General features: G+C 42.9%; 217 protein-coding genes, 7 tRNA genes, 2 pseudogenes and 2 riboswitches (1 of these 228 running past the window's edge). Of the genes and pseudogenes, 60 read left to right on the forward strand and 166 right to left on the reverse strand.

The window, feature by feature from the left end; translation table 11 throughout:
- The 4 genes from EJP82_RS01150 to EJP82_RS01165 form a co-directional block, all read right to left on the reverse strand.
- Positions 1-1,076 carry the 5' portion of an FtsK/SpoIIIE domain-containing protein gene (locus EJP82_RS01150; RefSeq protein WP_127190172.1) on the reverse strand. It extends 163 nt beyond the left edge of the window, so only the first 1,076 of its 1,239 coding nucleotides appear in the window; it begins with the start codon at positions 1,074-1,076; its stop codon lies off the left edge, out of view.
- A gap of 104 nt (positions 1,077-1,180) precedes the next feature.
- The gene (locus EJP82_RS01155) at positions 1,181-1,402 is read right to left on the reverse strand and encodes a hypothetical protein (protein ID WP_127190173.1); all 222 of its coding nucleotides are present in this window, start codon (positions 1,400-1,402) and stop codon (positions 1,181-1,183) included.
- On the reverse strand, positions 1,399-1,611 hold the full coding sequence (locus EJP82_RS01160; protein WP_127190174.1) for a hypothetical protein: 213 nt from the start codon (positions 1,609-1,611) through the stop codon (positions 1,399-1,401). Before EJP82_RS01160 ends, EJP82_RS01155 begins: the two co-directional genes overlap by 4 nt.
- Positions 1,604-2,407, reverse strand: a complete 804-nt coding sequence (locus EJP82_RS01165; RefSeq protein WP_127190175.1) for a ParM/StbA family protein — start codon at positions 2,405-2,407, stop codon at positions 1,604-1,606. The genes EJP82_RS01160 and EJP82_RS01165 overlap by 8 nt, the downstream gene beginning before the upstream one ends.
- A gap of 171 nt (positions 2,408-2,578) precedes the next feature.
- On the opposite strand from EJP82_RS01165, the gene EJP82_RS01170 reads away from it, so the two are divergent.
- Together EJP82_RS01170 and EJP82_RS01175 are read left to right on the forward strand one after the other, a co-directional pair.
- Positions 2,579-2,803 carry a transcriptional regulator gene (locus tag EJP82_RS01170; RefSeq protein WP_127190176.1) on the forward strand — a complete coding sequence of 75 codons (225 nt, stop codon included), beginning with the start codon at positions 2,579-2,581 and terminating at the stop codon, positions 2,801-2,803.
- Between the two features lie 72 nt (positions 2,804-2,875).
- Positions 2,876-3,493 carry a hypothetical protein gene (locus EJP82_RS01175; protein WP_127190177.1) on the forward strand — a complete coding sequence of 206 codons (618 nt, stop codon included), beginning with the start codon at positions 2,876-2,878 and terminating at the stop codon, positions 3,491-3,493.
- Between the two features lie 48 nt (positions 3,494-3,541).
- On the opposite strand, the gene EJP82_RS01180 is transcribed toward EJP82_RS01175, so the two are convergent.
- Positions 3,542-3,874, reverse strand: coding sequence for a YolD-like family protein (locus EJP82_RS01180; protein WP_127190178.1), 333 nt, complete (start codon positions 3,872-3,874; stop codon positions 3,542-3,544).
- Positions 3,871-5,109, reverse strand: a complete 1,239-nt coding sequence (locus tag EJP82_RS01185) for a DNA polymerase IV (protein ID WP_127190179.1) — start codon at positions 5,107-5,109, stop codon at positions 3,871-3,873. The genes EJP82_RS01180 and EJP82_RS01185 overlap by 4 nt, the downstream gene beginning before the upstream one ends.
- Positions 5,110-5,278: 169 nt before the next feature.
- Between EJP82_RS01185 and EJP82_RS01190 the strand changes: the two genes are divergently transcribed.
- Together EJP82_RS01190 and EJP82_RS01195 are read left to right on the forward strand one after the other, a co-directional pair.
- On the forward strand, positions 5,279-6,142 hold the full coding sequence (locus EJP82_RS01190; protein ID WP_127190180.1) for an ATP-dependent DNA ligase: 864 nt from the start codon (positions 5,279-5,281) through the stop codon (positions 6,140-6,142).
- A 79-nt stretch (positions 6,143-6,221) separates the two neighbouring features.
- Positions 6,222-6,437 (forward strand): hypothetical protein, encoded by a 216-nt coding sequence (locus tag EJP82_RS01195; RefSeq protein ID WP_127190181.1) that lies wholly within the window; start codon positions 6,222-6,224, stop codon positions 6,435-6,437.
- A 20-nt stretch (positions 6,438-6,457) separates the two neighbouring features.
- Here EJP82_RS01195 and EJP82_RS01200 read toward each other — a convergent pair whose 3' ends face one another.
- From EJP82_RS01200 to glpK, 38 genes and pseudogenes are all read right to left on the reverse strand, one after another.
- Positions 6,458-6,679, reverse strand: coding sequence for a phage holin (locus tag EJP82_RS01200; protein ID WP_170220100.1), 222 nt, complete (start codon positions 6,677-6,679; stop codon positions 6,458-6,460).
- A 15-nt stretch (positions 6,680-6,694) separates the two neighbouring features.
- A complete protein-coding gene (locus EJP82_RS01205) occupies positions 6,695-7,366 on the reverse strand; it encodes a M15 family metallopeptidase (protein ID WP_127190183.1) in 672 nt (223 codons plus the stop codon).
- Position 7,367: 1 nt separating this feature from the next.
- On the reverse strand, positions 7,368-7,646 hold the full coding sequence (locus tag EJP82_RS01210) for a hemolysin XhlA family protein (RefSeq protein WP_127190184.1): 279 nt from the start codon (positions 7,644-7,646) through the stop codon (positions 7,368-7,370).
- Between the two features lie 77 nt (positions 7,647-7,723).
- The gene (locus EJP82_RS01215) at positions 7,724-7,918 is read right to left on the reverse strand and encodes a hypothetical protein (RefSeq protein WP_127190185.1); all 195 of its coding nucleotides are present in this window, start codon (positions 7,916-7,918) and stop codon (positions 7,724-7,726) included.
- 65 nt (positions 7,919-7,983) lie between these two features.
- Positions 7,984-8,571, reverse strand: a complete 588-nt coding sequence (locus EJP82_RS01220; protein ID WP_127190186.1) for a stalk domain-containing protein — start codon at positions 8,569-8,571, stop codon at positions 7,984-7,986.
- A 68-nt stretch (positions 8,572-8,639) separates the two neighbouring features.
- Positions 8,640-10,199 carry a phage tail protein gene (locus EJP82_RS01225; protein ID WP_127190187.1) on the reverse strand — a complete coding sequence of 520 codons (1,560 nt, stop codon included), beginning with the start codon at positions 10,197-10,199 and terminating at the stop codon, positions 8,640-8,642.
- 98 nt (positions 10,200-10,297) lie between these two features.
- The gene (locus tag EJP82_RS01230; protein WP_127190188.1) at positions 10,298-12,292 is read right to left on the reverse strand and encodes a right-handed parallel beta-helix repeat-containing protein; all 1,995 of its coding nucleotides are present in this window, start codon (positions 12,290-12,292) and stop codon (positions 10,298-10,300) included.
- Between the two features lie 3 nt (positions 12,293-12,295).
- Positions 12,296-13,105 carry a distal tail protein Dit gene (locus EJP82_RS01235; RefSeq protein WP_127190189.1) on the reverse strand — a complete coding sequence of 270 codons (810 nt, stop codon included), beginning with the start codon at positions 13,103-13,105 and terminating at the stop codon, positions 12,296-12,298.
- The gene (locus EJP82_RS01240) at positions 13,102-18,105 is read right to left on the reverse strand and encodes a phage tail tape measure protein (protein ID WP_127190190.1); all 5,004 of its coding nucleotides are present in this window, start codon (positions 18,103-18,105) and stop codon (positions 13,102-13,104) included. The genes EJP82_RS01235 and EJP82_RS01240 overlap by 4 nt, the downstream gene beginning before the upstream one ends.
- 202 nt (positions 18,106-18,307) lie before the next feature.
- Positions 18,308-18,610, reverse strand: coding sequence for a phage tail assembly chaperone G (gene gpG / locus EJP82_RS01245; RefSeq protein WP_127190191.1), 303 nt, complete (start codon positions 18,608-18,610; stop codon positions 18,308-18,310).
- A 49-nt stretch (positions 18,611-18,659) separates the two neighbouring features.
- Positions 18,660-18,896 (reverse strand): hypothetical protein, encoded by a 237-nt coding sequence (locus EJP82_RS01250; RefSeq protein ID WP_127190192.1) that lies wholly within the window; start codon positions 18,894-18,896, stop codon positions 18,660-18,662.
- Positions 18,897-18,940: 44 nt separating this feature from the next.
- Complete coding sequence (locus EJP82_RS01255) at positions 18,941-19,507, reverse strand: major tail protein (RefSeq protein ID WP_170220101.1); 567 nt, start codon at positions 19,505-19,507, stop codon at positions 18,941-18,943.
- A 60-nt stretch (positions 19,508-19,567) separates the two neighbouring features.
- Positions 19,568-19,936 (reverse strand): tail completion protein gp17, encoded by a 369-nt coding sequence (gp17, locus tag EJP82_RS01260; RefSeq protein WP_127190194.1) that lies wholly within the window; start codon positions 19,934-19,936, stop codon positions 19,568-19,570.
- A complete protein-coding gene (locus tag EJP82_RS01265) occupies positions 19,933-20,313 on the reverse strand; it encodes an HK97-gp10 family putative phage morphogenesis protein (RefSeq protein ID WP_246053936.1) in 381 nt (126 codons plus the stop codon). The genes gp17 and EJP82_RS01265 overlap by 4 nt, the downstream gene beginning before the upstream one ends.
- A 5-nt stretch (positions 20,314-20,318) precedes the next feature.
- Complete coding sequence (locus tag EJP82_RS01270) at positions 20,319-20,690, reverse strand: phage head closure protein (protein ID WP_170220102.1); 372 nt, start codon at positions 20,688-20,690, stop codon at positions 20,319-20,321.
- Positions 20,635-20,874, reverse strand: coding sequence for a hypothetical protein (locus EJP82_RS01275; RefSeq protein WP_127190197.1), 240 nt, complete (start codon positions 20,872-20,874; stop codon positions 20,635-20,637). The genes EJP82_RS01270 and EJP82_RS01275 overlap by 56 nt, the downstream gene beginning before the upstream one ends.
- A 5-nt stretch (positions 20,875-20,879) precedes the next feature.
- Complete coding sequence (locus tag EJP82_RS27870) at positions 20,880-21,143, reverse strand: head-tail connector protein (RefSeq protein ID WP_246053937.1); 264 nt, start codon at positions 21,141-21,143, stop codon at positions 20,880-20,882.
- Between the two features lie 12 nt (positions 21,144-21,155).
- Entirely contained in the window at positions 21,156-21,491 is a 336-nt protein-coding gene (locus EJP82_RS27875) for a hypothetical protein (RefSeq protein WP_170220103.1), read from the reverse strand.
- Positions 21,434-22,573, reverse strand: coding sequence for a phage major capsid protein (locus tag EJP82_RS01285; RefSeq protein ID WP_127190198.1), 1,140 nt, complete (start codon positions 22,571-22,573; stop codon positions 21,434-21,436). The genes EJP82_RS27875 and EJP82_RS01285 overlap by 58 nt, the downstream gene beginning before the upstream one ends.
- Positions 22,566-23,333 carry a head maturation protease, ClpP-related gene (locus tag EJP82_RS01290; RefSeq protein ID WP_127190199.1) on the reverse strand — a complete coding sequence of 256 codons (768 nt, stop codon included), beginning with the start codon at positions 23,331-23,333 and terminating at the stop codon, positions 22,566-22,568. Before EJP82_RS01290 ends, EJP82_RS01285 begins: the two co-directional genes overlap by 8 nt.
- The gene (locus EJP82_RS01295) at positions 23,330-24,541 is read right to left on the reverse strand and encodes a phage portal protein (RefSeq protein WP_127190200.1); all 1,212 of its coding nucleotides are present in this window, start codon (positions 24,539-24,541) and stop codon (positions 23,330-23,332) included. The genes EJP82_RS01290 and EJP82_RS01295 overlap by 4 nt, the downstream gene beginning before the upstream one ends.
- A 20-nt stretch (positions 24,542-24,561) precedes the next feature.
- Positions 24,562-26,253: a terminase large subunit gene (locus EJP82_RS01300; RefSeq protein WP_127190201.1), complete on the reverse strand. Its 1,692-nt coding sequence runs from the start codon at positions 26,251-26,253 to the stop codon at positions 24,562-24,564.
- Complete coding sequence (locus tag EJP82_RS01305; RefSeq protein ID WP_127190202.1) at positions 26,234-26,608, reverse strand: P27 family phage terminase small subunit; 375 nt, start codon at positions 26,606-26,608, stop codon at positions 26,234-26,236. Before EJP82_RS01305 ends, EJP82_RS01300 begins: the two co-directional genes overlap by 20 nt.
- 214 nt (positions 26,609-26,822) lie before the next feature.
- Positions 26,823-27,134 (reverse strand): HNH endonuclease signature motif containing protein, encoded by a 312-nt coding sequence (locus tag EJP82_RS01310; RefSeq protein WP_246053938.1) that lies wholly within the window; start codon positions 27,132-27,134, stop codon positions 26,823-26,825.
- The gene (locus EJP82_RS01315) at positions 27,131-27,520 is read right to left on the reverse strand and encodes a hypothetical protein (RefSeq protein WP_127190203.1); all 390 of its coding nucleotides are present in this window, start codon (positions 27,518-27,520) and stop codon (positions 27,131-27,133) included. Before EJP82_RS01315 ends, EJP82_RS01310 begins: the two co-directional genes overlap by 4 nt.
- A gap of 91 nt (positions 27,521-27,611) precedes the next feature.
- Positions 27,612-27,917: a hypothetical protein gene (locus EJP82_RS01320; RefSeq protein WP_127190204.1), complete on the reverse strand. Its 306-nt coding sequence runs from the start codon at positions 27,915-27,917 to the stop codon at positions 27,612-27,614.
- 11 nt (positions 27,918-27,928) lie between these two features.
- Complete coding sequence (locus tag EJP82_RS01325) at positions 27,929-28,606, reverse strand: helix-turn-helix domain-containing protein (protein WP_127190205.1); 678 nt, start codon at positions 28,604-28,606, stop codon at positions 27,929-27,931.
- A gap of 19 nt (positions 28,607-28,625) precedes the next feature.
- Positions 28,626-29,000, reverse strand: coding sequence for a hypothetical protein (locus EJP82_RS01330; protein WP_127190206.1), 375 nt, complete (start codon positions 28,998-29,000; stop codon positions 28,626-28,628).
- 15 nt (positions 29,001-29,015) lie between these two features.
- On the reverse strand, positions 29,016-29,522 hold the full coding sequence (locus EJP82_RS01335) for a hypothetical protein (protein ID WP_127190207.1): 507 nt from the start codon (positions 29,520-29,522) through the stop codon (positions 29,016-29,018).
- Between the two features lie 103 nt (positions 29,523-29,625).
- Entirely contained in the window at positions 29,626-29,979 is a 354-nt protein-coding gene (locus EJP82_RS01340) for a hypothetical protein (protein WP_127190208.1), read from the reverse strand.
- A 209-nt stretch (positions 29,980-30,188) separates the two neighbouring features.
- Positions 30,189-30,515 carry a hypothetical protein gene (locus tag EJP82_RS01345; protein WP_127190209.1) on the reverse strand — a complete coding sequence of 109 codons (327 nt, stop codon included), beginning with the start codon at positions 30,513-30,515 and terminating at the stop codon, positions 30,189-30,191.
- Positions 30,499-30,753: a hypothetical protein gene (locus EJP82_RS01350; protein ID WP_127190210.1), complete on the reverse strand. Its 255-nt coding sequence runs from the start codon at positions 30,751-30,753 to the stop codon at positions 30,499-30,501. Before EJP82_RS01350 ends, EJP82_RS01345 begins: the two co-directional genes overlap by 17 nt.
- 195 nt (positions 30,754-30,948) lie before the next feature.
- Positions 30,949-31,575, reverse strand: coding sequence for a hypothetical protein (locus EJP82_RS01355; RefSeq protein WP_127190211.1), 627 nt, complete (start codon positions 31,573-31,575; stop codon positions 30,949-30,951).
- 80 nt (positions 31,576-31,655) lie between these two features.
- Positions 31,656-32,135 carry a hypothetical protein gene (locus tag EJP82_RS01360; protein ID WP_127190212.1) on the reverse strand — a complete coding sequence of 160 codons (480 nt, stop codon included), beginning with the start codon at positions 32,133-32,135 and terminating at the stop codon, positions 31,656-31,658.
- Positions 32,136-32,183: 48 nt separating this feature from the next.
- Complete coding sequence (locus EJP82_RS01365; protein ID WP_127190213.1) at positions 32,184-32,363, reverse strand: hypothetical protein; 180 nt, start codon at positions 32,361-32,363, stop codon at positions 32,184-32,186.
- Positions 32,364-33,046: 683 nt separating this feature from the next.
- Positions 33,047-33,307: a hypothetical protein gene (locus tag EJP82_RS01370; RefSeq protein ID WP_127190214.1), complete on the reverse strand. Its 261-nt coding sequence runs from the start codon at positions 33,305-33,307 to the stop codon at positions 33,047-33,049.
- 71 nt (positions 33,308-33,378) lie between these two features.
- A pseudogene (locus EJP82_RS01375) lies at positions 33,379-33,531 on the reverse strand (LuxR C-terminal-related transcriptional regulator); the annotation flags it as partial.
- 127 nt (positions 33,532-33,658) lie between these two features.
- Positions 33,659-35,149, reverse strand: a complete 1,491-nt coding sequence (gene glpK / locus EJP82_RS01380; RefSeq protein ID WP_127190215.1) for a glycerol kinase GlpK — start codon at positions 35,147-35,149, stop codon at positions 33,659-33,661.
- A 198-nt stretch (positions 35,150-35,347) separates the two neighbouring features.
- Between glpK and efeO the strand changes: the two genes are divergently transcribed.
- From efeO to EJP82_RS01395, 3 genes are read left to right on the forward strand one after another with little or no spacing between them, the layout of a single operon-like run.
- Positions 35,348-36,250 carry an iron uptake system protein EfeO gene (efeO, locus tag EJP82_RS01385; RefSeq protein ID WP_127190216.1) on the forward strand — a complete coding sequence of 301 codons (903 nt, stop codon included), beginning with the start codon at positions 35,348-35,350 and terminating at the stop codon, positions 36,248-36,250.
- Position 36,251: 1 nt separating this feature from the next.
- The gene (gene efeB, locus EJP82_RS01390; protein ID WP_127190217.1) at positions 36,252-37,589 is read left to right on the forward strand and encodes an iron uptake transporter deferrochelatase/peroxidase subunit; all 1,338 of its coding nucleotides are present in this window, start codon (positions 36,252-36,254) and stop codon (positions 37,587-37,589) included.
- An 18-nt stretch (positions 37,590-37,607) separates the two neighbouring features.
- Positions 37,608-39,422 (forward strand): FTR1 family protein, encoded by a 1,815-nt coding sequence (locus tag EJP82_RS01395; RefSeq protein WP_246053939.1) that lies wholly within the window; start codon positions 37,608-37,610, stop codon positions 39,420-39,422.
- A 133-nt stretch (positions 39,423-39,555) separates the two neighbouring features.
- Here EJP82_RS01395 and EJP82_RS01400 read toward each other — a convergent pair whose 3' ends face one another.
- The gene (locus EJP82_RS01400; protein WP_127190218.1) at positions 39,556-40,002 is read right to left on the reverse strand and encodes a MarR family winged helix-turn-helix transcriptional regulator; all 447 of its coding nucleotides are present in this window, start codon (positions 40,000-40,002) and stop codon (positions 39,556-39,558) included.
- 192 nt (positions 40,003-40,194) lie between these two features.
- Between EJP82_RS01400 and EJP82_RS01405 the strand changes: the two genes are divergently transcribed.
- Genes EJP82_RS01405 through nagA form a run of 3 tightly spaced genes read left to right on the forward strand, consistent with a single transcriptional unit; the run spans position 40,195 to position 42,971 of the window.
- The gene (locus EJP82_RS01405; RefSeq protein WP_127190219.1) at positions 40,195-41,058 is read left to right on the forward strand and encodes a MurR/RpiR family transcriptional regulator; all 864 of its coding nucleotides are present in this window, start codon (positions 40,195-40,197) and stop codon (positions 41,056-41,058) included.
- A 1-nt stretch (position 41,059) separates the two neighbouring features.
- Positions 41,060-41,788 (forward strand): glucosamine-6-phosphate deaminase, encoded by a 729-nt coding sequence (nagB, locus tag EJP82_RS01410; RefSeq protein WP_127190220.1) that lies wholly within the window; start codon positions 41,060-41,062, stop codon positions 41,786-41,788.
- A gap of 1 nt (position 41,789) precedes the next feature.
- Entirely contained in the window at positions 41,790-42,971 is a 1,182-nt protein-coding gene (nagA, locus tag EJP82_RS01415; RefSeq protein WP_127190221.1) for an N-acetylglucosamine-6-phosphate deacetylase, read from the forward strand.
- A 70-nt stretch (positions 42,972-43,041) separates the two neighbouring features.
- Here the strand turns inward: nagA and EJP82_RS27880 are convergent, their stop codons facing one another.
- The 15 genes from EJP82_RS27880 to EJP82_RS01490 form a co-directional block, all read right to left on the reverse strand.
- The gene (locus EJP82_RS27880; RefSeq protein ID WP_170220104.1) at positions 43,042-44,103 is read right to left on the reverse strand and encodes a YhcN/YlaJ family sporulation lipoprotein; all 1,062 of its coding nucleotides are present in this window, start codon (positions 44,101-44,103) and stop codon (positions 43,042-43,044) included.
- 226 nt (positions 44,104-44,329) lie between these two features.
- The gene (locus EJP82_RS01425; RefSeq protein WP_127190222.1) at positions 44,330-45,466 is read right to left on the reverse strand and encodes a CgeB family protein; all 1,137 of its coding nucleotides are present in this window, start codon (positions 45,464-45,466) and stop codon (positions 44,330-44,332) included.
- 50 nt (positions 45,467-45,516) lie between these two features.
- Positions 45,517-46,608 carry a CgeB family protein gene (locus EJP82_RS01430; RefSeq protein ID WP_127190223.1) on the reverse strand — a complete coding sequence of 364 codons (1,092 nt, stop codon included), beginning with the start codon at positions 46,606-46,608 and terminating at the stop codon, positions 45,517-45,519.
- Positions 46,609-46,806: 198 nt separating this feature from the next.
- Positions 46,807-47,169 (reverse strand): hypothetical protein, encoded by a 363-nt coding sequence (locus tag EJP82_RS01435; protein ID WP_127190224.1) that lies wholly within the window; start codon positions 47,167-47,169, stop codon positions 46,807-46,809.
- Complete coding sequence (locus tag EJP82_RS01440) at positions 47,166-47,477, reverse strand: hypothetical protein (protein WP_127190225.1); 312 nt, start codon at positions 47,475-47,477, stop codon at positions 47,166-47,168. Before EJP82_RS01440 ends, EJP82_RS01435 begins: the two co-directional genes overlap by 4 nt.
- A complete protein-coding gene (locus EJP82_RS01445) occupies positions 47,474-47,812 on the reverse strand; it encodes an alpha-helical endospore appendage domain-containing protein (protein WP_127190226.1) in 339 nt (112 codons plus the stop codon). The genes EJP82_RS01440 and EJP82_RS01445 overlap by 4 nt, the downstream gene beginning before the upstream one ends.
- A 24-nt stretch (positions 47,813-47,836) precedes the next feature.
- Positions 47,837-48,124 (reverse strand): nucleoside-diphosphate sugar epimerase, encoded by a 288-nt coding sequence (locus EJP82_RS01450; protein ID WP_127190227.1) that lies wholly within the window; start codon positions 48,122-48,124, stop codon positions 47,837-47,839.
- A gap of 176 nt (positions 48,125-48,300) precedes the next feature.
- Complete coding sequence (locus EJP82_RS01455) at positions 48,301-49,647, reverse strand: glycosyltransferase family 2 protein (protein WP_246053940.1); 1,347 nt, start codon at positions 49,645-49,647, stop codon at positions 48,301-48,303.
- 9 nt (positions 49,648-49,656) lie between these two features.
- Complete coding sequence (locus EJP82_RS01460; protein WP_246053941.1) at positions 49,657-50,754, reverse strand: GT-D fold domain-containing protein; 1,098 nt, start codon at positions 50,752-50,754, stop codon at positions 49,657-49,659.
- A gap of 61 nt (positions 50,755-50,815) precedes the next feature.
- Entirely contained in the window at positions 50,816-51,547 is a 732-nt protein-coding gene (locus EJP82_RS01465) for a sugar phosphate nucleotidyltransferase (RefSeq protein WP_127190228.1), read from the reverse strand.
- A gap of 27 nt (positions 51,548-51,574) precedes the next feature.
- Positions 51,575-52,321 carry a glycosyltransferase family 2 protein gene (locus EJP82_RS01470; RefSeq protein WP_127190229.1) on the reverse strand — a complete coding sequence of 249 codons (747 nt, stop codon included), beginning with the start codon at positions 52,319-52,321 and terminating at the stop codon, positions 51,575-51,577.
- Positions 52,318-53,436, reverse strand: a complete 1,119-nt coding sequence (locus EJP82_RS01475; RefSeq protein WP_246053942.1) for a glycosyltransferase family 2 protein — start codon at positions 53,434-53,436, stop codon at positions 52,318-52,320. Before EJP82_RS01475 ends, EJP82_RS01470 begins: the two co-directional genes overlap by 4 nt.
- Positions 53,433-54,257: a glycosyltransferase family 2 protein gene (locus EJP82_RS01480; RefSeq protein ID WP_127190230.1), complete on the reverse strand. Its 825-nt coding sequence runs from the start codon at positions 54,255-54,257 to the stop codon at positions 53,433-53,435. Before EJP82_RS01480 ends, EJP82_RS01475 begins: the two co-directional genes overlap by 4 nt.
- A gap of 217 nt (positions 54,258-54,474) precedes the next feature.
- Positions 54,475-55,887, reverse strand: coding sequence for a deoxyguanosinetriphosphate triphosphohydrolase family protein (locus EJP82_RS01485; RefSeq protein ID WP_127190231.1), 1,413 nt, complete (start codon positions 55,885-55,887; stop codon positions 54,475-54,477).
- A 100-nt stretch (positions 55,888-55,987) separates the two neighbouring features.
- Positions 55,988-57,145, reverse strand: a complete 1,158-nt coding sequence (locus EJP82_RS01490; RefSeq protein ID WP_127190232.1) for a glycosyltransferase family 4 protein — start codon at positions 57,143-57,145, stop codon at positions 55,988-55,990.
- Between the two features lie 260 nt (positions 57,146-57,405).
- Here EJP82_RS01490 and EJP82_RS01495 point away from each other — a divergent pair, with 260 nt between their 5' ends.
- Positions 57,406-58,530: a YheC/YheD family endospore coat-associated protein gene (locus tag EJP82_RS01495; RefSeq protein WP_127190233.1), complete on the forward strand. Its 1,125-nt coding sequence runs from the start codon at positions 57,406-57,408 to the stop codon at positions 58,528-58,530.
- A gap of 122 nt (positions 58,531-58,652) precedes the next feature.
- On the opposite strand, the gene EJP82_RS01500 is transcribed toward EJP82_RS01495, so the two are convergent.
- From EJP82_RS01500 to EJP82_RS28765, 4 genes are read right to left on the reverse strand one after another with little or no spacing between them, the layout of a single operon-like run.
- Positions 58,653-59,456, reverse strand: a complete 804-nt coding sequence (locus EJP82_RS01500; protein WP_127190234.1) for an energy-coupling factor transporter transmembrane component T family protein — start codon at positions 59,454-59,456, stop codon at positions 58,653-58,655.
- Complete coding sequence (locus tag EJP82_RS01505; protein WP_341190545.1) at positions 59,453-61,039, reverse strand: ABC transporter ATP-binding protein; 1,587 nt, start codon at positions 61,037-61,039, stop codon at positions 59,453-59,455. Before EJP82_RS01505 ends, EJP82_RS01500 begins: the two co-directional genes overlap by 4 nt.
- Before the next feature lie 3 nt (positions 61,040-61,042).
- Entirely contained in the window at positions 61,043-61,648 is a 606-nt protein-coding gene (locus EJP82_RS01510) for an ECF transporter S component (protein WP_127190235.1), read from the reverse strand.
- 31 nt (positions 61,649-61,679) lie between these two features.
- Positions 61,680-61,835 (reverse strand): hypothetical protein, encoded by a 156-nt coding sequence (locus EJP82_RS28765; protein WP_425464312.1) that lies wholly within the window; start codon positions 61,833-61,835, stop codon positions 61,680-61,682.
- 179 nt (positions 61,836-62,014) lie between these two features.
- Here EJP82_RS28765 and asd point away from each other — a divergent pair, with 179 nt between their 5' ends.
- Positions 62,015-62,830, forward strand: coding sequence for an archaetidylserine decarboxylase (gene asd / locus EJP82_RS01515; RefSeq protein WP_127190236.1), 816 nt, complete (start codon positions 62,015-62,017; stop codon positions 62,828-62,830).
- A gap of 76 nt (positions 62,831-62,906) precedes the next feature.
- On the opposite strand, the gene EJP82_RS01520 is transcribed toward asd, so the two are convergent.
- A complete protein-coding gene (locus tag EJP82_RS01520) occupies positions 62,907-63,875 on the reverse strand; it encodes a hypothetical protein (protein ID WP_127190237.1) in 969 nt (322 codons plus the stop codon).
- A 174-nt stretch (positions 63,876-64,049) separates the two neighbouring features.
- Positions 64,050-64,835 (reverse strand): helix-turn-helix domain-containing protein, encoded by a 786-nt coding sequence (locus tag EJP82_RS01525; protein ID WP_127190238.1) that lies wholly within the window; start codon positions 64,833-64,835, stop codon positions 64,050-64,052.
- 224 nt (positions 64,836-65,059) lie between these two features.
- Here EJP82_RS01525 and EJP82_RS01530 point away from each other — a divergent pair, with 224 nt between their 5' ends.
- Complete coding sequence (locus EJP82_RS01530; protein WP_127190239.1) at positions 65,060-66,358, forward strand: aminotransferase class I/II-fold pyridoxal phosphate-dependent enzyme; 1,299 nt, start codon at positions 65,060-65,062, stop codon at positions 66,356-66,358.
- A 103-nt stretch (positions 66,359-66,461) separates the two neighbouring features.
- Positions 66,462-66,578: a YjcZ family sporulation protein gene (locus EJP82_RS28130; protein WP_211350022.1), complete on the forward strand. Its 117-nt coding sequence runs from the start codon at positions 66,462-66,464 to the stop codon at positions 66,576-66,578.
- A gap of 73 nt (positions 66,579-66,651) precedes the next feature.
- Here the strand turns inward: EJP82_RS28130 and EJP82_RS01535 are convergent, their stop codons facing one another.
- The 4 genes from EJP82_RS01535 to EJP82_RS01550 all read right to left on the reverse strand — a co-directional run bounded on the left by EJP82_RS01535 (position 66,652) and on the right by EJP82_RS01550 (position 72,231).
- The gene (locus EJP82_RS01535) at positions 66,652-67,866 is read right to left on the reverse strand and encodes an ABC transporter permease (protein ID WP_127190240.1); all 1,215 of its coding nucleotides are present in this window, start codon (positions 67,864-67,866) and stop codon (positions 66,652-66,654) included.
- Positions 67,867-67,869: 3 nt separating this feature from the next.
- Positions 67,870-68,616, reverse strand: coding sequence for an ABC transporter ATP-binding protein (locus EJP82_RS01540; RefSeq protein ID WP_127190241.1), 747 nt, complete (start codon positions 68,614-68,616; stop codon positions 67,870-67,872).
- A 25-nt stretch (positions 68,617-68,641) separates the two neighbouring features.
- The gene (locus tag EJP82_RS01545; RefSeq protein WP_127190242.1) at positions 68,642-70,048 is read right to left on the reverse strand and encodes a DEAD/DEAH box helicase; all 1,407 of its coding nucleotides are present in this window, start codon (positions 70,046-70,048) and stop codon (positions 68,642-68,644) included.
- Positions 70,049-70,449: 401 nt separating this feature from the next.
- Positions 70,450-72,231, reverse strand: a complete 1,782-nt coding sequence (locus EJP82_RS01550) for a flavocytochrome c (protein WP_127190243.1) — start codon at positions 72,229-72,231, stop codon at positions 70,450-70,452.
- A gap of 172 nt (positions 72,232-72,403) precedes the next feature.
- Between EJP82_RS01550 and EJP82_RS01555 the strand changes: the two genes are divergently transcribed.
- Positions 72,404-74,008 carry a sensor histidine kinase gene (locus EJP82_RS01555; RefSeq protein WP_127190244.1) on the forward strand — a complete coding sequence of 535 codons (1,605 nt, stop codon included), beginning with the start codon at positions 72,404-72,406 and terminating at the stop codon, positions 74,006-74,008.
- Entirely contained in the window at positions 73,993-74,769 is a 777-nt protein-coding gene (locus tag EJP82_RS01560; protein WP_127190245.1) for a response regulator transcription factor, read from the forward strand. The genes EJP82_RS01555 and EJP82_RS01560 overlap by 16 nt, the downstream gene beginning before the upstream one ends.
- A 68-nt stretch (positions 74,770-74,837) precedes the next feature.
- Here EJP82_RS01560 and EJP82_RS01565 read toward each other — a convergent pair whose 3' ends face one another.
- Together EJP82_RS01565 and EJP82_RS01570 are read right to left on the reverse strand one after the other, a co-directional pair.
- Positions 74,838-75,614: an SDR family NAD(P)-dependent oxidoreductase gene (locus tag EJP82_RS01565; RefSeq protein WP_127190246.1), complete on the reverse strand. Its 777-nt coding sequence runs from the start codon at positions 75,612-75,614 to the stop codon at positions 74,838-74,840.
- A gap of 28 nt (positions 75,615-75,642) precedes the next feature.
- Positions 75,643-76,104 (reverse strand): chemotaxis protein CheX, encoded by a 462-nt coding sequence (locus tag EJP82_RS01570; RefSeq protein WP_127190247.1) that lies wholly within the window; start codon positions 76,102-76,104, stop codon positions 75,643-75,645.
- Positions 76,105-76,367: 263 nt separating this feature from the next.
- Here EJP82_RS01570 and EJP82_RS01575 point away from each other — a divergent pair, with 263 nt between their 5' ends.
- A complete protein-coding gene (locus EJP82_RS01575) occupies positions 76,368-77,270 on the forward strand; it encodes a LysR family transcriptional regulator (protein WP_127190248.1) in 903 nt (300 codons plus the stop codon).
- Between the two features lie 23 nt (positions 77,271-77,293).
- Positions 77,294-78,103 (forward strand): histidinol-phosphatase, encoded by an 810-nt coding sequence (locus EJP82_RS01580; RefSeq protein ID WP_127190249.1) that lies wholly within the window; start codon positions 77,294-77,296, stop codon positions 78,101-78,103.
- A gap of 186 nt (positions 78,104-78,289) precedes the next feature.
- Here the strand turns inward: EJP82_RS01580 and EJP82_RS01585 are convergent, their stop codons facing one another.
- Together EJP82_RS01585 and EJP82_RS01590 are read right to left on the reverse strand one after the other, a co-directional pair.
- The gene (locus EJP82_RS01585; protein WP_127190250.1) at positions 78,290-78,844 is read right to left on the reverse strand and encodes a GNAT family N-acetyltransferase; all 555 of its coding nucleotides are present in this window, start codon (positions 78,842-78,844) and stop codon (positions 78,290-78,292) included.
- Positions 78,841-79,575 (reverse strand): DUF1361 domain-containing protein, encoded by a 735-nt coding sequence (locus tag EJP82_RS01590; RefSeq protein WP_127190251.1) that lies wholly within the window; start codon positions 79,573-79,575, stop codon positions 78,841-78,843. Before EJP82_RS01590 ends, EJP82_RS01585 begins: the two co-directional genes overlap by 4 nt.
- Positions 79,576-79,789: 214 nt before the next feature.
- On the opposite strand from EJP82_RS01590, the gene EJP82_RS01595 reads away from it, so the two are divergent.
- Positions 79,790-80,116, forward strand: a complete 327-nt coding sequence (locus EJP82_RS01595) for an MGMT family protein (RefSeq protein WP_127190252.1) — start codon at positions 79,790-79,792, stop codon at positions 80,114-80,116.
- 10 nt (positions 80,117-80,126) lie between these two features.
- Here EJP82_RS01595 and nagZ read toward each other — a convergent pair whose 3' ends face one another.
- The 3 genes from nagZ to EJP82_RS01610 form a co-directional block, all read right to left on the reverse strand.
- Positions 80,127-81,398, reverse strand: a complete 1,272-nt coding sequence (gene nagZ, locus EJP82_RS01600; protein WP_127190253.1) for a beta-N-acetylhexosaminidase — start codon at positions 81,396-81,398, stop codon at positions 80,127-80,129.
- 103 nt (positions 81,399-81,501) lie between these two features.
- Positions 81,502-81,705 (reverse strand): hypothetical protein, encoded by a 204-nt coding sequence (locus tag EJP82_RS01605; RefSeq protein WP_127190254.1) that lies wholly within the window; start codon positions 81,703-81,705, stop codon positions 81,502-81,504.
- A 21-nt stretch (positions 81,706-81,726) separates the two neighbouring features.
- Entirely contained in the window at positions 81,727-82,353 is a 627-nt protein-coding gene (locus EJP82_RS01610; protein ID WP_127190255.1) for a class I SAM-dependent methyltransferase, read from the reverse strand.
- 209 nt (positions 82,354-82,562) lie between these two features.
- Here EJP82_RS01610 and EJP82_RS01615 point away from each other — a divergent pair, with 209 nt between their 5' ends.
- Positions 82,563-83,843, forward strand: coding sequence for an MFS transporter (locus EJP82_RS01615; RefSeq protein WP_127190256.1), 1,281 nt, complete (start codon positions 82,563-82,565; stop codon positions 83,841-83,843).
- A gap of 411 nt (positions 83,844-84,254) precedes the next feature.
- Here the strand turns inward: EJP82_RS01615 and EJP82_RS01620 are convergent, their stop codons facing one another.
- The 6 genes from EJP82_RS01620 to EJP82_RS01645 all read right to left on the reverse strand — a co-directional run bounded on the left by EJP82_RS01620 (position 84,255) and on the right by EJP82_RS01645 (position 89,700).
- Complete coding sequence (locus EJP82_RS01620) at positions 84,255-84,962, reverse strand: ABC transporter permease (protein WP_127190257.1); 708 nt, start codon at positions 84,960-84,962, stop codon at positions 84,255-84,257.
- On the reverse strand, positions 84,955-85,878 hold the full coding sequence (locus tag EJP82_RS01625; protein WP_127190258.1) for an ABC transporter ATP-binding protein: 924 nt from the start codon (positions 85,876-85,878) through the stop codon (positions 84,955-84,957). Before EJP82_RS01625 ends, EJP82_RS01620 begins: the two co-directional genes overlap by 8 nt.
- Before the next feature lie 108 nt (positions 85,879-85,986).
- Complete coding sequence (locus EJP82_RS01630) at positions 85,987-86,922, reverse strand: sensor histidine kinase (RefSeq protein ID WP_127190259.1); 936 nt, start codon at positions 86,920-86,922, stop codon at positions 85,987-85,989.
- Between the two features lies 1 nt (position 86,923).
- On the reverse strand, positions 86,924-87,616 hold the full coding sequence (locus EJP82_RS01635; RefSeq protein WP_127190260.1) for a response regulator transcription factor: 693 nt from the start codon (positions 87,614-87,616) through the stop codon (positions 86,924-86,926).
- A 190-nt stretch (positions 87,617-87,806) separates the two neighbouring features.
- A complete protein-coding gene (locus EJP82_RS01640) occupies positions 87,807-88,760 on the reverse strand; it encodes a DUF5050 domain-containing protein (protein WP_127190261.1) in 954 nt (317 codons plus the stop codon).
- A 148-nt stretch (positions 88,761-88,908) separates the two neighbouring features.
- A complete protein-coding gene (locus EJP82_RS01645; protein WP_127190262.1) occupies positions 88,909-89,700 on the reverse strand; it encodes a CPBP family intramembrane glutamic endopeptidase in 792 nt (263 codons plus the stop codon).
- A gap of 260 nt (positions 89,701-89,960) precedes the next feature.
- Between EJP82_RS01645 and EJP82_RS01650 the strand changes: the two genes are divergently transcribed.
- Together EJP82_RS01650 and EJP82_RS01655 are read left to right on the forward strand one after the other, a co-directional pair.
- On the forward strand, positions 89,961-90,542 hold the full coding sequence (locus EJP82_RS01650) for an RNA polymerase sigma factor (RefSeq protein ID WP_170220105.1): 582 nt from the start codon (positions 89,961-89,963) through the stop codon (positions 90,540-90,542).
- The gene (locus tag EJP82_RS01655; protein ID WP_127190264.1) at positions 90,539-91,369 is read left to right on the forward strand and encodes a DUF4367 domain-containing protein; all 831 of its coding nucleotides are present in this window, start codon (positions 90,539-90,541) and stop codon (positions 91,367-91,369) included. Before EJP82_RS01650 ends, EJP82_RS01655 begins: the two co-directional genes overlap by 4 nt.
- A gap of 29 nt (positions 91,370-91,398) precedes the next feature.
- On the opposite strand, the gene EJP82_RS01660 is transcribed toward EJP82_RS01655, so the two are convergent.
- The gene (locus EJP82_RS01660; protein ID WP_127190265.1) at positions 91,399-91,890 is read right to left on the reverse strand and encodes a DUF6147 family protein; all 492 of its coding nucleotides are present in this window, start codon (positions 91,888-91,890) and stop codon (positions 91,399-91,401) included.
- 360 nt (positions 91,891-92,250) lie between these two features.
- Here EJP82_RS01660 and EJP82_RS01665 point away from each other — a divergent pair, with 360 nt between their 5' ends.
- Complete coding sequence (locus tag EJP82_RS01665; protein WP_127190266.1) at positions 92,251-96,375, forward strand: S8 family serine peptidase; 4,125 nt, start codon at positions 92,251-92,253, stop codon at positions 96,373-96,375.
- Positions 96,376-96,523: 148 nt separating this feature from the next.
- Here EJP82_RS01665 and sdhB read toward each other — a convergent pair whose 3' ends face one another.
- The 3 genes from sdhB to EJP82_RS01680 form a co-directional block, all read right to left on the reverse strand.
- Positions 96,524-97,288, reverse strand: coding sequence for a succinate dehydrogenase iron-sulfur subunit (sdhB, locus tag EJP82_RS01670; RefSeq protein WP_127190395.1), 765 nt, complete (start codon positions 97,286-97,288; stop codon positions 96,524-96,526).
- A 21-nt stretch (positions 97,289-97,309) separates the two neighbouring features.
- Complete coding sequence (sdhA, locus tag EJP82_RS01675; RefSeq protein WP_127190267.1) at positions 97,310-99,052, reverse strand: succinate dehydrogenase flavoprotein subunit; 1,743 nt, start codon at positions 99,050-99,052, stop codon at positions 97,310-97,312.
- 179 nt (positions 99,053-99,231) lie between these two features.
- Entirely contained in the window at positions 99,232-99,903 is a 672-nt protein-coding gene (locus EJP82_RS01680; RefSeq protein WP_127190268.1) for a succinate dehydrogenase cytochrome b558 subunit, read from the reverse strand.
- Positions 99,904-100,176: 273 nt separating this feature from the next.
- Here EJP82_RS01680 and EJP82_RS01685 point away from each other — a divergent pair, with 273 nt between their 5' ends.
- The 5 genes from EJP82_RS01685 to EJP82_RS01705 all read left to right on the forward strand — a co-directional run bounded on the left by EJP82_RS01685 (position 100,177) and on the right by EJP82_RS01705 (position 104,257).
- Entirely contained in the window at positions 100,177-101,073 is an 897-nt protein-coding gene (locus EJP82_RS01685) for a LysR family transcriptional regulator (protein WP_127190269.1), read from the forward strand.
- 176 nt (positions 101,074-101,249) lie between these two features.
- Positions 101,250-101,624, forward strand: coding sequence for a GntR family transcriptional regulator (locus EJP82_RS01690; RefSeq protein WP_127190270.1), 375 nt, complete (start codon positions 101,250-101,252; stop codon positions 101,622-101,624).
- Entirely contained in the window at positions 101,621-102,532 is a 912-nt protein-coding gene (locus EJP82_RS01695) for an ATP-binding cassette domain-containing protein (protein WP_127190271.1), read from the forward strand. The genes EJP82_RS01690 and EJP82_RS01695 overlap by 4 nt, the downstream gene beginning before the upstream one ends.
- Positions 102,529-103,212: a DUF4052 family protein gene (locus EJP82_RS01700; RefSeq protein ID WP_127190272.1), complete on the forward strand. Its 684-nt coding sequence runs from the start codon at positions 102,529-102,531 to the stop codon at positions 103,210-103,212. The genes EJP82_RS01695 and EJP82_RS01700 overlap by 4 nt, the downstream gene beginning before the upstream one ends.
- Before the next feature lie 82 nt (positions 103,213-103,294).
- On the forward strand, positions 103,295-104,257 hold the full coding sequence (locus tag EJP82_RS01705; protein WP_127190273.1) for an alpha/beta hydrolase: 963 nt from the start codon (positions 103,295-103,297) through the stop codon (positions 104,255-104,257).
- Between the two features lie 41 nt (positions 104,258-104,298).
- On the opposite strand, the gene EJP82_RS01710 is transcribed toward EJP82_RS01705, so the two are convergent.
- Genes EJP82_RS01710 through EJP82_RS01720 form a run of 3 tightly spaced genes read right to left on the reverse strand, consistent with a single transcriptional unit; the run spans position 104,299 to position 107,585 of the window.
- Positions 104,299-105,537: a cation:proton antiporter gene (locus tag EJP82_RS01710; protein ID WP_127190274.1), complete on the reverse strand. Its 1,239-nt coding sequence runs from the start codon at positions 105,535-105,537 to the stop codon at positions 104,299-104,301.
- A 30-nt stretch (positions 105,538-105,567) separates the two neighbouring features.
- Positions 105,568-106,233, reverse strand: coding sequence for a potassium channel family protein (locus tag EJP82_RS01715; protein WP_127190396.1), 666 nt, complete (start codon positions 106,231-106,233; stop codon positions 105,568-105,570).
- Positions 106,234-106,250: 17 nt separating this feature from the next.
- On the reverse strand, positions 106,251-107,585 hold the full coding sequence (locus tag EJP82_RS01720) for a TrkH family potassium uptake protein (protein ID WP_246053943.1): 1,335 nt from the start codon (positions 107,583-107,585) through the stop codon (positions 106,251-106,253).
- 74 nt (positions 107,586-107,659) lie between these two features.
- A riboswitch (cyclic di-AMP (ydaO/yuaA leader) is annotated at positions 107,660-107,823 on the reverse strand.
- Positions 107,824-108,111: 288 nt separating this feature from the next.
- Here EJP82_RS01720 and EJP82_RS01725 point away from each other — a divergent pair.
- Positions 108,112-109,845 (forward strand): CPBP family intramembrane glutamic endopeptidase, encoded by a 1,734-nt coding sequence (locus EJP82_RS01725; protein WP_127190275.1) that lies wholly within the window; start codon positions 108,112-108,114, stop codon positions 109,843-109,845.
- Here the strand turns inward: EJP82_RS01725 and uvrC are convergent.
- Positions 109,817-111,772 carry an excinuclease ABC subunit UvrC gene (gene uvrC, locus EJP82_RS01730; protein ID WP_127190276.1) on the reverse strand — a complete coding sequence of 652 codons (1,956 nt, stop codon included), beginning with the start codon at positions 111,770-111,772 and terminating at the stop codon, positions 109,817-109,819. The two genes, EJP82_RS01725 and uvrC, sit on opposite strands and share 29 nt — an antisense overlap.
- A gap of 121 nt (positions 111,773-111,893) precedes the next feature.
- Positions 111,894-112,241, reverse strand: coding sequence for a thioredoxin (gene trxA / locus EJP82_RS01735; protein WP_341190573.1), 348 nt, complete (start codon positions 112,239-112,241; stop codon positions 111,894-111,896).
- Between the two features lie 247 nt (positions 112,242-112,488).
- Here trxA and EJP82_RS01740 point away from each other — a divergent pair, with 247 nt between their 5' ends.
- Complete coding sequence (locus EJP82_RS01740) at positions 112,489-112,644, forward strand: YqzM family protein (RefSeq protein WP_127190278.1); 156 nt, start codon at positions 112,489-112,491, stop codon at positions 112,642-112,644.
- A gap of 72 nt (positions 112,645-112,716) precedes the next feature.
- On the opposite strand, the gene dnaI is transcribed toward EJP82_RS01740, so the two are convergent.
- The 3 genes from dnaI to EJP82_RS01755 form a co-directional block, all read right to left on the reverse strand.
- Complete coding sequence (gene dnaI / locus EJP82_RS01745; protein WP_127190279.1) at positions 112,717-113,673, reverse strand: primosomal protein DnaI; 957 nt, start codon at positions 113,671-113,673, stop codon at positions 112,717-112,719.
- Positions 113,674-113,724: 51 nt separating this feature from the next.
- A complete protein-coding gene (locus EJP82_RS01750; protein ID WP_127190280.1) occupies positions 113,725-115,257 on the reverse strand; it encodes a replication initiation and membrane attachment family protein in 1,533 nt (510 codons plus the stop codon).
- 92 nt (positions 115,258-115,349) lie between these two features.
- Entirely contained in the window at positions 115,350-116,555 is a 1,206-nt protein-coding gene (locus tag EJP82_RS01755; protein WP_127190281.1) for a helix-turn-helix domain-containing protein, read from the reverse strand.
- 171 nt (positions 116,556-116,726) lie between these two features.
- Between EJP82_RS01755 and EJP82_RS01760 the strand changes: the two genes are divergently transcribed.
- Positions 116,727-118,043, forward strand: coding sequence for an MFS transporter (locus EJP82_RS01760; protein WP_127190282.1), 1,317 nt, complete (start codon positions 116,727-116,729; stop codon positions 118,041-118,043).
- Positions 118,044-118,371: 328 nt separating this feature from the next.
- On the opposite strand, the gene EJP82_RS01765 is transcribed toward EJP82_RS01760, so the two are convergent.
- Entirely contained in the window at positions 118,372-118,665 is a 294-nt protein-coding gene (locus EJP82_RS01765) for a YuiB family protein (protein ID WP_127190398.1), read from the reverse strand.
- A 203-nt stretch (positions 118,666-118,868) separates the two neighbouring features.
- On the opposite strand from EJP82_RS01765, the gene hemQ reads away from it, so the two are divergent.
- Positions 118,869-119,615 carry a hydrogen peroxide-dependent heme synthase gene (hemQ, locus tag EJP82_RS01770; protein WP_127190283.1) on the forward strand — a complete coding sequence of 249 codons (747 nt, stop codon included), beginning with the start codon at positions 118,869-118,871 and terminating at the stop codon, positions 119,613-119,615.
- Positions 119,616-119,682: 67 nt separating this feature from the next.
- On the opposite strand, the gene EJP82_RS01775 is transcribed toward hemQ, so the two are convergent.
- Both EJP82_RS01775 and EJP82_RS01780 read right to left on the reverse strand, forming a co-directional pair.
- Entirely contained in the window at positions 119,683-119,931 is a 249-nt protein-coding gene (locus EJP82_RS01775; RefSeq protein ID WP_127190284.1) for a hypothetical protein, read from the reverse strand.
- 1 nt (position 119,932) lies between these two features.
- Complete coding sequence (locus tag EJP82_RS01780; RefSeq protein WP_127190285.1) at positions 119,933-121,126, reverse strand: NAD(P)/FAD-dependent oxidoreductase; 1,194 nt, start codon at positions 121,124-121,126, stop codon at positions 119,933-119,935.
- Between the two features lie 406 nt (positions 121,127-121,532).
- On the opposite strand from EJP82_RS01780, the gene EJP82_RS01785 reads away from it, so the two are divergent.
- Both EJP82_RS01785 and EJP82_RS01790 read left to right on the forward strand, forming a co-directional pair.
- Positions 121,533-122,534 carry an NAD(P)/FAD-dependent oxidoreductase gene (locus EJP82_RS01785; RefSeq protein WP_127190286.1) on the forward strand — a complete coding sequence of 334 codons (1,002 nt, stop codon included), beginning with the start codon at positions 121,533-121,535 and terminating at the stop codon, positions 122,532-122,534.
- 71 nt (positions 122,535-122,605) lie between these two features.
- Positions 122,606-122,854 (forward strand): hypothetical protein, encoded by a 249-nt coding sequence (locus EJP82_RS01790; protein WP_127190287.1) that lies wholly within the window; start codon positions 122,606-122,608, stop codon positions 122,852-122,854.
- Positions 122,855-122,906: 52 nt separating this feature from the next.
- Here EJP82_RS01790 and sda read toward each other — a convergent pair whose 3' ends face one another.
- Both sda and EJP82_RS01800 read right to left on the reverse strand, forming a co-directional pair.
- A complete protein-coding gene (sda, locus tag EJP82_RS01795; protein WP_127190288.1) occupies positions 122,907-123,050 on the reverse strand; it encodes a sporulation histidine kinase inhibitor Sda in 144 nt (47 codons plus the stop codon).
- 226 nt (positions 123,051-123,276) lie between these two features.
- Positions 123,277-123,942, reverse strand: coding sequence for a YheC/YheD family protein (locus EJP82_RS01800; protein ID WP_127190289.1), 666 nt, complete (start codon positions 123,940-123,942; stop codon positions 123,277-123,279).
- 178 nt (positions 123,943-124,120) lie between these two features.
- Between EJP82_RS01800 and EJP82_RS01805 the strand changes: the two genes are divergently transcribed.
- Both EJP82_RS01805 and EJP82_RS01810 read left to right on the forward strand, forming a co-directional pair.
- Complete coding sequence (locus EJP82_RS01805; RefSeq protein WP_307399990.1) at positions 124,121-124,342, forward strand: hypothetical protein; 222 nt, start codon at positions 124,121-124,123, stop codon at positions 124,340-124,342.
- Positions 124,343-124,418: 76 nt separating this feature from the next.
- Entirely contained in the window at positions 124,419-125,624 is a 1,206-nt protein-coding gene (locus EJP82_RS01810) for an AI-2E family transporter (protein ID WP_127190290.1), read from the forward strand.
- Positions 125,625-125,690: 66 nt separating this feature from the next.
- On the opposite strand, the gene EJP82_RS01815 is transcribed toward EJP82_RS01810, so the two are convergent.
- Positions 125,691-126,047: a HesB/IscA family protein gene (locus EJP82_RS01815; protein ID WP_127190291.1), complete on the reverse strand. Its 357-nt coding sequence runs from the start codon at positions 126,045-126,047 to the stop codon at positions 125,691-125,693.
- Positions 126,048-126,287: 240 nt separating this feature from the next.
- Between EJP82_RS01815 and mqnE the strand changes: the two genes are divergently transcribed.
- Both mqnE and EJP82_RS01825 read left to right on the forward strand, forming a co-directional pair.
- Positions 126,288-127,394, forward strand: a complete 1,107-nt coding sequence (gene mqnE / locus EJP82_RS01820; protein WP_127190292.1) for an aminofutalosine synthase MqnE — start codon at positions 126,288-126,290, stop codon at positions 127,392-127,394.
- Positions 127,395-127,443: 49 nt separating this feature from the next.
- Positions 127,444-128,505, forward strand: a complete 1,062-nt coding sequence (locus EJP82_RS01825; protein ID WP_127190400.1) for an NAD(P)/FAD-dependent oxidoreductase — start codon at positions 127,444-127,446, stop codon at positions 128,503-128,505.
- On the opposite strand, the gene EJP82_RS01830 is transcribed toward EJP82_RS01825, so the two are convergent.
- Positions 128,502-128,732, reverse strand: a complete 231-nt coding sequence (locus tag EJP82_RS01830; RefSeq protein WP_127190293.1) for a YuzB family protein — start codon at positions 128,730-128,732, stop codon at positions 128,502-128,504. The genes EJP82_RS01825 and EJP82_RS01830 overlap by 4 nt on opposite strands.
- Positions 128,733-128,820: 88 nt before the next feature.
- Here EJP82_RS01830 and EJP82_RS01835 point away from each other — a divergent pair, with 88 nt between their 5' ends.
- Positions 128,821-129,066 (forward strand): NifU family protein, encoded by a 246-nt coding sequence (locus EJP82_RS01835; RefSeq protein WP_091228009.1) that lies wholly within the window; start codon positions 128,821-128,823, stop codon positions 129,064-129,066.
- A gap of 141 nt (positions 129,067-129,207) precedes the next feature.
- On the opposite strand, the gene EJP82_RS01840 is transcribed toward EJP82_RS01835, so the two are convergent.
- The 8 genes from EJP82_RS01840 to EJP82_RS01875 all read right to left on the reverse strand — a co-directional run bounded on the left by EJP82_RS01840 (position 129,208) and on the right by EJP82_RS01875 (position 137,480).
- On the reverse strand, positions 129,208-129,981 hold the full coding sequence (locus tag EJP82_RS01840; RefSeq protein ID WP_127190294.1) for an SDR family oxidoreductase: 774 nt from the start codon (positions 129,979-129,981) through the stop codon (positions 129,208-129,210).
- 329 nt (positions 129,982-130,310) lie between these two features.
- On the reverse strand, positions 130,311-131,177 hold the full coding sequence (locus EJP82_RS01845) for a MetQ/NlpA family ABC transporter substrate-binding protein (protein ID WP_127190295.1): 867 nt from the start codon (positions 131,175-131,177) through the stop codon (positions 130,311-130,313).
- A 61-nt stretch (positions 131,178-131,238) separates the two neighbouring features.
- Positions 131,239-131,907 carry a methionine ABC transporter permease gene (locus EJP82_RS01850; protein WP_127190296.1) on the reverse strand — a complete coding sequence of 223 codons (669 nt, stop codon included), beginning with the start codon at positions 131,905-131,907 and terminating at the stop codon, positions 131,239-131,241.
- On the reverse strand, positions 131,907-132,923 hold the full coding sequence (locus EJP82_RS01855) for a methionine ABC transporter ATP-binding protein (protein ID WP_127190297.1): 1,017 nt from the start codon (positions 132,921-132,923) through the stop codon (positions 131,907-131,909). The genes EJP82_RS01850 and EJP82_RS01855 overlap by 1 nt, the downstream gene beginning before the upstream one ends.
- Positions 132,924-133,018: 95 nt before the next feature.
- Positions 133,019-133,175: riboswitch (SAM riboswitch) on the reverse strand.
- Positions 133,176-133,279: 104 nt separating this feature from the next.
- A complete protein-coding gene (locus EJP82_RS01860) occupies positions 133,280-133,996 on the reverse strand; it encodes a Cthe_2314 family HEPN domain-containing protein (protein WP_127190298.1) in 717 nt (238 codons plus the stop codon).
- A gap of 20 nt (positions 133,997-134,016) precedes the next feature.
- Entirely contained in the window at positions 134,017-135,783 is a 1,767-nt protein-coding gene (locus EJP82_RS01865; RefSeq protein ID WP_127190299.1) for a UbiD family decarboxylase, read from the reverse strand.
- Positions 135,784-135,985: 202 nt separating this feature from the next.
- Entirely contained in the window at positions 135,986-136,939 is a 954-nt protein-coding gene (locus EJP82_RS01870; RefSeq protein WP_127190300.1) for a COX15/CtaA family protein, read from the reverse strand.
- A gap of 175 nt (positions 136,940-137,114) precedes the next feature.
- Positions 137,115-137,480, reverse strand: a complete 366-nt coding sequence (locus tag EJP82_RS01875) for a thioredoxin family protein (RefSeq protein WP_127190301.1) — start codon at positions 137,478-137,480, stop codon at positions 137,115-137,117.
- Positions 137,481-137,677: 197 nt separating this feature from the next.
- Between EJP82_RS01875 and EJP82_RS01880 the strand changes: the two genes are divergently transcribed.
- The gene (locus tag EJP82_RS01880) at positions 137,678-139,018 is read left to right on the forward strand and encodes a DUF2515 family protein (RefSeq protein WP_127190302.1); all 1,341 of its coding nucleotides are present in this window, start codon (positions 137,678-137,680) and stop codon (positions 139,016-139,018) included.
- Between the two features lie 42 nt (positions 139,019-139,060).
- Here the strand turns inward: EJP82_RS01880 and EJP82_RS01885 are convergent, their stop codons facing one another.
- The 11 genes from EJP82_RS01885 to EJP82_RS01935 all read right to left on the reverse strand — a co-directional run bounded on the left by EJP82_RS01885 (position 139,061) and on the right by EJP82_RS01935 (position 152,114).
- Entirely contained in the window at positions 139,061-140,698 is a 1,638-nt protein-coding gene (locus EJP82_RS01885) for a putative polysaccharide biosynthesis protein (protein WP_127190303.1), read from the reverse strand.
- A 78-nt stretch (positions 140,699-140,776) separates the two neighbouring features.
- On the reverse strand, positions 140,777-141,262 hold the full coding sequence (locus tag EJP82_RS01890) for a DUF456 domain-containing protein (RefSeq protein ID WP_127190304.1): 486 nt from the start codon (positions 141,260-141,262) through the stop codon (positions 140,777-140,779).
- A 7-nt stretch (positions 141,263-141,269) separates the two neighbouring features.
- Positions 141,270-142,016: a Cof-type HAD-IIB family hydrolase gene (locus EJP82_RS01895; RefSeq protein ID WP_170220106.1), complete on the reverse strand. Its 747-nt coding sequence runs from the start codon at positions 142,014-142,016 to the stop codon at positions 141,270-141,272.
- Positions 142,017-142,242: 226 nt separating this feature from the next.
- On the reverse strand, positions 142,243-143,133 hold the full coding sequence (locus tag EJP82_RS01900; RefSeq protein ID WP_127190305.1) for a metal ABC transporter permease: 891 nt from the start codon (positions 143,131-143,133) through the stop codon (positions 142,243-142,245).
- Positions 143,133-144,095 carry a metal ABC transporter permease gene (locus tag EJP82_RS01905; protein WP_127190306.1) on the reverse strand — a complete coding sequence of 321 codons (963 nt, stop codon included), beginning with the start codon at positions 144,093-144,095 and terminating at the stop codon, positions 143,133-143,135. Before EJP82_RS01905 ends, EJP82_RS01900 begins: the two co-directional genes overlap by 1 nt.
- A 1-nt stretch (position 144,096) precedes the next feature.
- The gene (locus EJP82_RS01910; RefSeq protein WP_127190307.1) at positions 144,097-144,861 is read right to left on the reverse strand and encodes a metal ABC transporter ATP-binding protein; all 765 of its coding nucleotides are present in this window, start codon (positions 144,859-144,861) and stop codon (positions 144,097-144,099) included.
- Between the two features lie 38 nt (positions 144,862-144,899).
- Positions 144,900-145,877 (reverse strand): metal ABC transporter solute-binding protein, Zn/Mn family, encoded by a 978-nt coding sequence (locus tag EJP82_RS01915; protein ID WP_148125747.1) that lies wholly within the window; start codon positions 145,875-145,877, stop codon positions 144,900-144,902.
- Positions 145,878-146,065: 188 nt separating this feature from the next.
- Entirely contained in the window at positions 146,066-148,126 is a 2,061-nt protein-coding gene (locus EJP82_RS01920) for a peptidoglycan D,D-transpeptidase FtsI family protein (RefSeq protein WP_127190308.1), read from the reverse strand.
- Positions 148,127-148,342: 216 nt separating this feature from the next.
- Positions 148,343-150,370 carry a peptidoglycan D,D-transpeptidase FtsI family protein gene (locus tag EJP82_RS01925; RefSeq protein WP_127190309.1) on the reverse strand — a complete coding sequence of 676 codons (2,028 nt, stop codon included), beginning with the start codon at positions 150,368-150,370 and terminating at the stop codon, positions 148,343-148,345.
- A 92-nt stretch (positions 150,371-150,462) separates the two neighbouring features.
- On the reverse strand, positions 150,463-151,617 hold the full coding sequence (locus EJP82_RS01930; RefSeq protein WP_127190310.1) for a transglutaminase domain-containing protein: 1,155 nt from the start codon (positions 151,615-151,617) through the stop codon (positions 150,463-150,465).
- 47 nt (positions 151,618-151,664) lie between these two features.
- Positions 151,665-152,114, reverse strand: a complete 450-nt coding sequence (locus EJP82_RS01935) for a hypothetical protein (RefSeq protein ID WP_246053944.1) — start codon at positions 152,112-152,114, stop codon at positions 151,665-151,667.
- Positions 152,115-152,349: 235 nt separating this feature from the next.
- Here EJP82_RS01935 and EJP82_RS01940 point away from each other — a divergent pair, with 235 nt between their 5' ends.
- The 3 genes from EJP82_RS01940 (at position 152,350) to EJP82_RS01950 (ending at position 154,299) form a co-directional block, all read left to right on the forward strand.
- On the forward strand, positions 152,350-153,519 hold the full coding sequence (locus EJP82_RS01940) for an MFS transporter (RefSeq protein WP_127190311.1): 1,170 nt from the start codon (positions 152,350-152,352) through the stop codon (positions 153,517-153,519).
- A gap of 142 nt (positions 153,520-153,661) precedes the next feature.
- Positions 153,662-153,799 (forward strand): sporulation protein YjcZ, encoded by a 138-nt coding sequence (locus tag EJP82_RS01945; protein WP_127190312.1) that lies wholly within the window; start codon positions 153,662-153,664, stop codon positions 153,797-153,799.
- A 149-nt stretch (positions 153,800-153,948) separates the two neighbouring features.
- On the forward strand, positions 153,949-154,299 hold the full coding sequence (locus EJP82_RS01950; protein WP_127190313.1) for a toprim domain-containing protein: 351 nt from the start codon (positions 153,949-153,951) through the stop codon (positions 154,297-154,299).
- 19 nt (positions 154,300-154,318) lie between these two features.
- Here the strand turns inward: EJP82_RS01950 and EJP82_RS01955 are convergent, their stop codons facing one another.
- From EJP82_RS01955 to trpS, 3 genes are all read right to left on the reverse strand, one after another.
- Positions 154,319-154,918: an SCO family protein gene (locus EJP82_RS01955; protein ID WP_127190314.1), complete on the reverse strand. Its 600-nt coding sequence runs from the start codon at positions 154,916-154,918 to the stop codon at positions 154,319-154,321.
- Positions 154,919-155,071: 153 nt separating this feature from the next.
- The gene (gene cyoE / locus EJP82_RS01960) at positions 155,072-156,010 is read right to left on the reverse strand and encodes a heme o synthase (protein WP_127190315.1); all 939 of its coding nucleotides are present in this window, start codon (positions 156,008-156,010) and stop codon (positions 155,072-155,074) included.
- Between the two features lie 219 nt (positions 156,011-156,229).
- Positions 156,230-157,213: a tryptophan--tRNA ligase gene (trpS, locus tag EJP82_RS01965; protein WP_127190316.1), complete on the reverse strand. Its 984-nt coding sequence runs from the start codon at positions 157,211-157,213 to the stop codon at positions 156,230-156,232.
- Positions 157,214-157,670: 457 nt separating this feature from the next.
- Between trpS and EJP82_RS01970 the strand changes: the two genes are divergently transcribed.
- Positions 157,671-158,645: an aldose 1-epimerase gene (locus EJP82_RS01970; protein ID WP_127190317.1), complete on the forward strand. Its 975-nt coding sequence runs from the start codon at positions 157,671-157,673 to the stop codon at positions 158,643-158,645.
- 172 nt (positions 158,646-158,817) lie between these two features.
- The gene (locus tag EJP82_RS01975) at positions 158,818-159,033 is read left to right on the forward strand and encodes an alpha/beta-type small acid-soluble spore protein (protein WP_127190318.1); all 216 of its coding nucleotides are present in this window, start codon (positions 158,818-158,820) and stop codon (positions 159,031-159,033) included.
- A 95-nt stretch (positions 159,034-159,128) separates the two neighbouring features.
- Here EJP82_RS01975 and EJP82_RS01980 read toward each other — a convergent pair whose 3' ends face one another.
- Both EJP82_RS01980 and EJP82_RS01985 read right to left on the reverse strand, forming a co-directional pair.
- Positions 159,129-159,554, reverse strand: a complete 426-nt coding sequence (locus tag EJP82_RS01980) for an O-methyltransferase (RefSeq protein WP_127190404.1) — start codon at positions 159,552-159,554, stop codon at positions 159,129-159,131.
- Between the two features lie 254 nt (positions 159,555-159,808).
- Positions 159,809-161,611 (reverse strand): M3 family oligoendopeptidase, encoded by a 1,803-nt coding sequence (locus tag EJP82_RS01985; RefSeq protein WP_127190319.1) that lies wholly within the window; start codon positions 161,609-161,611, stop codon positions 159,809-159,811.
- A gap of 106 nt (positions 161,612-161,717) precedes the next feature.
- Here EJP82_RS01985 and EJP82_RS01990 point away from each other — a divergent pair, with 106 nt between their 5' ends.
- Together EJP82_RS01990 and EJP82_RS28270 are read left to right on the forward strand one after the other, a co-directional pair.
- Positions 161,718-161,891, forward strand: coding sequence for a YycC family protein (locus EJP82_RS01990; RefSeq protein ID WP_127190320.1), 174 nt, complete (start codon positions 161,718-161,720; stop codon positions 161,889-161,891).
- Positions 161,888-162,121 (forward strand): hypothetical protein, encoded by a 234-nt coding sequence (locus EJP82_RS28270; RefSeq protein ID WP_127190321.1) that lies wholly within the window; start codon positions 161,888-161,890, stop codon positions 162,119-162,121. Before EJP82_RS01990 ends, EJP82_RS28270 begins: the two co-directional genes overlap by 4 nt.
- Positions 162,122-162,206: 85 nt before the next feature.
- On the opposite strand, the gene EJP82_RS02000 is transcribed toward EJP82_RS28270, so the two are convergent.
- Complete coding sequence (locus tag EJP82_RS02000; protein WP_127190322.1) at positions 162,207-162,935, reverse strand: DUF2225 domain-containing protein; 729 nt, start codon at positions 162,933-162,935, stop codon at positions 162,207-162,209.
- A gap of 435 nt (positions 162,936-163,370) precedes the next feature.
- Here EJP82_RS02000 and ylbJ point away from each other — a divergent pair, with 435 nt between their 5' ends.
- The 3 genes from ylbJ to EJP82_RS02015 all read left to right on the forward strand — a co-directional run bounded on the left by ylbJ (position 163,371) and on the right by EJP82_RS02015 (position 167,104).
- Complete coding sequence (ylbJ, locus tag EJP82_RS02005) at positions 163,371-164,624, forward strand: sporulation integral membrane protein YlbJ (protein ID WP_127190323.1); 1,254 nt, start codon at positions 163,371-163,373, stop codon at positions 164,622-164,624.
- Between the two features lie 67 nt (positions 164,625-164,691).
- A complete protein-coding gene (locus EJP82_RS02010) occupies positions 164,692-165,495 on the forward strand; it encodes an NAD kinase (RefSeq protein ID WP_127190324.1) in 804 nt (267 codons plus the stop codon).
- Between the two features lie 127 nt (positions 165,496-165,622).
- Entirely contained in the window at positions 165,623-167,104 is a 1,482-nt protein-coding gene (locus EJP82_RS02015; protein WP_246053945.1) for a S41 family peptidase, read from the forward strand.
- A 140-nt stretch (positions 167,105-167,244) separates the two neighbouring features.
- Here the strand turns inward: EJP82_RS02015 and EJP82_RS02020 are convergent, their stop codons facing one another.
- The 5 genes from EJP82_RS02020 to EJP82_RS02040 are packed head-to-tail and all read right to left on the reverse strand — an operon-like array spanning position 167,245 to position 172,182.
- Positions 167,245-168,420 (reverse strand): ATP-grasp domain-containing protein, encoded by a 1,176-nt coding sequence (locus EJP82_RS02020; RefSeq protein WP_127190326.1) that lies wholly within the window; start codon positions 168,418-168,420, stop codon positions 167,245-167,247.
- Positions 168,417-169,550 carry a DegT/DnrJ/EryC1/StrS family aminotransferase gene (locus EJP82_RS02025; RefSeq protein WP_246053946.1) on the reverse strand — a complete coding sequence of 378 codons (1,134 nt, stop codon included), beginning with the start codon at positions 169,548-169,550 and terminating at the stop codon, positions 168,417-168,419. Before EJP82_RS02025 ends, EJP82_RS02020 begins: the two co-directional genes overlap by 4 nt.
- 30 nt (positions 169,551-169,580) lie before the next feature.
- A complete protein-coding gene (locus tag EJP82_RS02030; RefSeq protein WP_127190328.1) occupies positions 169,581-170,606 on the reverse strand; it encodes a glycosyltransferase family protein in 1,026 nt (341 codons plus the stop codon).
- Between the two features lie 20 nt (positions 170,607-170,626).
- Complete coding sequence (locus tag EJP82_RS02035; RefSeq protein ID WP_246053947.1) at positions 170,627-171,901, reverse strand: glycosyltransferase family protein; 1,275 nt, start codon at positions 171,899-171,901, stop codon at positions 170,627-170,629.
- Between the two features lie 14 nt (positions 171,902-171,915).
- Entirely contained in the window at positions 171,916-172,182 is a 267-nt protein-coding gene (locus EJP82_RS02040; RefSeq protein ID WP_127190329.1) for a hypothetical protein, read from the reverse strand.
- A 186-nt stretch (positions 172,183-172,368) separates the two neighbouring features.
- Here EJP82_RS02040 and EJP82_RS02045 point away from each other — a divergent pair, with 186 nt between their 5' ends.
- Positions 172,369-172,893: a hypothetical protein gene (locus tag EJP82_RS02045; RefSeq protein ID WP_127190330.1), complete on the forward strand. Its 525-nt coding sequence runs from the start codon at positions 172,369-172,371 to the stop codon at positions 172,891-172,893.
- A gap of 65 nt (positions 172,894-172,958) precedes the next feature.
- On the opposite strand, the gene EJP82_RS02050 is transcribed toward EJP82_RS02045, so the two are convergent.
- Both EJP82_RS02050 and EJP82_RS02055 read right to left on the reverse strand, forming a co-directional pair.
- Entirely contained in the window at positions 172,959-173,990 is a 1,032-nt protein-coding gene (locus EJP82_RS02050) for a glucose-1-phosphate thymidylyltransferase (protein ID WP_127190331.1), read from the reverse strand.
- Between the two features lie 26 nt (positions 173,991-174,016).
- Entirely contained in the window at positions 174,017-174,787 is a 771-nt protein-coding gene (locus tag EJP82_RS02055) for a hypothetical protein (RefSeq protein ID WP_127190332.1), read from the reverse strand.
- A 290-nt stretch (positions 174,788-175,077) separates the two neighbouring features.
- On the opposite strand from EJP82_RS02055, the gene EJP82_RS02060 reads away from it, so the two are divergent.
- The 3 genes from EJP82_RS02060 to EJP82_RS02070 are packed head-to-tail and all read left to right on the forward strand — an operon-like array spanning position 175,078 to position 178,050.
- Positions 175,078-175,995, forward strand: coding sequence for an NAD-dependent epimerase/dehydratase family protein (locus tag EJP82_RS02060; RefSeq protein WP_127190333.1), 918 nt, complete (start codon positions 175,078-175,080; stop codon positions 175,993-175,995).
- Position 175,996: 1 nt separating this feature from the next.
- A complete protein-coding gene (locus EJP82_RS02065; RefSeq protein WP_127190334.1) occupies positions 175,997-176,800 on the forward strand; it encodes a glycosyltransferase family 2 protein in 804 nt (267 codons plus the stop codon).
- On the forward strand, positions 176,800-178,050 hold the full coding sequence (locus tag EJP82_RS02070) for a glycosyltransferase family 2 protein (protein WP_127190335.1): 1,251 nt from the start codon (positions 176,800-176,802) through the stop codon (positions 178,048-178,050). The genes EJP82_RS02065 and EJP82_RS02070 overlap by 1 nt, the downstream gene beginning before the upstream one ends.
- A gap of 182 nt (positions 178,051-178,232) precedes the next feature.
- Here EJP82_RS02070 and EJP82_RS02075 read toward each other — a convergent pair whose 3' ends face one another.
- From EJP82_RS02075 to lipA, 9 genes are all read right to left on the reverse strand, one after another.
- Positions 178,233-179,549, reverse strand: coding sequence for a UDP-glucose dehydrogenase family protein (locus tag EJP82_RS02075; RefSeq protein ID WP_127190336.1), 1,317 nt, complete (start codon positions 179,547-179,549; stop codon positions 178,233-178,235).
- Between the two features lie 15 nt (positions 179,550-179,564).
- Complete coding sequence (locus EJP82_RS02080) at positions 179,565-180,254, reverse strand: glycosyltransferase family 2 protein (RefSeq protein ID WP_127190337.1); 690 nt, start codon at positions 180,252-180,254, stop codon at positions 179,565-179,567.
- 152 nt (positions 180,255-180,406) lie between these two features.
- On the reverse strand, positions 180,407-180,988 hold the full coding sequence (locus EJP82_RS02085) for a GNAT family N-acetyltransferase (RefSeq protein WP_127190338.1): 582 nt from the start codon (positions 180,986-180,988) through the stop codon (positions 180,407-180,409).
- Positions 180,985-181,218 (reverse strand): phosphopantetheine-binding protein, encoded by a 234-nt coding sequence (locus tag EJP82_RS02090; protein WP_127190339.1) that lies wholly within the window; start codon positions 181,216-181,218, stop codon positions 180,985-180,987. Before EJP82_RS02090 ends, EJP82_RS02085 begins: the two co-directional genes overlap by 4 nt.
- Positions 181,215-182,933 (reverse strand): HAD-IIIC family phosphatase, encoded by a 1,719-nt coding sequence (locus EJP82_RS02095; protein ID WP_127190340.1) that lies wholly within the window; start codon positions 182,931-182,933, stop codon positions 181,215-181,217. The genes EJP82_RS02090 and EJP82_RS02095 overlap by 4 nt, the downstream gene beginning before the upstream one ends.
- 23 nt (positions 182,934-182,956) lie before the next feature.
- Positions 182,957-184,237, reverse strand: coding sequence for an aminoglycoside phosphotransferase family protein (locus tag EJP82_RS02100; RefSeq protein WP_127190341.1), 1,281 nt, complete (start codon positions 184,235-184,237; stop codon positions 182,957-182,959).
- Positions 184,238-184,340: 103 nt separating this feature from the next.
- The gene (locus tag EJP82_RS02105) at positions 184,341-185,435 is read right to left on the reverse strand and encodes an aminoglycoside phosphotransferase family protein (protein ID WP_127190342.1); all 1,095 of its coding nucleotides are present in this window, start codon (positions 185,433-185,435) and stop codon (positions 184,341-184,343) included.
- Between the two features lie 879 nt (positions 185,436-186,314).
- Entirely contained in the window at positions 186,315-186,647 is a 333-nt protein-coding gene (locus EJP82_RS02110; protein ID WP_127190343.1) for a YutD family protein, read from the reverse strand.
- Positions 186,648-186,668: 21 nt separating this feature from the next.
- A complete protein-coding gene (gene lipA, locus EJP82_RS02115) occupies positions 186,669-187,568 on the reverse strand; it encodes a lipoyl synthase (RefSeq protein WP_127190406.1) in 900 nt (299 codons plus the stop codon).
- Between the two features lie 174 nt (positions 187,569-187,742).
- Between lipA and EJP82_RS02120 the strand changes: the two genes are divergently transcribed.
- Positions 187,743-188,801, forward strand: a complete 1,059-nt coding sequence (locus tag EJP82_RS02120) for a M23 family metallopeptidase (protein ID WP_127190344.1) — start codon at positions 187,743-187,745, stop codon at positions 188,799-188,801.
- A 98-nt stretch (positions 188,802-188,899) separates the two neighbouring features.
- On the opposite strand, the gene yunB is transcribed toward EJP82_RS02120, so the two are convergent.
- From yunB to EJP82_RS02150, 6 genes are all read right to left on the reverse strand, one after another.
- Complete coding sequence (gene yunB / locus EJP82_RS02125) at positions 188,900-189,631, reverse strand: sporulation protein YunB (protein WP_127190345.1); 732 nt, start codon at positions 189,629-189,631, stop codon at positions 188,900-188,902.
- Positions 189,632-189,758: 127 nt separating this feature from the next.
- On the reverse strand, positions 189,759-192,008 hold the full coding sequence (locus tag EJP82_RS02130) for an ATP-dependent helicase (RefSeq protein WP_127190346.1): 2,250 nt from the start codon (positions 192,006-192,008) through the stop codon (positions 189,759-189,761).
- 239 nt (positions 192,009-192,247) lie between these two features.
- The gene (locus tag EJP82_RS02135) at positions 192,248-194,059 is read right to left on the reverse strand and encodes an FAD-dependent oxidoreductase (protein WP_127190347.1); all 1,812 of its coding nucleotides are present in this window, start codon (positions 194,057-194,059) and stop codon (positions 192,248-192,250) included.
- Between the two features lie 220 nt (positions 194,060-194,279).
- Positions 194,280-195,551, reverse strand: coding sequence for a MerR family transcriptional regulator (locus EJP82_RS02140; protein WP_127190348.1), 1,272 nt, complete (start codon positions 195,549-195,551; stop codon positions 194,280-194,282).
- 242 nt (positions 195,552-195,793) lie between these two features.
- A complete protein-coding gene (locus tag EJP82_RS02145) occupies positions 195,794-196,585 on the reverse strand; it encodes a TrmH family RNA methyltransferase (protein WP_127190349.1) in 792 nt (263 codons plus the stop codon).
- Between the two features lie 20 nt (positions 196,586-196,605).
- Positions 196,606-197,277 (reverse strand): potassium channel family protein, encoded by a 672-nt coding sequence (locus EJP82_RS02150; RefSeq protein WP_127190350.1) that lies wholly within the window; start codon positions 197,275-197,277, stop codon positions 196,606-196,608.
- 127 nt (positions 197,278-197,404) lie between these two features.
- On the opposite strand from EJP82_RS02150, the gene sspI reads away from it, so the two are divergent.
- Positions 197,405-197,638 (forward strand): small acid-soluble spore protein SspI, encoded by a 234-nt coding sequence (gene sspI / locus EJP82_RS02155; RefSeq protein WP_211350024.1) that lies wholly within the window; start codon positions 197,405-197,407, stop codon positions 197,636-197,638.
- A 107-nt stretch (positions 197,639-197,745) separates the two neighbouring features.
- Here the strand turns inward: sspI and EJP82_RS02160 are convergent, their stop codons facing one another.
- From EJP82_RS02160 to EJP82_RS02205, 10 genes are all read right to left on the reverse strand, one after another.
- Positions 197,746-199,329, reverse strand: a complete 1,584-nt coding sequence (locus EJP82_RS02160) for a peptide chain release factor 3 (protein ID WP_127190352.1) — start codon at positions 199,327-199,329, stop codon at positions 197,746-197,748.
- 142 nt (positions 199,330-199,471) lie between these two features.
- A complete protein-coding gene (gene zwf, locus EJP82_RS02165; RefSeq protein ID WP_127190353.1) occupies positions 199,472-201,019 on the reverse strand; it encodes a glucose-6-phosphate dehydrogenase in 1,548 nt (515 codons plus the stop codon).
- 186 nt (positions 201,020-201,205) lie between these two features.
- The gene (locus EJP82_RS02170; RefSeq protein ID WP_127190354.1) at positions 201,206-201,991 is read right to left on the reverse strand and encodes a YwmB family TATA-box binding protein; all 786 of its coding nucleotides are present in this window, start codon (positions 201,989-201,991) and stop codon (positions 201,206-201,208) included.
- Between the two features lie 159 nt (positions 201,992-202,150).
- Positions 202,151-202,795 carry a response regulator gene (locus EJP82_RS02175; RefSeq protein WP_127190407.1) on the reverse strand — a complete coding sequence of 215 codons (645 nt, stop codon included), beginning with the start codon at positions 202,793-202,795 and terminating at the stop codon, positions 202,151-202,153.
- The gene (locus EJP82_RS02180; RefSeq protein WP_127190355.1) at positions 202,779-203,858 is read right to left on the reverse strand and encodes a sensor histidine kinase; all 1,080 of its coding nucleotides are present in this window, start codon (positions 203,856-203,858) and stop codon (positions 202,779-202,781) included. Before EJP82_RS02180 ends, EJP82_RS02175 begins: the two co-directional genes overlap by 17 nt.
- A gap of 19 nt (positions 203,859-203,877) precedes the next feature.
- Complete coding sequence (liaF, locus tag EJP82_RS02185) at positions 203,878-204,528, reverse strand: cell wall-active antibiotics response protein LiaF (RefSeq protein ID WP_127190356.1); 651 nt, start codon at positions 204,526-204,528, stop codon at positions 203,878-203,880.
- A 110-nt stretch (positions 204,529-204,638) separates the two neighbouring features.
- Entirely contained in the window at positions 204,639-205,340 is a 702-nt protein-coding gene (locus EJP82_RS02190) for a PspA/IM30 family protein (protein WP_127190357.1), read from the reverse strand.
- Between the two features lie 3 nt (positions 205,341-205,343).
- Positions 205,344-205,823, reverse strand: coding sequence for a PspC domain-containing protein (locus EJP82_RS02195; RefSeq protein ID WP_127190358.1), 480 nt, complete (start codon positions 205,821-205,823; stop codon positions 205,344-205,346).
- Positions 205,820-206,503 carry a PspA/IM30 family protein gene (locus tag EJP82_RS02200; protein ID WP_127190359.1) on the reverse strand — a complete coding sequence of 228 codons (684 nt, stop codon included), beginning with the start codon at positions 206,501-206,503 and terminating at the stop codon, positions 205,820-205,822. The genes EJP82_RS02195 and EJP82_RS02200 overlap by 4 nt, the downstream gene beginning before the upstream one ends.
- 63 nt (positions 206,504-206,566) lie before the next feature.
- Positions 206,567-206,863, reverse strand: coding sequence for a hypothetical protein (locus EJP82_RS02205; protein WP_127190360.1), 297 nt, complete (start codon positions 206,861-206,863; stop codon positions 206,567-206,569).
- Between the two features lie 363 nt (positions 206,864-207,226).
- On the opposite strand from EJP82_RS02205, the gene EJP82_RS02210 reads away from it, so the two are divergent.
- From EJP82_RS02210 to EJP82_RS02225, 4 genes and pseudogenes are all read left to right on the forward strand, one after another.
- The gene (locus EJP82_RS02210) at positions 207,227-208,504 is read left to right on the forward strand and encodes an ArsB/NhaD family transporter (RefSeq protein WP_127190361.1); all 1,278 of its coding nucleotides are present in this window, start codon (positions 207,227-207,229) and stop codon (positions 208,502-208,504) included.
- Positions 208,505-209,058: 554 nt separating this feature from the next.
- Positions 209,059-209,553, forward strand: coding sequence for a cation:proton antiporter regulatory subunit (locus EJP82_RS02215; protein WP_127190362.1), 495 nt, complete (start codon positions 209,059-209,061; stop codon positions 209,551-209,553).
- Between the two features lie 66 nt (positions 209,554-209,619).
- A pseudogene (locus tag EJP82_RS28275) lies at positions 209,620-209,825 on the forward strand (cation/H(+) antiporter); the annotation flags it as partial.
- Positions 209,826-209,892: 67 nt separating this feature from the next.
- Complete coding sequence (locus EJP82_RS02225) at positions 209,893-210,735, forward strand: YitT family protein (RefSeq protein WP_127190363.1); 843 nt, start codon at positions 209,893-209,895, stop codon at positions 210,733-210,735.
- Positions 210,736-210,927: 192 nt separating this feature from the next.
- Here EJP82_RS02225 and EJP82_RS02230 read toward each other — a convergent pair.
- The 7 genes from EJP82_RS02230 to EJP82_RS02260 all read right to left on the reverse strand — a co-directional run bounded on the left by EJP82_RS02230 (position 210,928) and on the right by EJP82_RS02260 (position 211,656).
- A tRNA-Leu gene (locus tag EJP82_RS02230) sits at positions 210,928-211,009 on the reverse strand.
- A 63-nt stretch (positions 211,010-211,072) separates the two neighbouring features.
- Positions 211,073-211,161: transfer RNA gene (locus EJP82_RS02235), tRNA-Leu, on the reverse strand.
- Between the two features lie 10 nt (positions 211,162-211,171).
- Positions 211,172-211,245 (reverse strand) — tRNA-Cys (locus tag EJP82_RS02240).
- Positions 211,246-211,260: 15 nt separating this feature from the next.
- Positions 211,261-211,335: transfer RNA gene (locus EJP82_RS02245), tRNA-Gly, on the reverse strand.
- Between the two features lie 6 nt (positions 211,336-211,341).
- A tRNA-Gln gene (locus EJP82_RS02250) sits at positions 211,342-211,416 on the reverse strand.
- Positions 211,417-211,439: 23 nt separating this feature from the next.
- Positions 211,440-211,512, reverse strand: a tRNA-His gene (locus tag EJP82_RS02255).
- A 68-nt stretch (positions 211,513-211,580) separates the two neighbouring features.
- Positions 211,581-211,656, reverse strand: a tRNA-His gene (locus tag EJP82_RS02260).
- Positions 211,657-211,658 lie beyond the last annotated feature (2 nt).

Consider the following 211,658-nt stretch of genomic DNA (forward strand, 5'->3'; position numbering starts at 1 on the left):
AGCTTCAGGACCATTCGCCCTTTCTCACTTTGTTTTATCGCGGCTGCCTCTCCACTGCCAATAGTGATTCTGCTATTGATCTCGTCGGCGTGCCTAAAAGCCATTCTGACCGTTAGGTTGTTCTTGAGCTTGCCGTCAAGTATATCCGCATCTGGACGCTGCATGGACAAGATCAAGAAGACACCCAGGGCACGACCTATCGTGCTGATTTCTTCGATCCCGTCCATGATGTCTTTTTCTTTCTTGAGCAAAGCCACCTCATCCACAGCTAAGACAATGTAAGCTGGTTTATCCCATTTAGGTAGATCATCAACGTGTGCGACTTCGTGGTGGTCAAGAAGATCCCCGCGCTTCTTCATTTCACGGCGTAGTTTCAAGACGATCTTATGAAGCCCAGCAGCATCCATGACAACATCTTGAGCAACGTCCCGAAAAATGTGGAATTCAGACCGCTTCATGTCGGCGCAATACAGTTCTAAGCTATCTCCGCAACTCCGGATCAGTGTGGTTAAGATGGATCTTAGAGCCACTGATTTCCCGCTTCCAGTCTCCCCGGCTAGAAGTAGATGTGGATGTTCCACCATGTCATATAACACATCGCCTGAACGTGTACGACCTACGTAGACGGGTAGACCGATTCCTTTGACGCATTCCCCTATCCTTTCGGCGTCGTACTCATACGACTCCATAGACGTCCTGTAGATGCACATCACAAATGTCGCTGCATCCTCGCCCTGCTCCAGTTCTGCAGTTGCTCCAAACACTTGCCGAAATAGCCAGGCTTTTTTCATGACCTCTTGTGGATCCAAACCGGTTGGAAGTCTAAACGCCGCCTCTGTCCGATTGATGTACACAGTCACTCTTCGTATAAGAGGGTAGTTTCGCAGCTCCCGCCCTTTATACCCCTGAAACCGATAATACATGCCGCCAATTCGAAACAGGTCCATGAGCTTCCTGCGTACCACCTGATCAGGCAGCCCCCGCCAAACACCCCATGCAGCCAGACTACAACCTCCCGCACCAGCTAACTTCAAAAGCTGAGCGGCTCCCGCCATCGTCACTCCGCTCATTATCATTCGCTGCGCTCCTAACGATTTTCAGTTTCTTCGTCATATCTGTTGTCCTCGCTTGTATTACATATGCAGCACTACATATGCACTTAATCATGTAATTACATATGTCAAAAGTAGACGTGGACGCCCATCAAATGGCCCAGCAGCTTCATTGCATCCCAGAAGTGATACAAACCGATAGAGATATAAACGATCGTACTTGCGATCCGTACATAGATCACTCTTCCGCCGTGTCCTGTGCGTTCGATATTACGCTCGATTACGTGGGACACTGCTCCAGCAGCTAAAAACTGTATAATTGGTACTGTACTAACACCGAGCAACATCATATAAACCCCTCCGCTGAAAAGTCATTATTGTCACTCGCATCGATCGCCTTAGTCATGACGACTGAGCTCACACCATCCATTTCACGTTGTACCAATCGCTTTAAGTATCCTGATTTGTTCGGACGATTCCGGACATAATCATATTGCTGGAGCTGATCAGGATCCATTACATTAAATGCAACCTGGACGATCTTTATTTTCTTAGCCATAAAGCTTCCTCGCAATCAGGAAGAATGCTCTGACGTTTGCCGTGACCGGATCCCCGATTATTGGTTTAGAATTGGGAAAGTAAGCACGGATAGTCTCTTGTAATGCCTCGGTACCGCCTCCACACAGATAGACCGTGTCATGCTTACCCCAACCTGACGCAAGCGCTCTGATGGCGATCTGACGACCAAACGCAACCGGATCCGCAAAGCGTAATGTCTCCATTCCCGTTGTGAGTGTGAAACTACCTTTGTCGTTAAACTTACGATCAAGAAGGGTTCCGAAATTAACCGTTCCACTGCCAATATCTATGATTCGGATAGTGTTTGAACTGGGCATCAACAAGCCGGCTGTAACTCCTTCAGCAGCGACTTCACATCTGGTTATAAGCAAGCTCCTTCTCTTGCCGTTAATCACAAGTTCATGACGACCAATAACCATTTCTTTGATGAGCTGCTTTTCCTCTGGAGTGTGGGTTTTGATCGGTTGGCCGACAACGATTTTTTGTTCGATTCCATCGGTGTATTGGTGCAAGGCAATAAGGATCCGAAGCAGTGCGTCCGGATGTGCCTTGCTATCGCCTTTCCTACTCTCTGCACACTCACTCTCGGAGAGCGCCAACGTTCCAGCAAAGCCCTTTTGCCCTCTATACTCCCATTCAAAATCATGTTCACCTTGTTGCTGCTTTAAGTTGCGCTCTCTCCAGTCGTAGCCTATAGCTGAAGGGAAACAATTAACCTTCTGTCCGTCATAAATCTTTGTTGAATCCCCGCCTGCATCAATCGCCACTATCGCCATCTGCATCACTCCTGTTGTTGAACTGGTTACAGAACCAGCCTAGCGCCGAGACTCGATGTTCTGTATCTAGTTCTATATCTATTCCTCACGGCTTGGTTAAAATTCGGAGTTTGGTGTATAAAATTTTCATAGATTGTCCACCCTTCTAATAGAGAGGGTGGTGAATATACTATGCTAGGACTAGGAAAAAGACGGACGAAACTAGGGAAGTATTTAGATAGGCAAGGAATTAGCCAGGAATGGATTATAAAAAATACAGGGATTAGCAGGGATGGAATATCAGACTTGTGCGATGAAGAAAAGGGAGTTAAGCCGAGGGTTGGAACGAAACAAAAGATTATATCTTCGCTTCGAAAGCATGGGTACGACGTTCGGGCTGGTGACTTCTGGACCTGACCCTTTTCATGGAAACATCTTCCTAGTTTTGGTAGACTATTATAAAAATTACTTTAGGGGGAAAGTGTCCGAATGAAGAGGATGGTTGTTTTGCTTTTGGTGTTGGTTACCTCAATATCGATCACCGCATGCATTAAAGGGAGTCAAAAAATAGAAAAGCTTAATAACCATATTCCAATCACTAAAAGTGAAGTGGTGAATGGTAATGAAGTAGATCCCGAAAGTAGTTCAGGTGAAAATGATAAAGGTAATCCCGCTGACATTTGGACTTATTACAATGACGCGACATGGTCAGATGAATTCAAGGGGTTAAAGTCAGAAATAATAAAAGTTGTTGTAAGCGACCGCGCACCTCGCTTAGATGATGAGTCGATATTTGATGCATCTGTAGTAGGTGTGAAATTTAAACTTGAGAACACAACCGAAGGAATTTTTAATACATATCCTGATCAAGCGGTATTAGTGACTTCTACTGGTGAACAGATCGACATGCCAGAAATGTTGGTAAGCGATCATATAGGTGGGGAGATCGAGAAAGGTGTCATGAAAGAAGGAAGTGTGATCTGGTATTTAAACCGTGGACACGCTGAAGATATTACTTGGATTAAATTAAAATGGAATACAATTCAAGGCGATCTAATGGGTGATGGAGAACACACAAAGCATAGCGTAGAGTTGCAATTAAAGTAGTGTATAAAGCAAGACCACCGAGGCACTACGCCTTAGTGGTCTTTTTAATTATTCTGCCGATAAGATATCCCCTATCCGTATCCACTGCCATTCATCTACTCCAGTAGCCAATTTAATCTCTCGTCTGTATGTTTGTACCACTGTTACAATCCCACTCAATTCAACATCACGGTACTCGTCAAAGAGGTGTAATGTGACAGTCTGATGTTCTCTGAAGGAAGCAGCAAGCACTTGCTCTATCCGATGTATCTCTTGTTCATCGAGTTCGGGCTTCTTACGTTTTTTGGGTTCATTTGCACTCTCTTGTATAACCTCCTTATGCTGCGGCAACATCATACGGCTGGATTCCCATAGACCGTTACCTTGAAGTTTTTTGCTCATTTGTAATGTCCTCCAATCTTCCCTGCTCTATCAATCGCCTGACCCGCTGCAGTAAGTGATGCAGCCCTTAAAATTGCTGTATCTCCAAAACGATCTTTGATACTGTCCATGACTTTATCGATCGCACGCAGGTGATTTTTATCGTCAAATAATGTGATCTGGTAAGTATCCGCATCTGTCAGCCCAGACAGCGAAATCCCAACCCTTCTGACCGGTTGACGATCCCAATTAATATAGAAAAGGCGTTTTGCTGCTTCGTATACTTCTTTTGTTAAGTTTGTGGGATCTTCTAGTTTCATCTGCCGATGGAATCCAGTTGGATGATCAAAATCGGCTCCTGAAATGCTTAGTGACACAACACTACCCATGAGTCCCTTCCTCCTAGCTCTCCTACATACTTCTGTGGAGATGTCCTGAATCACAATCTCAATATCACGCGCCTCACTATAGTCTCTCGGAAGGGTCATACCGTTACCAATATCCTTTTGCATGTGGTGCGTACTGACACTTACAGGAGAATCGTCCATCCCATTAGCCACTCGCCAGATGACTTCCCCATTCACCCCCCATTTGTTTCTAAGTTTAAAAAGAGGCGTATGCGCCAGGTCACCAATCGTGTGTATTCCCATTTTGTATAGATGTGTTTCCATGCGAGATCCAATGCCCCACATATCTCTAGTTGGCTTATGCCAGATGTGTTGGTCAAGTTCATCTTTTTTCAAAAAAAATATCCCTTCAGAATTCTTTTTTGCGATCATGTCGCAACATAGTTTTGCTATGACTTTATTTTCTCCAATACCAGCCCGAGCAAAGACACCTGTCTCAACTGAGATTCTATTTTGAATATGTCTCGCCAATTCAAAGGGATCATTGTTGTAAAAGTGCAAACTCCCTGTCACGTCTGCAAACAGTTCATCAATGCTATATGGCTCCACAAGGTCCGTAAATGATTCAATGATCCTTTTAATCTGCATGGAAACCTGAATGTATTTTCTCATGTGAGGTCGTACAATAACTAGGTCAGGGCATTTTTTCAGGGACTGCCATAACGCTTCTGCTGTCGTAACACCATAAGCCTTAGCCAAAGGGCAGGCAGCCAGAATGATACCAGATCGACGAGCCGGGTCTCCTGCGACTACAAGCGGCCTATCTTTATACTCTGGATGACCCGCCTTTTCTACACTTGCATAAAAGCTTTGCATGTCGATCAACATTATTGTTCGTTGCTTCTTCATTAAAATTTCGCCTCCGAATAATACGAACATCTGTTTGTATTATATGCGAACAATCGTTCCCTATGCAATGGTAAAATAAGATACAATGGTTTCGAGTAACCAACTATCCCAACACTTACCGCCTCTATTCCAACAGGCCGCGCGCTATAATCGATTTAGAGGTGTTTTTATGTTTATTGATCCTATGTTACTCGCAACAGCAGCGGCTCCGTTTAGTGACCCGCGATTCATCTATGAACCTAAGATCGACGGTCATCGCTTGATCTTTTCGCAAGAGTCTGGCGTTGTCCGTTTATTTACCCGTAACAATAATGACTGTACACGACAATACCCAGAGATCGCTAGCGCATTATTTCCCCACGATATTGTCCTGGACGGCGAGATCGCATGTGTCGACCCAACGACCGGAGTCTCCGATTTCGAGGCGACTATGTCACGGTTCCAAGCTAAGCGTGCGGACAAGATATTGCGACTCTCCGCTACGCTACCGGTCTACTTCGCAGTGTTCGATATTCTGTGGTACAAGGGAGAAGACTTGCGGAAATTGCCTCTTCTGCAGCGTAAAGAAATATTAGCGGGCTTGACATTACCCCGCGCAAATATCGGTGTGATTCCATATGTTGAAGGAGCAGGAGAAGACCTTTTCAAACAGATCAAGACCCGCGGCATGGAGGGCGTCGTCGGCAAGCGGGCGGATAGTGTTTATGAGACTGGCCGCCGATCAGAGAACTGGCGCAAGGTTATTAATTGGTCGCATGCGGACGTTTATATAACGGGATATAAAAAGGCGGAGTTCGGCTGGCTTGCGGGCGTGGCCGATGAGAACGGAAGAGTGCGACCTGCTGGCGTGATTGAGTTAGGCGTGGGGCCGACGGAAAAGAAGGCATTTTATGGCGTGAGTAAGGCGCTGATAACCGGAGAGGACCACAACTTCGTATACCTGGAACCAAGGATTAGGGCTAGAGTAAAAATGCGGAACTGGACTAAATCGGGGTTGTTACGCAGTCCTATATTCGTTGAGTTTATAATTTAAACCTTCATAAAGGAAATTCGGAAGAGTAAGTCGAATCAGATTCTTAAGAATTCGAAAGAATTGAGAAGGAAGGTTCATCGTGTACACATATATAGCCAAGGCTATCCAAGCTGAACAAGAAATCATCATTTCCTTAGTTGACGGTTCAAAAATATCCGGGATGCCAAGCTGGGGAGAAGATCGGACCAGGGTAAAGGTTGCCTCTTCCGATAAAGCCGTTTGGGTACCGCTGGACGAAATCGAACATGTAACGACTTTGTTTAGCATGAACGTAAATAAGCCCACCGACCAATAGGCCAGTGGGCTTTCACATATCTACAGATTATATCCTCCACTGTTCGGTTTCGTTGGATTTGACACGATCCCCAGCGTAGCAAGCAGTCCAAGGGCTACGTCTACGATAGTGATTACTTCTTGTCTCATAACATCAGTCAGATCAAAAGATCCTGTTAAGTGACCGACAAGCTGGATCAGCAATAATGCCTGAGACACAACGCTGATCCATAAAGCGTAGTTACGCCATCTTTGTTTATTCATTTTTGCCATTCCCCTCTATGAGTTTTGTTTTGGCTGACCTGAAGCTACTCTGAGCTCGTCCGCTAATCTCCCGACTTCCTTGCGCTGAGTAGTTGTCTCTGCTACTGCATACGCTGGTTTAAGAAATTTATTTATGATTGCATTTGCATCATCTTTCTTCAAAGTAAGAGCCACCTTTCTAGCGTTAATTTTATTTTGAACCGCTGCTAGTACACCTGAGGTTGGTCTTTGTCCTGCCCGATACTGTGCAGTAGTCAACCCGAACAACATCTCCAGATGTGGCAGATCTTTAAATGACTTCCAGTCTCCGCCCCAAGTAAAACCGATTTGCTTGGCTTCGTCCACCACTTGCGACCAGTCAGGTAAATAATCTAAGTTACCATCTTTAAGCGTGTCCCATGTAACGTCTTTTCCGTTTGGCAGGAATAACGCGAAGTCTATTGCAACACCGAAGTTATGATTCGACTCTCCACCTTTTGCATTAGTTACAATTATCCCCGGCTTCGTCCGTCCCTGGGCGTATAATGCATTCTGTTCGGCGTAAGTCCGTAATCCTTGCGTTATCAGCACGTAGATTCCAATTGAGTAACAACGATCAATTAGAACCTCAGCCGCTTCAGCTACGAGCGGATGTAGATTTTTTAATCTAGCTGCTGACTTGCCTTTAACGTAGTCTAGTGTTAGCATGCTAACCCCTCCCTTCCGTTACTAGTTTTATAATCGCAAGTATCACAGCTCCAATGACAGTCGTAACAAGCCAAAAGATAATTTTGTCGATTTTATTCAGGCGGTGATGTGCAGACTTTGCGGACTGATCGGCATCACGCGCTAACTCCTTTGTGGCTTCCAATGTAGCGGAAAGCGCTGGTACTGCTTCCAATGTCTTCTCTATTCTTCCTAGTTGCACCTGGATATCCACCAACACCTTTGGATATTCATCCACGCCTCTCCCTCCTCTGCCTTCCATGCCCATTCCCCCTCAACTCAAATAACCCCCGATATGCGGAGGTTGGATTTCTCGCTATTTAGTTAAATCCCACAGCATCACCCTTCTTTAGGTCTTTGCTTCTTACGTTCAGCCTCTAACTCGCTGAGTCTTTTATCTATTGCAGATTGGACACCTAACAAAAACTTGTCTTCTTCATGGGGATAAAAAGCTGCTGCAGCTGAGATGACGGTACATACTTCGAGTACAGTTGGTTCTATTTCAATAGCCAATATATTTTTGATAATTGCCACGTGGATCATCCTTTCAAGCATAATAAAAAGCCCCACCGATTGGTGAGACCTAATGTGATATTTGGTTATTCAAATGTTTTGAGTGCTTCGTTTACTTTCTCGAGTTCAGTAGTTTTTCTGTTAATCCCCTCTTCGTTGCTTTTTAACCTTGCTTCCCATACTTGAGGACCCTCTAACTTCCCGTCCGCTTTTAAACTTTCATATTCTTTAATTAATTCATCACTTTCCTTCTTTGCGACCTCCAACCCGGATTCCAACGTGGTCTTTTTATTAAGTAATTCATACTTTGTATAGTATTTGCCATCGATCAACGCCACTTTATCAGTTCCAGACGTTACGGTGGGTGTTGTGGTATTCGTTGTTTCAGATGGTGAGCCTATATCATTTACTACATCCGAAGAAATTTCAATTGTTTTTCCTGTCACTTGAATATCAACTCCTAACGCTTCGGTTAAGGAACGTAATGGAACATTAGTTTTTCCAGAAATAACAGCGCCTTTATCTTGTAGCTCTTTACCATTAACAATAACGGTATATTCACCAGTAACCTTTTGTCCTATCAAACTTTTGACTTGTGCTGATACCGTCCCAGCAGAAGAAGCAACTATTACTCCTAATAGAAAAGCGCCTACGATATATGCCCATTTCTTCATCCTTTAACCCTCCGTTGGTAGATTTTAGTATTAGTATATCCTACGGATGAGTGGGGGTAAATGTTTCGTCATAAACCTATTACAGTAGCATTAGTAAAATCAATTACTCTGTTGCGAAAACTAACATTACCTCCAAATTCAATTTCTCCATAAAGGGCATTAAAAAACAATCCATTTACCCCGATTAGATGAAGTTGATTCGATGTTCCGTATATAAGACCTTGTGAAGAGCCGCTAGCGTTGTAGTAGGTATGTCCCGATATACCAGCGTCATAGTTTGTACCTAGGGTAACTCTCCGTCTATTACCGCTATCGTAAAATACAAAACCGTCTGGATCTAACTCTATCCTATCACCTGACGTAGCCGTTCTAAATCTACCGCCCAGTATATCAGCACCAATAATGTTAGTACCTTCGATACGACCTCCTGTTATATTAGATGCGGTGATATCCCCGCTAAACTCCCCACCCACTGACTTCATATGACCAGACATATTTACCGACCATGGCGCACTAGCGAATACCGCATTACCCAGCCATATCCCTTGTGGACCTGCCTTAAATATCTGGTTTCCACTACCGATCTCTATGGTCCCGCCTTTAAAAGCAGATGCTTCGACTATCCCGGTAAACCTTGCATCACCGTTTGCATCCATATAGATGGCGTTTGTCCAACTCCCGTTACCGTCACCCTTCTGAATCTTTATCTCATCGGCATTCATGACGCTTCTTGCCTTCTTGTCCCAGCGAATGGATTCAAACCCGATATCAGGACCTATTCGAGTACCATAGTAATACTTGTCCTTGCTAACAGTCGTCTGCTCGATCCGATAAATGGTGTCTTGGATACCACTAACTGAGTTTGCTATGACCATACCGCTGTTAATGCGGACCCTAGGAGAAAAGGAATACTGGATTATGCGTTGTTTCTCGTGTATGCCCAATTCCTCGTCGATGATGTCTACCGTGTCACCTAACTCAAAATATTCAAGCCCTTCAAACTCAGGCAGTGAATTAAGTTCCAGCACATCTACTTCATACGCTGTTATAACTTCACCGCTTTGAGAGTTAACATCTTTCACAATGCCCTTTAAGTTCTTACCTAGTCGAAACTGTACGCTATGCTCTTGTCCTCTACGGCGTAGTAAGGATACCTGGTACTTGTCGAATTTCAGTTCAGCCTCAGCCACTCTAGCAAGCTCCATCAACACACCACGCGCATTTACAACCTCTTTAAAATCAACACTCACGATGTTTGTTACTTCCACCGTTCCGATTGTAAATCCTGTGCCATCCAGAGCCATCGACATTAGGTTAAATGGTGTGTTGGCGTGCATAAACCCGCCCTCAAAAACAGTAAAGAGCAGATCATAGGAGACCTGCTCACATTCTACTGATATTTCTACCTCGCCTGTTTCGGCTCGAGTCCTGCGGGCGTGGATGATATTGAAGTATTGCCCTTCGAACTCTGCGATGTTGCCAATGGTAACATAAGGGCTTTTGTCGTCATCGAGGTAAACGGAAAAACTCAAGGTGTAGGATCCGTTAATCTGCTCGCTGATATCATCGTTAAAATAGTCATCTAAAACGGCTTGTGGTTTGAACGATTTGTTTAAGATTGTTATCACAAATTACTCACCTCCTAATGTTCATTGATCGAATCAGATGGCAAAATAAAAACGCCTATGATGGCGTTAAAGGTGTTGCGTAGTATCGTCATAAAACGTTATCTACCCGCACTGGCAGAGAGTTGGAGCCAAAGCGGGAATTGTCCACCAAGACAAACATAATCAACAATTTTCAGGTTACCTGTTATGTTTGTATTGCCGTTATTTAATATATTCCCGTTAGTACCGTTCCCAGCAAAGATGGTAATGTTTGCATTCATCATTACTAAAGTTATTTTTCGCCCCTTCGGTAATAGGTTTTCAGCGGTTGTTATATTATTAATTGTTCCAGATCCTTCTACGAAAAATATAATCCCATCAGGTGGGATTATTAGTGTATTAGCGGCGTTCAAGGTGTTCCCGTTAAACCCATTGCCTCGTGAAATGTTGTTATCCATAATACATTTAACAGTTTCTATCTTGAAGTCTCCTGCGCTGCCTGAATCGTAGATATCACATCCAGTAATGAGTACATTTTCAGCCGTCGCTCCTACCCGAATCCCGAATGCTTGAAAACTTCCCGGCTTATTGCGAATGATGCAATTTTTAATCTGTACATTTTTTGATGGTCCCACAAAAGGTTCACCTTGTCCGCTTGTGCCCTGGTAAACATAAATTCCATTGTTTGAGCCGAATGCAACACCATAATCAAACAAGTTGTTGCCTTTAATTATGCAAGAATCAATTATTGCCTCCTCGCAGGAGTTAACTTCGATACCCATTACTCCATTGTCTCGTATTAACACACCTTGCACCATGACATCTGAGCAGTCGCCTAAATCTATACCTGACCCCCTGTTACCCGTGATGGAACCGCCGCGAATAGTTACGTTTGATGTATTAGCAGTAATACCAGCACCTATCAGCGTTTCCGTTCCATTGTCATGCACATTATTATTATCTAGGATGGTTTCGTTTAGCTGTGTTATAACACCGTTAAATCCATTGTTACTTACTTCGTTTTCTGCAATGTAAATTCTGCCTACCGGTAGATGGCGATCAGAAGAATCAGAAAAACACCATATTCCCATCTGGCCGTTATCGTTCACTTTGTTTCTGGTAATGGTCATAACGTTTGACGGGTACATTGTAGCAGTCATGTACTCAACCACTAGACCGCTATCAGAGTTCATTTTAATTAAGTTGTTATCTATAATCATGTCCGAACAGTTCCTGAGCAGTACAGCTGCGGAATTACTGCCTGTTATTAAGCAATTTTTAATTTGAGATTGATACACCGTTCCTTGATCTGAGTTTTTTTCAACAAACAAACCACGGTTAATACTGTTTCTGATCTCTAAACCGTCCAGAATAAAGTTTCCGCAGTTAAGTACATTAACACCATCGGTATATGGGAAACTGTGTGCCGAATCTTTGTCTACATCGACAACGAGATTCACAATTCCGAAATTTTGAATACTGCCTCCAATGACAAAATGCGTCTGATCTGGCGCATCAATCCGCTTAATGACTGATAATTTACCTTGTCCAATCAATAAGACGTTAGATTTAGCAATAACCTTGCTGGATAAGTAAGTGCCTTTCGGAAAATATACTACACCACCACCCGCATCCGATACTACAGATATTGTGTCGTTAATGATTTGAGTGTCGTTGGTTACATCATCACCTTTAGCACCTTTTGATTTTATATTTATCGAAATACCCGCCAACTGTTCATCGAAGTTATCTAATCTACCACCCAGTACAGGAAACAGCCCTCTAGCGTCTGTGACCTCCGGGCTACTGTCCCCATCATTAAGGATGAGATTGTCAACTCGATCATTAGTATCGCCAATAAGTCCAACTGTATTGTCTATGGCTTGTTTCACGTTACTGCCCGAAACTTTTCCGCTGTACGTTATGTTCTGCGCTGGATGGGCTGCAGCCGATTCCTTATGACCAGTAATTAAACTTAATAGAGATGCTAATGCATTTTTAACCTTTTCAAAGTTCCTGTTTACCTTCGGGTACGCTTGCCATAGTTCGTCTGGGTTATTGGCATGTCCATTATCCTCACCTTTAATTATTTCAAGATCCTCCAATCGGTCCACCTCCTACACATACTTTTGATGGAATTTAATCACCATCGAAAAATTCATTCCTGATCCCGCTATTTGAATAGGTGATGCTCCAATAGGTAAAATTCCGAATCGAGCATTCGTATTATGGAGGACGTTTTGACCTCCAATTTTTGCGGTCTTACGCTTGAAATCCAGCGTTAATGTTCCGGACATTGGAACTGTATATATGAATTGAACGCCACCAACCGTGAGAGACAAAGAAGAAAACGCCCCTGTGATTTCAATGATCGGCTGGACGTTCTGGGTTCCGTAGTTGTTCACTATTAAGTTTCTTGCGGTTGTGATTGAGTATCGATATCTAGTATCCACGCTGATCCTACTATCAACTGAAATACGGCTATCAACATTTATTTCATCCGATCGATAGATGCTATAAGCAAATGGATCAAAGGCGATGAACGGTAATGTGAATGTCCCAAGACCCACAGATCTACCAATCTGCAAGTCACCTGAGTACCGCACGAAATACTGTCTGTCAGGCTGACTTCGGAATATCAGTGGTAACGTCTTAGGTCTACCGTCTGAACCGATTAAATGAACCGCTAGAGCAGTTACAAGCCTCTGCAACTCAATAGAGTTTCTTGCGACCAGTGCGCACTCTAGTGGCATTTCTCGCGGTCCTAAATAAGCCCCGAAATCATATGCTCCATGCATATGTGGCACTGTAACGATATTATCCACCGTAGAAGGAGCAATAGGGCGCTGTGACTCTCGCAACACCCTCATGCCCAGCTCCCGCGGAGTCTTGCCACCTAGTGATAAAACTACATCAGCACTACTCATACAGGAGCACCTCCCAATCCTCTTGCATTGCCTGTCACCACTCTGGCAAATCTTTGTCCCAACTTGTTGATATCGTCATCTGTACGAACAACAAAATTAGCCCCGCGGAACATATCCGCGAAGTTGTTGTGTACGACATCTCCGGCCATACTAGGCGTGGACGAAGCTCTGTTGCCTGATTGACTACCAGTTGTGCTGATAGACATGTCCATTGCTTCCATCCCTGGTATAGCTGCACTAGCCATTGCGCGGGCTTGCTTCTCGATGTCAGATATCTTGTTGTCTAATCCCAACACCAAGCCTTCGCCAGTGTCTTCACCGATACGCCTGGTAACCTTAGATGGAGAGTTTATTTGAAGCTCTTTTTTCAATCCGCCCTTAACGGATCTTCCCATTTCGGAGGACAGATCAACTATTTTATCCTTTGAGCTTTCCATACCACCAAACAGACCATCCATGATGTTTTTCCCGATATCACTTAGATCGATCCCTTTGAAAAAACCAATAATTTCATCCCAAATCTTCATAACATCGGTTTTGATTTTGCCTGTGGTCTGAGTTATCGAAGTCCACATGTCATTGATCTTCTTCGTCGAGTCGTTATAGACACCAGTCCAAACTTCCGCAACCCCATTTTTAAAATATTCCCACTTAGACAGTATCTCTCCCGTTTCCCAATTGACCTGTTTAGCATGCTCTCCCGCTTGCTTCTTAGCTTCGTCGACGACACTTGTATGCATCCCTTCTGCATGTGAGACCGTCTCGTCACGTTGACGTTTGGCTTCTGCGATGAGTTTTTCGGCCTGTTCTGAGGATATCGTGCCCATCTCGTCACGTTGCTTTATGATCTGAGCGACAACGTTCTGATACTGTTCTTCAGCCTGTTTTATAGTGGTGTCGCGCTGAGAGACGCTGTTTTTAACAACCTCGGCTGCTTGTTGAGCGGATAACTCAGACGCTTCAACTTTCAATCTCTCATATAGCGCCGTTTGTTCATCAACGCTATTAGTCAGTACCTCTGCTCCCGTTTTCGTGAAGCTTTCTTGAATCTTTATGATCTCGTCATATTCTTGTTGAGTAATGCCTCGCTTTTCCTCCATAGCAGCAAGCATTATTTCAGCAACACGGTTCTGGCCAGACAATACTTCTTCCGCTTGTGCTGCATGAGTACCCTTTAGGCGTTGTAAGGCACCGTTCTTTTCCTGCTCGGTTAGCTCCTTAGAGTTAGTCAAAAAAGATTCCATCTGGACTAACTGTTCTGCGTGATCTTTGCTCATGTCTTCTGTAATTTGATTTCCCATCGCAAAGAATGTATCTGCTATTTCTGATGCTGTTTCTTCGGTCACTTGAGATGCCGACCATTTCAAGCCGTTCAGTTCAGTAGTAGCTTTAGTCCGTAGTCCCAAGAACGCCTCCACAGTCTCGTTAACGCCTTTACGTAGTTCTGCGCCCCTCTTACCAACGGCTAATGCGCCGCGCGCTGTGGATTCTTCTACAACTCCTTCAGAGACATCGCCCATATCTTCCAATGCGGGCACAACACCGTTTTCAATGGAGCTCACAAGGTCATCAGCAGACAATGACGCTGCATCAAATCCAGATGTTAGATCGCCGATACCACCGCCAGCCCCCCCACTACTAGACCCAGCGGATTGGGCTTCGAGATCTTTTAATTTTGCTTCCATCGCTTCTAATGATTTGACCTGATCATCGATGATCGGCGCGATATTAATAGCTTCTTTGACGGCATCTCCAACGGAGATCATATCGGAGTTAAGTCCGTTTTTAAAGCTATCAGCAAAACTTTGCCCGGCATCTTGCCACTTAGGGTTATAGGTGTTCAGGAGTTTGATGATCTCATCATTATGCTTGCCTATAATCAATTTACGAGCTTCAGCCTGTAGACTCTCTTGCTCGGTGAGTTGGTTGAAATGCTCTTTGAGAGCGTCCTTCTGTCCTCCGAGCTCGTCCTGAACTACCTTAGTGCGATCCTTCTCTTTCTCTTTGAGATCATCATAATGTTCTTTAAGAGATGTCTTCTGCTCAGTAAGACCCGCCTGTACAGCCGAAGTTCTTTCTTTTTCTTGCTCCTTGATCGCTTCGATTTCCTCTTTAACTTGTTCTTTGCGCAGACTAGCAGCTTCCTTTGCTGCATCGATCTGAGCTTTAAGCCCTTCCTTCTGCGACTTCCGTTGTTCTAGGAGTTGGGCTCTGTCATAATCTGCCAGTGTCTTGCTTAGATCGGCTTGTATCTTTGCTCGCTCTTCAGCTGTTTCAGCAGCAAGTAATTGCTTATTAAACTCTGCGACCTTCGTCTGATGTTCCTGCTCTTTAGCTGCCTTATCCTCTGCCTCAGTCTGACCGTCTATGCCATCTATTTGATCTTGGAGAGTCTTAACCTGTTTATATAACTCTTCATCAATCAGTTTCAGTTTCTCAGTCTGCTCCTGATCGTAAATCTTCAATCGGGCCTCAGATGCCTTTTTCTCTGCCTCAGTTTGTTTATCAAGCGACTTGGTCCGATCGTCGGCTTCTTTCTCCAAGTTCTTAATAACTAACTCAGACGCCTTCTTCTCGGATTCTACCTTTAAATCTATCGCAGCAGTTTGTGACTTCTCCTGCTCTGAATATTGCTTTTTAAGAGCTGTTACTATGGAATCACCAAGTTTGTTTACAGTGTCGGTGCTTTTCGCTAGCTGTTCCTTGGCAGAGTCAACTTGCTCTTTCAATGTATCGGTAATAGCCTTCAGATTGTCTTTAGCTGCTTTAGCTGCCTGTTTAGTTCCATCACCAACACCAGATGCGATCTTATCCCCGATTTCCTTGGCGTGTGTACCAGAAGCCTTAGAGGTGTCACTTAGAGATTTAGTAGCACTATTTTTAAAGTTCTCGAAGCTACCAGAAGCCTTATTGAATGCTTTTTCAGAGGCTTCTCCGTACTTCTGGACGCTTGGAATCGATTGTTGGCTCATATTCCTGTTAACAATAACGAATGCACCCGCTAATGCTGCAAGCGCTGCTACAGCAATGCCGATAGGCCCGAGCATAGTCGTTACCGCGACTCTTAACACCCCTGCAGCTTTTGACGCTACCGTCATACCTGTTGCAGATGCTCCGGTTGCAGTACCTAGTGTTCCAGCAGCTACAGCGGCGGTCTTTTGAGCAACAGAAGCGGCACCTAATGATGCTGATAGCTTGCTAAATATGCCGATCGTGCTACTAACTGCTGTGGTCAACTTACCCATTACAATCAATGTAGGACCAAGTGCGGCAGAAACGGCGGCTATGGAGATGACGGTATTTCTAGTAGATGCATCCAGATTTTCAAACCATATTGCTCCAGCTGCAAGCTTATCGATTAGCGGTTGGAGGCTGTCCAATAACTTGAGTAATGCTGGTATAAGAGCGTCGCCTAACGTTATACCAATATCAGTCAACCTATTCTTAAAGATTTTTAATTGCGATTCTGAGGTCGCATATCTCTGAGTTGCTTCATTCGTAAGAGCGATATTCTCATCCCATGCTTGATTACCAAGCGCCAATGATTCACGCATTACATCCCCAGCGCCAGCGGACCGAAGCAAAGCATCCCGCAAACGCACCTCGGAAAGTCCCAGAGCATCTATAACGCCGAAGGTGTTGCCACCAGCTTCATTGATTGCTCCCAATCCCTCAATAAAGGAAACAATTGCCGTAGCAGCATCCTCTTTAAAGGCTTGTGCGAATTGAGTAGAACTCATGCCGGCTACCGCAGCAAAGTTTTCTAGCTCTTTGCCTCCGCTGTTAACCGCTGATGCTAGGTTAATCATGAGCTTAGAAATTGCGGTACCACCAGCTTCAGCTTCAATGCCGACACTGGATAGAGACCCAGCGAATGACATGATTTGTGCCTCAGACATTCCGACTATGTTACCAGCACCAGCTATCCGTAGGCCCATCTCCACGATTTCAGACTCTGTTGCAGCTAAGTTATTACCTAGAGCTACGATTGTAGCCCCAAGCCTGTCAAACTGGTTCTGCGGCATCTGAGTAATGTTTGCGAGTCTAGCCAATGCCGTTGCTGCTTGATCACTGCTTAGGTTTGTTGCGACACCTAAGTCAACCATGGTGCGGCTAAAGCTTAGGATGGCATCTGTCTTTATGCCTAACTGCCCAGCAGCTTCACCTACACGAGCAATCTCTGTTGCAGCAACCGGTATATCTTTTGCCATGTCTCGGATGCCTGTACTTAGGGTTTTAAATTGTGCTTCCGTCGCGTCTACCGTTTTTCTAACCCCAGCAAACGCACTCTCGAAGTCAATCGCTGCCTTAGCGGATAATCCTCCTACTGCAGCTAATGGGGCGGTGACGGTCATGGTGAGATTTTGCCCAGCGCTGGACATGGAGTCGCCAGCTGATTTCATTTTTTTACTAACGCCGTCCAAAGTAGTGGAGAGCTTGATCCATCCCGACTCCTGCTTTGCAATCTCTACACTGGTCTTGTTTAACTCCGTGGATAACTTGTTGTAATCAGACTCGGCCTTGTTAACTTTAATCGTGTTGGCATCAACTGATTTGGCATTACTATCCACAGCCCGAGTTGTTTTCTGATACTCCTGATTAAGCCCGTCCAACTCCGCTTTAAGCTTCTGAGTCTCTTCAGACTCTCTACCAGTTGCAGCGGCGCTTGCCTCAAATGCAGCTTTGGTATCCGCAATTTTCTGTTTCAGAGTCTCGGCAGCTTGACCGTTCTTATCCATGATGTCTTTGGACTTTTGTAAAGCTTCCTGATAGGCTACGACCTTCGCCTTCTGGATCTCCATTTGCTTAGAGAGAGCGTCAGATTTAAGCTTTAGCCCTTCAGTATCGTTGCCATATGACTTTAGGATACTGGAACCTTTATCAAACTCGGACTTGACCAGTTTCATCTGTCTGTCTAGTCCCGCTAGTGTCTTTTCCAGTCCCGTATCATCTATAGCTATCCTCGTGACAAGACCAGCGACTTCAATATTTTCAGACATTACTAATTCTCACCCCCTGTCCGTCACAGTCCCATTGCGTCTAATTCACTGTGCTGTTCTTGTCTCGCTGCATCGCCCGCATGTTTTAACAAGCGGAAATAAAAAAAGATGTCCATCTCGTCGATCTGACCGAGTGACCATCCTTGTCGCATCAAATTTAGATATAAGTCGTTGATAAAGCTCAGAGGATCGTAATCCTCGTTTATGCGTTTGGGTCCGCATCTTCCGTTCCGATAGAGTCAGAACCACCATGGATGATTACATTGCAAAGATTTATAACTTCATCCAATATTTTTCTTGCATCAATACCGTCATAGCACTGGTCAAACGTAAACTGTCCGCCAAACGCAATGACAATATATTCGATCATTTCATCAACAACATCTTCAGTGATGTCGGTTCTAATTTGCTTCTGTAACTCAAGTGTCTTTCTAAATAAACGACCTGGCACAAATGATTGAACGAATTCCTTTTTTTCTCCATCGATAACTAGTGATATTTTCATGTATAGACCTCCCATTCAAATTTAAAAGAGGGGTTTCCCCCTCCGAGCATTAAGGTGTTGGTACCCAATCCAGCGTAGCTTTGTATTTCAGCTTGGCTTTTGTGCGAATGACAAACTCATAACTCCCTGCTGGATTGTTGTCACTAAACCAGAGCGTTTCTTGATCATCTAGAACCAGTGGATTGCCATTCTTGGTGATGTAAATGAGATTGCTAACTGCGAGGGATATTCTCGCTCCGCCTGAACCCTTCAGTTCATACTCAACGTGATTTACTCCGTTGTGCATTCCCTCTTGACCTGTAGGACTCCAAGTTGCAACAAGCGGAGTTGTTAATTTGGGATGTATACCGTGTCGAAGAATGTATCCAAAAACTCAGGAGTAACACCTGTGTCTCCATCAGTGACAGAGTACTGCCAACGCTCGTCTGTTTGACGCGAAATGAATGTAGCATTCAAAGTCGGCGTTTGGTACGTAGGAGTATCAGTCTTGGTGTTTGCTTCTTCAGCTCCAAGCGTAAAGCGGCCTTTGTACAACCACACATAGCGGAATTTCTTATTCGCCATACGCCGACGATATCCAATAGCCACATACGGACCGATATCAGTTGATTTTTTATCTAGCCCGCCATTATCATCGATCGCATGGCCTAACAATTTAGCTTGATCTTCTGTCGGAACTTCTGCCGTGTTTAACGCAACTGCAATATCTCCCATGGCGCTTGTAGTGTCATAAGCAATGTCATCTGCGTACAGAGTGGCACTGTTAACGGTTGGTGTAATGGTTGCTTGGATCGCTCCTGGCAACCTTTTAACCACACCGTATGTTTCCAATTCCTCATCTGTCATAACTGCATAAACAAGATGATCCAAACCGACTGGGATATTACCTTTAGCCATCTTTTCACTCTCCATATTCAAAATAAAAAGCGCCCTGCAAAGGCGCTTAATTTGTTGCTGTTATTCGGTTTCGAGCATCTTCGTTCGGTACCTGAGCACTTTATGATGGACCTGCACACCATCCTCATACTGATCAGCAGCAAGTGAACGCGACCATCCCTCTGCCTTCATTGTTTTAGCGACTTCACCTGTTATGGTAGAGGTGCTGCTCTTAGACCAAATATCGATTTGAACGACTATTGATGATGCATAAGCCTCATCATCTGCAAAGTCTGAATCTCGGTTATCGACTTCAAAGAAGGTGATCCGTGGGTACTCGTCCGCTTTCGGAGCTGCTGACTGGTATATGCGCTGACCGCCCAGCAAAGTGACTAAGGAGGCATTGTCCAACAAAGCAGCGCGAACAATTGTTTTAACATCCGTCCTCATCCTCTCAGCCCCTCTCTAAATGTTTCAACCATGATATTGAGAGCGGCACCCTTACGAGCATGAAAAGCGGGTTCTTTATACGGCTGCGCACTCATTTTTGATGTGCCGAACTCCAGAAGGTGCGTTCTCCAACTTGTCTTTTTGGTTTGCCTAACCAGTACATACTTCACACCTTCTTTCCTCATGACCCGAGTAACGTATATATCATCTTGTATGTGAGTTCCACTGGGTTTGTCAGATACAGCGACTATCGAGCGCTCCTCTTCAGCGATCAATTCGCCTGCGGATGTCAATGCAACTCTCTCAACCTTTGCTGAAGCATTTCCTAGCCTGCGTCGAACATCGGCAAGCATCGCATCAATTCCAGTCATCTCCATACCACTCATCCGTTGTCACGCTCTAGCGCCATGATCCAAGTCTCGACTCCGTCACCCTTAACATCATCTAACACGGATTTAATGTCATAAATACGATCTGTTTCAACACCGTCAACGACCTTTTTACCGTGGACAATGCGCATATCAGGTGTAATACCTGTCCGGTACCGTATTTCAAGTTGGATCATCTTATCGACGTTAAGGCCAGCAGCTTGATACGTTTCACGCCATCTGGTAGTCAGTGGTTTACGGCAGGCCCATAAGGGCATCCAATCAACCCAGCCGGCAGTGGAGATGCCTTCATCATCCGCCACAAAACCCTTACTTTGCAGCAGTATCCTCTTGTTGTACTTCTTTGGATTTGTCTTCTTCTCCACCAAATAGATCACCTACCTCAGGCTTAGGTTTCGTGGATGTTGGTTTATCCTCTTTGCCAATCCAACCACCTGCCTGCAGTTTCTTAACTCTTTCCTTATCAGACGTGGTGTAATGGTCACCAATTTCGTTAATTCCACCAGTTGCACGATCCCTAAACTTCTTCAATACCGGATATTTCGCCATGCTCATCACCCCGTTTTCAAATGCAAGATGATCGATTGAAGGGAAAAACTAACCTTATCGATCTCGATACCAGGATTGCGATTCTCGTAATTCAACGCTACGAGAAGCATGACCGCCAGTTGGTACTTGGCGGTCTCCTTCTTCTCACTAGGCACTCCAGCTTCAAGCAAATACTCCTCGGCTGAAGACACCAAAAAAGCGAGGTACTCATCGTCCTCACTCCCATCAATTCTTAAATGCGATTTTAATAACTTCATGTCCACAGACATCAGCACCACCCCCTATGGAGTCGGTATCCAGTCCAGTGCAGCCGTATAAAACTTACCGCCTACTGTTAGGACCTCAAAGATATACTCTCCAGCAAGGTTGTCGTCACTAAACCATATGGTTTCTTGATCGTCTGGCGTCAGATTAACACCATCTTTCTTGATGTAAGTCACTGCGCCAGCAGCGAGGGAAATTCTCGCTCCTGCACCATCCAACAGCTCGAATTCAGTGTGATTCACACCTTCATGCTCGCCCTCACGGCCTGTTGGATTTAATGTAGCCGGCGAAGGAGTTAGGACTTTTTTGCGATACGGAAAGCTGATTTCAATTTGATTTGGTGATCGATCCATGCAGTCAGAACGAAATCCCAAATGCCTGTGCGCACGTTCTTATCACGATCATAGATGATTTCAGGATCGTAGTTGAAGTGCGAGTAACGGAAGTCTCCGATCACCGGATCGACTGCTAGGTCGCAGAATTCAACAGGCTTGCCCAAGACTTGCTCCGGTTGTGCTTGATATAACGTCGCATTACCGTTTGCCAAGTCTTCAATGATATCCATATAATCTGCATAACGCATGGTGATTGTGGCGGTTTCACGGAAATCTTCTGGAAGATCAGCGATAGCTGCTTTAATTGCCTTGAACAGCGTGGCACCCGGCACTTCTTTAATGACGGAGACAGCACCGTTTTTCTGATAAAAACTCATGTGTTCTTCGCCTGTCTTCGGAGTCTTAGTAAACGCCACCTTCTTTTCTTTCGCAGCCAAACCTGAGCGCAGAGCCCCTTCAACTGTTTGTACTAAATTTGTGTCAGTGGCCGCAAGGATCGTTTCGGATACAGGGGCGAACACCTTGAATTTATGACGGCCGAAGTTTACAACATCACCACTGACTTCAAGTTCTTTCGCAGTTTCTGTGTCGGCAATGAAATCGTCGTCGTCAAGTTGGAACTCCACTTTAGGGATTTCAAGGTTTGTTACGCTTGTAAATGTGGAGATATCACGCAATGGGTTCTTCACAAATGGCTCGTGCAGAAGTTCAGTTGTCATAGTTGATGGAAGGATCTTCTCTCCACCAGTGCTATTACCATCGCCCAGAGCAGCCCGTACTTCAACAGGCACTTCATGACCTTTAACAGTAGCTCGCATCAATGAAGCTTTAGCCGATAGAGTCTGATTTTTAGGATCTGCATTAAACGTAGGTTCCTTCTTTTGCAAAGACGCTTTTTGCTCTGCTTCCATCAGGTCGTGTTCCTTCTGCAAGATGTCGAACCTAGCTTGCAATCCTGCTTCCTTAGTTGCCAGTGCAGTGATATCTTCCGTCTTCGATTCTGGTTCAGATGCCTTTACCAACTTATCTTGTTTAACTGCTGCCAGAGCCTGTCCAATCGTAACCAAGTCGTTCTTTACATCAAAAAGTGTTTTAGCCATTCAAAATACCTCCCAGGTATGAATTCAAATTTTGTAATTCTGTTTTTGCTGTTGCTGCAATATTTTGCAGGTACTCCCTTTCCTTCGTCCCCACCGATGCATTAGGCTCGTCAGGTTGAATTGTAGTAAGCCCCTTCGGCACATTGCGGTACTTGGCAAAGAGTTCATCGCTCACACATGCAGCAGCTTGATTCGCGTCTCCGACAACATCGCACAAGCCATAGTCAAGGCATTCTTGAGCAGATAGCCACGTTTCGGCGTCAAGCAACTCAGTCAGCTTGGTTTCGTCCAGCTTGTCACCAGAACGATCCAGATAGGTTTGCTTCATACTGCCACCGATACGATCAAGATCTTCCGCAGATTTCCGATGATCATCTGCATTCCCCGCCGTAACTCTCCATGGATTGTGGATCATCATCATTGCATTGCGTGGCATATGGATCTCATCACCAGCCATAGCAATCACTGATGCGACAGAAGCGGCCAACGCATCTACATGTACGATCACTCGGGCTTTATGACGTTTAAGCATGTTGCCGATAGTTACTCCCTCGGTTACAATTCCGCCCGGTGAATTGATGTATAAATGCAATGTTGAGATGTCTCCTAATGCATCTAGCTCCCTTTTGAAACTGTTGGCGCTGGTGTCTGAATCGTCCCACTGCCATGACGTGATCTCGCCATAGATGTAAAGCTCGCCATCACCTTCTTTGGCAGCTGCTTTGAAACTCCAGTACTGCTTTTTCTCTCCCTTTTTCATTCTTCACTCACCCCCTTTCCCGGTTTTCTTCTTTGTTCAATAGGTGTGTCGATTGTGTACAGATCGCCACTGATCCAAAGCTTGTCAGCCATACCACCCTCTGGAGGTAAATCCTCAAGCCTACGCACTTCGTCAGGTTTCATCCCTGCACTCCTCAACATAGTTTGATAAAAGGCAGTCCGTGCTGCTGTATCGCCTCGTAGCAAACCACCCATATTAAACTTGAAGTACAGTCCCTTTCTCCGATCCGCTTCGTTCAATAACTTCCTGTTAAACTCATGCTCGTATTGCCGCACATCCGGAGTAAGTTTCATCTGAACGAACTGCATCATGGTCTGCTCGTTTGATGCGTAACTCTGCCCCTCGCTATCATTCAGGAAGCTTCCCGGGACATTAAAAACGTTAGCGACCCTTGAGCGAGTTATCCGCTCGGATGCTAACGTGTCTGATGCAAAGTATTTCTTATCAATCTCTTTCAAGTTGACGCCCGGTTCCTTGAACAATATCCCGCCATTTTCACTGTAGAATCGCTTGAAGTCATCGACTATCTTCTGTCTCTTATCTGCGTCCACATTAGCCCCGTATTCAAGAATGAAGCTGTCTTTCTTCTTCATCTCGGACAAGCTAAACTCTTGGACGGCTTTGTCATACTCCAAGGTGTTTCTAAGGACGGCAAGCGGGCTAATCCCCTTCCACCTAGACGATCCGGTTATGTGCTTGACGTGGATCATGTCCATGTTGTGGAAGTAGTACGTACCGCCGACACCACGCACTTCATACCAGAGTACCCCATCATCGGTGTTGATGATTGGAGTTACAACCGTTGGATCAATAGGTGTTATCGAACTGGGCTGGGCCCGTATATCACGACCAATGACGGCGTACCCGTTACCAGTCTCATTTCGGGACACTTCCAACTTGTTGATCAACTCAAACCCACCCATATTGGGATTTGGATTGTTAATGAGCAAGTCCGAAGCTTCATGATCCGTAATAATCTCATAGTTACGGTACAGCTTCAGTGGCAGCGCCGACATTGTATTTGCCAGTCGAGTAATAATTGCAAAGATTGTCTCATTCGTCGCCAGCTTACTATTATCGATTCCCCAGAATGTGCGACCAGCCCATGAAGAGAAATCAAACCCAGCGCCCTTCCACCCTGCTACCGCTGCTTTTGCAGCACCTGTAATTCGTTGATACCATTTCAAAACCTCACCCCCTTTCCCGGTCAAAGATCATTGACGGAAATGAACTGTATGTCTCCGCCGCCTGTAGGGACGGCCATCATCTTAACAACTTCCGTATGGGCATTCAAAAAGGCCGCAAAACCGTCAATCTTACGGTAGCGACCTTGTTTTGTTGGCATCCAGTTCTTTTTCGAATCCTCAACTAGCTTTACGTTGTTGAGGTACCAACGGAATAGAGGATTGTTGTTATAGACCACCTTGCCATCGATCAACATCTCTTTGGCATCTTTCAGTGCTGGACTGAGCGTCATTGGACCCTGACGAACATCCAGTGTTTCAAATCCATACGCTTTTAAATCCTCGACTAAGCGGTAAGCGTTGGCCGGGTCATACCCAATTCGCTCAATGTGGAAGCGCTTGGCCTGATTTACGAACCAGTCATAGATCATCTCGTACTTTACATATCTACCAGGACAAATAGAGAGAAGCCCCTCTTTTTTCCATTCATGAAATGGTAGCCCTTCGTTATCCAGGTCAACCTTGCGCTGCGGCACCCATGAGTGAGATATAACAGCTACTCTACCGTCATCCAATGGGAACTCCATACAGGCTGAGGTGAAGTCCTCTGATTGTGACAAATCGAAGCTACCGATACAGACTTTACCTTCAAGCTCCTTCTCATCGATACATCCGTTGTTTTTCTGAATGATCTCAAAGTCCACGAAAGACTGCTCGTCTGACTGTACGAATCGATTGAGTCTCTTAGTAATGAAGTCGTTCCGCTCAGCAGGAATATGTTTGCGATCTTCCCACTCCTTGAGCATATCCTCCATCTTGATCGTGACACCCAAGTTCGGGTTCGCCTTTATCCAATTGGCTGGGTTTTCTACGTCATCCTCAGGGTCGATCTCGGCCATAAAATAGAAGCTTTGTTCGGCTTGTATGACCCCATCAAGCACATCAGCCGCCTTACCGTAATAATCCATGAGAGGACCATCTAATTGATATCCCGCTGTCGTGATGTACAAGATCATCGGCTGAGTGCGAGCACCAGTCGAGTTCTTGATGACATTGATTAACTTGTACTTCGTGTACTCATGAATTTCATCAAAGGCGCCCATACTGCAATTCTTACCGTCTAGCTTTTTGCTATCAGTAGCAAGAGGTAGTATCTTGGACATTGTTCGTCTGAAACGTATCTCATGCAAAGTCTCATCAAAATGCTTCCGTAACAACGGGGAAGCCTTAATCATGGCCTTACATTCGTCAAACATGTCTCTCGCTTGCTCTTTTGAGTTAGCAAGCTGATAAACCCGGGCGCCCTTCTCCCCGTCCTTAGAAGCGGCATAAAGTGATAGTCCTGATACCATGGACGTTTTACCATTTTTACGCCCCATAAAAATAAGCCCCTCGCGGAAGCGACGGAGCCCAGTATCTTTATGCACCCAACCATAGAGTGACCCGATTATGAAGTGTTGCCACGACTGTAACTCTAGTCGATCGAAGTCACCCATCGAAGGTTTACAAAAGTTTTCGATGAATTCTATCGGTCTGTAGCCCATTTCTTCGTTAAAAACATACGGAAAGGAGGCTGTTCCTTGCTTTTTTAGGTCACTAAAATGACGCTGACAAGCCTGTTTTACCTTTTTAGAGGTTACGATCTTTCCGTTTATTACATCGAGAGCATATTGATTTGTTTGTAATTTAGGCGGCTCAGAAAGTGGTAAAAGCATCGGATGATTCGCCACCTTCCGGACTGACAACACCGGACACCTTTCTATCCGAAGCAGGGGTAAGTTTTAACTCAGCCTGCAGCTTCCGTTGATGCTCAATTATTTTGATAACCGCATCAACGGACTTGTTCTGTCGGTATATTTCCTGCGTTCCGTTCCTAAACAGCTCAACAACTCCGCGATCTTTAATATCTTCGATGTGTTGCTGTTTCAGCTGCTCTAACAAGGCCATATTATCCGTAATCATGATCGTCCGATCAGATAGATTGTCGTCGATTTCCAATTCACTGATAATGATTTCAAATAACTTTTTAGCGGATCGATGTCTAATCTCTTTTTTTGGTTTGTGCTCCATGACACCCCCCCCTCGTATAGAAAAATGTCTCCACGCCGAAAACGATTGGGCTCTCCGGTCCCCTGCGCCTCTGTCGCCCAAAATCGAGGGCAGGGGGGCATCTGTTCGCGTTTTTCGGGTAAAATCCCCGCAATCGACGCAGAATGCCGCAAATCGCCCTTCAAATGCGTCTCATGACGTGCCTTTTTCGGCGAATCCCATGTACATCGCACAATCACCACCTCTCAAGGTTAGCCTCAGCCTTCACTATGACCGCTCTACGCTTCTTCTCAGGCTCTTTCTTCTTTCCGCCACCCTTCTCCGGGTGTTCCTTGTTGTGACATGTAGGGCAGATGCTCTCAAGGTTGTCCTCATCAAGAGCAAGCTCTGGATAGTCCTCTAATGACTTGATGTGATGGACCGTGTTGGCCGTTGTGATGATCCCTTTCTTTAGACATGGCTGACAAAGGTAATGATCTCTTTCTAAAATGACAATCCTGCATTTCTTCCATGCCGTTGTCTTGTAGAAAGGATTGACCTTCTTCATTTGAACACGATAGTGAGTATCCATGTGTAGGTCATGATCGCTAACCATATCCACGGATCGGTTAAGCACCTGCCTATGAAACTACGCTTGAACTTGGAGTAAACTCTCCCTAGTTCGGTATGCCACTTAATATTGCGGTAGTGCCTAAACTTTAGTTCCTCCAATGGTCGTTGATTCAAATACCTGATGCTGTACGGCATGATCATCTTTCCGTATCTGCGATAGAACTGAAAGGTTTGTTTTAACCTATCGAAGTCCATATACCAAGGCTTTGCTTCATCTCTCAACAGTTCCTGTATTACATCATCTGTTAGTGGCTTATACCCATGACGCTTCAACCATCTACGCTTACGCTCATCTGTAATTAGTTCATACATCGTCTTCATTCTCCCTCCTATTTCCAGACAACAAAAAAAGCCCAGCACTCAGCAGCCGTTTGATTGGCATACTGAACACTGGGCCTCTAGGGTCTCTGGTTCATCGAATACTATTTTCACAATGCTTCTCATTCGTGTTAGTAATAATGGCATTATCGTACATCATGCACCGATGAGTTGAGCCATCGGCATATAGTTGAAGACACTCAGAACAAGCTACTACAACAGGCGCATGTTCTCGGAATACCTTCCATTGATCGCCGTACCATTTTGTTTCCATCTGATCGGCCAGTTGTTCTGGTACATTGAACTCGTTAAACACCTTGCACCTGGTACATATAATCTCTGCTTTGCCTTCTATCTTAGCAAGAAGCTTATTGCACTTTCTACACCTACATTCTTGCATATAGTTCCTCCTCAGAACTGATCGTATAGCCCTATCTCAAAGCGTCTGTGTGACGCATGTAAGAACGCTATGATATTCCCGTTGTTGCTCTTGGGTAGATGATCAAAGTGATCTCTTACCTGCTCTTCCCATTGCTCTATCGTGATGTCATATGAGATCAGATGATCTATCTGTTTTCTAATAGATGTGTATTGCTCTTCTGTAACTCTCATATGCTTCTTATGTTTATTATCAAAGAAGTATCTCAGATAGGTTTTTATATATGGATGATCTTCATTTCCTAAAGCGATGTATATGTTTAAATCTTTTTCATTCGTTATTATAAGATCATTAGTTATTAGCGTTGGATTTTCCACAACTGGAAAACCCAATTGTGGACGTAACGACGGGCTTTCGTAAATATCAAGTTCCCACGACATGATCTTTCCTCGGTCATTCTTGACTGGATATCTGTGTACATAACCCAGTTGCTCCAGCTCTTTCATACCTGTTCGGATACTGTCCTTTTTCTCTGTTGTGTGTTTAACTAGTTCATCCAGATAAAAGTGGAAACTATCTGGTTTGGACAACATGTATGATAACAATCCACGAGCCTTGAATGAGAGGCGTTTGTCATGAAGCGAATCGTTTAGGATTCGGGTGAACGGTGGCGCATGTTTACCTGACTTATTAACTCTATGTGTTGCCACCTCGCTCCCCTCCGGTTAATTAAACTTCCGCCATCACTCTGACCATGATCTCATTTGCTCGCTTGTGAATAGCGCTAAAGGCATCAGACCACGTACGGTCATGTCCAGCATCTTTGCCAACGACCACATGCGCGAATTCATGTGCAAGCACCTCCGCGGCTGCAGTAACCTTGATATGCGGAGAAATGCCCACTATAGGTATAGGCTCCATATCGTCGTTTGGAAAGAAAGTATACCCGTAGTACGGCTTCTGGAATGTCAATGCCCTGCCAACCTTCTCTTTGAACCCGTCTCCTGATAACGTGGGGTCCCAGTGTATTAGAGCATCAATCTCGGGATACAACTCTTTAGCTGCCACGATAACAGCGGAAAAAATATCATTGTCGATATACATTTAGATTAAACCTCCTCATGCACGAATCTCGCTTTCTTCACTCGATACAACGCCACGAAGATTCCCTTCTTCGGTTGCTACAAATAAAGTTATGTTGTTCATTGCTTCAGATAGAATCTTGCCGCCATCAGCCATTGCCGCTTTGATCCTCTCTAATGCCTCGTCGAACTCTTTAGTTGTTCTGGCTGTGATATTAACCGTCAAGTTCCCAACATTCAATGGCTTCGGTTCACTCAACCCAAGATCATCTTCAATGCTATCTAACACCTTCTCGATACGATCCTCGAAAGACTTTCGTCCGCTTTGGATTGAGGATTCTCTTCTCAACACTTCGAGACGTTCCAAGTATTTCATCTTTAATTCAACATCCTTGCTGATAGGAAGATACTCCGACAACGAACACATATACCTGTCGCCATCCTCTATAGGATCAAGTCCCAACTCATCTTTAATCTGATTAATCGTAGATGCTCCCGAGCTCAACTCTCTTTGCGCTTCTTTAATTCTGTCTGGTGCTATCATTCAAATCATCCTTTCGTCCTCTGTTGTTCCTACCAACACAAATAAGACAGCAAGAGCAGCTGCCGTGATTAACACTTTTCTTTTCAATTCATTCACCGTCTCTTTACTCGATAATAACTCGGGCACCGAGCTTTTCAAACCACTGAACATGACTGCATGTCGCCACGGGATTAAGCTGCCATTGACCTATGAGAACTATAAGCATCGCTTCATGATTTAGTCCATCCAAGAAGGTGGGATTCCTGCCTACAAACTTTACTCTCGCATCCTTTGGATGTTTGTCCCGGACAAGTCTCCATAAGAATTTAGCCTGTTCCACATTCTTTCCAATCACGAGTATAAGTTCTGTACGCCTTGGTTCCGATTCACTCATCAAGTACCCTTTCTTCACGTTCCAGTCAATCATGTTTTGTCGTGAGTCGTCTTGTATGTTGTGCGCGTTATCCATTTGGTTCACCCTTTCGTTATCTCCCGAACTCTAACAACGCAGGCCCAATGTAGGTCGTTTTCCCGGTGTCCATGTCCACGAATTGCGCGTTAGCTGCTTCTATATACTTTCTTGACATTATCTTATTAACTTCATGCATAGCGCTATCGCCGTTTGTGTATCCGCCTATCCAGGAATTTGAAACACTCTGTATATCTTTAAGTCTGCATTGATCGGCCTTACCCATTCAGTCCACCTTCCCCCTCAACCTCTAGCCTCAACGCATCCATCTTCTCTTTAATCAGCGCCTGAATCTCTGCTTCTTTTCTCGCAGCATCCTCGTGATTGTCATTAGGATCCGCGAACCTCTTCTGCACACGTCTGATTCGTGCCTGAAGCTTTCGGATCTCAATGTCAGTGTAATGCACTAAATATTCATGATCACAATGCGGACAATTGAAGTATGTCTTCTCAACCTTATCTGGCAGCTTCGCGGTCTTAAATGACTTAACCTCGAACTCCTTCTGACAACCGGCATTGCAATAAATTTTAAGGTTGCTCATCATTCACTAGTCCCTTCAAGAGTTCGTAGAGCGCTACTCTAACAGATGCTTCGTAGTCAGGAACCAGTCTGTTCGTTGTGTTATGTTTTATAATCTGAGCATCGTCCAAAGCCATGTCGATTTTAGCTTTTAAATCCCCTTCGTTAATAACAAGAGTGAATTTTGTTCGTACTACGACTGAACCATAGTGACATGAATCTACATACAAAGTGGCTACTTCCGGTGTGATATTAACAATCATGATTTCCAAATTAATCACCCTTTCTTTATAAAATGAGCTCCCCAATAAAATAGGAGAGCGATAAGTATAATTATTAAATATAACCACCAATAGTTGATTAACTTTTCACCTTCGGTCATGTGGATCATGTCATGTATGAACTGTTTCATTAGATGCTCCTTTCGGACTAAAGAAAAAGCCGCTCATTTGAGCGACTTAATTTTTTCGTTTTTTGAAGATTAAACTTTTATGAATAATCACAAATGGGTGCTTAATATTTAGCCAAGCTCTATGTATCTTGAATTTTTTAATTTCGAACGGCGTCATCTTTACAAATCTATCGTCTGTTTTTGAGCGATCGGCATTAAATTTCCAATATCGCTTAATAACAGTCCCGCTTGCCAGTTCATACGTTAGTATCAATGAAGTTTTAGCGTCAAATGAAAAATAAGAGTCTTGTGTTATTGAATAAACACATGTGTCACCAGATTTCATTTCTGTGCGTCCAATCAGATCAAGTTTTATAGTGTCATAGTATTTATATGACTTCTCCATAACATTTACCCGTTGTACATTTTTGATAAAATAACCTTGCACTTTAATTTCAAATGCATCACTGTGCCCTGAATTAGCAACCATAACAACAAATTCCGGTCCTGAGGATGTTTCTAAATTGAATGTAACTCTTGTAACACGAAGCTGCGTTATGACCCCAGTATCTATAGCTCGTTTAGAAACGACTAAAGACACATAAGCAATAAAAATAGCAGCAATTGAACCCAGAGCCTGAATCCAGTCAGTAACACTTGATTTTTTTACTAAGTCTAGCAATACATCTACCAAATATCTCCCCCCTCGAGATCGTGATTCGACTTTTGAAAGGAATACCCTCTTGATTCAAAAGTACAGCACCCGTTAGTGTGTTATAGCCTATTTATATATTCCATAATCTCACTACCCAACCTAAATGATTCTTGTCTAACATTTGATTGGTACTTATCATACATTTCAGTGCTAAATTCCCCATCTTTGAACCAGTACTTACTGTAGTAATCATTATATAGTTCAAATATTTTTGTAATATGATCTTTTTTGTCTGGTAGATATTTCGCCATTTCACTTGGAGATGGCAGTGCGATTAACTTCGCATATTTTAAAGTTGTAACGTCAAGACTTGAATACTGACCCACTACTGCATCATGTAAATATTTAACGTCTTTTTTTACGCGTTCAAGATATATCGCAGAAATATATTCCTGTTCTTCTTCCTGCTTTTTGATTTGTTCCTTATTGAATAATAAGCTTTCCCTAGCTGCATTTGCACTCTTTATAGCTGCAAAGGCACTTGTAATTGCAGTAGCAACTAAAAGAACATTTGATAGTGTCGTCCATTGAATAACCATATTCACCCCTCCATGCCTCACATTTCGACACAAGGAGTCAATTACCTGCTATTCCCAAACAATCCGTTCTCCCAACGCATCTTCATCGCCAGTCTTCATGATCTCCCAGCACGTTTCACAAAATGAAGCGCCTAGCGTTGTATGCTGTTGTGGATCTGGATCGTTACAAATCGTACATTTATCTGTTGTAGGCCGCTTTGATTTACCTGTTTCTTGATCGACAAACATTTGCATACCTCCAGACATAATAAAGAGCGGTAATTTATCGCGCCTACCGCCAATGCGCCTGTCCATTCTCTTAATCTTGAGTAGTGAATGGATAAACCTTGCTCAAGATATCGGTTCAGGCTTTTTGAAGAGGGAAAACAGCACCGACAAACGCGAAACCCTCATAGTATTAAGATGTGGACAAGGATTTGCACCTTGCATGTCCCGAATCGAAGCGGATGCTACATGCCAGATGGCAAGCTAAGCATAGGAACTTACAGCTCCTTTAAGCGTCTACCTATTCCGCCACCACATCATTTACCGACTAACTAAAACCAACGACCGGGATTGAACCAGCAGCTTGCAGTTGGCGACCGCACATGTTACCCATTACACCACGTTAGTATGTTGGAGCGCGGTATGTGCCCCGTGCAAGGCCATCCTCCTACATAAAGTTTGCACACAATATATAGTGAGGTAATTTAGGAGAGTGACGAGAACATTAAACCCGCTTGTTCTACCTTTGCGGTTCCTTGTAGGAATCTTTACGCTCAATGCAACCTACCACCGTCAAACAGGCATATGATTGTGTCGGGTGTTGCTCTCTTCTTTATTCTCCATGTTATAAGAATAACCTATAAACGAGTGTGCAACTCATAGGTATTTCTTATTTTTCTCTTATTATTTTCTTTATGATTAAAAGATTAATTGTGTGCCATTAGTGATTCACGTCGTTCGAATGACTGGAGAGCATCTTCATCAGTAAACCCCGCGAGGTTACAACAGTAGATATGCTGGCCATCTTCAAGCCTTTCCTCTGTAATATCTGCCTCGAATTTATCCCGATCAGTCCAAATTTCATGATGCCAGGTTTTATACACATTAGCGCCAAGCTCTACTTGCCCGTCTACGCGGACCAAAAGACCGCTACCGTCCTCAGCCAACACCTTCTTTATTTCGTTCATCGAAATCCCTCCATATTAGAATGTATATGCAATAAAAAAAAGAAGCATCACTTGATGTGTGCTTCAAATTATATTACATTGGAGATGTGGTTGCGTACGGTCTTTTCGCTAATAAACAACTGGCCCGCAATATCCCGTGTCGTTTTATCCTGCACGAGTAGTTCGAAAACTTCTCGTTCACGATGAGTTAACAGAAATTTGCTGTTACGATCGCTGCTTTTCAAAATGCGTCACCCCTCCTTGATCGGGTTTTATGGTTTAACAAGGGTGGGATACAGTCAACACATATTATGAAAAACACTTAGCAATGGTGCGCTACATAAACAAAATGGGCTTGGGGTTTTTCTTATTTTATTTAAAAGCCATAGCCGCTTGAATCGCCTTAGTCCATCCGTTATACAGCTCATCCCTTACTTCTACTGTCATCTTAGGCTCGAAACGTTGATCTAGACTCCATGACTGGCAGATTTCATCACGATCATTCCAGTAACCGACGGCAAGACCCGCCAAATAGGCTGCTCCAAGGGATGTTGTCTCCCTAATAACTGGTCGCTCAACCGGTATGCCAAGGATATCGCTCTGGAATTTCATCAAAAATGCATTAGATACTGCGCCTCCATCCACACGCATGGTCCCTACCTTAATTCCTGAATCCTTCTCCATTGCAACCAGAATATCTTTGGTCTGATAAGCCAGTGATTCTAAGGTAGCACGAATGAAATGCTCCTTGGTCGTTCCCCGTGTCAGCCCAAAAACAGCGCCCCTGACATCACTGTCCCAATATGGACTACCTAGACCAACAAAAGCAGGAACCACATAAACCCCGTCTGTGGAATTGACCCGTAAAGCGTAGGTTTCACTATCCTTCGCATCACGGAACATCCGCAGACCATCCCGTAGCCATTGAATAGCAGAACCCGACACAAAAATACTGCCTTCTAGTACATATTCCACACCGCCGTTTAACCCCCAAGCGATAGAAGTGATTAGTCCATGCTGCGAGGAAACGGGCTTATCTCCCGTATTCATTAACATAAAGCAGCCGGTGCCATATGTTGTCTTGATCATGCCTTTTTCAAAGCAAGTTTGGCCAAACAATGCCGCCTGTTGATCTCCTGCAGCCCCAGCGATTGGCACTTCCTCACCGAAGAAATGATGTGGATCCGTTTGCCCGTATACTTCAGAAGAGGGGCGAACTTCTGGCAGCATCACTTTGGGGATATTTAGCAGTTCTAGCAAATCATCGTCCCAACGTAGTTCATGAATGTTATACATAAGAGTTCGAGATGCATTAGAATAATCACTTACGTGGAGAACCCCTCCCGATAGTTTCCAGATCAACCATGTATCAATCGTACCAAAGAGTAGTTCTCCCTTCACTGCACGATCTCTAGCTCCTTCCACATGATCCAATATCCATTTCACTTTCGTTCCTGAGAAATAAGGATCTATTAATAGCCCCGTCTTTTCACGGAACACTTCATTTAAGCCTGCGGATCTAAGCTCTTCACAAATCTCCGCCGTCTGGCGAGACTGCCAAACTATCGCATTATAGATGGGGTACCCTGTTTCTTTATCCCAAACGACGGCAGTTTCCCGTTGATTCGTTATGCCGATACCAGCGATCTGTTTCGGCTTTACTCCCGACTCCGACAAACAGGAGGCAATAACCGCTAGAATAGAACCCCATATTTCATTCGGGTTCTGCTCTACCCAACCAGGTTTGGGGAAATACTGTGGAAATTCGCGCTGCGCAGCATGAACAATATCTCCCTGTTTATTAAATAAAATAGCACGTGAACTCGTCGTTCCTTGATCCAGTGCAAGTATGTATTTCTCCATTATAGCCCTCCGTTCTTAATCATTTTATTTCTTATATTAACCTAAAAAGCAGTGACTTTTATCATAATTTATATTGACGCTTATTCAGCTTACGATTATGATTGAAAACGAAAGTGATAATCATTATCATTCCCAGGAAATAGAACTATACATAAGATTCAGACCATACCATTAAAACCATTAAAAGGGGTGTATTCAATGAAATATCGTTACGCTGTACCAGCTGCTATTCTTACAACGGCTCTATTACTGTCTGCCTGCAATTCTGAAAACAAGACTGCAAACAATAACACAAACAACACATCTATTGAAGTTAAAGATGATACTACTGAGGCAGCCCAAACCGCTGAAGCAGCCAATTCCAGTGTTCAACAAAGTGATTTCCAAGCGGCTATCGACCAATATCGTAGCTACGTGATTCAAGAATGCGATGCTTTCGTTACGCAAACGGGAAAATTCGTCGATGCTGTAAATAGTGGAGATATCGATACTGCCAAAGCATTATATGCCCCTGCTCGCATGCACTATGAACGGATTGAACCGATCGCCGAGGCTCTTGGTGATCTTGATCCCAACATTGATGCTCGGGATGGAGATGTAGAAGCGGCTGAATGGCGCGGATTTCACCGCATCGAAAAAGCACTCTGGGAAGATAAAACAACCGAAGGTCAGAAAGAATATGCCGATCGCTTACTAAGCGATGCTAAGCTGCTACGGGCCAAGGTTGAAACGGTAGAGATTGATGCTTCCTTATTGGTGACAGGAGCCGTTGAGTTGCTAAACGAAGTGTCCACTTCAAAAGTTACTGGTGAAGAAGAACGGTACTCTCATACTGATCTGTACGATTTCGCTGCCAATGTAGAAGGCGCAGCCAAAATATATGAACTACTTAAACCCCAACTAGCGGCTAATGACGCAGAACTTGATAAACAAATTGGAGAGCGCTTTGCTGCTCTTGAGAAAGAACTGGCTCCCTTTAGAGAAGGAGAAGGTTATGTTACATATGACAAACTTACAGAAGAAGACGTTCGAACGCTAAGTCAGAATTTAGATGCTTTAGCCGAACCCCTGTCCAACATGGGCAAGCTTCTAGGAGTATAACATGAGTGATTTAGGATCGATTGATGGAAACACTGAGCGTAATGATGCGAAGGCAACTTCCCCGCGAGACTCCTTGCTGGATAAAACAATTAGTCGCAGGGATATCTTAAAGCTAGCCGGGGCTGGTAGCCTCGGCTTACTACTTGGAGCCGGCGGTGTTGGTGGCATTCTTGCCGCAACAGATACACTCTCCAAGAGTACGAACAAAAGCAAAACGAATAACTTCTCAGCTAGCGACAGCGTGTCATTCTATGGTCAACATCAGGCTGGGATTATCACACCCGCCCAGAACTTCCTTTGCTTCGCTTCATTTGATCTAAAGACGACCTCCCTTGCTGAAGTAAGGAAATTATTCCAAGCATGGACCGAAGCTGCAGCTGTCATGATCACTGGTGACCTTATCGGCAATAGTAACAGTAGTCTTAACCTGCCCCCCTCCGATACCGGAGAGGCGGCAGGTCTTTCTCCTTCTAAGATGACCATTACATTTGGAGTTAGTCCTTCCTTCTTCGATGAACGTTTTGGACTGGCGAGTAAACGACCGGCCTCTTTCAAAGATCTCCCTCTATTTCGTGGAGATGCGTTGCAACCAAAGTGGTGCGGTGGGGATATTGGTATTCAAGTTTGTGCTGACGATTTACAAGTTGCCTTCCATGCGATTCGCAATCTAGCCCGAATCGCTCGCGGGACAGCCGTGCTTAGGTGGACTCAAGAAGGATTCCAGCGAAGTGGTACAGCAGATCCGTCTGGCGGAACGCCCCGCAATCTAATGGGATTTAAAGATGGAACTGGTAATCCGGATACACAAGATCCAAAAGCGATGGATGAAATCGTCTGGGTTCAGTCTGGAGATGCGCAGGATTGGATGAAAGGGGGCAGTTATATGGCCGCTCGACGTATCCGCATGCGCGTGGAAATATGGGATCGCTCGTCGCTGAGTGATCAAGAAATAACCTTTGGTCGCCATCGTGATTCTGGCGCTCCGCTAGGTTCCAAAGATGAATTCGCCCCGCTTGATTTAGAGGCAAAACATCCTTCCGGTCAACCGATTCTTCCGATGAATTCTCATTCACGTTTAGCCAATATGAGTGGGGACACCAAAATACTACGAAGAGCCTATTCTTACAGTAGCGGAATTGATACCAAAACAGGACAACTAGACGCTGGGCTGTTCTTCATCAGTTACCAAAGAGATCTTCAGAAACAGTTTGTTGCGATGCAGCAAATTTTAGCGGCTAGTGACAAACTTAATGAATATATCGTTCATGTCGGAAGCGCCGTATTTGCCTGTTTCCCTGGCACACGCCAAGGGGGGTATATCGGGGAGACACTTTTCTAAGGAAGGAAGTGCTGTATCTTGTCACGCCCCATATTTAAATTAGCTACCTGTTTACTGGCCCTTTTATTAATAGTAATGATGTTTCCAGCGCCTAAACTCTCGGCTGAAGAAAGTGATGGCTCCTTAACCAACCTCCTCCCCCTTGTAGGAGGAGCACTTGTCGAAGCAGGAGCGAAGAACTGGGAAGAGGCATCCACAGAACTACTTCAATTCGAGACCTTATGGAATGGTGTCCAAACACCCATAACTGTGGATACGGCTGAAGAAATCAAAGGACATCTAGACAAAGCTAAAGAGGCTATCGGGCTTCAGAACCAGGAGGAAGCGAATTCCTCACTATCTGCCTTGGCTAAAACGGTAAATACATATGTCGAGGCCAATACAGAAAAGGCCGAAACTCCATCAGGAAAGGATGCTGCTCAGCTATTGCAGGGCATGGCGGAGAATACACTAAGTCCTTTGGAGCAGGAGCAGATCGACGCCTCAACAGCACAGTCCCGTTACAAGGAAATTCTGAATAAGTGGCATAAAATAGAAGGACCGATCCGCAGTGGTCATTTCGGTGTTTATAGCGACGTAGAACGGCATATGAGTCTAATTCGTATCTCGCTTCAGGCTGAGCCTCCCAAAACAGATCAAGCTATTAGTGAACTGAAATCTATGCTGAGCCTACTTCAAAATTATATAGACGGTAAGCTTGATGATTCAGCTGCTTCGTCCTCACTAGAGGCGGGAGGGACGTCACTGGCCGACGCATTAATTTTATTACGCGATGCCAATCAAGCTATCCAGTTGCAGGATGTAGCCGGTGCTAGTAGCCAAATGAGTGAATTTATTACACTCTGGCCATCCGTTGAGGGCGAGGTGTCCATATCCTCTGCTACCATTTATACAGATACTGAGAATAAAATGACTGAAGCACAAAGCTACCTCGTATCCACTCCACCGGATTTGACTAAGGCACAAGAATTGATCAGTAAAATACTGAACAATTTAGAGCCTCTGGCAGAGCGTACTGCCTATTCGGCTTGGGATGCAGCCCTCATACTACTTCGTGAGGGACTAGAGGCCATCCTAGTACTGGCAGCTTTACTCGCCTTTGTAAAGCGAGCAAACAACAGAACCGCCCGTAGCTATGTTTGGGCAGGAGCGGGCACAGGGTTACTACTAAGTGGTGTACTGGCCGCCGTACTTACCTATGTGTTCTCACAATCAACCTCAGGCAGCACACGTGAACTTATTGAAGGGTTTGTCGGACTACTAGCTGTCCTAATGATGTTGACTGTAGGGCATTGGCTTCATAGCAAATCCAGTACACAGGCATGGAATAACTACCTTTCGAAACATGTCGGTGGCGCATTACAACGTGGTAGTCTTTGGTCCCTATTTGCTTTGTCTGGTCTTGCTATTATACGAGAAGGTGCAGAGACAGCCGTGTTCTACATTGGTATGGCACCATCTATTGAACCGATGCAATTCATAATTGGGATCACTGGAGCTTTATTAGCGCTCATTATCCTTGGCTTCTGCATCATCCGGTTTAGCGTCAAGCTACCGATTCGCCCATTCATGCTGACCGCAACTCTGCTTATCTACTACTTAGTTATTCGCTTCACGGGAGAAAGTATTCATTCACTACAGATATCAGGAATACTTCCTGCTCATAGCAAGTCCTGGCTTCCATCGGTAAGCTGGTTAGGTGCGTTCCCAACGTGGGAGACCACTGCTGCGCAACTAGCCCTACTGCTATTCGTTCTTGTCCGACTTTATGTCGGAAGGGAGAAAAGTAAACCTAACACCTCATCCAGTAATGCCATCCGCGGGCGCAGTTAATTTCAATTTATAATTTATAGCTGGCCTTCCGAAGGTAAAAAAATAAGGAGCTATCCCAAAAAGTAGAATTATCTACTAAAGGGATAGCTCCTTATTAAATTGCTTCAATCGATTATTCTCTCAGTATCAAAAATCATGTGATGTCACGCGACCTATCCACCTGAGCAAATTTCTCTATAGTAGAGATTAACACATCTAGTTCATTCTGCTCTACGAGAGATAAATAAGACTTTAAAACTGTTCTGGATCTGATCTTCGCCTTCTCTAATATCTTCTCACCGTCTTCTGTAGCAGACAGAATCACTGCACGCCGATCCTGTTCATCATGACGGCGATCAACATATCCACTTTGAACAAGCCGGTCGATCATCACAGTAATTGCACTCGGTTTGACTTCGAGCATCTCCGATAAATATGTAACATTACATGACTTCTCTTTGGAAATTATGGAGAGCATATGGTACTGAGGCCCCGTTAAACCAAGTTCACGATGATGCATAATCTCGGCATGCATTTTCTTGAAAGTTTTAGACCAAGCTGACATTAAGCGGTCTACATATTGATCGAGATTCGGATCCATGCTATTCCTCCTCTACGTTAGTAAGCTTAATACCAGTTTAGTATGCCTCCATCGAAAAAACAAGAAACATGTCACTTGATTTCGTATGTGGAATAAATTATTATGATGGTATCGAAATTATTTTCATAAATATTTATTTTATATTAGAAATTATTTTCTTGGGAAAATCTCATGAAAGCGGGTGAATCGTTTATGCTTACCCCTATACTTCACGCGATCTTCAGTTCTCTTGACACCTTACCACCACAGGAACGTAGGCTTGGTGAGCATATTTTAAAATCTCCATCTTCCGTTATTCATACTGGTATTACAGAATTGGCAAGCACTTGCCAAATCAGCCCCTCTACCGTTACGCGCTTCTGCAAAAGTTTTCATTTCAAAGGATTCCCGGATTTCAAAATGAAGTTAGCCAGTGAGATTGCCAATAAACCGTTAGACAACCAGTATCAGGATATTATCGCTGGCAATGATCTTCATAAGATCGTTCAAGCCATGGAGGCGAACCATCTGGCGTCAATAACGGATACCACCCGTCTTTTGGATATGAATCAACTCCAGTTAGCCGTAGAGAAACTCTGTCATGCCAAACGTATCGATTTGTATGGTGTAGCTACCTCATCCGTAATCGCTCAGGATTTCTATCAAAAGCTTATCCGTATTGGCAAGAACTGTACTGCCTTTGCTGATTCGCATATGCAGATTACCTCAGCCTCGGGGCTTGGTAATAACGATGTCGCGCTAGCCATCTCATATTCGGGAGAGACACCGGAGACAATCGATGCCCTAAAGTGTGCCAAAGACAGCGGGGCCATTACGATTTCACTAACAAAGTACGGGAATAGCACACTTGCTTCGCTAGCCGATATATCGTTATTCTCATCTTCTTTGGAAGAAGGAATGCGCAGAGGGGATATGACTTCCCGAATTGCCCAACTTCATGTCATCGATATTTTATTTACAGGAATGGTTAGTATGAATTTTAAAGATTTCATCCCCAAACTTGAAGCGTCCTATCAGAATGTTCAAACATATCGTAAAACTACTGGAGGGTCATAATATGTTAAATATTATTAAAGTAAACAATGAACAACAATTTAATGAAACCGGAGCAAGCCTCATCGCTAGCTTGTTACAGATTAACCCACGTGCAAATCTTGGTCTAGCGACGGGTAGTACACCCGTTGGAGTTTACAAAAGATTGATCGAGCTTTATAACGAAGGTCTGGTTAGCTTCAAAGACGCACAAAGCTATAACTTAGATGAGTATATCGGTCTACCTGACAACCATCCGGAGAGTTACAGACGCTTCATGAATGAGAAACTGTTCGATCACATTGATATTCAAAAGCAGAACACTCATGTCCCATCTGGTAATGCTGAGAATCTTGAACAGGCTGCTGACGACTATAACCGTCTACTGGAGGACGCGGGTCTTATCGATCTTCAGTTACTTGGCCTTGGACATAATGGACATATCGGATTTAATGAGCCTGCTGAAGAATTACAAGGACCAACACATATCGTAACCCTCGACGAGGTAACGCGTAATGCCAACGCTCGTTTCTTCAACTCCATTGATGAAGTTCCGACCCATGCTATTACGATGGGGATTGGTTCCATTCTCAAAGCAAAACAAATTTTACTGATGGCTAAAGGTGCTGACAAAGCTGAAATACTTGCTACAGCGCTTAAAGGTCCTCTGACTACTAAATGTCCGGCTTCATTCCTCCAAACTCATGCCAATGTCGTAGTACTAGTTGATCAAGCCGCTGGGAGGCTCTTATAACATGAACTCAGATCGAAATTTCACTATTGTTCACGCCGAGGTCGTTACACCAAGAGGAATTATTCATGATGGTGCGGTACAAGTAGAGAAAGGCATCATCACTTATGTTGGATCAGCGGCAGGAGCTCCATCTGACTCCGCTAATTCTTCCAAAATCATTGATGCCAAAGGGAGCTACGTGCTTCCTGGATTTATAGATGTTCACGTTCATGGAGGTATGCTCGAGGATTTCTCCGTACCTAGCCAAGAAGGTTTTGACGCAATAACCAAGCTACACTGCAGCCAAGGAACGACCTCCATGTTGGCAACATCCATGACAATGCCTAAGGAAGTCATCGACGAGATCTTAGAACAGGTTAACACCTACATTCACAATGACATGCCTTATGCACAGTTGGTTGGCGTTCATTTAGAAGGTCCATTTATTAGTCCAAAATGGCCTGGATCTCAAAATCCTGTCCACATTGTTCCACCAAATCGGGAGTGGGTTGAGGCTTGGGAGACACAGTATCCGGGTCTCATCAAACAAGTAACCTTTGCACCGGAACGCGAAGGTGCACATGAATTAATTCGCTATTTACGCAAAAAAGGAATCGTCGCAGCAGCGGGACATACCGATGCCACGTATGAAGAAATTATGGCTGCCGCTGAGGTTGGATTACATCATGCGGTTCACATGTTCAACGCGATGACACCCCTTCATCATCGTAAACCAGGCACAGCCGGTGCACTACTTAGTAACCCTGCCTTGAGTGCAGAAATCATCGCTGATGGTATTCACGTCCATAAGGCGGGGATCCAACTGCTCGCCAGTGTGAAGACGGATCACAATCTCATCCTTATCACAGACGCCATGTCCGCTGCAGGACTTGGCAACGGTGAGTATATGCTCGGCGATCTGCCTGTCGTGGTGAAAGATAATGTATGTACTCTAAAAGAAAATGAAGCAACGTTAGCCGGAAGCACGCTAACCATGATTCGTGGATTCCGTCACCTGGTTCAAGAGATCGGTCTCTCTGTAGAACGAGCTTCAGAAGCAGCAAGCTTAAATCCAGCCAAGCTGATCCGAATCGATCAGCATACCGGTTCAATTGAAACAGGTAAACAAGCCGATTTACTTCTCGTAGATCCTGATTTAAATCTCCAAGATGTTTGGGTTAAGGGACGTTTGTTCCAAAATTAATTTAAATTAGAAAAACAATGGCAGGTCAAGGATACCATCTTGACCTGCCATTGTTTGATATAAATTGAATCTAACGAGTTACACCATTAACCCCATTAACACCATTTCTTTGGGTTGGTGTTGGTGTATATCCGCTCGGTCCAGGCATTGTTCCCATACGGGAGGGGAAGATATGCTGAACTAACTCCTCGAAATCAACTACTGCTTCGTTAACCATCATCCCGCCACGTGATTTCGTCACATAACCTCCAACGCCGCTCACAAAATCAGGATGATTTGAAACATATACGTTACGGATTTTTGAATCGGCATTTTTCACCACACGAGAAACCTCATTCTTCACGTTCTGAGGCACGTTATCTACTACTGTTCCCGAATTATTCAATGTTGTTCCAGTACCTGTGCTCGTTCCATAGGTACCATATGTGCCTGTACCATATGTGCCTGTACCATATGTCCCTGTGCCGTTATATGTGCCTGTACCGTTGTAAGTCCCCGTGCCGTAATTCATACCATTATTTGTGCCGTAGTTTGTAGTTCTACCTGTATTTATTCCGCTTCTGTTATTATCACCAAATATTGCCCCCCGACCCATATCCATGAGGCTTCCAGATCTTCCGTTTATTCTACTCAGCCCATTATCTCCCGCGCCCCGTGTTCCATAATCCGCTCCGTAAGGACCGCCGACATTACTTGTACCCAAATTGGTTCCCCTGTTGGTTCCCATGCTAGTACCCATGTTATTTCTCATGCCAGTACTAAGCGTTCCTAGCTTAGAAGTCCCTGTTTGACCTGTTTGACCTGTTTGACCTGTTTGATTATGCAGTGTAAGGGCTACATAAGCATCATTATCCCTCACGATAACATGGGCAGTCTGAACGTCTGGAAGTTGAGCAACTTTGTTGCTCAAAGTTGGGCTATGCTTCATATTGTTCATTTTGTTATTCTGATAACTATTTAGACGACTCCCATGATTCAGTGAATTTGTATTATAATTCCGGGCAGTATGATTTCGTACACTCTTGGTATGCATTGCGGTGTTATCTGTTGTACCTCCGCAGCCAGTCAATCCGACCATTCCCGCGATTAATGCTGCTGACAATGATAAGCGAATCATTTTAGCTCCTCGCATGTAGTCATCCCCTTGTCGATTAATTTTATGATTAACATGTCTTAGACTGCGCTGTTGTTCAAACCAATATGCAGGTAGATTTAACCGTACCTGTTGTAATTATTTGAACCGTATTATCAAGAAAAATAATAACAAGCCGACATCCCAGTAGGGTTGTCGGCTTGTTGTTTAGTGAAGGTAAGTTCAAATCAATTACAACATATTATAGAAGTAATACCTTTTGGATTTACCCAAAGATATGGCGAAGGAGCTCATCGATTCGATTCCCGTACGTATGATCACGGTAAGTTCTTGCTAATCCTCCTAGTGCAATTTCCCTTCTTTCCTTCTCATGCGTTAAGTAATAATTCACTTTATCTAACAATTCATCCGCAGTATTAAATGTTTCAATTTCCTGACCTGGTATATAGAACGAAGCTAAGTCTTCGCGCGCATCAACCAATTGGAGTGTTCCACAGGCAGAAATTTCAAAGGTCCGTGGATTTGGAGAAACTGCCATGATACCACTATTATTTTGGTTAACCGATTCATCAAGGGGGGAGCGATGCAAGTTCAACATGATCTTTGTCCCACTGTATACTTCTGCGGTTTCATTCGGCCCCATCCATTTACCTATCTCGATCCGATCTGGATAAGACCCATACTCAGGAAGACGGTCCCACCAAATTCCATTAATGTGTAGACCTTTGTTCATAAGCTCTCCTATAATGGGCTGAAGGAAGTTAACTCTATTCCAATAGGCAGAGCCTATAAAGCTAACATCTCTTCTGATTTGTGACTGGACCAAGGTTGGTCGAAAATGTTCAGGATGGGCAGCAAATGGTAGATAGTGGACATTATTTGCACCAGCTGCCCGATACAAATCAATGCAATTACGTTCCAAGGTGAATACATAGTCGAAATGCGTTACCATCCGAACAGTTAAATCCGTGTAGTAAGGATCATCCGTGAGCCAAACTGCGGTTCTTATCCCCATAGCGCGGACCGCATCTATTTGTTCTACAGGTAACTCCATACCATCCAATACCAGAACCAAGTCGGGGTGAAGCGTAGCAGCGAGGTCTGGAAGCGATTGGCCGACTTCCGAAACAGCCAGTTCTGCGACCATGGTCCGAAGTGTAGCAATGACCGCTTCATCAATTGGTGAATATGGAAGTCCTTTACCTGAACCAGCATACAGTACTTTAATATTGCGTATCTGCCAAGGAGTTCTAGGCTGACTCATAATGGCATTAGCTCTACCACGTAAATAACCTTCATTAAATCCATCACTTAGGCCAGCGTCCCATCCTGCATGTCTGGGATCGTTAATTTCATACCCATGATAGGGGGCCTTAGTCCCTATTCTTTCTGAATTGACCATACTGTCACTCCTTGTTTTTATTTTGCTGCATATCGATTAGTGAATCAAAATCAAATCATATCCAGCAAACGACCTAACCGGTCAATATAAGTGTGATACTGATGTGTTGTCCACAGCGAACGCCAAGCTATTCTTTGCCGCTCTTCCTCATGGTTCAGATAATAATCAATCTTGCTTTGAAGCTCCGCTGCATCTTTGAATGTCTCGATGTCGTATCCCGGACGATAATACGCAGTCAGATCCTCCCGGATATCCGTAATTTGAAGCGTACCACATCCGCTGATTTCGTAAGTTCGGGGATTAATGGACCTTCCGGTTAAGTTAACTCCGTTCCGATTATCCATTCCCGCTGTGGTAGGGCGATGCATATTAATGGCGATCTTGGCGCCATTATAATAAGACACTGTTTCCTCCACAGGAATCCAACCATGTCTTATACAGCGGGATAACTTCCCACAATGCTCCAGTCGATCCCAATGTCCCCCAGCAATCAATACTTTCTTGTCCTCCAGGAACGGTGCAAGTTGCCTAAACAGTTCCACTCGGTTCCAAAATGCATTTCCGATAAAACAAACATCATAATGATATTCAGGAGCTACATGAATAGGACGAAACATCTCCTGATTTGAAGCAAGTGGTAAATAATGAACCTGGGCACACCCTATCTTCTGATAAAAATCTACACTTTCCAATTCATGGGTAAACACCGTATCGTATTGCAATGACAGCGAGGCCGTATCATCGCTAAAGTAAGGATCATCAACAAACCATACGGCTGTACGAATCCCCATCTCCTTGATTTGTCTAATCTGCTCCGCATGATCCGGGGGAAATACATGCAGTGCGTTCATGACCAGCACGAGATCAGGTCGATGATTGGTTACCTCCTGTAGCATCGATTCTGGAGAAACAACAATACAGACATTTACTAGCTTCCCGAGGGCCGCCGACACTCCCCCATCAATTCCCTCGAACCCTTGCGTCACATAAATAACACGCAGATTACGAATAGAAGGTGAGGAGTGCGAAATGCGTGACAGAACGGCCTGGCAACCACCATAACGGTACCCCTCATAGTATCCAGCCTTGTGATCATCAGCGGAGTTGATTTTCCTCTCCTTTATTTTCTTCAACGCATTCATCCCATCTGTGTGTGGATTTCCTAGGTCCATATAAATATATGCGGAGGGGGCGTGTTCATCATAGACGACTACCCCGTAGGTTCATAAATTGGCTAACGCCTTTGAAGGCTAATAACTAAGGCAAGCAAATCTATAAGCAAAAAACGAATCCCCATCCCGATTTGTACCGGATAGAGATTCGCTATTCAAATTACTTAATTAAACCATCGCTTGGTAAGCGAGCTTGTGGCCGTCTTCAAGCCCTTGATTAAAGCCCGAATTGAATCCATGCTGGTATGCTTCATTATATGCATGCTGGTATGAAGGGGCTGGATTCCCATCAAGAGGAAGAGGGGCTACCTGGGCTACCTGTTCTGGTACTTGGGAGACCTTCCGCAGTGGTCGACGATTAAGCCGCCGTCTCCTACGAAGGCGACGAAGCTTAAGAACTTTTTTCTTAAGTCTTTTACCTGTGAGCTTACGTCCCCGTTTCAGAGACAACTTCCGTCTCTTCCTAAGTGAAGTTCCTTTCGATCTTTTTATTTTCGACCGACGGCTACGCCGGACCTTAGCTTTTATCATTTCCTAACATCCTCCTGTACTCCTTGGGGCGCAATGTTTGCTTTGTAACATGATTTCGTAATCCATGGTGATGAAGGAGTTCCATAGTGAACGCGATATAGGGATATCCCGCACACACTTCGTGCCATCGCGTTTTGATATTTTGCTAGAGTCTCAATATTTAAAGCTAAATGCCGAGCTGTTTCCTTAGAATGATCCGACACGTCGGCCAAACTATTCAGAATTCGGGCCATCGCCGTTTGACTCTTAGCGATCGAATCGATCAGTTTATGTTTGGCCGCCTCCCTGTTGATTAAATCCGCACTCATTTGTCGAAATCCCCCAAATCTCCACCAAACAGACCGCCAAGTCCACCTCCATCGCTAGATTCCTCCTCTGGCGGAAGTATCGTCTTAAGGTTGCTGCACAATCCGTTTTGAAGTTTGGTTAGTCCTTCCAACACCTCTACCAATTGCTCATGCACATCGAGCGGATTTGATAACTGCTTCTCATGGTTCTCGAAGCAACCCTCATGCACATGATTCAGCATCCAGTTACGTACCTTTTCTGCTTCTACCGCTTTCGCCTCCAGGATCAAGGCCACATTCCATTGAATTTGGACTGCGGCACCTAGCATGTTCAAATACGCCTGTTCCCTGCTCATGACATCATCCCCGCTTTGGTGTGCTTATTCTTCATCCGGGCTTCTCATCTCTTTAATAACGTAACCTAAATTCTCAGCCATCGCCTCTTGAAGATCAGCTATTGCATTTAAATATGAGATTACACTCTTGTTGATACGGCCCGCATTCTCAATAATTCCGTCCGATCCATCAAAGCCAGGGGTAGAATCAGGTATGGCATTCACGATTTGCGACATACGGACAGCAACTTGCCGTTCAGCATCGATCACCCGCGCCATCTGCCCGTGGGAGTGGGACATATGAACAATGATCTCCGTAATTTTCTGCTCCACTCTGATTCCTCCTAAAAGTTTTGGGAGCGTTACACCTTCGATTGCTCAATACTTACTTCGAAAGCATTAGCTTGTGGTTTGAATTGTGCTAGAATACGGGTTCAAGGGCCAGCCTGGTGCCCGCCTGCTTCAGCATATGCCAAAACGGACAATGGCGTTACTTACAACAGAGCAAATTATAAATCTTCTGATTTCAACCGTGGGGCTGGCAGAATAGGAACACCTATTGGAAGTTTCGAACCCTCAGTTATCAAATCCCTATTCTCTCCGACTACCAGACCCCAAGACAGAATCGCATATGATGAAACAATTTCACGTCGTTTTCCTTGATCCACTTGATACATACAGCCGTCTGCCCCCCGGAATATTGCTCCTTCATAGGCAGAGGTTGGAGATATCGCTTCTTCCGAACTTCGCTGCGGTCCAGTTGGAAGTTGTAACAAGTCAATAACGGACAATCTTATTGCCCTATGCTTCTCATTTTCATTCAAAACTCCATGAGCTATCGGATATTTCACACCGTGTTCGAGCCAATAAACTCTTTCTCCTAATCCCCTAATCCAAATATGGGTAGGAAAGAAATCTAACGATTTCGTCCCTTCTGAACAATTTTGATCAGACTGTCGCTGAAGTATTTCATACACATTTCCCCATTTTTCTGTAAAAAAGTTTTCATTTTGACCATTCACCTTTTTAAATCCCTCATTGCCGAGACCTTTCATCGTAACACTTCCAAAATGATGAATAAAAGTGTCCCCTGCAATTTTCATTTTTTTACCTTGAAATCGCAGCCTTACAATCCAATCATCATCTTCAAAATTGCCGAATTCGTAGCCTTCATCGAGATACCCCACACCTTCAAAGGTACTACGAGCAAACAACAAACAAAATCCTACTAATCGGTCTGTATTCCACCATTTCCGCTCGTCAGAGGCGTTATATGTTGCCGCAAACTCATACATTCCAGCAATATCTCCGTAAGGCACATCTATCTGCTGTTCACCACTTATATAATTCGTTACCGGCCCTACAACCGCAACCTCCGGGCAATCGTTTAGGCAACGTAACATATTGCTCAACCAGCCTTCAGTGACAAGAGTATCATTGTTAAGAAGAACGATCGTACTACCTTTCGCCATCATAAGTCCGGTATTAATTGCCCTAGCGAATCCCAGATTTTGAGAATGTACCGCTAGGCGAATGGATAACCTCCGAGATCTTAGTTCTTCTGCAGTTCCATCCTCAGAACCATTATCGACCACAATGATCTCATACGGCATTGCAGTATGTGCTTCTATACTTTCAATGCACTGTAGCAGCAGTGCCTTCTGATTAAAGGTAGGGATAATAATACTTGTTCCTTCAAAAAAAGAGCCATAGGATTGTTTCCCCTTTAAGATACCGTGGGTATATCCCGCCTCATACCCCTTTTGAAAATCCGAAGCCCCACTCACCTTGCTCTTTCTTGAAGTCCCTCTCGGGATACTCTGCCTTATTTTGATTTTATTTCTTCTCATTGGCATGATTGCACCTCACAAGCGGGTCTCTAGGTTGACTTCACCGCTCTCCAGTTTATTGGCCAAATGACCGAGGTCAAACGATACTTTTCCCTGTTCCTTAGCGATTCGTGTGCAAATCAACACCGCAGCAACCCCCGCAGCAACCAGAGCAATGTCGAATTCAATACCTATAGTTTGTTCCATAACCCTTGAGACATCAGCTACTCCTTGAACTGGATGAATGATTCCAGAGATTTGGAAGCCCTGTTGCTCAAGTAACATGGACAATCCTGGTGCTTCATTCCCAATAATCAGTATCTTGCGTCCCACAAGTAACTTCGAAAGAAATCCTTCTTCATTCAATGTATAATTCACGACAGAGGAGGTCATACGGAGCTTTCGATAATCAATTCCGTAGTGTCGAAGTATGGGAAACAACAATCCTTGGTAGGATGGATGTCTGGATTCCGGTACTCCTATCAAGTCAGCTATTTGAAGTGAATTCGCCAAAGCTTCACGTGTAAGCGGGTCGGGGAGATTTATTCCTGCATAAGGCAGGAAATATCCCCAACGTACTGCTTGTTCCGTGGGAATCACTATATCATGAGCAAGAGTGAGAAGTTCCCCGTCCCCCAGACGAATAAGTGAAAGTGGTGTCCGTTGATCAAGAGCAGTTTTCATCTCATCATATACCGCTGCAGGTGGTATAAGCGGAAACAGCGTAGAAGCCACGGCTAAATATCCTGTCGCAATTAAGTCGTCCACCGTCAATTCAGGTAGAATCATCAAAGGAGGAATTAATTGTCCAACCTTTGCCTCGCCGCCTTCAAAATAACCCTGACGGTATCCCTCTTCATACGCCGCGGCAATATGTGCATCTGTCAATAAGACCTCTGACGATAGATCCTCATTCTCTATCAAATCCGATTGACTTAGACTTTCGGAAATGACTCCCTCAGATGGCATACTACGACTTGCGGGACCCTTAGCACCTTTATTCAATACTTTAGTTCGTGCCCGTTTCTTCACATATCGTTTGTTCGACCGAGCGGCAGGATGAAGACTCCGCCTCACTCGCATGGTTCTCCGAGTCTTCCGCAATCTAGAAACCTTCTTACGCCAGCCCGCCATCCTACCTCCTCCCTTCGGTTTTGCAATTACTAGGCCAATGCGACGTCCAGGTAGAGTTAACTTATGGAAGCACACCTCTCATGTGGATTCCAGCCTCTTGCAGTGAATCAAATGTACCGGCATCTCCCCACCACAATTGCAGTACGTTGTATTCTAGCATGCCACTTCGGGCGTAAAGATTGTTAACATCCGTTATTTCCAATTCTCCGCGCGCTGAACGACTGATTTCTTTTATCTTATCAAACACTGCATCGTCATACATGTAGATCCCAGTAACGGAGTATTTGGATTTTGGCTTCTTAGGTTTCTCTTCGATATACGCGATCAGCTGTGGATGTGCTGCGTCAAATACGGGAACCCCATATCTCCGTGGATCATCTACTAACTTCAATAGCACCCTAGCACTTCCAGTAGGTTGATGTTTAAATTTCTCCACAAATGGAGTTAAATCGTCTAGGAATAAATTATCGCCTAGTAGAACAACAAATTTCTCCTTATGATGAATGAATCCTGCTGCAAGCTCAAGCGCCTCGGCGATTCCTCCTGCCGTCTCTTGTACCCGATAGGTAAGATTCACACCGTATTTTTCACCACTGCCAAAAAAGTCTGTATATAATCCCGCAGATTGCTTCCCAATGATAATAAGAATGTCGGTGACTCCCGCTTGACGCAGCCGTTCTATGCCGTAACAAACCATGGGATGGCTCCCGACAGGAAGCAGATGCTTATTGATTAATCGGGTCAACGGATATAACCGTGTTCCAGTGCCCCCTGCCAAAATCACACCTTTCATAAACTAACTCCCCCCAATGTTTGCAATTTATATAAATTGTAAGGGATTCACTCCCCATTTCGCGATAAATAATTCCCGATTACGTTCCATCAAGGAGTTCCATCCATCCGGAAAATTAACTTTGAAGCTCGCGCTTCCAGCGTGGTATACAAGGGTATCCCCTGAAATCAGCAACCGATATCCCTGTTGTCTAGCTCTGTAACAATAATCATCATCTTCATAATGACCTGGTGAGAATCGCTCATCCAACATGCCAATACTACCTAGCAGACTCCTCTTAAAAAGGAAACACATCCCTACAATACGCTGTACATCTTGCCATTTGACTGGGTCAGAGACATTATATCGCTCTGCCACCTCGACAAACCCTTCCATCCCAATCCATGTAACTTCCACTTGCTGCCTACCGCTGATATAATTCGTTACGGGTCCAACGATACCTACATCATCAGCACTATCTAAGGCCAGAAGCATATTCGATAACCACCTAGGAGAGACAATAACGTCATTATTCAGCAGTAGCAACTGATCCCCCGAAGCGATCGCAAGACCTTTATTGCACGCGATCGGAAAACCAGTGTTTCGGGGGAGTGACACCAGGATGAGTCCCTCCCTTAGACAATACTCCGCTGTCCCATCACTCGATCCATTATCCACTATGATAATTTCAATCGGTTCTAATGTGTGATGGCGAATCGCCTCAATGCAAGTTGTAAGCAGATGAAGACCGTTATATGACGGAATGATGATGCTAGTCAGTCCAAATTGTCTCATCTTGCGTTCCTCACTTTCGCAAGTTCGCTCCGAGAGTATGTCACAAATCGCAATCGGTTACCTTCTGATTTCATAACCTCGGTAAATGCCTCCACATGATCCCCGATGATCAAACCTGCAACAGAGTTACCCTCTCCTGTATTTCCACTGCGAATACGATTATTTCGCACTACATTGACCGAGTAAGGTGCGCTTACCTTAAGTCCGCGTACTAGTGCAAGTGCCTGCGCCTTGGGCGGTACAATGAGAGCCTCCGTTCCAAGTGTTTCGATCGCCTTCCGGGATAAGGCATGCGGTACAGCTGTCAGGGAATTCGCTCCCAGGTCAGACCTACCCAGCGCCTGATTCAAGAATGTCTTACAACGTGTAACATCATCCTGACCAGAGAAAGTTGGTAGATACGGAGTAAGATTATTCAACGCAATATCTACCCCCAAATCTACTGCGATGAGAAAGGCTGCAAGCTCTTCAGCTGGCAGAGACATATCCCCGTCGCAAAACAAAACGATATCACCTGAAGATAATGCGCTCCCGAGTGCCCTCGAAACATCGTGACCTAGCCGCTCAGGGATATGGACTAGGATCATGCGGGGATCCCTCACTATCGCAGCAAAGCTGCCGTCTGTACAGCCATTAAGTACTACAATAATCTCTTTCAGCGGCAGTTTGCAGAGCTCGGATAACACAGCTGGTAGCGTCTGTTCCTCATTACAGATGGATACAACGACCGATGCCTTCCCCTGCAGGGGGAGCGCAATTCCGATATCAGAAATTCTTGAAGCTAGCGCATATCCACGGCGATAAGCCAGAGAAAGGCTCAATACTCTAGAAACAGAGGCATCCCCAGAATTATGATCACCATACCAAGCGTTAAGCGACTCTTGCATATTCTCCAAGGATAAATGACTACTTTCCTTATCAGAAGCAGCGATAAAGCCAGCCTTAATCGCTCTTTGCTCCATCCACCACAACTTGTCAATTGGAGCAGATCTGCGGACCGTAGAACGAAGAAGCCGATTCTTTCCCTTCTTCACTTTGCGACGATTATTTGGTCTCCACCGAGCCTTTCTGCCCGTTCGTGAAGACTTCACAGTAATTTTTCTAATCCTCCTCATCCCCTCACTCTATCGCGTTTGCGACCAAGATCTCCGAATCCTCCTCGCTGTCCATGTTCCTTGACCAGCCAATGAAGGGCTTCTAAGTGATCTCCAGCGACAAGCGTAGCAAGTGGATCCTGCTTCCCCTTACCAACTCTCTGCCGAACTGGATTCAGTTTACCCACGGGAACTGTATGAACGACTTGCACATTCAGTCCCCTACTCACTGCCATAGCGTAAGCCAAAGGGGGAATCTCTAACGCTTTAGAACCGATGATCTCAAAACCACGGCGGCTTAACGCATGGGGAACAGCGGTCATTGAGGCACCTTTCAGATTAGAACGAGATAAAAAAACATTTAATACATGCTTAGCCAGAACGACTGGGTGAGTCTTTTGCTTCTCCACGGGCCCTGAATACCCATTTAGAGCCACATCAACCCCAGATATTATCGTATTCACAAACGGACGTAATTCTTTTGCGGGAATAACCATGTCTCCATCAATAAATAGCAGTACTTCTCCTTTGGATATTTCCGCACCAAAACGCCGGCCAACATCATGACCAAGTGGCTCAGTAAAGGAAATCACCCTAGCTCCCCACTTCGCAGCAAGCTCCGCCGTTCCATCCGTCGAACCGTTGGCTACTACAATAATCTCGCTACAAGGATGTACCTGGCTCGCTTGATATAGGACGGCCGGAAGCGTAGCCCTTTCGTTCATGGCTGGAATAATTATGGAGACCAGAGGATTAGGATGATTGGACAAACGCCGTATCCGCGGCTTTTGAAGTAAGGTTCTCCGGCTAAGACGTCTCCGTGATTTGCGCTTTCTGATCATGCCTTCACCTCCCAGATATCCATATGTGCCGGAGCATATACCACAGTGTATGCCGCTTTCAAGGCATTGTAACGGCAAACGTACATACTCACTAGACCGTTGAATAACAAACCCTGGCAACATAAAAAAAGCTTGCAGAATGATTCTCTTTCCGCAAGCTTTTTTTCAGGTACTAATTAACCACACGAACCTTATTCTAATCTACCTACATCTGTTATCAGTCGAGATCATATATGGAGCCTACCTTCAAGCCGTAGAGCTCGTTATACACTTTCTCTGCATAAGCATCCGTCATTCCAGCGATATAGTCGACAACCATATGCTCCCATGTCCACATCGGTCTTTCACTTCGTTGATCTTGCTCAAACCGCATCAACCAATCGCTCGGAATAATCGATCTTGAAGAATCTGAATCAATAAATGCATCCCACAGACGTTTAATTATCCAAGCACTTCGCTTCTGTAATCGCTGCACCCTTAAATCAGAAATCATAGTCACCCACGCAAAACTTTTCAATACGCTAACGGTACGAAGCATATCCTCGTTCTCCTGACCTTCCGACACGAAGGTCACCTTCTTCCAATCACCATCACTAACAACTCCAAGATGGTTAACAAATAGGCTAACCCAGTAGGCTTTAACTTCACGTCTTGTCCGGGAAATATCATTGCCACATGTCGGCAACTTGGCCTTCCAGACTTGCAGGAATGAAGATAACACTTCCCGTACTTTAATACCTATGGCTTCCTCCTGCCAACCCTCCCAGACTGCGTCCTCCAATGTCTTAATTTTCTCAACAATCAATCGGCAAATATAAGGATCCTCCATAAAATGTTCATGAACCTCAATCTTTCCAGCCTTAATGCCATCCTCCAGATCATGAGAGGAATAGGCGATATCATCGCATAGATCCATTAGTTGAGCTTCTAGAGTCTTCTTACCCTCTGGGATTCCCCATATTTGACGAATTTGCGATATATATTCCCATTCACGTAAATATACACCTTTCTTATTCAGCGTACCGGGAAATGGATATTTATTTGTTCCTAATAAGACCGCATCAGACAAGTTAAGCCCATCGATATTTTCCCGTTTCTCTAGGAACATAATCAACCGAAAGTTATGGGCGTTACCTTCAAAATGTTCATATTGACGCTGTATATTCTCTCGGATCGCCTGTGCCTCTTCGAGTGAATGCTGCCGCCCATCTCCTAAAGCCTTCGCTATCTTGTCTTGAATCACTCGCTCAAGAATTCCTTGTAGCACCTCTTCACCTTTATGACCAAACGGTGGATGACCGAAATCATGACAAATTGCAGCGCACTCGACCACCTCAGGATCAATAATCAGCCCCGGATGGAGCGCTTGTCCTGTCTCTATCTCTGGATAAGAACGGAGTAAGCTCCTCGCCGCTTCTCTGGCGATCTGTGCCACCTCCAGCGAATGCGTTAACCGCGTCCGGTAATAGTCTCCTGTTCCTGCCCCAAATATTTGAGACTTGCCTTGTAGGCGCCGGAAGGTAGGAGAATGGATGAGCCGCGAATAATCGCGTTCATAAGTAGCCCGCGCGGTCTCTTGTCCGATATTGTCGGGATGTTGACGATGCTGTCTCAATGCACTTATGTTCATAAACCGCACCCTCTCTATCATCTGAAATATTCCTTTATCTTAAAATATACATCTTCATCTGTGAATTCAAGTCATTTGTTAATACATAAGAACCTGTACTTCAATTACTAGGGTTTCTCTTCATTATAGACACCCATCGATCTGACGTATGCTCCCAACGAAACCGAATACGGGCTAACTCTCTCCCCGCTCTCCCCATACTTCTGCGCTCTTCCTCACTTTCCAGCAGACGCAGGATACTATCCCCAAGACCGGGATCCAGCTTTTCTGGTGATAACAGCACACCCGTAACACCATCCATCACAATCTCAGGAATACCACCTACCCCCGTTGCCACGACGGGAACTGCGGAAGCCATCGCCTCTACATTGACCAAACCGAAGGCTTCCTCACCTCCAGAGGGTACAACCAATATATCAGCTAGATTATACCAGTCTGCCACTCTTGGATATGGCACATACGGAAGAAAGACAACACGATCCTTGTACGGCTCTGCTAACACTTTCAACTTCCGTACATAGTCACTCTCCCGATTCACTCCATAAAATGCACTCCCCACAATGACCAACATAGCATCCTTTTCTTTCTCTAGAACAGTAGGAAATACCTCTAATAGATGATGTACACCCTTGGATGGAAGCAGACGACCAATGAATAGGACAATCTTCCGGTTGTTCCAACCAAAGTCGGCAAGTCGCGCCTCACGTAGTAATTCTCCAGATAACGACCACCGTGGTACAAAGTCCTCTAAACTAACACCTAAAGGATTTACCGATATCGGCGTTGTTAAAGAAGGAAACCTTCGCATAATCTCATCTTTTAAATATTTACTATTTACGATCAGACCATCCACGCTTTCCAACATAGGAAGTGTCCGAGATCCCGGTTGGCTAGATGAGGAAATGAATGTAGTAGAATGCAACGTCAAGAACACACGAGCTAATGGAAGTCGTGCTTTTAATTGATAAGCAAGCTGCGGACGATTATGCACATCTACCGTATCTGGAAGCCATTTACGTAGATGACGCAAAATAGAATCAACATACCGACGACCTCCTGTTAATCGATAACAAGGTACGTTGCCAAGTAATCCATAGGCCGGAAGATGTCCATCTGCCAGACCATAAATCCTGATCTGTAATTGTTCAGCCGCTAGTGGAACTATCTTCTCTATTACCCGTTCGACTGAGCTGCTACGCCCTGATGGTATAACAAACGACCCTGGAGTAATTACCGCAACCTTTTGCCTTTCTCCCATAAGACACCCCTCCCTCAACAAACAATTACCTTACTACGCTATACGATCTCTTGAATCCGACATTCATAGTTATTCTCAAATATACGAAGTTAGCCCGGGAAATGTGACTGAATCAAAACCTCCAGTAATGCTGAGTACACTAATAAGGGTCAATATTCCAAAACAGGCTGCTGACGCATAGCAGTCGTCCACTCCATTTTTCGCGGACGAACATAAATTGAACCAAGACATAAGACGCCAAATCAGAAGGAGGGAGATCCATGGGGCAGGACCATGTCGGTATTCTGCTTAATACTAGCATGTACCGGGGGATACCCCAGCGGAGAACCGGCCAGGAGTCGATATCTAACTATGAGGAAGCAGCACAAACATACGGATTCATTCCTTGTTTTCTTCGCTTGGGGGATATAGACGTAAGAAAAGGCGTAAGCGTAGCTTATAAATTTAACGGCTATGATTACGTTAAGTCTGTAATCCCCACACCGGCTGTCATTCACAACCGAGCTCTGTACGCCGACCGTTCAGCACATCAGAAAATACGCAATATCATTTCTCAAGGGAAGATCATTTATAACGTCAACAATCGATACAGCAAAGATGTCGTACACCGCCTGTTGTGGAATGATCCTTATATCTGCCAGTATTTACCCAATTCCACCTCCGCTTCGTCATCTTCACTACGGTTGATGATGAGCCGCTATCCCGACCTCATCCTAAAGCCAATTCGCGGATCCGTTGGACACGGCATCCTAAGATTGAAGCGTGACAAAGATGGCTGGTTTCTTATTCATCCCTCACGTTCAGGCAAAAACGGATGGACTACTACCAGACTAAGACGCGAGGAACTCCCAGTCTGGACTCGGCGTTTACTCATACACGTTCCCTATCTTATCCAGGAGCGCATTCCGCTTGCGGAATATGAGTCTCGGCCCTTGGATATCCGCATAACTGTACAACGAGGAATTACCGGACAATGGACAGTCACAGGATTATTTGCCAAAGTCGCCCCAAAAGGGAGCTTCATTTCCAACATCGCCAAAGGGGGAAGAGCATTCCCTGTAGATTTGCTGTTAACCGAAGTCTTTGCGCCACATATTGTTCCAACCGTCATCACCCATGTCAAGACACTTGCCCTGGCTGTTGCCACCCATTTATCCTCTCAATTACCTCTTCTCGGTGACCTCGGCATGGATATTGGTCTCACAATGGACGGACGTCCTTACTTTATTGAATGCAACGGACGTGATCAACGTTACGGATTTCGTAAAGCTGAGCTGAACGAAACTTGGAAAGACACCTACCGCAGACCGATGGCCTTCGCTCGGTATTTACTTGATAACCCTACCGTATCAGCGTTATACGCTCGTAAAGCTAACCCAAATTAGAGCCAGAATCAAAGTATAGTGAGGACATTTTTAGGCTTAACACCAGTCATTGTATCTAGCCCTTGATCCTTTTTTAAATAGCAAAAAAAGTCCAAGTTCAGCTGTATGAACTTGGACTTTTTCTAACGATACCTTACATCAAATATCCCAAACAACGGATACTCTAATGCTGCTATATATGCGATTCCAACTGCTCCAGACAAAATGATAATGACCAACAAATCGTAACGCGAAAATGTTGATGGGTAATAGTATGTCCGTGGGCGCTTTCCATCAAATGCCTTCGTCTCCATCGCAACAGCCACACGATGTGCTCGGCGGATACTCTGGGACAGTAAAGGCACAGCATAAAGCTTAATCTGTGTGTACCAACTCCGAATACCTCGAGATGCCCTAACTCCGCGTATACGCAATGCGTTCCGGCGAATTTCGTATTCCTCCCACACCATTGGAAGTAGTCTTATGGAAGCCATGAAACTATAAGCATATTTAGGAGGGAGCTTCCCTTTTTGCATCAGAGCGTAGAATAGGGCAACCGAAGGGGTCGTCAACACAAATAACAAGCCTTCGGCGGCAAAGCTCACTGACTTGAATCCGATGTGAATCCCGCGATAAAAACTCTCCTCCGATATGCGAATGAGTCCCCATTCCCACCAAAGATGATCCCCTTTTCCAAAAAGAATCATCGTTGACGAGGAAGATATAAATACCAGCAAGAAAGGCAATATAATGAGCAGTACTTTCCATGGAGCGTGACCACTTAGTACAAATAATAATAGGATATAAATAATCGCTTGGTAGAACACAAAATCCAAACTATGACTAAACAATGTTATAAAAAAGGCCACTAATACTAGAGTGAGCTTCGCGACGGGATTGGCCCTATGCAGCCATGTCACTATTCTTGGTGTCAGAAACTTCCTCATGTACTAAAGCTCCCTTCAACACGTTCTATCAGATTCATGTTATCCCTGTTTCTTCCCCGCTTCGTCACTTGCTGCGATACTAAACGCCCCTCGCTTATTTCCCACCGATGCGTGGCGACAGTGTCAGCAATCATTTCCTCATGGGTCACCATCATAATGGCCATACCTTGGGAACGCATTTCCTCACAGAATTTAAGAATCGCAAATGTATTTACGGCATCTTGACCAAAGGTTGGTTCGTCCAGTAGCAGCAGAGGTTTCTTAAGAACAGCTGCACCTGCCACACTGAGTCTTCGCTTCTGACCAAGCGATAATTGATAAGGGTGACGATACTCTAACCCCTGTAAACCAAACTGCACTAAGATCTCGGCAACCTTTGTCGATACCTCTTCAGCAGTCAAGCCTTCTTCCCGCAAAGAAAAAATAATTTCTTCTGATACTTGGTCAGCAATAAATTGAAACTCAGGATTTTGAAATACGAACCCAATCTCATGCGCGGCCATTTCAAATTTACGTTTGCGATTCTTCAGCTTATCCATTCGTGTTTCTCGCAATATGTAGGTTCCTTCTGCAGCTAATAAACCCATGAGACTAAGAAGTAGCGAACTTTTGCCGGCCCCATTTGGTCCCGTTATCGCAATAAAATCACCAGGATACACTTCGGCATGGTCGACCTCAATAGCGGTTCCTCCGTATCTCATTCCACGAAAGGCACTTAATACAAGATGTGGTATAGAAGAAATCTCTTCCACTGAAGCCGGTTTTACTGATTCGGATAACGTCTGTCCATCCGGGGAGCTCAAGAAATCCTTCCACACACCAGGGTACCATATCCCGTATTCTTGCAACTCACGCCGGAAAATACGAAACACATCATGCGGATGGCCTTGCCCAACAATTTGACCATCCGGATTAAACAAAACTACTTTGTCCACAAACCCAATAATTTCTTCGATTCGGTGTTCCACTATGATCAAAGTTCGATTCTCTGCTATAGCTTGGACAGACTTCCAGATTTGCTTCCGACCTTCCGGATCAAGCAGGGCTGACGGTTCATCGAGGAACAAGACCTCCGGATTACTGAGTAACACAGAAGCCAATGCTAACCTCTGCTTCATACCCTGTGACAGTGAGTCAATTGGAACATGAAGTTCTCCAAGCTGAAGACCTACTTTTTCAAGCACCTCTTTCATACGCTGAGACATTTCTGATTGCGGCACTGCCAAGTTCTCGAGTACAAACGCTAATTCTTCGTCAACATATGGCATACAGAACTGAGTGTCCGGATCCTGGAACAATAAGCCCCAGGAAGGTGGAAGTATCTTCTCCGCACAACGCATAGGAACCTCAATCAAGTTAGGAATGATACCCGAAAGCACCTGCAGGAGCGTTGATTTCCCACTCCCACTAGGACCTAATAGCAACATCTTCTCTCCGCGGCGAACGGAAAAGGATAGATCCTTGAACACAAACGAAGTTTCACCCGGAAATTTGAGCCTCAGATCACGTACTTCCGCTACAGTATCCGTAATCATCTCTTCGCTGTTATCCTTAATGCTAAGACTCTCTTGATGGACATTCATCGGTCAATCGTTCAGCGCAGCGTAATCTTTGTCAGCTACAGGGCGAAGAAGATTCGTCACCCCAGTGGCTTCTACTGCTTTGGCCAGTGCAAAGGCTAGGTATCCAGCGATAACTGCTGAACTGAGCGCACGCATAGCATATTTTGCTATAAGCAACCAAGTTTCATAATCAGCTACATATCCATAATAAATATCCGGTATTAATGACCCCACCGCGGCACCAATACCTGCAAGGGCTGCAACAGCACCTGAAAATTTGCGATAGCGAAACGCTGCAAATACCAATTCAGCTCCAAGTCCTTGAAGCACACCATACATGACAAGTTGAATTCCCCACTCACTACCAAAAAGAATCGCTACATGGGCAGCCGCGATTTCGGCAATCAGCGCTACACCTGGTTTCCGAATAAGCAGAAATACAAGTGTTGGTGCCAAAAACCACATGCCATAGACGATTTCATCCGCCTGTGGAAATAACGGTGAGAATAAATTATAGACCGAACCCCAGAAGTGATACACCACACCAAGTACAATCGATATTAGAATCGTGACAAGTAGGTCGCTTAACTTTAATCCACGACCTTTTTTCTGAATAACTTGCTCTTGCATCTTCTCATCTCTCCTTCAAATATAGTTCGTATTAGAACACAACAAAAAACCGACTGGCTGGATGTGCACAGACGGTTACTAGGTCCAAAGGTATAGTTATCCCGGACTTTCGATTCTCTACGCTGGCATTATCCAGTTCAGATTGACGGTCCACAGCGGAATATACTGTAATCTCAGCCTGATTCACTCAAGCCCCCGTATCCCTATTCGATTGATATTACAATACAACAACATTTCCAGATTTAGCAAGTAAAAAAATAAGAAATGATTCTACTTATTGATTTCCACTCTATTCTATGTCAATATAAGCGGAAGTGGAAAATAGCAGTAATGCTCTTGTTCATTATGGTATTAGGAGGATACGATTTGACCGCAAATTGGATGAAATGGATGACTGAACTTTCCTCCCGGAAATGGATCTCACAACTGACTGGGGCTTTCTCACATTCCAAAGTGAGTAGATTAATAATCCCCGTCTTCGCTAAGTCCTACGGTATTCCGTTGCATGAGGCAGAGAAAGAAATTGGGGAGTATCGCACGCTGAACGAATTCTTCACTCGAAGGCTGAAGCCAGGAATGCGACCGGTCTTTTCAGAAGAAGCAAGCTTAGTCAGTCCGGTGGATGCTCTAATTACAGCCATGGGAGAAATTAAATCAGGCACTATTCTTAATGTGAAAGGCCAAGATTATTCCATAGATGAATTGCTCAATCATTCTCCCCGCGCGGAGATATATAAGCATGGATTCGTATTTGTGCTCTACCTCAGTCCAACTGACTATCATCGCATTCACGCCCCGGTATCGGGCGTCAAATCCGAGAGCGAGCATATCAAAGGAAAAGTATATCCCGTTAACGACTTTGGAATGAGAAACATGAGGTCTGTGCTGAGCCGCAACGAACGGTTAATCACTTATATTTCCCATGAGAATGGGGAAATAGCGTTAGTTAAAGTTGGGGCCATGAACGTCAGTAGTATTAAATATACAGATAAACAGAGTGCTCAATGGAATCAGGGTGATGACTTAGCCTATTTCGAATTTGGCTCAACCGTAGTGCTCTTGACGAATAGCAATTTATTCCAACCACTACCAAATCTAGAAGTCGGACATAAGATAAAGATGGGTGAGCAACTAGGGAGTTTTCATTCTGTCCCTGCTTCTACTAGAAATCATAAAGAATAATGAAATTTTACATTTAAGTACAGATACCCAAAAGACCGTTCCCCTATATGGAGAAACGGTCTTTTTTAGGATAATTTCAATTTACATTAATCGAACCTATATTAGAAGTCAGCGACAATAGTGGACCCCCACCATTAATTTCGTTTGTTCCTTTCGAGACTCCTTTTATGTGCCCAACATCGCTTTCAGCTGTCAGATTGCATTGAACAGAACTCGCTAGTGTAACGTCAATACTACCGACTGCGACTTTCACTTTAAGACTACTGCTGCTGTCCATTTGAGCGACACCTAATTGAACACTCCCCGTTTCGGATACCACGGAGGACTCACCGATAATCTGTGCCTCTTCAATCGTTGTTAGACCCACATCATTATGCAAGAGATATGTCCCCTTTAAATCATACACGTTAATATTTCCAACGTTATTTATAATATTAAATCTATCGACATTCGAGGGAACCTGTACAGTATAGTCAATTATAAACTTTGATAATCCGTATTTACCCTGGACCCAGTCCCATAAGTTAAGCTCAGGTTTACCCTTAGGATGCGTGTTAATCTTCAACTGATCTCCACTTACAGTGACAGAAACCTCAGCTTGATCGAATATTTTTTGAATCTTAGCCTTTTCACTTGCGTTATTTCCAGCCCATATCACAGCATCCACAATAATTTTGTCTCCAGCTGCCGCCTTCACCTCGATATTCCCAACTGCATGATCGATTTGAAGCTCGGATATTGCAAGGACCTCTTGCGTCACAGAAAGTTCTTTAGAAACCCCTTCTTTTCTCAGTTCCTTACCGAGTTCCAACGACGTGTTTTGTACTCCTTCTCCAAGAGCAGATGTCGCTTCGCCTACTACTTCTCCTACCTTTTCTCCAAACGATTGAAATACGCCTGCTATATTTTCTTCTGTAGATTTTGACACATCCTCGATAGCTTCCCCTACTGTATTGTTAGTCTTACCAGACTGTCCCTCACAACCAGCCAATAAAACTAGTAAAATAACTCCACAAATCCAAACTGATTTATGATATTTCCTCATATAGTTCTCCCCCTGTATATTTCTTTTGCCTACCGCAGCTTGGCGGCAATCACTACTTCCAGTATATAACACAATAGTTAATGCACCACAGGCCGAAGACTAAGACTCTAGCTAGACCTTAGACGGGGGAGAAATTCACGAAGAAGTTATTTTCTGTAAGCTCGCTACTCTAGATTATCTGATCTCGGAAGGGCTTTTACCTGTGTATTGCTTAAACTGACGACTAAAGAAAAAGATATCGCGATATCCCAAGGCATCTGCAACTTCAGTTACATTCATACCCGCATGTAGCAGTAAATGCTGCGCTCGATCTATTCTTGATTTAATTATGTAAGATTGCACCGACAGGCCAACAATTTCCTTGAATTTAATTGAAAAATAACGTGGTGATAATCCTGCTCGAGCTGCTAAATCCTCAACTTTATGGGGAAGTCCGGGATGCTGAACTACATAATTCGCCACCTCGTGAATAACTTCATTTAATTGGTTGCTGACTTTCTTCTCTACTGGAACCTGACGTTCCTCTCGCAGTAGATGAATTAGCAATTGCTTCAGAATCAGCCTTGCTTCTTCTTCTGCGGCATATGCATTTACGAGAAATAGACGGACATATCTTGCCAACATGTATTCAAAATCGAGCGTCTCCCCTAGAACACGATATGAGCCTGGTATTTCCGTAACAGGTTCACTGATATCAAAGTGGATATAGGTAAGAACTAGCGGTCGTTGTGGATTGTGTGTAGCGGTCGTATAATCCCCACGACGGAACAGGAAACAACTTCCTTTGCTAACCGGAAAAGATTGACCATTCAGAATAATCGTACCTTCCCCACTCCATACGTAGAACAAATCATAGTTTTGTAGCGGAATCTCCCGCTTACGCCATTTCCACCCCGGTTCACAGACAATTTTAGCAAAGGCTGGCTTCAATATAAATGAGGTTGGTGAAACGTGAAGCATGTTCTTACCTCCCAGAAAATAAATGAATGAATAATCTTAATAACAGATGTCTTTCTATCAATTTATATTATAACCGTAAACTCCAAACTCTTATAATATTTTTGTATTACTTCGTTCTTATTACCGTACGTTTTGATCGTGACGTTACCCATAGCGAGATGTTATAATGTTAGGCAGTTAAAACGGCATTGCCCATACCAAACCGATCGGAAGGATGAAATGTAATGAACCCACTTGCGGAGCAGTTGAATCAGAACTTGAAGTCTGGCAATAACCATGTATATGAAATGTTATCTACCCTCGGCAAAGAGATTTATTTCCCTAAAGAAGGCATTCTAAGCCAATCAGCAGAAGCCACTGCAAACGCTAAGAAATTTAATGCCACAATCGGGATTGCCACGGAAAATGGTGGCCCTATGCATCTGGCTACTATTCAAGAAACACTTTCTGCATATAAACCACAAGACTTGTATCCCTATGCCCCACCTGCGGGAAAGCCAGAACTTAGAACAGTATGGCGGGACAAAATGATTCAGGAAAATCCAGCACTTGCGGACAAATCCTTCGGTAACCCTGTCGTCACAAACGCGCTCACTCACGGTCTCAGTATTGTGGCTGACTTGTTTGTTGATGAAGGAGATGCTGTCATCTATCCTGATAAAAATTGGGAAAACTATGAACTGACATTCGGTATCCGTCGTCATGGGTCAATTATCAATTATCCACTATTTACTGAAGATATGACATTTAATAGTGCAGGGCTTGAAGAAGCTCTACTAGCGCAAAAAGATAAAGGCAAAGCCGTTGTCATCCTGAACTTCCCTAATAACCCAACTGGATATACACCGGGTGTGAAGGAGGGAGAAGAGATCGTAGCTGCCTTGGTTAAAGCTGCAGAAGCTGGCATTAATGTCGTGGTTGTCACGGATGATGCCTATTTCGGATTGTTCTTTGAGGATTCGTTGACCGAGTCATTATTCGGCAAATTAGCTGGTCTTCATCCTCGCATCCTTCCAGTGAAAGTAGATGGCGCAACCAAGGAAGAATTCGTATGGGGCTTCCGTGTAGGTTTCATCACATTCGCTGCTGAGCAAGCAGAAGTCCTTACTGCACTTGAGCAAAAAACGCTTGGGATTATCCGGGCTACTATCTCCAGTTGTTCTCATCCGTCGCAGTCGTTCGTACTAAGAGCGCTGAAATCGCCCGAGTTTGAGTCACAGAAAGCAGAGAAGTTCGTCATCATGAAGGGTCGGGCCAATAAGGTCAAATCACTGCTTGATAGCGGAAAATACGGCGATGTCTGGGAATACTATCCCTTCAACTCAGGATACTTCATGTGTCTTAAGTTAAAAACGGTTAACGCTGATGCATTGCGCCAACATTTGATTTATGAATATGGCGTTGGTACAATCGCACTTGGTGATCAAGATCTACGGATCGCTTTCTCTTGTATCGCTGAGGAGAACTTGGAGGAACTATTTGACCTTGTTTACAAAGGTGTACTAGACCTTCAAAAAATTTAAATAACCAATTTATGAACCGGACAATGGCCCAAGCATGACACTTTGCCCTATCATACACTACGGTGTAAGAACATATCTTTTCAACTTGGAAAGGGGAATGTATATGAGTGGGATCGTAGAAGATGTTCGAGGCGGTTGTGGCTGTGGCGGCTTTACTAGCACAGGTGTAATCTTGGTTCTTTTTATTCTCTTAGTAATCGTAAGTCGTGCGTTCATCTAAGTAACTAATACAAATCAAAGAACGGATCTTTCCCTATAACCAGGGAAAAGATCCGTTCTTTATTTTCTTGGATTCAGTCTTCCTCTTCCTTACTCCATTTACGAGACCAGGTTGCTCGTAGAGCTAAGACTAGCAAGATACCGGCGACAAGTGTTCCAAGCGTAAGCAGAAGACTCCCACCCGGAACAACGACCATTGGTACCCACATCAGAACACTAATTCCAAGGAGCAGACGTGACGTCAACCGAAGTACAGTGTTCATTCGAACACCTTCGGGGATTGGATAATACAAAGCGGCAGGGGAATCGTGATGAACATGGCGTAGCGTTGTTAGCTGCGTTCCTATCAGAAAAATAAAAAACAAATATAACGCAGTCCCAATCCAAGAGTCCCCATTCCATCCGGTGACGATCATTCCAAGCAAGGTAAGTCTAGTTACAATGCCGAGTAGTTCACTGCGCATAAGCGTCTTAGTAAGAAGGAAACGATAGGAAGTCTTCCTCTCCCATGGAACCCCATTTCCCAGCTTAGATAACCAGCGACGTCTGATCACTTTCTGACCCTCCGCAGATACATCGACGAACCAACCTAGTAATAGCATAACCCTTGCACTTCCCGCCTTCTCGGTAGCAATCAAGTTCTCCCATGGAACAGCATGCTTCATTGGAAAACGAAGCGCCAGGATGTAATTCACGCTAACCAGCACCATAAAGAGGGCACTCTTCCACGCCGGTTGCCACAACCAGGCTGCCAGTATCAGAAGAATGAAACACCAACGTAGCAAGCGGTAGCCGCCTCTAGCCCTTGGTGTTGTAATCCTCAGTTCCTGCCATGCACCATAACCACTTAAAAGTTTCAGCCACAGCAAAACGATAAGCATGAGCCAAAGAGGTTGTGTATAAATTCCGCCACGAATATAGAGCGGCCAGAGTGTCAATAGAAGAATATAGAGCCCAAACAACTTATAGATAATTCCGCTGCGGTAAGCGGGAGACAAATACTCTTTCATTCTTGTTTCCTGAGGGAGCAGGAAAATTAGATCCGCCTGCTGCACATAGGTCCGAAATCCGGAATACACCGTAAGCGGTCCGAGCAGAATTAACATAATCCAACGGACAGGTAGTCCGGGCGGCAAGTCCAGTAGAAATGATGTATACCAAGCAGAGAAGGCAATAAACAACAGAAGGAGTAGAACAGCAACCCCACTTTGCATTACATAAGGAAAATAGGGGAGCACCTTACTCCAAAACGACGCTTTGCGCCGACTACGCAGCGCTTTGAGCTCCATAAACTAAACCTCGTCCTTAACCAAGGCATAGAAAATATTTTCCAGTGATGCCCCCGGTGTCTTCGCTTGCTCTGCAATCTCCTTCAGCGTCCCTTGGGCGATAACAGCTCCTCGGTGAAGCACGATAAAGCGATCACAATAATTTTCAATTGTCGACAAGATGTGTGAACTGAGTAAGATTGAAGACCCGCTTTCCTTCATTTCCAGCATGAAATCGAGCAAAGAGCGGATACCCAGTGGATCCAGTCCAAGAAATGGTTCATCGATAATATATAATGGTGGACGTGCAACGAATGCACACATGATCATTACCTTCTGCTTCATCCCTTTGGACAAGTGAATCGACAGGCTATCTGCCTTCTCCTCCATATGAAACAGCTTCAACAACCTCTCCGATCGCTCTTTATAAGCTTCCGGTTCCACACCATAAGCACGAGCTGCAAACTCCAAGTGCTCCCTTACCGTTAATTCCTCATAGAGCAGAGGAGACTCAGGGACAAAAGCAAGTGAAGCTTGATAGGCCTCTGGCTCCTCATCCCTTGTTCTCCCATTGACTAGAATGCCGCCATGATGAGGCGCCATCAGACCGAGAATATGCTTCATCGTCGTGCTTTTCCCCGCGCCATTCAGCCCAATGAGGCCAACCATTTCCCCTGGCTTCACTTCAAAGCTAATGTCGTGTAGTACTGGACGGCCCAGACTGTATCCGCCGCTGAGCTCTTCAATTTGCAAAATAGGCGTTTCACTCAACGCTTACTCCCCCTTAACTTATCTTCTAATCACGAGGCGGTTTATTCTTGAGCCACTTCGGAGCCCCTTTGTTCTTACGATCTAGGTCGCGGTCTCTCTTGCGTGCACCATTTGGAGTCCCACTCCGCTTATCAGCAGTCGTAGAAGCTTTCGGTTTCGCTGGTCGACTTGAAGGACGAGTCGCTGATGTGCGAGCTACATCCGACTTTCCCACAGGACTCTTCTCATCTCTACCACTAGGTCTTGTCTTATCCCCTGAACTGCCGGAACTCTTATCACGTCCAACCATGCCACTTTGTGGTTCCATAACTTTTCCGGCATACATGGTTAAAGACGTAATCTCTATACCCAATTCCTTAGAAAATTTACGCATAATAAACTCTTCTTTGGGTGTGACAATGGATACAGCTAGTCCTTTATTGCCCATTCGTCCCGTACGACCAGCTCGGTGTACATAATGTTCGGAATCAATAGGGGGATCCAAGTTAACAATTAAGGCCAAATCCTCGATATCTAACCCGCGAGCAGCCACGTCACTTGCAACAAGCAGTTTATGCTTTCCATCACGGAAGCGTTGAAGTGTCAGGCTTCTTGCTGTTTTATCCGCATCGCCATACAGTGCACCGGCACTCAATCCGACGTGATTCATTTTGGCTTCCACTTCTGTAATATTATCCGTATTGTTAATAAACACTATCGTCCTTGCGGGATTATAGTGACGTACAATCCGCCGCAATGTATCGATTTTGTCCCGCTCATCACAGATGAAATATACATGTTCCAGACTTTTCGAAGTCCGCTGCTCAGGCTCTATACCAACCACGACTTGATCTTTCATCTCACGTGCTGCCATCGCCCGAATCTGTGGATTGATCGTCGCTGAAAGAAACATAAGCTGCCGTTCCCGAAGGGTCCCGCGTAGAATATGCTCCAATTCCGTCGTTCCGCCGAGTTGGAACATTTGATCTACCTCGTCCACAACGACCGTCCGCACTGTATGAAGCTTCAACTTACGCAAGGCCACGATTTCACGGATTCTACCCGGCGTTCCCACTACCAATTGAGGATGTAGTCTCAATCGCTCTATCTGCCGTTTGATCGCTGCCCCACCAATAAGGGCTTGGACTTGAACACCCAGTGCTTCTCCATACTTCTCTGCTTCTCTAAGTATCTGTATAGCTAGTTCCTGGGTAGGTGCAAGAATCAATCCTTGCAACGTCTTCTCCTCAGGATTTATTCTCTGCAACAATGGTAGAAGATAAGCCAGCGTCTTCCCAGTTCCCGTCTGCGACTGGGCAAGCACATCACGACCTTCCAAAGCAGCAGGAATCGTCTCCGCCTGTACCGGTGACGGTTCAATAATACCGTACTCTGCCAGTTTAGCCGCAAGCGGCTCGCTGATCCCGAGTCCAGCAAAAGTAATCATTGTCATTTATATTCATCCTTTATTCAATAGTAGTCTCGTAAGCGTAGTTGTAATAAGGACACGAGCTGTCTCTGCTTCCTCGCCCACTTCTAGAAGTGCGGTAATCAAGAGGCGAAGAAACCGTTTGAATCTGGAGAAGCGTCAGCGTTCGTCTTTGCAGTCGGATTATTACCATTTCCGGTTAATTAAATCAAATAATCCAACTGCAACAACGATCGAAGGATCAAATGGTATTCATAGCTGTAATTTTCTCACCGCACTTCTAGAAATCATTATTTTCATTATATGTCATAAACCCAAGCTACACCAAATGATAATCAAAAGCAGCAAGAGAACGAGCAAATGGACCAGGCAAGGATATTCCCTTTGCCCAGTCCAATTATCAAAAAATCATTCTGTAATTATATTTACTTTGCTACCTCTTGACCCGCAATCCGACCAAAAGTGATAACATCAGAAATGGCATTTCCGCCCAGACGGTTAGCACCGTGAACAACTCCCGTCACTTCTCCCGCAGCGTATAATCCAGGAATAATCTCGCCTTCCGTCGTCAGAACATGTGCCTTTGTATCAATAACCAATCCACCCATTGTATGATGGACCGATGGAACCGCTTTTTGAATATAATATGGACCTTTTTCCAGCGACACTAACCCGCCGCGATGGTTGTAATCAAGATCCTTACCTGTCTTCGCATACTCATTAACTTTACTAATAGTCTCTTTCAATGTCTTTGCATCAACTTTGAAAAAATTAGCTGCATCTTCAATAGTGTCAGCCTTATAGAGTAGCCCTTCCTTAATTAATTGTTCATATTCATCTTTATGGACTTCGATCGTCTTACCGATATCGGCGATTTCCTGATTCCAGAATTGGTATGCGTAGCGGCCTTCTTGTGCCAGAATAGCCTTAGATATTACATCCCGTCGTTCCAATTCCTCCACAAACCGTGTTCCCCCTTGGTTAATCAATATCGCACCATCGAACCGAGAATCGGCCACAAGTGAGATCACACCAGTAATCGGGTTACAAATCGGATAAGTTTGTATATTCTCCATGTTCGTAATATCTGCGTTAATTTCTTGTGCCATGATAATTCCATCACCGGTCGTTCCTGGCGTGTCCGTAGACATATAGCTCTCATCCAACTCAGGATTATATTTCTTACGCATCTCTATATTAGAGCCAAATCCGCCGGTCGCCATTATAACGCCTTTGTTAGCGCGGAAGGTCACTTTTTGACCATTCGTACTAGCTTCAACTCCGACTACTCTACCGCTCTCATCTGTCAGCAGTTGCTCAGCCTTCATGTTCGTCTTTATAGTAATTCCAAGTTCTCCAGCCTTGGTCTTAAGCTTAGTAATCAATTCCGCTCCTGTATGACCGACAGGAATAAGTGCACGTTTACGAGAATGCCCCCCGAACTGGAAGAGGTGATCTGGTAAGAACTCAACTTTTACCACGTCACGTAACCATTCGGCTGAACCCAGTGATTTCTCGGATAGAATCTTTACGATTTCAGGTTGGCCCAGATTATCGCCACCCTTCATCGTATCCTCATAAAATAATTCTGCGCTATCATCGGTTATACCAAGTGCATGCTGAACCCAGTTATCAGGAGCATTCATCTCCCCACCGGAGATTAGCGTGTTGCCACCAACTGTCGGCATCTTCTCCAATATAACTACACTTTTCCCTGCCTCTCCTGCTTCGAGTGCGGCACTAAATCCGGCACCACCCGCACCGATAACGACGACGTCGTATGTTTGCTCCGACTCTTCAGTCTGTTTAGTGTCTGCTACTGCGCTGCCTGCTACCAGTGCAATTCCCGATTTAACGATCGCATCCTGAATCGCATCTAGATATCCTTTACTTGTCACACTAGATCCGCTAATAACATCTACTTCTACGCTATTAGCCTGCATTACGGTTTCCTTCAACTCAGTATATACAGGCTCCGCGAGAACTTCATTTTCCTTCTGTTCCAGAACCTTCACTTCGATAATTTTCCCATCCATAAAGCTTACCTCAACTTTTATGTCTCCGTGTTTCCCACTACCTACCCCAATCGCAGTCGTCGTTCCATCAGCTGCTTCCTTTGAGTTTTTCTTAGAGCCGCAAGCGGTCATCGTGAATATAAGCGCCAGTACCATAATAATTGATAATATTCTTCCCGTGTGTCTTCTCATAGTTCCTCCCCTGATACTTATGCTAGAATTTTTATATTGTGAAAAAATGTACAATGTTTATTGTAGGGGATAAACCACCAAAAGTATTTGCACATTTCAGTTTTTCTTTATACATTTTGGACAAGTGATTCTTTTCATTTGAAGCTGGCGTACAACATGATGTAATAAAGACATGAACTCTATACAACGAAAAATTACGTATTACGCCGGGGGATGCTTTCTCTTACTGTTTCTGGCGCTGTCGGGCGCCATTTACTTAGAGATGGAACGAACAGTCGTCCCACTCAACGAATCTCTGACTCAGCAAATCGTGAATGCCCGGAGTGAACAAATATCCTATTGGTTTCAGCAGCGGATCGGAGAAGTTGAAATGCTTGCCACACTTGCGGCAGATCACCACTGGACTCGGGATGAGCTGTTACTCGAAAGTCGCAAGCTAGAGCAAAGGCGCCGTAATGATTACGAATCCATTCGGATCGTTGATTTAAAAGGAAACTCTTGGACATCTGATAGCGAGTCGTTCTCTATACTAACGCGAGACTATTATAAAGATCTTATTTCGTCGAATCCTCCCTACGTTGTTAGCAATGTTATTGTTTCCAAAGCTAACGAAGCAGAGATAGTCGTCATCCTATACCGCATTGAACCGCTTGTGAATGAAGATGTAGCATACATTGCAGCCGCTGTTCCCATCGGTAAAATGAAAGAGATCGCCCAAGACATTTTGGTTTATGACGGCAGGGGATGGCTTATAGTAAATTCAGAATCCCCAAATCTAGAAGGCAACAAAGCTTCCCTTTCGACCTTTACAGCTTCGATAGCTGGTGTTCCTGGTTGGAAGCTCATCTTTCAAGTGCCGAGATCCCAACTTTCCCAAGGTATGATAAGGACCCAATGGTCGGCTCTTATAGTGGGAAGCGTAGTAGGTATCTTCTTTTTGATCCTCGTCATATTGCTGGGATCCTCCATAGCACGACCAATACAAACGCTACGTCAATTGATGAGACAAGTAGAAAACGGCGACTGGAACGTGCGTTCCAATGATCAGCGACGCGATGAAATTGGAGAGTTAGGGCGTAGCTTCAACCAAATGCTCAAGAACCTATACCAATCCCAGCAAGAGAAGAAGGAAATGGAACTACAAATGATTCACGAACAGATTAAACCCCATTTTCTGTACAATACACTGGATACGATTCAATGGATGGCTGCAAGTCATGAGGCGGACGATGTGGTTGAAATCGTAGAATCCCTTAGTACTTATTTCCGGCTCGGGCTGGGCAGTGGCAATCAATTTGCAACATTGGGGCAAGAATTTCAACATGTCGAGAGCTATTTGAATATTCAATGTGTTCGATATGAAGATATTCTAGAGTATGAACTGCGTTATGACGAGCATTTGGAACAACATCAAATCATTAATTTCATCCTTCAACCAATCGTTGAAAATGCAATTTATCACGGAATCAAGCCTCTGGCGGACCGGAAAAGTAAAATATCAATTAGTGCTTATGAACGAGGAGATCAACTAATAGTCAGCGTCGAGAATAACGGAGTCGACATCCCTGAATCAAGACTTGCGTCACTTCAGGAGACAGTGCGAAACGGAAAAAGAGATAGAGACGGAGAGATCGGTTTTGGTCTGTATAGTGTCAGCCACCGTATCAAACTTGCTTATGGTGAACTCTATGGTTTGCAGATAAGTAGTGGACAAGGGATAACCCGTATGACGTTAAATATGCCGCTTGGAGGTGACGAATCATGTGGCAAGTCCTAATCATGGATGACGAGAAGATTATCCGTAAAGGTTTACTGAAATATATCCAAGAGAGTCGGCTACCTTTTGAAGTATCAGGAGAAGCAAGGAACGCTGCTGAAGCACTCTCTCTAATTGAGCAATCCAAACCAGACGTATTACTGGCGGATATTAACATGCCCGGTTTAAATGGCCTTGATCTGATACAACTTGTGATGAGTCGATATCCAGAAATGGTCGTGGTGATCATTAGTGGGTACGAGCATTTTAATTATGCTCGAAGAGCCCTGCAATTGCATGCTTTTGATTACTTACTGAAACCTGTCCCTAAAAGCGATCTAAACCGAATGCTGGCTATGCTAAACGATCATTTGTGCAATCTTCATCCGGACGTGGTCCTAAAGCTTGAGAAGGATATGACGCAGGAATATATCCCACAAGCATCTGATCTCTCACCAATTATGGAGAAGATAACAGAATACATTAACCATCATTACAATGATCCTGAACTGGCTGTACCCAATGTAGCAGAGTTATTTCACATTAATTCTAATTATTTGAGCAAACGAATGAAGCAAGAGGTTGGAGCATCTTTTCTGGAGTACTTAACTGAGCTCCGTATCTCAAAGGCAAAGGAAGTATTGGATAATTCCATGCAGAACATCAAAATTGGTGATCTGGCAATTAAAGTAGGTTATACAAATCAATATTATTTCAGTCGCCTGTTCAAAAGCCGAGTAGGGATGTGCCCGGTAGATTATAAAAATCTACGCCAGAACTAATGTTTAGAGGTAGTTAATATCACATTTTTACTGAGCAAAACAAGAAATAACCCGCCTCTGAGGGTGGGTTATTTCTTGTTCAACATGCGGTAACTCAAACGATCAGCTAGACGTGGAAACAACTGATATAACTTTGCACCTACCCCAGCAACCCAAGGTAGATTAATTTCCGTCGTTCCTTTATCAAGTGCTGATACCATGGCTTTTGCCACTCGTTCAGGCTTCAACATGAACCATTTTACGTTTTTGACATATTCTCCACTTGGGTCTGCCAATGTAAAGAACGGCGTATCAATCGGCCCAGGATTAATTGTCGAGACCGTAATTCCATCAGCACGAACTTCTTGGCGAAGCGCACTGCTGAAACCAAGTACTGCATGTTTCGTCGCCGTATACGCGGTTGATTTGGAGGTTCCAATCTTACCCGCAATGGATGCGACATTAACAATTCGCCCCGTACGCGCCTTCTTCATATAAGGAAGCACAGCTTTTGTACATCGAACTATGCCCATATAATTAACATTCATCATGTCATTAAATTCTTGAATTGGCATATCATCACAATATTCGAACTTCCCATACCCAGCGTTGTTCAATAGACCATCTATCCGACCAAACTCAGTAAAGATTTGTTTGAATCCATTCTTTACAGAGTCATCATTACCTACATCCATTTCAATAACCTTATAGGAGCCATACATTCCCGCGCTGACATTTTCCAGTTTATCAACCGACCTAGCAGCCAGCACAACAATTGCCCCACGTTCCGATAACATTTGAGCGCTCAGAGCACCAATCCCACTAGAAGCACCCGTGACAACAATAATTTTTCCGTTCAATGACATATGTAGGTCCCCTCCCAATCATTTCATTCTAGGAGATCATGACCTGGATGTCTAGTTCGCCGATCCCATCCATCGTCAAAGGAATACAGAGTGCTTTACGAGGTAACATGTCTTTATTGGCTAGCTCCAATTCAATAATTTGCGGCGGAGTAATATCCACTACATAACCTTGACTTGACAGGATAGTACTCGCATTACCGCTAATCATATTGCTTAGCTCCGAAATGGCGCTTTTCCCCATCTCGTCCATTTCTGTCAGCACAAATCCACCCATCATAGCAGATACGATCTTTAACGCAACCTTCACTTGTAGCCCAAACACTACCATACCAGTAAAATGACCTGACATACCGACCTGTACCCAAACTTGATCGCAGCTAGGTATGATATTCTTTACTCCAAGACTTCCTACAGAAGGAGAGATTTGAATGACCTGTTCAATAACAGAACGCGCGGATTCAAGAAAAGGATTAATTACTTCTGCTTTCACAATTTGTGCTCCTTTATACTAGGAAGTAAAAAAATGTAATACAAAAGTCCCGTGTTTTAGTTAAAACAAATTATACTTTATTCCTATTAATAAGTCATTAGAAATGTAGGTATAGTACTTTATATAGAGATGTCAAACTAAACGACTACGACTAACAACTTCAATATCATTGCGTTTAACAAGTCGAATCACCTATAATTAATGAAATAAATATGTTGAGAAAAGAATAGTTGAGAAGATCACAGTTGAAAGGAGGGATTCAGGTGAATATCAGTCAACTGGAAACGCTAATCACCATTTCTAAGACCAAAAGCTTTCGTAAAGCTGGAGAATTACTGAATCTAACTCAACCTGCTGTTTCTGCGCAGATCAAGAGCTTAGAGGATGAATTCAAAACAGTGCTAATCGACCGTAATCAACCGGTAACACTAACAGACCGTGGGCAGGTTTTTCTTGAACGGGCCGAACGAATCCTAGATATAACTGAAGAGCTCAAGCAGAAACTGTCCGATATGGAGCACACTCCACAAGGGCACATAGTACTAGGTACAACAACATCTATTGCCATTCAGATTTTGCCACGGATTCTTTCCTATTTCCAAGACCAGTTCCCATTGATCAAAACAACCATCCAATCCATGCCCTCTTCACTAATTTATCAGAATGTGGAACAAGGTCTCGTCGATATCGGTATTGGCTATTTAATTGAGAACAATCCAAATGTTTTATCTTCTGTGTTGTATTACGACATCTTTGAACTTGTAGTATCGCCTCAGCATCCACTAGCTGACAAAAGGACACCCAGCTTGGATTCATTGCGAGACGTTCCGCTTATCATGCTCTCCCCCGACACAGTCGGTCGTAGGTTCGTCGATGAGGTGTTCAAAAAACATCAAATGGAGCCCAACATTGTCATGGAATTATCCAGCAGTGAAGAAGTGAAACGGATGGTCGAGATTAATTTGGGAGCTGCTATTATTTCCAGACAGTCCATTCTACGTGAACTTCGTCAGGGTTCATTAAAAGTTGTTCCTATTCCCGAACTGGAGGTCACCCATCCTGTGGGCGTGATCTACAAATCGAGCAGATACATTAACTCGGCCATGCAGCAGTTTCTTGGTGACTTAAAGGGAATGCCCGAAACTAATTTTATAGGCTCAGAGTAAGCTAACCAGAAGGGAGTATCCTCATGAAATTTGATCTTCACACTCATCATTTTCGCTGTGGACATGCAGACGGAAATATCCGTGATTACATTGAAGCCGGAATCGCTGCGGGGTTGTCTGTCATCGGTATCAGCGATCATACTCCTTACTTTGGGAGTCAGGAAGAACAACCTTTTCCCCTGATTGCTATGGCAAAGAAAGAATTTTCAAATTACGTTGAGGAAGTTCTGCATCTGAAACAAGAATATGAAGGAACTATCGACGTATTACTCGGTATCGAGAGTGATTTTTTCCCCGAACATGCGAAAGTTTATGCTAACGTCTTGGCCCAGTATCCGTTCGACTATGTAATCGGTTCTGTGCACAGCGTAGGAAATGTTAGTATCTTTAACAAAAATCGCTGGAAAAGACTTAGTGAAGAAGAACATATCGCAGTTAAGGAAGCTTACTATGCCTTGATCCGTGATTCAGCTCGTAGTGGTATGTTTCAAGTTCTAGGTCATATTGATGCGATGAAGGGGAACTACCCACCTTTCTCAGATATTCCAGCCGCTACTGCCATTGACGAAACACTACAGGTCATCGCCGAGTGTGATGTTGCAATTGAAATTAATACTTCCGGCAAGACAAAGCTCAGCGGTGGATGGTATCCTAACGATGCGATCTTGGAACGTGCGCTGCATTATGGTGTAAATGTGACCTTTGGTTCGGACGCACATATTCCGGGGCGTGTAGCTGAGGATTTAGATGATGTAGCAAGCAGATTGCGAGAAATCGGGTTCACCGAATGGGTATATTACAAGAACAAAGCAAAGGTAGTCGTTCCGCTATAAAAGGTATTAAATGATGTGGGGCACATGCCTCACTTTTTTTCTGCAAAAAAAAAGGGAACCCGCGCGTTCCTACGCCGGGTTCCTAACAATATATTCAAAAGGGGGTCATAAGGTAAGTTTACCCCCTTACTGTTAGGGTTGGATCACAGCTATATTTCATTTGTGTAACAAATGAATTTCCTATTGTTACTTGTCCTCATTTGAACTTATCGAATAGAGTTTTAGAAGATTATGTTCAGTAAGCCCTTCGAGGCAAGACATTCCACATTTCTGCAATACGCGTTCTGAAGCCGGATTATCTTGTCCACATCTAGCTTCGATTACAGTTAGTCCCATTGTATCGAAACCAAATGAGAGTAGAGACTTTACTGCCTCTGTAGCTAACCCCTGATTCCAACTATGAGGAGCGAATAAATATCCTAGCCTTGCCTTACCCGTAGTTTGGTCCCAATACTGTAGAGAACATAGGCCTACTAACCGACTACTGCGCCCTTGATCCTGCTTCAAATCAACTGCAAAGTGGAGGTCACGGAGAATCCAATAGGATTCTTCGAAATAACGGAACATTCGTGCTGGAAAGCGCAAGGCCCCTGGCTGAAAAGATGTATGACGCTGAACCTGCGGATCAGTAATATAACGAAACATCTCTGTTGTATCATTTGGCACTATCTTTCGCATAATTAAACGATGGCTTTCCAGAATAGGAAACTGGCTCAATAGCTGCTGCCTGATGTTAGTCATTCCCTTACCTCGGTTCCCTTCGAGTTCTTCATCGCACCAAATAGATTTAGCATTACATAGCTAAACAAAGTAATTATAAATATCCATTTACAAAAAGCCAGCGTATGTCTCAGATGCTCCATATCAGAAAAATATATAACCATTTCTTCTAGAACATGAAACGGTCTCTTGATAATATCCCAGCTATTCCAACGGTTAAAGCGACCAAGATATACTCCGAAGCTACTCAAACCCAGAATGGCAATGGCAAAGATCCAACCAACCACGCTTCCATAACTCTTGCGAACTAAACGGTGAACCGAAGCCAATGATGCATTACCCAACGCTAGACCAAGCAACGCAACAAAGAATAATGTAAACAGATGATCCCAGAATGAAATCTCCTGCCAGAATCGATAACCACTTACCGGATACCTTGCAAACGGATGTAGCATATCTGTGATCATATAAGCCGCATTTGGATAAAAGAATAACCATAATAAGCCAACCACTAGAAATAACAGTCTTCGCGAGAGTTTATTCTTTAACAAGCTAACCAAATCAAGTATAATGACAAGTCCTACCGGAATCCAAGCCAGAAACGTATTCCAGATCAGAAATAGATAAGGGGATCTCCCCCCACTAGGAAGCTGAATCTCTACTACAAATTTCATGCCTATCACCGTGGCTATAAATAAGACAATATACAAATATAATTTAACGGGATATCCGAGTTCCTTCAGTTTATTCAATCGTACATCCTCCCCCACATCAAGATCTTATCAAAGTTGTATACAAACCAATTTGCTTATATACGTTTGGATGAAGGGGATAGTTACTATCCTTGTTTAGAACATCATCACTAATGAACTCATTAAGAGCTTTCAATACCAGACAATTTGAGTATAAAATAGTATCCATAGTCCCCCCTCTTTTTATTTCACAATATAGATCGGAGCTCTGAAAATGACACCTTTTACCGCAAAAGTCATTGAGGTTATTTCTGCTATACCTAAAGGAAAAGTCATGACATATGGTGGCGTAGCTGCTGCCGCAGGAAGTCCCCGTGCCGCTAGGCAAGTGGTACGGATTCTGCACTCCATGAGCAGTAAATACGCTCTTCCATGGCATAGAGTTCTAAATAAAGCTGGTGAAATTGCGATTCAAGACGATGAGTCCGCCTTCATGCAAAGAATGTTCTTAGAGTCAGAAGGTGTTGAAGTACTTGATGGCAGACGAGTCATACTTGAGAAATTTCAATTTCACCCGGAACCTTACTTTCAGGAAGAGTAGAATATAGCTTTTACTTCACTTTGTACCTTTTCAAAAGACTGCTAATATCAGCGTTTACTTCTTTGACATTTGGTCCCTTTGCCGGATCATCATTTAAATTATATTTTTGTTTTAGTTCCAAAATCCCGTATACTCGTTCATCTAACATCTCTTCCGTAATATTTCCCTTGTCCACGGCCTCAGTCAAAGCTTCAATAACCGCCTTTTCCTTCTTGTAGTCGTGACCAATCAGAACAATGTTACCACCAGCCTGTATAAATTGAACCGCCGCATCTCCGATCTCATAATGCTCTGCAATGGCTCCCATTGTCATATCATCGGTAATGATCACGCCTTGATAACCAAGTTCTTCTCTAAGCAAATCGTTGATGATGATCTTAGAGAAAGAAGCTGGATGGTCGGGGTCCAATTTAGGCATCAGTAAGTGAGCTATCATAACTACATCTGCCCCTTCGGAGATGGCATTCTCAAACGGGATCAATTCTAAACTCCGCAATCGTGTTAAATCATGGTCTACAACAGGCAACCCAAGATGAGAATCCACCGAAGTATCTCCGTGCCCAGGGAAATGCTTAACGACTGGAATAACACCCTGCTTCTCAATTCCTTTCATAGCGGCTATGCCTAATTTGCTTACGATCTCAGCCGTATTCCCATACGACCGATCACCGATCACCGGGTTATCTGGATTACTATTCACGTCAAGTACAGGGGCAAAATCCATATTCAGGCCAAAGCCCGACAGTTGAGTTCCAATTGCCTCACCCATCCCACTCGCCAGCTCTGTACTTCCAGTTTCACCAATTCTCCCGGCCGTTGGCACCTTCGTAAATTCTTCTGGCATTCTGGTGACCCGCCCGCCTTCTTCATCCACACTCATAAATAAAGGAACCGAATTAGTGGCATTAGCCGCCTTTAACTCATTGAACAACGTGAGCGCCGAGGCACTGTCTTTAATATTATCCTTGTAAAAGATAAAGCCCCCAACCCGATAAGTCTTGATCAAATCTAAAGCAGATGAATCCGGCTCCGTTCCTTCCATACCAACTAAGACCAGTTGCCCCACTTTCTCAGTAGTGCTAAGACCTTCTAACTGATCCCTGATGGGATCAACTGATTCCGTGGGAGTGGGCGTTGGTTCGCTCACCTCCCCACCTTGCGAGTCTTGATTACTCGAGGGGGTAGCTTCCGGAACACTAGCCTGATTGTTCTGCGAGGAACACCCGACCACCAGTCCAATACTAAGTATAATTACGCAGCACATCCGTAATGTATATTTCATGCATTTGCCTCCAAATCACTCATATTATTCTATGAAGTATTCACCAAATCAAATGCGCTCATGCTATTGTTAATCACACGAATACAACCAAATCTTCCCTCGCTTATAGGCGCGGTTTTTTCCACTCCTTGATAAATGACCAAACTCCCCTGGAGAATACCACTAAAGGAGCCAACAGCAAAGATCCTAAGAACCACATGGGAACTTCGGCGGATTGACTCTTGAAATAAATTGCAAAACCAATGGCATAAATCAGAAATAATACGGATCCAACTAAATAAATTTTCATCCCTTTTTCTAACTTCATAATCTAATCACTCATTTCTATCTATTTATTCTGCACCAATATATATCTTAACAAATATGAATGCGAATCATTACTTTGATTTCTTAATACTTCCTCTACCGTTCCTGTTTCTACTATTCGATAACCGCTGAAATGCTCCCTTAAATCTTCCTCGGAGAAAAAATGAGCATATTTCCCCTCTTTATATTCATAGGTTCCTGATTCTAACCGCCTACCTATCCCGTTATTAGGATCTCCATCAGAAAAGCTTGTAAAGTACATCACGCCTCCCTTTCGCAAATGCTCGTCACAGCACTGTATTAATCGATGGCGATCAGACATCAGAAATAAATGCAGCAGATCATAACAATAAATACCGTCATAGGTTTTGTCTATCTTTATGTCCAAGGCTGATCCTTCAATATAATGACAATCCGGGTCCCACTCTCTAGCCATCGCAATAGCATCTGGCGACAGTTCTACTGCCTCAACTTGAAAGTGAGGAGAGAACGCTTTGGAGTTCCGCCCATAACCTCCCCCTGGGATGAGCACGCTTTGAACACCATGCTTTTTGAATTTATCAATTGCATGATATGCAGTTGGACTTGGCTCTTTACCCCAGATCATGCCCTCCGCTTTGAATCTCTGATCCCAATACTCATTAACCATACCTGAACCACCTTAACTTTATATTAAGTTCAAATGTTGTATTTCCCCATACTATTTGAATATCCCCTAACCTTCAAGTTTTTTCGCCTACACCGCTAGCATTCATACAGAATTATAAAAGATCACTCCCTTGTGCTCTCTAAAACTGCTAGAATAGTAACATTGGTCAGTTTTGCAAACAAAATTTTTAGGGGGATTTTGAATACATCATGCGGTATATACATCAAGTGAAAAAGGGATGGAATAATTTATCCCCAAATATTAAATTATTCTTTTTAGCAAATGTTTTATTTCAAATCGGAGGCGGAATGTTCTCTGTCTTATATAATCTCTACATTCAAGACCTAGGTTACGGAGATACCATGAATGGTAGAGTCGTAGGTATTCAATCCTTTGCCACAGCGCTCATGTTCATTCCTGTCGGCCTTCTTGGAGATCGGACTAGTCGTAAGCGATTACTAATTATTGGTGCACTCTTTAGCGGTTTAGCCTTTATCGGTCGATCTTTTTTGATTTCAGAGCCCAGCCTTTTGACGCTAGCCGTCTGCTCTGGTTTATTTGCTTCCATATTTCAAGTATTGGCTATTCCATTTCTTGCTGAAAGTATCCCTGTCAAACAGAGACTACGGATATTCAGTTATTTTTCTTCTCTTGTTCTTGCGTCACAGGTATTAGGGAGTATGGGCGGCGGCATGTTGGCCGATCTCTTGCAAACATTCAGTATAAATCGTGTTTCGAGTTTGCAAATCGTTCTAGCCATTGGTGGGATCGCTACTTTAGCAGCATTCATTCCATTACTCTTCATTGTTGAAAAACCGCATGTAGTTCAATCTGAGGAGGAAGAGCAAACTCCTAACCCTATAGTTCAACCTGCTCAATCTGCTACAATCAGCTTGAAATCTGATTATAAAATGATTGCGCAGTTCGCAATCATTCAATTGATTATCGGAATCGGATCCGGGTTAGTTGTTCCCTACTTAAATCTATATTTCACCAACCGTTTCTCTGTATCCCTTAGTGCGGTGGGTATACTCATTTCACTTGGACAAATCATGACCATCATATCTATGTTAATCGGTCCTTCTTTAGCAGCAAAGGTTGGCCCTGTAAAGGCTGTAGTATGTTTTCAAATACTCTCACTTCCCTTCCTTTTATTAACTGGATTCACAAATATGTTCGCGATCGCTGCGGTGGGTTTCCTATTCCGACAAGCATTGATGAATGCAGCCAACCCTATTCAATCGACGGTTCTCATTGAGCGTGTATCTGATAAGAGTCGCGGAATAGCCAATTCCATCACTCAGACTGCGTTTATGCTGGGCTGGGCTTTCATGGGATCTATTCAATCTTACTTAGTCACTACGTACGGTCATTATTGGGGTTATGCAATCACCTTTAGTATAACAGGTGGTTTATATGTCACCGCAGCAGCCCTCTATTACTTCATGTTCCGCAAACCTCATCAACAAACTGCGACTGAATCTTTTTAATAAAAAAAGAGGGGGGTTATCACTCAGTTATATTTAACATAGCTGAGTGATAACCCCCATTTTATATTCACATAAATAATCCATGTTACATTTTTCGACAAACTAACATTCCGTGATTACTGTTACCCAGTATCGACGGTTCGCTGCAAGTTCTCAGATGCGCCTCAACCCACTGGTTATATTTCTCATCTGACAATTGATTAATCAGGATATTTTCCTCCCCAACGATGTATTTATTCAATATTGTCGTAGTGGTAATAAACTCTAACCTTCTAACATTATCTCTTCCAAACGATCTTCTTCACTATAATTATCGTAATAATTTACAACAACATTATTCATAGCCATGCCCCCTGTTGAAAGCATGTTATTCCTGAATTTGAAAACCCTCAATATGATTTGTCACGTTACTTACGACCCGGATTTCGATATCAGATCCACATGTTCAATATTGCGAATCGCCAAGTAAGCGACTAACGCACCAATACAAGCCAAGATGATCGGAACGATGATGATTTCATTGAGTGAGAAGCCACCATTGTTGGAACAAACCAATAGAACTATGATTATGGAAGCAACAAGTGTTGATACTGTTGATTGCTTTCGCAGCCCAAAATAGAGTGGTATCAAACTCATAAAACTAGCTGCAAGTCCACCCGTAACGAAGGAGGTTCCATGCTTTATGACCATTTCGAGTGTCAATGTGCCAGGTACGGCGTCTATAAATTGATCAAGTAAGAATATAGCGCAAGTGAGGAAGAGCACGGACAAAATAATAGCCATAAAAGTAAAGGTAATCACAATAAGCAATTTCGCAATGATTAGTTTCTTACGGTTAATTGGATACATAAACAGTACCGTGATCGACTGGCTTTTAAATTCGTCGATAATCAACTTAGATAACAGTACCCCGGCAAATATAATAAACGTTGCTCTCACCAATGTATCAATAATTACAAGTATATCCTCAAAAGTAGCAAGCTCAGGTATTTCAGCTCCTATCGAGCTTATATTAATAGCAGCAATTAAAACAAACATGCAAAGGTTAGCGATAAACGCCGCCCTAATGATTCCAGCAAAGCGGTATTTTTTCATTTCCAACTGGATCAGCTTAAGCATTTACCACACCTCCACCTAATAAGTTCATGAAATATTCCTCAAGTGAACTGTTCTTCTGATGAATAGAATCCACATCAATATCGTTCATAATCAGGGTCTTCGTAATTTGTTTCATTGGAATACTATTGTCATAAATTCGAATATACCGTTGATCGATGACACGAATATTCTCAATTCCTAGTTGCTGGGATAAAACATACGTTGCCTTATTACAGTCATTTGTATTGAACTCAATATAATCGGTGTTCTTCTCCCGAATCTGCTCCATGGAGACCTCTTCCAACAATACCCCATGATTAATTACTCCTATCGTGTCAGCCACCAACTCGATTTCCCCCAGAATGTGGCTTGAGACTAGCATCGTAATGCCATACTCTTTACTCAAGAGTTTGAACAACTCACGGATGTCTTTGATCCCGATTGGATCAAGTCCATTAATCGGTTCATCCAGTATGAGTAATTCTGGTTTTGTCGTAATTGCCCGGGCAATCCCGAGTCGCTGTTTCATACCGAGTGAGAAGTCCTTAACAGACTTGTTAGTAATATTTTGTAATTTCACAAGCTCGAGCGCATCATCTATTGCCTTTTTGTTATAGTAGCCCATGTATTCACAATGCAGTTCCAAATTTTCACGTGCTGTTAACTTATCGTAAAATATCGGGTATTCAATGATTGTCCCCATTCTCCCGAGTACATTGTAGGATGTTGGCGTTAATTTTTGACCAAACAACTCAATTTCGCCAGATGTTGGCTTCACCAAATTCGTGATCATTTTCATAATCGTAGTTTTACCCGCACCGTTCGGCCCAAGAAAACCATAAATTTCACCTTGTTTAATATTCATACTGACATTGGTTACAATGTCCTTCTCATCAAATACTTTTGTCAATTGATGAGTTCGTAGTACGTAAGCCATGTTTATATCTCCCTTCGCTTATCTCTCATGAATTCATTGTAATAAACGAAATGGTTTATTTTTCTTACTGAATTCTTACGTGTTTCTTAAGTAGGGTGGATGATTATACTAATAGTTCATTTTTCTTAAATAAAAAGAGAATACTGTTCTCTCATATGGCTTACTTGAAAGATGAATACTTCCCCCCATGGTCTCCACAAGTCTCTTAGCAATCGTTAAACCTAAGCCACTTCCCTGCACCGATTTGTTACGGGAATCATCTAAGGTGTACATCCGTTCAAACACGAGATTCTTATGGCTATCTTGGACACCCTTTCCACGATCCCATACTTCTACACAAACCATATCATGTTCCTCGCGGAGCCTCAGTCCTACTGTTTTTCCGTCTGCTCCATACCGAAGCGCATTCGAGATTAAATTGTTTAAAATACGGTTTATCGCATCCTCGTTACCAAGCGCATATATCGGAGAATCAGGAATATCAATATGTACTTCTAAGCCTTCGGCGGATAACATGTCGTAGAACTGTAGAATATTTATTCTACTCAGCTCACTCATATCTACACGAGTAATCGGAAACTCTGTATCGCCCGATTCTAACTTAGCTAAGTTAAAAAATGTATCGATCAACTGGATGGTTTGAGCTGTCTTCTGATGAACCTTAGAGAGCAATTCTTGGCGTTCTTCTGTATCCATATCCTGATGTAGAGACAATGCCTCCACATAGCCAAATACAACCGTTAATGGCGTTTTCAAATCATGTGAGATGTTAGATAACATTTTACGCATCATGATTTGTGATATGGTATTATCTGCACTCGACTTAAGGTTCATATCAAGCAGTGCATTGATCTTTGTCATTAACACCTGCAGCGCTGGATCGCTCGTAACGAACAGTAATTTCTCAGCTGTTCTGTCCGTCATAATAGCTTCAAGTCGTTCCGCAACCTTTTTCATTTGAGCGGTTCTTACTGTCTGCATCCTATATTGTAGAACAATGATGATAACCAGGATTACGATGATACAAAAAGCAAGCGTAATCATGTCAAACACCTTCCCACTTGTAGCCGATTCCCCATAATGTCTTAATGTAAACCGGGTTGGATGGATCATTCTCGATCTTCTCACGAAGGCGGCGAATATGTACGTTGATTACGTTCTCATCCCCCATGTAATCATCATTCCAGATAAATCCGTACAATTGAGATTTCGTAAACACACGATTGGGATTACTAGCAAACAATTTCAAAATCTCAAATTCCTTGGCGGTAAGCTTAAGTTCTTCCCCTTGTTTGTTGACCGAATAATTATCAAAATCCATCTTCAAATCACCTACAGTAGTGATCTTCTCCGTTTGCTGTTCTACCTGAGTATATGTAGTTGCTCTGCGGATCGCCGATTTAATGCGGGCAGAGAGTTCAATCATAGAGAATGGCTTAGCGATATAATCATCGGCACCGAAGCCGAGTCCAAGCGCTTTGTCCACATCACTATCTTTAGCCGACATAATCAGAATTGGAATAGCGCTGCGAGAGCGAATACTGCGGATCACTTCCATTCCATCCATCTTAGGCATCATTAGATCCACCAGGACGAGATCAAACGTCCCCTTTACAAAAGCATATATACCCTCCTCGCCATTGTAGGCTGCAGTAACAAGAAAGCCTTCCTTACTAAGCACCTTCTCTACCATCTCTACGATAGAAATATCATCTTCTATTAATAAAATGTGATGCATATTATTTATCCCATCCATTCCATCTAAATACTGTATAATTCTTGATAATATTATATTAGCATGATAAATAGGTTTTAATTCAATAAAAAAAGAAGCCTCACGGGCTTCTTTCTATACTAAATTAGCAATCGTATTTTTGCTAACAACTACTAAGGTCGCCGTTAAATGAACTTAAATGAAAGGTCACGACTTACTTCGCAAGTTTTGTAACCTTACCGTCTTGCCCAATTTGATATATTTTACCTGCGGCTGTCTTATATACAAAAGTGGTTCCCACTACGCCTATAAACTTATCACCTTCAGCAATGGTTGCTACTGTTTTCTTCCCAGTACCTTCACGGTTAATTTTTGTTAGAGTGGTAACTGATTTCTTTGATTTATTAACGATTGTTTCCTCAAAGAAGAACACTTTGTTCTGAAAAGCAATTGGAGTAACAGTCCCTTTTGAAGTAAAAGTCTTCAAGTTTTTACCATCGGCTTCTTGAAGATACCATTTCTGTGGAGTAACATCATATGTTTCTTCGGAGAAAAACAATGTACTACCAAATAATGCATACCCACCATCGCGAGGCGCCACAGATTTTTTAGATATAGCAGTTTTACCCGTACCATCTAGTTTCATTCGATACAGAATAGAGCCGTTCTCAGTATCTACATAGAATACATATCCTTTACCGACGGTATAAGACCAAAAGGAAAGACCAGAAAAAAGTACTTTTTCGCCTGTTCCATCGAGATTCATGCTACCAATTTGATTCTTATAGTCCTTATCATATCCACCAAAATATATAACCTGTCCTTCAACTGTAAAACTTGAATATGTACTTTCTTTTGTCACTTCAGTCAATTCAGAACCATCAACTTTAGCTTTAACAATTTGTCCCATTATCACGTCTGAATCCGGATTCTGCTTCAAGAAATAAACCCAATCACCAACTAAAATTGGAGAAAAAGCATCTTCTTGATATATCCGATTGGTTATATTTGTTTTTCCATCAACAATAGATAGATTGACACCTCTCGATGCTTTATCCGCGTAATCCCCCAACCATACTACCTTATTTTCCTTAACTGCTGCACTGGCTGGTAAGGCTCCTATTAATAGGGCTATGATCATAATTGTCGAAATCAATATCTTTCTCATGGAACACTCTCCTTTGGGTTGTTTTTACTAGGATCCCATATTAAGACATTCGACATAATTATACAATGCTAATTCTCATAATTTCTCCAGACTTGTCATAAGTAAACCCTGTTATTTCCTGCTCATCCCCACATCATTTCGTGCAATTCTAAAAAATAATGCCGCTTAAAGCAAACATAATATTCATTAAAAAGTGCAATAAAATCACAGGTAATAGCCCCTTAGATTTAATTGTCACCCCGCCCATTAACATGCCGAATAATGAAAATAGAACACACACAGACCAAGGAAACCCTAGACTATAATGGTAGAGTCCAAATCCTAAACTTGAAATCACGAGTCCCACTTGCTCCCCCAAGACACCTACCAATCGACCAAGTATGTATCCTCTCCACAATATCTCTTCTAATATTGAATTAATAAGTGCAAAACATACGGCATACATAACTAGTAATTGAAAGTTCACTGCTTTGAAATCAATCATAAAGCTAAAAGAGATTATAATAATACCTGCTCCAATTAATAGAAAGCGCCAAACAGGATCCTTCTTCCCCTTCCAAATAAACGGAAAATAAATATTATTTCTAAATGAGCCTACGGATATATACGATATATCTGATGACTGAAATCTACTCATAATATAAAAAGGTAAAACGAATAGGAGTAAACTAAATCTAGAGACAACGATTCCCCACTCACTATATTCAGTTGGAAATGAAGAAGTTATCATACCTCTAATTGGCTCTGATATTAAGTATCCAACCACATAGGTAATAGATAGTATGTATATATTCCTTGTTTTTGAATGAGTTTTCCAAAGTATCATGAGATTACTTAAAATCAGGAAACAAGCCAAGTACCACGGTAAAATCTGCACTAAAAGGATAGAAACAATGAAGAATATATTTGGCACTAAAGCGGATTTAGAAAATTTTAACATGGAATTCTTAAACTCCCCCAGATGTTTTTCTTACAATCATTCGTCACATCCCAACAAATCCCTCCTATTTCCTCGGAAATATTCGCCTATACCTTATCTTTAATTTCGCTAAGTTTCTAGCTTTTCAAATATATTATACGAATGATGATTGAATCCTTCTTGCCCTATCCATATAATTAAGGCAGTACATAGAGGTAAAATGTTCAATTAAAACATATTTTTAGGTAATGGTTGATTATAGATTGAGGGGGATATGCACGTTGTCTGATGATTTGTTTAGCGTGTTTCGAAGTAATGTTCGTAATTTAGATGATCTTACGCAGCGTAATTTGTACTATGCCTTACATCAACTTGTGTATTCTAATCTATTCTTCTTGCTTAATGACCATACTTTAGTAGAAGACGCTATTAATGAGGTCTTTATTAAAGCTATGCATCATGGTCCAAAGACCAGAGAAGATTCCAATATTAAAGCCTGGTTGAAACAAGTAGCAAGGAATACTGCTTTTGATATGTTGAGAAAAAATAAAAAATATCGGCAAGTATTGGATATTGAATCCGTTATAGATAATGAAGACAGTACCTTGTTAACAATCTCAACGGTTGAACCTATCGAGAAAATTGTTGAAGATATGAGTCGAAGTGCATCACTTATAGCGTGTTTAGAACAGCTTAAATGGGAATACCGTATAGTGTTATACCTGAAATATATCGAGGAGATGCCAAGTAAAGAAATAGCTCACTTACTCGGTATTAAGGAGCCTTTAATGAGTAAGCGTCTGAAACGTGCTAAGGCAAAACTAGCCGAATTATTCTTGAACGAATGGGGGGATGAAAGTTGAACCCAAACAACAAGGAATTGACCGAAGAACAGTTAGAACAATTTGCAAAATCAGCTGTTCAAGCCATCCATGCTCAAATTGACATCCCCGATCCGGATGAAGCTTGGAAGAAGATGCATGTCCAACTTCGAAAACGCAAACAACGTTCAAAATGGATAAGAGTCTCACAATTAGGAGTTGCTATAGCCTGCATTTCTGTCGTAATTGGTCTATTCTCAACAAACCCGAATCCAGCCTATGCTTTTAAGCAAATGGTTAGAATTGTTAAGGATACCCAAGAAGGTATCATTCATATCTTATTTGGTGGGGAGAAAGAGAGCCCGAGTAATCGTATGTTAACCCCGCCGCCGCCTGATATTGAAGGAGAGCCATTCGACGCGTCTCAACAAACTTCTGAGCCTGTCATATCCGTCCCCAAGCAAGTATCAATAGAAGAAGTGGCCGAAATTGCAGAATTTGCAGTATTAAGTCCCGATTGGTTTCCTGATGGATACCATCTTGACACAGTTGAGGTTTATCCCGACTTACAAGGAAATAATAGTATCGTAAGAATGGAATACCGCAACAGTACTTCTGAGTTAATCTCCTATATGCAGAGATCAATTAATGAATCCTCAAAGCAGACCAGCGTCAATGAATCTGTTGGCACTGTCAAGAGTGTACAGATTCATCAGGGAGAGGGATTTATCATTCTATATACCCAAGGTGGTGGGCGTATAGAATGGCTTTCTCCTGATGGATCCATCTTGCTACAAATATCGGGGAATTTGACCGAAGAAGAACTAATCAAGATGGCTAACTCCACAACAAAGGCAGAGGATCAATAATCCTCTGCCTTTGTTGATTTATGTAAGACTTAGTCGATTGCTACACTATCCGAAGTAAGCGTTCCTTCTTCCCTTAACCCGTTCTTAACTGTCCAGTGAGTTGTTTTAGTCCGATAATAATATCCCGTAGTAGCCGTTGTTTCCTGACTTGTAGTAATGAAGCTTGCATTAGATTTAGTAGAGTCGCTACCTGTATAGTAATTAACCCAATCGGATCCAGTCCATCTTTGTAAGACTACCTTCACACCTATTGTATTCACAGTTTGCTTAGCATTTGTTTCTCCAGAAATCAGTACCTTACCTGAGCTTTTTTTACTAACACTTCCAACTCCGCTCTCAAGGGAAACAAATGAGCTATTAAATATAGAATAGGGGCTAAACGTGATAGGAGGTGGCGTTGTGTGCATAGTAGTGCCACTCGCCGCTATAGGTACAGAGTTGAATAATGGAATGATCAAACCTATTAAAACAGAAATACCCAGCAACATGATCCCTTTCAAGTGAATCTTCTTATTTGTCATATAAATTCGCCTTCTCTCTTCTAATTTGTACTAACCCTCCATGCTCATTACACTTCCTACTACTCCTTTCTACATATAATTCATATGAAAATACCATACATATATAAATAACGACTTATTTCCCTAAAAATTGACTATACCGAGAAATTTGACGATAAATATTTTCCTATGAGTTCCCTATTCAGCGTAGATATCGCATTCCACAAATGGTAAAATCTCCTTATTGTTTTTTCACTTACTATTACTAGGCGAATAATAGGGAAACAAATTACTAGAAAGGAGATTATATCTTTCCCTGACCTAGAAGACGCATTGAGAGAACGATTTTATACCCAAATTGAGCTGATGGAGGGAAATTATTTGAAAAGGAACCTACTATTTCGGAAATTGTCAGTAATCACACTGGCATTGGGTTTGACCGTAGGGGTCATACCTGGAGTTACAGCGGCATCAAGTCATCCGCAGTTCAAACTCCCTAATCTGCAAAGGTCGACATCACTTGCTACTGAACTATCTTTTGAACCTATTATTTCACCAAAGATAGACACCAATTCTACAAAGAAAATCAGGGTCATTGTTCAGCTAGACGGCCAACCAACAGCAGTAGGTAAATATGCCTCAAGGATGGGTATGCGTTCCGCCTCGGCCTTTTCTGAAACAGCGGTTCAAAATGAACAAAATGAATTTCTTAATGAAGTTAAGGATCAAAAAATCGATCTACAAGTTAACTATACTTACAACACCGTGCTAAATGGGTTTGAGGTTACCATTCCTGCCAATGAAATTACCGATCTCGCTGCAATTCCAGGCGTGAAATCGATTCAGAAGAACAGTACATGGTATGCACTTCCGATTGAGCCTTCCGCGGATGAAAATTATGAGATTAATCCACTGAAACAGATCGGAGCCGATCAAGCATGGGCTAGAGGCCTCACCGGTGAAGGCCTGAAAGTTGGCGTTATTGATACAGGCATCGATTATAATCATCCAGATATTAAAGACGCATATGTAGGTGGATACGATTCATTTTATCAGGATAATGATCCTTCTGAAGAACCTCCGTTAACAATTGAAGAGGATATTAAATATAAAGTAGGGTTTGAGGGAACTTATCATGGAACCCACGTTGCGGGTACGATTATCGGTAGAGCCTCTAATACAGAAAGTGATATCGTACAAAAGGGCGTGGCCCCTGATGCTAAACTCTATGCTTATAAAGTGCTTGGTCGGGACGTAGAGAGACCAGATACCTCCACAGGAACGTCAGCACAAGTCATCGATGGGATTGAGCGTGCCGTCAAAGACGGTATGGACGTCATTAACCTCTCACTTGGCTCCGACTCCGAGAAGAACGTCAATTCTCCAGATTCTATAGCTATCAACAACGCCGTTCTATCCGGTGTCGTTGCCGTCGTTGCCAACGGAAATGCTGGGCCAGACTATTCCACTATGGGCTCCCCAGCCGGTGCTCAGCTAGCTATTGCAGTTGGGGCAGTAACCAGCGAGAGTACACACTACTCCGGAAAATTACTTCCTAATCTAGTGAATAATACATCTGTAACTACAGTTACTTATGACAGCTACGGTGATTTCAACCTAATGGGTTGGGAAACTTCACAAACTGATTTTGTAAATATACTGGGCACAACCCCCTTGGATGTAGTTTATGTAGGTCTTGGAGATACAACTGACTACACGGGTAAAGATGTTACAGGAAAAGTAGTCTTAGTATCACGTGGGAAACTCGCATTCGTTGATAAAATCTCAATCGCCAAAGATCATGGCGCCAAAGCAATCGTTATCTTTAACGGTAGAGCAGATGGTTCTGCCGCTGATTTGAGCGGATCAATCGCGAACCTCGACGGTCATATTAATGTTGACCTCAGTAATAGCTTCGATTATCTTCCTACCTTTGATTTAAAAGGTATCGAGGGACGTTCTTTGGCGAGGGCATTAAGGGAAAATCCTGATCAAACACTGCAATTCACTTTTCCTACCTCCTATCCATCCGAAATCGTTCCCGGTGATACTTTGGCTGACTTCTCTTCTTGGGGACCTAACGCGGATCTGAATATGAGTATAAAACCTGATTTTACAGCACCGGGCGTGAATATCCTTTCAACCTTTCCCGGATTTGGTTCGAACTCATATGAGCAAGCTTATCAACGTCTCAGCGGAACTAGTATGGCAGCTCCGCATGTAGCTGGGCTAGCTCTATTGTTGTTACAACAACACCCTGATTGGACACCATTTGATATTCGGGCAGCTCTGGCAAACACAGCTGACGTACTGACCGACCCAAATGATTACTTATATGATGTTTATCAACAAGGAGCTGGACGAGTCGATGTAGGAGAAGCCATTTTGACTCCTGCATTACTTCAAAGTGTTGAACCTATTACTATTCTTGATAAAAACTATAATTCAATAAATGTTATCAATTACAATTCATCAGCCAACTTTGGAATTGTTGCTCCAGGTTCAGGAAAACAAGAAAAGGAATTACTATTGAAGAACACTTCAAGTAACGATGTAGCTTATACAGCGGAAATTGAGTGGCATCAAGATCATGAAGGGATTGAAGCTACCTTAGATAACAGCACGATATCTGCCACTGGCGACCAAGCGACATCCTTCCATTTAAACCTCGATGTAACAACGGACGCTAACGAAAACTTCTACGAGGGTCAAATCAATTTGGAGAGCCCTGGACTACCGACTTTGCATTTACCTTTTGTAATTTATGTGGGTAGCGAACAACCAAGCAATGGTTTCGGCATTCAAGAAGTTCAATTAACGAATTCTATCGTTTATCCAAATCGTAATGTGCAGAATACCACAAATCTTACCTTCAAACTGACGGCTGAAGACACAAACTATATTGAAATTAATGTTGTCGATTTGAACGATGAAGTCATAGGCTTCTTCTATATTGCGACTACAGATGACTTTAATGGTCGTTTCGAACCTGGTGTATATGCTTTGAATGGAATTAGCGGTAGTTATCAGCCCTATTCTGAGTTAGATGAACCAACAATTGCACATCTCAAGGATGGCACTTATAAAATCAATATTTTTGCAGCACAATTGAATAATTCGGGTCAGATAGTCAAAGATGGAGCTCGCCCAATTCAATATGAGGCCTATACATCATATCGAATTAATAACTCCGTCAGCAGTGGTGGCAATAGTGGTGGCGGTAATAGCGGCGGTGGCAGTAGTATAACAACTCCTACTCCTACTTCTTCTCCAGCAACAACCGTCAACGCTGCAACAAACGCAATCATAGAACAAGGCTTCAAACAGCTTCCTATTGTTGCAAAGACTAGTTCAGTAAGCGGCGTTACCATTGCCACTATTTCCGATAATGATCTGAAGGCAGCATTAACCTCAGCTACAAGTTCACCGGCAGCAATCATTATAGGCTTACCATCCAATAGCAACGTTGAGACTTCAAAACTCTCTTTAACCGCTGAGCAAATCAAACTGCTCCAGACCTTTGATCCACAAAGTACGATCGTATTTAGTTTTGCTGGTTCTGCCGTTTCCTTCCCTGTCTCTCTATTGACTAAGGCCCCGGCGAGTAACAATCTCGAAATTGTCATTTCAAAGTCTAAAGATCTTAAGTCACACTTTGATGATAAAACCCTTGGTGGAACACTCATTGGGGAGCCTGTTTCTTTTGAGGCTAATTGGGTATCCACATCAGGTAGTCAACCTATCGAAGTACCTAACCATACCTTCATTAAGAGATCTTTCTCCGTGCCTGGTAATATTGAACCTAATACGGCTGGTGTATTGTACGAAGAAAATGGCATGGTAAGACCCGTATCCTCACTCTTCAAGACACAAACAGATGGAACAACCCTCGTAGTTGTTAACCGTCCAGGGTTTTCCGTATACACAGCTGCGAGTCGTACTATCAATTTCAATGACATCGCTTCTTCTTGGGCTGCTTCCGATATCACGGCTCTCGCGAAGAAATTTATAATTGAGGGCACTTCAGCAACCACATTCTCGCCTCAAGCAAACTTAACACGAGCTGAGTTCACCTCACTACTGGTAAGATCACTTGGTCTACAAGGAACTGCTAATACTCAGTTTACAGATATCAAAGCATCAGACTGGTTTGCTAGCGACGTAGCAGCAGCCTATGAAACTGGATTGATTCAAGGTACGGGTAACAATAAATTTTCACCGAATGCCAAGGTCACCCGTCAAGAATTGACTGTTATTCTAGCTAGAGCTCTTAAATTGACAGGTGTACAACTCAAAGCTTCTATTCCATCCTTTACTGCTTATGCCGACGAGGCAAAAATCGCTGGATACGCTAAGGAAAGTGTTAACACTCTATCTGCTGCAGGCCTCATTTCAGGGGAGACGGTTGACGGTGGTTCATATTTCCGCCCAGATATAGCCACAACTCGTGAAACTGTAGCCGCTGCTCTCCATCAATTGTTACGTAGTGCTAAACTAATCGATTGAAATGACTATGTAACATAAAGTTATTCTAAGTACGACCAAATCCCCTCACCTTAAGGCTACGGCTTTAGAGGTGAGGGATTTTTTTCACTGATATCGTAATATCAAAAGAAGACCGGATACTAATCCGGTCTTCTTTTGATCAAATTATTTACAAACCAAGCCAATTCTTAAACATGTGCTTTGTCGTGGCTTTGTTCATTTCAGCGATTGAGGTTGTCAACGGGATGCCCTTCGGACAGGCGCGAACACAGTTCTGCGAGTTTCCACAACCTTCGATGCCGCCGTCTTCCATAAGAGCTTCTATTCGTTCCTCAGCATTCATTTCGCCCGTAGGATGTGCGTTAAACAACCTTACTTGTGAAATAGGTGCAGGACCCATGAAATTGGTCTTCTCATTGACATTAGGGCAAGCTTCAAGACAAACACCACAGGTCATACACTTGGACAACTCATACGCCCACTGACGCTTCTTCTCCGGCATGCGGGGACCTGGGCCGAGGTCGTAGGTTCCATCAATTGGAATCCAGGCTTTCACTCGCTTCAGTGAGGTGAACATTCTGCTACGATCAATAACCAGATCACGTACGATCGGAAAAGTCTTCATCGGTTCAAGTCGCACCGGTTGCTCCAGGTTATCAACTAATGCCGCACACGCTTGACGAGGCTTGCCATTGATGACCATCGAGCAGGCGCCGCACACTTCCTCTAGGCAATTGGACTCCCAGCATACCGGAGCTGTATCTTGCCCATTCAAGTTTACTGGGTTTCGTTGAATTTCCATCAAAGCACTGATGACATTCATACCCGGACGGTAGTCCAGCTCGAATTCTTCCGTATAGGACGCCGCTTCCGGCTCATCTTGACGTGTAATAATGAACTTTACCTTTTTGGCAGCAGCTTTCGGTTCCGCCATAGCCATAGCCTTCCCCTCCTATTAATCTTTTGAATAGTCGCGAACACGTGGTGGGATCAAAGAAACGTCCACTTCATCGTAGGAAATACGCGGTCCATCTGCAGTCCAACTTGCCTTAGTCGTTTTCAAAAACTCTTCATCATTACGTTCCGGGAAATCCGGTTTGTAGTGTGCTCCGCGGCTTTCGTTCCGCAATAATCCTCCGAGCGTCATGGCTTCGGACAACTCAAGCATATTCCACAATTGGCGTGTAAACGCAGCACCTGCATTATTCCATCGTGATGTATCGTTCATATTAATATTTTTGTAACGCTGTTTCAGCTCTTTAATCTTGCCAATCGTTGCCTCAAGCTTTGCATTGTAACGAACAACCGTCATGTTGTCCGTCATCCATTCGCCAAGCTCCTTATGAATGACATAGGGATTCTCAGTGCCGTTCATCGCCAGAAGACCTTCATATTTAGCTTCTTGTGCCTTGCGTGTATTCTCATAGACAGAAGGGTCGACATCCTCCGCCGATTTCTTTAAGCCGCGAATATATTCCACAGACTTAGGACCAGCCACCATCCCGCCATAGATAGCAGATACAAGTGAATTCGCACCTAGACGATTCGCACCGTGATATTGATATTCGCATTCACCCGCTGCAAATAGTCCTGGTACATTTGTCATCTGATTGTAATCAACCCACATACCACCCATCGAATAATGGACCGCAGGGAATATTTTCATCGGAATTTTACGGGGGTCATCACCCATAAATTTCTCATAAATTTCAATAATTCCTCCTAGTTTAACGTCTAACTCTTTGGGGTCTTTGTGTGATAAATCAAGATAAACCATGTTCTCCTGATTAACACCGAGCTTCATATCCACACACACGTGGAATATTTCTCGTGTTGCGATATCACGGGGTACCAAGTTACCGTAAGACGGATATTTCTCCTCAAGGAAATACCATGGCTTACCATCTTTGTACGTCCAGATCCGTCCACCTTCACCACGTGCTGACTCCGACATCAGTCGTAGCTTATCGTCACCGGGAATAGCCGTCGGATGAATTTGAATGAATTCACCATTAGCATAGTGCACACCCTGTTGATAAACCGCACTCGCTGCCGTCCCTGTATTAATAACCGAGTTCGTCGTTTTGCCGAAAATAATGCCTGGGCCACCTGTCGCCAAAATGACCGCATCCGATGCAAAAGTCACTACCTCCATCGAACGAAGATCCTGCGCGCAAATTCCGCGGCATATACCTTCATCATCGATAACAGCCGATAGGAACTCCCAGTGTTCATATTTGGTCACTAGTCCACCAGCTTCAAAGCGGCGTACCTGCTCATCAAGAGCATATAATAATTGCTGTCCGGTCGTTGCCCCTGCGAACGCTGTCCGGTGACGCTTCGTCCCCCCGAAACGCCGGAAATCAAGCAGTCCTTCCGGTGTACGATTAAACATAACACCCATCCGGTCCATCAAATGAATAATGCCCGGCGCCGCCTCACACATCGCCTTAACCGGTGGTTGGTTTGCCAGAAAATCTCCACCATAAACCGTATCGTCAAAATGCTCCCATGGAGAGTCACCTTCACCTTTTGTATTTACAGCACCATTAATTCCACCTTGTGCACAGACAGAGTGTGATCTCTTCACCGGAACGAGTGAGAACAGATGAACCTGAACCCCTGCCTCTGCTGCTTTGATCGTGGCCATCAACCCAGCCAGACCGCCGCCTACGACAATTACGCTTTGTTTAGCCATCTATCGTCAACTCCTAAAAGTTTTGTATAGCATCTTCTACTATGAATCGTCTTCGTACAAAACTTACCTCGTAAGCATTTGCCTAGTTTTGTATAGCATCTTCTACTTCGAATCATCTTCGTACAAAACTTACCTCGTAAGCATTTGCTTAGTTTTGTATAGCATCTTCTACTAGTCAACTAACCTATTAGCGATTTTATCCCTGTTAACCATGCCGTACCGTCCGCTTGAAACTCTACTCCGCGGAACGCAAACAGTGACCAGATTAACATCACAGAAACGATAACGCACAGGCCCATACAGATCACGGAGGACACCCGTTGAGCTCTTGGTCCAACAGTTATACCCCAACTAATCATGAAGGACCACAGGCCATTCGTGAAGTGAAAAGCTGCCGATAGAACGCCAATTAAATACAAAATGAAAAAGATCGGATTCATTACAATATCATGCATCACTCCGCCTAGCTCTTCGTGAGTAATGTTACCTAAAGCTACTTGTACGCGAGTCTCGTATACATGCCAGATAACAAAAGCAAATACCGCCACCCCGGTCACCCGCTGCAGCAAATATCGTAGATTCCGTTCATTCGGAAACCGCGTGTTGTTCGGTTTTGCCTGAAAAGCGATAAATATTCCATATACTCCGTGATACAATAGAGGTAACCAAATCCCAAAAATCTCCAATGCTAGTACAAGTGGCAAACTATTTAGTAGAGCCACACTGTCCTTAAATCCCTGACTTCCGCCTTCCACGGCAGCAAAATTAGTAATCACGTGTTCCAGAATGAAAAATCCAAGTGGCATGACACCCAACAGAGAGTGCAGTTTTCTGGAATAAAACCCTTTCATATGTTCATATACCCCTTCCCATTTCCATCGTTTCTCTATCAATCCATGCTTGTAATAAAAAACTTCCTAAGAAAACGTATATGACAATTTCCACAAACAAGTGCTACTTTAACATGGATATAAAAGTAACATGTGAACAACTTGTGTCACTTCCCATGTTACTCCTTTTCATCTTATAATGGAATTGCAATATAATTATTAAACGTTATAACAAATCGACATAAGCAACGTTGGCATCGAAACACGACTCAGAAATAAAGAGGGGGTACATTCATGCTTGAAGAACTACTTGTATTCACCACTGTCGTCGAACAATCTAGTTTAAACAAAGCATCCAAACTGCTTAATTTGTCACAACCAGCATTATCTCGTAAAGTGGCCAAACTAGAGCAGGAATGGGGTGTCTCCCTATTTCGCCGCAAAGGTAAACGACTTGAACTAACAAGAGTCGGCCATGAGGCTTACATCTATGCACTGGAACAGCGGCAACGACACCAGAATTTCCTGCAATCCGTGTCACGCTTCAAAACAGCAGAACGGGCAATCGTGAACCTCGGGGCGAGCCTCACTACCATTCAAACGACACTACCACTTTTTATCACAGCCATGATGAGTAAATTCCCTGACATTGAACTCAAGCTTTCCACTGGAAAAACCCATGAAATTGTTTCTTATCTCAGAGACAAAAAAGTAGATATCGGACTCGTAGCCTCCTCAATCAATGAAACAGGGTTGCGCTGTATCCCTTTATTTCAGGATCACCTGGAACTCATAGTTCCTAAGGGGCATGAACTAGCGGAGGGCGCCGCGATGGAAGACTTGAACGCCCGTTCCATGATTATTTTCTCTAAGGGCACTTGGTACCGCAAATTAATCGATGATTTGTTCGGTCGCTATGGAGTCATTCCCGACGTAAGGATGGAAATCGACTCATTCGAAGCGATTGTACGCTTATTACCGATTTGTAAGTCCGCGGCACTGTTACCTAAATCATATCTACGTAGCCAGTTACTTCGTGACAACGGTCTCGTTACCGTACCTATGAAGGAATTGGAGCAGACTAGGAGAGAGACCTGCTTGATCTATAGTGACAAATCAGAGTTGACTAACGAAACGATGGATTGGATTACCAAAATTAAAGGGAGTCTATTTCATGAATTAGATCTTTAAAACTTTTTCCCATAATAAGCCAACCCTTAACCAGCCCATTCGACGGCTGTTTTTTGTTGTTCTTAAAAACTCAAACTCACATCCATCACTTCATAAAAGCAAAATTATGTTGACAAAAATAACCAACGGTTATATGGTTAGTTACATAAGTAACTAACCAATGTGGTGGTGAGAAAATGGGTCTGTTAAGAGATGACGGACGTCCGATTTTCCTGCAAATTGCGGAGAAGATTGAAGATGACATCATAGAAGGAAGATTACCCGAAGAATCGCAAGTTCCATCCACGAATCAATTTGCAGCTTTCTATCAAATCAACCCTGCAACGGCAGCAAAGGGCGTTAATATGCTAGTTGATCAAGAAATTTTGTATAAGAAACGGGGGATTGGCATGTTTGTAGCGGAGGGCGCACGTGTAGTGCTGATCGAGAAAAGGAAAGAACAGTTTTACGAGCAATATGTAGTTACCATGATCAACGAGGCTGCCAAGCTGGGAATTACAACCCGGCAGCTATCCGAAATGATATCAAGAATGGAGTCGAATGAATCATGAGAGATACCATCGACACCACACCATTATTGGAATGTCGGCATGTCAGCAAGCAGTTTAGTGGCACCATTGCGGTGAAAGAAGCCACCGCCTCCTTCGAGCGTGATGCCATCCACGGATTACTTGGCGCTAACGGTGCCGGCAAAACAACACTACTCCATCTACTATCAGGTCAAATTTTCCAGACTCAGGGCGATATCCTATACGAAGGTTACCCTGTTCATGAGAACCCTCAAGCCGTAGCTAACATTTGTTTCGTTAAATCCGAGGAACGCTCTTGGATGGACTATAAAGTGAAGCATTTAATGAATTTCTGTTCCCTTCTATATCCTCACTGGGACGAGGAGTTTGCCAATGAATTATTACGGACATTCCGTCTACCACTCGGTAGACGATACAAAAATCTATCACGAGGCATGCAATCACTTGTTGGTATTGTCAGAGGGCTTGCTAGTCGCTGCCAAGTAACTTTATTCGACGAGCCTACATTGGGGCTTGATGCCGATATGAGAGAGACGTTCTATGATTTACTCATTCGAGATTTCAGTGAGAATCCCAGGACGATTATCCTATCTACACATTTGATCGATGAATCAGCTAAACTATTTCAATATATAACTCTAATCGAGCAAGGAACAATCACTACTCATCTAGAGACTGAGCAATTTATGGAGCAGGCGCATTATCTACAAGGGAACTCTTCTTTATTGGAACGCCTGTCCGAAGATCCACATGTACTGCATCAAGAATCACTTGCGGGGACTACACGTCTAGTCTGGTGGGGGGACTTGGATAATAGGGAACAACTTATTCACCAAGGTATCGATATTCAACCAGTTCCATTACAAAAGCTGTTCGTTTATCTAACTCGAAAAAGACTTAAATCATCACAATCGGAGGATGTCATATGAGATCATTTCGTAAACAGATGAAGTTTCACTGGATAGATTTTCGTAAAGCCATATATATATTCTGGTTAGTTCTAATACTTGTTAATTCTACACAAATAGTGATTCAACATTTCTGGCCGGGTATAATCGATTCACCTATTGATCAGGTATTCGCTGCTAATTACAGTGTCATTGCTATTTTCACACTGGTTGCTGGGCTTATAACCGCAACCCAAACCTTCCCTTTGATGATGAGTTTCGGATTCACTCGAAAGCAATTCTTTATTAATGTTCAAATCATTTCTGTAATTTACTGCGCTGGTATGGCCCTAATGCAAAGTATCGTCGTGCATGCCGGTAGCGCAATTATTCATTTGTTTGATTCCCAACTTCAGTCTAGCCTCATTCCCTTCTTCACTTTGTGGTATATGCAGTTTTGGATCTACCTAGCCATTTCCTTTCTATTCTTCGTGATGGGCATCGTATTTTATCGATTCGGCACTCTCGCTGGAATCTTTGTTATTGCTGTATATATCATGCTACTGTACTGGATAACCGAAAAACCAAGCTTTGATTCATATTTCAACTCCATAACTGCCAATACCAGCCCGACCCTAATTCTTATCCCCTTGATTATAACCATCATTGCCGCGAGCATCGGTTGGTTATTGTGCCGCCGAGCTGCTATACGTACCCATTAAATAAGAAGAGATCATTCGGCCACAAGAGTAGATATTAGATTGGCAATGATTTGACCATGTAGAATGCAAAGGAGATATTCAGATGGAAGTAACGTTGAGCCCTAAAAAGCGAAAAAAAGTATCCAAGAAAAAAGTCCTTCTAATTATTGTTTCAGTAATCGCACTCCTCACACTCATCATGTTTTCAGCTATCCCTCCATTAGTTATGAAAGACATGATTAATTTGCATGTAGATTTCGAAGTATATGCAGCTGAAGATTATGGCGTGAAGGCAGATCCTCTTACCTTGGAAACAGAAGATCATTTCTCTATTGCTGCATGGAAAGTTGAGCAAGAACAAGAGCAACCAAAGGGGATCGTAATCCTCTTATCAGGTATTCACAACCCCTCCGTTACTGCCTTTTTTGGATACTCTAAAATGCTGGAGGAAAACGGTTATGATTCTCTTCTGATCGAATTACGTTCTCATGGAGCCAGTGAGGGAGATAAGATATATCTAGGAACTACAGAGTATTTGGATGTAGAGGCAGGAGTAGAATATATTAAATCTCAGGAAAAGTATAAAGATACGCCAATTATCGTGTGGGGTACTTCGATGGGAGGGACAACTGCTATAAATGCAATCGGAGAAATTCCAGAAATCGATGGTTTGATTAGTTTCTCCGCCTTTTCATCTGGGACCGACGTTTTTATTGATAATATGATAAATATGGGAGCACCCTCCTGGTTTGCAAAGATAGAAAGACCTTTTGTATGGATGTATCTAGGATTGGAATTTGGGTTTGATAAAATGAAGATTAATCCGGTGAATGAAATTCAAAAGTTGAATGACAGACCTGCGCTTCTGCTCCATTCAACGGAAGATTCGCAAGTCCCTTATGCAAGTTTTGAACGAATTAAAGAAAAGGCCCCGGATACAACCGAGACCTTTGTGCGTGAAGGTGATTACCATTTTATTTTTGACGAAGAGAATTTCGATAATCCAACCAAAGATACTGAAGTGTCAACAGTAATAATAGATTTTTTACAGAAAAATTTTAAATAGAATATAGTAATTGAGATACAATTTGATACTACCTTATAAAGTCACCCGCTAGCTTCCTTTACTTCTAATCCAAGCTTGCGGGCGACCCAACCGGTCGTACTGGCCTGAATCACAATCGTTAGCACAATAGCCATAAACGTCACCGCCGAGATTATCTCAGCATGAGCAATCCCCATTGCAAGTATTATCCCCGATAACGCCGCCGGAATTACACCTGTCTCTCGAACCCAGCACATGAACAACAACTCTCGCCAAGTCCATTTCACTACTCTATCAGGCAATGCACATAACAATACGGTAATCGGACGAGCTATGAACATTAGTATTAACACAGCGGCAAGACTTTGCCAGAAGTATTGTCCTAGAATCACAAAATTCACCTGACTGCCAAGTAGCACGAAGATCAACATACGCATCATAACCGTAATATTCTCCGCAAAGGAATTGATCTCGAGCTCTTTGGGCTTTAATGATAAATGGAACGTCTCTGCATTTCCCCAAATGATACCAGCAACAAACGCAGCCATAAATCCGCTAACATGCAGTAAATCCCCAAGCCAATATGAAGATAAAGCGCAAATGATCATTACTATCGGCGCGTACTCCTGCAGAATACCGTGACGCACATGCCCGCTTAAATATGTAAATAGTGCAGAAACGACGATACCTATTAAAATACCACCAAAAGCCGTTTTTATAAAATCCCAGGACATCGCGCCAAAATTTAATGCCCCGCCTCCAACAACCACTGCAAGCAAAGAGAATGTTAAGATGGACCCCGTAGCGTCGTTAAATGCCGATTCACTCTCAACCGTCTCACGAACTCTTTCCTTAATTTTGACCTGTTTAAAAACAGGAATAATCGAGGCGGGATCTGTAGAGGCAATAACCGCTGCTGCCAGGAATGCAAAGACCCAGTCCACACCAAACAAATAATGAACTCCCGTACCAACCACCACCATGGTAATCAATACACCCGGCACGCTAAGCAGTGATAGTGTAATCCATACTTTTCGCAGCCCACTGAGTTTCAAACTGCGGCCTCCGTCAAACAATATAAACACCGAACCAACCGTTAGAATCATCTGATTAACCAGGGAGCCACTCGGCTCGTGGATTAATTTCAATCCTGGACCAAGTAGCATGCCCACAGCAATAAATACTGCAACATCCGGTAGCTTCAGCCAGGAAGCCAGCTTTCCTGCAAACATCCCAACGCAAATAACAAATAGCAGCAGCATAATATCATCCGAAATTATTTTACCTACAGCCGATTCCATTTCAGTCACACTCCAACCATAGGATCATAACTAATCTTCATTAATGACAGCTTTAAAGTCCTCAATATTTTTATTAGATCCTATAATTACCATAATGTCGCCCGTAATCAATTGGTCCATAGCGGTCGGAGCTACGATAATTCCGCTCTTTTTATGAATAGCTACGATACTGCATCCAAACCGAACGCGTGGATTAAGCTCGCCAATATTTTTACTTTCAAGACAAGCTGGAACTATCATTTCGACGATACTGTATTCTTTGGATAATTCGATAAAATCCAGTAAATTCGGATTCACAAGCTGGTGAGCAACCCGAATCCCCATATCACGTTCTGGAAAAATCACACGATCCACTCCGAGTCGCTCAAGTGCCCGTCCGTGTAACACAGAGATGGCCTTAGCAACTACAGTCTTGATTCCTAAATCCTTCAATAAGATCGCAGTTAGGATACTCCGCTGAATATCACTGCCCATGGCCACGATGCCACAATCAAAATTGCGAACCCCTAACGACTTAAGTACTTCTTCTTCCGTGGTATCTGCCACTACGGCATGCGTGAGACGATTGCTGAGTTCATTCACTATTTCTTCGTTATGATCAATACCGAGAACCTCGTACCCGAGATCCATCAATTCCAATGCGAGGCTAGAACCAAACCGTCCAAGTCCGATCACTACAAACTGCTGCTTTTTCATTATTTTCGTCATTCCCCTTATCCTATAATCATTTTACCTTCTGGATAGCGATAAAGTTCTTTACCCTTTTTCGGTCCCAGTGCATAAGCTAACGTTAGAGGCCCAAGCCTTCCAGCAAACATCGTGAAGCTAATTATAATTTTACCAATGAGCGTCAGTTTACCCGTAATCCCCATCGTTAACCCTACCGTACCAAATGCGGATGTTGCCTCGAATAAAATACTCAAGAAACTAACATCCTCTGTAGTGGACAATATCATGGAAACTACAATGACGAGGAATAACGACAGCATCGTTATCGTCACAGCCTTGAAAATACGTTCTTGTGCCAAACGGTACTTGAACAGCACCAGATCTTCCCGTCCACGAATCATAGAAAAGACTGCACTAACAAGTATAGTGAACGTAGTTGTCTTTATCCCGCCCCCTGTGGAACCAGGTGACGCCCCGATGAACATCAGAATAATCATAAAGAACTGTGTTGCCTGTCGCAGCGCAGCAATGTCCAGTGTATTTGCTCCCGCCGTACGCGGTGTGACGGACTGGAAGAATGCGCTCCATATCTTTGCGCCCCAGTTCAGGGGTTCAAGCGTCTTGGGGTTAGTAAATTCAAATACAAAGATCACAAGCGCACCAATCAGGATAAGTGCGGTTGTCATCGTTAATACCACCTTAGAATGAAGCGTTAATCTGCGGCGGCGGCGGAAGTCGATTAAATCGGACATCACGATAAAGCCAATACCACCAGCGACGATTAAGAACATCGTGACGAAATTGACGATGGGATCCCCTACATACATCGTTAAGCTCCGGTACCCTCCAAATAGATCAAAGCCAGCATTATTAAACATCGCAACCGAATGAAAAATACCAAAGTAAATGGCACGACCCAAAGGCATATCGAAAGCCCAACGAATCGAATAGACTAACGCTGCACAAGACTCAATCACTAGCGAATACATCAATACTTTACGGATTAGACGAACAATACCCTCCATTGAGTTTTGATTCATCGCTTCCTGGAGTACCAATCGATCTTTCAATGAAATTTTTCGCTTGAGTGCAAAAGTGAATAAGGTTGCCATAGTCATAAAACCTAAGCCCCCGACCTGAATCAGAAGCATAATTACGACCTGGCCAAAGGTAGTGAAATGGGTTCCCGTATCAACCACGATCAATCCCGTTACACATGTAGCCGAAGTTGCCGTAAAGAGAGCATCGACAAAGGGGAGTGTTTCACCCGTTGTACTTGCAATAGGGAGCATCAATAATAGCGCTCCGACCATAATTATCGCGGCAAATCCGAACACCAATATCCGCGGCGGGGAAAGTTTAAACCATTTTGACAACACATGTTCACCTCATCACGTTAATAAAAAAGAACAATAAAAAAAGACACTGGAAATCCAATGCCTTGCGGTGGTTGGGCTCCTGCTGCAAAGGCCTACGAGGTTAGCTGACGGATTCGGGCATGCACAGTTGCCCTATTCACTTCATCACTGGAAATAATTCAATCCAAGATTCGAAGTAAAATTCACCCCTAAAGATTGGTTCCCCCATTTTCACATGGAAATTTGGCCAAATATTATTTTCATTTATTTACATTCATTTCAGTCAAATGGATTATAATCTTTATTCTTCCCTATCACAAAGCTTCATTTCCATGAAAAACATTGAAAAAAACCTAAAAGAGGCGAAACGCTGTTCCACGTCATCCCTTCTCCCAGCTTTGCTAAGCCTTACCGATGTTATTGCGGCTTTTCAACATTTCGTTCTCACTTATGGCGAATGTTTTCACCCTGTGTTATCTTTACTGAGACGAATATGAAGCGAATTGATCTGAATTTGAATAAAATTTCATTTTAAAGGGGTTTTATAATGAATGCTGCTGTTAAACCTTTCGGACGCAAACTAAAAACGAGTACACTTTGGATATTGGCCTCACTAGGACTCGTTATTTTTGTATTCTTACAAGTTCTCCCTACCACTGTCTCCGAGTCACTTCAAGTTGAGCAAACGAAAAATATCATTTCGAAAGACGAAGCAAAGCAATCTGCTGCAAACTTTATGGAGTCAACTCTCGGTATTTCAGGAAACTTAAATGAAACCTTAGTTACATATGAGACCTATTCAGAGGTCTATGGTTATTTATCCAAGGAAAAATTAATGGAATCGTATCTGAAAACTTATGATAAACAGTTCCCATTGGAATTGTTCCGCGTTCGTTTTGAAAATCCTGATGAAATCCACTCTGCGGTAACAGTAGATGTGCATATGACAACAGGGCAAGTCGTTGGTTTCGAGAAAATTGCTTCCGCTAGCAATTCAACTAAAGATTTGATGCTTGAACTAAGCTCCGAATCATCAACAACTACCTTAATGGCCAAAGCTAGAGAAGGTAATTTAAGCCTGGAAGAAAAAGATGCACTGGCGACCCCTTACCTGAAATCATTTGGATTCGCTAGAGATAAATTGATCCTAGCCTCTGGGGAAGAGGAGATCGGGATTCAATATCAACTTCAAGACAACGAAATAGGGAAATCCAAAGGATTCATCGATATCCGCTTCGAGTTTGGAGCAGTCTCTTCAATGGAGACCTATTTCAGCACTCCTGAGTCTCACATCGACTACGTGGATGCTCAGACGAGATTAGCATACTGGCTCACGTTTGGAGGGTATGCTTTATTTACTTTAGTACTTGGTATTCTAGCCATCGTATTCAGCGCCAAGACTCGGCCCCATTCTTCTTTTAAGCGTGGGATATTTCTATCCAGTCTTTACTTTATACTCTCTATAATAGGTGCAATAAATATGCTTCCCTATCTGCAAAAAGAAGGCGTGGACCCGATATTCCTAATCATCGGATTCCTTGTACAAGGTATATTGACCTTGACTATGGCTGCCTCCGTCTACTTCTCACTTGTTGGAGGGGATGGTCTATTAAAGAAGAATGGCCTTAATCTGTGGGCACGTTCTAAGGAACCCGGATATGGACGTCATGTCCTGACCTCTATGGCTGATGGTTACGCTTGGGCCTTTATTCTACTTGGTCTACAGTCCATCATATTCGTTATCTTGGATAAAACCATTCATTTCTGGTCAACGTCAGACGCTACACAATCACCTTATAATCTGTTATATCCGTTATTGTTTCCTTTACTCGCTTGGGTTGCCGGTATTGGTGAAGAAGCTGTATATCGTCTGTTTGGAATTCCCATGCTCAAAAAGATCGTTCGTAACACATTCGTTGCCAGTCTCATTACAACCATGATCTGGGCTTTCGGACATACATTATATCCAATCTATCCTGTCATAACACGTCCTATTGAATTAGGAATTATCGGATTATTATTCAGCTTCATCTTCCTGCGTTATGGCTTCATCGCGGCTGTCTTCTCACACGTAATATTTGATAGTATCTTAATGGCACTTAGCCTCATCTTTATGGGAGGATCGATTAACTTGGTGGCAGGATTGTTCTATATTATTCTTCCTGCTATCGTTGCTTATGTGATTTATCTATTCAACCCACCGGGAAAGGAACGAAGAACTCCTTTGATACAAAAAAGAGAGGAGCCGTTGATTACGACTCCTCATCCTGAAGGGCATTAATAATTTGATTGGCGAGCTTCTCGCCGATCGACAGGGGCCGAAAGTCTTCGACTGAGGCCTCTTTTATTTTTTTAAGTGAGCCAAAATGCTTCAGCAAAAGTTTGCGACGCTTCTCACCAATGCCAGGAATAGCATCCAGACGTGAGGTAACCATCGACTTGGCACGTTGCTCACGGTGAAATGAAATAGCAAACCGGTGTACCTCGTCCTGAATCCGTTGCAACAAGTAGAACTCCTGACTGTCACGTGGCAAGTGAACTGGCTCTGGTGGGTCACCTACCATCAATTGAGCCGTCTTATGCTTGGCATCCTTAACGAGACCACACACAGGGATATACAACCCCAGCTCATTCTGTAGTACATCGACCGCTGCCGAGATTTGCCCCTTCCCTCCATCTACAACGATCAGGTCAGGCATTTGCAGATTGTCCTTCAACACTCGTTCGTACCGACGACGAATGACTTCACGCATCGTCTCATAATCGTCTGGTCCCTGAACGGTCCGAACTTTATATTTACGATACTCCTTCTTAGCTGGCTTCCCATCAATGAAGACGATCATAGCCGACACAGGATTCGTTCCCTGAATATTGGAGTTATCAAAAGCTTCGATTCTTGAAACTGATTCGAGACCAATACTCCGGCCCAGATTCTCCGCAGCCTTTGAAGTCCGCTCTTCATCTCGTTCAATCAGCTTGAACTTCTCGTCAATCGAGACGCGGGCATTATCCTCAGCCATCGTCACCATCTGCTTCTTAAGCCCCCGCTGAGGCACGAGAACCTTCACACCGAGCCACTGCTGTAGCGCTGCAGCTCCGCTCACCGGATCCAATGTTTCGCCACCAGCAGCACTCACAGTCACTCCTGTGGCATCTATCACCGTTTCCGCTGAATCAACACTTTCCTCATCCCCAGCAAACCCCTTCAAATCAGGTAGAAGAATTTCTTGTGGCACCGCCGGATTATCACTGTAATACTGCGTTACATAGGATAGAAAATCACCATAGGCTTCCCCATAGAACGGAAAGACCGAAGCATGACGTTCAATCATTTTACCCTGTCGCATGTATAATATCTGGACACACATCCAGCCTTTATCGACAGCAAAACCGAACACGTCGCGGTCTTTGGCATCCGCCATCGTGATCTTCTGTTTCTCCATTAGCGCATCGATGTTGATGATCTGATCTCGTAATTCCTTAGCACGTTCAAAATACAATTCCTCTGCGGCTTCATGCATTTTACGCTGTAGTTCTTTCTTGATTTCCTCATGACCACCACTGAGAAAAGAATTGATTTCCTGCGTCATTTTCTCATATGTTTCCTGAGGCACTTCTTTTACACATGGCGCAAGGCACTGCCCCATATGATAATAGAGACAAACATCTTTGGGCATGACATTACATTTGCGCAGTGGATACATCCGATCCAATAGCTTTTTTGTTTGTTGAGCTGCGTAACTATTCGGATAAGGTCCGAAATATTTCCCTTTATCTTTCAACACTCGCCGAGTGACTTCAAGCCTAGGGTGTTCTTCGTTTGTAATTTTAATATAAGGAAAGGTCTTATCATCCTTTAATAGCACGTTATAGCGTGGATGATGAGTCTTGATCAGGTTGCACTCCAGAATGAGTGCTTCCATGTTACTTCCAGTAACAATATACTCGAAATCTCGGATATCCAAGACAAGTCGCTGCGTTTTACCATCGTGGCTGCCTGTGAAATAAGAACGGACCCGGTTCTTCAAGACCTTTGCCTTACCAACGTAAATAATGGTACCTTCTTTATTCTTCATCAAGTAGCAGCCCGGAAGATCAGGTAATAAAGCCAACTTGTGACGGATAGCCTCCATAGCCTTCTCTTGCTCTTGTTCATTCTCTTGCTCTTGTTCATTCTCTTGTTCTTGTGAATCATGAATCAAATCCATGCCCGTGACTTCCTCCCCTATGGAATTGTTCACTTCGAATAATATACAGAAAACGCCCCCGGACATGCCGGAGGCGTGGGGAAAACATACCCTTGCAACCAAAAAGAAGCAATAAAGCTTATTAGTGTTTAGCGATCAGGTTTTTCAGTGCTTCTTTGGAATTCAATCCAACAACCTTATCAACGGGTTGCCCGTCTTTGAAAAGGATCAATGTTGGAATACTCATCACACCAAAACGGGACGCTGATTCCGGGTTTTCGTCCACATTCACTTTTGCTATTTTGACCGAATCTCCTACATCTGAAGCCAATTCCTCTAGAATTGGAGCGATCATTTTGCAGGGACCACACCAAGGAGCCCAGAAATCAACAAGGACCATACCTTGACCTTCTACTTCATTATTGAAGGATTGATCGGATACATTAACAATTGCCATAATAAATCTCCTCCTATATGTTTGTTTTATCATGTTTGCACAGTATTCTCAGAACAAACACAATTTCATTCAGTTCATAATGATGAATCCATCCTAAAATGGCGTCTTGCCAATTATACCACATTTTTTTTGAGAATGGGTAATCACCGTTACACGCGCGGTTAAAGCGCCTTCTTTACAAAATAAAGTAGAAATGGTTATACTATTAATAACCCAAAATCGTTTTGTCTATAACATATATCATTGATGTTTCCAACTTGACCGAGGAGGCTACGCCAATATGGACGCTAACCCACATGCAAACGACCCAAGAGCGCATATCAACGAAGAGCCACGCAACGATTTATTTGATTTGATGAACGGTTTCTTCGGTATGTTTACGCTCATGGCCGTTATTTTCTTCGGAATGGTCATCGTAAAATTTATAGCCGGTTAAGAAGCTGGACGGCAAAAAGGCTGGATCTTCTCCTCCAAGAGAATCCGGCCTTTTTTTGTATTTGTATTTTATTTATTGATTTCGCCCACGCTTGTTACTCCCATGAACTTGTACTACGTCCACAAATGGGGCAATCCGATCCATCAAACGTTGACCCTTATGTTGTTCTTCCCCATCTTTATTCGTAAAGCTTAGATGCTTCTCCAAAGCACTAAGCGAATGATTCGAAGTGTAAAAGGTCGGCTTACGGTTCATTCTATAATTAAGAATAGCTCCCATCACATGGTCGCGAACCCAAGGATTTAAATTTTCAGCCCCGATGTCATCAAAGATGAGCAAGTCCGCCTGCTTCATAACCTCTACCGATTCCTTCAGCTTCTGATTATCCAGCATCATCGACTTTAAATCTTCCACAAACTCAGGCATGTAGACGATCACTCCGGAATATCCCGATTTCGCCAGTTCATGAAGTAAGTAACACATTAGAAAGGTCTTTCCGGTACCGAAATGACCCTCGAGATAGAGCCCTTGAGTCTGAAGTCCATCCTCTCTTGTCTCATTGATATATTTAATAACCTGAGCCACGGCTGGTGCTCGCTCACGATCTTTCATCATGATCTCTACTTCATTGTAGCCTTCTTCTAGGGCACGTTCATCCACGTAGAAGCTATGTATCCGCTTCTTCACCGCTAGTTCCGTCTGCCTCTGATTCTGCTTATCGCAAGGAACCTGCCGATCTATCAATTGGGTACGTCCACCCGTATTTTCGACTGTCAACTTCGTATAATGTCCTGGAAAATCATTAGGACAATCATCAAGTCCCGGACAATTACTACAATGGCGATTCGTATTCACATATTGATACAGCTTAGCCATATTAAGATGCAACTGTTCATCTGTCAGCTCTGGATGAGCCGCGCGAAGTGACAGTACCAAAGGTGAATTTAGTAGCTCAGCGGAAAGTTCTTCTGACCTCCGACGGAGTTGTGGGTTCTTCATTTGCGACAACAGTTGCCCAAGTGATTCCATGCGTTATGTTCACCATCCTTCATTCTATATATATATACAATTCCGCTCCGTTTAACTGCCTCTATTCTTGCTTGCTTGTGTCTGCTCAGCCAACTTAAGCATTTCAGCAAAATCCTCATCAGAGACACTCTGCTCCCCACTCGAACGTTCAACGATAGGGATCTCAGGCTTCGGCTTCACTCCACGATTATTATACGTACGTCCACGTCCCGCGCCGGCCGCACCACCTGTAGAGGCGGCTGCAACTTTATCCTTCACCTTCGACTGTTCACGTATATACTGAACAGCCTTCTCATAGGAATTGACTTGTTTCAGCAACATATTTGATGCGATAGCATCCACAAAATTACGATTAATCCGTTGTTCTCCACCCGAGGTTAAGAGGCTCATCAAATAATGGATCAAAACATTGATAACTTCACCTGGTAGTTTATAATTCAAATCGATTTTTTCAAAGATATCAAGTAAATTATCAGGAACCGCTCCCGGAAAGAACGTCTTAAGAAGTCTAGTGTATGGCTCGTTACGCAACATCATGTTGTACTGATGAATATCGCACTTGCTTATAAATTGTGGTGGTACTTCCACATAAAATTCCATTTGAACTGCAATTTCTTCCTCATGCATCTGGGCAGGTTCTTTAACTTCAGCGCGAAGGGCGGCCACTTTACCGTATACAACTTCCCGCTCTTCCTTGCGTCGCTTGCCTTGGCGGAACTGAAGATTTGCTATGTGCTGTAATTTATCCAACAAAAGCCCACCATCAGGATCAAACACACCATCTTCATCCAGAAGGCGACACAAATCTTGAACACTCAAATCGTATTTACGAGCCACATAATTCGCAACTCCCATCCCTTCGGGATTAAATCGTAGCCCTTCCACAAAAGGACGGTTAGCAGATCCACGCGGGAAATGGAGGATAATGTCCGCATAATTGAGTGAATCTTCCTCACTCGCCACTGCTATTTGACCTTTCCCCCTCGCAACCGATGTTTCAGCAATCGCCTGTTCAAGTTCATAATCAATAGCATGCGTGTTCAGTTCAAAAATATCATAAAATGGTATGGATATATTTTCTTTATTATAAGTTAGAACGGACCACTCATCCGGTTCTTTATTGAATAGCTTCTCCCGCAACTCCAGAACGGCAAATTTGCCAATCTTATCACGTAGTAGTAACGTCAGATGCTGGGTTCTAAAAAACTCTGACGGCGACAATGGCGCTTGTAGCTCATATTCATACATATAATCGTCACTATCAGGCATATATAAACGGCTAGTTTGTAACAGACCAACTGCTTCTAGTTTGGAGGTCTGCTCAACGAGAAATTTACGTCCCTTTTCACTAGGCTCCAACCCCAACGTCAAAAATAACCCCCGTTGCTGCTCAACGGCGGAATATCCTACTTGTTCCAACGGCACTTGCTGGGCGAGCAACTTATAGACTCCTATTGCAAAAGCCCCAACCATAGGTTGATAGATTAAATTTAGCATTTTCCCGTCTACACCACTAAGGCTGAAGTCACGATACACACAATAATGATGATTCTCGGTAAAATGATGTAAATTGTTCATGCGCACCTATGAAATCACTCCTTCATATCACTTACAGGTAGACTTCCTCTATTCTATCACAAATCCGGCTGAGCTTAGTCGTAAAATCATGGCATTTCTTAGCCGCCGCAAAGCTCGTGGTAAGTTTTCTTAACAAATGAAAGATAAGGCGATGGAGGGAATACCTTCATCGTTTCATATACTTGCTCAATAAGAGTGCGGGCACGATCATGTTCTCCCTGCTCAGCATAAATTTTTGCTATATAAGCTCCGGCAGTATGAATAGAAGCCTTATTAAACGGGTGGTGCCCCCATTCCGGCATGGTGACTTGCGACAACGCTTCAAGAGCCTCCGCATATCGATCTAACCCATAATAGGAGATTCCCCTCTGCAAAAGCCAATATCCCCGCTTATCCTCATGCTCCATATCAGAGTACTTCAAGATCAAATCCAATGCCTCAGTGAATTTGCCCTTCCAATTCAAATTTGTTACTTCGACCAATTCTATTAATTCCAACGAATCGAGGTCTTCCGTAAATTGAGCGAACTGCCTTGCTTTGGACAAATAATGTTGAACTTGTTCATCGTCCTCAATGATTTGACTATTTCCCGCCAACAATCTATAAAAATGGTCCGTTAGATAAAAGACCTTCTCATCATGAGACAAGGTAATAGCCGCCAGAAGAACATTTCTACTTTCTTCATAATATCCAATAGCAGACAAGGATGCCGCCTCAGCATAATGAAGGTCTAGTTCAAACAAGATATCCCTACTTGATTGCTTGTCCTTATATTGCCGCCAAACATCACGGATTAAGTCTAGCGAAGCCCCATATTGCAATTTCGTAAAATACAAAGCATACATGATATATCTAGCCTTAGCTGCCTCAACATATAAACTAAAATGATCATAAATCTCTACTGCCTTATCTACTGCTCTTCCGCCGTTCACATTCAATGTATGGAAGCAAGCTTCTGCGTAATTCTCCATAAGTCTTGCAGCGTCAAGAATTAAAGGAAGCTTCGTCTCCAGTAAAGGTTCAACCTTTGATATGACTGATGAATATTCTTTCCGCTTGATATGATCCTCTACTTCCCTCAGCAGCCTACTTATTTCCGCAGAGCCATCCTCTTCCAACAACTGACTGACTTCTAGCCCCAATTGCCGAGCCAAGTATTGTAAGCTTCCCATCGAGGGCTGAGCTTTACCGTTCTCAATTTGACTGAGCATACTCTTCGTTATATGTTCACCTGCTAACTGCGATTGTGTTATACCCTTTGCTTTACGCAGCTTTCGAATTTTTTCTCCGATTGTTGTTGACATGTATTCAACCTCATTAAATTCATTTTATCCAGTATAACTTAACTAGAAGCTACAGAAAAGCATACGAATTGATCATTTGTTAAATTAAAATAAACTTATATTGCGAATCGTTGCTACATACGCTATTATAAGTTTAATTTAATTTAACTTTAATTGGAAGTGGGAAATCACATGGATATTGATGTTCCAAACAAACGCAACGATAATCGAAACATCTTTCTTTTTTTTACCGGCAAATTAATTACGATGTTAGGCTCAAGCATGTACACTTTTATTATTGGACTGTATATTTTGAAATTGACCGGTTCAGGTGGAAACTTCGCTCTAACGATTATTTGCGGGATGTTACCTCGAATACTGTTGTCTCCATTTGCCGGAGTGATCGCTGACCGTATGAGCCGCCGAAAGCTCCTTATAGGATCAGATGCTGCAAGTACAATCGTCATGCTTCTAGCCTTTTCCACCGTATCATTTGCAGGACTTTCCCTAATAACTGTCTACGCTTCACTCATCCTACTCTCAGTATGTTCTACCTTCTATAGCGTCTCCCTATCTTCTTCCGTTATGATGCTTGTTGAAGAGGATAATGTGCAGCGAGCGAGTTCCTTGGGTCAAATCTCCAGTTCAATCGGCAACATTTTAGGACCAATACTTGGTGGAATTCTTTACGCTTATGTATCATTAGAAATGTTTATGTTATTTAATGGCCTTGCCTTTCTGATATCAACACTGATGGGATGGTCATTGAAATTCAAACCTTCGGCTTCATCATCCCCTGACTATGATATGAATACAGGAGATGGTTCGTCTAAAGGATTCCTTACATCATTCCAACGCAGTTTTATTGAAGGTTTCCATTATGCTAAACGGAACCATCTGATCTGGGGAATGATCAAACTGGCCTTCTGGATCAACTTTTTCATCAGTGCTCTTAACGTGTTTCTCCCCTATATTATTGTCGAGTCCTTGAAACTTAGCTCCAAGCAGTATGGTACTATCGACGCAATGTTAGCTGCAGGTATGTTACTCATGTCAGCTCTTCTCTCGATTCGCAAACAACTAGGAGATCCCATAAAGTCATTACTACAGGGTACAACTACTCTCTCCATTCTAATTATTTCTATGTCATTACCCTTGCTTATTACCTTCACTTCTCTTGGCTCATTTGTATTTTATATGATACTCATGTTAATTGTTGGCATAATCATTATTTACATCAATATTCCCATCCAGGTTACACTGCAAAAGACTATAGAAGAGGAATATCGCGGACGCGTATTCGGCATTCTTGATACGATGGCCAGTGCAATCGCACCTCTAGGTATGGTATTATTCGGCCTTACGCTAGACTGGATTCCAAGTTTCTATATCCCTATCATTTCAGGTTTAGGACTGCTGCTCGTTACTTGGATCGGGGCACATGAGCTACGAAAGGTCCCAAGTCAGACAACTGTCGCTTCATCTCAGCAGGCTTCCAGTAGTCAATAAGCAACCTCACACACGCGAATAAAACAAACAGCGGTGGCACCCCTGGCTATCAGGGATACCACCGCTGTTTGTTTTATTTCAATTCCACTTTTAAACATAAAGAGGATTCATAACTATAATCAATACTTGATCATGGAGGAGCAGAAGTTAGCGGAGAGGACGGAATTATCCAGAAGAAGCGATAGCGTTCACCTTTGCCTCAGAAATTTCACCGCTATAGCGATATATTCAAAAAATTTCGGAGGCAACAGTGATCGTAAGGATAATCCGTCATCGTAGCGGTTGTGCGAACCTACTGTTTCAAGCATTAGTTATGTCCTTAGAATGTTTAAAACATCCTATATCCGCCTTTACGCAGCTTTTCAATGGTCCATCCACTTAATATTGCGCCACCAAATCCAGCAATCGCAGTCAAATAATCAACCAAACGGAACGAAGCGAGGTAGGATCCAAAACTCTTATCATGATTCCATAACGTATATACAACAATCGGTACAATGACAAGAACAAATATGTATGCTGGAAACCATGTTGTTTTCATAAGCATATTGAGAATAAATCCGATGCCGAACATCATAACGAAGAACAGAACCATCAGCACCAATACGATGAGCCAACCCATCGTTTCCCCACCCTTCTCCTCCATACTATAAGTTAAATCACATTGACTAGAACTAGTGATAAGTTTACTAGAAAAAATGTTACGAAGCAACGAACTTTCTTGAAATAAAATCACAATTCGGTTTGCCCCTCTACCATCGTTAGGATACAATAGAGTAAGTACATATCGTATGTAATCCATAAGAAATTTAGGAGTGATAATAAATGAGTGACGTAGCTTCAACTTTGGAAGGATGGTACGCTCTGCATGATTTCCGCTCCATCGATTGGACAGCTTGGAAAGCAGCAGATGACGAGGAGCGAGCAGGAGCACTTGAAGAGCTTCACACCTTCCTCCAGCAGTGGGGCAATATGGAGCAAGACAAGAGCGGTAGCACAGCCGTTTACTCCATCGTAGGACAGAAGGCTGACTTTGTATTCATGCATCTTCGGGAAACATTAGAGGAACTAAACGCTGTGGAGACCGAATTTAATAAAACAACATTTGCTGAGTACACGATTAAATCTTACTCTTATGTGAGTATCGTGGAACTAAGCAACTATCTTGCATCAGGAGATGGTGATCCGAAGAGTAATCCTGAAATTCTAGCTAGACTTCAGCCCATTCTCCCAAAATCGAAACACATCTGCTTCTACCCGATGAACAAGAAACGCGATTTGAATGACAACTGGTATATGCTAACCATGGATGAGCGGCGCACTATGATGCGTAGCCACGGTATGATCGGTCGTGGATACGCCGGCAAAGTGAAGCAAATCATTACCGGTTCTGTTGGTCTAGATGATTGGGAATGGGGAGTCACACTCTTCTCTGATGATCCGATTCACTTTAAGAAACTCGTATACGAAATGCGGTTTGACGAAGTGAGTGCACGTTTTGGAGAATTCGGTTCCTTCTATGTTGGTAATTTGCTCAATGAGCAGTTGTTCGAGGACTTACTGAAAGTATAATCCGCTCCCCAGAGAGCAAACAAATAAAAGGCTGCTCCCTATGAACATTGGGAACAGCCTTTTTCATCTATTCGTCTTCCGCTTCTTCCCGAAGCGACTCTAGAAATAATGCAGTCGCCCTATCGCGGTCCCTGCTCTTCTCCTTTAACCTTTCGATTGCCGGAAGAATAAGGATATCCACTTCTTTCTGGACGGTATAAGCGAAGTCATATTGCTGCTGTGACTCTAAATAAGAACCCACTTCCATCAATGCGTTATATCGGTCTAGCTCTTCCCGCGTAAGTAAGCCCCGGACTTGAACGCTGCAATGGCGCATCCTATAGGAATCTGCCTTTTTTCAGAACTAACGGAATGCCGCCAATCGTGAATAAGTAGCGAATATCTACAACTTTCTTCAGTTGAGCAGCAACCCAGCCAGTATAGGTCTTGCCAAATGCCGAAGCAACGGCTTCACCTTTACCAAGTGATGCAACTGTACCTTTGTTACTAAATATAAACTTCTTAAGCTCTTTGCCGCGAATGGACGCAACTACATTCTGAGCGCAGACCACACCTTGTTGCATAGCAATTTGAGCTGTTGGAGGATACGGACGTCCTTCAGCATTAAACATTAAGGAGTTATCCCCAATGATGAAGACATTATCATGGGCTGGTGCATGCAAATAATCATCGATCTTCACGCGACCACGAGCCGTTTCAAACCCAGCTGCTTCAATAAGTCTATTCCCACGGATACCACCCGTCCAAACCACTGTAGCCGATTTGATCTCTTCACCTGTAGCCAGTAGAACGCCATCCGGTGTACATTCTTTAATGGCGACACCAATTTTAAATTGTACGTTTTTCTTACGTAGGACATTCATAGCGTACTCAACTAGCGCAGGATCAAATCCTGGAAGTGCGGTTGGAGCTGCTTCTACATTATAAATGTTAACAAGATTAGGATCTACATCGTAATCTTTGCAGAGCTGTGGAATTCGGTCAGCTAATTCAGCAACAAATTCAATTCCACTAAATCCAGCGCCGCCAACTACGAAGTTAAGACGGTCCTTACGGCTTTCATCCGTCTTGTACAACGCAAATTGATATTCAATATGCTGACGAATTAAGCGTACCGAGTTGATGCTGCGGATCGTCATAGCGTATTCCGCTAGCCCTGGAATGCCAAATGATTCCGGTTCGCCACCAAGGGCTATAATTAGGTAATCATAAGACAGGGTCCCGTCTTGGAGAACCACCTTTTTATCAGCCAGTCGGATCTCTTGAACATTGGATTTAACCAAATCAATCTTGAATTCATCGATCAGTTTAGAAATTTGCACACGTGTATGTTCGATGGAGTCCGTTCCTGCTGCAGGCATATGCAAATGAGTAGTGAAATAATGGTAATCGTGCCGATTTACTAAAGTTACATCGGCCTCATTGTAATTCAATTCTTTTTGCAGTCTCTGTGCGGTTAGAATCCCGCCATATCCCGCTCCAAGAATTACTATCTTAGGTATGGTACTCATCTGGATTGTTCTCCTTCCAATTTTAAACACTCTATATTCTTTAAACATCAACCTTCAATGTGAAAATTAACACATAAATTTAGATGAAATTCTATTCCGAATTTCGAAAATTTCGAGACTTTATGTAATAGTCATTCTAAACGGTAATTGTTGCTATATCAAATTTCACACACCATCTCGAAACTGTGCTTTTTTTGTCACACTTTTTTGTACACACAATTGAATGATATCGACTTTTACTTAAAAGATCAAGTCTTATTTCATGCCGATTCCCGGGGTTTTCCATATCATTTGAGCTACATCAGCTTGTATATTCATCTTGCCTTTGCAAGTCAAGACTAGATGTTTATAATAAAGTAGAATTGACATTATTAAGCTACACAAATTTTCTGGAGGTGTTTTGCCTGTGTCATCCCTTAGTCCTAACGCCAATTTTTCCGATTTGCTTATCATCGGAGGCGGCCCTGCAGGCATGTTTGCCGCATTTTACGGCGGTATGAGAAAAGCATCCGTCAAACTAATCGAAAGTATGCCTCAGTTGGGTGGTCAAGTTGCTGCCCTTTACCCTGAGAAATATATTTACGATATTGCTGGTTTCTCTAAGATCACGGGCCAAGAACTGATCAACAATTTAAGTGATCAGTTGAAACTGTTCAACTCAGATATTCGCCTCGAGGAAAAAGTCATACACATCGAGAAGAGAGATGAACGCCATTTTATCGTAACAACCGATCAGGATGTTCATCACGCTCATGCTTTAATTATTACAGCAGGGGTCGGAGCATTCGAACCGCGTCGTCTAGACCTTGAGAACGCCGCTCAGTTCGAAAAGACAAATCTGCATTATTTTATAAGTGATTTAGAAAAATTCCGTGGACGGAAGGTCCTCATCAGCGGTGGCGGTGACTCTGCAGTAGACTGGGCACTTATGCTTGAACCTATCGCTGAACAAGTGACCCTCATTCACCGCCGAGATAAATTCCGTGCCCATGAGCACAGTGTAGAAAATTTGATGGCTTCCAAGGTTCAAGTCATCACTCCCACAGAAATCACTGCACTTCATGGTGAGGATAACATCGAACGAGTTACCATCGCTCATGTTAAGTCGGGTGAAACACAAGAAATTGAAGTTGATGATGTAATCGTCAATTTCGGATTCGTATCCTCACTCGGTCCAATTGCAGATTGGGGACTGGAAATTGAGTCAAATTCCATCGTTGTAGACTCACGTATGGAGAGCTCCATTCCCGGGATATTCGCCGCTGGTGATATCACGACTTATCCTGGTAAGTTAGACCTAATAGCCGTTGGTTTTGGCGAAGCTCCAACAGCTGTCAATAACGCCAAAGTATATATCGATCCTGATGCAAAGCTATCACCAGGGCATAGCAGCAATCTCAAATTATAATGCTACATGAGAATTGACAAAAAAGGGTATCTTAACTTTACGATCATTTTACCGTAAAGGAGAGATACCCTTTGTCATATATATGCCCGTTATGTAACGGATTGGCTAATTTAAATTCATCCTGTCCTGATTGCGGTACGGTTCTAGAAAATATGGGGAAGAAGGAAGACTACGCTGGCCCTTACAGTCCCTATGGTTCTATTGATCAATTCACTTCAGTAATCTATAAGCATGCTGCTATGGGATGTGAGCATGTCGCTCAATGTCCGCACTGCCATGAAGCTTACATCTATCGTGTCAACGCCGTACAGACGCCTTAAGTTCGTATGAATTAAATTTTTCTTGAAAAATAGCGTATTAGGCTCGTCCATTTTAATGAAGAAAAGAACCTACATTTTTGTTTAGATCACGTTTATGGATCTCTGCCAACAGTAGTGCAATGAATTCTCTATCCAACTGCAATTTAGTAGCCATCTGGTAGGATTCAAGCAGCATTTCATCTGTTAACATCGCCATTGGTAACACACCCCTTCAATTATTTTCCTTATCATATCAAGAAATTTCCAGTAGAACAAGCGTTCTGTTATCCACATGAGGTTGTGGAAATCCTGTGAATAGAATGTTAGTAACCTATCCAAGTGGCTGTTAATTATGGTGGTATAATGTGGACAAAAGTTATTCACAGGATATTCCCGTTTCTTTTATCTCAAAAAAATATTTCTAATATTATGCATATTTTGGATTATTGTGGTCTTGTGTTGACTTCAAATATCCATATCTTACCACCGTTGTCGATTCCATAGTCGAATCCTAGTTCGCCAATCCCCGGAAAGGATGACTCTAGTATTCCGATACATGTATTCGTCAAATTACGCATTTCACGACGTTTAGTACGTGCAACTTTACTCCGTAAGGATCTACTTAAGCCTTCACGTGCACTTAATAAAGTTCCCCCTTTGCATAAATTCGTAACGAACAGCCCCGGCCGGGCTAATCGTCCCACCATTGCTCGATACATCCAGCTTCCATCCTGTTGCTTTGCAACCTTGACCCTGTAATCAATCGGGCGTCCTCCGATACGAGCCAAATGAATTCCTTGCTGAATAATGTACTTTCGCCCTACCTTCGCACGACCTAATGCTTTAAACATCGTTTCGAAGTTTCCAAATGCTCTGCGTCTAGACATATACGTAAACGAATAAACACCCCGATCATAAGACACTTTAATTACACCATAACCTCCCCCGCCATGAATTGGCTTGATGACGACCATACCAAACTGATGTATCATTCGCTTCAATTGTTCTGCATCATACATTCTGGTCTGCGGTATGTGGGGCGCTACGCTTCCATTACTTAATAACGCTTCAGTCTTTAACCATTTGTTAGCCAGTTGTCTTCCTGCCACGACTCCATCCCCTTTCTGGCGTTATATGCTATACATACTCAGAGCGGGGCTAGTTTTCTTGGATGATTGTCCGAAGCCTGCGCCTCTTTTCTGGGGACTTGCTCCCTCTTTGCAAAATATCCCTTTTTTACGTATAGTATTCTCAAACGCAAATTGCTCATATATAAGGGGGGTCACTTTGGAGGAGACAAGTTCTTTTATACCAACATTATTCGAAATTTTATATTGGTTCGCGATGATTGCCATGTCACTTGTGCTTGCTGCCATAACAGTCGCTTTATGCGTCATAGGCTTCAAGTTTATTAAGGATTCCCGCAAAGGTCTCGGTTTAGGTTGTATTCTATTCTCGCTAGTCTCCACCTCGATGATCATACTTATGGTTAATAAGCAATTCTTCTGAAACCAAAATCATTTCATACGTATTACTTATTAGTAGAAATACACACAGCTAGATATGTAGGAGGGATTTTGTCTTAATGGAAGGTACGCACAGTTGGAGTGAACGCTTCAAAAGATTATTTTTAAATAACCGGTTCGTTCTCTTTTTGCTGATTCTATTGCTAATTGGATTAAATATCTTTGTGTTCGGAAAAATCTCATTTATATTCACACCTCTGACCGTATTACTCAAAACGGTATTGTTCCCCGTTCTACTAACGGGAGCGATCTATTACTTGCTCAATCCGCTAGTGGACTTATTGGAGAGAAAAAGAATTCCGAGGGTGTACACGATTGTAACCCTTTATCTACTGATGGCGGGAATCATTACTATTGTGATCATCTCAGTCATTCCTTTAGTTCAGGAACAGGTAACACAACTAATAGAAAATTTTCCTAAATACAGCTATGAAGTGCAACTTCAGTTCGAAAGTCTAATCGGCAGCGATTTTTTCTCCCAGATCCAACAATCCACTGGATTTAATCCATCAACCTTGGGTCAAACCATTGCCGAGCAAGCCACTTCGATACTTGATAGCACTTGGTCCGGTATTGGCGGGTTCCTCGGTGCGATTAAAGATATCGTATTGACATTAGTTACGGTGCCGTTTATTCTGTTCTATTTGCTTAAGGATGGGAAGAAGCTTCCCACTTTCATCTTACGATTTGTCCCTGTCCAATTCCGTAAACAAACTCATAGTGTGATGACCGATATGAATGTTAAGATCAGTTCCTACATTCGTGGGCAGATTATTGTCAGCTTCTGTATTGGGATCCTCTTATATTTCGGGTTCCTAATCATAGGGCTTGATTACTCGCTTGTACTGGCCATCATAGCTTCGTTCACGAGTATTGTCCCTTACCTCGGACCAGCGATTGCTATTACTCCAGCACTGATTATTGCAATCGTAACGTCACCTTTGATGTTACTTAAACTTATTGCAGTATGGACAATCGTACAACTAATTGAAGGTAAGTTTATTTCACCGCAAATTATGGGCAAAACACTACGGATTCACCCTATCACGATCATCTTTGTGATCCTAACTGCTGGAAATTTATTCGGTATATTAGGTATCATCCTTGCCGTACCAGGTTATGCCGTACTAAAGGTTATCTTTTCTCATTTGTTCCAATGGTTCGAAGGACGCTCGCATCTATATGAAGATGCAGTACCTGATCCAGTTGAAATAACCGAAGGTGAAGCCACCACAGCACAAGATAATAGTAAGCCCACGACATAGCAAAATAAGCCGCCCCCTGGATGATTACTAGGTTGCGGCTTATTTATTTACTTATTTTAAGCACAATCAATCACAAACCTCTGGCTTACCCTCTTCATTCTTCATACGAAACGATTGTCCACAGCCACAAGAAGCGACAGCGTTAGGATTATTTATAGTAAATCCACCACTCATTCCAGACTCTTGAAAATCAATCTCTAGGCCGTTCAGAAAGCGCACACTCTCTTTATCTACAACTACCTTTAATCCATTAACATCCAAGTGAACATCTTCTTCACTTTCCTCATCATCCAAACCCATACCATATGAGAAACCGCTACATCCGCCCGGGTTCACCCCAAGACGCAAAAACATATTAGGTGTTTCCTCTTGATCTAACATGTCTTTAATTCGGTTCATAGCACTATCCGATATATTAATCATCTTCCATCCTCCTTTTCCGTACACATAAATTATACTCCACAACCGAAATCCCCTCAAGTGATGTGATTTTTATTGCTGCAACTATTCCCACTAATCGATCTAACTTATTGCCCCCTGATAAATCGAGGTTTATAATAGATAGGTATTTAACTATTACTATCTATTTTGACGGATCCCTATGCATAGGTATCAATATTCTTCCTTGTTGGACTGTCTTCATGGAAATGGAGGTATTATTGTATGTTTACAACTGTCACCCCAAGTACAGACAAGAGAATGGCAGAAATTGTAGAAAAGGTCTCGAAGGGCGAACGCCTTACCCTTGAAGACGGAGTATATTTATATAAGAGTGATGATTTATTGACCATTGGACAATTAGCCAATGAGGTTAATCTTAGAAAAAACGGCAAAAAGGTGTATTTCATCGAAAATATGAGCCTGTATTTCACTAACGTTTGTGAATCATACTGTGCATTCTGTAACTTCCGTAAGGACCAAGATGAAGAGGGGTCTTATACGTTATCCGGTGAAGAGATGATCGCCTATGTAGAGCAACATATTCACCCTGGAATCCGGGAGTTCCATATCGTTGGTGGTCACAATAATCATGTGCCTTTCCAATACTATGTGGATTCACTCAAAGCATTAAATGAACGTTTCCCCGACGTCACAATTAAGGCATACACAGCTGCTGAAATTGAATTTTTCACTCGGATTAGTGGACTCAGCACGGCAGAAGTGCTAACAGAGTTACGTAAGGCAGGGCTCCAGTCATTAACTGGCGGTGGGGCTGAGATTTTATCAGATCAATATCGCGAGAAAATGAAAGTCGACAAAGCTAACGTTGATCAATATCTCGATGTTCATCGGACTGCTCACCAACTTGGTATGAAGACTCATACAACAATGCTATATGGTTCAATCGAATCTCATGAAGATCGAATTCGCCATATGATTCAAATTCGCGAACTGCAGGATGAGACTGGTGGTTTTATGGTATTCATTCCTCTGTCCATGCAGCCACGTAATAAGAATGCGGGAATTATGCGCCGTAACTCGGCCTATGAGGATCTGAAAACTATCGCCATCAGCCGTTTGATGTTGGATAATATTCAGCACATCAAAGCTTATTTCATCAACATTGGGGTTCAACTCACTCAGGTTGCTCTCTCCTTCGGAGCATCCGATGTGCACGGTACAATTCTTAAGGAACGGATCAGTCACGCAGCTGGTGCCTTAACTCCTGAAGGCATAACACGCAAAGAATTGATTTGGCTTATTCAAGGCGCCGGACGGATTCCGGTTGAACGCGACACCTTCTATAACGAAATAGAAATTTTCGAATAAAGTTTCGGACACTTGAATTGAGAAAGTGATACAGAAGGGACGTGGGTTGATGATACAATTCGTCATTCTGGGTGGAGGATACGGGGGAACAACTGTCATTCATGAGTTATTCAAAGGACATATCCCTTCGGATGTGCAGATCACTTTAGTTGATCGCATGCCCTTTCAAAGTTTGAAGACCGAGTACTATGCACTTGCAGCTGGTACCGCCTCTGATCATGAGCTGCGTGTCCCTTTTCCGCACTATGCGGAATTACAAATCAAATACGGAGAAATAAGTACACTTGATTTGAATAACCGCTTAATTCACTTCACAGAAGGGGATCCTCTTCCATATGACCAACTTGTGATCGCCTTGGGATGCACCGATAAGTATCATAACATTCAAGGAGCCCAGCAAAATTCCTGTAGCATTCAATCCTTTGCAGCTGTTCGAAACACCTATATGAAATTAAACAACAGCAAGCCTTATAGTAATATTAACATCATCGGCGGAGGCCTGAGCGGAGTAGAACTTGCTGCCGAGCTCAGGGAGAGCCGGCCTGATCTGAACATAACGATTATAGACCGTGGCTCCCGGGTGTTATCTGCCTTTCCACCCAAAGTATCTGGATATGTCACCAAATGGTTCAACGAACATGAGGTGAGGACTCTACCTTATGTTTCAATAACTTCCCTTGAACCTGATCTCATCTACTATGGGGCTGATACCATTCCTACGGATGTCACAGTTTGGACTGCTGGGATTCAGCCTGCACCTCTGGTGCAACAGATGGATGTCAGAAAAGATCCGCAAGGCCGCATCCTATTAAATGAGTATCACCAAATTCCTAATTATCCCGAAATATTTGTCTGTGGAGATTGTGCAAGCTTACCGTTTGCGCCAAGTGCACAAGCTGCTGAAGGGCAAGGTTACCAGATTGCTCAGATTACAAGCGCATTATGGCGCGGAGAAACTCCAAAATTATCTAGCATTAAATTAAAAGGTACGCTTGGATCCCTTGGAAAAAAGGCGGGATTTGGCCTTATGGGTATGACTCAAGTAACCGGCCGGGTCCCACGTATCCTAAAAAGTGGAGTACTATGGATGTCCAAGCACCATATTGGTTAAGAAAACTCTCTTATCTTATCTAAAATCACCTGATACAACGCACTAGCAGTCTCTGCCTCTACAGTCTCTCCATTGACCAGCGCATAAGGTGTCATATAACACATCCCACATCCGGTCAGGCAACCATATTCAATCACATCAAAGTCAGGATTCTCTTTCAACTTCTCCATCACTTCATCCGTGCCGAAATGGGCATTGTTAGCACAAAATTCAATAATAGGTCTCAACCAGCTACCTCCGTTTATGTATGCCATTTAAATTTTAGATTTTTTGTACTATAATAATGATGTAATAAGAAAGGAGTTGAAAATAACAATGAGCGAAAACGTACAAGATAAATTATATGATGAAGTTCTAGAAGTTCTGGATAAACTTCGTCCATTCCTACAACGTGACGGTGGCGATGTTGATCTAGTCGATGTTGAAGACGGTATCGTTAAGTTGAAATTGATGGGTGCTTGCGGCAGTTGCCCTAGTTCCACCATTACTCTCAAAGCAGGTATCGAGCGCGCGCTGTTTGAAGAAGTAGAAGGTGTACAAGAGGTCGTACAAGTATTTTAATAAAATAGTATGATGAACGATCCGGCCTTCGACCATTCAAATGGAGAAAGCCACCAAATAAACTCAGCCCTCCGGTATGACTGGAAAGGCTGAGTTTATTTTTTAATTCCAATTGGAATTCCTCCGTTATTATCAAAGATGCTAAGACGGCTTAATCCACGGACGAATAGGATCCAAACCACCGGAAATATCCATAATATTACCCGTAATAAAATCTGAATTGGAATGACATAGAAACGCAATAACGCGCGCAATATCCTCACCACTACCTGGGCGACCTAATGGAGTTTCACCATCTTGGATTTCCCGGGCATCAGCAATGGACATCTCCTTATTGGCTCCTCGAATATCTCCAGGACATACCATATTAACCGTTATACCGTAGGGTGCTTCCTCCACTGCCAATGTCTTGGTGAAAGACACTAGGCCTGTCTTAGCAGCCGCATACACAGCACGGTGAGGCCAAGCCCGTGATTCAGCAGCGTGACCGAAGCCGAAATGTATAATCCGTCCCCACCGTTTCTCCCTCATACCCTGAAGCACAAGATGATCCAGTAGCAGCGTTCCAACAAAGTTACCTTCGATCATCGCCAAGATTTGTGATTGGCTATAATCGGCAAACAGCCGACGTTCACGAATAAATGGCCCAGCATTATTGACTAATATGTCAACTGTCCCGAGCTCTTCGGTTATCCGCTCGACCATCCTCTCGTTCTCCTCATGCCGGGAAATATCTGCTTGTACAGTGATGCAGCGTACGCCCTTCTGCTGTATTTCAGAACGGAGGGCCAGCGCCTCGGACTCGCTATGCACATAATTGATTGCAATATGACACCCATGCTCAGCAAGGGTTAGTGCTGTCTTCTTGCCAAGCCCTTTGGCGCTCCCGGTAATGAGAGCGACTTTTCCCTTCATTGTCCTCTCCTCCTCCTCAATGCCTTCATTTCAAGTATAGAAGATTTGAGGGATTCCGACAAACAATAGATGTCCGCTACGACGACGGATTATTCTTACGATCGTTGTTGTCCTCAGATTTCCTGATTATATACCGCACTTAGCGGTAGAAATCCGAGGACAAAGGCGAACGCGGCTTATGCTTCCGAGGTAGCTTTCTGAAGAAAGCTTTTAGCTTCTTCAGAACAATTCCGTCCCCTTCGCTACGCATCTGCAATCTAAGCTCACAAAAAAATCCCGCTCGCCATAAGGCAAACGGGATTCAAAGGATCAAACATAGTGTTCCTTACTTAGAATACTGGAACCAAAGCACCTGCATAGGTATCATTGATGAATGTTCTTACATCTTCTGAAGTAAGAGCCTTCGCCAATTTTTGAATTGCATCGGAATCCTTATTGTCAGGACGAGCAACCAAAATGTTAGTGTAAGGTGAATCTTTATCCTCGATGAAGAGCGCATCCTTTGTAGGATTTAGACCAGCTTCAATCGCATAGTTAGTGTTAATCAATGCGAAATCCACTTCTTCTAATTGACGTGGCAGCATTGCTGCTTCACTTTCAATGATCTTCAAGTTTTTTGGATTTTCGACGATGTCAGCTTTAGTAGCTGAAATTCCAGCGCCGTCTTTCAATTTAATCAAGCCTTGTTTCTCAAGTAGCAACAATGCACGTCCGCCATTGGTAGCGTCATTCGGGATAGCTACTTTTGCACCGTCAACAATTTCATCAACGGATTTGTATTTTTTGGAGTAAGCGCCAAATGGCTCAACATGAACACCTACAACAGACACAAGGTCAAAATTATTTTGTTTGTTTTGGTCATCAAGATAAGGTTGGTGTTGGAAGTAGTTCGCATCCAATTGTTTCTCAAACACTTGAACGTTTGGTTGTACATAATCTGTAAATTCTACAACTTCCAATTCAACGCCTTCTTCTTTCAACTTTGGAGCGATGAATTTCAAAATATCAGCATGTGGCACAGTGGCACCTACAACCAATTTCACTGGTTCAGCTGGTGTTTCTACTTCAGTCTGTGCTGCATTACCCTCAGATGATTGCGAGTTGTTTGCTGCATTGTTCTTCGCGTTGTTATTTCCACAAGCTGCGAGCACCAGAACCAAGGCTAGCGTCAAAAAAGATAAAGTCCATTTTTTCATAACAGTATGACCTCCTAATTTTTTTGAATAAGGATCTGAGCTCTATATATTTAGTAATTCCTTATTTCCGTGAAAAATAAATCACTAACCGATCTCCCAACATTTGCAATGCCTGTACCAAGACGACCATCAGGACTACGGCAACAATCATGACTTCCGTTTGATAACGGTAATAACCGTATTGGATCGCCAAGCTTCCCAATCCACCGCCCCCGACCATACCTGACATAGCTGTATAGGATACAAGTGTTACAGCTGTAATTGTCATCGCGGCCACAAGACCTGGCAATGATTCTGGGAGTAGCACCTTACGAATAACCTGAAGTGTAGAAGCTCCCATTGCCTGAGATGCTTCGATAACCCCACGGTCTACCTCGCGGAGCGCTGTCTCAACAAGCCGTGCAAAGAATGGAGCGGCACCTATAACCAGTGGTGGGATCGTACCTTGAACCCCCATGGATACCCCAACCACAAATCTGGTAAAGGGAATTAAAGCGACTATTAGAATGATAAATGGTACAGAACGAACGATATTGACAATAAACGATAAGATTCTGTAAATCCATCCTAAAACCCAGATATTGGATTTGGACAGGCTGTATAACAGGATGCCAAGTGGCAAGCCAATCAGAAACGTGAAAAAAGTAGCGTATCCCATCATGAACAACGTATCGATCGAAGCCTCACCGATCTCTGCCCAATTTATTATTGAGAAATCCAACCCTTTCATTATCCGATCACCTCCACATCAAGATCGCGTTCCCGCAATAGCGTCAGCGTCCGATCAACATCACCTTCGTCACCTTCAAAAGAAACGGTGAGCTGTCCATAAGGTACATCTTTTATTGTAGAAATTGTCCCCTGCAGAATAGCAAAGTTAACTCCGGTCTGCTTTACCACTTGAGACATAACAGACTCATATGTCTTAGCCCCAAGGAATGTAATTCTAACAATTCTAGCCCACTTTGCATGTAGAGCCGAGGTTGCTAACTTTAAACCTTCCTCAGCAAATGCATCATGATTGATAAATTCCCGCGTAACTTGATGCTTCGGCTTAAGAAACACTTCACTAACCGGGCCTTGTTCCACAATACCACCCTGATGAATAACAGCTACTCGATCACAAATGGTCTGGATCACATTCATTTCATGGGTGATGAGCAAAATCGTTAGATTAAATCTTTTATTAATATCCAGCAACAGCTTTAAGATCGAGTCCGTTGTCTGTGGATCAAGCGCAGAAGTAGCTTCGTCACAGAGCAGTACATCAGGATCACTTGCAAGTGCTCTGGCTATACCAACCCGCTGCTTTTGTCCCCCAGATAGTTGCGCCGGATATTTATTCCGGTGCTCCTCCAGACCAACCAGAGCTATAAGTTCATTTACTTTCCTCGAAATCTCCGCCCTCGGTGTACCGATCAGCGTAAGTGGAAAAGCAATGTTGTTGTACACAGTCGCTGATGACAGTAGATTAAAATGCTGAAAGATCATTCCGATCTTACTGCGCTGCCGCTGAAGCTCACGTTTTCCAAGCTTAGTGAGTTCTACACCGCCTACCCAAACTTCACCTTCTGTGGGTTGTTCGAGTAAATTGATGCAGCGAATCAATGTGCTTTTCCCGGCACCGGAATGCCCGATAACCCCGAAAATTTCGCCCTTTGCTACGGTTAAATTGACTCCGGACAAAGCGGTCGTTACTTTTTGTTTGCTTCCATATGTTTTGGTGAGCTGTTTGAGTTCGATCAAACGGATAGACCCCCTATTTTCTAAAAATAAAATGATAAAAAAACAAAAGAGCCCCTTTGCAGATTCAAGGGCTCTCTTTACGTAAAGACAATGCCTTCTCATCTGCCAAAATCATTCGCACACAAACTGCGTGATTTTGAAGGAATTAGCACCATTCATTCGTCCAATAACACAGTACATCATAGACCGCATTAGTAACAAATTGGTTGCTGGGCTTCATCGGGCCTTTCCCTCCGCCACTCTCGATAAGAAAATATGAAATTATATGAAAATCATTAAATGTAATATTTCTGAAACTATTATTTTAGAGTATAGATTCTTTTGGCTGTTTTGTCAAAGAGAATCCTTACCAAAGATCATTTTTTGTTGTTCTTTTTCCATTCTTGGATGATATAGTCATAAGAAGCAAGCAATGTTTCACATACCATACGATATCCTTGCTCCAAATCGCGTAAATGCCCATCAAGATCCTCCAGTTCAATCTTTCCGTACAATGCTTGATGCCGTTGCCACAGATCATCTTGTAGCTCCGAGTTCATGTAATGAATCTCTGTATTCCGCCGCCGCCGTAACACATTCAGCGCTTCTTTGTAGTTTTCCTTGATCGTGAACAACGTATTCCCCAAATCTATATGCACCTTCAAATAGTGGAATTGACGCAGCACTGTAAAATAAGAATAATGTGGTTTTTCTTTAGAGGTATTCAGATTATATAGTTCATTCAGCACTGTTCCTAGCTTATCGAGAATAGAAAACAATCGAATGAAGCCATCCTTGTAGAAAAAAACGTACCGAGCATAATTATCTTTCTCAGCCGCATCCATGTCATCTACAAAGTCTGTCACAACCTTCTTACGAAAAAAGGTAGCTGCAAACAGGCACTGTTCCAGTTCATCCAGCGAAGAAATCAAACCATGTGTCCATACTTCCAACTTTCGATAATCATGTGAAGGGTCGAGGTAAAGTTCCATTTGTTTATGTAGTAACTGGATGCTATTCCCCATGATATTCATTGTATCCGCCAGTAGTCCTTCATTCTGCCTCGGTGGTTCGCCAAGCAAGCTTCTTAACATGGTTATCCCTCATTTCCCAATTATACAAAATACGTTTTCCACCGTTGCTCCACCAGAGATACAATATCCTCACGCGGAAATAATTCCTCCGGATAGCCCGGCTTCATACGTGCGTCAATGATAATCGGCAGGCTGTATGCTAAGTGATGCTTATTAACCTCTGTCACCGAGTAAATATCCTCAGCCGGATTAAACCGAGTAAATACGGTCCACAAGAAGGCTATCTGATCTTGTGCCACTATCTCAGCTTGGTCCACAAGTACGACAAGCGGCCAAGCTGTCCCACGTGCTCTCAACCGGGTAAGTAGACGCTGCGGGAGCATAGGCTCCTTCTCATACGATGCACCTGAGACTACAAGACAACCGTCGTGGAATACGTTAATATGAGCTATTTCTGCAATATTTCCCTCTGTATATGACTTAGGTAGTTCTCTAACCCGTTCTCCTACTCCGATTAGAATAGCCTTACTACCGTGATTCAACTCGTGACCAGTAAAGTCCTGTGTGTAATAAGAAGTATTAATAAAAATAAATAAATCGGTTCGTGGATCAAAACGTTCCAAAATCGTTGCCAGTAACAATTTAAAATCGGAGAGATCAATCAGCTTGTCCGTTAGCATCAGAAATTTCGTCAGTGACAATTGCCCTTCACCGAGAAGGCGAAACCCTGATACAAGTGCTTCACGGGAATAGCTCTCCCGCACAACCGCTGAGGTTAATGCTTGAAACCCACATTCTGCATAGCTCCAGAGCGAACGAACCTTTGGTATGACAACTGAAATGATCGGTGAGAGTAGCTTTTGCAAAAAGTCTCCCAAATAATAATCTTCCTGAAATGGTTTCCCTACAATGGTTGCTGGATAAATCGCATTCTTCCGATGCCACATATGATTCACATGAAACACCGGGAATTTATGTTGTATGGAGTTATAACCTAAATGATTACCGAAGGGTCCCTCAAGACGTCGTTCATGTGGAGGCACAAATCCTGAAATAGCAAATTCCAATTCCGCTGGAATCCGGTGTCCCCCCAGAGGATTCTCAGCCATAGGAAGTTTCTCTCCTAGAATAAAAGAGGCCACCAATAGCTCTGATACCATCTCCGGTACAGGAGAGATACCCGCTGCAATCATTGCCGGAGGACCGCCGAGAAAGACGGACACTGGTAACGGTTCATTACGTTTCTCGCTCTCGTGATAATGGAATGCACCCCCATCTTGAATTCCCCAATGCATTCCAGTTGTTTGATCATCATACAATTGCATAGGGCACATACCGAGATGGTTATCCTTGGAGTCTAATGGGTTCTCTGTGTATACCAGTGGTAAGTTAAGAGATGGCCCTGCATCCCCTTGCCAGCTCGTTACTCTCGGCAGAACACGCAATGGCGATTCAGTCTGGCATACTTGAAGAATGGGTGCATCACCTATTGCTACTGTTTTCATTCCTACTTTTAGCACTTCCCGAATGAGTCCCCGTTCATTCCAAATCGCCTTCGGTGTTGGAGGCTGTAATTTGTTCAAAGCTCCTAGAAGTCGATTTGCAAGCTGTTCGGGGCGTGGTCCAAATGCCTTTTCCACCCGGCGACTCGTACCGAATAGATTTGTAGCCACCGGAAATGGTGACCCTTTCACGTTTGTAAATAATAAAGCAGGCCCACCATCATCAATAACACGCCGATGAATTTCAGCCAATTCCAAATAGGGGTCAACAGGCACATCTATAATAGCAAGATCATTGTCTCTCTGCAGAGCATCAATCCATTGACGCAAATTAGTGTAATTCATATTTATTCCTCCCCCAATGAGAGCTAATTTAGCCTTAAGAAATATGTATTAGGGATAGCCCTATCAGCCTCAGATGGCTGAACAATAAACGCAGTACATTCCATAAAACAGATACCCCAGTGTAGACCTAGTTCTCAAGAAAAAGCCCACGATGAGATCGTGGACTTTACTTAAAGTATCTATACATATTGTAACATGCTTGCTACTTCAGATCACTATCCTGCCGTCTACTAGGAGGTCTACTTAACTGCCAAGTTCTGACACTCATATAACATAGTACTCCGAACAATGCTGCCACAACAACCATGTGTGCAAGCGATGTAAATAAATATACGTGATAATTATACAAAGTGAACACAATACCAGCGCCTGTGAATACCTGTACAATGACAAGAACCGTCGCTGCAACGCCCAAGAGCCGAATTTCCCTGTTATTTGGATGTTTTCGATAAGCGAAATGACCCAGGACTGCAATGACAAGGAATAGCATACCTGCCGCAACGCGGTGGGCGAATGCAATTCCAACGCCCCCGGATAATTCAGGAATAATCCGGCCGTTACATAGCGGCCAACCACTACAACCTCCAGCCGAATCAGTATGGCTTACATAGGCCCCTATGTATACAACAATATAAGTATAAACCGTAGCAAACCACGTTAAGTTACGGAATCCTTTAGAAACACTAGCAATGGGTAACACTACATTCTTTGTCTGTCTTACTTCATCCTCGCGGATACCAAACACGAGCATAATAGAGCTAGCAAATGCGATCAAAGAGAAACCGAAATGAAGTGCCATGACAGCCGAATTAGTCGGATAGACAACCGCCATTGCCCCCATAAAGGCCTGCACCATAACAAAAATCAACGCAAGTAGCGAATATAATTGCAAATCACGCCGATTTTTACGATACAGCCAAAAGGCAACAAAAGTCCCTAAAGCCAATAGTCCCGCCGCCCCGCTGATCGCACGATGCGAATATTCAATCATCGAGGCTACGGTATGCGCCGGAATAAATTTCCCATTGCACAGTGGCCATTGATTCCCACAACCGAGTCCAGACTCTGTCTTCGTTACAACACTACCACCCAAAGTCGCCAGAAACATAACCAAAGAGGAAAGATAACTAAGCCATTTTAATTGTTTGGTTCTCAAAGGCTTTCCACCCGCCTACTATATAAAAAATAGAAAACATTAACAAATTATAGTTCATTATAACCGATAAAGAGAACGCAATCATAGTGATTCCTAGTAAAATGTTCAAAAATAAAACATCGCTACCCCTGAATTCGGAATAGCGATGTGACTTTTAATATGGAATGTCCTTGGATTATTCTTCTTTTCTTTCTGCAGAATCATGCAGTGTACTGTATACGGCTAAAGCCTTGTCCAAGAAATCCTCGATTTCTTCCCGAGATTTACGCAATTTATTAACAAACCTTACAAGTTCGCGTCCATCTGTGTATGCAACAAAGCTAGGGATACCTAGGATGTTCTGCTCCTGACTAACATCGCCAACTTTATCTACATCCACTTCCATAAGTGTTAAACGATCACCATATTTTAATTCGAGCTCCGGCATGAACGGATCAATAAATTTACAGTCTACGCACCAGTCTGCTTTAAAGACTGCCACTACTAAACCACTGGATTGAATGCTTACGTTAAAGTCTTCCGCACTAGTTACCTGTTTCATGGTCTTCTTCACCCTTTCTCTATCGATCTACCTATTAGTCAACCAAAATGGAGAGTGGAAGTCAAATTTTTGGGCCATACTTATAGTGAACTTATCAAGTTAGTTCTGAGGCGAGATGCAGGCTCTCTATCCACCTCCGCTTACAGGATAAGCCCTTTATCCCCCTATGTTAGTTTAGAGGAAAGTGAGGAATACCCATGAAACAGAAGCCAGGTGATGATCCCACAAATCATGTATCTTTTCCTGGTTTTAAGGAGTTACTACACCGCTTGCCCGCTGTTTTAGGCGAGATGGTTAGAGGAAAAGCTGCAGGATTTTCAGATTCTTCAGAACTTCGGGAAGACCGAATTTCTCTAGGTTGGAACGAAGCCTCCGCTCGGACCGTTTCCAATGAAATTGAGGACCTTGTACGCCGAGGGGTCGCCGTTCGCCCTAATATGGAAACGTGGAGTGATGCTGATATCGCGCTTGCCGAGGAGATTGCCATAGCAACCGATCGTGCAGGAATCAGTAATATTACTAGAACCGAAGCTTATCTAGCTTGTTATCAGGCCTATCCTGAGTTGCACTGGGCTTTTCTTGCCCATATGGTATCTCGAAATGCAGGATGGAATATGACAGACCTTCAGGGAAGCCGGATCGCTGATACGATGGACGAAGAGGGGAAGAGATCCGCTTATCGTTTTATCGAACGGAGTAACGCGCTAATCTTTCAAGACGCCTACCCCCAACTCCTACTCTATATGAAAAGTCGAGAGTTAGGCTCCAGCCACTTTCATCTACTGCCTTATTTCCATGTTTCCCGTTTCATGCTCCCTTTCTGGGAAAGATTCTGGATCGACCGGGGTAGTGCATTGCTTGCAGTAGGCCTCATAATCAATGAGCAGCATTACATTGAAAAGCGCGTCATCAAGCATCCCTATTATCAGAAATATGTTACCGACAAGGCACGTTTCCACTTGTTCAGTCTTTCAGGTTTGAACCATATCGTCTTCCCGTTGCTGGAAGACGGGCCCGCGGCGAAGTCTGATAATGACGGAGCCATAGAAGCGGGGAATGGCACAGCCGAGAGAATGGTCACGCGCCTCGCTGGGCGCGTGGTCTCCGACTTCGGCAGCCTCCCCGCCCGCATCGCGCTAGGCAAAGGCCTATACGCGATGCTGATGGGTTTGCGCGGCGTGCGCAGCGGCGCGCAGAACTTCGCCGCAGCCGTGCCGCATAGCGGCTCGCGCGCTGATTATTGGCCGGATATATTCACGGCCAAACGGGAAGAAGCTCTGACCTTCCCTGTACAGGGGTCAGAGCTTCTAGAAGCGGAGACGCTGCCAGCGGGCAAGCGTCTCTATAGCCCCAAGTTGCTGGACGCTTGGGGCGACATGCCTTATGAGCCAATCCCCAGGGAGGATTGGCTCAAGGACACCAGCGCGCTGGACGGCATCAGCGCGCCCAAGCCGCCCTATCTCTGCGACATAAGCCGTGAGCATAGGCTCGGCATTCTTAAGACTGCGCTGGCGCATGATTCATTAGCGGATAGCTAATCTAGCGCACACGCCCTGCTCATCCATGTTTACGTACGCAATTTAGCTGCGGTCCACGGAACTCGGAGTTCTTTGCAGTCGCATGATCGGAGACAGCACCTTTCGTAACGGTCCAGGGAAGCTGCTTAACTCATCCTTGCGGACAACTCGCAGCAAGACCAATAGAACTGGATAAAGCGCCACAACGATAATCCCAACGATGCAGCAAGTGATGAAGAAGGCAAGACGATCAGGGAGAAGAGATACCATTTGAATCCCTGCCTGATTTAAACCATAACCCACACCAGAAAGACCAATAACAGTTAACAAGAAGCCAGTCCAGCGATTTCCCATGATGGAGAATGGCACAATCTTTTTCATCGCTCGTACATTTAAGATCGTAATAACGAGGAAACATAGCCCCGTTGCAGTGATGATACCGTAAATACCCCAGAACTGAGCCAAGACATAACTTGCGCCCAGTTTAATCATAATGCCAATGGCAACATGAACCATAGATAAGTTTGCTTTATTAATCCCTAGTAGAATCGAATTACTAGTCATCATCGTAATTTGGAAAATAGTCGCAAATGTAAGCAGCGCAATAATACTGCTTCCGTCCCGTGTACTGAACAACAGCCCATTTACAGAGTAAGCGGCCGTTCCTAGTGCGAGAATGATCGGCATTCCCGTCAATACAGCCACCCGCATCGCTAGTGTTACCTGTCGATTTAAATGTTCTTTGTCACCACGAGCAAATGCAGCCGAAATAACAGGTACTAACGATTGGCTGAGTGCAATAGCAAGAATAGGTGGAATACCCGCAATCATCTGAGCACGATTACCGAGAATCCCCAAAATATAAGTCGCTTCTTTCGATCCAATTTGTCCGCTAAGCAACGGCTCTATTATAGAATTATCAATAAAATTGACTGCAGGTACTGCCAAAGCGGTAAGAACGATAGGAATCGATAATTTGAAGATCTCACCGTAAATTTTAGGCATCGACATGCTATTTTTGTCTAACGAAACTTGTAGTTGATTTGCACGAAGATCCTTCTGACGTACTTTGTAATTATAAGTGAACATGACGATCAAAGCCGCAACACCACCTAAGACTGCACCAAAGGTAGCACCTGCTGCCACTCGTTCACCGGAATAGCCCATATTATAGAACATAAATGCTAGAGCAATCCCCGTACCTACGCGAATAATTTGCTCAATCACTTGTGATATACCACCGGCGATCATAATGTTTCGACCTTGTAAATAACCACGAATAATTGCAATCACAGGAAACAGAAGAAGTGCTGGTGACAACGCCCGCATCGCTACAGCAGATTCCGGTACACCTGTGGCCGCTGCATAATATGGCGCCATGATATAGAGCAGTCCAAACATAATTGCACCCGCAAATAGCGCGAAGATTAAAGCTGCGTGATACACACGACGGGCCTCACCTGGTCGCTCTAACGCATGTCGTTCAGACACCATCTTACTTAATGTACTCGGAATACCGGCCGTTGCTAATGTTAGCAACATAAAATAAGCCGCATTGGCTTGGGCATACGCCGCATTACCGATATCTCCAAGGATATGTTCTAAGGGAACACGTTGAAACAATCCTAGCAATCTAGCAAGCAGCGCGGCTCCCGCGAGGATTAAAGTACCTTTAACAAAAGACTCTTTATTAGATGACAAAGAAAATTCCTTCTTTCCTATGTTACCCCACTACTACTCCAAAAGTAATAATGATGGAATAAGCACAATCTAACCAATCTAGAAAGCAACGATCCAGATAATAAAGACCACAATCATTGTGAGCTGCAATGCCACTTTGACCACGATACTAGTAAATAGGCCTACTAATGAGCCAATCCCTACATTGAAAGCTTTAGTCAACGACTCACCCCGAAGCAGTTCCCCAATCATTGCCCCAATGAGTGGTCCCAAAATTAAACCGAAGGCAGGAATAACGAACGGGCCGATTATAATTCCTATGGTACTCAGCCACATCGATAACTTACTGCCCCCGAATTTTTTGACACCCCATGCACCAACCGCGTAATCTGCAACTAACAGAACGACTACGATCAGTGTTTGAATAATCCAGAAAAACACACCAAAAGATTCAAATGAGAAGAACCATCCGTACACGAAGAAGGCAAAATACACGGCCAGCACCCCAGGAAGTATGGGGTAAACCGTTCCCGCCATGCCGATGGCAAACAAAGCGATAACAAGAAACCAGCCGAGTACTACCATGAAAAGCTCACTCCTCCATCAAAATATAATCGCGAATAATCAACGCAATACCATCCTCATTGTTGGATGCTGTAACAACATCTGCATTCTCCTTGAGTGTATCCTGAGCATTACCCATTGCTACGCCCAATCCAGCTGCTTGAATGACAGCCAGATCGTTCAAGCTATCACCGACTGCAATTACTTCAGACATATCGATTCCAAGTAACTCCTCGCATACCATACGTATACCACTCGCTTTATTAATTCCCTTAGGATTGATCTCCAAGTTAACAGGGGATGAATTCGTGATCTCAAGCCCCCCCATATCCTGTAATTGCATCAGAACGTCGTGGCGAACCTCGTCATCCTCAATATGGTAGCCGAATTTGATCCATTGGTTGCGGTCCAGCAAGGAATTATCCCAATTTTTCTCATTGTAGACTCCTTCTACAGCATAGGCCCAGAACCAAACCTTTTTCTCCTGAGCAATATTGTACATGGTTTCGATAATGCTTTTCTCAAACAATTCGCGATGGTACAACTCATGTGGTGTTTTCCATACTTCACTTCCATTTGCGGTTACCATCGGTGTTTTAAGTCCTAATTGATCACCAAAAGAAATAGCTTCATCAAATCCTCTACCTGTAGATAGACATACATGAACTCCCGCCGCCATGGCTTTGCGAATCCACTTCTCCGTCTCTGGTGAAATTTGATGATCATCGGTCAGCAAGGTTCCGTCCATATCTAGTGCCAGTAATTTATATTTCAATTGTCTTCCTCCATTTCACTCTTATCCTTTGTTCTAATCTCTTCTCTAATTCATTCTTTTAAACAACACAACGTCATTTTATCATATTACCGTAGCACCAACAAAGACAGACTTATAACATCAATCAAAATGAAAAAGACTGCTGGGGAATTTCCATTCCTGCAGTCCTATATTCTAATAACTTAAATTGGTTATTTATTGTTTCCATACAGAAGCTGATTGATGATTAGTTAAGTGGCATAGGAACCCTCTTCAAACGACGACGCTTGGCGAATCTAGCTACAAGTCCATGCAAAGGCGAGAAAATAAACGCTAGGAGAAACAAGATACCTGCAACAGTAATCATAGAGCCTGCAATTGAAGTATCTATCCACTTAGCAGCATAATATCCTCCTGCTGAACAAAGCACACCAAGGATCACACTATACACGAGCATTGTACTAAGCCGGTCGGTAAGTAAGTACGCAGTAGAAGCGGGCACAATGAGCATACCTACAACAAGGATAGCGCCTACGCTCTCGAAAGATGCCACTGTAGATAATGATACAAGTCCCATCAATAAATAATGAAATAGAGCCACAGGAATACCAACAGCCGCAGCCAGCGCTGGATCGAAGGCACACAGTTTGAATTGTTTATAGAACAAACCAACCGCAGCAAGAACCACAAGCAGGGTTCCGCCCAACATCCACACAGCAGCAGGTCCCATATCGTATCCATTCAAAATTAATGTATCCCATTGTACGTAGGCAATTTCCCCGAATAGAACACAGTCCAGATCCAGGTCAATGTTGGATGCATTTCTGCTGATTAGAATAACGCCTATTGCAAATAACGCTGTGAAGACAATCCCAATTGAAGCGTCTCCTTGAAGTCCTCCACGTTGAAGAAGTTGGATGAGAAACACCGTGATTAATCCAAATACCGAAGCCCCTAACAGCATCAAGAAAGAATCACGAGAACCACTTATTAGAAAGGCAATCGCAATCCCTGGGAGCACTGAATGGCTTATTGCATCTCCGATCAGTGCCATTTTTCGTAAAATAAGAAAACAACCTAGTATCCCACAACTAGCTGCTACTAACGAACCAGTAAGTATGATCCAGAAATCACCCATTACTCCGTGCTCCTTTCTACTGCCGCTGTTCTCTGAAGGACTGCATGGGTTCCAACGGATTCAATATTAGGCTGGATTACTCTCCGATTACGAACACGCTGAATCCATTTAGCAATCAGCCCTCTCCCTGGAGCACATACTGCCGAGACAAAAAAGATAGACGTAGATGACAAAACGGTCACAGGTCCTGTCGGCAAATTGGATAGAGTTGAACTAATTAGCGTACCAATTACGCCTGACAGTGCCCCAAATAACCCGGCTAATATAACCATAACCCCTAGTGCATCGCTCCAATAGCGAGCAGCAACAGCGGGAGTAATTAACAGCGCAGCTACCAAGACAACTCCGACTGCCTGTATACCGACGACCACGGCTACAACAGTCATTAATAGCAGAAGTTGCTCTAGGACTGCCACCTTCAGCCCCATTCCCCTAGCAAATCCAGGATCGAAGCTTACCAATTTGAACTCTTTAAACAGTAACGCACAAATTAAAATCAGTAGCAACGAGACAGTGCCCATAAGATAAACATCTGACAGCATCATCGAGGCAGCCTGACCGAACATATATTTATCAAGTCCACTTTGGTTTCCGTTTCCGCTGTGCTGAATTTTAGTCATAAGAACAACTCCGACTCCGAAGAATACGGAAAGTGTAATTCCTAAAGCAGCATCTTGTTTTATCCGCGAGAAAGAAGTGATGATATGAATCCCTAATGTTGCAATCATACCGGAGATAATAGCACCTATCATAAATAAACCCATTGATTTGACCCCACTAAGCATGAAGGCGATGCAAATGCCTGGTAAGGCAGCATGCGCCAACGTATCCCCAAGCAAACTCTGTTTGCGCAATACAGTAAACGAACCAATTACGCCGCTCCCCAGTCCTAATAGAAGAGAGCCCATTAATATCCATCTCATATTGGGATCGGTGAACCAACTTATCAATGTCGGTATCATATCACTGCACCGTCCCTACCGGTACGGTAACAAAATCTTGAAGTAAAGCTAATCGCCCCCCATACGTTTTCTGCAGATTTTCCGGTGTAAATGTCACTTCGGTTGGGCCCTCAGCAACCAAATCTCCGTTTAACAATATGACATGATCAAAATACTCACGTACCGTAGAGAGATCATGGTGAACAACCAGCACTGTCTTACCTTGATTCTTCAAATCATGCAGAAGCTGAATGATCGCCTTCTCTGTCGTAGCATCCACTCCAGCAAATGGTTCATCCATGAAATAGAGGTTCGCATTTTGTGCAAGTGCTCTTGCCAAGAATACACGTTGCTGCTGACCGCCTGATAGTTGACTGATTTGTCGTCCTGCATAATCCTTCATACCTACCTTATCCAAACATTCTGTTGCGAGCTTTCGCTCGGATGCCCCTGGACGTCTGAACCATCCCAAATGTCCATACCTCCCCATCATCACAACATCCAAAGCATTGGTAGGGAAGTCCCAATCCACGGATTCACGCTGTGGTACATATCCAACATTTTTCCGTTGCTCTCGATAAGAACCACCATATATTTTCACTTCGCCGTCTACTATTGGAATTAATCCAAGTACAGCCTTCAGAAGAGTAGACTTTCCAGCTCCATTTGGGCCGAGGATACCTATGAGTTTCCCTGACGGAATTACAAAAGAAACAGCGTTCAGTACAGGCTTTTTCTGATAAGCAACTGTTAAATTGTTAACTTGTAGCGGATTTGAGTTCAGCATTTTAATTCTCCTCTCCTGTAGAAAAAACTACCTATCCTTTATTTCAGTGCATCTACGATCGTGTTTACGTTATGTCGTACCATTTCGATGTAGGTATCCGCATCTGATCCAGGCTCTCCCATTGAGTCCGAATATAATTCTCCCCCAATGTTAACCGAATGTCCTTTCTCCTTCGCCCCTGCGATGACTGCTTCCATTGACTTCGTTGGAATACTGGACTCCACGAATACCGCTTTAATTTTATTCTCTACAAGAAAATCACGTAACTTACTTACATCTTTTGATCCATATTCAGATGCGGTACTTATCCCCTGTAGACCCATTACTTTCATTCCATAAGCTTCGCCGAAATATCCAAACGCGTCATGAGCAGTTACTAATATTCGATCATTTTCTGGAATTTCCAGAATTCTATCTTTAACCTCAGCATCTAGTTCCGTTAATTTGTTAATGTAAGTCTCTGCATTTTTCTTATATTGTTCAGCATTTGTTGGATCATATTGCACCAACGCATCATAAATCGTTTCAGTAGCCGAAATCCAGTGCTTAACGTCAAACCAAATGTGAGGATCATATTGAGACCCGCCCGCATCCTTTCCAGATCTCAGAACAGCACGATCTATATCCTTTGAAACAGCGACAGTTAATTTTTTATTTTCCATTTTTTCTAAAATTTCTGTCATCTTACCTTCTAAATGTAATCCGCCGTAGAAAATAACCTCCGCGTCTTCAAGTCTCTTCATATCTCCTTGTGACGCTTTATATAAATGAGGGTCTACTCCTGGTCCCATCAATCCAGTTACGACTACTTCTGTTCCACCGACTTCTTGAACGATGTCGGAGATCATTCCTATCGTTGTAACCACTTGGATAGGTGAACCACCACTAGCCCTTTCAACCCGATTCATCTCTCCATCAACTCTTGAACATGCTGATATAATAATTAACACTAGAACACCTATTGTCATCTTCGCTCTTTGTAACGGGCTCTTCTTAACTTCCAACTGCTTTCCCATTTTACTTCCCCTCCCATTTGATGTTGGTTTTTGTTGTACGTACGAACAATTGTTTCCCTAGGTATCATATGTTGTATATACTTAAAAATGTTTCCCTAGTGCAAATCTTAACTCAAGAGGATACAAAAAGGCAAGAGGAATTTACCCTCTTGCCTAAAAATGATTTTAATCGACTCATCCCAATTCCATCATTCCGTCGTATCGGACTTACCTTTATTATCTACATCTACGTCTGTGTTATCTTTCGGTAGTAAATTCTTCTTCGGCACTCCATTCAGACCGTACTCCCAATCATACGCATCAAAAATTTTGCGGGCTACTGGCGCGGCACTGGAAGCACCAAACCCACCCTCGGGAATGACAACTGCGACAGCCAATTTAGGTTTATCACGTGGAGCAAATGCGATAAATACACCATTATCTATATTTTTTCCTTTGAAGGTCTGCTCCGATGTTCCTGTCTTGCGGGCATAATCGTATGGAAAACCATCAAAAGTTTGGTTTATCTTAGTTTCCATTCCACCAATAACTGTATCCCAATAAGTATCACTAAAGTAGATTTCATTTAGAACTTTCGGCTCTATTTCTTCTATAATATTTCCCTGTTCATCTGTAATTTTACTAACCAGATGCGGTTCCATCCGTTTACCTCTACTTGCTAAGGTCGCCGTATACTGAGCAAGCTGCATCGCAGTATACTTGCCTTGTTGTCCGAACGACGCAAGGGCTAAGCGAGTAAGTGCGGTCTCGGATTCAGTGAAATATTCCAATTTACCTCTAAACTCATTTGGTAAATCTACCCCTGTAACTACACCTAACCCAAATTCCTTCATGTATTTATGCCATAAGTCTATACCTTTGGCGCCATCTCTCTTATATAACTTCTCTCCAACCATATCCACCATAAAGGTGTTTGATGATTTACGAATGGCATCAATCGGTCTAAGTGAGCCGTATGGATGGCTACCTGAGTTACGTACACTAGCAGAGTCGTTTTTCCCAAAATAAGCGATTCCTCGGTCATTATAGGTAGTTGTAGTTGTAAACAACCCCTCATTCAACCCAACAAGCACTGATAATGGTTTAATCGTTGAGCCTAACAAGACGGTCGATTCAAAATTATGTCCAGACCTTCCCGAGCTAAACGGTGTAATCGTCCCGTTCTGGTAGTTGGTTTCAATTTTCTTATACTCCTCGTTCGAAACGCTCCCCGTTTGCCATATATTTGTGTCATAATCAGGCATACTCGCCATAGCAATCACTTTCCCCGTATCCACTTCCATCGCTACTGCATATCCAGTTTTGGCATCAGGATGGGCCTTACCCGATACTGGGTTGCCCTGGAGCCAGTCAAGTTGATACATAATTGCTGCTTCTGCAGCAAGTTGCACCTTTTTGTTGAGTGTTATATGTATGTCATAGCCCTTTTCTGGAGGAGTTACTTCGGGAATTCCAATTACCATATTTCGTGGATCAATCTCGACGCTCTTATATCCATTTTTGCCACGAAGGATGTCCTGATAATACAATTCCAGTCCATCGTATCCAACCGTTTCGGTTTCTGTATAATGCAGGGATGGAACCGTTTCCTTTTGTGCTCGGATCTCTTTATAATAAGGTAGGCTGGTTGAAGCATTTTCATATTTTCTTATATAGCCAACGGTCTGTACGGCCACAGTATCTTTATCATAATGTCGAATACTCTCTTCTACGACGTCTATACCAGGAAATTGATCCTTCCGCTCCAAGAAATAAGCCATCTCTTCTTTGGATAAATCGAGTTTTATCCGACGAGGTGAAAATCCACCATTCTGTCTATAATCAATATCCATAGCGTCAATGATTTCTTTCAAGGTTAATGCTACTCCATTCGGATCACCTTTCTCATCAAAAACCTTCTTCAATTTCTCAGCAAGAGCTGTGGCCTCTGCTCGATCCTCCACCTTACTGTAGTCCTTCTGTAAAGTTATATATAGTGATTGGATCGGAGTAGAATAAGCTAATTTCTCACCTCCGTCAGCAATAATTGAGCCTCTTGAAGGAGGAAGTGGCACTTCTTTTAACCTCATACTGGTTTCCTGCTGTGAAAGACTTGGCCCCTCAACAAATTGTAGAACTGCTAGTCGTACAATAATGACGGTAAAAATAACAAATATACTAAAGAAAAATATATTCAGTCGAATATTAAAATGGCGCTGCATCGCACGCTCTTGTTCACCCTGATCTTCTTCAGAAAATATATTTTTCATATCCAGTACACCTCATTCCTACTCATCACAACCTTATATGAGCACAACGTAATACACTTTTGTAAAGTTACACTCTTCTGGAAATTTATATAATGTTTTTCGTGGTTTATGTCTACACACAAAAAAAGCAAGAGGTTACTTACCCTCCTGCTTAAAATAATAATTATTCAATTTATAGCAAATATATTACTCCGTCGTATCGGATTTCCCTTTATTTTATTCACCTACGACTGTGGTATCTTTCTGTTGCAAAGTTTTCTTTGGTACTCCATCTAGACCGTATTCTTGATCATATGCATCAAAGATTTTACGGGCTACCGGCGCAGCGCTGTAAGCACCAAATCCACCCTCTGGAATAACAACGGCGACAGCGAGTTTCGGATTATCACGTGGAGCAAATGCGATAAACACCCCGTTATCTCTGTTCGCACCATCCCCCCATTGCTCTGAAGTTCCCGTTTTACGAGCAAAGTCGTATGGGAAACCACTAAAAGCATTGTTTACACTAGTTGACATTCCACTGATGACTTCCTTCCAATAGGATTCATCAAATTTAATTTCATCCAGCATTTTGGGTTCAATTTCCTCGATAACATTTCCATCCGCATCGGTAATTTTCTTAACTAGTTGCGGTTGCATTCTCTTCCCATGACTTGCAATTGTCGCTGTATATTGAGCAAGCTGCAAGGTCGTATATTTCCCTTGTTGACCGAACGATGCATATGCCAATCGGGAAAGCGCAGTTTCTTTCTCATTCGTATATTCCAGTTTACCTAGATATTCATTCGGAAGGTCTACTCCAGTGGATACACCCAGTCCAAAAGCCTTCATATATTCATCCCATTTATCAATACCCTTGGATCCATATTTGTTCCACAGCTTTTCACCTACCATATCCACCATAAAGGCATTGGAGGAATGAAGAATGGCCTTTGCTGGATCAAGACCACCGTATACATGACTACCTGAGTTTCGAACACTAGCAGAGTCGTTCTTTCCGAAATACGCAATCCCTCGGTCATTATAGATGGTTGAAGTTGTAAATAACCCCTCGTTCAAGCCGATAAGAACCGATAATGGTTTGATCGTAGACCCGAGCAAAATGGTCGATTCAAAATTATGTCCCGAACGCCCCGAGCTAAACGGTGTGATCGTCCCATTTTGATAGTTGGTTTCGATTTTCTTATAGTCCTCGCTCGATACGCTCCCCGTCTGCCAAATATTTGTATCATAATCAGGCATACTCGCCATCGCAACCACTTTCCCGGTATCCACTTCCATCGCTACCGCATAACCGGTTAGTGCTTTAGGATGTGTCTTACCAGACACAGGATTCTTATGAACCCAATCAAGCTGGTACGTTATCGCTTCTTCCGCAGCAATTTGTACCGTTTTATTAATTGATGTGTGAATGTCATAGCCCTTTTCAGGAGGCGTTACTTCCGGAATCCCGGTAGCCATATTTCGTGGATCAATCGCGACGCTCTTATATCCATTCTTGCCACGAAGGACATCCTGATAGTAAAGTTCCAGGCCGTCGTACCCAACATCTTCAGCTTCTGTGTACTGTAGAGCAGGGTCTGTTTGTTCTTGTGCGCGTAAATTCTTATAATATTCTAAACTTGTTGAAGCATTTTTGTACTTTTTTATATAACCTACGGTTTGTACAGCCACCGTATCTTTATCATAATGCCGAACACTTTCTTCTACGACCTCTATGCCCGGAAATTGATCTTTCCGTTCCAAGAAATACGCCACTTCTGCATCTGATAAATCAAGCTTAATTCTACGAGGTGAAAATCCACCATTCTGTCTATAATCAATATCCATTGCTTCGATAATTTTGTCCAAGGTAAGAGGTGTTGCATCTGGATCTCCATTTTCATCAAAAACCTTCTTCAATTTCTCGGCAAGAGCCGTAGCCTCTGGTCGATTCTCCGCTTTACTATAGTCCTTCTGCAGCGTAATATACAACGATTGTACAGGCGTGGAATATGCCAGTTTCTCGCCCCCGTCAGCGATAATAGAACCTCTTGTCGGAGGAAGTGGTACATCCTTTACCCTCATACTGGTCTCTTGTTGTGAAAGGCTTGGCCCTTCAACAAATTGTAAAATTGCAAGTCTTACGATAATGACCGTAAATATGGCAAATGCACTAAAGAAAAACATATTTAGACGAATATTAAAATGACGCTGCATCGCAATTTCTTGTTCGCGTTGATCGTCAGAATAGACATTTTTCATTTTATTTCTCCCACTTTCATTCCTACTAAGTCACACTATTCATATTAGCATAACGTACTAACGTCTTGCGAAGTTACACTCTTTTTGGACTTTTATACGATCTTGTCCGCGACGTGAGTCTCGCTGAAACCGGGAGAATCAAACCAATCACCACTGCCAGCCCAAGTGGAATCCAGTGGAATCCACTTCTCTTTCTCTGGAATGTACACTTCATTCCAAGCATGCGGACCGTAACCACCCTGGCCATCGTACCCAAGTCCGGTTACTACTTTTACCTCTAACCCTTGAGATCTAGCCATGATCGCATACAGACGAGAGTAATCAATACACACTCCACGCTTCGTATCGAAGGTCATTTGCGGTGTCTGCTCATGCCAAATTCCTTTTTCTTCATAATCCTTAACTTTATCATTATCATACACAATGCGTGATCCAACCCAATCATACAGAAGACGGGCTTTCTCCTCTTCACTCGCTGCCCCTTCAATGATTTTCGCAGCAGCTTGTTCAATATTCTGAGGGACATTGGCATCAATCACTTCATATTTCCGTTGCAAAATCCCATTTAGTTCTACTTCCACACTGCGGGTAAATACCGGAAGTTTCTCTTTTATTAGATTACCCGAAAGTGGCTCAATTACATTACGTGCTCCTTGTTGATATACGGGTGACGCCTCTACATAACGACTGAAGTTACTGGTAGGGAAAAGTGTCACCGCAATGAACAAAATAGCAATGATAACCAGGCTTCTAGCTACGCCAATGATCGCACCAATCCCCACTCCAACTAGTCTCCCCAGTAAGGAAGCAGGGCGTTCCTCGTTGAAAGAACGCCTCCCAAACAGCGAACCTCCTCCAATAATAAATCCTAAGATCATCCCAAGTAAGAACCGGAACAATACATAACTGAGAATAAACAGTACAGCAAAACGCATCAACGGAAAATCTCTTACCGCTGTTGCCAATGTATAGTATACCTGCTCCCATTTAGCTAAGTCCCGCTCGGGCAGCGTCAGATTATTAGATAGTAAGCTTTGTACAGTAGGTGAGATCCACAAAGTGAATGGAATAGATACCCCTATTCCAAGGAGGGTCAGAACCCCACCACTTAGGAGTGTAAACAATCTTCCGGCAGATCGGGAAGCACCTCGCATTAAGCCTTGAAGGGCAGAACCCAATAAGATAATAATCAACAATATAGTAATCAGGTTATACTCACGCAGACTCGCAATCCAAGCTTCCGTCATGTCTGCCTCCTATCTAGATGACTTAGGTTAAGACTAACTGCCCTGAACTATTTAGAATTCCTTGTTGCCTCTTGAATGAAGGCTTCTACAGTATCGTCTACCGTCCATTCTCCCAATGAAATCCCGTGAGACACTACTTTCACTTTATCTCCACCAATAGTTCCGGTTACTTCTACGTCTGGGTTCGAGATAGTTATTATAAATGTACCGTCGCTATTCTGGGTAAACTTGGCATCCTTGGCTCTACTCTTCATGACATTCAACACTTGGTCTTTACCAATGCTTGTTGCCTGCTCCGTCACGACCGATACAGCACTACTCAGATCTTTCAACGAAAGCCCACTGTAAATGATAATAAACGCCGCAATGACAAGTACAAGCGCCCATTTTACGACCGTCTTCACGAAATTCAAGATCAAGAAAAGGACAACCAATGCAACAACAATGACCAACCAGTTCTCTTTTAGAAACTCAATCCATACTTGAACATCCATCATATCCAACTCCTAAACATCATTTTATTAGAACAGGTTAGTATATCTTTCTTGATCAAAAGCTGACTTTATAAATAACCTCTCTTATTATACATGATGGCCCGAGTGTGTGTCAGCTTAACCCCTATTTCTTGCAGAAAGCCCTAAATTAAGGACAACCTCCATAAGATTTTAGGGGTATAAGTCCGTCCCAAGAAACGTACAAGTAGATTAGTGACTTATGTGAGGAGGGCAAGATATGAAAATGGCTTTTTGGCTTTACTTTTTTATGTTTCTGGCTTTCTTCGATCTCCACGCCCAATATCCGATACTAACGCCTTTCGCTCTATCGCTAGGTGCTGCACCGACGTTCATCGGATGGATGATGGGTATTTATGCACTAACTCATCTCCCAGGGAATTTGATCGCTGGTCAAGGCGTGGACCGGCACGGGAGCCGCGGTTATATGATCTTTAGTATGATTACCGCTGGGTGTATCCTACTGCTGCAAGCCCATGTGACGGAGCCTTGGCAACTGCTTACATTACGTTCAATCAGCGGTTTTGTACTCGCCTTTCTATCACCCGCCTGCTTGGCTCTCCTTGCTTCATTATCCACAAACCAGACACAGCAAGGTAAACTAATGGCTGGGCATGGAGTTATGCACACTTTAGCTTCCGTGGTATCTCCAGCTGCCGGAGCCTTCCTAGTCGCCCAAGTCGGATTCAAGCTAACCTTTCAATCCCTAGGCTGGTTGTTAATCGCGACTGGCATTATTGCTATCTTTACAATCAAAGAATCCCGAAAACCGAAGCCTTCCCTTACCGAAACGGGAGTCACACCAAAGCAGAAAGTTCCCATGAAACTAAACATCATCCCGCTACGAGTTTATTTACTTCCCTTAGCTGTAGCATGTTCACAGGGAATCCTATTCTTTGAACTACCCATGCGAGCAGGAGGAAAGGCTGGAATTATGCACACGGGACTCTATTTCTCCATCATCAGTTTGGGAGCTCTTGTCACTCTCTCTATGCTATTTCTGAATCGCCTTTCACCTTACAAAAGGGCACATTACGGCATTCTAGGGATCGCCTTATCTTTCTTCTCCCTAGCTGCATTGCCATCCATTCCACTAGAGGTATCCTTATTCGCTCTCGGAATGGCCAAAGGTGTTGTCTTCCCTGCGATCGCTTCTCTCTTTATCGATTTGAGTGGGGGACAGCGACTTGGCACGGTATTCTCTTTACAGTCGATTGCAATGTCCATTGGATCCTTTATCGGTCCGATTGTTGCAGGGATGATTCGGGAAAGTTATTCACCTTACTTTGTCGGATTCCTGTTACTTATGTCTGTACTACTCCTTGTTCCTTCCGTGCGTAAACCGCTTGTTCCTACTACTCCAATCAGCGCGCCAACAAGTATGACTTAGCTTTCAGTGAAATTAAACTCACATCTCAAAAGACAATCTGTTATTTCAGGGATTTTTAGGCTATTGTACAGGGCACCCCGTCTAAGACCTACATAATATATCTTGTAATCACTTACCCGATGAGAAAGAGGGGTGAACGTAAATGAGCCATCTTGAAAATTGTGGACCTGGTCAGATCGCTCCAGTTGTTTCAGCTTGTAATATCTGGACCACAACAGGTACGATCCTTGTATTGTATATTTTATTAGTGATCGTTCTTCGTGCTCCTCTACTACTGTAATTTCATCCTATGCCTACGCGATACGCGCATCAAATGCGGTCTGCCTTCAGTGGTAGACCGCTTGTCCTGGTCTCATTGAATTTTGCATGAGTATTGGTAAGGAGTATACACTAGTAGGGTACGTTAACTCCCTACAGAGGTGATCACCATTGCCCATCTATATCATTGTCGAAGGTAAAAATGACCGCATCAAACTAAGTCACCTACTCCAAGAGGATGAAGTGAATATTCTTTGTACCTTTGGAACCCTTAATGCCACTAAATTCGAAACCCTTCAGGAACAGGTGGGAGAAGATGAAGTACTCCTATTTCTAGATAACGATACTTCTGGCAGAAGAATTCGCGGCATCTTAAGAGAGGTCTTCCCTGATGCAATCCATATGTATACACGAAAAGGATATGCCGGTGTCGAAGGGACGCCCGATGAGTACATCATTGCACAATTAGAAAAAGCCGGTTTGGAGGCATACATTCTGTATCCTCCACCCGACCTAATATAGTCCATCCATGTGTATGTTGTTATTCCTTGGATAAATCCGCGACACCTTGAGCAATTTCTGTAGCCGTGACTTCGGGTCTGTATATCTCACGAAGTTGACCATCCCGATCGACCAGTCCAATGAGATCCATATGAACAAAATTCCCAGTCTGATCTTGATTGATTAGTATTTTAAAAGAGTTCATCGCCAGATCCATAACCTTCTGCTGATCTCCCCGGAGAAAATACCAACCGGAGTAATCCGCTCCAAATTTGTCCCCGAATGACTTGATCTCCTCACGGGTGTCACGCTCCGGATCGAACGAAATCGAGACAATCGTCGCATCCTTAGCAAACAAACCTTTCTTCTTCAATTCATCCTGCACCTGACTCAGCCTGAATGTAGTTAGAGGACAGACATCATTGCATTTCGAGAAAAAGAAATAGAACAGTCTTACCCTTCCGTTCGTATCCTCTAGTGTAACATTCTTCCCATCTACATTCTCCAAGGAGAAACTCTCCACTGGCCGAATTACTGGCAATTTGGGCTTAGACCATGCACCCCATAACAAATATCCAGCCATGATGACACATAGCGCTAATAGAATCCATGTCCATTTGTACTTTTTAAGTAAAATCATACCCGGACCTCCGTTATTCTCGGCATCAACTCATCCCTAATGGGCATTGCTTATGCAAAAGCACTCTCCATAAAATATTAAGTATGTGCAAAGTGCATCTCATGATGTCGTCCCTAAGAAGGGAGGTTTTATGGGTATGAAACTGGTGTTAAACTAGAACCGTACTGTATCCAGAATGATCACAATTAAATTGATCGTCAAATAATTAATAGAGAACAAAAATACCTTCTTAGCCCAAGCATCACTGTCCTGGGAACGAATTCCTTTGAGCGCCATAAAGAGCCATGCTAATGAGAGAACCTCACCAATAACTAGGAACCACATTCCTGTATAATCGTAGAGATACATTAAGATTGGAATTGGGATCAGCAATACGAGATAAGGAAGCATTTGGAGCTTAGTTCTTGGAATCCCCTTTACTACGGGCAAGAGCGGATAACCTGCTGCACGATATTCTTCTACACGCCGAATTCCTAATGCCCAAAAGTGAGGTGGCTGCCACAGGAACAACATGGCAAACAATAGGATAGCTCCCAAATCAACGCTACCTGTCACCGCAACATAACCGATTACTGGTGGCATAGCCCCTGATATTGCGCCAACTGAAGTACTCCAAGTCGACGACCGTTTCAGCCAAAGAGTGTACACAACTACGTATACAAACATGCCAACTATTCCAAACAAGCCTGCTAGAATGCCGGAAAAACCAAACAAGACAGCCAATCCAGCGATTCCTAAAATAACTGCATACCAAAGTACTGTTTTGGGTGACATTTTACCTGTAGGAAGAGCTCGATTCTTAGTCCGTTCCATCTTAGTGTCTAACTCACGATCGAAGTAATTATTGAATACACAGGAAGAAGCCATAACCAGCATCGTCCCAAGCAGTGTCATAATAAGTTTTCCATATTGTAGATCCCAATGAGATGCTAACCAGAATCCAGCAAACACCGCGATCATATTGGAACGCAGAATTCCAGGCTTCGTTAAGACAATAAAATCCTTCCAAGTCACCGATTCTCCTGGAGGAGTTGGTCTCACGGATAAGGTAGCGGAATCCGCAGGAGCATGATAACTTATGTGTTTAGCCATGCGTTCAGTATTCCTCCTAACAATTCGTTATATAAAATTTGAGAAAAACATAAATAAATCTCTTACTATGAACTTTATCATATCAAACACTCGAAGTGTTTAAAATTCCTCCAATAACGCCCGGGTTATTATGACAATTCCGTGACAACAATATAAAAACCCAGGTAAACTTTACCCGGGTTACTTTATATTCCCCCTCCAGTTAAAGAAGGACAAAATCTATTTTTCCAAAAATCCCATTAAACGCTGTACTTCTTTTAAAGTCTTCTCGGCTGTTTCTGATGCTCTTTCTGCGCCTTGAGACAAAATGCTACGGAGTTCACCAGACTCCCTTACATCGCGATAGCGCTGTTGCATCGGTTCAAGCAATCCTACAACCGCTTCTGCTAAATCCTTCTTGAAAGGCCCATACATTAGTCCTTCGTAGCGCGCCTCTACTTCAGGGATCGATATCCCTGTACATTGACTATATATAGTAATTAAATTACTCACTTCAGGCTTATTCGCCGGATCGTACTTCACTTCACTACCCGAATCGGTTGTTGCCCGGCTAATTTTCTTGCGGATAACATCCGGTGCATCTAGTAGCGCAATGAGACTGCCTGCATTTGGATTACTTTTACTCATTTTCTTAGAGGCGTCATCCAGTGACATAATACGTGCTCCTACTTCCGGAATATACGGATCAGGAATAGTGAAATACTCACCAAAGCGGCTGTTAAACCGGCCCGCAATATCGCGAGTAAGTTCTAAATGCTGCTTCTGGTCTTCACCAACAGGAACAAGATCCGCATTATAAAGTAGAATATCTGCCACCATAAGAGCCGGATATACAAACAAACCAGCCCCAACTGATTCTTTACCCTCAGATTTATCTTTGAACTGGGTCATTCGCTCCAATTCTCCCATGGAGACCAACGTCGTCAGCAACCATCCGAGTTGTGCGTGCTGTGGAACATGCGATTGCATGAAAATGTTAGCTTTATTCGGATCAATTCCAGCTGCAACGTAAAGCGCAGCTACCATTTCAGATTGTTCTCTCAGGGCAGCTGGCTCCTGAGGTACAGTAATGGCGTGAAGATCAACCACCATAAAATTACAAGCATATTCATGCTGTAAATCCACAAAATTTTTCATAGCCCCAATATAATTTCCAAGTGTTAATTTCCCGCTGGGCTGGATGCCGGAGAGTACTTTTTTCATATTATTCGTCCTCCTCAAAGATTAATCCATCTTCATGTATATCTAAATCAAAACACAAAAAAGCCCACAGTCCGCAAGGGACGTGAGACCGTGGTGCCACCCTTATTCGCCAGAGATCAGGAAAACAAAAAATCAAGATCATAAGGCCTTAATTGTTCCATAACGGGGAACTCCCGGCAGGCATATTTTGAAGGATACCTTCATTTCTGCTCAGCACTCTGAGGTCCATTCAACATAGTGGTTTCTCCGGTTCGCATCATCCACCGGATTTCTGAAGAAAATCCACATTGCCTACTTATCCCCATCATCGCGTTCAGTTATAATGATTTATAGGTCTTATCATAAGTGTGATTTGTGTACAATGTCAAATCTGTTTTTCGTCCAAGAGAAAAAGTGTTATGATAGGTCTTAGCTTAACTAATTGATTAGATTATTATGTGGGAAAAGGAGTACCGATATGAAAAAAGTGACCAAAGGGCAATGGAACGGTTACGACACGTACATCTTACATAGCCGCGAACTTGATGTCACGCTGCTACCCCGCCTCGGCAATAGTGTAATTAGCTTGTGGGATCATGTTCAGCAGCGAGATGTGCTGCGCCGCCCGGAAGAGAGCGATCTTGATTTCTACCTACAGAAGCCTTACCATTTTGGAATTCCACTACTGATTCCTCCGGGACGAATAAGCAAAGGTCATTTCATTCATGACGGTCAGGAATACCAATTTGACCGTAACACGGCAAATGACAACCATATTCATGGGTTGCACCGTACGCAAGCATGGTGTGTTAGCGACATTGAAGAAGATGAAGAAGGTTGTGCCGTGACGACAGAATTTATAACTTCGAGCGATCCGAATTGGATAAGGCAATATCCTGTCCCACTCAAGTTAGAAATGACGTTACGCTTGCAGGGAGCTTCTCTAAAACAAACATTTAAGATTACTTCGTTAGGACAAAATGCTGCTCCATTCGGATTAGGACTTCACACCTGGTTCCTTATCAATGGTGAACCTGAGAAGTGGAAGTTACAGCTTCCTTGTTCTGGGATTTATCAATTAGACGATGAGTTACTACCAACTGGAGGGATCTCCCCTCTCGGAGAATTAGAGCAATTGAACGAAGGACTAAATTTGAAAGGAACAAATTTCGATACGCTCCTTCAGATTGGTGATCTTCCTGTCGAAGCTCTCTTAACCCGTGATGACGGTTATGGTCTACGTTACACAGCTGACCCAACATACTTCAAGCATTGGGTTCTATATACTAAAGGCGAAGCAGATCAATTTCTGTGCATAGAACCTTACACGTGGCTGCCTAATGCACCAAATTGTAATTTGCCTAATGAAACAACTGGCCTAATTGAAATTCAACCTGGCCAAACCATTGAACTAAACGTCAATCTTGACTTAATTCATCCATCCGCTACTTAAATATGATCTTCGAAGAAGAGCTTCTCACTTTTAGTGGGGCGGCTCTTTTTTTGACTCATTTGACCCATTAGAAAATACAACAATTACCACTACTATATTTGAGAGTTCATCTGCATATTTTAGAGTTTGAAAACCATACTAACATTCATAAAGGCCGAAGGAGGTGAGATACATGGCAGGTCAAAACCGCTCTAACAATCTTGTTGTACCTCAAGCGACTGCTGCACTACAACAGCTAAAAATTGAAGCAGCTCAAGAATTGGGCGTTCAAATTCCAGCAGACGGTTACTACGGGAACTACACTTCTCGCGAAACTGGCTCCCTAGGGGGTTACATTACTAAACGTCTGGTTCAATTGGCAGAACAGCAATTGTCGGGTCGTCAATAGTATTCTCTTTCTCAACCAATAGGACAACAGGCGGTCTGCGTATGCAGATCGCCTGTTTTTGTTTCTCTGTAAATTTACTATGTTATTATTTTCACTTATGAAGTCATATCTGCGTTATAGTCTTGGTATGTAGTGGAAGATTCTTTTCTGGCGTAGCGATGTATCATCAAATTAGCCATATTGTAGTTAGACTCCATTATGGCATCGACGACTATCATCTCTTGACGTAGTGCAAATTCATAGCTAATTTCCCCATGAGTCCAGTACCGTTTGAATTTCAATGCTTCAATCGCCATAGCTCGGAATGACTGTAGTTGAACTACTGTCAATCCTTTATTCTCTTCTGTCAGACGACCATTTCGGCCAGCAATCGGATTATGGCGGATGCCAAATTTCCCAATAGCGTTATTGCGAATTTGTATGAAAACAATTCCTGAGGTCATTCCGGAGAGTTCCGTATCTAGTTCTCTAAACACCATGTCAAGTTGTCTGGCGAGTGAAAGTTGATCGGTTTGCAGAATATCCACCCTCCTTCCATATTATAATATGATTGCCTATTTATAGGGCTTATGTCTCATTATATTCCAATATTTTGTACCCTTCAACAACAAACAACAAAATTGGTTATATATTCCTATAAATTTAATATATTGAATTCATTATCCCTTACCATTCGTCAATTTCCCTGAAATTGCGACATGCTTTTTTAATGCTTTATGCACAGAAAAAAAGAAAGCAGATCCCTCATTTAAGGGATCTGCTCTATATTAGCTCGTTAGTTCGTCAATTCAAGGAACGCTTCTACATCTGCAATCGCTAAAGACATCGCTTCGCGCCAGAAATCTGGTTTTGTCAAATCAACACCTAGGTGTTTAGTAGCAAGTTCTTCAACTGTCATTACACCAGTGTCCCTCAGCAGTGCATCATACTTCTCTGCAAATGTTGCACCTTCACGCTGCGCCTGAGCGTAAATGCCGGTACTGAACATATAACCAAAGGTATAAGGGAAATTGTAAAATGGGACATCTGTAATATAAAAATGTAACTTCGATGCCCAGAAATTTGGGTGATAGCTACCGAGTGCTCCATGAAATGCTTCCTTCTGAGCTTGCTCCATCAAAGCAGATAGCTCAATCGCATCTAAAGTACCTTGCTTGCGTTTCTCATAGAAGGAAGTTTCAAACAAGAACCGGGCATGAATATTCATGAAAAAGGCGATACTCCGTTGAGCTTTATCAGCCAAGAGACCTATTTTTTCTTCCTTAGTGGCCGCATTCTTAACGAGCGCATCAGCTAAGATCATTTCAGCAAAAGTAGAGGCTGTCTCCGCTACATTCATCGCATAGCCCTGATTGAATTGCGGTAAATCCTCCATTAAATGTTGATGATATGCATGACCAAGTTCATGGGCCAAGGTTGAAAGATTGGAGACGGTACCTCCAAAGGTCATAAATACACGTGTCTGTTTGCTTGCTGGCAACGAGGTACAGAATCCGCCTGGACGTTTCCCAGGACGATCCTCAGCTTCGATCCAGCGATTATTAAATGCTTCAACTGAAAAGTCTGCTAATTTAGGACTAAAGTTCCTGAATTGTTCTACAATGTCCTGTGCCGCTTGATCGTAGGTGATTTTCCCAACGGAATCACCGAGGGGAGCATCCACATCACACCAATTCAAACGTTCTAAACCAAGAAGCTTTGCTTTACGTTCCAGATAAGCCACAAATACGGGTTTGCTCTCTTCAATGACTTTCCACATTGAATCTAGGGTTTCCCGGGACATCCGATTGATGGCAAGCGGTTCCTTCAGAACATCATCCCATCCACGTCTCTCATACAGCTTAAGTCGGAATCCGGCAAGACGATTCAGCGTGTCCGCACAATAATCGGCAGCTTCGCCCCAGGCTTTCTCCCAATTGACGAATGTTTCTTCCCGAACTGTTCGATCTGGATCGTCTAGTTTGTTCGCCGCCTGACCTACGGAGAGCATCATAATCTCACCATTCTCATCAGAATGAGGAATACCTACTTTTGCAACAATCGTATCATAATGTTGTCCCCATCCATGATAACCATCAACAGCTAAATCGGAAGCAAGGCTTTCAAGTTCAGGGGATAGTTTCTCCTGTGCTTCACTACGTTTCTCGCTAAGCACAAATGAAATAGGTGATATCTCATCTCGTGCAATCCAAGCTTCCCATACTTCATTCTCTGTGTTCCGCAGAACGTTCTGAAACAAAGTCATTACATTCTCTAACCGAGCGTACAGCGCAGTAACTTTACCAGTGAGTTGTACCGCTTTTTTGTCCTTCTGATTCTGTGCAGTCAAACAAGATGTAAAGCTGCTGACTTCAGATATTCTCGAAAGGGCACTCTGTAAACCCTCAATAATAACATCGTATGAAGTTGTTTCTTCAGCGGATTGCGGAGTATTCTTATCGTTAATATGATTATGTAGAACGGCAATATCCTCTTCCAGTTTTTCTAGAAAAGTATGCAATTCTTTAGATGCCGAACCTCCAGGGAAAATAGAGTCTAATTCCCATGTGGGGTTAATTGGTAGAGATAGATGTGTCAAGCTAAATCATCCTTTCTTATCTTTTAGTATTGATGTGCACCGACCAATAAGTGTATAACTATAAGAGGTTGTAGTTACCAAATTGAATAGGAGGGATCTTCATCATATGAAACCACTGCAAATATCAGCGGATACCGCTGTTAAGTTAGCTGCCAAATTAAATGTGCCGCTTGAACAACTCATGCATATGCCACAGCATATTCTGCTGCAAAAAATCGCAGAATTAGCCAAAGAGGAAGCCGCTTCTCCCTCGTCCACTGATCCGGATCACTCGTCATGATTCCTTTCAATAAGTCACTGCCTTACGACATCATCCTGGGCGACGTATTTGCGCAAAAGTGCCCCTTTTGTAGCATTGATAATGTACTACTCCCTATGAAACCCAGTGAAGTAAAGAGCGTCCAAGAAGGCAAGAAGAAGTTACTCGTATTTCCGTGCTGCAGAAATAAGCTTATTATTCTAGACAGTGACAATGATTATTTATTAACCAACACGATAATCCGTAGATAGTTATGCCAAAGTGGCTACAAAGGGACCGTTCTCATCAGAGAACGGTCTCATTGTCATACCCTGGCATGGTTGATGAAGCGAAACATTAATTCTGCATTTCCTCCGGCAGTTCGTGCCCACCGTTCATCATTTCTTCACGTAGGAGCTTCCATTGTTCCCGTGACGCTCGTATCATAGCCGCATCTACAATTTTCTTGTCATTAATGACCCGCGAGAACCATTTAACCGCATCATTATAATTACCAATGCGACGGTTCAATTCACCAATCAAATACATAAGCCTGGCATCTGAACCACTGACTCCTTCATTTTCATAAACCCGTATGTAAGACTCCATAGAATATTTCAGGAACCGCTGTTCTTGTTCGTTGTTTTCCTTATAGCGATACAACCAAGCAATATGATGCAGTAGAGATGCAATCATCCGCTCTTTCTCACCAATGGTTTGAGCGCATAGCAATCCAAACTTATATGATTCTAGTGCCGCTTCCCAATCACGTTGTCCTCCATAATCCTTCTTCACAAAACGACTTGCAATGGCATCCTGAAACTTCTTACGCTGAACATCAGATAACCGATCCATTGAGTTTTCCGTAGAAGCAAATCCACAAGCAGGGCAGATTCGTACGACATAAAAGTCAGGATTCTCCCGCTTATAGTAGCTACAAAAGTCAGAGTCGTTGCGAATCGCACGTTTGAAACTAGGACGAACTCTGGAAGTTAAAAATTCATTCTCGCAATATATACATGTTACTTTAATCTTATAAAGAGGCTCTAGTTCCTTTTTTTCTAGTTCCTTTTTTTCTAGTTCCATTAGTCGTTTCCTTTCCATATGCCACAAATGGGCACGTCGATGTTGTGCTACTGTGATGTATTTACAACTTCCAAAATATTTGTGCATTCTTATCTCATATTATACCATACCCAAAAAAATAAAAGCTCCTAAAGGAGCTTTTACGTATAGATATTTATGACTAATAACTGCGCCAATCCTCTTCACCTGAATGGACGAGAGATGCACGAATGACGTATACAAAGACGCATACAAGAACACCTGCAACAAAACTCATAACAAATCACTCCATCCACAATTCATTATTTTTTCGAAGTCAATGATCCTTTAGTCATATTCTATCATAAAAGGTTCAAGAAATCAGTTTTTTTGAAACCGCTTTCTTTATTTTTTTTGTGCTGTTTGTCCCACTCCATACATACACTTCATTATTGACTTCAAAGTGGAGGGATTAACATGAAGATTAAGCGCTGGGCTACCTTGCTCCTACTCATTGCTGTTCTGGCTCTGGGGGTGCTTATGTTGTCTTATCCCGTTGCCTCTTGGGAAGCGGGGGTACGGGGTCTGGCTATTTGGTGGGACGTGTTGTTTCCATCCCTGTTCCCCTTCTTCGTGATTTCCGAGGTCATGCTTGGGTTTGGTATCGTCCATTTCTTAGGCAAATTGCTTGATCCACTTATGAAACCCTTGTTCCGCATACCAGGCAGTGGTGGCTTTGTAGCCGCTATGGGCTTTGCATCAGGATATCCGGTTAGCGCTAAGCTAGCTACCCAATTGCGCCTACAGAAACTTATTACCCAAGTTGAGGGAGAACGACTTGTCGCATTTACAACCTCATCCGATCCCATTTTTCTGATCGGCGCAGTATCCGTTGGTTTTTTCGGTAATCCGAAATTAGCTGGAATACTAGCCCTTGCACATTACGGAAGTGCAATACTACTCGGGTTAATGATGAGATTTTATGGTACAAAAAGTAACAATAAGGAACATTCCCCCATCGTCTCCGCGGCAAATCATAGGCACCGATTTAGTATACGGGGGGCGCTTCGTGCTATGCACGAAGCCCGCATGAAAGACGGACGGGGCCTAGGCGAATTACTACAACAAGCCGTGACTTCCTCCTTACAACTCATGGCTGTAGTCGGCGGTCTCGTGGTATTCTTCTCTGTTGTTCTCGAAGTATTAACCGCCTCCGGGGTAATGACCACATTGTACTCAGGTTTGAGATTTCTACTCCCTTTCGCGGGTCTTCCACCTGCATTAGCGGAGCCCTTACTCGGTGGACTATTTGAAGTTACACTTGGAGCCAAGGCAGCCGCAGCTCCAGCCTCTGTGCCTCTCATATTTAAAGCTTCGGCTGCGGCCTTTATTCTATCGTGGGGAGGTCTGTCTGTTCATGCCCAGGTAGCCAGCATTTTGAACGGAGCCGATCTCCGTTACCTTCCTTTTTTAATAGCTCGCCTACTCCATGCCATTTTGGCCGCCATCTTCGTGTTACTACTCTGGCAACCTGTCATGGGTACTCTTCCGGTACTATCTCCACTATTCTCAATCGAGGGAGTCGTAGGACCTATAGGATGGGGCGGTTTCCCCAGTGCTTTCCTGCTATTTCTTAAAATCATATCCACACTTCTTATTTTGTCTGTTCTAACAGTAATCATTCGCAAGAATCTTATATCAACAAAAACCAAGGGTGGTTACCGAAAATGAACCGTTGTGTTCTGTTTGAGAATTGTTTATGATCTTTACAAAAGGAAAATTAAAGGAGCTTGTCATCTTGAGATATTACGTTCTTGATCGTGGAGATCAACTGTCCGTTGATTTATGCGAGACGTTCCATAGATTGGCACCGGAGTATGGTTTGCAACTTGATGCAGAAACACCCGACATCGTGATTTCCATCGGAGGAGATGGCACGATGCTTCACGCTTTTCATACGTTTATCGATCGCATTCCTTCCATCGCATTTGTTGGTGTACATACTGGACATCTAGGTTTCTACGCCGATTGGAAAAGTGATGAGATCCCGGAGTTAGTTCGTCTTATGGGCAATCAAGGCGGGCTAGGGAATTTACAACCAAGGATTGTACAATACCCACTGATCGAACTAGAAATCGTTAAGAGATCAGGAACATCCTCTATCATTTGCTTGAATGAGTTCACTTTGAAAAGTGTAGATGGAACGGTCATGGCAGAGATCGATATTAATGACCAAATGTTCGAGATGTTTCGGGGTGACGGAATTTGTGTCTCTACTCCATCGGGTAGTACGGCATATAACAAAAGTCTTGGTGGTGCCATCATTCACCCTTCCATCGAAGCTCTACAAATATCAGAAATTGCATCGATTAATAATCGGGTATTCCGTACAATGGGTTCTTCTCTAGTGCTACCAGCCCATCATCATTGCGATATCTACTCTCGCAAAGAACAGAACCTGATGCTTACCATTGATCATGTCAGTATGCCTGTCAACGATTTGATTTCGGTTCGTTGCCAAGTTGCCAAACAGAAAGTTAGCTTCGTCCGCTACCGACCTTTCCCTTTCTGGACTCGTGTGCGGAACGCATTTTTGGGGTAAAGAGATATTGTTCATCTCTATTCCCATCTTAAAGGCGGATGATCTCCGAAGGAGTCATCCGCCTTCCTCTGTGATTTTCTCATTCATGTATCTAGTAAATCTTATTCATAGAAAGGATGGTCATCAAATGATTATCAAAAAATTACGGCATGGTGCTCTTATCTCACTTTTAGCAATTTCTCTGATTGGGCTACCACATACAGCAGGTGCAGCATCAGTAACCACTGTTACCAATTCTATTTCTTCTGATACTACAGAGACGAATGAGTCTTCTGATCTAGCAATTATTCAGGAAGTATTGAATTATTTAAATGCTTACAACATCGAAGGAGTTGAAAGAGAAGCGTTTATTGAGAATGCTATAAGAGGCATGGTCTACGCACTCGATGACCCTTACAGCGATTATTACACCAAAGAAGAACTTCAAGATTTCATGAACGGAATGAATCAACAATACGTGGGTATCGGTGTAACGCTACGTTTTACTGATGAAAAGTTATATATCACGGATGTACTCGCAGGGTCTCCGGCTCAAAACGCGGGTCTACGTCAAGGCGATGTCATCGTGAGGGTTGGAAGTCAACCTGTCACTTCAGGTGAAGACATTTTACTAATACAGGGTGAAGAAAATACCGAAGTCGTTATTACCGTCATTCGCAGTGGTAAAGCGTTGACCTTTCCTATCACGAGAGCAAGTTTTGTTCTCCCTTCGGTCACTAGCCACTTTATCGACTCCAGCAAGATTGGCTATATCGCAATTGCTTCATTCTCTGAATCAGCGGATAAGGAATTTGTGACTGCTCTGAATAGTTTGCGTACAGCAGGGATGAGGTCACTGGTTCTCGATTTACGTGACAATCTTGGCGGGTATGTCGATTCGGCCGCGAAAATTGCCAAGCATTTCATCAAAGACGGTATCTTAATGTACACCGCAGATCAAAGCAATCAATTAGAGCCTGTCCTAATTAAAGATGGTGAGGATATTGGAATGCCTGTTGTCATACTGACCAATGAGTTAACTGCCAGCGCTTCTGAAATATTAACCGGAGCACTTCGTGATAATGGTGTCGCTACAGTCATTGGAGCACAAACCTACGGTAAGGCCCGCATCCAAAATGTTTTTTCATTATCAAATGGGAGTTCCTTAAAATTAACCGTCGAACACTATTTAACTCCGAAAAAGGAGGACTTTAACCATATTGGGTTGAAACCAGACATTGAAGTTAACAATAACGAAGCAGCCCAACTCATTACTGGTTTATATAAAGCAGGACTCAGGCAAATAGAAGTCAGCGGTAGCCGTTCATCCTTAAGTATTAACGGTGTATCTTTCAGCGGATATATTGATGTTATTCAAAATGGCAGTAAAGTGTATGCCCCATCTCGATTGCTAACTTCGCTGGTACGTGGCAATGTCAACTGGAGTAAAGAGAATCAAAAACTCACAGTGACTGACATTAACGGAGTTAAGGCGGGATTTACCAAAGCTGCTTCCAGTGTCAAAACCGTTAATAATGAAACCTATGTTGAACTACACGACTTCCAGAAGAAATTCCCGACAATAAAGTGGGATTATCAACAAGGTGTCTTGAACATCGCAGCCAAATAAATGAACAAAGAACTAGGAAACAAGCTGGTTCCTGTACACAATAGGAATCAGCTTGTTTAGTTTACGTTATGCTCTATTTTCGATGTAATCTATCTATAGCATGATACATTCTCAATAAGTTAAGGAGTGCACATCATCTCCTAACTTACAGTAACTTTTATATTCTCCATGACTTTTTCTAACCGCTTCAGTACTTCTTCCAAATGGGCCCCCTTGATGATGACCTGCCCGATCCGGTCCGTACCAACCTTAAATTTTGAAATGGTTTCACCTATTTCATAATCAAACGATATTTGTATGATATCTTCATGACTCTCGTTCCCATTCTCCAGTTTTACAATCTCACCACTCTTCTCAGCAATAAGTAGTTCGCATGCGCAAGGTTGAGAAGTTTGCTTATGGAATACAGGGTCCATATGAATAGCAGCCTTAATCATTTGTTCATAATAATTGAATCCGTAAAAGGTGGATACGAGTTCAGGCAGACATGTTGCCCCCGCTCTACCTCCGATTTCAAGAACATATACCTTTTGATCTTTTAAGATGAAATCCGCATTTATCGCACAGTTATTTAAACATAACGCCCGGATGCTCTGCTCTATCTGGTTATGAATATCTTCTACCACTTCATTCGATAAATAATATGGTACATAATGTCCAATTGGTACCCCGGCATCTCCATAGAACATCGTGTCACCATGTGGCATTATAAATTGAATTTCATTATCGTACACGAAGGCTTGCGCACCAAACTCTGTTCCTTCGATAAATTCCTCGGCAATAAAATAATCCAGTTTTGTAACTTTCCTGACTTCTTCAAATGCATAATCTGCTTGTGAAACATCCACCACTTTCACAATTCCCCTGCTGGCTCCGCTATCTAACGCTTTAAAGATGAGAGGGGGAGATAATACTTCAAAGGCACGATACGCCTCCTCCTTACTTTCTACCTTTAAAAATTTTGACGTTCTTACGCCATGTTCCATAAAAGCCTTTTTCATTTCCCACTTATTCGTTGATAGCTGACTAGACTCGTAACTTAGTCCACTTAGCCCAAGTACATCTACTACTTTACCAATCGACTTAACTGCTACATCAGTACCTGTCGTACATATTCCATCAATTTGTTCGATCCGGGCAATTTCTACTATTTTATCCACATTCGTCGTATCTTCATAATAGACCTTGTCAGCCAAAGAAAAACCTGGGTAATTACCCTGACGACTTAATAGAACGACATACAAGCCCATCTCTTTTGCTGTTTTGATTAATGGGACTTGAGAGATTCCAGCACCCAAAATCATCAGCTTTCTCATGGCTTGAACTCTCTTATACGATAAATGATTCGGTCAAGGTCCTCATCCGTTATATTAGGGTGAATAGGAAGGGTAAGAATTCTTTTCCAGATTTCTGAGGAGCGTGGAACGATCGCTTTTAAATGAATGTAGCAAGGATGAAGATGACATGGATAGTAATGAACGCCTGTTGCGATGTTATGCTCTTGCAAATGAGTAATCATGCGGTCTCTCAAGTTTTCTTCGATAAACTTAATTTGAAATAAGTGCCATGAGCTCTTTGCATAAGGTTTTTCTTCTGGCAACTCCATCCATTGTAAGTCCTTCAACTCCGCTTGGTACCGTTCAGCGATTTCCCTGCGTCTTCCGTTCAATTGGTCTAACTTCTTCAACTGAACGAGGCCAATCGCCGCCTGTAAATCATTCATGTGGTATTTGTAACCAACTTGATCAACGAAATACTGCCACGCGTAAACCTTTTCGTGAGACGCACGAATCCAAGTATCGCGGGATATACCGACCCACCGTTTCTCGCGTAGCCTCCGGTTCATCCACTCTGCATTACATGTGATCGCTCCGCCTTCGCCGCTAGTTAGGTTTTTGACCGCATGAAAACTGAAACAAGTCATTTCACTAATCGATCCGATTCGTCTACCTTTGTATTCGGCGCCACTAGCATGCGCAGCATCTTCTACTACCTTGATTCCTTTTGATAGTGCAAGTTCATGCACAGCATCCATATCACACGGATGACCACCCATATGAACAACAATAATCGCTTTCGTTTTATCCGTAATTTTACTTTCTATGTCTGCTACAGATATATTCATCGAATCTTCTTCAATGTCGGCAAATACCGGTGTAGCACCAACATAACTAACAGCGTGGACGGTAGATATAAAAGTCATCGAAGGCACAATTACCTCGTCACCTGGTCCTATCCCCAGTATTTCCAACGCCAAATGCAGAGCGGCTGTTCCGGAATTAAGTGCAACAGAAAATCGACTGCCTGTATATCCGGCAAATTGTTGTTCAAACTGCTCTGTCTTGGGTCCAAGGCCAAGCCAGCCTGATCGCAAGACTTCTGTTACCGCATCGATTTCCTCTTGGCCAATACACGGTTGCAAAACAGGTATCAATTTATGCTCCAAGTGAACTTCTCCTTTCATTGCCCCATATTGTTAAGACATAAAGATTTGTGTGCGCCAGCGTTCAGCACAAACGTCCACTGCAAAATTCTCCCTTGCCTTTCTTTCCGCGTTCTTTGCGATTTTTTGCCGCAGTTCAGGTTGTTCAATTAACTCAACCATCGCCGAATACCAGCCATCTACCGTCCCAGAGACAAGAAGACCGGTTTCTTTGTTCTTCACCCAGTCCCTGTAAGGTGGAGATGAGGAATAGATACCTGGTATTCTGCAGGCAGCATATTCGCGAAACTTATTATTGCTTTTACAATCATGCATCAGTGATCGCTCCAGTGGAGCTAAACCGATATCCCACTTTGATTGGTAAAGACGTTTTAAAAATGATTTATACTCCTCATTGCGCTGATCAAAAAAGACTTGAGGTTTCCCTTTTAGTTCTTCTGGGGCATTTCCGAAAAATTCAATCCTAATTTTGTCTCCATATTTTCTAATGACTCTCATGAGAGCCTTACTAACCGGTTCAAAGGCTACTTGCTTCTTTCCGCCCTCATAACCAATTACAATCTTATCCGCATTCTCTTTTTTCTTTTCCAATCCGGAAAATATAGAAAAATCTACACTACCCGGGAAATATACTACTTTACTAGGATTAAAATGCGTTTTGAGATGATTGGCAAAAAATCCGGAAGCAACTTTGACAATGTGTACGTTTTTCAGAAACTTGACATACGTTGTTCTTTTCGTCGAATCTTGATAGTACTTTCCCAAATCAGAAGCAGGTGACAAGGCTAAAAAGTGATCGTCGATGACATAGACCGTCTTTTTGCCCATCTCACGAGCCATCTCCAGACATTTATACGCTTCGGGATCCACCGTGCGGAAAAAGATAACGATATCCGCTGCAGCAAGCTTTGATAAGGGCACATCTTCATCGGATCTGACGTCAAAGCGACATACACCAGCTTTCTCCAGATGACGCAATGGTTGCTCTATGCCGATTTTATAAGATGCGATTTTATCTGTGCCGATGATAAGTACGTTAATATCACCTCTTCTACCCATTGACCGCTCTCCCCTCCAGCCTACGTATTAAATATGAATCTCTTCCAGTTATCCAAACATGTGTCCAGCGAAAAGTTTTGTCTTGCCGCAGCTTCCGCATTACCCTTGATGCGATATCGCATCGATGGATTCTCAATCATTTCCTTAATTCCCTCATACCAACCTTCCTCTGTGTGCGGTACAAGATATCCTGTTTCCCCCTGAGTGACCCAAGAGGTATACACTGAGGAATCAGAATATATCCCAGGAATTCGGCATGCCCCGTATTCACGAAGCTTGTTATTGGTTTTACACATATTGAATGGATTGTTATCAAGAGGAGCAATCCCGATATCCCAATTGCTTTGATTCAGTTTGTGAATGAAGGATTTATACTCAATTCCACCCGCTTCATGTTTAACGCTTGGATGATCGGCTAATGCAGCTGGGACATAACCTAAAAATTCTAGTCTAACAAAACCACCATAGTAATCGAGAATCTTAATCAGAGCCGGAATTACTGGAGCAAAATCCTCCTCTTTTTCGCCTCCTTCATACCCGATTACAATTTGCTCGTGGTCCCTGTCACGTCTTTTCTGTTGGTCAAGCCAGCCAAAATCCACGCTAGCTGGAAAATAAATTACATTTTTATTATATCTATCACGAATATAGTCAGCGAAATCCGGGGCATCCACTTTAATAATCTGTGCATTTCTCAAAAACTTGATAAACGTCTCCCGTAGTACTGGATCGGAATAATATAGACCGACTGCCGTGGTATGCTTAATCTCTAAAAAATTATCATCGATTACATATACGGTTCTCTTCTGAAGCTCATGTGCCCACTCGAGTAGTTTATAAGCTGTCGGTTCGACATTACGTACAAACACAATTGTATTCGCTGCTGCAATCATCTCTTTGCTAACCTCATGTTCTAACTTCACAATGTACTGCAAATTTTCACGTTCTTTCAGGGCACTAAAGGGTTGAAGGACACAAATCTCAAGCGATGGAATGATACTTGCCGTGATGACAAGAACATCTACAGCAGGATGTTCAGGTTCGGCGACGGCCACGGTATTTTCCGGCATTTTTATAGCGTCCGCACGCCATTGTACAAAAGCAGGTGAATGTTCAGGCTCGGCAACAGCCACATTATTTTTTGGTACTTTTATAGCGTTTGCACGCCCTTGTGCAAAACCGTCCGCTTTTCCCCTTTGAAAGCCGTCGAGACGCCCCTGCTTATTGGCACTTAGATAAACAATACGGTGCTTCCTAACTTTCCTAGACCTTTGTTTTTTTCTTAGAGTCACCATGTATCCTCCTTCCTTTATGCCTCCTGATGGCCTGCGTTTATTCCCTCGGCATAACCGACATTAAATCCTTCGTTGTAAGTTTCATCGAAACCAGTATCATAAGCTTTATTGTAGGATCCTCTAGTAGTTCTTCTAAGAACTTTTCCCTTGATTTCCTTTCCTCTTCTTGTCACTTTTTTAATTGTTTTATAGGCTCCATTTTTTCTTACCGTCTTTCTTCCTCTTGTCGTCTTTCCTTTCAAGTTAGACGATGCAATCCGATTGCTTTTACGTTTAATCATCTATCGCTCCTCCTGAATAAATAATTATAGAAGACTATTACCCCCATTTTATGTAGCGATTGTTTAACTGCAACGGCATTCGTACCTAAGGGCTAATATTCCTTAGGGGTTGTTCCATCGTCTATTGCAGACTCTTATTTCACCTCATATATTGTATAAGCTGTACTGAAGGAGAGGTGATATGCAGTGAATCAGGTTAACCCACCAATGAACCAAAGTAAAATGTTATCCGATCATGACATACAATCTATTTATCAATGGATTTCAAAGATGAAACATTTAAGGTCATCGACTAGAAAGAAAGATAAAGCAATAAGCACTTTGCATCTAAATTATCAAGTGCTTGGTGCAGGTAATACTAGGGTTGTATTTGATCTTGACAATGGCCACGTAGTCAAAGTTGCCCTTTCCAAAAAGGGATTGGCTAGCAATCTAACCGAATATCAGCTTTATAATCAATGCTCTCGTAAACTACGTAAATACCTCTGTCCTGTCATAGAATTCGGTAATGGATGGATTATAATGAAAAAAATGCAGCCCATAGTTTCGCTAACGGAAGACGATGAGAAGAAACTATCTCGGTTGAGAAAAAGATTTACCAGAGAAGGAGTTCAGCCGCGAGGTCTCAGAAATAAAAATTTGGCCTTTTCGACCCGCCACAATCGGATTATTGTCATCGATTATGGTAATTTTAAATATAGTAGTAGCTGAAAAATAGCTTAGTGGACCAAATTGAAAATGGTGATGCAGGACTGACCTCTGCACCACCATTTGTTTTAATTCCCACTATTAATTTTGGATTTATCACCTAAGACGAAATTGAGATTTGTAATCATATTCTGATCATCGCCATTGATATAAACCTCTCTGCCAAATACACTTTTGGAAACAGGATATTTCAGATTCTTTATTATGACTTTTTCCAATAGAATACTGTTATCCATCTCACAATTCTCTATCCTACAGTCATTACCGATACACACATAGGGGCCAATTTCAGCATTGATTATTGTACAATTATCCCCAATGATTACCGGTCCCTTAATAATACAATTTTCTAGTATGGTCGGTTTACCAACCTTTATTTGGTTATTCCACTTCTGATTCATCATCCATTCGTTGGCCTCTAGCCATCGATCCACTGTTCCTACATCAGAGAATAAACTATTAGTAATCGTATATGATATCGATTTGCCTTGATCTATTAGCCATTGGATCGCATCCGTTATTTCGTACTCACCTCTAGGAGACATTTGAATGTTATTAATTGCTTCAAAAATCGAGGAATCTAGAAGATACACTCCAATAATAGCCAAATTGCTTTTGGGGTTTTTAGGCTTCTCCACGAGACTGATGATTTGTTCCTTTTGTATCTCCACGACACCATAGTCCTGAGGATTTGGGACGGAAGCCAGCATCATACTGCCATGACTATTATTGATGTTGTAGGTATCAATTAATACTTTCAAATCCTCCGCTATGAGATTATCGCCTAATAGTAAGATAAAAGGTTCTCCATCCAAAAATTGTTCAGCTTGTTTAACAGCATGAGCAATTCCTTTCTGTTCCGTTTGATAAATGTACTTCACATTCGCTCCATATTTTTGTCCATTTCCGACTTGGTCAATAATAACTTGCTGGGACTGATTAATCGCAATGCCAATCTCATTAATTCCTTGCTTAGTGAGGCTTTCGATACAATATTCCAAAACAGGCTTATTTACTACAGGTATCATGGATTTAGGTTGTGTATAGGAAAAAGGTTGGAGCCTTGTGCCTTTACCTGCACATAGGATCAGTCCTTTCATGCAAATTGCCTCCTAACTTTCTTTTCTTAAATCAGAGTTCTTATCCACGTTCTTGTCTCATTATGCATATCTCTGTATACGGGATGAAAGAGATACTCGTACGGATTGTTCTGGAGGCATTTCTTAATCTCTTCAGCTGTGAAGTGCGGTCTAAATCGAATCGAACTGGCCGTTTCTATCGGGTAAGGCTTGATCCGGGCTCCTAGTTTATGAGCTAGAGACACATAAACAATTTCTACAATCCCTTTTGAACGGGTTTGAAGTAGCTTCTGCTTAATCTGATAGGTCTCACTGATTTTAACTATATTCCCTACCAATTGTTTACTAAAGATCTGCCCTACATTGAAACAGCAAAGAAGCTCGTCTTGTTTAAATACCGACTTCCATAGGACCCATTCCTTTTGGAAATTTTGATAGGGAATCCAGTTGTCTGTAGGTACTCGAACCCTAACCCCCATATAATCACTGTTATTCATTTCCTTATCTACGAATTGTTCAAATCCCTGTTTAGCAAACAAACAATCCGAGTCTAAATTGATTAAATAGTCGAATTCATATTTGCTATCGATTAGCCACTTCATCACTTCCGACATATAAGTTGAAATCGATGTTGGATAAACTAACTTTTTGCTGGTAGGACAAATTGGAAGACCAAGACCCTTGCATAGCTCGGGGTCATCTCCCCCGTTATATAAAACAATGGAACTATGAGGACAAAAATGGCGGATATTATCAACCATATCTTTCAGAGCTTCTTTATAGTTATGGACGAGGATGGCAAAGCAAATCTTTTTCATAGTCTGAACCCCCCCTCTTGTTTATGTTGCATGTACCTCTCGCGATTATTGTATTGACATTCTTCACGGATGGTTCTGGGTTCAAGTCCTCACTTGAGACGACGAGTACACCGTTTATGAAAAATAAGGCACCTATTTATACCTAATCTATACATTTGTACTATACCCTTTTATAGGGCCACTAATATGATACACTAACTCGAATTGAAGGAAGTTTAACGTCCATCCGAGCCCAAAAATATGGTAACTATGAATTATTGATATCCATAGGCAAAGGAAGTGTTATCGGAGTGAAGATCTTAGTCACTGGAGGAGCTGGATTTATTGGCTCTCATATCGTGGATCAGCTTGTCAAAGAGGGCCATAAGACTATCGTGATCGACAACTTGAGTACAGGAAACAAAGACAATATCCCAAATCAAGTAAAACTTTATAGAACAGATATTCTTTCTTTGGAAGCAGAACAGATTTTTGCTCAGGAAAAACCGGACTGCGTCATTCATCATGCAGCACAGATTGATGTTTCACTATCTTTGCAAGACCCCGAACAAGATGCAAGGAATAACATTTTGGGAACTTTACGTTTGCTTGCGCTTTGTCAACAACACCAGGTAAGAAAATTCATATACGCCTCGTCTTGTGCTGTATATGGAGAAACGAAGGACTGTAGCATAACGGAAGATTTTGCAATACATCCGATTTCCTTTTACGGACTATCCAAATTCACTCCAGAAGTTTACATTCGCTTATATTGTGATCTTTACGGACTGTCCTATTCGATTTTCAGATATGCAAATGTATACGGGCCGAGACAAACATCCAAAGGAGAAAGCGGAGTTATCTCCCTCTTCGCGAGGAAAATGATAGCCAGAGATATCGTTCATATCTTCGGAGATGGTCAGCAAACCCGTGATTTTGTATATGTAAAAGACGTTGCCAACGCAAATGTTCTGGCACTCACCTCTGGAGACAATCAAATTATTAACATCGGAACCGACACAAAAACAAGTATGAATGCCTTATTTCAAAATATAAGTTACTTAACCCATTACACAAAAGCACCTGAATACTCGCCTAAACGTGCCGGAGACATAAGCTTCAGCAGGTTGGACGCATCTAAGGCGAAACGACTGCTTGGATGGCAGCCCTCCTATTCTCTACAAGCAGGCCTAAAAGAGACCATTCATTACATGGGGAGGTTCGGATAACATGAAGCCTAAGATGGTTACGATTATTGTCCCAGCGTACAACAAAGCCCCGTTCATTGCACAAACCATACAATCCATCCGTAATCAAACCTATAAGGACTGGGAATTAATTGTTGTAGATGATCTTTCTACAGACGATACCGTTAATGTCGTTAAGAAAAATCTCGATCCAAAAAAGATGAAAATCATTCAGAGAAAGAAAAACGAAGGGATATGTCACGTTTTAAACGATGCTTTGAAACACATCAATAGCAAATATTTCATTCAAGTAGACGGAGATGATTGGATATCCCCCGAGACCCTTGAAGTACTTGTCAAGCGCATGGAAGCGGAGCCTCCAACCACCGCACTTGCTTACGCCAACTGTGTTCACTGGTACTATAAAAACAAAAAGGACCATTTTCATAAAATCGTAAAGCCCAAAGATTTTAAGAATCGTTATGAGTTTGTTACCACTCCCGGCATGGTCTTCCCGCGATTCTACCGTACCGAATGCGTGAAGAAGGTTGGCGGCTGGGAGATGGATGATCTGACGAACGGTAAATTATTAGAGGACAGACGAATGTTATTACGCTTGCTGGATGAACACACTTTTACACATGTTGATAGCAATCTCTACAACTTTCGTTATCATGGCAAAAATTTGAGCCACAGTAAAAATGCTGGGTTATATAACGAGCTGGTTAAACATTTTACGGACCAGGCTCTGAAAAGATGGGGTAATTCTTATCGCGCCGATTACTCCGTTCCTTCCCATTGGCTGCGAATCAATCTCGTACCGGTAAAGAAAGGAGGTAAATCATAATGGCAGAGGTAACCGTAGTCATCCCTTTTTTAAATCGTAAAGATCTCCTCCCAAAGGCAATAGACAGTGTTTTTGGTCAGACCTATACAGATTGGAAGTTGGTGCTCGTGGATGACGGATCAACGGATGACTATGGGCCCAGCATTCAGAATTACCTTGAAGACCATAGAGTGCAATTAATTCGCAATCCAGAGAATCTCGGTCAATCCAAAAGCTTAAATAAGGCCCTATCCATCGTGAATACCCCCTACATGGTCCAATTAGATAGCGATGATTGGTACTTCCCGAATACACTGGAACTTCTCGTTAAAGAAGCGAAAAAACTACCCGAAAAGGTCGCAGTTATTAGCGGAAATCTGAATGTCGTATGGGAGGACTTGGAGGGAAATGTCAGGAGAACGAAGCTGAAAATAGGCCGCTCTTTCTCCGATCGGTACGAATTTTTATTTGCAAATACGAATATCGTTCCTCGCTTCTACCGGACAGCCGCTTTGAAAAAGGTGGGTGGGTGGCCTACGAATGATCCGTATAACGGTCGATACAGGGAGGATATGCTGATCCTCTATCAACTAATTGAGCACTACCGATTCCATTGGATCGATAAACCTCTGTATAACCAGCGAGTCCATCGCACTAATTTAACTCATCAGAGAAAACAACTGCATGAGATAGCCGAATGGTCGGTTCGCAAAGCTTTAAAAAGATGGGGAGATGATTACAAGCCTGTCTTCTGCGTGACACACGATGGTTGGAAAAAAGTAAGAAGATTAAGCCCCACCGTTTCTTTCGGTGAGAAAAAAACTTTAAAAATTAATTCTATTGAGGCCAATAGAATGGAAAGACTAATCAAAAAAGCGATCAGCAATAAATCCTCTTTGTGCCTCACCTCATTAGCAAGTATAAAAGCAGATGAAGAACTTTCATTGCTTAGAAACGAGAGCTTTTGGAAATTAATGAGTGGTAAAAAAGTTGTGCTCTTGTCAAAATGGGCACCTGGTTTCACCAGAAAAATCAAACCTTTATGCAAGAAGCGAAACATCAACATTGTGGAATCCCTTGCCATATCGGAAAAAACGAGCGGTACCGAGTTAGCAAATAAACTTACTAAATTGAGATACGATGTTGTTCTGGTGTCTACTGATTTTAACGCGGTAAACTTATGTAAAACCCTATTAAAAAAACAAAATAAACATAAAATTATTATTGATGTAAAGGACGGAATGTTACAGCTAAGCAGAGAGAAGAGCTAATGTATTTACGTATCCGCGATTACTAAATGAGGCTTTCTCATAAGTAACCTTATGGGTAGCCTCTTTACTTTTTCTATCCATGTACGAACCCTAAATTGTTAAGACGTAACGAATGACTATAACTAAAAAATGGTGGTGCAGGAGCAACCCCTACACCACCATTTTTTAGTTATAGCCTAGCATTAAACGATCTTATTTAAGTTTCTTCCAACACCCCAGTACTGAAATCCCTCTAGCTGTAACATTTCCCGATCTAAAGCATTTCGACCATCAAATATAAAATCCCCATGCATCAAGGACTTTATAGTTCGCCAGTCAAGGTCAATAATCTCTTTCCATTCCGTACAAATGACAACTGCCTCTGCATCTTTAACCGCAGAATAGGCGTCCTCACCAATCTTTATATTTGGAAAAATATTCTTGATCTTGTTACTCGCAACCGGATCAAAACCGGTAATGAAGGCTCCTTCAGCCAGCAGTTTCTGGATAAGTTTTAAAGAAGGAGCTTCCCTAATATCATCTGTATCGGGTTTAAACGATAGCCCGAGCAACGTAATCCGTTTTCCATCAAGTGCTCCCATACATTCTTTAACTCTTTCAAGGAACCAATCCGTTTGTTTTTGGTTTATCTCCTGAATGCTCTTTAGAATGGTCATCTCCATATTAACCTCGCGCCCCATCATCGCAAGAGCAGAAACATCTTTCGGGAAACAGGAGCCCCCATAACCAATACCGGCTTGTAAGAAATAGGGGCCGATTCTTTTGTCCATTCCCATGCCTTTCGCTACTTCTACAACATCTACCGCTAAAAGGTCGCATAACCTAGCCATTTCATTAATAAATGTAATTTTTGTTGCTAAGAAGCTATTGGAAGCATACTTTATCATTTCAGCATTGCGCGGGCTTGTAAGGTGTTTAAGTGCATCAATGTTTTCATACAATTTAAGCATTACATCCTCTGCTACTTGTGATGAACATCCTAACACGATACGATCAGGTTTTCTAGAGTTTTGAAGTGCCTTCCCTTCCTGCAAAAATTCTGGATTCGAGACAACATCAAAGGCGACTGACAATCCGCGAAGCTTTAATTGCTCCTTAATTATAGACTGAACATATTCTGCTGTACCTACTGGTACCGTGCTTTTGTCAACAATAACGATATACTCCGTCATATGTCTACCAATTTCTCTAGCGACTTCTTCTACATATTTCAAGTCTGGCCGTCCATCACTAAGTTGGGGGGTGCCAACAGCAATGAATATGATTTCAGTTCCTTCCATTGCTTCTTTAAGACTTGTTGTAAAATGAAGCTTCCCCTGTTTCAATAAGTTCTGAATTACCGGTTCAACACCTGGTTCATAAATAGGTAATACCCCGTTATTTAATTGCTCTATTTTTAACTCATCAATATCTACACCCATAATCTGATGGCCAATTTCCCCCAGGGAGGTAGCAGTCGTGATCCCGACATACCCTGTGCCTATTACGGTAATCTTCAATTTATTCGCCTCCCACTAATCTTTAGTAATGAGGGGGATATAGTTGTTTGTATAACAGATGAGTTTACATCTATCCATGAATTCCGCTGTGGTTCTTTTTTGGGTATGTGTACTTATATCTTCTCTTCTTACACACACATAATTGTTCCTTGAAACGGAGTATATTTTATAACCATTTCTCCTACATTTGTTTAGAAAGTGGTTATCACTTCCGTTTACCTTTGTTTCATTAAATTTCACTTTTTCCCAGACTGACTTAAAGAATACTAACGTGCCTCCCTTTACCTTTCTACTATAATTGTTTTCACCGCCTTCCCGATATAACATAAGCACTTCTTTTTCTTCGAAATAAAGGAAAGAGGTCTCTTTTCCAATAATGGAGGCTTCAGTATCTTTAAGAGCATCAAGCGACTCTTTTAGATAATTAGCTGCGTAATAATCATCATCATCAAACTTTGCGACTATATTATATTTCGTCTTGGTCATTCCATAATTCAAACACTTGCCTAGAGTATATTTCTCTGATAGTTGATATACCGATACATTTTTATATTCTGAAGCCTTTTTATTCCACTTTTCAATCTCCATATGATCTCGATTTAATACAATAATCATTTCTTTTTTTTCGATATTTTGACGCACATAATTTTGAAATATTTTATCCATAAATGAGTCCCTCATCGTACAACATATGATGGAAACCAATCATATCCCCTCCTTTTTCCACATACTCAGCATTTCTATAATTTCAATGTCTGAATAGTATATGAGTCCTAACTTTGTGGAGAAACGGCGGTTTTATCAATTACAATAAATTAGGTTGATCATAAGAATGCAACTTAACATCCTCTTGGTGTTCATTCCCCGTCTTCCTGTAGCAGTCGTTCTGCCAATGCTGCTGACCTCTCGAGCTTCTTTTGAATAGAAGGCCAGTTCTCCTTCGGTGCGGTATGAATGATCAGATCATAGGACACTCCTTTGATGCGCAGACCATTCGGCTCCATTCTAGTTCGTGATATTCCGCAGTTATCGTGAAAGGAGACGACACTTGCATTATCAATAACCGTATTGGAATAGACTTGGGATAAGCCTAAAATATCAAATGCAACATGAAAAATAAGCCATGCGCTGGCAGGTGCGGCCGGAATCGACGGAGAAATAATCCACCGTCCCCAATTCCCAGCTTGATTCGCAATATCATAAACTGCAATTGTTCCGACAGGTTTCCCCGAAAGCAGTTCAATACAAAAGTAATAATCACCTTCACGTTGAAAATACTGTTCCAACCAAGTCAGATGAACCGAAAATTGGGAATCGATTTCCCCGATATATTGGGATAACTCCTTGTTTCTTCTGATTTGATATATGAAATCTGCATCGTCCATCGTAATCGGTCTCAATCGAATCCCGAAACGTTCAACGGTAATGTTATGTTTCACATTTTCACTCCTATGATCTTAACAAGATCATCTACATTTTGGATTTCTGCTACTTCCTTGATAGTAAAACGGATTTTAAATTCTTCTTCCAACAGGAAAATTAGTTCCAAGTGATTCAAGGAATCCCAATTAGCTATTTGGCTTCTCCATAAATTATCAGTCGGGGAAATTCCGATGTTCAAAACCTCGGATAAAATTGAGGCGATATGCTTACGAAGTTCATCATTCATTTGATCACCTCCACCCTTGCAGGATGATTCAAACATGCTCCTTTGACATCGAGTAGTAGTTTGGTGAGGCATAGATTGTCAAGATTACCCGGCACAAAGCGTTTCAACCAGTCAAATGCGGGATTGTTTCTAGGTCCCTCTGTCACATCAATGCTTAGATTATCTACCTCTAGACTGATTAATTTTTCCAATAGGTAAGCAAACGAAACCGTCTCAACTTCGCGTCCCAGCGCCCTGCAGCTGACAAGTGTTTCGATTAATCGTGCATTTCGCCCTTCTATATGACATACAAAAGCTCCAATGATTCCACTTTCGGATAAGAGATCCGATAACGATATCGTGATTGTCAAATAATTGGCCTTTGCAGTAATCATAATTTCCTTAATCTCGATTTCCGTCATACGCCGAAGAGCCAAATTAAATTGATTTGTTTTGTGGCTTAAACCGTATAGTCTCCCAGCATGTGAAGGCTCGTTCTCGTAAATGGATATAACCATCCCTAAGCTATCCAAATAGCTATTGAAGCTGGAGGCTGAAATTTTAAGTTTTTCACGTTTTTGATTGGCCTGTATATCGTACGTTCTTGAAGAAGCTTCACCGTCTGGATGAAGTTGATAGAGCCCTGGATAGTAACTTATTTTGCTCATCGTCTCTCTACCGTTCTGATCTGCGCGAAGCAATTGAACATTAGGTTGTGCAGATGCCATCTTAAGCAATTCTGCCGAATTATCATCGATAAACAAAAAGGCCGAAGGATCGATGTTCAGTTGCTGTGCCAAATGATTTATATTTTCAGCTTTTGGTTGCCAATTTGCACAAATCGCTGCGAAATCAGCCCATTTTATCGGAAAATCAGCTCTACTTTCAAATAGCGCCTTTACATCCTCTTCTTCATTCCGGCTGCATATCGTTAATAGGATTCCGGAGTGCTTAAGCCTTAACAGCAGTTTTTGCAAAGCACAATGACCTTCCGATAACTTCACTCCATAACTACCTTCTTCCCCAAGAACCCCGCTGTAGAGCGTATCGTCAAGATCTAGGGCAATTGCTTTTAACCGAGGCATAAAAACTGCTGGAAACAAATGAACCCCCAGATGGCGGGCAATCTTTAATGTCGCCTGATCGGAAAAAGGATAATTACTTATTTGCTCATTTCTGTCATCAAAAAAGAAACCTGTCCGTTCATGAGCAAGTCCTGCTAAATCGATTAATTCACACCCTGTTGTGTTCTCGATAAGATCAGCAAGGCAAACATTTAGCCTACGTGTCCACCCACGATCGGATGCACGTAAACTGAATATAATGTTCTCTTCATCCTGAGGTTCGGGCCAATTATTCACCCAAATTGTTGTGTCCATCCCCTCGCGTAATTGCTCAATACGCCCCATCAGCCAATTTGCAGCTTCCTGAGGCGTTATCGATTTATGGTATATACGCCAATCTAACCAGATGATTTGAATATCTGCCTGAAGATCTCCGCCAAGATGAGATAACGCCACATCATAATCAGAATAATCGAACCCTACCTCTGCTCCCCATAAACCGCAAAAAGGAGGTGTCAGGTTTCCGATGAATTCAAAGGGCATCGTTCTGTCGACTCTGACCTTGAAGGTTCGATGGATAGGAAGCTTCTTACTCCTCATAATTCGTTCTCTTGTCAGAAGTGAACCGAGGAGCCCATCAACCGAATCAAGATAGGTTAGAATGGTGCTCATTTTACCCATCCTTTCAAGGTGACTTAATATAGACCTAGTTCCTTGCCCCATACCTCGATTTTTTCTAAATAACCTTCCAATAAGAAAGCCTGCTTCTGCCCCTCCGTTGCCCATTGAAGTTGCAGATATAAGCTCCGCTCCAATACGCGTTGTAAGTAAGCCATTTTGTACAACTTGACAGGATCTTCTTGAAAGTTAATACCGTATTTAACCATCTCTGCGGCATACAGATGGGCACAGCGGTGAATCACTGCATCCTCTTCACTTCTCCAGTCTTTTCGATAAGCGAAAAACACGCCCAACAAATTAAACATATCAAACCAGCAAGGAGCGAACCGAGCGCCTTCCCAATCGATAAATTTTATATTCCAATTTGCGTCCACGACATTATTGCAGCCGATATTCGGTGACTGCAGATCGTTATGAATAATACTTTTTCCTGCTTGGAGAAGCTCAGGAAAAAAGTCCGGTCCTTTGTGTAAAATAATTTGCAGTCTGTAGTAGCTGGAATCCAGTCTGATCTTCAAATCAGGACGGTCCATTGCTTTATCCAAATATTGAAGTGTTTCCTTAATGTTCTTTTGACGTTCAGCTGTTGAAGATTCAGAATGATAACGAGGCAACCAGTCGGCGAATACATCCCAGTGCTGAAGGAAGCGCTCATTATGTGTTTGTGCATGTAGTTTAGCTAGGGCTGGTATAATCTTGTCGAAATGATCAGGTGTAAAGTTGACTTGGCCTTTTAATTGCTGAACGAATTCCATAAACACCCAGATATCCCCGCCACTTATTCCCTCTTCAATCGAATAGATGAGTGGCATGAGGTCAGGTAGAATCCCGCTTGCTTTTCGGTACATATTTAACTCAATCAAATCTTGATTGGCAACCGGAGCTTTGAAAATCTTCAGAATCATCGGGTAAGATTGTTGGTTTGCTGTAATTTCAAGTCTCCAAATCGTGCTTTTTACGGTATCTTTCAAACACTCCATGGCACCATCATTTAACGTAACGGGATGACCAAAATGTCCCGAAATCTTGTCGGCACAATGGAACTCCCGCCATTTCAAACTAACCTCGTTAAGAGGTGTATTTTGCGGATCTTCCGGTGCTTGTGAAGTTTGTGGAGTTTGTGGTGCTTGTGAAGTTTGTGGAGTTTGTGGAGTTTGTGAGTTTTGCGGATTAAGAGGACTAGTCATTGTTCCCCGCGCATCCTCACGCCCTTTGTTGTAACCATCCTGTTTTCCCCTGTTGAATCCATCCAAACGTCCTTTGTCATAACCGCCAGAATCTTTTGATCTATTCATATTCGTTATCCCCCATTCCAGATACTCTCTGTATCTTATGAAGGAACCTGCATTCGTGACATACCGAACAAGAAACTTTTCACGAATGCAGGCAAACTGATGACTAATACAATCCCAATTGCTTCCCCATAACTTTAATTTTCTCTAAAAGTACCGGCAGCAGTTTCGCTTCTTTTTTGCCAGTTACAGCCCAATTCAATTGTAAATATAAGCTTTTTTCCAATATACGTTTCAGATACGCCATCTGATATAATTTCATTGGATCCGTTTTAAAGACAACACCGTTCTTTCTCATCTCATTGGCATACAATCGAGCAGATCGGCGGGTGATTTCCTCTTCTTCGTCTTTCCACTCTCTCCGGTACGCCAAAAAAACACCGATCAAATTTACGAGATCAAACCAACATGGAGCAAACTTCGCACCTTCCCAGTCGATAAATTTGAGTTTCCACTCTTTCTCCATCACATTATGGCAAGCCATGTTTGCTGTGTGCAGGTCTCCGTGAATGATACTCATACCTGCTTTACTCACCTCTGGGAAATATTCCGGACCTTGATTCAACAACTTCTGTAGGAGAGAGTAATACGGTTTCAACAATACCTTGAGCGTAGGAACTGTCATCGCTTGATCGAGATAAACAATCGTTTGTTTATTTATTTGGATTCTTTCTTGGATCATTTCTTTGGAATCAAATCGAGGCAACCAACCTGCGAATATGTGCTCATGCTGAGTAAATTGTCTACCCATGGTTGAAGCATGAAGCTTCGCCAACGTAGGAATAATGTTTGAAAAGTGATCCGGGGTATATTTCACCTGTCCTTTTACCGGTTTAATATATTCCATAAAAGCCCATAAATCATGACCATTAACATTTCTTTTTGTTACATAAATTTCCGGCATAAACGGTTGCAGCACTTTTGGGGCTTTCCGATATATATTTTTTTCAATTTCGCTTTCTGGCCGTTTTTTACTTAACTGCTTAGAAATTTTTAGTATGATAGGAACACTTTTTTCATTTGCTTTGATTTCTAACTTCCATATACTACTTTTGTAAGAGTCCTTTAAACACTCCATCTTTCGATGATTTAACGTTACTTTAGCTTTATAAAAAGGCTTGAATGAATCCGCAACAGGCATCTTACGCCACTGCCTGCGAATTAATCTTTTATTTATTTCCTTTATTGTGCTTCGGCTCATTAGTCCTCACTCCTTTCTCACCGTTGCACTATTCTATGCCAAAAATAGTCATATGTAATATCCATTCGTCCAACCGTGGCAAGTATTCATTCCTAATCTAATTAAAAGAATTCAGTTACGTTATGTTAATTCATACTGGATATACTCGATAACAAATTGCAAGACTATCTGACGTCTTCCTATCAATTGCTATATCACAAAAAGGCAGTCAGATGAACTGAATGCCTTTTTGTTTGACAATATGAAGTTAGTTAGCTAAGAACTCTACCATAAAGAGCGCTATCCCTAATTATTACCGCCGCCGCCGCCTTTGGCGTCTGCTTTATTAAAGACATTGACATGGACATCAATTTTACTAATGAGTTTATTTAAAACTTTTATTTCTTGTTTAAGTTTACGATTTCCCTTTTAGCTTTTCTATATTTCTTATGATGATCACACATGTTTGTTTCCTTCTCTCTTATTAGTATTTTGTACTGCTTGCGTACCTTTTCATTGCATTGGCATTGAAACTTGAAAATTTAAATCTCTGTTGAAATCCATCTGCTCCCTTTCATTTGGATTAATATATCCTATGGAATCTCTCAATAACATCTTATCTGTGTTAATCTACTAATAGATTGGTATATTTCTGACTTTTAATCCGTAATGAACCTACTAATATAAGTTTTCTAGTTAAATATGGAAAACCACAACAAACCTCCAAGCACACTTTTTGAAGTACACCTGAAGGTTTATTATTCCCCATCTATTTTAATAGACTCAGATAATACTTAAACTTCTAATCATTCTTTGCCGGTATAAAAAAAAGCACCTCCTAGAATTACATCGAATTTACCCAAGGGTTTTTCCAATGTCTATTCTATGAGATGCATTTTATTATACGGAAACCGTTTTTTCTTCTTCTTGAGACTCCGGAGTGGGAGTTTCTTTAATGTTCTCCTTGGATTTCTGAAGAACAAAATAGGCACAGCCAAAGTTGCAATATTCATTAATATAATCCGTGATCCCCGAGAAGGCCGTGTCCCGGTTCACCTTAGGGTGATTGTCACGCAGAAAACCTTTGAGCCGTAACTTCTCGTAACCCCAATCTCCGATGATGTAATCATATCGATCCAGCACTTCACTGTATCTCTGCATAAATGCCTCTTGATCCCATGCTTCCTTGTAATTCTGTATAAGCTCATAAGTTCTTCCATTGATCTGTATCAAGTCTTACTCCTCCTTTACCGTTTAAGATAACGTTTGAACGCCTTCTTTATTACCCTTTGCTGACTTGACCTGATCATGCGCATGATAAGAACTGCGAACGAGTGGTCCAGATTCAACGTGGCTAAAACCTCGTTTCATCCCTTCCACTTTCAACTCAGCGAACAGTTCAGGTGGATAATATTTCTCTACACGTAGATGACTTGGAGATGGCTGCAAATATTGGCCGATTGTTAAAATATCGCAATTTACCGCACGTAAGTCGTCCATCGCCTGCAAAATTTCATCCCATTCCTCGCCCACACCAAGCATAATGCTAGATTTAGTTGGAATCTCAGGTTGCATAGACTTCGCACGTTGCAACAGTTCCAAGGAACGACGATATTTAGCCTTAGCACGTACACGATCTGACATTCTTTCCACCGTTTCGATATTGTGGTTCAAAATATCAGGTTTCGCATCCATCACAATTTGCAGTGAATCAGCATCTCCTAGGAAATCTGGGATCAGCACTTCAACACTACATAGAGGAGTTCTGGCCCGAATAGCCTTTATCGTTTCCGCAAAAATGGTAGCACCGCCATCCTTCAAATCATCGCGGGCTACGCTAGTTACGACACAGTGACGTAAATTCATATTTTCAGTGGCTTCTGCTACTCGTTCCGGTTCTCCAAGGTCGAGTTCGGTTGGCATGCCCGTATTTACTGCACAAAAGCGGCAAGCCCGGGTGCAAATATCTCCCAAAATCATGAACGTAGCTGTCCGATTGGCCCAACATTCATAAATGTTAGGACAACGAGCTTCTTCACACACCGTATGAAGTGTTTTGGAACGCATCATATTTTTGATATCTTCGTAATTTTCTCCAGTAGTTAATTTGATTCGAATCCAATCCGGTTTGGGTTCTTTAACAGATTTGGACAGAGCAGAAACCTTCCTTCTAATGGAATAGGCTGTAGCGAAATTTATTATACCACGAATGCCCTGGAAAAACCTCCTTGTCATATTGGAATAAAAACACATACTTTGTCTAACTCTAAAGAGACGTTGTTTGCTCCCGCGAGCGAGCGCCGATCTGTATCCAAAGGAGGATTCGCCTTGCAGTCACAAGTATTATCTGGCAGTCGCAGAATCACCATCAGCCTATTCTGTATAATCATTCTGACCTCATTCTGGAGTGCACCAGGCTTTGGAACTGTTGTCGCCGAAGCACCGGACAAGCCACACTCGTCGACTGGACAGAGCGTCTATGATCAAAGGCGTAGTTTATATGAGGAAATTGAGTTACTGACAGATATTCCTTGGTATTGGCTCGCTGCGATCGATCAATATGAGCGTTCCATCACTTCGCGGAAAGGAATCAAAAAAGATAACAGTGGATTAGTCAGCCTCCGTTTCAAAGAAACCTTTTGGGCTGGTCCCTTCAATCCCAATCTGGAAGACACAAATCCTGCAACGATTGCGATGTTCGGTGGAATTGGCAAAGACGCTACAGGAGACGGAACCGCTGACCCTGCAAATGACCGGGACTCCTTATATAGCATGGCCACGCATTTGCTCCGATTGGGTCTAAAGGATGAGGATCTTCGAATCGCGTTATGGCGTTATTACCAGAACGACTCTGCTGTAGTACGGATTCGCCAATTCACCAAAATATACAAGACATACAACAAAGTTGATTTATCAGGTAGTGCCTTTCCGCTACCCGTTAATAGTATCTATACCTACCGTGACACTTGGGGGGCTCGCCGTGGCTGGGGAGGCCTCAGAATCCATGAAGGCACTGACTTATTTGCTCCTAGTGGAGTGCCTGTCCGGAGTGTCTGCTATGGTATTGTGGAGACAAAAGGGTGGAACCCTTACGGAGGTTGGAGGATAGGCATACGAGATTTAAATAATCGATACCATTATTTCGCTCACTTACACGGTTACGAGAAGAAGATCGAGATCGGAGATGTCGTACAACCTGGTCAAACCATCGGCTGGGTGGGAAGCAGTGGATATGGTCCTCCAGGAACTCAAGGTAAATTCCCCCCTCATCTACACTATGGGATCTATCAGGATACCGGTGTGACCGAATGGGCATTTGATCCTTATCCTCTTCTGAAAAGATGGGAAAATCTTGAACGGAATAACACAAAAAAGGCAACCTCCTGACTAAACTGTACCCTATCGAGTAAACACTTAAAAAAGTCTCTCGATAGGGTACAGTTTAATTGGAGTTGCCCTTTTTTGTTGTCATGTTTGAACTATTTCTAATGTGCTTCCGTCTCTTGGGCTGGTAGTGAGATCGTGGGGGCATTAGCCCCATTATCTCCTACTGGATTTCCTTTGTTATCGTAGTAATACGTTGGAACGTCCCCAACAACTAGTAAATAAGATATAGGGATTTCCGTCTCTACCGATTGTGGCCCCATATCGAACGGTACAACGACTGACAGCTCCGTCTTTACGCGTAAGAATACCTCTACTAGAACATTATTAATACCTACGTCCTGTCTCCTTGTATCCAGATCTACCTTGACTTCCCCTTTAGGTTCGATCTTGATTGGAATACTCGGGCCGAAAGAGGCTATAATAGGACTCCCTAATGCTTGCCCCAGCGGAATATGCTCTGATAATCTCGACACTTGGTCCAAAGTCGATCGAACCGTCTTAATCGTATCTGAAGTTATCTGCATATGTGCTGAATAATTTAGCATAAACCCGGTGATTTTGCCGGCCTGATCTGTCCTCCAATCAATCAGATCATCAATCCCTGCCTTATTCGCTACTTGAGCCGTAATCGCCTCGTTTATGGACTCCGTAGCAATTTGCTTAACCCTAATTTGAGCCAAGTGCATAATCGGTGCTTTCATATTCCGTTCAATATACAGGAAGAACTGTACGAATACGAACATAGTGATGATCGCAAAGACAATCCAAATTTTCCGCCTACTTCTTGGCTTTCTTCTTCTTCGACTATGCCACCCACGTCTTATCCGCATATTTCAACCCCCCCGACGGCAGCGGTCAAACTTCTATACAAGTTATGCGGGACAGGTGGGAAAAAGAAGGACATACAGAAATACAACATAAAGAGGTTGTTCAAAAAGTTATATTTGGGTCACGTATTTATAGAGACAGTTCTTCGAGAGGTATGGGTTCTAGTAATCCCACATCCAGACAGGCCTGCAACGATAGCCGTTTTGTTACAGATGTAAATTGGATTTCTATAATATCGCTCCCCATATCCATCACTCTTCCTGCTCCAAATACCTGGTGTTTCACTTGCAAGCCTTGTGCTAATTGCGACCTTGACCTGATTGCTCTCGGATTATATGAGCGAACGGGTGAGTGAATCGAACTACTGCTACTTCCTTGCTGAGGAGTAACAGTACTCTTCTGAACAAGCTTAGGAGGATCTAGAATAGCCCTAACCTCGGATACAAATGTTGATTCCGTCACCTTCTCTCCATCCCTTGCACCGTACAGAAGCAACTCCAATTCACTCTTGGCCCGTGTCATTCCGACATAGAATAACCGCGCGGCTTCTTCCATAAGTTCGGTATTTCGATCACGACTCCCACGTTTCAGATCCTCAGAAGATGGGATGATGCCGTTGATCAAATCGATCATATATACTCGCTTGAACTCCAATCCTTTGGCGCTGTGAAAGGTTGAGAAAGTTACTGCATTCTGTCCCTTCTTTGCTTTAGAGTTTTTCAGAGCTCGCTCCAAATGCTGCAACCGCTTGGCGAATTCCTCCATTGATTCCAAGGTATCTGCGATTTCCTCTAATGTGTTCAGAATACCTATCAAGTATTCCTTACGAAAACCGAGACGTTCACACATTTTCTCGAGTGCCTTTTCATAACCAAGCTTCGTCCGGATGGTTCGAATGACCACAAGTGGTGGTGTTCCTTGCAACTGCTGAAATGTCTCTTTGCATTGCTCAATCTGTTTGATCTGATAATCCTGCAGCGGGACGTAGTTCAACAAATTATCAAACACAGATTCATTGTTATCGATATCCTTCAAAATTGACATCTGAACTTTGGTAATATATCCGTTAAGCTTTGTATGGATTTTCTCCAAAATATCAGTTCGTTTATCCGTAAATGTCATCCGCATAAAGTTCAGAATATCTTCAACTACCCAATGTGAGAAGAAGCGATTGTCCGAGTCCCGCATGTAAAAAGGAATTCCAGCTCGATCAAATTGATTCATTAGGTTAATAGAAGAAGAATTATTTCTAAATAGGACTGCTACCTCACTTAAATCTTCGAGCTTCCTGATCTCCTCCACTAAATACTTACTCTGCGTCTCATAATGATCAAATTTAACGATCGAAACAGGTTTATATTCAGCATTCTGAGTAAACATGTTCTTCATATAACGATTCTTATTTTTCTTAATAAACTGATTGGACACATCGACGATATTCTTAGTAGAACGATAATTTTGCTCCATGAACAAAATAACCCCGTTCGGGTATACCTGCTTGAAATTCAGCAGATAGGATGGCTCTGCCCCTCTCCAACTGTAAATCGATTGGTCATCATCTGCTACTACGCACAGGTTCCCATGACCTTGGGCCAGTTTTTCGATCATTTCATGTTGTACCATGGATGTATCTTGGCTTTCATCAGTCATTACATAATCGTATCTCTGCTGATATTTCCGCAGGAGTTCGCGGTCCCGTCCCAACACATCATTGCCTATTGTCAGCATATCGTCGAAATCTAGTAACAACTTACTATGACCAGATTTCTTGAATGTCTCATACTCTCTTAGAATCCGAGCAGCCTCTGGCACATCACATGTAACCAACGACCACTGATCTTCAGGAACCATTTTATTCTTAATAAAACTAATATAAGTCGTTAGCTCATCCATCTGATCGTCCGTAATATTTTCACCTTTGATGCTTTTGAACAAGTCCCGTAAAATAATCTTCTTATGCAAGGGCAGATTATGATCTTCAATATCCATTTCCTGCTCATCTATTTCTACATTCCCATCAATAATTTGATAAGGAGTCCGCGTTTTCCAGAAATGCTCTCTAACTACTTCGAACGCAAGGCTGTGAATCGTTGAGAAATCAACAGGTGGAAGATCAGGAAAGAAATGTTTAAATCTTTCTTTCATATCATTTGCTGATGCCCGACTGAAAGTAACCGCCTTAATACGTGAAGCGTTGACTCCCTTCTCTTCCATAAGGTAACCAATCCGCATAATGATCGTTGTCGTCTTCCCTGAACCTGGTGATGCCAAGAGAAGCACTGGCCCTTCTGTCTGCAAAACCGCACGCTGTTGAATTTCATTCAGATCAACACCGATTTCCTGCTTCTTTCGGACAAAATAATTTTCTGCTGTCTTCATACCGCCATGCCCTCTCTATTTCATCCCTAGTAATTTTAGTTATTCGTTAATAAAAAAATAGCCGCATTCTCTATTTTATATCATGGTAGACATTATTACTAAGAAGATCAGCTTAATTGGGAAATATTTGTCCCATATGCATATAAAAAAGACAAAAAACATCCAATTAGCCATGTGCTAAATGAATGTTCTTTGTCTTTTCTCTATTGTTTAATGATTACTATCGTCAAGAAAATTAATTATTTGCCTTCTGCAACTGCTTTTGCAGCGTGTTCTCCACTCAGGCGACCGCTAGTTAATGCATATTGAACAGCGCTACCTGACATATAGACTTGGTTGTAAAGATAACGATTTGCTGCTTCTCCACCTGCGTAAAGATTGTTAATAATGGATCCGTCTTCTTTTACAACGCGATAATCTTCGTCAACCTTCACTCCACCAAAGGTACCCATTGTCTTAGGATAGTACTTAAAGGCATAGAACGGTCCTTTGTCTACGGATACAAGCGTTTTTGCTTCTTTCTCAAACACATCTTTCCCTGAGGCTACTCCCGCATTGAAAGTATCCATTGTTTTTACAAGTACATCTTGTGGTACTTGCATAGCAGTAGCTAACTCTTCAATTGTATTTCCCACAGCGATTTCAGCATTTGGAAGTTGTCCTTCAATAGAGCTAATCAATTTCGCATTTGCTTCGCTTGAATCTATAACCATCCACACTTGTTCGTTAAGAACAACTTTATTAGTTACAATCGCATAGTGACTATTTTCATTCATAAAGCGTTCGCCTTTTTCATTCACTAATACTTTAGTTGTATCCCATTCAATACCACGTAATTCAGGAATAAGACTTCCCATACCTAAACCAATAACCCATGGATCTTCATATAACGCTGCACCTAATTTCTCTGCCATGACAATCCCATCACCTGTACTGCCTGCTGCAGCTGCACTGATGCCTATATCCTCAACGAATTGCGGTAAGAAACGCTCCATCAGTTCCTTACTCTGAGCAAAACCTCCGGAAGCTATAATGACTTTTTTGGCATGAACTATCAGTTTTCCTTCAGCATTCTCAGCCACAACACCAATCACATCACCTTTATCATCCGTGATTAATTCCGTTGCTTTTGTCTCTGTAAGAATGTCTATCCCTCTGTCTTTAAGACTTTTTTCCATATTTGCGATTAATGAAGCTCCACCAGCTTCAGGAAAATGAAGGCGGGCTACAGGATCCACACCATATCCTTCTACACTTTTATATTTATGATTCATATTATCAACTAACCAATGTGTTGTATCTACTGCATCATCCATAAAGGTTAATACGCGATCATAATCTGGATATTTACTATCCGGATTACTTGTATTTTGACGTTCTTTCCACAACTCCATCCATGACTCCGGTGAATCCTCAAATCCCAACTCCTTTTGGAAGCGAGTACCTGTCGCAGAAATACCGCCACCAGATAGACCCGTAGAACCACCAAGCGTTGCCAACTTTTCTAGCACAATAACTTTAGCGCCATTTTCAAATGCTGATCCAGCAGCTGCAAGACCTGTTCCTCCGCCGCCAATGATAACCACATCAGTTGTAAGTTCCGTTGCTTCTTGTGACTTATCATCGGTGGTAGCAGCAACCTTAAGGGCATCTACATCTCCACCTGCTTGCTTGACACAATCCTCAACTGCAGCAAGGATCGCCTTCGATGAATTGGTTGCACCTGATACAACATCAACAGCCAACGTCTGTCCTTCAACAATTTGCTGAGGTATACGTTCGAATGGTGTATCACTAAGACCTTCAGTTTCGTTGTTTCCCTTCACAGTCACTGAAACAATCGAATTTTCGTCAAACACGACTTCAACGGTTACATCACCATTGTTTCCAGCAGCCGTTGCTGTGTAAGTTCCAGCTTTATACTTACCAGAAGTCTCAGTTGCATCAGGTTTTGAGTTCGTATCTGAGGCGGATTTTGAACAACCAACTACGCTTAAAATCAATACAAGTCCTAATAGCACAAATCCTACCCTTTTCAAATTCATTTTCATTTCTTTTCCCCCTTGATGAATATAACTTATTTATAAATTAAGCTTATACTGTCGGGTTATCACCACGTCAAGGATTCTTTGTGAAAAATTGCACGTGAAAAAGGCGTAGAAAAACAAAAACCATGGGGTTAACCCAAGGTTTTCAATAGGATCCAAAGATATGAATTAAATGGATTGATTTTATATGAATCAGGGAAGATGGGGGAAGCTATATCTATATTTAGGAAATCATGTTCTGTTTGTGTTTCATCTCGTGCTCAACTCTTGAGGAAATAACCTCGAAATTTCTCTTCTTCTTCCCAACATAAAGAGTCTGGTATAGTTCCTTATTCCTGATATCAATATATGGGTTGTTTTCGATGATCGGACCAATGTCTATAGCATCTAACTGAGATAATTCTAAACTCTCTAATTTCTCAAGTATATTATTTATATTGAAATAGTCTCTTAATTCTAAAGGGATGTTTATAAAATCCTTACTTTTAGTACCGATATGAGGATATACTCCAGTCAGTAGACCCTCAGGTTTTATGAAGGGCGATACTACATCCAATAAAACTTTATTTGCTGATTTTGTATACCTTTTGCTCAACCCATGATCGATGATGATATCAATAGAGGAATTTGTAATCGGTAATTTATCTATTTCACAGCAGAAAAAAATAAAGTTACTATGCTCATATTGTAACTCTAAATTTTTCTTCATCTTTGCTAGTCTTTCCTTGTCATGACAAATGAGAATATAGGTACAACTTTTAGGTAAATTATCAATATAATGCATTAAAAATCTACCTGTACAATTATCAAGTTCCATCATATATTTAGGATCATTTCCATGTGTTTGTATGTAGTCGATTAAGGTAGTGGTTCCATTATATAAGAAATTGATATAGTTAGGTGAAGCTGACTCGAAGAAGTCTTTCTTCGTAGGCATTATCTTTTTTCTCACAGCTTTCTCATCTATGTAAATCCCATTTTCTATAATTGCAATGTAACCGCATTCACATTGAATAATGGCTTCTAGTATCATATTTTTCTCTACAGTTCCACCACTAATGTCCAATGTTTTTTCGCAATCAGGACACTGTAAGAGACCTAAAGCGGCTAGTGGAAATCCTAAGCTTTTCTTTTGACTTATGCCATCCATTTTCAAGCATTTAATTCTATCTTTTAACTGGAGGTTGATCTCATTGAATTTTTGCTGTTCCTTTAAGATTTGATCTTGTTTTCTCTCCAATAAGGATAAGTAAAATTGTCTGTAGGCATCTGACTTATCACCTTCCAATCGATTAAAACATAGTATTTCCTGAATTTCGGTTAGAGAAAAATCTATTTGCTTTAGCGCAAATATTTTTTCGATATCACGACTATCTTCCTCACTGAACTTATACTGACACCCCTCTTTTTCAGCAACTAGTAGCCCCATATCAATATAATGGCGAATGGTGTCCTGCGTAATATTATGTTTTTTAGAGAATTTACCAATTTTCATTGTGCATTACTCCTTCATAGTGCTAAGTGAAAGTTTATATAGTGATCTGAACGATTTTGTGAAAATAATCACAAATATATTCGCACTGGTTCTTACTGCCATCGTACCTGAACTTCAAATACCGCGCAATCATTTGTTGAGGAAACATTTGACTCCATAGTACTCAAAAAAGCCCCGCTGTATCAAGGACTTCTGACACATCGGGACTAATATAGCATTACTTTATCAGATTTAATGTTTGTTTAGTTAAAATAACGCTGCCGCTGCGCTTCGAACAACAAGATGGAAGCAGCCATCGCTACATTGAGTGATTCTGCCTGACCACGCATCGGTATAATTAGCCCATCATCCATAAGCTCCCGAACCTCACTACTCAGACCCTTGGCCTCACTGCCAAGCAACAACCATACCGGCCCTTTAAAATCGTAAGCGTAGCAGCTCTGCGCCGCCTGCAGACTCGTGCCTGCAAGAGAAATACCATGTTCCTTGGCCTGTGGTAGAATTTCACTCAGGTTTCCGTGAATGACAGGCAAATGAAACAGCGAGCCCATTGTAGAACGAAGTACCTTAGGTCCATAAATATCGGCGCAACCTGCACCCACGATAACACCATCCGCCCCAACAGCGTCTGCACTGCGAATGATCGTCCCCACATTTCCTGGGTCCTGTATACCATCTAATACAACAACAAGGCTGTTCTCCTTCTGAAGTAAAGGCAACAAAGAGCCCCCTACCTTACGAAGGATCGCAAAGACAGGTTGCGGTGTCTTCGCATCACTGCATTTAGCAATCACGGCCCCAGACACGCCAATCCACTCCACATCCAAACTTGAGGATGCGACTCCATTTAATTCACTCGGAATTCCGGACTCGATCTCATAACAAATACATTCAATATCGGCGTTAGCTTTCAACGCTTCTTGTACTAAATGGATACCTTCAATCAAATACTTATTATGCTTATCCCTATATTTCTTCTCTAACAGCCCCGCCCATTCCTTAACACGGGCATTCTGCGGAGACAATATTTGCATCAGTCTGTTCATCCTTATATTTAAGATTCTGAGTAAGCCAACTCTAACTTAGTAAGATCATTCTTCTCACCGACGATGACTAGGACATCCTCAACGGTAAGCCGGTCACTTGCTGCAGGAGAGATGTTCATCTTTGTTCCTCGTTTGATCGCCATCACATTGCATCCGAAGAGCGCCCGAATATTAAGCTCCTTCAGATTTTTGCCAATCATACCTTTGGTAACGCGTAGTTCAACAATGCTGTATTCATCTGACAACTCGATATAGTCCAGAATGTTCGGAGAAGTGAGATGGTGAGCTACACGAAGTCCCATATCCCTTTCAGGAAAGATGACTTTATCGGCCCCTATCTTCTGAAGTACCTTCCCATGCAATTCATTTTGCGCTTTAACAATGATGATGGGTCCGCCAAGATCTTTCAAGATGAGCGTAGTCAGAATGCTGGCTTGTATATCTTCACCAATCGCCACGACCACAACGTCGAAATTTCGAACACCCAGTGCACGAAGTGCTTCTTCATCCGTGGAATCTGCCGATACAGCATGTGTAACAATATTGGATACAGCTTGCGTGCTATGTTCATCGGAATCGATAGCAAGAACGTCAAAACCCATTTCACTTAAAGCTTTAGCTACACTAAAGCCGAAGCGTCCCATCCCAATGACAGCAAACTGTTTTTTCGCTGACGCCATAACTTCACCTACCCAAGACAGAATTAATTTGCTTTAGTATATCACACCTATCCTAAAACTTGTATTTTCAGCCGTGTCATAGGGAAGATTAACAACCGGGCAAGTAACATTTCTAGGAGGGATTCCCGTGGCGATCACAATGGATTTGCGACAAGCTATCATGCACAAGATACATGGTAAAAGCGAAGGTGATCTTCGAAGCATGATTGAAGGTTCCATCGATGCTCAGGAAGCTGCGCTTCCGGGACTCGGCGTTATTTTTGAGATGATGTGGAAGAATATCGACCAGACCAAACAGAACGCTTTAATCTCCATGCTTCACAGCAAAATCGAAGCAACTGATCTGGGCCCACTGAAATAAGAAGATTGCCCTTTACAACAAACAACAAGCCTTCTCTTGGCTCGGTATGGGCCGGGAAAAGGCTTGTTGTTTGTTTATTTTCGAATTAGTAAGGACAACGACAACACTTATGGCGCAACCTCAAGAAATTTAGCATCTGGATTCTTATCCATGGCCGTACGCATCGCGTATTCATTCTCAAACAGCACGACATAATTGCCCTTCTTATCTTTCACAAGTGTGGAGTTAATCCGGAATTTAGAAGGATCGATCTTGTCTCCAACAATCCATCTGGCAAACTGATACGGCATCCGTTGCAACTGTACATCAACGCCATATTCGCCTTTCATTCGGTATTCGAAAACTTCAAATTGAAGTTGCCCAACCACACCCAGCATAGTATCTTCAAAGCCAACAGTAGTGAACACCTGAATCGTTCCCTCTTCTGTTAGCTGCTCGATCCCTTTTTGATATTGCTTATGCTTCAGTGCGTTCTTCGCCGTTACCTTGGCAAATATCTCAGGAGAGAACGTAGGAAGTTCATCGAATACAACTTCACTACCTTGGCTTAACGAATCTCCAATCCGGAAAATACCTGGATCAAACAACCCGATAATATCACCTGGGTAAGCCTCACTGACGATATCACGATCTTGAGCTAGAAATTGCTGTGGTTGTGACAACTTAATCTCTTTACCCATACGTACATGTTTCACTGACATTCCGCGTTCAAACTTACCTGAAACGATACGTAGAAACGCAATACGGTCACGGTGCGCAGGATTCATATTAGCTTGAATTTTAAATACATATCCCGTAAACTTCTCATTCGTCGGTTCTACAGTCCCGGTCGTGCTACGACGAGGTTCCGGTTTAGGAGCAAGCTTGAGGAAGTTATCTAGGAAAGTCTGTACACCAAAATTGTTAACCGCACTGCCGAAGAAGACAGGGGTCAGCTCTCCTCGTTTCACTTTCTCCAAATCGAATGGATCACCAGCTACATCGAGTAGCTCTAGATCCTGACAAAGCTGATCGTGCAAGTAATCTCCCGCCATTTTACGAATCTCAGGGTCCAGATAATCCTCGACCTTCTTCACTTGAATGTTGGAATGATCGTCGCCTTGGAATAATTCAACTTGATTATTCATTCGATCGTATACCCCGCACAACTCGCGTCCTGAACCAATAGGCCAGTTCATCGGCACTGAACGGATGCCAAGCACTTGTTCAATTTGTTCCATCAGTTCGAATGGACTGCGACCTTCACGGTCCAACTTGTTAATAAACGTAAAGATCGGAATTCCCCGTTGAGCGCAGACCTGAAATAGTTTGATGGTCTGAGCCTCGACCCCTTTAGCAACGTCGATCAACATCACAGCGCTATCCGCAGCCGTTAATGTACGATAAGTGTCCTCACTAAAGTCCTGGTGACCCGGTGTATCCAAAATATTAACGCGATGACCGTTATAATCAAACTGCATGACAGAGGAGGTAACGGAAATCCCCCGTTGCTTCTCAATCTCCATCCAGTCGCTTGTTGCATGTTTGCTGGCTTTACGAGCTTTAACTGAGCCCGCTAGACGGATTGCTCCACCAAATAGTAGCAGCTTCTCCGTTAATGTCGTTTTCCCGGCATCCGGGTGGGAAATAATCGCAAATGTTCTGCGTTTATCCACCTCATGTTGCAATTCTTGTTCCAATGCTTTGCTCATTCTCACTTTCCTTTCATTCCACAAAGTCACGTCTTACATTGTAACATATTTTGACTCTCCATACGCAAAAAAGCCGCTTTCAAGCGTTATGCTTGAAAGACGGCTTATATTCTGGATTCTAGCCTGTATTATGATGATAGTATCAGGACTTTGTCCAAACAACGTCGTCTTCCTCTTGTCCATTTACTGGCCACCAATGGAATCCATCCTTAGCGAGTAATTCATCAGCTTCCTTAGGTCCCCATGAACCAGCAGGATAAGAGCTAATATCGCTTGGAGTCTGTCCCCAAGCTGCTGCGATACGATCCACGAACGCCCAAGCTGTAGCCACTTCATCCCAGCGAGTGAAATAAGTGGAGTCACCATTCGCTGCATCATGGATAAGGCGCTCATACGCTTCAGGAGAATTAATACCCACTTGACAGCTTTGGCAGAATTCCATTGCTAAAGGCTGAATTTGGGATTCGGAACCTGGCTTCTTGGCATTAATCTTAATATAGATGCCTTCCATCGGATTCACACGAATAACCAACAGGTTTGGTTCTAGTGTATGCTTCTGACCCAAGTAAACGTTCGTTGGCATTTGTTTGAATTCAACAACAACTTCTGTCGTTTTGACAGGTAGTCGTTTACCAGTCCGAATATAGAATGGAACGCCAGCCCAGCGGAAATTATCAACGAGTACTTTAGCTGCAAAATAAGTTTCCGTATTGGAATCAGGAGCAACTTTATCTTCCTGACGATACCCTGGTAGTGATTTGCCTTTGCTCTCGCCCTGTGTATATTGACCACGCACAACATTCTCCGCCACTTCAAGTGGGGATGAATAAGGGCGCAATGAGCGCAACACTTTTACCTTCTCGTCCCGAATATCTTCAGGGAACAATCGGCTTGGTGCTTCCATTGCTATCATCGTTAGCATCTGCAGCATATGGTTCTGGCCCATATCACGCAACGCTCCCGAATGATCGTAATACCCTCCACGCTCCTCAACACCCACCGTTTCACTGAGTGTGATTTGGATATTAGCAATGTGTTTATTGTTCCACAAAGGCTCAAAGAAAGCATTCGCAAAACGAATAACCTCGATATTCTGCACCATTTCTTTGCCTAGATAGTGATCGATCCGATAAATCTCTTCTTCTTTGAATACTTGATTCAGTTCTTCATTCAGTTTCTGAGCTGACAACAGATCATAACCAAATGGCTTCTCAATAACAAGACGGTGCCAACCAGCACTGCTGAGCATGCCACCCTTCTGTAAGTTGAAGGACACACTACCGAACAATTCTGGAGCGAGTGCCAGATAGAACATTCGATTTCCCGGTATATCAAAGCGCGCTTCTACTGTTTCTGTTAATTCACGAAGTTCACGGTATCCGTCAATATTATTAATGTCTAGTGATTTATATGAAAAATGCTCTGCGAACTGAGTCCACTTTGCGGTGTCTTCCACCTTATAACGACAAAATTCCTTGATGGAACGATAGATGTCTTCGCGGAACTCCTCATGTGAACGCGGACGCCGCGCCACGCCGATAACCGCAAAATCTTCCGCAAGCTTTCCTTCAGTATACAAAGAGTATATTGCAGGATACAACTTACGACGTGCCAAATCTCCGGTTGCCCCGAAAATAAAAAATACCGCTCCTGGTGTCTGCAGTGATTCTAGATTTTGAATTTCAGCCATGGCTCCTCATTCTTTCTATATGTAATATAGTGTATATTTATTCATAACCCATCATTTTGATGACTTTACTTAGTCATCATAAGATGTCATGTAATTTTAGCATATCCTCTGCAAGGATGCCATCAAATAAATATCAAAAATTGATGTATTTAATGAAATTTCATCTAATCTTTACCTAATATTCATCTAATATTCAATCGTCAGTAATGGTGAGCCTATAGAAATCTCTTGACGACCCGTGTCTAAATTTCGGTGCAGAGCCACTTGCAATGAAATTTGGTGATCCCCACTATAAACAGAAATTGGTAATCCATCCACCTCATAAGATCGACTGATTGTGTTACCATCTTCATAGCTGTCTACCATTTTTAGCGGTTGTATTGTGTTCTCTACCTGCTGCTCTATATTCTTCAACTTCTCTCCATGAGTTAACGATTGAACCCCGCCCATGTCTCCGGTCTGTTCATTTGTCATTCCTTGTATTGCTGCATTCCACTTCACGTTTACTCCTTCATCCGCAAGCGAGCTCCCATAATTATACTGCAAGGTGCCCAGAGCATTCATACCTTCGAGGGTCTCAGTCTCCAGTCGTAATACTACATAGAGTCTTCCTTTCTCCCGAACAGTAACTGAAAGCTTGGATTGTACACCGTTCAAATCCCCCAGAGCATAATACTGAGTATGATCCTGAACTTTATCATAGACGAGCCCAGATAATCCTAGACGAGAAGAAAGTACATCTGCCGCTTCCTCCGACGCAAGTAGTGTATTCCACTCCCCTTGCCATTTTATCGTAACCCGGACTTTATCTTGTATAACCTCTTTTCCTATACTCATCAACTGGGCTAATTGCACACTAGCATCATCTACCGGATGATTCACTGCGGCATCTGCATGCCTTCCCTTCTCAAATCCGACCATTACAACTGCAACTAATATAATAATAAGTGCATAGCTTCCTAGTTTCTTCATAAGATCATTCTCCCACCCTCACCAAATCTATCAATCTATGAAATAGGATGTCCCATGAACTATGAAGTTATACTTAAACCGCGATAAATTAATAAAATATAACAAAAAAAGAGACATCGAAGTGAAGTCTCTTTGCTTCTTGAACTATACTATTCCAAATTATTCAGCTAAGCCATTCTTATAAGCATAAATAGCTGCTTGTGTACGGTCATCCACATCTAATTTGGCTAAAATATTAGTCACATGGAATTTAACTGTTTTGATTCCGATGATCAGATCATCTGCAATATCTTGGTTAGACTTTCCTTGAGCCAACAACCTTAGTACATCCATCTCACGTTCGGTTAGTTCCTCATAAGCTGGTGTTTCTGGTTTAGGCTGACGCAAGCGATTCATCATTTTGGAAGCGACTTGCGATTCCAATACGGACTGTCCTCGTGCAGCGGCTCGGATGGCTTCAGCAATTTCGGATGCACGGGAGGTTTTCAACAAGTAGCTAAATGCTCCTGCTTCGATAACCGGATACATCTTTTCATCATCCAGATAGCTGGTCAATACAATCACTTTACAATCAGGATACAGTGCTAGCAGTTGTCTTGTTGTTTCGATTCCATCCATACCTTCCATCACTAGGTCCATCAGAACAACATCGGGTCTATATTCTGTTGCGAGCCGAATGCCTTCTTCTCCACTACTTGCCTCACCAACAACCTCTATACCGTCCTCAGTGCCTAACACTGCTGCCAACCCTATCCTTACCATCTCATGATCATCCACGAGCAGTACTTTAATCTCCTTGTCCATCTCCATGACTAAGAATCTCCCCACTTTCCTCATTCATCAAAGGTATTGTGATCTCAATACGCGTCCCCTTGCCCAGAGCTGTAATGAATTGAATCGATCCACCAACCTCACGCACACGCTCTTGCATCGTCGACAACCCGTAAGATATCTGCTTCTTCTCATCCAATTCAAAGCCGATACCGTTATCCCTAAGCGCGACCTTCACAACATCTCCCTTCTGATGAATGCGAATTTCCATCTTATCCGCTTTAGCATGACGAAGGGTATTCGACATTGCTTCCTGAATGATACGGAACAGGTGGTTCTCAATTCCTTTGCCCAGTTTCAATTCCTCATCCATCTCAAGTATTAGCTCCATCGGTACTTTTGTTTTGAGCTCTTTTACGAGTTCCAATAACCCTTGTGATAATTCCTTACCCTCGAGGTATACCGGACGTAGATGAAGCAGAAGCGCTCTCATTTCAGATTGAGCAACAGAAGCCATCTCTTCGATCAATTCAACTTGGAGCTTAGCTCTATCGAAGTCCTTATCTAGCGTTCTTCCCACCGCTGTGGCGGTCATGGATATTGCAAATAGCTGTTGCGATACCGCATCATGAAGCTCACGGGCGAGTCGCTGTCTTTCCTCTACAATCGCTGAAACCCTAGCTTGCTCAGCCAACTGAGCATTATGTGTAGAAAGCCGCTGAAGTGAAGTGACCTGCTCTTCCCAGCGCTTACCTATTCTCTCTAGTTGCTCACCTAGCCGCCCCATCTCATCTTCACCAAGCTTTGGGACTACCCCAGTTTGATTTCCCTTCTCCCATTGTAAGAGAGAATCCCTCAGCAAATCAATTTTTCGCTTTGGACGATAACCTTGTAAGAAACCATAGATAGCACCAATACTAATCAATAGTGACAATAATGAAAGACCGGCTTTTATCCCCGTCTTCCATGAACCTGACGGGTTAAAATAATCATATGTATATAGAACGTAAAGAACTGCAATCAATATAATAAATGACAGGAGAATCCCTTCCCGCATGCTTCGAGATAACATATTTACAGACTTCCTCTTCTTCATGCAGGGCTCTCCTCCAATCTCAAGTTAATCGTATATCTACATCTCCAACAAGATAGGAAATGATAATTTTCACTTTAAATTCACTCGTATGGTAGTTTGGAGATTTCCAATATAAGCGATTCAACATCCCAGTCTCCTTTTCCTGATCAAAATCAATTTGACCAAACAATACGAAGGCCTCGATGTCTACCCCATAATTTTCAGGAACAATCAAATTAATATCACCCACGATACCATGGAACATCAGAATATTGGACTCGCTTTCCTCAATCGCGAGAGACAAGTCAATATCAAGTTCCCCTATCACATGCCACATACTTGTATTACGTAGAGTCCAAGGATCCCGATCCCAATGGATGTTAGAAGTGACGTTCTGTTTCTGCACATGGTTTCCTTCCGGCTGCGTCTTTCTAATCTTGGCGTAATAGAATCCTAGTGAAATCATCAGTATCGCAATCACCAGCATAAAGTGATCCAGCAGGATCATAACTCCGCCCACTGCAAGTAAGATATAACCAGTCTTTACCTCTTCACCTTGACGAACTTTGTACACACCATAACCTATAATAATGAGGGCGACGATAGTGAAAAATCCTAGCCATTTGCCGAAAATCATCATAACGCCAATTCCGATCAGACCGATAGCCAAGAATCTTTTCCGCGTATCCATGTCGCACCTCCCTGTCGGTTCATAAGATCGGAAAAGCCATAACGGTAGTTTCTTACCGCATGGCTTCACCATTTTATAGCATACCACATTGTTTATTCGACGTGAACACGTTATTCTTTGCTTGCCTCACGCTTTGTAGAAGAGTTCAATTTGGACTTAAGCGCCTCGAGTTGTGCGTCAACCTTTAATTGTTTCTCCGCATCGGCTGGGCTGGAGTAAGCTCCCGTAGAGGTTCCACGGTATGTAATACCTGAAACTTCTGCCTCTGCTTCCAACTGCATAATCTTCTCTTCCATACGATGGAATCCTAGTGAAGCATTACCACTCTCGATCGTATGCAGGCTGCTAACTTGTGACATTTGCTTTCTAGCCTTCGCCATTTGCGCACGGTTAACCAAATCATTGCGTTTGTTGCGAAGCTTGTAGAATTCATCCTTCATTTCGTGCAATTGTTGTTTCAATTCAGAAGCTTGGGCTTCAGATTGAACATGCAAGTCAACATATTCAGCTTGCTTTTGATCGTAATGAATTTTTTCTTCCAGTAACTTACGTGCCAATTCCTCTTGACCATTATTTAGAGCAACCTCAGCTTGACTCTCACGCTGCATAGAGATGCGTACCGCCTCATCTAAGCGTTGTTTCATTCTACGTTCATTAGCCATTTGTTTAGCTACTGTTACTTCGGCATCCCGAATCTCGGCCTCCATATCACGTAGGTACTGATTGAGCATAACAATTGGTTCCTCCACCTTATCGAGCAAATCATTTACCGACGCTTTAGTGATATCTTTAATTCGTTTGAATACTCCCATTTTTTACACTTCTCCCTTCTCATAGTTAGAAAGCTTTTTACGAAGCTCTTCCAATTCTTTTTTCATGGCTTTTTTCTCAATATCTTTCATCATGGAATCCAGGTTTGATGCATCTGCTGCTTCAAATCCGTTGTTCCCCATGGGTCTACCACCGTATTGGGTCTGGCCTTCAAATGGGTGTCCACCGACCGGAGGTCGTTGTCTGTACCGTGGGTCCCCATGATTCCCTGGCCCGTAGGCGTTATTGTTGTAACCTCCATTATTCCATCCACCGTTAAAATAAGGATCATGTGGACTGAAAGGCTCCTTCGGAATCACAAGGGCAGCGATAAAGTAGATGAATATAGTCGTTCCACCCGTGAAAGGAATACTAATTAGCGCTAACAGCCGCAGTGCAAAGGAACTAATGCCTAGGTTTTCTGCAAGCCCACCAATCAGACCGCTTATCCATCTGTTCCGTCTGGAACGGTATATGCTTCTCATTTTCCTTGCCCCTCCCCATTGTTGTTCAGCTTTTGCTTCAAGCGGGAGAGTTCTTGCTCCAATGTGGATTGAATTGCGGATCCCGCTTGGTTAACGAAATCCTCACCGACCTTCCGTAAATCACGGAGGCTACGGGCTTCCCATTCCATATCGGACACTCGATCTTCCAAACGATTGAACATTTTCGGCACATCTTGCGTACCGTAACCGCTCATCCGTTGGTTCATACGTTGTTGCAAACGAAGTGTCTCCATTCTTGCGTAATAATACTGTCGCTTGCTATACACCACTTGATATTCTGTCTTTAATTCATGTAATTGATTTTCAAGTTCCTGAAGTGACTCCAAGCTCTGGGTATATAGCCCAGAATACTGCTCGATCTTCTCTTCATATAGAATCTTTTCTTGTAGTGCCATCTTGGCAAGATGTTCCTCACCAGCTTTAAGTGCAAGCAGTGCTTGCTCTTCTCGCTTATCCTTCATTACCTTAGCTTGATCCACCTGTTGCTTTAACTGCTTGGTGTGTCCTGCATAATGATGATGGAGTTTCTCTGCCTCGGCGATTTCCTGGCGAGTCTCAATCAGAAACTGATCGATTAATCGAACCGGATCCTGTGACTGCTCTAACCGTTCATTTAAATTCGCTACTGTAATATCCCGTACTCGACGAAATACACTCATGACATATCATCCCTCCTAACCTCTCGGTCATTCATTCAAGTTAATATCTCCAACTATATGCAATTAGTAACCCCGACGTCCTTTAAGGGACGAGATACCATATACGATCAATCCGATACCAAGCACCGGTACGATTAGCCAGGCTAGCTTTGAGATCAGAGAAATGATCCCGAAGATAAGGACGATCCATCCAAAAAATGCGTTCCCCCGGCGAATTCCGTAATATCCTAAAGCGATCACCAGTATGGTAAACAGGAGTCCGAAGAGACTTCCCAGTAACGGGGTTAGCTTACCTAACAGTACCAATACTCCAAGTGCAATAAGTACAACTGCGAATCCATTGGGCCGATTTGTTTTCATTGATTTATCACCGCCTTTCCTTTGCATCAACCTTATGTCTTTATTCTAGGTGTAAACGCATCTTTTCAAAACGGACCGCAGGCGGTTTTTTATACTAGACCTTAGTCGAGGTGCTCGTCAGTCCTAAGGTATCCAGTTCAATCCCGCCTCCTTAATATTAGCCCTTAGTTTAACCTTTACTTTTCTAAAAGCTAGTACTATAATGATGAATGCACTTTTAAACAACAGAAAATGAAGTTATTGGAGGAGCCTGCCATGTTGCGGGCTCTTTTTGTCTTTTTTCAGGTATATCCGGAATAATTCAACCCCAGCATGGCAATCTAATACTTAACTCCATGCTTTGCACATCTAAGGAGGATTACCATGGAACAACAAGCAATACTTGCAATCGGCATTTTCTTACTCACCTACGGACTCATTATTTCTGAGAAGATTCATCGGACATTACTTGCCATGATTGGTGGTATTCTAATGGTCGTATTCGGAATCATGGATCAAGAAACAGCAATTCATCATATCGATTTCAATACCTTAGGACTCTTAGTTGGAATGATGATCATTGTAAATACTACCGCAGAGACTGGTTTATTCAGTTACATAGGAATGTGGACAGCAAAAAAAGCCAAAGGTAACCCTGTAAGGATCTTGTGGCTGCTAGCCTTGATTACGGCATTAGGTTCAGCTCTCTTGGACAATGTAACTACTATTATATTGATAGTCCCTGTAGCCTTTAGCATAACGCGTCAGTTAAAGGTTCCAACATTTCCGTACATTTTCTCATTAGTTGTTGCATCTAATATCGGCGGTACTGCAACCTTAATCGGAGATCCACCAAACATTATGATCGGTAGCGCAGTCCCAGAATTAACATTTGTCGCCTTTTTGCAAAACTTAACACCTATTGTCTTTATCATTTTAGGAGTAATTCTCCCCCTATTAGTAGTAGTTTTTAGAAAAGGGCTAAGAACAACTGACGAAAACCTTCAAACCATCATGGACATCCCATTAAATGGATTGATTACGGATAAGAAGCTTCTAATAAAATGTCTGGTTATACTTGGAGTAACGTTGATCGGTTTCTTCCTTCATCAGACCTTGCATCTGGAATCCGCTACAGTCGCATTAGCAGGGGCATTCATACTCTTATTGTTTACCGGCGAGCATGTTATGGAACGAGCCTTCCGTTCTGTGGAATGGCTAACGATCTTTTTCTTTGTAGGATTATTTGTATTAGTTGGTGGTTTGGTAGAAACGGGACTCATCAAACAGTTAGCGGAACATGCCATTGAATTAACAGGCGGGGATACACTACTGTCCTCAATGCTTATCTTGTGGCTTAGTGCTCTAGCCTCCAGTTTCCTTGATAATATTCCATTTGTCGCCACTATGATTCCGATGATTCAGGATATGGGGAGCATGGGGATCTCTAATCTTGAACCCCTCTGGTGGAGCTTGGCGCTGGGTGCCTGCCTGGGAGGAAACGGTTCCCTAATTGGAGCTAGTGCTAATCTGATTGCAGCCGGGATGTCTGCGAAAGAAGGCGAACCCATCACGTTTATGCGTTTTATCAAATTTGGATTTCCGTTAATGCTCTTGTCCATTGTGATCTCAAGTATTTATATACTTCTTCGTTATTTTTAAATGCACTTATAGCTTAATTGCCAATTATTTAATAATAAAATCATCTTTTTTTTTGAGATACCCTATTTACTGTGATATCCTTAAAGTATGAAATTATTGCTGAAGGGAGAGATCAGACTATGATGAAACTAAAAAAAGGAACAACAGGCCTATTACTTTTTGTCACCTTTTTGGCCTTATTCATGGTCTTATCTCTACCTGGAATTTCTCTCACCTCAGCAATATCTGAGACTGCAGAGACTGAAACGTTAGAAAGTGATCTTTCCAACCGGAGTCCCAGAGTAATCATGCGCCTCATATCACCACATCTCAAATATTTAATTATTGACAGATCCCCATTTCCACTTGTAACGATACCCATTTCGGCAATCTTTTTACTTTCTGCACCGTGGGTACATTTCCGACCGTCCTATTCCTTATTTATGAAACGGCTTCTTCTCTTACCCATAAAATTTACCAGCAAGTTTGTGGCGTATCAGCCTAATTGATCTATTCATTCTTACCCAACATCCAAAAAAATGTTCTCTAATATCTTAACTGGAGGCTTGAAACTAATGAATCTCAAAGAAACTGATTTACCGGGGATTGGCAAAAAAATTGTAGCTAAAACTCGTAGTGGTGAAAAAATTGCTATTATTATCCATGATGACGGCAGACGGGAATTGTATCACTATGAAAATGATAACCCGGACGATAGCATCTCGATGGTAACACTTGATGACGATGAAGCTAGATATGTATCTGCTATTATTGGCGGTGTTACTTATAAACCAACTGCACTAGAAAACATCGAGGTTGCTCTAGGTGGTCTGGTCATTGAATGGTATAAACTTGAATCAAATTATAAATCCATTGGCAAAACAATTGGTGAACTCCGTGTTCGTCAGCGTTCTGGTGCCACAATTATTGCTGTCGTTGAAAAAAATCATGCTAAACACATTAATCCTGGAGCAGATTTACTCTTGACTGCCGATGCGCTGGTCGTTGTCTTAGGAGAACGCCTTCACCAACAACAAATTAAGCAAATCTTACAAAATGGAACTGCTTAATTTGGATCATGTCATCTTTGAGATTGGTCTGGCGATCGCTCTAATTGCGCTCGCCGGGTTAATTTCCGCAACACTTCGGCATTCCTCAACCGCGCATTAAATATTCGTTCCAATGAATTGTTTATCCTCAATTCTATTCCTAATTGCCGGATTCTCTGAATCGATTCACGTAGCTGAAGCGATCGGTGCTCTACTCATCGGTTTTATTGGGCTTCTTCTCCTTCAGTTTCGGACTCACAATCGATCCTACAAAATTAGGTGGAACACTATTTAATCAATTAAAAATATGAAATACTTCCCCTGGCCGGGTTGATCACGGTTTGGAAAGGAGGAGTGAGCATGAGAAACAAACTCACGGCATTCTCCCCTGTTGATCGTCGCCGTTTACATTGGCGAATCAATCCCATACTCATCAACATCTTAGGAGTTATTGTCGGAGCTTTGCTTGCTTCCGTAGGTTTAGAACTATTTCTAATGCCACATGGTATTGTCGTTGGAGGTATGACGGGGTTATCTGCTATTATGGCGTTCTACACGGAGATGAGATTAGGACTGTTCCTATTCTTACTCAATCTACCGCTTGTTCTGTTGCAGAGGAAAAACATTAGCGCTTCATTCAGCTTGTTGACCGTATTGGGACTACTTGTATTCTCTATATCGGCTATCCTGTTACACCCATATCCGGCGCTTACAGCAAGTCCCATTCCAGCAGCTATTGGTGGTGGATTGTCTCTAGGATTTGGCATAGGACTCGCCGTACGCTTCGGAGGCTCATTGGATACGGCCCAGAACACAGCGGAATGGATTAATTTTAAATTGCCCTTATCTGCTGACTGGCTGGTCCTGATCTTGAATTGTAGCATACTCTCTTTGGCAGGATTTCACTTCGGTTTTGAGCAAGCCTTATACTCTGTTATCGCTTATATTCTGGCCTTCGAAACAGTGAAAATATCGCTAAGCAACTTTAGGTACAGTCGTACCTTTACGATTACTAGTCTCTATTGTTACGAAATCCAGGAAGCGCTGTTGATTCGTCTAAATCGGCAATCACAATTACTTGAGCCACCTCATAATGGCAAAAGCGGAACACTACTATGTAAGAGTGATCTGTGGGAGGCCACACGCTTAAAGGCCCTCGTCAAGGATTATGATCGTGATAGTACGATTACACTTAAAGAATAAATCGTTTGTAATACTATAAGAACGAGTAGCCAGTTTGAACGGCTGCTCGTTCTTTTTATATATTGTTTCTGCACAGTGATTACTCCATACAGAAAGATCCCATCGGGCTGGCCTTACGCCCCTTTTCGTACTTTATCCACATATCAAAAACCCCAACATTCATTTGAATGTTGGGGTTGCAGTTTAAAGGTTTGGTACCGGCGAGAGGACTCGAACCTCCACGGTTTCCCTCTCGATTTTGAGTCGAGCGCGTCTGCCATTCCGCCACGCCGGCATAATTCAAAAATCTTTTGTTTCCTCTTACTTCATAAATTTCATCTCATATAAGAGATAAAAATGGTGCGGAAGACCAGACTTGAACTGGTACGATAGTCACCTACCGCAGGATTTTAAGTCCTGTGCGTCTGCCGATTCCGCCACTCCCGCGTAAAAATTATGGAGGCGCCACCCAGATTTGAACTGGGGATAGAGCTTTTGCAGAGCTGTGCCTTACCACTTGGCTATGGCGCCGAATTATAAAACTAATGGAGCGGACGACGGGAATCGAACCCGCGACCCTCGCCTTGGCAAGGCGATGCTCTACCGCTGAGCCACGTCCGCATATAATGGCTGGGGATATAGGATTCGAACCTATGGGTGACGGAGTCAAAGTCCGTTGCCTTACCGCTTGGCTAATCCCCAACACTTTTTTAGATGAAATAAAGGGCGACCGATGGGTCTCGAACCCACGAATGCCGGAACCACAATCCGGTGCGTTAACCACTTCGCCACGATCGCCACACAAGAAAAAAAATAACCTTAAGATCTTTCCAAAAGGCACTCACCAATGAATATTTGAAATTAAATGGGGCGACCGAAGGGTCTCGAACCCTCGAATGCCGGAACCACAATCCGGTGCGTTAACCACTTCGCCACGATCGCCA

The sequence above is a fragment of the Paenibacillus anaericanus genome (assembly GCF_003994475.1).
Taxonomy (GTDB): Bacteria; Bacillota; Bacilli; order Paenibacillales; family Paenibacillaceae; genus Fontibacillus; species Fontibacillus anaericanus.

Excerpts from the sequence above, each read along its gene's own strand:
- EJP82_RS01155 (WP_127190173.1), bottom strand. The coding sequence starts at position 1,402 with ATGATGTTGCTCGGTGTTAGTACAGTACCAATTATACAGTTTTTAGCT.
- EJP82_RS01160 (WP_127190174.1), bottom strand. The coding sequence starts at position 1,611 with ATGGCTAAGAAAATAAAGATCGTCCAGGTTGCATTTAATGTAATGGAT.
- EJP82_RS01165 (WP_127190175.1), bottom strand. The coding sequence starts at position 2,407 with ATGGCGATAGTGGCGATTGATGCAGGCGGGGATTCAACAAAGATTTAT.
- EJP82_RS01170 (WP_127190176.1), top strand. The coding sequence starts at position 2,579 with ATGCTAGGACTAGGAAAAAGACGGACGAAACTAGGGAAGTATTTAGAT.
- EJP82_RS01175 (WP_127190177.1), top strand. The coding sequence starts at position 2,876 with ATGAAGAGGATGGTTGTTTTGCTTTTGGTGTTGGTTACCTCAATATCG.
- EJP82_RS01180 (WP_127190178.1), bottom strand. The coding sequence starts at position 3,874 with ATGAGCAAAAAACTTCAAGGTAACGGTCTATGGGAATCCAGCCGTATG.
- EJP82_RS01185 (WP_127190179.1), bottom strand. The coding sequence starts at position 5,109 with ATGAAGAAGCAACGAACAATAATGTTGATCGACATGCAAAGCTTTTAT.
- EJP82_RS01190 (WP_127190180.1), top strand. The coding sequence starts at position 5,279 with ATGTTTATTGATCCTATGTTACTCGCAACAGCAGCGGCTCCGTTTAGT.
- EJP82_RS01200 (WP_170220100.1), bottom strand. The coding sequence starts at position 6,679 with ATGAATAAACAAAGATGGCGTAACTACGCTTTATGGATCAGCGTTGTG.
- EJP82_RS01205 (WP_127190183.1), bottom strand. The coding sequence starts at position 7,366 with ATGCTAACACTAGACTACGTTAAAGGCAAGTCAGCAGCTAGATTAAAA.
- EJP82_RS01210 (WP_127190184.1), bottom strand. The coding sequence starts at position 7,646 with ATGGAAGGCAGAGGAGGGAGAGGCGTGGATGAATATCCAAAGGTGTTG.
- EJP82_RS01220 (WP_127190186.1), bottom strand. The coding sequence starts at position 8,571 with ATGAAGAAATGGGCATATATCGTAGGCGCTTTTCTATTAGGAGTAATA.
- EJP82_RS01235 (WP_127190189.1), bottom strand. The coding sequence starts at position 13,105 with ATGAGTAGTGCTGATGTAGTTTTATCACTAGGTGGCAAGACTCCGCGG.
- EJP82_RS01240 (WP_127190190.1), bottom strand. The coding sequence starts at position 18,105 with ATGTCTGAAAATATTGAAGTCGCTGGTCTTGTCACGAGGATAGCTATA.
- gpG (WP_127190191.1), bottom strand. The coding sequence starts at position 18,610 with ATGAAAATATCACTAGTTATCGATGGAGAAAAAAAGGAATTCGTTCAA.
- EJP82_RS01250 (WP_127190192.1), bottom strand. The coding sequence starts at position 18,896 with ATGCACAACGGAGTAAATCACGTTGAGTATGAACTGAAGGGTTCAGGC.
- EJP82_RS01255 (WP_170220101.1), bottom strand. The coding sequence starts at position 19,507 with ATGGCTAAAGGTAATATCCCAGTCGGTTTGGATCATCTTGTTTATGCA.
- gp17 (WP_127190194.1), bottom strand. The coding sequence starts at position 19,936 with ATGAGGACGGATGTTAAAACAATTGTTCGCGCTGCTTTGTTGGACAAT.
- EJP82_RS01265 (WP_246053936.1), bottom strand. The coding sequence starts at position 20,313 with ATGGAGATGACTGGAATTGATGCGATGCTTGCCGATGTTCGACGCAGG.
- EJP82_RS01275 (WP_127190197.1), bottom strand. The coding sequence starts at position 20,874 with ATGGCGAAATATCCGGTATTGAAGAAGTTTAGGGATCGTGCAACTGGT.
- EJP82_RS27870 (WP_246053937.1), bottom strand. The coding sequence starts at position 21,143 with ATGTCTGTGGACATGAAGTTATTAAAATCGCATTTAAGAATTGATGGG.
- EJP82_RS27875 (WP_170220103.1), bottom strand. The coding sequence starts at position 21,491 with ATGGATCGATCACCAAATCAAATTGAAATCAGCTTTCCGTATCGCAAA.
- EJP82_RS01285 (WP_127190198.1), bottom strand. The coding sequence starts at position 22,573 with ATGGCTAAAACACTTTTTGATGTAAAGAACGACTTGGTTACGATTGGA.
- EJP82_RS01290 (WP_127190199.1), bottom strand. The coding sequence starts at position 23,333 with ATGAAAAAGGGAGAGAAAAAGCAGTACTGGAGTTTCAAAGCAGCTGCC.
- EJP82_RS01300 (WP_127190201.1), bottom strand. The coding sequence starts at position 26,253 with ATGCTTTTACCACTTTCTGAGCCGCCTAAATTACAAACAAATCAATAT.
- EJP82_RS01305 (WP_127190202.1), bottom strand. The coding sequence starts at position 26,608 with ATGGAGCACAAACCAAAAAAAGAGATTAGACATCGATCCGCTAAAAAG.
- EJP82_RS01310 (WP_246053938.1), bottom strand. The coding sequence starts at position 27,134 with ATGAAGAAGGTCAATCCTTTCTACAAGACAACGGCATGGAAGAAATGC.
- EJP82_RS01315 (WP_127190203.1), bottom strand. The coding sequence starts at position 27,520 with ATGAAGACGATGTATGAACTAATTACAGATGAGCGTAAGCGTAGATGG.
- EJP82_RS01320 (WP_127190204.1), bottom strand. The coding sequence starts at position 27,917 with ATGCAAGAATGTAGGTGTAGAAAGTGCAATAAGCTTCTTGCTAAGATA.
- EJP82_RS01330 (WP_127190206.1), bottom strand. The coding sequence starts at position 29,000 with ATGTATATCGACAATGATATTTTTTCCGCTGTTATCGTGGCAGCTAAA.
- EJP82_RS01335 (WP_127190207.1), bottom strand. The coding sequence starts at position 29,522 with ATGATAGCACCAGACAGAATTAAAGAAGCGCAAAGAGAGTTGAGCTCG.
- EJP82_RS01345 (WP_127190209.1), bottom strand. The coding sequence starts at position 30,515 with ATGATGAGCAACCTTAAAATTTATTGCAATGCCGGTTGTCAGAAGGAG.
- EJP82_RS01350 (WP_127190210.1), bottom strand. The coding sequence starts at position 30,753 with ATGATTGTTAATATCACACCGGAAGTAGCCACTTTGTATGTAGATTCA.
- EJP82_RS01360 (WP_127190212.1), bottom strand. The coding sequence starts at position 32,135 with ATGGTTATTCAATGGACGACACTATCAAATGTTCTTTTAGTTGCTACT.
- EJP82_RS01365 (WP_127190213.1), bottom strand. The coding sequence starts at position 32,363 with ATGTTTGTCGATCAAGAAACAGGTAAATCAAAGCGGCCTACAACAGAT.
- EJP82_RS01370 (WP_127190214.1), bottom strand. The coding sequence starts at position 33,307 with ATGAACGAAATAAAGAAGGTGTTGGCTGAGGACGGTAGCGGTCTTTTG.
- glpK (WP_127190215.1), bottom strand. The coding sequence starts at position 35,149 with ATGGAGAAATACATACTTGCACTGGATCAAGGAACGACGAGTTCACGT.
- efeO (WP_127190216.1), top strand. The coding sequence starts at position 35,348 with ATGAAATATCGTTACGCTGTACCAGCTGCTATTCTTACAACGGCTCTA.
- efeB (WP_127190217.1), top strand. The coding sequence starts at position 36,252 with ATGAGTGATTTAGGATCGATTGATGGAAACACTGAGCGTAATGATGCG.
- EJP82_RS01400 (WP_127190218.1), bottom strand. The coding sequence starts at position 40,002 with ATGGATCCGAATCTCGATCAATATGTAGACCGCTTAATGTCAGCTTGG.
- EJP82_RS01405 (WP_127190219.1), top strand. The coding sequence starts at position 40,195 with ATGCTTACCCCTATACTTCACGCGATCTTCAGTTCTCTTGACACCTTA.
- nagB (WP_127190220.1), top strand. The coding sequence starts at position 41,060 with ATGTTAAATATTATTAAAGTAAACAATGAACAACAATTTAATGAAACC.
- nagA (WP_127190221.1), top strand. The coding sequence starts at position 41,790 with ATGAACTCAGATCGAAATTTCACTATTGTTCACGCCGAGGTCGTTACA.
- EJP82_RS27880 (WP_170220104.1), bottom strand. The coding sequence starts at position 44,103 with ATGCGAGGAGCTAAAATGATTCGCTTATCATTGTCAGCAGCATTAATC.
- EJP82_RS01425 (WP_127190222.1), bottom strand. The coding sequence starts at position 45,466 with ATGGTCAATTCAGAAAGAATAGGGACTAAGGCCCCCTATCATGGGTAT.
- EJP82_RS01430 (WP_127190223.1), bottom strand. The coding sequence starts at position 46,608 with ATGAATGCGTTGAAGAAAATAAAGGAGAGGAAAATCAACTCCGCTGAT.
- EJP82_RS01435 (WP_127190224.1), bottom strand. The coding sequence starts at position 47,169 with ATGATAAAAGCTAAGGTCCGGCGTAGCCGTCGGTCGAAAATAAAAAGA.
- EJP82_RS01440 (WP_127190225.1), bottom strand. The coding sequence starts at position 47,477 with ATGAGTGCGGATTTAATCAACAGGGAGGCGGCCAAACATAAACTGATC.
- EJP82_RS01445 (WP_127190226.1), bottom strand. The coding sequence starts at position 47,812 with ATGAGCAGGGAACAGGCGTATTTGAACATGCTAGGTGCCGCAGTCCAA.
- EJP82_RS01455 (WP_246053940.1), bottom strand. The coding sequence starts at position 49,647 with ATGCCAATGAGAAGAAATAAAATCAAAATAAGGCAGAGTATCCCGAGA.
- EJP82_RS01460 (WP_246053941.1), bottom strand. The coding sequence starts at position 50,754 with ATGGCGGGCTGGCGTAAGAAGGTTTCTAGATTGCGGAAGACTCGGAGA.
- EJP82_RS01465 (WP_127190228.1), bottom strand. The coding sequence starts at position 51,547 with ATGAAAGGTGTGATTTTGGCAGGGGGCACTGGAACACGGTTATATCCG.
- EJP82_RS01470 (WP_127190229.1), bottom strand. The coding sequence starts at position 52,321 with ATGAGACAATTTGGACTGACTAGCATCATCATTCCGTCATATAACGGT.
- EJP82_RS01475 (WP_246053942.1), bottom strand. The coding sequence starts at position 53,436 with ATGAGGAGGATTAGAAAAATTACTGTGAAGTCTTCACGAACGGGCAGA.
- EJP82_RS01480 (WP_127190230.1), bottom strand. The coding sequence starts at position 54,257 with ATGATCAGAAAGCGCAAATCACGGAGACGTCTTAGCCGGAGAACCTTA.
- EJP82_RS01485 (WP_127190231.1), bottom strand. The coding sequence starts at position 55,887 with ATGAACATAAGTGCATTGAGACAGCATCGTCAACATCCCGACAATATC.
- EJP82_RS01490 (WP_127190232.1), bottom strand. The coding sequence starts at position 57,145 with ATGGGAGAAAGGCAAAAGGTTGCGGTAATTACTCCAGGGTCGTTTGTT.
- EJP82_RS01495 (WP_127190233.1), top strand. The coding sequence starts at position 57,406 with ATGGGGCAGGACCATGTCGGTATTCTGCTTAATACTAGCATGTACCGG.
- EJP82_RS01500 (WP_127190234.1), bottom strand. The coding sequence starts at position 59,456 with ATGAGGAAGTTTCTGACACCAAGAATAGTGACATGGCTGCATAGGGCC.
- EJP82_RS01505 (WP_341190545.1), bottom strand. The coding sequence starts at position 61,039 with ATGAATGTCCATCAAGAGAGTCTTAGCATTAAGGATAACAGCGAAGAG.
- EJP82_RS01510 (WP_127190235.1), bottom strand. The coding sequence starts at position 61,648 with ATGCAAGAGCAAGTTATTCAGAAAAAAGGTCGTGGATTAAAGTTAAGC.
- EJP82_RS01520 (WP_127190237.1), bottom strand. The coding sequence starts at position 63,875 with ATGAGGAAATATCATAAATCAGTTTGGATTTGTGGAGTTATTTTACTA.
- EJP82_RS01525 (WP_127190238.1), bottom strand. The coding sequence starts at position 64,835 with ATGCTTCACGTTTCACCAACCTCATTTATATTGAAGCCAGCCTTTGCT.
- EJP82_RS01530 (WP_127190239.1), top strand. The coding sequence starts at position 65,060 with ATGAACCCACTTGCGGAGCAGTTGAATCAGAACTTGAAGTCTGGCAAT.
- EJP82_RS28130 (WP_211350022.1), top strand. The coding sequence starts at position 66,462 with ATGAGTGGGATCGTAGAAGATGTTCGAGGCGGTTGTGGCTGTGGCGGC.
- EJP82_RS01535 (WP_127190240.1), bottom strand. The coding sequence starts at position 67,866 with ATGGAGCTCAAAGCGCTGCGTAGTCGGCGCAAAGCGTCGTTTTGGAGT.
- EJP82_RS01545 (WP_127190242.1), bottom strand. The coding sequence starts at position 70,048 with ATGACAATGATTACTTTTGCTGGACTCGGGATCAGCGAGCCGCTTGCG.
- EJP82_RS01550 (WP_127190243.1), bottom strand. The coding sequence starts at position 72,231 with ATGAGAAGACACACGGGAAGAATATTATCAATTATTATGGTACTGGCG.
- EJP82_RS01555 (WP_127190244.1), top strand. The coding sequence starts at position 72,404 with ATGAACTCTATACAACGAAAAATTACGTATTACGCCGGGGGATGCTTT.
- EJP82_RS01560 (WP_127190245.1), top strand. The coding sequence starts at position 73,993 with ATGTGGCAAGTCCTAATCATGGATGACGAGAAGATTATCCGTAAAGGT.
- EJP82_RS01565 (WP_127190246.1), bottom strand. The coding sequence starts at position 75,614 with ATGTCATTGAACGGAAAAATTATTGTTGTCACGGGTGCTTCTAGTGGG.
- EJP82_RS01580 (WP_127190249.1), top strand. The coding sequence starts at position 77,294 with ATGAAATTTGATCTTCACACTCATCATTTTCGCTGTGGACATGCAGAC.
- EJP82_RS01585 (WP_127190250.1), bottom strand. The coding sequence starts at position 78,844 with ATGACTAACATCAGGCAGCAGCTATTGAGCCAGTTTCCTATTCTGGAA.
- EJP82_RS01595 (WP_127190252.1), top strand. The coding sequence starts at position 79,790 with ATGACACCTTTTACCGCAAAAGTCATTGAGGTTATTTCTGCTATACCT.
- nagZ (WP_127190253.1), bottom strand. The coding sequence starts at position 81,398 with ATGAAATATACATTACGGATGTGCTGCGTAATTATACTTAGTATTGGA.
- EJP82_RS01605 (WP_127190254.1), bottom strand. The coding sequence starts at position 81,705 with ATGAAGTTAGAAAAAGGGATGAAAATTTATTTAGTTGGATCCGTATTA.
- EJP82_RS01610 (WP_127190255.1), bottom strand. The coding sequence starts at position 82,353 with ATGGTTAATGAGTATTGGGATCAGAGATTCAAAGCGGAGGGCATGATC.
- EJP82_RS01615 (WP_127190256.1), top strand. The coding sequence starts at position 82,563 with ATGCGGTATATACATCAAGTGAAAAAGGGATGGAATAATTTATCCCCA.
- EJP82_RS01620 (WP_127190257.1), bottom strand. The coding sequence starts at position 84,962 with ATGCTTAAGCTGATCCAGTTGGAAATGAAAAAATACCGCTTTGCTGGA.
- EJP82_RS01625 (WP_127190258.1), bottom strand. The coding sequence starts at position 85,878 with ATGGCTTACGTACTACGAACTCATCAATTGACAAAAGTATTTGATGAG.
- EJP82_RS01630 (WP_127190259.1), bottom strand. The coding sequence starts at position 86,922 with ATGATTACGCTTGCTTTTTGTATCATCGTAATCCTGGTTATCATCATT.
- EJP82_RS01635 (WP_127190260.1), bottom strand. The coding sequence starts at position 87,616 with ATGCATCACATTTTATTAATAGAAGATGATATTTCTATCGTAGAGATG.
- EJP82_RS01640 (WP_127190261.1), bottom strand. The coding sequence starts at position 88,760 with ATGAGAAAGATATTGATTTCGACAATTATGATCATAGCCCTATTAATA.
- EJP82_RS01645 (WP_127190262.1), bottom strand. The coding sequence starts at position 89,700 with ATGTTAAAATTTTCTAAATCCGCTTTAGTGCCAAATATATTCTTCATT.
- EJP82_RS01660 (WP_127190265.1), bottom strand. The coding sequence starts at position 91,890 with ATGACAAATAAGAAGATTCACTTGAAAGGGATCATGTTGCTGGGTATT.
- sdhB (WP_127190395.1), bottom strand. The coding sequence starts at position 97,288 with ATGGCGGAACCGAAAGCTGCTGCCAAAAAGGTAAAGTTCATTATTACA.
- sdhA (WP_127190267.1), bottom strand. The coding sequence starts at position 99,052 with ATGGCTAAACAAAGCGTAATTGTCGTAGGCGGCGGTCTGGCTGGGTTG.
- EJP82_RS01680 (WP_127190268.1), bottom strand. The coding sequence starts at position 99,903 with ATGAAAGGGTTTTATTCCAGAAAACTGCACTCTCTGTTGGGTGTCATG.
- EJP82_RS01685 (WP_127190269.1), top strand. The coding sequence starts at position 100,177 with ATGCTTGAAGAACTACTTGTATTCACCACTGTCGTCGAACAATCTAGT.
- EJP82_RS01690 (WP_127190270.1), top strand. The coding sequence starts at position 101,250 with ATGGGTCTGTTAAGAGATGACGGACGTCCGATTTTCCTGCAAATTGCG.
- EJP82_RS01695 (WP_127190271.1), top strand. The coding sequence starts at position 101,621 with ATGAGAGATACCATCGACACCACACCATTATTGGAATGTCGGCATGTC.
- EJP82_RS01700 (WP_127190272.1), top strand. The coding sequence starts at position 102,529 with ATGAGATCATTTCGTAAACAGATGAAGTTTCACTGGATAGATTTTCGT.
- EJP82_RS01705 (WP_127190273.1), top strand. The coding sequence starts at position 103,295 with ATGGAAGTAACGTTGAGCCCTAAAAAGCGAAAAAAAGTATCCAAGAAA.
- EJP82_RS01710 (WP_127190274.1), bottom strand. The coding sequence starts at position 105,537 with ATGGAATCGGCTGTAGGTAAAATAATTTCGGATGATATTATGCTGCTG.
- EJP82_RS01715 (WP_127190396.1), bottom strand. The coding sequence starts at position 106,233 with ATGAAAAAGCAGCAGTTTGTAGTGATCGGACTTGGACGGTTTGGTTCT.
- EJP82_RS01725 (WP_127190275.1), top strand. The coding sequence starts at position 108,112 with ATGAATGCTGCTGTTAAACCTTTCGGACGCAAACTAAAAACGAGTACA.
- uvrC (WP_127190276.1), bottom strand. The coding sequence starts at position 111,772 with ATGGATTTGATTCATGATTCACAAGAACAAGAGAATGAACAAGAGCAA.
- trxA (WP_341190573.1), bottom strand. The coding sequence starts at position 112,241 with ATGATAAAACAAACATATAGGAGGAGATTTATTATGGCAATTGTTAAT.
- EJP82_RS01740 (WP_127190278.1), top strand. The coding sequence starts at position 112,489 with ATGGACGCTAACCCACATGCAAACGACCCAAGAGCGCATATCAACGAA.
- dnaI (WP_127190279.1), bottom strand. The coding sequence starts at position 113,673 with ATGGAATCACTTGGGCAACTGTTGTCGCAAATGAAGAACCCACAACTC.
- EJP82_RS01755 (WP_127190281.1), bottom strand. The coding sequence starts at position 116,555 with ATGTCAACAACAATCGGAGAAAAAATTCGAAAGCTGCGTAAAGCAAAG.
- EJP82_RS01760 (WP_127190282.1), top strand. The coding sequence starts at position 116,727 with ATGGATATTGATGTTCCAAACAAACGCAACGATAATCGAAACATCTTT.
- EJP82_RS01765 (WP_127190398.1), bottom strand. The coding sequence starts at position 118,665 with ATGGGTTGGCTCATCGTATTGGTGCTGATGGTTCTGTTCTTCGTTATG.
- hemQ (WP_127190283.1), top strand. The coding sequence starts at position 118,869 with ATGAGTGACGTAGCTTCAACTTTGGAAGGATGGTACGCTCTGCATGAT.
- EJP82_RS01775 (WP_127190284.1), bottom strand. The coding sequence starts at position 119,931 with ATGCGCCATTGCAGCGTTCAAGTCCGGGGCTTACTTACGCGGGAAGAG.
- EJP82_RS01780 (WP_127190285.1), bottom strand. The coding sequence starts at position 121,126 with ATGAGTACCATACCTAAGATAGTAATTCTTGGAGCGGGATATGGCGGG.
- sda (WP_127190288.1), bottom strand. The coding sequence starts at position 123,050 with ATGGCGATGTTAACAGATGAAATGCTGCTTGAATCCTACCAGATGGCT.
- EJP82_RS01810 (WP_127190290.1), top strand. The coding sequence starts at position 124,419 with ATGGAAGGTACGCACAGTTGGAGTGAACGCTTCAAAAGATTATTTTTA.
- EJP82_RS01815 (WP_127190291.1), bottom strand. The coding sequence starts at position 126,047 with ATGATTAATATATCGGATAGTGCTATGAACCGAATTAAAGACATGTTA.
- mqnE (WP_127190292.1), top strand. The coding sequence starts at position 126,288 with ATGTTTACAACTGTCACCCCAAGTACAGACAAGAGAATGGCAGAAATT.
- EJP82_RS01825 (WP_127190400.1), top strand. The coding sequence starts at position 127,444 with ATGATACAATTCGTCATTCTGGGTGGAGGATACGGGGGAACAACTGTC.
- EJP82_RS01835 (WP_091228009.1), top strand. The coding sequence starts at position 128,821 with ATGAGCGAAAACGTACAAGATAAATTATATGATGAAGTTCTAGAAGTT.
- EJP82_RS01840 (WP_127190294.1), bottom strand. The coding sequence starts at position 129,981 with ATGAAGGGAAAAGTCGCTCTCATTACCGGGAGCGCCAAAGGGCTTGGC.
- EJP82_RS01845 (WP_127190295.1), bottom strand. The coding sequence starts at position 131,177 with ATGAAAAAATGGACTTTATCTTTTTTGACGCTAGCCTTGGTTCTGGTG.
- EJP82_RS01850 (WP_127190296.1), bottom strand. The coding sequence starts at position 131,907 with ATGAAAGGGTTGGATTTCTCAATAATAAATTGGGCAGAGATCGGTGAG.
- EJP82_RS01860 (WP_127190298.1), bottom strand. The coding sequence starts at position 133,996 with ATGTTAAGAAGCTTGCTTGGCGAACCACCGAGGCAGAATGAAGGACTA.
- EJP82_RS01865 (WP_127190299.1), bottom strand. The coding sequence starts at position 135,783 with ATGAATTACACTAATTTGCGTCAATGGATTGATGCTCTGCAGAGAGAC.
- EJP82_RS01875 (WP_127190301.1), bottom strand. The coding sequence starts at position 137,480 with ATGAAACAGGTAACTAGTGCGGAAGACTTTAACGTAAGCATTCAATCC.
- EJP82_RS01880 (WP_127190302.1), top strand. The coding sequence starts at position 137,678 with ATGAAACAGAAGCCAGGTGATGATCCCACAAATCATGTATCTTTTCCT.
- EJP82_RS01890 (WP_127190304.1), bottom strand. The coding sequence starts at position 141,262 with ATGGTAGTACTCGGCTGGTTTCTTGTTATCGCTTTGTTTGCCATCGGC.
- EJP82_RS01900 (WP_127190305.1), bottom strand. The coding sequence starts at position 143,133 with ATGGGTGATTTCTGGATCATACTTACTGGTTCGTTAGTAGCAGCTAGT.
- EJP82_RS01905 (WP_127190306.1), bottom strand. The coding sequence starts at position 144,095 with ATGATACCGACATTGATAAGTTGGTTCACCGATCCCAATATGAGATGG.
- EJP82_RS01910 (WP_127190307.1), bottom strand. The coding sequence starts at position 144,861 with ATGCTGAACTCAAATCCGCTACAAGTTAACAATTTAACAGTTGCTTAT.
- EJP82_RS01915 (WP_148125747.1), bottom strand. The coding sequence starts at position 145,877 with ATGGGAAAGCAGTTGGAAGTTAAGAAGAGCCCGTTACAAAGAGCGAAG.
- EJP82_RS01920 (WP_127190308.1), bottom strand. The coding sequence starts at position 148,126 with ATGAAAAATATATTTTCTGAAGAAGATCAGGGTGAACAAGAGCGTGCG.
- EJP82_RS01925 (WP_127190309.1), bottom strand. The coding sequence starts at position 150,370 with ATGAAAAATGTCTATTCTGACGATCAACGCGAACAAGAAATTGCGATG.
- EJP82_RS01930 (WP_127190310.1), bottom strand. The coding sequence starts at position 151,617 with ATGACGGAAGCTTGGATTGCGAGTCTGCGTGAGTATAACCTGATTACT.
- EJP82_RS01935 (WP_246053944.1), bottom strand. The coding sequence starts at position 152,114 with ATGATGGATGTTCAAGTATGGATTGAGTTTCTAAAAGAGAACTGGTTG.
- EJP82_RS01940 (WP_127190311.1), top strand. The coding sequence starts at position 152,350 with ATGAAAATGGCTTTTTGGCTTTACTTTTTTATGTTTCTGGCTTTCTTC.
- EJP82_RS01945 (WP_127190312.1), top strand. The coding sequence starts at position 153,662 with ATGAGCCATCTTGAAAATTGTGGACCTGGTCAGATCGCTCCAGTTGTT.
- EJP82_RS01955 (WP_127190314.1), bottom strand. The coding sequence starts at position 154,918 with ATGATTTTACTTAAAAAGTACAAATGGACATGGATTCTATTAGCGCTA.
- cyoE (WP_127190315.1), bottom strand. The coding sequence starts at position 156,010 with ATGGCTAAACACATAAGTTATCATGCTCCTGCGGATTCCGCTACCTTA.
- trpS (WP_127190316.1), bottom strand. The coding sequence starts at position 157,213 with ATGAAAAAAGTACTCTCCGGCATCCAGCCCAGCGGGAAATTAACACTT.
- EJP82_RS01970 (WP_127190317.1), top strand. The coding sequence starts at position 157,671 with ATGAAAAAAGTGACCAAAGGGCAATGGAACGGTTACGACACGTACATC.
- EJP82_RS01975 (WP_127190318.1), top strand. The coding sequence starts at position 158,818 with ATGGCAGGTCAAAACCGCTCTAACAATCTTGTTGTACCTCAAGCGACT.
- EJP82_RS01990 (WP_127190320.1), top strand. The coding sequence starts at position 161,718 with ATGAAACCACTGCAAATATCAGCGGATACCGCTGTTAAGTTAGCTGCC.
- EJP82_RS28270 (WP_127190321.1), top strand. The coding sequence starts at position 161,888 with ATGATTCCTTTCAATAAGTCACTGCCTTACGACATCATCCTGGGCGAC.
- EJP82_RS02000 (WP_127190322.1), bottom strand. The coding sequence starts at position 162,935 with ATGGAACTAGAAAAAAAGGAACTAGAAAAAAAGGAACTAGAGCCTCTT.
- ylbJ (WP_127190323.1), top strand. The coding sequence starts at position 163,371 with ATGAAGATTAAGCGCTGGGCTACCTTGCTCCTACTCATTGCTGTTCTG.
- EJP82_RS02015 (WP_246053945.1), top strand. The coding sequence starts at position 165,623 with ATGATTATCAAAAAATTACGGCATGGTGCTCTTATCTCACTTTTAGCA.
- EJP82_RS02020 (WP_127190326.1), bottom strand. The coding sequence starts at position 168,420 with ATGAGAAAGCTGATGATTTTGGGTGCTGGAATCTCTCAAGTCCCATTA.
- EJP82_RS02030 (WP_127190328.1), bottom strand. The coding sequence starts at position 170,606 with ATGGGTAGAAGAGGTGATATTAACGTACTTATCATCGGCACAGATAAA.
- EJP82_RS02035 (WP_246053947.1), bottom strand. The coding sequence starts at position 171,901 with ATGGTGACTCTAAGAAAAAAACAAAGGTCTAGGAAAGTTAGGAAGCAC.
- EJP82_RS02040 (WP_127190329.1), bottom strand. The coding sequence starts at position 172,182 with ATGATTAAACGTAAAAGCAATCGGATTGCATCGTCTAACTTGAAAGGA.
- EJP82_RS02050 (WP_127190331.1), bottom strand. The coding sequence starts at position 173,990 with ATGAAAGGACTGATCCTATGTGCAGGTAAAGGCACAAGGCTCCAACCT.
- EJP82_RS02055 (WP_127190332.1), bottom strand. The coding sequence starts at position 174,787 with ATGAAAAAGATTTGCTTTGCCATCCTCGTCCATAACTATAAAGAAGCT.
- EJP82_RS02065 (WP_127190334.1), top strand. The coding sequence starts at position 175,997 with ATGAAGCCTAAGATGGTTACGATTATTGTCCCAGCGTACAACAAAGCC.
- EJP82_RS02070 (WP_127190335.1), top strand. The coding sequence starts at position 176,800 with ATGGCAGAGGTAACCGTAGTCATCCCTTTTTTAAATCGTAAAGATCTC.
- EJP82_RS02090 (WP_127190339.1), bottom strand. The coding sequence starts at position 181,218 with ATGAATGATGAACTTCGTAAGCATATCGCCTCAATTTTATCCGAGGTT.
- EJP82_RS02095 (WP_127190340.1), bottom strand. The coding sequence starts at position 182,933 with ATGAGCACCATTCTAACCTATCTTGATTCGGTTGATGGGCTCCTCGGT.
- EJP82_RS02100 (WP_127190341.1), bottom strand. The coding sequence starts at position 184,237 with ATGAATAGATCAAAAGATTCTGGCGGTTATGACAAAGGACGTTTGGAT.
- EJP82_RS02105 (WP_127190342.1), bottom strand. The coding sequence starts at position 185,435 with ATGAGCCGAAGCACAATAAAGGAAATAAATAAAAGATTAATTCGCAGG.
- yunB (WP_127190345.1), bottom strand. The coding sequence starts at position 189,631 with ATGCGGATAAGACGTGGGTGGCATAGTCGAAGAAGAAGAAAGCCAAGA.
- EJP82_RS02130 (WP_127190346.1), bottom strand. The coding sequence starts at position 192,008 with ATGAAGACAGCAGAAAATTATTTTGTCCGAAAGAAGCAGGAAATCGGT.
- EJP82_RS02135 (WP_127190347.1), bottom strand. The coding sequence starts at position 194,059 with ATGAAAATGAATTTGAAAAGGGTAGGATTTGTGCTATTAGGACTTGTA.
- EJP82_RS02140 (WP_127190348.1), bottom strand. The coding sequence starts at position 195,551 with ATGAAAATTGGTAAATTCTCTAAAAAACATAATATTACGCAGGACACC.
- EJP82_RS02145 (WP_127190349.1), bottom strand. The coding sequence starts at position 196,585 with ATGCAAATATTGTCTCCGCAGAATGCCCGTGTTAAGGAATGGGCGGGG.
- EJP82_RS02150 (WP_127190350.1), bottom strand. The coding sequence starts at position 197,277 with ATGGCGTCAGCGAAAAAACAGTTTGCTGTCATTGGGATGGGACGCTTC.
- EJP82_RS02160 (WP_127190352.1), bottom strand. The coding sequence starts at position 199,329 with ATGAGCAAAGCATTGGAACAAGAATTGCAACATGAGGTGGATAAACGC.
- zwf (WP_127190353.1), bottom strand. The coding sequence starts at position 201,019 with ATGGCTGAAATTCAAAATCTAGAATCACTGCAGACACCAGGAGCGGTA.
- EJP82_RS02170 (WP_127190354.1), bottom strand. The coding sequence starts at position 201,991 with ATGAAGAAACTAGGAAGCTATGCACTTATTATTATATTAGTTGCAGTT.
- EJP82_RS02175 (WP_127190407.1), bottom strand. The coding sequence starts at position 202,795 with ATGGACAAGGAGATTAAAGTACTGCTCGTGGATGATCATGAGATGGTA.
- EJP82_RS02180 (WP_127190355.1), bottom strand. The coding sequence starts at position 203,858 with ATGAAGAAGAGGAAGTCTGTAAATATGTTATCTCGAAGCATGCGGGAA.
- liaF (WP_127190356.1), bottom strand. The coding sequence starts at position 204,528 with ATGGATACGCGGAAAAGATTCTTGGCTATCGGTCTGATCGGAATTGGC.
- EJP82_RS02190 (WP_127190357.1), bottom strand. The coding sequence starts at position 205,340 with ATGGGAGTATTCAAACGAATTAAAGATATCACTAAAGCGTCGGTAAAT.
- EJP82_RS02195 (WP_127190358.1), bottom strand. The coding sequence starts at position 205,823 with ATGAGAAGCATATACCGTTCCAGACGGAACAGATGGATAAGCGGTCTG.
- EJP82_RS02200 (WP_127190359.1), bottom strand. The coding sequence starts at position 206,503 with ATGAGTGTATTTCGTCGAGTACGGGATATTACAGTAGCGAATTTAAAT.
- EJP82_RS02205 (WP_127190360.1), bottom strand. The coding sequence starts at position 206,863 with ATGAAAACAAATCGGCCCAATGGATTCGCAGTTGTACTTATTGCACTT.
- EJP82_RS02210 (WP_127190361.1), top strand. The coding sequence starts at position 207,227 with ATGGAACAACAAGCAATACTTGCAATCGGCATTTTCTTACTCACCTAC.
- EJP82_RS02215 (WP_127190362.1), top strand. The coding sequence starts at position 209,059 with ATGAATCTCAAAGAAACTGATTTACCGGGGATTGGCAAAAAAATTGTA.
- EJP82_RS02225 (WP_127190363.1), top strand. The coding sequence starts at position 209,893 with ATGAGAAACAAACTCACGGCATTCTCCCCTGTTGATCGTCGCCGTTTA.